222 protein-coding genes and 1 tRNA gene (2 of these 223 only partly in view) are annotated in these 225,822 nt (G+C 69.3%); 124 read left to right on the forward strand and 99 right to left on the reverse strand.

Annotated elements, in window-relative coordinates:
• Together FQ142_RS01920 and FQ142_RS01925 are read right to left on the reverse strand one after the other, a co-directional pair.
• Positions 1–512, reverse strand: the start of a protein-coding gene (locus FQ142_RS01920) for a catalase (RefSeq protein ID WP_149422000.1). It extends 940 nt beyond the left edge of the window; 512 of the gene's 1,452 nt are visible here — the first part of the coding sequence; the start codon lies at positions 510–512; its stop codon lies off the left edge, out of view.
• A 67-nt stretch (positions 513–579) separates the two neighbouring features.
• Positions 580–999, reverse strand: coding sequence for a Fur family transcriptional regulator (locus FQ142_RS01925; protein WP_056414624.1), 420 nt, complete (start codon positions 997–999; stop codon positions 580–582).
• 93 nt (positions 1,000–1,092) lie between these two features.
• Here FQ142_RS01925 and FQ142_RS01930 point away from each other — a divergent pair, with 93 nt between their 5' ends.
• Entirely contained in the window at positions 1,093–1,635 is a 543-nt protein-coding gene (locus FQ142_RS01930; RefSeq protein WP_149422001.1) for a hypothetical protein, read from the forward strand.
• A 19-nt stretch (positions 1,636–1,654) separates the two neighbouring features.
• Here the strand turns inward: FQ142_RS01930 and FQ142_RS01935 are convergent, their stop codons facing one another.
• From FQ142_RS01935 to chvE, 16 genes are all read right to left on the reverse strand, one after another.
• A complete protein-coding gene (locus FQ142_RS01935; RefSeq protein WP_149422002.1) occupies positions 1,655–2,320 on the reverse strand; it encodes a histidine phosphatase family protein in 666 nt (221 codons plus the stop codon).
• A gap of 94 nt (positions 2,321–2,414) precedes the next feature.
• The gene (locus FQ142_RS01940) at positions 2,415–4,457 is read right to left on the reverse strand and encodes a hypothetical protein (RefSeq protein WP_149422003.1); all 2,043 of its coding nucleotides are present in this window, start codon (positions 4,455–4,457) and stop codon (positions 2,415–2,417) included.
• A gap of 4 nt (positions 4,458–4,461) precedes the next feature.
• Positions 4,462–5,460, reverse strand: a complete 999-nt coding sequence (locus FQ142_RS01945) for a glycoside hydrolase family 130 protein (RefSeq protein ID WP_149422004.1) — start codon at positions 5,458–5,460, stop codon at positions 4,462–4,464.
• 30 nt (positions 5,461–5,490) lie between these two features.
• Complete coding sequence (locus FQ142_RS01950; RefSeq protein WP_149422005.1) at positions 5,491–6,330, reverse strand: carbohydrate ABC transporter permease; 840 nt, start codon at positions 6,328–6,330, stop codon at positions 5,491–5,493.
• A gap of 2 nt (positions 6,331–6,332) precedes the next feature.
• Positions 6,333–7,229 (reverse strand): carbohydrate ABC transporter permease, encoded by an 897-nt coding sequence (locus FQ142_RS01955; protein ID WP_149422006.1) that lies wholly within the window; start codon positions 7,227–7,229, stop codon positions 6,333–6,335.
• A 4-nt stretch (positions 7,230–7,233) separates the two neighbouring features.
• A complete protein-coding gene (locus tag FQ142_RS01960; protein WP_149422007.1) occupies positions 7,234–8,505 on the reverse strand; it encodes an extracellular solute-binding protein in 1,272 nt (423 codons plus the stop codon).
• Between the two features lie 35 nt (positions 8,506–8,540).
• The gene (locus FQ142_RS01965; RefSeq protein WP_149422008.1) at positions 8,541–9,533 is read right to left on the reverse strand and encodes a LacI family DNA-binding transcriptional regulator; all 993 of its coding nucleotides are present in this window, start codon (positions 9,531–9,533) and stop codon (positions 8,541–8,543) included.
• Between the two features lie 142 nt (positions 9,534–9,675).
• A complete protein-coding gene (locus FQ142_RS01970; RefSeq protein ID WP_056414631.1) occupies positions 9,676–10,605 on the reverse strand; it encodes a DnaJ domain-containing protein in 930 nt (309 codons plus the stop codon).
• 70 nt (positions 10,606–10,675) lie between these two features.
• Entirely contained in the window at positions 10,676–11,329 is a 654-nt protein-coding gene (locus FQ142_RS01975) for a YigZ family protein (protein ID WP_056414634.1), read from the reverse strand.
• A gap of 59 nt (positions 11,330–11,388) precedes the next feature.
• Positions 11,389–12,375, reverse strand: coding sequence for an aldo/keto reductase (locus FQ142_RS01980; RefSeq protein WP_149422009.1), 987 nt, complete (start codon positions 12,373–12,375; stop codon positions 11,389–11,391).
• A gap of 106 nt (positions 12,376–12,481) precedes the next feature.
• A complete protein-coding gene (gene cycA, locus FQ142_RS01985; RefSeq protein ID WP_262492025.1) occupies positions 12,482–13,966 on the reverse strand; it encodes a D-serine/D-alanine/glycine transporter in 1,485 nt (494 codons plus the stop codon).
• A gap of 130 nt (positions 13,967–14,096) precedes the next feature.
• Positions 14,097–14,873: an ATP-binding cassette domain-containing protein gene (locus tag FQ142_RS01990; RefSeq protein WP_082539274.1), complete on the reverse strand. Its 777-nt coding sequence runs from the start codon at positions 14,871–14,873 to the stop codon at positions 14,097–14,099.
• Entirely contained in the window at positions 14,870–16,048 is a 1,179-nt protein-coding gene (locus tag FQ142_RS01995; protein WP_149422010.1) for an ROK family transcriptional regulator, read from the reverse strand. Before FQ142_RS01995 ends, FQ142_RS01990 begins: the two co-directional genes overlap by 4 nt.
• 37 nt (positions 16,049–16,085) lie before the next feature.
• Positions 16,086–17,264, reverse strand: a complete 1,179-nt coding sequence (gene mmsB / locus FQ142_RS02000; protein ID WP_045252812.1) for a multiple monosaccharide ABC transporter permease — start codon at positions 17,262–17,264, stop codon at positions 16,086–16,088.
• A complete protein-coding gene (mmsA, locus tag FQ142_RS02005) occupies positions 17,261–18,802 on the reverse strand; it encodes a multiple monosaccharide ABC transporter ATP-binding protein (RefSeq protein ID WP_149422011.1) in 1,542 nt (513 codons plus the stop codon). Before mmsA ends, mmsB begins: the two co-directional genes overlap by 4 nt.
• A gap of 64 nt (positions 18,803–18,866) precedes the next feature.
• The gene (gene chvE / locus FQ142_RS02010) at positions 18,867–20,021 is read right to left on the reverse strand and encodes a multiple monosaccharide ABC transporter substrate-binding protein (protein WP_056419178.1); all 1,155 of its coding nucleotides are present in this window, start codon (positions 20,019–20,021) and stop codon (positions 18,867–18,869) included.
• A 325-nt stretch (positions 20,022–20,346) separates the two neighbouring features.
• On the opposite strand from chvE, the gene FQ142_RS02015 reads away from it, so the two are divergent.
• Positions 20,347–21,819: an MATE family efflux transporter gene (locus tag FQ142_RS02015; protein ID WP_149422012.1), complete on the forward strand. Its 1,473-nt coding sequence runs from the start codon at positions 20,347–20,349 to the stop codon at positions 21,817–21,819.
• Between the two features lie 120 nt (positions 21,820–21,939).
• Positions 21,940–22,350 carry a hypothetical protein gene (locus tag FQ142_RS02020; protein WP_149422013.1) on the forward strand — a complete coding sequence of 137 codons (411 nt, stop codon included), beginning with the start codon at positions 21,940–21,942 and terminating at the stop codon, positions 22,348–22,350.
• Positions 22,351–22,388: 38 nt separating this feature from the next.
• On the opposite strand, the gene FQ142_RS02025 is transcribed toward FQ142_RS02020, so the two are convergent.
• Positions 22,389–24,098 (reverse strand): AMP-binding protein, encoded by a 1,710-nt coding sequence (locus FQ142_RS02025; RefSeq protein WP_149422014.1) that lies wholly within the window; start codon positions 24,096–24,098, stop codon positions 22,389–22,391.
• 52 nt (positions 24,099–24,150) lie between these two features.
• Positions 24,151–24,618, reverse strand: coding sequence for an Lrp/AsnC family transcriptional regulator (locus FQ142_RS02030; protein ID WP_174233221.1), 468 nt, complete (start codon positions 24,616–24,618; stop codon positions 24,151–24,153).
• Positions 24,619–24,730: 112 nt separating this feature from the next.
• On the opposite strand from FQ142_RS02030, the gene FQ142_RS02035 reads away from it, so the two are divergent.
• Positions 24,731–25,948 (forward strand): trans-sulfuration enzyme family protein, encoded by a 1,218-nt coding sequence (locus FQ142_RS02035; protein WP_149422015.1) that lies wholly within the window; start codon positions 24,731–24,733, stop codon positions 25,946–25,948.
• Positions 25,949–25,954: 6 nt separating this feature from the next.
• On the opposite strand, the gene FQ142_RS02040 is transcribed toward FQ142_RS02035, so the two are convergent.
• Complete coding sequence (locus FQ142_RS02040; protein WP_082068796.1) at positions 25,955–26,422, reverse strand: acyl-CoA thioesterase; 468 nt, start codon at positions 26,420–26,422, stop codon at positions 25,955–25,957.
• Between the two features lie 141 nt (positions 26,423–26,563).
• Here FQ142_RS02040 and FQ142_RS02045 point away from each other — a divergent pair, with 141 nt between their 5' ends.
• A complete protein-coding gene (locus tag FQ142_RS02045; RefSeq protein ID WP_149422016.1) occupies positions 26,564–27,178 on the forward strand; it encodes a ClpP family protease in 615 nt (204 codons plus the stop codon).
• A complete protein-coding gene (locus FQ142_RS02050; protein ID WP_149422017.1) occupies positions 27,175–27,768 on the forward strand; it encodes a ClpP family protease in 594 nt (197 codons plus the stop codon). Before FQ142_RS02045 ends, FQ142_RS02050 begins: the two co-directional genes overlap by 4 nt.
• Before the next feature lie 209 nt (positions 27,769–27,977).
• On the opposite strand, the gene FQ142_RS02055 is transcribed toward FQ142_RS02050, so the two are convergent.
• The 4 genes from FQ142_RS02055 to FQ142_RS02070 all read right to left on the reverse strand — a co-directional run bounded on the left by FQ142_RS02055 (position 27,978) and on the right by FQ142_RS02070 (position 30,509).
• Positions 27,978–28,334, reverse strand: coding sequence for a helix-turn-helix domain-containing protein (locus FQ142_RS02055; RefSeq protein WP_149422018.1), 357 nt, complete (start codon positions 28,332–28,334; stop codon positions 27,978–27,980).
• Positions 28,335–28,398: 64 nt separating this feature from the next.
• Positions 28,399–29,286, reverse strand: coding sequence for a helix-turn-helix transcriptional regulator (locus tag FQ142_RS02060; RefSeq protein WP_149422019.1), 888 nt, complete (start codon positions 29,284–29,286; stop codon positions 28,399–28,401).
• A 75-nt stretch (positions 29,287–29,361) separates the two neighbouring features.
• Positions 29,362–29,835: a MarR family winged helix-turn-helix transcriptional regulator gene (locus FQ142_RS02065; protein WP_262492026.1), complete on the reverse strand. Its 474-nt coding sequence runs from the start codon at positions 29,833–29,835 to the stop codon at positions 29,362–29,364.
• 14 nt (positions 29,836–29,849) lie between these two features.
• The gene (locus tag FQ142_RS02070; RefSeq protein ID WP_149422021.1) at positions 29,850–30,509 is read right to left on the reverse strand and encodes a GTP cyclohydrolase II; all 660 of its coding nucleotides are present in this window, start codon (positions 30,507–30,509) and stop codon (positions 29,850–29,852) included.
• A gap of 116 nt (positions 30,510–30,625) precedes the next feature.
• Between FQ142_RS02070 and FQ142_RS02075 the strand changes: the two genes are divergently transcribed.
• Positions 30,626–31,645 (forward strand): zinc-dependent alcohol dehydrogenase family protein, encoded by a 1,020-nt coding sequence (locus FQ142_RS02075; protein WP_149422022.1) that lies wholly within the window; start codon positions 30,626–30,628, stop codon positions 31,643–31,645.
• Here FQ142_RS02075 and FQ142_RS02080 read toward each other — a convergent pair.
• Positions 31,635–32,543, reverse strand: coding sequence for a DMT family transporter (locus FQ142_RS02080; protein ID WP_262492027.1), 909 nt, complete (start codon positions 32,541–32,543; stop codon positions 31,635–31,637). The two genes, FQ142_RS02075 and FQ142_RS02080, sit on opposite strands and share 11 nt — an antisense overlap.
• Before the next feature lie 83 nt (positions 32,544–32,626).
• Between FQ142_RS02080 and FQ142_RS02085 the strand changes: the two genes are divergently transcribed.
• A complete protein-coding gene (locus FQ142_RS02085) occupies positions 32,627–33,463 on the forward strand; it encodes a sulfurtransferase (RefSeq protein WP_149422023.1) in 837 nt (278 codons plus the stop codon).
• A 63-nt stretch (positions 33,464–33,526) separates the two neighbouring features.
• On the opposite strand, the gene FQ142_RS02090 is transcribed toward FQ142_RS02085, so the two are convergent.
• Complete coding sequence (locus tag FQ142_RS02090; RefSeq protein WP_149422024.1) at positions 33,527–34,435, reverse strand: hypothetical protein; 909 nt, start codon at positions 34,433–34,435, stop codon at positions 33,527–33,529.
• A gap of 308 nt (positions 34,436–34,743) precedes the next feature.
• On the opposite strand from FQ142_RS02090, the gene FQ142_RS02095 reads away from it, so the two are divergent.
• From FQ142_RS02095 to FQ142_RS02105, 3 genes are all read left to right on the forward strand, one after another.
• The gene (locus FQ142_RS02095; RefSeq protein ID WP_149422025.1) at positions 34,744–35,394 is read left to right on the forward strand and encodes an acyl-CoA synthetase; all 651 of its coding nucleotides are present in this window, start codon (positions 34,744–34,746) and stop codon (positions 35,392–35,394) included.
• Positions 35,391–35,744: a hypothetical protein gene (locus FQ142_RS02100; protein WP_056414691.1), complete on the forward strand. Its 354-nt coding sequence runs from the start codon at positions 35,391–35,393 to the stop codon at positions 35,742–35,744. The genes FQ142_RS02095 and FQ142_RS02100 overlap by 4 nt, the downstream gene beginning before the upstream one ends.
• 204 nt (positions 35,745–35,948) lie before the next feature.
• Positions 35,949–37,397: an MFS transporter gene (locus FQ142_RS02105; protein WP_188042271.1), complete on the forward strand. Its 1,449-nt coding sequence runs from the start codon at positions 35,949–35,951 to the stop codon at positions 37,395–37,397.
• A gap of 526 nt (positions 37,398–37,923) precedes the next feature.
• On the opposite strand, the gene purB is transcribed toward FQ142_RS02105, so the two are convergent.
• Positions 37,924–39,306, reverse strand: coding sequence for an adenylosuccinate lyase (purB, locus tag FQ142_RS02110; protein ID WP_149422026.1), 1,383 nt, complete (start codon positions 39,304–39,306; stop codon positions 37,924–37,926).
• The gene (locus tag FQ142_RS02115) at positions 39,303–39,842 is read right to left on the reverse strand and encodes a low molecular weight protein-tyrosine-phosphatase (protein WP_262492028.1); all 540 of its coding nucleotides are present in this window, start codon (positions 39,840–39,842) and stop codon (positions 39,303–39,305) included. Before FQ142_RS02115 ends, purB begins: the two co-directional genes overlap by 4 nt.
• A 166-nt stretch (positions 39,843–40,008) precedes the next feature.
• On the opposite strand from FQ142_RS02115, the gene FQ142_RS02120 reads away from it, so the two are divergent.
• Positions 40,009–40,275 carry a hypothetical protein gene (locus FQ142_RS02120; RefSeq protein ID WP_149422027.1) on the forward strand — a complete coding sequence of 89 codons (267 nt, stop codon included), beginning with the start codon at positions 40,009–40,011 and terminating at the stop codon, positions 40,273–40,275.
• Positions 40,272–41,549, forward strand: a complete 1,278-nt coding sequence (locus FQ142_RS02125; RefSeq protein ID WP_149422028.1) for a hypothetical protein — start codon at positions 40,272–40,274, stop codon at positions 41,547–41,549. The genes FQ142_RS02120 and FQ142_RS02125 overlap by 4 nt, the downstream gene beginning before the upstream one ends.
• A gap of 39 nt (positions 41,550–41,588) precedes the next feature.
• On the opposite strand, the gene FQ142_RS02130 is transcribed toward FQ142_RS02125, so the two are convergent.
• The 3 genes from FQ142_RS02130 to FQ142_RS02140 are packed head-to-tail and all read right to left on the reverse strand — an operon-like array spanning position 41,589 to position 42,593.
• On the reverse strand, positions 41,589–41,993 hold the full coding sequence (locus FQ142_RS02130; RefSeq protein WP_045252860.1) for a phage holin family protein: 405 nt from the start codon (positions 41,991–41,993) through the stop codon (positions 41,589–41,591).
• Between the two features lie 34 nt (positions 41,994–42,027).
• Positions 42,028–42,390: a type II toxin-antitoxin system death-on-curing family toxin gene (locus FQ142_RS02135; RefSeq protein ID WP_149422029.1), complete on the reverse strand. Its 363-nt coding sequence runs from the start codon at positions 42,388–42,390 to the stop codon at positions 42,028–42,030.
• Positions 42,387–42,593, reverse strand: a complete 207-nt coding sequence (locus tag FQ142_RS02140) for a ribbon-helix-helix protein, CopG family (protein WP_056414710.1) — start codon at positions 42,591–42,593, stop codon at positions 42,387–42,389. Before FQ142_RS02140 ends, FQ142_RS02135 begins: the two co-directional genes overlap by 4 nt.
• Before the next feature lie 64 nt (positions 42,594–42,657).
• On the opposite strand from FQ142_RS02140, the gene FQ142_RS02145 reads away from it, so the two are divergent.
• The 6 genes from FQ142_RS02145 to FQ142_RS02170 all read left to right on the forward strand — a co-directional run bounded on the left by FQ142_RS02145 (position 42,658) and on the right by FQ142_RS02170 (position 48,701).
• Positions 42,658–43,725 (forward strand): histidinol-phosphate transaminase, encoded by a 1,068-nt coding sequence (locus tag FQ142_RS02145; protein ID WP_149422030.1) that lies wholly within the window; start codon positions 42,658–42,660, stop codon positions 43,723–43,725.
• Positions 43,726–43,841: 116 nt separating this feature from the next.
• Complete coding sequence (locus FQ142_RS02150) at positions 43,842–44,969, forward strand: thiamine pyrophosphate-dependent dehydrogenase E1 component subunit alpha (protein WP_149422031.1); 1,128 nt, start codon at positions 43,842–43,844, stop codon at positions 44,967–44,969.
• 11 nt (positions 44,970–44,980) lie between these two features.
• Positions 44,981–45,946 (forward strand): alpha-ketoacid dehydrogenase subunit beta, encoded by a 966-nt coding sequence (locus FQ142_RS02155; protein ID WP_045252879.1) that lies wholly within the window; start codon positions 44,981–44,983, stop codon positions 45,944–45,946.
• 25 nt (positions 45,947–45,971) lie between these two features.
• A complete protein-coding gene (locus FQ142_RS02160) occupies positions 45,972–47,327 on the forward strand; it encodes a dihydrolipoamide acetyltransferase family protein (RefSeq protein WP_149422032.1) in 1,356 nt (451 codons plus the stop codon).
• 346 nt (positions 47,328–47,673) lie between these two features.
• On the forward strand, positions 47,674–48,345 hold the full coding sequence (locus tag FQ142_RS02165) for a hypothetical protein (protein ID WP_149422033.1): 672 nt from the start codon (positions 47,674–47,676) through the stop codon (positions 48,343–48,345).
• A gap of 14 nt (positions 48,346–48,359) precedes the next feature.
• A complete protein-coding gene (locus FQ142_RS02170; protein ID WP_149422034.1) occupies positions 48,360–48,701 on the forward strand; it encodes a hypothetical protein in 342 nt (113 codons plus the stop codon).
• A gap of 85 nt (positions 48,702–48,786) precedes the next feature.
• Here the strand turns inward: FQ142_RS02170 and FQ142_RS02175 are convergent, their stop codons facing one another.
• Positions 48,787–50,007: an ROK family protein gene (locus tag FQ142_RS02175; RefSeq protein ID WP_149422035.1), complete on the reverse strand. Its 1,221-nt coding sequence runs from the start codon at positions 50,005–50,007 to the stop codon at positions 48,787–48,789.
• A gap of 101 nt (positions 50,008–50,108) precedes the next feature.
• Here FQ142_RS02175 and FQ142_RS02180 point away from each other — a divergent pair, with 101 nt between their 5' ends.
• From FQ142_RS02180 to FQ142_RS02240, 12 genes are all read left to right on the forward strand, one after another.
• Positions 50,109–51,452, forward strand: a complete 1,344-nt coding sequence (locus FQ142_RS02180; protein WP_149422036.1) for an ABC transporter substrate-binding protein — start codon at positions 50,109–50,111, stop codon at positions 51,450–51,452.
• A complete protein-coding gene (locus tag FQ142_RS02185) occupies positions 51,449–52,447 on the forward strand; it encodes a carbohydrate ABC transporter permease (RefSeq protein ID WP_235564042.1) in 999 nt (332 codons plus the stop codon). The genes FQ142_RS02180 and FQ142_RS02185 overlap by 4 nt, the downstream gene beginning before the upstream one ends.
• Positions 52,447–53,325, forward strand: coding sequence for a carbohydrate ABC transporter permease (locus FQ142_RS02190; RefSeq protein WP_149422037.1), 879 nt, complete (start codon positions 52,447–52,449; stop codon positions 53,323–53,325). The genes FQ142_RS02185 and FQ142_RS02190 overlap by 1 nt, the downstream gene beginning before the upstream one ends.
• A gap of 45 nt (positions 53,326–53,370) precedes the next feature.
• Entirely contained in the window at positions 53,371–55,050 is a 1,680-nt protein-coding gene (locus FQ142_RS02195; RefSeq protein WP_149422038.1) for a glycoside hydrolase family 13 protein, read from the forward strand.
• Between the two features lie 147 nt (positions 55,051–55,197).
• The gene (locus tag FQ142_RS02200) at positions 55,198–56,184 is read left to right on the forward strand and encodes a metal ABC transporter solute-binding protein, Zn/Mn family (RefSeq protein ID WP_149422039.1); all 987 of its coding nucleotides are present in this window, start codon (positions 55,198–55,200) and stop codon (positions 56,182–56,184) included.
• Positions 56,181–57,029 (forward strand): metal ABC transporter ATP-binding protein, encoded by an 849-nt coding sequence (locus tag FQ142_RS02205; RefSeq protein WP_149422040.1) that lies wholly within the window; start codon positions 56,181–56,183, stop codon positions 57,027–57,029. Before FQ142_RS02200 ends, FQ142_RS02205 begins: the two co-directional genes overlap by 4 nt.
• 5 nt (positions 57,030–57,034) lie before the next feature.
• On the forward strand, positions 57,035–57,904 hold the full coding sequence (locus tag FQ142_RS02210) for a metal ABC transporter permease (RefSeq protein WP_056419197.1): 870 nt from the start codon (positions 57,035–57,037) through the stop codon (positions 57,902–57,904).
• A 44-nt stretch (positions 57,905–57,948) separates the two neighbouring features.
• Positions 57,949–58,365: a Fur family transcriptional regulator gene (locus FQ142_RS02215; protein ID WP_056414776.1), complete on the forward strand. Its 417-nt coding sequence runs from the start codon at positions 57,949–57,951 to the stop codon at positions 58,363–58,365.
• Positions 58,362–59,396: a permease gene (locus FQ142_RS02220; RefSeq protein ID WP_149422041.1), complete on the forward strand. Its 1,035-nt coding sequence runs from the start codon at positions 58,362–58,364 to the stop codon at positions 59,394–59,396. Before FQ142_RS02215 ends, FQ142_RS02220 begins: the two co-directional genes overlap by 4 nt.
• Positions 59,389–60,201, forward strand: coding sequence for a TIGR03943 family putative permease subunit (locus tag FQ142_RS02225; protein ID WP_149422042.1), 813 nt, complete (start codon positions 59,389–59,391; stop codon positions 60,199–60,201). Before FQ142_RS02220 ends, FQ142_RS02225 begins: the two co-directional genes overlap by 8 nt.
• Positions 60,202–60,403: 202 nt before the next feature.
• Positions 60,404–62,083 (forward strand): hypothetical protein, encoded by a 1,680-nt coding sequence (locus FQ142_RS02235; protein ID WP_188042272.1) that lies wholly within the window; start codon positions 60,404–60,406, stop codon positions 62,081–62,083.
• 5 nt (positions 62,084–62,088) lie between these two features.
• Positions 62,089–62,817 (forward strand): DNA-3-methyladenine glycosylase, encoded by a 729-nt coding sequence (locus FQ142_RS02240; RefSeq protein WP_149422043.1) that lies wholly within the window; start codon positions 62,089–62,091, stop codon positions 62,815–62,817.
• On the opposite strand, the gene FQ142_RS02245 is transcribed toward FQ142_RS02240, so the two are convergent.
• Positions 62,757–63,767 carry a LacI family DNA-binding transcriptional regulator gene (locus tag FQ142_RS02245; RefSeq protein WP_056414784.1) on the reverse strand — a complete coding sequence of 337 codons (1,011 nt, stop codon included), beginning with the start codon at positions 63,765–63,767 and terminating at the stop codon, positions 62,757–62,759. The genes FQ142_RS02240 and FQ142_RS02245 overlap by 61 nt on opposite strands.
• A 141-nt stretch (positions 63,768–63,908) precedes the next feature.
• On the opposite strand from FQ142_RS02245, the gene FQ142_RS02250 reads away from it, so the two are divergent.
• From FQ142_RS02250 to FQ142_RS02305, 12 genes are all read left to right on the forward strand, one after another.
• Positions 63,909–65,918, forward strand: a complete 2,010-nt coding sequence (locus FQ142_RS02250; protein WP_149422044.1) for a beta-galactosidase — start codon at positions 63,909–63,911, stop codon at positions 65,916–65,918.
• A complete protein-coding gene (locus FQ142_RS02255; protein ID WP_056414789.1) occupies positions 65,915–66,844 on the forward strand; it encodes a carbohydrate ABC transporter permease in 930 nt (309 codons plus the stop codon). Before FQ142_RS02250 ends, FQ142_RS02255 begins: the two co-directional genes overlap by 4 nt.
• Positions 66,841–67,746, forward strand: a complete 906-nt coding sequence (locus FQ142_RS02260) for a carbohydrate ABC transporter permease (RefSeq protein ID WP_188042273.1) — start codon at positions 66,841–66,843, stop codon at positions 67,744–67,746. Before FQ142_RS02255 ends, FQ142_RS02260 begins: the two co-directional genes overlap by 4 nt.
• A 113-nt stretch (positions 67,747–67,859) precedes the next feature.
• A complete protein-coding gene (locus tag FQ142_RS02265) occupies positions 67,860–69,188 on the forward strand; it encodes an ABC transporter substrate-binding protein (RefSeq protein ID WP_149422045.1) in 1,329 nt (442 codons plus the stop codon).
• Positions 69,189–69,251: 63 nt separating this feature from the next.
• Complete coding sequence (locus FQ142_RS02270) at positions 69,252–71,375, forward strand: alpha-galactosidase (RefSeq protein WP_149422046.1); 2,124 nt, start codon at positions 69,252–69,254, stop codon at positions 71,373–71,375.
• Between the two features lie 174 nt (positions 71,376–71,549).
• Positions 71,550–71,786 (forward strand): 50S ribosomal protein L28, encoded by a 237-nt coding sequence (gene rpmB / locus FQ142_RS02275; RefSeq protein WP_042540533.1) that lies wholly within the window; start codon positions 71,550–71,552, stop codon positions 71,784–71,786.
• Entirely contained in the window at positions 71,786–71,956 is a 171-nt protein-coding gene (gene rpmG, locus FQ142_RS02280; RefSeq protein WP_017203558.1) for a 50S ribosomal protein L33, read from the forward strand. Before rpmB ends, rpmG begins: the two co-directional genes overlap by 1 nt.
• A 3-nt stretch (positions 71,957–71,959) precedes the next feature.
• Positions 71,960–72,265 (forward strand): 30S ribosomal protein S14, encoded by a 306-nt coding sequence (rpsN, locus tag FQ142_RS02285; protein WP_017829734.1) that lies wholly within the window; start codon positions 71,960–71,962, stop codon positions 72,263–72,265.
• 328 nt (positions 72,266–72,593) lie between these two features.
• Positions 72,594–73,130 (forward strand): helix-turn-helix domain-containing protein, encoded by a 537-nt coding sequence (locus tag FQ142_RS02290; RefSeq protein ID WP_149422047.1) that lies wholly within the window; start codon positions 72,594–72,596, stop codon positions 73,128–73,130.
• 414 nt (positions 73,131–73,544) lie between these two features.
• The gene (locus tag FQ142_RS02295; protein ID WP_262492029.1) at positions 73,545–74,300 is read left to right on the forward strand and encodes an endonuclease domain-containing protein; all 756 of its coding nucleotides are present in this window, start codon (positions 73,545–73,547) and stop codon (positions 74,298–74,300) included.
• 359 nt (positions 74,301–74,659) lie between these two features.
• Complete coding sequence (locus FQ142_RS02300; RefSeq protein WP_042541574.1) at positions 74,660–74,947, forward strand: HU family DNA-binding protein; 288 nt, start codon at positions 74,660–74,662, stop codon at positions 74,945–74,947.
• 85 nt (positions 74,948–75,032) lie between these two features.
• Positions 75,033–77,042 carry a cytochrome c oxidase assembly protein gene (locus FQ142_RS02305; RefSeq protein ID WP_223145259.1) on the forward strand — a complete coding sequence of 670 codons (2,010 nt, stop codon included), beginning with the start codon at positions 75,033–75,035 and terminating at the stop codon, positions 77,040–77,042.
• Between the two features lie 56 nt (positions 77,043–77,098).
• On the opposite strand, the gene FQ142_RS02310 is transcribed toward FQ142_RS02305, so the two are convergent.
• Positions 77,099–78,172: a hypothetical protein gene (locus FQ142_RS02310; protein WP_149422049.1), complete on the reverse strand. Its 1,074-nt coding sequence runs from the start codon at positions 78,170–78,172 to the stop codon at positions 77,099–77,101.
• A gap of 160 nt (positions 78,173–78,332) precedes the next feature.
• Here FQ142_RS02310 and FQ142_RS02315 point away from each other — a divergent pair, with 160 nt between their 5' ends.
• Positions 78,333–79,727, forward strand: a complete 1,395-nt coding sequence (locus FQ142_RS02315; protein WP_188042274.1) for an ATP-dependent RecD-like DNA helicase — start codon at positions 78,333–78,335, stop codon at positions 79,725–79,727.
• Positions 79,728–79,816: 89 nt separating this feature from the next.
• On the opposite strand, the gene FQ142_RS02320 is transcribed toward FQ142_RS02315, so the two are convergent.
• Together FQ142_RS02320 and FQ142_RS02325 are read right to left on the reverse strand one after the other, a co-directional pair.
• On the reverse strand, positions 79,817–80,464 hold the full coding sequence (locus tag FQ142_RS02320) for a heme oxygenase (biliverdin-producing) (protein ID WP_149422051.1): 648 nt from the start codon (positions 80,462–80,464) through the stop codon (positions 79,817–79,819).
• 53 nt (positions 80,465–80,517) lie between these two features.
• The gene (locus tag FQ142_RS02325) at positions 80,518–80,832 is read right to left on the reverse strand and encodes a DUF2470 domain-containing protein (protein WP_056414810.1); all 315 of its coding nucleotides are present in this window, start codon (positions 80,830–80,832) and stop codon (positions 80,518–80,520) included.
• Positions 80,833–80,921: 89 nt separating this feature from the next.
• Here FQ142_RS02325 and FQ142_RS02330 point away from each other — a divergent pair, with 89 nt between their 5' ends.
• Together FQ142_RS02330 and corA are read left to right on the forward strand one after the other, a co-directional pair.
• On the forward strand, positions 80,922–82,208 hold the full coding sequence (locus FQ142_RS02330; RefSeq protein ID WP_149422052.1) for a serine hydrolase domain-containing protein: 1,287 nt from the start codon (positions 80,922–80,924) through the stop codon (positions 82,206–82,208).
• 49 nt (positions 82,209–82,257) lie between these two features.
• Complete coding sequence (gene corA, locus FQ142_RS02335) at positions 82,258–83,274, forward strand: magnesium/cobalt transporter CorA (RefSeq protein ID WP_149422053.1); 1,017 nt, start codon at positions 82,258–82,260, stop codon at positions 83,272–83,274.
• Positions 83,275–83,311: 37 nt separating this feature from the next.
• On the opposite strand, the gene FQ142_RS02340 is transcribed toward corA, so the two are convergent.
• The 3 genes from FQ142_RS02340 to FQ142_RS02350 form a co-directional block, all read right to left on the reverse strand.
• Entirely contained in the window at positions 83,312–83,794 is a 483-nt protein-coding gene (locus FQ142_RS02340) for a DUF3592 domain-containing protein (RefSeq protein WP_149422054.1), read from the reverse strand.
• A 94-nt stretch (positions 83,795–83,888) separates the two neighbouring features.
• The gene (locus tag FQ142_RS02345) at positions 83,889–84,101 is read right to left on the reverse strand and encodes a multidrug transporter (protein WP_149422055.1); all 213 of its coding nucleotides are present in this window, start codon (positions 84,099–84,101) and stop codon (positions 83,889–83,891) included.
• Complete coding sequence (locus tag FQ142_RS02350; protein WP_149422056.1) at positions 84,088–85,470, reverse strand: APC family permease; 1,383 nt, start codon at positions 85,468–85,470, stop codon at positions 84,088–84,090. Before FQ142_RS02350 ends, FQ142_RS02345 begins: the two co-directional genes overlap by 14 nt.
• 130 nt (positions 85,471–85,600) lie before the next feature.
• Between FQ142_RS02350 and FQ142_RS02355 the strand changes: the two genes are divergently transcribed.
• Positions 85,601–86,272 (forward strand): GOLPH3/VPS74 family protein, encoded by a 672-nt coding sequence (locus tag FQ142_RS02355; RefSeq protein WP_149422057.1) that lies wholly within the window; start codon positions 85,601–85,603, stop codon positions 86,270–86,272.
• A gap of 17 nt (positions 86,273–86,289) precedes the next feature.
• On the opposite strand, the gene FQ142_RS02360 is transcribed toward FQ142_RS02355, so the two are convergent.
• Entirely contained in the window at positions 86,290–87,039 is a 750-nt protein-coding gene (locus FQ142_RS02360; protein ID WP_056414833.1) for a DeoR/GlpR family DNA-binding transcription regulator, read from the reverse strand.
• 70 nt (positions 87,040–87,109) lie between these two features.
• On the opposite strand from FQ142_RS02360, the gene FQ142_RS02365 reads away from it, so the two are divergent.
• On the forward strand, positions 87,110–87,487 hold the full coding sequence (locus tag FQ142_RS02365) for a DUF4406 domain-containing protein (RefSeq protein WP_149422058.1): 378 nt from the start codon (positions 87,110–87,112) through the stop codon (positions 87,485–87,487).
• Between the two features lie 47 nt (positions 87,488–87,534).
• On the opposite strand, the gene FQ142_RS02370 is transcribed toward FQ142_RS02365, so the two are convergent.
• Positions 87,535–88,440 (reverse strand): SDR family NAD(P)-dependent oxidoreductase, encoded by a 906-nt coding sequence (locus FQ142_RS02370; protein ID WP_149422059.1) that lies wholly within the window; start codon positions 88,438–88,440, stop codon positions 87,535–87,537.
• Between the two features lie 161 nt (positions 88,441–88,601).
• Between FQ142_RS02370 and FQ142_RS02375 the strand changes: the two genes are divergently transcribed.
• The 8 genes from FQ142_RS02375 (at position 88,602) to FQ142_RS02410 (ending at position 92,400) form a co-directional block, all read left to right on the forward strand.
• Positions 88,602–89,126 (forward strand): Asp23/Gls24 family envelope stress response protein, encoded by a 525-nt coding sequence (locus FQ142_RS02375; RefSeq protein WP_188042275.1) that lies wholly within the window; start codon positions 88,602–88,604, stop codon positions 89,124–89,126.
• The gene (locus FQ142_RS02380) at positions 89,123–89,311 is read left to right on the forward strand and encodes a DUF2273 domain-containing protein (RefSeq protein ID WP_045252972.1); all 189 of its coding nucleotides are present in this window, start codon (positions 89,123–89,125) and stop codon (positions 89,309–89,311) included. The genes FQ142_RS02375 and FQ142_RS02380 overlap by 4 nt, the downstream gene beginning before the upstream one ends.
• Positions 89,311–89,706, forward strand: coding sequence for a hypothetical protein (locus FQ142_RS02385; protein WP_262492030.1), 396 nt, complete (start codon positions 89,311–89,313; stop codon positions 89,704–89,706). Before FQ142_RS02380 ends, FQ142_RS02385 begins: the two co-directional genes overlap by 1 nt.
• Positions 89,703–90,287: a DUF6286 domain-containing protein gene (locus FQ142_RS02390; protein ID WP_149422060.1), complete on the forward strand. Its 585-nt coding sequence runs from the start codon at positions 89,703–89,705 to the stop codon at positions 90,285–90,287. Before FQ142_RS02385 ends, FQ142_RS02390 begins: the two co-directional genes overlap by 4 nt.
• Positions 90,284–90,898: a hypothetical protein gene (locus FQ142_RS02395; protein ID WP_056414847.1), complete on the forward strand. Its 615-nt coding sequence runs from the start codon at positions 90,284–90,286 to the stop codon at positions 90,896–90,898. The genes FQ142_RS02390 and FQ142_RS02395 overlap by 4 nt, the downstream gene beginning before the upstream one ends.
• A 56-nt stretch (positions 90,899–90,954) precedes the next feature.
• Positions 90,955–91,167, forward strand: coding sequence for a hypothetical protein (locus tag FQ142_RS02400; protein WP_045252975.1), 213 nt, complete (start codon positions 90,955–90,957; stop codon positions 91,165–91,167).
• Between the two features lie 102 nt (positions 91,168–91,269).
• Entirely contained in the window at positions 91,270–91,443 is a 174-nt protein-coding gene (locus tag FQ142_RS02405) for a CsbD family protein (protein WP_042541591.1), read from the forward strand.
• Between the two features lie 102 nt (positions 91,444–91,545).
• Positions 91,546–92,400 carry a hypothetical protein gene (locus FQ142_RS02410; protein WP_149422061.1) on the forward strand — a complete coding sequence of 285 codons (855 nt, stop codon included), beginning with the start codon at positions 91,546–91,548 and terminating at the stop codon, positions 92,398–92,400.
• A 23-nt stretch (positions 92,401–92,423) separates the two neighbouring features.
• Here the strand turns inward: FQ142_RS02410 and FQ142_RS02415 are convergent, their stop codons facing one another.
• From FQ142_RS02415 to FQ142_RS02430, 4 genes are read right to left on the reverse strand one after another with little or no spacing between them, the layout of a single operon-like run.
• Positions 92,424–93,047, reverse strand: a complete 624-nt coding sequence (locus tag FQ142_RS02415) for an HD domain-containing protein (RefSeq protein ID WP_149422062.1) — start codon at positions 93,045–93,047, stop codon at positions 92,424–92,426.
• 53 nt (positions 93,048–93,100) lie between these two features.
• A complete protein-coding gene (locus FQ142_RS02420; RefSeq protein WP_149422063.1) occupies positions 93,101–93,784 on the reverse strand; it encodes an SGNH/GDSL hydrolase family protein in 684 nt (227 codons plus the stop codon).
• A 40-nt stretch (positions 93,785–93,824) separates the two neighbouring features.
• Positions 93,825–94,748: a DUF1295 domain-containing protein gene (locus FQ142_RS02425; protein ID WP_149422064.1), complete on the reverse strand. Its 924-nt coding sequence runs from the start codon at positions 94,746–94,748 to the stop codon at positions 93,825–93,827.
• Between the two features lie 17 nt (positions 94,749–94,765).
• On the reverse strand, positions 94,766–96,601 hold the full coding sequence (locus FQ142_RS02430) for an AMP-dependent synthetase/ligase (RefSeq protein WP_149422065.1): 1,836 nt from the start codon (positions 96,599–96,601) through the stop codon (positions 94,766–94,768).
• A 194-nt stretch (positions 96,602–96,795) separates the two neighbouring features.
• On the opposite strand from FQ142_RS02430, the gene FQ142_RS02435 reads away from it, so the two are divergent.
• Positions 96,796–97,041: a hypothetical protein gene (locus FQ142_RS02435; RefSeq protein ID WP_149422066.1), complete on the forward strand. Its 246-nt coding sequence runs from the start codon at positions 96,796–96,798 to the stop codon at positions 97,039–97,041.
• A complete protein-coding gene (locus FQ142_RS02440; RefSeq protein ID WP_149422067.1) occupies positions 97,038–98,027 on the forward strand; it encodes an SRPBCC family protein in 990 nt (329 codons plus the stop codon). Before FQ142_RS02435 ends, FQ142_RS02440 begins: the two co-directional genes overlap by 4 nt.
• Here the strand turns inward: FQ142_RS02440 and FQ142_RS02445 are convergent.
• Positions 98,008–99,315 (reverse strand): FAD-dependent oxidoreductase, encoded by a 1,308-nt coding sequence (locus FQ142_RS02445; protein WP_149422068.1) that lies wholly within the window; start codon positions 99,313–99,315, stop codon positions 98,008–98,010. The genes FQ142_RS02440 and FQ142_RS02445 overlap by 20 nt on opposite strands.
• A 114-nt stretch (positions 99,316–99,429) precedes the next feature.
• Positions 99,430–99,993: a TetR/AcrR family transcriptional regulator gene (locus FQ142_RS02450; RefSeq protein WP_162247489.1), complete on the reverse strand. Its 564-nt coding sequence runs from the start codon at positions 99,991–99,993 to the stop codon at positions 99,430–99,432.
• A gap of 76 nt (positions 99,994–100,069) precedes the next feature.
• On the opposite strand from FQ142_RS02450, the gene FQ142_RS02455 reads away from it, so the two are divergent.
• Positions 100,070–101,209, forward strand: a complete 1,140-nt coding sequence (locus FQ142_RS02455) for a zinc-binding alcohol dehydrogenase family protein (RefSeq protein WP_149422070.1) — start codon at positions 100,070–100,072, stop codon at positions 101,207–101,209.
• A 75-nt stretch (positions 101,210–101,284) separates the two neighbouring features.
• On the opposite strand, the gene FQ142_RS02460 is transcribed toward FQ142_RS02455, so the two are convergent.
• Both FQ142_RS02460 and FQ142_RS02465 read right to left on the reverse strand, forming a co-directional pair.
• The gene (locus tag FQ142_RS02460; RefSeq protein WP_149422071.1) at positions 101,285–101,692 is read right to left on the reverse strand and encodes a hypothetical protein; all 408 of its coding nucleotides are present in this window, start codon (positions 101,690–101,692) and stop codon (positions 101,285–101,287) included.
• 71 nt (positions 101,693–101,763) lie between these two features.
• A complete protein-coding gene (locus FQ142_RS02465; protein ID WP_188042276.1) occupies positions 101,764–102,636 on the reverse strand; it encodes a helix-turn-helix transcriptional regulator in 873 nt (290 codons plus the stop codon).
• A gap of 76 nt (positions 102,637–102,712) precedes the next feature.
• Between FQ142_RS02465 and FQ142_RS17365 the strand changes: the two genes are divergently transcribed.
• Positions 102,713–103,201: a DUF6301 family protein gene (locus FQ142_RS17365; RefSeq protein ID WP_188042277.1), complete on the forward strand. Its 489-nt coding sequence runs from the start codon at positions 102,713–102,715 to the stop codon at positions 103,199–103,201.
• 51 nt (positions 103,202–103,252) lie between these two features.
• Here FQ142_RS17365 and FQ142_RS02475 read toward each other — a convergent pair.
• Positions 103,253–103,326 (reverse strand) — tRNA-Gly (locus FQ142_RS02475).
• Positions 103,327–103,418: 92 nt separating this feature from the next.
• Between FQ142_RS02475 and dcd the strand changes: the two genes are divergently transcribed.
• Positions 103,419–104,024 carry a dCTP deaminase gene (gene dcd, locus FQ142_RS02480; protein ID WP_042536862.1) on the forward strand — a complete coding sequence of 202 codons (606 nt, stop codon included), beginning with the start codon at positions 103,419–103,421 and terminating at the stop codon, positions 104,022–104,024.
• A 1-nt stretch (position 104,025) separates the two neighbouring features.
• A complete protein-coding gene (locus FQ142_RS02485; protein WP_149422074.1) occupies positions 104,026–104,505 on the forward strand; it encodes a hypothetical protein in 480 nt (159 codons plus the stop codon).
• A gap of 144 nt (positions 104,506–104,649) precedes the next feature.
• On the opposite strand, the gene FQ142_RS17370 is transcribed toward FQ142_RS02485, so the two are convergent.
• On the reverse strand, positions 104,650–105,477 hold the full coding sequence (locus tag FQ142_RS17370) for a hypothetical protein (RefSeq protein WP_188042278.1): 828 nt from the start codon (positions 105,475–105,477) through the stop codon (positions 104,650–104,652).
• Between the two features lie 105 nt (positions 105,478–105,582).
• On the opposite strand from FQ142_RS17370, the gene FQ142_RS17640 reads away from it, so the two are divergent.
• Together FQ142_RS17640 and FQ142_RS02500 are read left to right on the forward strand one after the other, a co-directional pair.
• On the forward strand, positions 105,583–106,143 hold the full coding sequence (locus FQ142_RS17640) for a MarR family winged helix-turn-helix transcriptional regulator (protein ID WP_262492031.1): 561 nt from the start codon (positions 105,583–105,585) through the stop codon (positions 106,141–106,143).
• Between the two features lie 197 nt (positions 106,144–106,340).
• The gene (locus tag FQ142_RS02500; RefSeq protein ID WP_149422075.1) at positions 106,341–107,867 is read left to right on the forward strand and encodes an HNH endonuclease signature motif containing protein; all 1,527 of its coding nucleotides are present in this window, start codon (positions 106,341–106,343) and stop codon (positions 107,865–107,867) included.
• Positions 107,868–107,872: 5 nt separating this feature from the next.
• Here FQ142_RS02500 and FQ142_RS02505 read toward each other — a convergent pair whose 3' ends face one another.
• From FQ142_RS02505 to FQ142_RS02515, 3 genes are all read right to left on the reverse strand, one after another.
• Positions 107,873–108,883, reverse strand: a complete 1,011-nt coding sequence (locus FQ142_RS02505) for a cation diffusion facilitator family transporter (protein WP_149422076.1) — start codon at positions 108,881–108,883, stop codon at positions 107,873–107,875.
• Positions 108,884–108,988: 105 nt separating this feature from the next.
• Positions 108,989–110,401 carry an MFS transporter gene (locus FQ142_RS02510; protein ID WP_149422077.1) on the reverse strand — a complete coding sequence of 471 codons (1,413 nt, stop codon included), beginning with the start codon at positions 110,399–110,401 and terminating at the stop codon, positions 108,989–108,991.
• A gap of 78 nt (positions 110,402–110,479) precedes the next feature.
• Positions 110,480–111,355, reverse strand: coding sequence for a serine protein kinase RIO (locus FQ142_RS02515; RefSeq protein ID WP_149422078.1), 876 nt, complete (start codon positions 111,353–111,355; stop codon positions 110,480–110,482).
• Positions 111,356–111,612: 257 nt separating this feature from the next.
• Between FQ142_RS02515 and FQ142_RS02520 the strand changes: the two genes are divergently transcribed.
• A complete protein-coding gene (locus tag FQ142_RS02520) occupies positions 111,613–112,824 on the forward strand; it encodes an MFS transporter (RefSeq protein WP_149422079.1) in 1,212 nt (403 codons plus the stop codon).
• Positions 112,825–112,942: 118 nt separating this feature from the next.
• Here the strand turns inward: FQ142_RS02520 and FQ142_RS02525 are convergent, their stop codons facing one another.
• Entirely contained in the window at positions 112,943–113,872 is a 930-nt protein-coding gene (locus FQ142_RS02525; RefSeq protein WP_149422080.1) for a helix-turn-helix domain-containing protein, read from the reverse strand.
• Between the two features lie 70 nt (positions 113,873–113,942).
• Between FQ142_RS02525 and FQ142_RS02530 the strand changes: the two genes are divergently transcribed.
• Positions 113,943–114,404: a DUF3817 domain-containing protein gene (locus tag FQ142_RS02530; protein WP_149422081.1), complete on the forward strand. Its 462-nt coding sequence runs from the start codon at positions 113,943–113,945 to the stop codon at positions 114,402–114,404.
• A gap of 24 nt (positions 114,405–114,428) precedes the next feature.
• On the opposite strand, the gene FQ142_RS02535 is transcribed toward FQ142_RS02530, so the two are convergent.
• Positions 114,429–115,394 carry an NAD(P)/FAD-dependent oxidoreductase gene (locus FQ142_RS02535; protein ID WP_149422082.1) on the reverse strand — a complete coding sequence of 322 codons (966 nt, stop codon included), beginning with the start codon at positions 115,392–115,394 and terminating at the stop codon, positions 114,429–114,431.
• 307 nt (positions 115,395–115,701) lie between these two features.
• Between FQ142_RS02535 and dnaK the strand changes: the two genes are divergently transcribed.
• Genes dnaK through FQ142_RS02555 form a run of 4 tightly spaced genes read left to right on the forward strand, consistent with a single transcriptional unit; the run spans position 115,702 to position 119,692 of the window.
• Positions 115,702–117,567 (forward strand): molecular chaperone DnaK, encoded by a 1,866-nt coding sequence (dnaK, locus tag FQ142_RS02540; RefSeq protein WP_149422083.1) that lies wholly within the window; start codon positions 115,702–115,704, stop codon positions 117,565–117,567.
• A gap of 2 nt (positions 117,568–117,569) precedes the next feature.
• A complete protein-coding gene (locus tag FQ142_RS02545) occupies positions 117,570–118,211 on the forward strand; it encodes a nucleotide exchange factor GrpE (RefSeq protein WP_149422084.1) in 642 nt (213 codons plus the stop codon).
• Between the two features lie 7 nt (positions 118,212–118,218).
• Positions 118,219–119,208 (forward strand): DnaJ C-terminal domain-containing protein, encoded by a 990-nt coding sequence (locus FQ142_RS02550; RefSeq protein WP_056414916.1) that lies wholly within the window; start codon positions 118,219–118,221, stop codon positions 119,206–119,208.
• Between the two features lie 46 nt (positions 119,209–119,254).
• Positions 119,255–119,692, forward strand: coding sequence for a heat shock protein transcriptional repressor HspR (locus FQ142_RS02555; protein ID WP_149422085.1), 438 nt, complete (start codon positions 119,255–119,257; stop codon positions 119,690–119,692).
• 31 nt (positions 119,693–119,723) lie between these two features.
• Here FQ142_RS02555 and FQ142_RS17375 read toward each other — a convergent pair whose 3' ends face one another.
• Positions 119,724–120,152, reverse strand: a complete 429-nt coding sequence (locus FQ142_RS17375; protein ID WP_188042279.1) for a hypothetical protein — start codon at positions 120,150–120,152, stop codon at positions 119,724–119,726.
• A gap of 222 nt (positions 120,153–120,374) precedes the next feature.
• On the opposite strand from FQ142_RS17375, the gene FQ142_RS02565 reads away from it, so the two are divergent.
• The gene (locus FQ142_RS02565; protein ID WP_262492032.1) at positions 120,375–121,784 is read left to right on the forward strand and encodes a flavin monoamine oxidase family protein; all 1,410 of its coding nucleotides are present in this window, start codon (positions 120,375–120,377) and stop codon (positions 121,782–121,784) included.
• Positions 121,785–121,864: 80 nt separating this feature from the next.
• On the opposite strand, the gene FQ142_RS02570 is transcribed toward FQ142_RS02565, so the two are convergent.
• Positions 121,865–122,509 (reverse strand): Pr6Pr family membrane protein, encoded by a 645-nt coding sequence (locus FQ142_RS02570; protein ID WP_235564052.1) that lies wholly within the window; start codon positions 122,507–122,509, stop codon positions 121,865–121,867.
• Between the two features lie 206 nt (positions 122,510–122,715).
• Here FQ142_RS02570 and FQ142_RS02575 point away from each other — a divergent pair, with 206 nt between their 5' ends.
• Together FQ142_RS02575 and FQ142_RS02580 are read left to right on the forward strand one after the other, a co-directional pair.
• On the forward strand, positions 122,716–123,156 hold the full coding sequence (locus FQ142_RS02575; protein WP_056414923.1) for a DoxX family protein: 441 nt from the start codon (positions 122,716–122,718) through the stop codon (positions 123,154–123,156).
• A gap of 83 nt (positions 123,157–123,239) precedes the next feature.
• Positions 123,240–123,905 (forward strand): GntR family transcriptional regulator, encoded by a 666-nt coding sequence (locus FQ142_RS02580; RefSeq protein WP_056414926.1) that lies wholly within the window; start codon positions 123,240–123,242, stop codon positions 123,903–123,905.
• A 51-nt stretch (positions 123,906–123,956) separates the two neighbouring features.
• Here FQ142_RS02580 and FQ142_RS02585 read toward each other — a convergent pair whose 3' ends face one another.
• From FQ142_RS02585 to FQ142_RS02600, 4 genes are read right to left on the reverse strand one after another with little or no spacing between them, the layout of a single operon-like run.
• A complete protein-coding gene (locus tag FQ142_RS02585) occupies positions 123,957–124,391 on the reverse strand; it encodes an ATP-binding protein (RefSeq protein WP_053098058.1) in 435 nt (144 codons plus the stop codon).
• A complete protein-coding gene (locus FQ142_RS02590) occupies positions 124,381–124,713 on the reverse strand; it encodes an STAS domain-containing protein (RefSeq protein ID WP_053098057.1) in 333 nt (110 codons plus the stop codon). Before FQ142_RS02590 ends, FQ142_RS02585 begins: the two co-directional genes overlap by 11 nt.
• Positions 124,697–126,658 (reverse strand): glycosyltransferase family 2 protein, encoded by a 1,962-nt coding sequence (locus FQ142_RS02595; RefSeq protein ID WP_053098056.1) that lies wholly within the window; start codon positions 126,656–126,658, stop codon positions 124,697–124,699. The genes FQ142_RS02590 and FQ142_RS02595 overlap by 17 nt, the downstream gene beginning before the upstream one ends.
• Complete coding sequence (locus FQ142_RS02600; protein ID WP_149422087.1) at positions 126,655–127,815, reverse strand: PP2C family protein-serine/threonine phosphatase; 1,161 nt, start codon at positions 127,813–127,815, stop codon at positions 126,655–126,657. The genes FQ142_RS02595 and FQ142_RS02600 overlap by 4 nt, the downstream gene beginning before the upstream one ends.
• A gap of 172 nt (positions 127,816–127,987) precedes the next feature.
• Here FQ142_RS02600 and FQ142_RS02605 point away from each other — a divergent pair, with 172 nt between their 5' ends.
• The 10 genes from FQ142_RS02605 (at position 127,988) to FQ142_RS02650 (ending at position 139,726) form a co-directional block, all read left to right on the forward strand.
• Entirely contained in the window at positions 127,988–128,947 is a 960-nt protein-coding gene (locus tag FQ142_RS02605; RefSeq protein WP_262492033.1) for a tripartite tricarboxylate transporter substrate binding protein, read from the forward strand.
• Between the two features lie 79 nt (positions 128,948–129,026).
• Positions 129,027–129,563 (forward strand): tripartite tricarboxylate transporter TctB family protein, encoded by a 537-nt coding sequence (locus tag FQ142_RS02610; RefSeq protein ID WP_149422089.1) that lies wholly within the window; start codon positions 129,027–129,029, stop codon positions 129,561–129,563.
• Positions 129,560–131,215 (forward strand): tripartite tricarboxylate transporter permease, encoded by a 1,656-nt coding sequence (locus tag FQ142_RS02615; protein WP_149422090.1) that lies wholly within the window; start codon positions 129,560–129,562, stop codon positions 131,213–131,215. Before FQ142_RS02610 ends, FQ142_RS02615 begins: the two co-directional genes overlap by 4 nt.
• Positions 131,212–132,081: a dihydrodipicolinate synthase family protein gene (locus tag FQ142_RS02620; protein WP_149422091.1), complete on the forward strand. Its 870-nt coding sequence runs from the start codon at positions 131,212–131,214 to the stop codon at positions 132,079–132,081. Before FQ142_RS02615 ends, FQ142_RS02620 begins: the two co-directional genes overlap by 4 nt.
• A 34-nt stretch (positions 132,082–132,115) precedes the next feature.
• Positions 132,116–133,813, forward strand: a complete 1,698-nt coding sequence (locus tag FQ142_RS02625) for a long-chain-fatty-acid--CoA ligase (RefSeq protein WP_149422092.1) — start codon at positions 132,116–132,118, stop codon at positions 133,811–133,813.
• A 112-nt stretch (positions 133,814–133,925) separates the two neighbouring features.
• The gene (locus FQ142_RS02630; protein WP_149422093.1) at positions 133,926–135,116 is read left to right on the forward strand and encodes a DUF4185 domain-containing protein; all 1,191 of its coding nucleotides are present in this window, start codon (positions 133,926–133,928) and stop codon (positions 135,114–135,116) included.
• A gap of 166 nt (positions 135,117–135,282) precedes the next feature.
• The gene (locus FQ142_RS02635; RefSeq protein ID WP_045252899.1) at positions 135,283–136,650 is read left to right on the forward strand and encodes an ABC transporter substrate-binding protein; all 1,368 of its coding nucleotides are present in this window, start codon (positions 135,283–135,285) and stop codon (positions 136,648–136,650) included.
• Positions 136,651–136,738: 88 nt separating this feature from the next.
• Positions 136,739–137,665 carry a carbohydrate ABC transporter permease gene (locus FQ142_RS02640; RefSeq protein ID WP_045252900.1) on the forward strand — a complete coding sequence of 309 codons (927 nt, stop codon included), beginning with the start codon at positions 136,739–136,741 and terminating at the stop codon, positions 137,663–137,665.
• On the forward strand, positions 137,665–138,570 hold the full coding sequence (locus tag FQ142_RS02645; RefSeq protein WP_082539290.1) for a carbohydrate ABC transporter permease: 906 nt from the start codon (positions 137,665–137,667) through the stop codon (positions 138,568–138,570). Before FQ142_RS02640 ends, FQ142_RS02645 begins: the two co-directional genes overlap by 1 nt.
• 43 nt (positions 138,571–138,613) lie before the next feature.
• Complete coding sequence (locus tag FQ142_RS02650; RefSeq protein ID WP_149422094.1) at positions 138,614–139,726, forward strand: DUF4185 domain-containing protein; 1,113 nt, start codon at positions 138,614–138,616, stop codon at positions 139,724–139,726.
• A gap of 55 nt (positions 139,727–139,781) precedes the next feature.
• Here FQ142_RS02650 and FQ142_RS02655 read toward each other — a convergent pair whose 3' ends face one another.
• Positions 139,782–140,915 carry a glycoside hydrolase family 172 protein gene (locus FQ142_RS02655; protein ID WP_149422095.1) on the reverse strand — a complete coding sequence of 378 codons (1,134 nt, stop codon included), beginning with the start codon at positions 140,913–140,915 and terminating at the stop codon, positions 139,782–139,784.
• A 104-nt stretch (positions 140,916–141,019) separates the two neighbouring features.
• Here FQ142_RS02655 and FQ142_RS02660 point away from each other — a divergent pair, with 104 nt between their 5' ends.
• The 4 genes from FQ142_RS02660 (at position 141,020) to FQ142_RS02675 (ending at position 147,543) form a co-directional block, all read left to right on the forward strand.
• On the forward strand, positions 141,020–142,006 hold the full coding sequence (locus FQ142_RS02660; protein WP_056414950.1) for a LacI family DNA-binding transcriptional regulator: 987 nt from the start codon (positions 141,020–141,022) through the stop codon (positions 142,004–142,006).
• 162 nt (positions 142,007–142,168) lie between these two features.
• Positions 142,169–144,826, forward strand: coding sequence for a GH116 family glycosyl hydrolase (locus tag FQ142_RS02665; protein WP_149422096.1), 2,658 nt, complete (start codon positions 142,169–142,171; stop codon positions 144,824–144,826).
• Positions 144,823–146,457 carry a fucose isomerase gene (locus FQ142_RS02670; protein WP_149422097.1) on the forward strand — a complete coding sequence of 545 codons (1,635 nt, stop codon included), beginning with the start codon at positions 144,823–144,825 and terminating at the stop codon, positions 146,455–146,457. The genes FQ142_RS02665 and FQ142_RS02670 overlap by 4 nt, the downstream gene beginning before the upstream one ends.
• A gap of 159 nt (positions 146,458–146,616) precedes the next feature.
• Positions 146,617–147,543, forward strand: a complete 927-nt coding sequence (locus tag FQ142_RS02675) for an endo-beta-N-acetylglucosaminidase H (RefSeq protein WP_262492034.1) — start codon at positions 146,617–146,619, stop codon at positions 147,541–147,543.
• 122 nt (positions 147,544–147,665) lie between these two features.
• Here the strand turns inward: FQ142_RS02675 and FQ142_RS02680 are convergent, their stop codons facing one another.
• Genes FQ142_RS02680 through FQ142_RS02695 form a run of 4 tightly spaced genes read right to left on the reverse strand, consistent with a single transcriptional unit; the run spans position 147,666 to position 154,095 of the window.
• Positions 147,666–150,935 (reverse strand): glycoside hydrolase domain-containing protein, encoded by a 3,270-nt coding sequence (locus FQ142_RS02680; RefSeq protein ID WP_149422098.1) that lies wholly within the window; start codon positions 150,933–150,935, stop codon positions 147,666–147,668.
• Complete coding sequence (locus tag FQ142_RS02685) at positions 150,932–151,867, reverse strand: carbohydrate ABC transporter permease (RefSeq protein ID WP_149422099.1); 936 nt, start codon at positions 151,865–151,867, stop codon at positions 150,932–150,934. Before FQ142_RS02685 ends, FQ142_RS02680 begins: the two co-directional genes overlap by 4 nt.
• Positions 151,864–152,751, reverse strand: coding sequence for a carbohydrate ABC transporter permease (locus tag FQ142_RS02690; RefSeq protein WP_056419250.1), 888 nt, complete (start codon positions 152,749–152,751; stop codon positions 151,864–151,866). The genes FQ142_RS02685 and FQ142_RS02690 overlap by 4 nt, the downstream gene beginning before the upstream one ends.
• Before the next feature lie 42 nt (positions 152,752–152,793).
• Entirely contained in the window at positions 152,794–154,095 is a 1,302-nt protein-coding gene (locus FQ142_RS02695) for an ABC transporter substrate-binding protein (protein WP_149422100.1), read from the reverse strand.
• A 212-nt stretch (positions 154,096–154,307) separates the two neighbouring features.
• Here FQ142_RS02695 and FQ142_RS02700 point away from each other — a divergent pair, with 212 nt between their 5' ends.
• Positions 154,308–155,615: a glycoside hydrolase 5 family protein gene (locus FQ142_RS02700; protein WP_149422101.1), complete on the forward strand. Its 1,308-nt coding sequence runs from the start codon at positions 154,308–154,310 to the stop codon at positions 155,613–155,615.
• Positions 155,616–155,677: 62 nt separating this feature from the next.
• Here the strand turns inward: FQ142_RS02700 and FQ142_RS02705 are convergent, their stop codons facing one another.
• Positions 155,678–156,706 (reverse strand): LacI family DNA-binding transcriptional regulator, encoded by a 1,029-nt coding sequence (locus FQ142_RS02705; protein WP_149422102.1) that lies wholly within the window; start codon positions 156,704–156,706, stop codon positions 155,678–155,680.
• A 166-nt stretch (positions 156,707–156,872) separates the two neighbouring features.
• Between FQ142_RS02705 and FQ142_RS02710 the strand changes: the two genes are divergently transcribed.
• From FQ142_RS02710 to FQ142_RS02720, 3 genes are all read left to right on the forward strand, one after another.
• Positions 156,873–159,866, forward strand: coding sequence for an alpha-mannosidase (locus FQ142_RS02710; protein ID WP_149422103.1), 2,994 nt, complete (start codon positions 156,873–156,875; stop codon positions 159,864–159,866).
• Positions 159,867–159,941: 75 nt separating this feature from the next.
• Complete coding sequence (locus tag FQ142_RS02715) at positions 159,942–160,352, forward strand: MmcQ/YjbR family DNA-binding protein (protein ID WP_149422104.1); 411 nt, start codon at positions 159,942–159,944, stop codon at positions 160,350–160,352.
• A gap of 265 nt (positions 160,353–160,617) precedes the next feature.
• Positions 160,618–162,186 (forward strand): HNH endonuclease signature motif containing protein, encoded by a 1,569-nt coding sequence (locus FQ142_RS02720; protein ID WP_149422105.1) that lies wholly within the window; start codon positions 160,618–160,620, stop codon positions 162,184–162,186.
• A gap of 142 nt (positions 162,187–162,328) precedes the next feature.
• Here the strand turns inward: FQ142_RS02720 and FQ142_RS02730 are convergent, their stop codons facing one another.
• Positions 162,329–162,919, reverse strand: coding sequence for a hypothetical protein (locus tag FQ142_RS02730; RefSeq protein ID WP_056414976.1), 591 nt, complete (start codon positions 162,917–162,919; stop codon positions 162,329–162,331).
• Between the two features lie 124 nt (positions 162,920–163,043).
• Between FQ142_RS02730 and FQ142_RS02735 the strand changes: the two genes are divergently transcribed.
• Positions 163,044–163,703, forward strand: a complete 660-nt coding sequence (locus FQ142_RS02735) for a GntR family transcriptional regulator (protein WP_188042281.1) — start codon at positions 163,044–163,046, stop codon at positions 163,701–163,703.
• A 1-nt stretch (position 163,704) separates the two neighbouring features.
• On the opposite strand, the gene FQ142_RS02740 is transcribed toward FQ142_RS02735, so the two are convergent.
• Positions 163,705–164,682 (reverse strand): zinc-binding dehydrogenase, encoded by a 978-nt coding sequence (locus tag FQ142_RS02740; protein ID WP_188042282.1) that lies wholly within the window; start codon positions 164,680–164,682, stop codon positions 163,705–163,707.
• Between the two features lie 192 nt (positions 164,683–164,874).
• Between FQ142_RS02740 and FQ142_RS02745 the strand changes: the two genes are divergently transcribed.
• From FQ142_RS02745 to FQ142_RS02785, 9 genes are all read left to right on the forward strand, one after another.
• Positions 164,875–165,858: a phosphoglycerate dehydrogenase gene (locus tag FQ142_RS02745; protein WP_188042283.1), complete on the forward strand. Its 984-nt coding sequence runs from the start codon at positions 164,875–164,877 to the stop codon at positions 165,856–165,858.
• Positions 165,859–165,902: 44 nt separating this feature from the next.
• Complete coding sequence (locus tag FQ142_RS02750) at positions 165,903–167,201, forward strand: ABC transporter substrate-binding protein (RefSeq protein WP_149422109.1); 1,299 nt, start codon at positions 165,903–165,905, stop codon at positions 167,199–167,201.
• A 67-nt stretch (positions 167,202–167,268) separates the two neighbouring features.
• Entirely contained in the window at positions 167,269–168,207 is a 939-nt protein-coding gene (locus FQ142_RS02755) for a carbohydrate ABC transporter permease (RefSeq protein WP_149422110.1), read from the forward strand.
• Positions 168,204–169,070: a carbohydrate ABC transporter permease gene (locus tag FQ142_RS02760; RefSeq protein WP_149422111.1), complete on the forward strand. Its 867-nt coding sequence runs from the start codon at positions 168,204–168,206 to the stop codon at positions 169,068–169,070. Before FQ142_RS02755 ends, FQ142_RS02760 begins: the two co-directional genes overlap by 4 nt.
• Before the next feature lie 4 nt (positions 169,071–169,074).
• A complete protein-coding gene (locus FQ142_RS02765; RefSeq protein WP_149422112.1) occupies positions 169,075–170,886 on the forward strand; it encodes a dihydroxyacetone kinase family protein in 1,812 nt (603 codons plus the stop codon).
• On the forward strand, positions 170,883–171,614 hold the full coding sequence (locus FQ142_RS02770; RefSeq protein WP_188042284.1) for an SDR family oxidoreductase: 732 nt from the start codon (positions 170,883–170,885) through the stop codon (positions 171,612–171,614). Before FQ142_RS02765 ends, FQ142_RS02770 begins: the two co-directional genes overlap by 4 nt.
• A gap of 71 nt (positions 171,615–171,685) precedes the next feature.
• Positions 171,686–172,555, forward strand: coding sequence for a dihydrodipicolinate synthase family protein (locus FQ142_RS02775; RefSeq protein WP_149422114.1), 870 nt, complete (start codon positions 171,686–171,688; stop codon positions 172,553–172,555).
• 121 nt (positions 172,556–172,676) lie between these two features.
• The gene (locus FQ142_RS02780; protein ID WP_149422115.1) at positions 172,677–173,915 is read left to right on the forward strand and encodes a glycosyltransferase; all 1,239 of its coding nucleotides are present in this window, start codon (positions 172,677–172,679) and stop codon (positions 173,913–173,915) included.
• Positions 173,916–173,926: 11 nt separating this feature from the next.
• Entirely contained in the window at positions 173,927–175,183 is a 1,257-nt protein-coding gene (locus FQ142_RS02785; protein WP_149422116.1) for a glycosyltransferase, read from the forward strand.
• Positions 175,184–175,193: 10 nt separating this feature from the next.
• Here the strand turns inward: FQ142_RS02785 and FQ142_RS17570 are convergent, their stop codons facing one another.
• From FQ142_RS17570 to FQ142_RS17380, 3 genes are read right to left on the reverse strand one after another with little or no spacing between them, the layout of a single operon-like run.
• The gene (locus FQ142_RS17570; protein WP_223145260.1) at positions 175,194–175,853 is read right to left on the reverse strand and encodes a hypothetical protein; all 660 of its coding nucleotides are present in this window, start codon (positions 175,851–175,853) and stop codon (positions 175,194–175,196) included.
• Positions 175,854–175,888: 35 nt separating this feature from the next.
• The gene (locus FQ142_RS02795) at positions 175,889–176,344 is read right to left on the reverse strand and encodes a hypothetical protein (protein ID WP_149422117.1); all 456 of its coding nucleotides are present in this window, start codon (positions 176,342–176,344) and stop codon (positions 175,889–175,891) included.
• A 38-nt stretch (positions 176,345–176,382) separates the two neighbouring features.
• A complete protein-coding gene (locus FQ142_RS17380) occupies positions 176,383–176,544 on the reverse strand; it encodes a hypothetical protein (protein WP_188042285.1) in 162 nt (53 codons plus the stop codon).
• Between the two features lie 91 nt (positions 176,545–176,635).
• On the opposite strand from FQ142_RS17380, the gene FQ142_RS02800 reads away from it, so the two are divergent.
• Positions 176,636–177,610 (forward strand): GlxA family transcriptional regulator, encoded by a 975-nt coding sequence (locus tag FQ142_RS02800; protein ID WP_188042328.1) that lies wholly within the window; start codon positions 176,636–176,638, stop codon positions 177,608–177,610.
• Positions 177,611–177,636: 26 nt separating this feature from the next.
• Here the strand turns inward: FQ142_RS02800 and FQ142_RS02805 are convergent, their stop codons facing one another.
• Entirely contained in the window at positions 177,637–178,338 is a 702-nt protein-coding gene (locus FQ142_RS02805) for an NRDE family protein (protein ID WP_149422119.1), read from the reverse strand.
• Between the two features lie 68 nt (positions 178,339–178,406).
• Here FQ142_RS02805 and coaBC point away from each other — a divergent pair, with 68 nt between their 5' ends.
• Positions 178,407–179,621 (forward strand): bifunctional phosphopantothenoylcysteine decarboxylase/phosphopantothenate--cysteine ligase CoaBC, encoded by a 1,215-nt coding sequence (gene coaBC / locus FQ142_RS02810; protein ID WP_149422120.1) that lies wholly within the window; start codon positions 178,407–178,409, stop codon positions 179,619–179,621.
• 90 nt (positions 179,622–179,711) lie between these two features.
• A complete protein-coding gene (locus FQ142_RS02815) occupies positions 179,712–181,883 on the forward strand; it encodes an ATP-dependent Clp protease ATP-binding subunit (protein WP_149422121.1) in 2,172 nt (723 codons plus the stop codon).
• Positions 181,884–181,918: 35 nt separating this feature from the next.
• Here FQ142_RS02815 and FQ142_RS02820 read toward each other — a convergent pair whose 3' ends face one another.
• The 3 genes from FQ142_RS02820 to FQ142_RS02830 form a co-directional block, all read right to left on the reverse strand.
• A complete protein-coding gene (locus tag FQ142_RS02820) occupies positions 181,919–183,430 on the reverse strand; it encodes an amino acid permease (RefSeq protein ID WP_056414995.1) in 1,512 nt (503 codons plus the stop codon).
• 87 nt (positions 183,431–183,517) lie between these two features.
• Positions 183,518–184,105, reverse strand: a complete 588-nt coding sequence (locus FQ142_RS02825) for a nitroreductase family protein (protein ID WP_056414997.1) — start codon at positions 184,103–184,105, stop codon at positions 183,518–183,520.
• A 162-nt stretch (positions 184,106–184,267) separates the two neighbouring features.
• A complete protein-coding gene (locus FQ142_RS02830; protein WP_149422122.1) occupies positions 184,268–185,176 on the reverse strand; it encodes a LysR substrate-binding domain-containing protein in 909 nt (302 codons plus the stop codon).
• Between the two features lie 146 nt (positions 185,177–185,322).
• On the opposite strand from FQ142_RS02830, the gene FQ142_RS02835 reads away from it, so the two are divergent.
• The gene (locus tag FQ142_RS02835) at positions 185,323–188,820 is read left to right on the forward strand and encodes a proline dehydrogenase family protein (protein WP_149422123.1); all 3,498 of its coding nucleotides are present in this window, start codon (positions 185,323–185,325) and stop codon (positions 188,818–188,820) included.
• Positions 188,821–188,896: 76 nt separating this feature from the next.
• Here FQ142_RS02835 and FQ142_RS02840 read toward each other — a convergent pair whose 3' ends face one another.
• The 9 genes from FQ142_RS02840 to FQ142_RS02880 all read right to left on the reverse strand — a co-directional run bounded on the left by FQ142_RS02840 (position 188,897) and on the right by FQ142_RS02880 (position 198,625).
• Positions 188,897–189,661 (reverse strand): ABC transporter ATP-binding protein, encoded by a 765-nt coding sequence (locus FQ142_RS02840; protein ID WP_149422124.1) that lies wholly within the window; start codon positions 189,659–189,661, stop codon positions 188,897–188,899.
• Positions 189,658–190,770, reverse strand: a complete 1,113-nt coding sequence (locus tag FQ142_RS02845) for an iron chelate uptake ABC transporter family permease subunit (protein WP_223145274.1) — start codon at positions 190,768–190,770, stop codon at positions 189,658–189,660. Before FQ142_RS02845 ends, FQ142_RS02840 begins: the two co-directional genes overlap by 4 nt.
• Positions 190,743–191,786, reverse strand: a complete 1,044-nt coding sequence (locus FQ142_RS02850; RefSeq protein WP_316502079.1) for an ABC transporter substrate-binding protein — start codon at positions 191,784–191,786, stop codon at positions 190,743–190,745. Before FQ142_RS02850 ends, FQ142_RS02845 begins: the two co-directional genes overlap by 28 nt.
• Before the next feature lie 83 nt (positions 191,787–191,869).
• The gene (locus tag FQ142_RS02855; protein ID WP_149422660.1) at positions 191,870–192,931 is read right to left on the reverse strand and encodes an ABC transporter permease; all 1,062 of its coding nucleotides are present in this window, start codon (positions 192,929–192,931) and stop codon (positions 191,870–191,872) included.
• 38 nt (positions 192,932–192,969) lie between these two features.
• Complete coding sequence (locus tag FQ142_RS02860; RefSeq protein ID WP_056415011.1) at positions 192,970–193,866, reverse strand: ABC transporter ATP-binding protein; 897 nt, start codon at positions 193,864–193,866, stop codon at positions 192,970–192,972.
• Positions 193,867–194,079: 213 nt separating this feature from the next.
• Positions 194,080–195,294 (reverse strand): hypothetical protein, encoded by a 1,215-nt coding sequence (locus tag FQ142_RS02865; RefSeq protein WP_262492035.1) that lies wholly within the window; start codon positions 195,292–195,294, stop codon positions 194,080–194,082.
• Between the two features lie 139 nt (positions 195,295–195,433).
• Positions 195,434–196,609, reverse strand: coding sequence for a benzoate/H(+) symporter BenE family transporter (locus FQ142_RS02870; RefSeq protein WP_149422125.1), 1,176 nt, complete (start codon positions 196,607–196,609; stop codon positions 195,434–195,436).
• A 55-nt stretch (positions 196,610–196,664) separates the two neighbouring features.
• Positions 196,665–197,372 (reverse strand): response regulator, encoded by a 708-nt coding sequence (locus FQ142_RS02875; protein WP_149422126.1) that lies wholly within the window; start codon positions 197,370–197,372, stop codon positions 196,665–196,667.
• Positions 197,369–198,625, reverse strand: a complete 1,257-nt coding sequence (locus FQ142_RS02880; protein WP_056415023.1) for a sensor histidine kinase — start codon at positions 198,623–198,625, stop codon at positions 197,369–197,371. The genes FQ142_RS02875 and FQ142_RS02880 overlap by 4 nt, the downstream gene beginning before the upstream one ends.
• 193 nt (positions 198,626–198,818) lie before the next feature.
• Between FQ142_RS02880 and FQ142_RS02885 the strand changes: the two genes are divergently transcribed.
• The 10 genes from FQ142_RS02885 (at position 198,819) to FQ142_RS02930 (ending at position 205,127) form a co-directional block, all read left to right on the forward strand.
• On the forward strand, positions 198,819–200,030 hold the full coding sequence (locus FQ142_RS02885; RefSeq protein WP_149422127.1) for an RHS repeat-associated core domain-containing protein: 1,212 nt from the start codon (positions 198,819–198,821) through the stop codon (positions 200,028–200,030).
• A 117-nt stretch (positions 200,031–200,147) separates the two neighbouring features.
• Complete coding sequence (locus tag FQ142_RS02890; protein ID WP_149422128.1) at positions 200,148–200,762, forward strand: hypothetical protein; 615 nt, start codon at positions 200,148–200,150, stop codon at positions 200,760–200,762.
• Positions 200,763–200,789: 27 nt separating this feature from the next.
• Positions 200,790–201,254: a hypothetical protein gene (locus tag FQ142_RS02895; RefSeq protein WP_149422129.1), complete on the forward strand. Its 465-nt coding sequence runs from the start codon at positions 200,790–200,792 to the stop codon at positions 201,252–201,254.
• Between the two features lie 475 nt (positions 201,255–201,729).
• Positions 201,730–202,188, forward strand: a complete 459-nt coding sequence (locus tag FQ142_RS02900) for a hypothetical protein (RefSeq protein ID WP_149422130.1) — start codon at positions 201,730–201,732, stop codon at positions 202,186–202,188.
• 136 nt (positions 202,189–202,324) lie between these two features.
• The gene (locus FQ142_RS02905) at positions 202,325–202,729 is read left to right on the forward strand and encodes a VOC family protein (protein WP_149422131.1); all 405 of its coding nucleotides are present in this window, start codon (positions 202,325–202,327) and stop codon (positions 202,727–202,729) included.
• Positions 202,726–203,004, forward strand: a complete 279-nt coding sequence (locus FQ142_RS02910; protein ID WP_149422132.1) for a winged helix-turn-helix transcriptional regulator — start codon at positions 202,726–202,728, stop codon at positions 203,002–203,004. Before FQ142_RS02905 ends, FQ142_RS02910 begins: the two co-directional genes overlap by 4 nt.
• A gap of 83 nt (positions 203,005–203,087) precedes the next feature.
• The gene (locus FQ142_RS02915; RefSeq protein WP_149422133.1) at positions 203,088–203,714 is read left to right on the forward strand and encodes a dihydrofolate reductase family protein; all 627 of its coding nucleotides are present in this window, start codon (positions 203,088–203,090) and stop codon (positions 203,712–203,714) included.
• A gap of 387 nt (positions 203,715–204,101) precedes the next feature.
• The gene (locus tag FQ142_RS02920) at positions 204,102–204,353 is read left to right on the forward strand and encodes a hypothetical protein (RefSeq protein ID WP_149422134.1); all 252 of its coding nucleotides are present in this window, start codon (positions 204,102–204,104) and stop codon (positions 204,351–204,353) included.
• Positions 204,354–204,412: 59 nt separating this feature from the next.
• Positions 204,413–204,874 carry a hypothetical protein gene (locus tag FQ142_RS02925; RefSeq protein ID WP_149422135.1) on the forward strand — a complete coding sequence of 154 codons (462 nt, stop codon included), beginning with the start codon at positions 204,413–204,415 and terminating at the stop codon, positions 204,872–204,874.
• Entirely contained in the window at positions 204,864–205,127 is a 264-nt protein-coding gene (locus FQ142_RS02930) for a hypothetical protein (RefSeq protein ID WP_149422136.1), read from the forward strand. Before FQ142_RS02925 ends, FQ142_RS02930 begins: the two co-directional genes overlap by 11 nt.
• Before the next feature lie 472 nt (positions 205,128–205,599).
• Here FQ142_RS02930 and FQ142_RS02935 read toward each other — a convergent pair whose 3' ends face one another.
• Together FQ142_RS02935 and FQ142_RS02940 are read right to left on the reverse strand one after the other, a co-directional pair.
• Entirely contained in the window at positions 205,600–206,409 is an 810-nt protein-coding gene (locus FQ142_RS02935) for a Cof-type HAD-IIB family hydrolase (protein ID WP_149422137.1), read from the reverse strand.
• Positions 206,410–206,482: 73 nt separating this feature from the next.
• Positions 206,483–207,331 (reverse strand): exodeoxyribonuclease III, encoded by an 849-nt coding sequence (locus FQ142_RS02940; protein WP_149422138.1) that lies wholly within the window; start codon positions 207,329–207,331, stop codon positions 206,483–206,485.
• A 119-nt stretch (positions 207,332–207,450) separates the two neighbouring features.
• Here FQ142_RS02940 and pyrE point away from each other — a divergent pair, with 119 nt between their 5' ends.
• The gene (gene pyrE, locus FQ142_RS02945) at positions 207,451–208,011 is read left to right on the forward strand and encodes an orotate phosphoribosyltransferase (protein ID WP_149422139.1); all 561 of its coding nucleotides are present in this window, start codon (positions 207,451–207,453) and stop codon (positions 208,009–208,011) included.
• Positions 208,008–208,910, forward strand: coding sequence for an ROK family protein (locus tag FQ142_RS02950; RefSeq protein WP_149422140.1), 903 nt, complete (start codon positions 208,008–208,010; stop codon positions 208,908–208,910). Before pyrE ends, FQ142_RS02950 begins: the two co-directional genes overlap by 4 nt.
• A gap of 36 nt (positions 208,911–208,946) precedes the next feature.
• Here the strand turns inward: FQ142_RS02950 and FQ142_RS02955 are convergent, their stop codons facing one another.
• A complete protein-coding gene (locus tag FQ142_RS02955) occupies positions 208,947–209,309 on the reverse strand; it encodes a hypothetical protein (RefSeq protein ID WP_262492036.1) in 363 nt (120 codons plus the stop codon).
• Between the two features lie 201 nt (positions 209,310–209,510).
• Here FQ142_RS02955 and FQ142_RS02960 point away from each other — a divergent pair, with 201 nt between their 5' ends.
• Positions 209,511–210,692 carry an anhydro-N-acetylmuramic acid kinase gene (locus FQ142_RS02960; protein ID WP_149422141.1) on the forward strand — a complete coding sequence of 394 codons (1,182 nt, stop codon included), beginning with the start codon at positions 209,511–209,513 and terminating at the stop codon, positions 210,690–210,692.
• Positions 210,693–210,715: 23 nt separating this feature from the next.
• On the opposite strand, the gene FQ142_RS17385 is transcribed toward FQ142_RS02960, so the two are convergent.
• The 5 genes from FQ142_RS17385 to FQ142_RS02980 form a co-directional block, all read right to left on the reverse strand.
• Entirely contained in the window at positions 210,716–210,886 is a 171-nt protein-coding gene (locus FQ142_RS17385; RefSeq protein WP_167541586.1) for a hypothetical protein, read from the reverse strand.
• The gene (locus tag FQ142_RS02965; protein ID WP_149422142.1) at positions 210,883–211,452 is read right to left on the reverse strand and encodes a YdeI/OmpD-associated family protein; all 570 of its coding nucleotides are present in this window, start codon (positions 211,450–211,452) and stop codon (positions 210,883–210,885) included. Before FQ142_RS02965 ends, FQ142_RS17385 begins: the two co-directional genes overlap by 4 nt.
• A gap of 1 nt (position 211,453) precedes the next feature.
• The gene (locus FQ142_RS02970) at positions 211,454–212,263 is read right to left on the reverse strand and encodes an HAD-IIA family hydrolase (protein WP_045253294.1); all 810 of its coding nucleotides are present in this window, start codon (positions 212,261–212,263) and stop codon (positions 211,454–211,456) included.
• Positions 212,264–212,371: 108 nt separating this feature from the next.
• Entirely contained in the window at positions 212,372–213,004 is a 633-nt protein-coding gene (locus FQ142_RS02975) for a metal-dependent transcriptional regulator (protein WP_056415077.1), read from the reverse strand.
• A gap of 132 nt (positions 213,005–213,136) precedes the next feature.
• Positions 213,137–213,439 (reverse strand): hypothetical protein, encoded by a 303-nt coding sequence (locus FQ142_RS02980; RefSeq protein WP_149422143.1) that lies wholly within the window; start codon positions 213,437–213,439, stop codon positions 213,137–213,139.
• 158 nt (positions 213,440–213,597) lie between these two features.
• Here FQ142_RS02980 and FQ142_RS02985 point away from each other — a divergent pair, with 158 nt between their 5' ends.
• Positions 213,598–216,159 carry a rhamnogalacturonan lyase gene (locus tag FQ142_RS02985; protein WP_149422144.1) on the forward strand — a complete coding sequence of 854 codons (2,562 nt, stop codon included), beginning with the start codon at positions 213,598–213,600 and terminating at the stop codon, positions 216,157–216,159.
• Between the two features lie 104 nt (positions 216,160–216,263).
• On the opposite strand, the gene FQ142_RS02990 is transcribed toward FQ142_RS02985, so the two are convergent.
• Positions 216,264–217,523: an Nramp family divalent metal transporter gene (locus FQ142_RS02990; protein ID WP_149422145.1), complete on the reverse strand. Its 1,260-nt coding sequence runs from the start codon at positions 217,521–217,523 to the stop codon at positions 216,264–216,266.
• 70 nt (positions 217,524–217,593) lie between these two features.
• Here FQ142_RS02990 and FQ142_RS02995 point away from each other — a divergent pair, with 70 nt between their 5' ends.
• Positions 217,594–218,325: a TrmH family RNA methyltransferase gene (locus FQ142_RS02995; protein ID WP_262492037.1), complete on the forward strand. Its 732-nt coding sequence runs from the start codon at positions 217,594–217,596 to the stop codon at positions 218,323–218,325.
• Positions 218,326–218,433: 108 nt separating this feature from the next.
• Here FQ142_RS02995 and FQ142_RS03000 read toward each other — a convergent pair whose 3' ends face one another.
• Positions 218,434–219,753 (reverse strand): MATE family efflux transporter, encoded by a 1,320-nt coding sequence (locus FQ142_RS03000; protein WP_149422146.1) that lies wholly within the window; start codon positions 219,751–219,753, stop codon positions 218,434–218,436.
• Between the two features lie 73 nt (positions 219,754–219,826).
• Between FQ142_RS03000 and FQ142_RS03005 the strand changes: the two genes are divergently transcribed.
• From FQ142_RS03005 to FQ142_RS03020, 4 genes are all read left to right on the forward strand, one after another.
• A complete protein-coding gene (locus FQ142_RS03005; protein WP_149422147.1) occupies positions 219,827–220,402 on the forward strand; it encodes a DUF1992 domain-containing protein in 576 nt (191 codons plus the stop codon).
• 160 nt (positions 220,403–220,562) lie between these two features.
• Positions 220,563–222,527, forward strand: a complete 1,965-nt coding sequence (locus tag FQ142_RS03010; RefSeq protein WP_149422148.1) for a M13 family metallopeptidase — start codon at positions 220,563–220,565, stop codon at positions 222,525–222,527.
• 153 nt (positions 222,528–222,680) lie between these two features.
• Positions 222,681–223,604: a serine hydrolase gene (locus FQ142_RS03015; protein ID WP_149422149.1), complete on the forward strand. Its 924-nt coding sequence runs from the start codon at positions 222,681–222,683 to the stop codon at positions 223,602–223,604.
• Between the two features lie 84 nt (positions 223,605–223,688).
• Positions 223,689–224,084 carry a hypothetical protein gene (locus tag FQ142_RS03020; RefSeq protein ID WP_149422150.1) on the forward strand — a complete coding sequence of 132 codons (396 nt, stop codon included), beginning with the start codon at positions 223,689–223,691 and terminating at the stop codon, positions 224,082–224,084.
• 33 nt (positions 224,085–224,117) lie between these two features.
• On the opposite strand, the gene FQ142_RS03025 is transcribed toward FQ142_RS03020, so the two are convergent.
• Positions 224,118–225,560: an MFS transporter gene (locus FQ142_RS03025; RefSeq protein WP_149422151.1), complete on the reverse strand. Its 1,443-nt coding sequence runs from the start codon at positions 225,558–225,560 to the stop codon at positions 224,118–224,120.
• A gap of 84 nt (positions 225,561–225,644) precedes the next feature.
• Positions 225,645–225,822, reverse strand: partial view of a peptide MFS transporter gene (locus FQ142_RS03030; RefSeq protein WP_149422152.1) — the 3' portion only. The gene runs 1,286 nt beyond the window's last position; the window shows 178 of its 1,464 coding nt (coding positions 1,287–1,464); its start codon lies beyond the right edge, outside the window; the stop codon is at positions 225,645–225,647.

Below are 225,822 nucleotides of genomic sequence, written 5' to 3' on the forward strand. Positions count from 1 at the left end.
GCGGACTCGGGCGAGAGGGTCCAGAAGTCCCACTGCATGTCGGCGTCGCGCAGGCCAGAGTCGCCGAGGCGCTTCTGCGAGTGGATGAAGTCCGGGAACTTCATCGCATCGCGGATGAAGAACGTCGGGGTGTTGTTGCCGACGATGTCGAGGTTGCCCTCGGAGGTGTAGAAGCGCAGCGAGAAGCCGCGCACGTCGCGCCAGGTGTCGGGGGAGCCCTGCTCACCGGCGACCGATGAGAAGCGGAGCAGCGTCTCGCTGGTGGCGCCGGGCTGGAACACCGCGGCACGGGTGTACGCCGAGACGTCCTCCGTGACGACGAACTCGCCGAAGGCGCCGCCGCCCTTGGCGTGCGGGTTGCGCTCCGGCACACGCTCGCGGTTGAACGAGGCGAGCTTCTCGACGAGGTAGCGGTCGTGCAGGACCGTGGGGCCGTCGGCGCCGACGGTGAGCGAGTGCGCGTCGCTCGGTGCCGGGGTGCCGGTCTGGGTCGTGGTGTTCGGTTTCGTCATGTGCTTCTCCTTCTGCGCGAGGCGAGACGAGGGCATCCGTGGGTCCGGGTGCTCTCGGTGTTCACGCCTACGCGGCGTTCTGGCAACTGGGACACAGGCCCCAGAAGGTGACTTCGGCTGTTCGGACGGTGAATCCCCCCGCCGAAGACGGGGTGAGACACGGCGCGTCGCCGACGACGCAGTCCACATCACCGACCGCACCGCATTCGGTGCAGACGACGTGGTGGTGGTTGTCGCCGATGCGCCGTTCGTAGAGCGCTGCGGAACCTGCCGGTTCGATCCGACGGAGCAGCCCCGCCGCCGTCAGGTCCGCGAGGATGTTGTGCACCGACTGGATCGACGTCGTCGGGAGCACCGCGGACACGGAACGGTAGACCCGCTCTGCATCCGTGTGGGCCATGGATTCCATCACCTCGAGCACAGCGACACGGCCCGCGGTCGCCCGCAGTCCCGCATCGCGAAGCGCGGAGTCGAGGTCGGTGTCCATGCCTCGACTGTACCTGCTGTTTTGAGTTGTTCAAAAGACCGGCGTGTCGGCGTCGGCGGTTGCGCGCTCCGTGCAGATGCGTAGCGTGGAGTGATGGCTATGAGACGAGCGGCGACGATCGGACTGATCCTGGTGGCGGGCATCGCGCTCGCCGGATGCACGGGTGAGCCCAGCGGGTCACCGAGCGGGCCGGCCTCCGGCTCGCCCTCCCCGTCGGCATCGACACCCGCGCCCACCTCCACCGGGGATGCGGCGGACGCCGACGAAGCGCTGCTCCCGATCCCCGCCGACGAGATCAGGGACTGGGCCGAGACGGCCGTGCCGAGCACCGGTGCCGAGGGATCCACCCCGATCCTCTCCGGGTGGCTGAGCGAGAACACCTCCCCGCACCAGAAGACGCTCCTGCAGTCCCAGGAGGCCGGTGCCTATCAGGCGCAGCTCGCCTGCCGGGGCGACGGCACCATCACTCTGACGGTCGGTGAGCTCGATGAGGAGCAGCCGTCTGCCGAGCCGATCGTCTGCGCCAACGAGACGATCGCGTTCGACGTCACCACCGCCGCCACCGGGATGCAGATCGTGATGGACCTCGAGGGTGCGCCCGCGATCTATGCCCTGTCGCTGCAGCGGATGAGCTGAGCCGCAGCCTCGATCGGCGTCAGGACTCCGAGGGTGCGAGGGGCAGCTCGAGTCCGTAGTTCCACGACAGGATCGCCGGCTGCTCGCGGTAGAAGCTCAGCACGGAGACCGATCCGGCGTTCAGGGTGATCTGCGCGCCGAAACGCGGCGCCAGTCGCAGGTAGACGGCGGTCAGGATGCGCAGGAAGTGGCCGTGCGCGACGAGGGCGACATCTCCGTCCGCCAGGGCGGGCAGGATGCGGGTCAGCACCCGCGATGCCCGGGCGGCGACCTCTTCGACGGTCTCGCCCGGCGTCGCGCCGCGGATCACCCCGTGCGTGAAGGCACTCCAGTTGTAGCCGAGCTCCTCGCGGATGTCCTTCGTCGTGCGTCCCTCGTATCCGCCGTAGTCCCACTCCACCAGCAGCGGATCGACCTCTGCGTGCAGACCGGCGAGCTCGGCGGTGCGCCGTGCGCGCTGCAGCGGCGAGGTCAGCACGAGGGAGAAGTCGTAGTCCGCGACGAGTTCTCCGGCTCCGCGAGCGAGATCCTCACCCCGGGCGGTGAGCGGGATGTCGGTGAGGCCGGTGTGCAGACCGGCCTTCGACCATTCGGTCTCGCCGTGGCGCAGGAGGACGAGCTTTCCCGACGGATTGTCGGGCGCGGGGCGGTCGGGCAGCGGGTCGTATTCGGGGAGCGCAGGCACACCGCAACCGTAGTCCCGAGGTCCCGCCTGCGGACAGCCCGCACGATCAGCGCCATCCCCCGGGTCTCGGAACGGCCGGCGGCAGGTCCGGACGTCAGCGGGTGATCGTGAACCCGCCGCCGCGCACCCGCACCCGGCCGCCCTGCACGGCCTGGCCCCGCGGCGATCCGTCGGCGTCGTACGAGCGTCCTGATCCGGGCGCGAGGGGAGCGATGCGCTGGTCCCGCCGGGTGCCTCCGGCGTACAGCACGGCAGCTCCCGAGGTCGTCGCGTAGACGGCCGACGAGACCGCGGGCTGGATCACCAGGGCGTCGAGCCGCACGTCACCGCGGCTCGTGCAGCGCACGGTCACCGCCTCGGCGGGCAGGTCGCCGCCGAGCAGTTGCGGCACCAGCATTCCGTCGGCCTCGGTGAGGCCCCGATCGCCGGCGCCTCCGGCGGGGGTGCGCGTGCTCCAGAGTCGCCGGCGACCGCGGAACACCTCCCACACCGCGTCTCCGGCATCCGCGGCCTGGCGCCAGACGAGACCGTGCAGGATGCCGTCGGCCTCGGTCACGTCGAACTCGACCGTTTCGCCCGCGGGCACCCGCACATATGCGGCACCCGAGAGGTTGCCCTCTCCGATCCACGCGCCGCCCTCCGGGCGCACGATCGAGCACCCCGCCGAGAGCCGAGCGCTCTCGGCCTCGAGCACCCTCAGCCCCGAGAACGACGACAACCCGGTGATCGATGTCGCGATGCGGGCGATGTCGCGGTTCGCGTCGAGCAGCAGCATCGTGAGGAGTCCGTGGATCGTCGACTCCGCTCCGGAGTTGCGATTCACACGTCCGTCGGTCTCGACGCCGTCGAACGTCACGCCGGTGGCCGGGTCGTAGACCGGGATGCCGGCGGTGTTGGCGCCGAAGAACCAGCCGGCCGCCAGCCCCGCGAGCACGCGCAGCCCCTCGCCTCCGACGGTCGCGGCCTGCACGGCCCCGGCGACGCGACCGTGCGCGCCGTACGCGATCTGCGCTTCGGCGGGCAGCGGCGCCCACGCGTTGTGCGGCCCGCCCGAGGCGAGCACCTGCGGCGTGAACGTGCCGGCATCCGCGACGGCTGCGGCCCTCCAGTCGCGTCGACGCAGCACCGCACCGGCCCTGGCCAGAGCCTCGGGTGCCGCCGCGCCCCAGGCATGCCAGAACCCGAGCGACCCGGTCCACGGCAGCACGGCGCCGAACGGCCAGCCCTTCTTCGGGTCGCTCGCCATCGCGGCGACGCCGTCGCCGTAGGTCTGCAGGGCCTGGCGGCTGCGGGCGTCGCCGGCCTCGGTCGCGGCGGCGAGCCCGAGCATCGCCTCGGCCGTGGCATCCGCTCCGCCGGCGATCAGCCAGGCCGGCAGGTCCCTGCCGTCGCTGCGCACCCACTGCCCGGCGCGCGACAGCGACTCGCGGCCGAGAGCATCGAGGGCGAGATGCAGCCGCTCGAGCAGGAACGCCGCGAACGCGGCATCCTCCCGCCGGAACGCGGCGTACCCTTCGCCGAACGCCCACACCGAGCGGGCGAGCCAGTACGACTCGGCCGAGTCCGAGGGGTCGGGCAGCTCGACGGGGATCGCGCTCGGAGTCAGCGTGCCGTCCTCTTGCTGCCACAGCACGACCCGGCCGGCATTGTCGCCGCTCGTCGTCTGCAGGAAAGCGAGCGAGCGCAGCACATCACGCGCCTCGTCTCGGCTCTGCGGGTCGCCGGTCGCCTGCCAGTCCCGCAGGAACACGATGGCTGCCCGGGCGATGTCGTCGGCGTTGTACGCGCCCTGCGTCCAGTACCCCGTCACGGCGTCGCGTGTGCCGCCGCCGACAGGGCGGTATCCGCCGGCGCCGTCGGTGTCGGCGTACGTCCACGGCGCGAGCACCCGCGGCGATTCCTCGATGCCGAACGTGGTGTGCGTCGCGCTCGCGACCACCGGCACCTCGGCGAGCAGGAACCGCAGATGCGCGAGGTTCGTGAGCCGGGCACCGCGTGCGCCGTCCGGCGGTGCGACGCCCCAGGGGTGAAGGCCGGGGGATGCCGAGGCCTGCGCCGTGCGCGCATCGAGGGGCAGCAGGGCGAGCGCAGAGCTCGCGGCCGCCGCGGTCAGGAACGTGCGTCGGGAGAGGGACATGGTCTCAGTCCTCGTCGGCGCCTGAGCCGACAGCGTCTCGCAGTGCGCGGCCCCACGGCTGCGCGGGATCGTGGATGGCGACGGCGAGGGTCGTGTCGGACTGGCCGTAGTAGGCGAACCATCTGTCCTGGAACTTCACGAGCCCCTCGACGAACGTCACGTTCGACACCAGGCCATGCATGTCCTCGAAGGTCTGCGGGCGCAGCCACGGCTCCTGCAGTCGGGCGATCACCCGGGTCGGCTCGTCGGGGTCGATGGCGATCTGCCCGCAGCGGTAGTCGACGTCGACCGTTCCGTCGTCGTGCACCGTGCGGGTCGCCCCGTTCGTGAGGAACACGAGCAGGCCGTTGTCCGCCAGCACCGGCGAGGTGCCGATCTCGACGAGCGCCTCGTCCCACGTGCCGGGGGTCGGCGAGTACATCGGCTCGGTGTCGGGAGCGCCAGGCGTCCAGTGGATGAGGTCGTCGCTGGTCGCCCAGTAGATCGCCCCCTCGCCGAAGTACATCCACCACTTCCCGTGCATCTTCTGAGGCACGATCACGCCGGCCTTCGACCAGTTGAACCCGCGCGGGTCCATGGTCTTGAACGTGTCGAAGTCCTCGAACAGCGGTCCGTGCTTGGTCCAGGTGCGCAGGTCGGTCGAGGTCGCGAGGCACAGCTGCGCGCTGCGCCTGTCCCAACCGGTGTAGGTCAGGTAATAGGTGCCGTCGATCAGCGCGATGCGCGGGTCCTCGCATCCGTAGCGCTCGTAGTCCTCGGACGGCGAGAGGATCGGCGCGTCCTCGCGGGTGAAGTTCACGCCGTCGCTCGATCGGGCGATGCCGATGTGCGAGACGATGTCGTCGGCGTGCGCGCGATAGAGCAGCACGACCTCGTCGCCGTCGACGATCGCCGCCGGGTTGTAGAGGTTGGCGGACTCCCAGCTGTCGCCTTTCGGCCGCAGGATCGGGTTGCCCTCGTAGGGGGTGAAAGGTCCGAGGGGGAAGGTGGCTCCGGTGAACATGGATGCCCTTTCTGGTGAGACGGTGAGCGATCAGCCTTTGACGGCCGCGCCGAGGTCGGTGGCTCGGAAGAACCGCTGGAAGACGACGAACAGGATCACGACGGGGAAGGCCAACGCCGTCGCACCGGCGAGGATCGCGCCGTTGGGGTTCGCGGTGGACTGCGCGACATTGGAGATGTAGTTCGCGAGGGACACGGCGAGCGGCTGCAGCGACGCATCCTTCGTGATGAGGAACGGCCAGAGGAACTCGTTCCAGGGACCGATGAAGGTGACGAGCACGACGGTCACGAGCACCGGCTTGATCAGCGGGATCGCGACGGATGTCAGCAGTCTGATCTCCCCGGCGCCGTCGATGCGCGCCGCCTCGAAGATCTCGACGGGCAGCGCCTTGAAGAACTGCACGAAGATGAACACCGAGGTGGTGTTGATGAGGAACGGCAGGATCATGCCGAGGTACGAATCGCCGAGTCCGTAGCTGCGCGTGATCTGCACGTACAGCGGGATCATCAGCAGCTGGAACGGCACCATCTGCACGAGCAGCATCAGCACCCAGATCACGCCGCGACCGCGGAAGTCGAGACGGGCGATCGCATAACCGGCGAGCAGACCGAACACGACGGTGCCGAGCAGCACGCCGGCGGTGAAGATCAGCGAGTTGAGCAGAGATCCCACCAGATCGATCCGGGAGTCGATCGCGACGAAGTTGTCGACGGTCCACCCCGAGGTCGGGAAGAGCTCGTTCGGGGAGTTCGTCGGGTTCTCCTGGAACGCGCCGACCAGCATGAAGTAGAACGGGAAGGCGAAGCCGATGGCCGCGACCGTGAGCAGCACCAGGCTCAGGATGCGGGGGAGTGAACGTGTGCGTCTCATGGTCATCGCTCCCTGGTCGCGCGGTTGGCGGCGAGCGACAGCATCCCGACCAGGATCACGAGGATCATGCCGATCGCCGCCGCGGTGTCGGGGTTCTGCTGCTGGATGCCCAGCTGGTAGATGAGCAGCACGGGTGTCGAGGAGGCGCCGTCCGGGCCGCCGCCGTTCGTGAGCAGGTACGGCTCGGTGAAGAGGTTGGCGCCGGTGATGATCGACAGGATCAGCACGAGCGTGGTCGCATTGCGGACGCCGGGGATCGTGACGTTCCAGAAGCGCGAGAACGCGCCGGCGCCGTCGGTCTCGGCCGATTCGTACAGCTCCTTGGGCACGTTCTGGAGGGCCGCGAGATAGAGCAGGATGTAGAACCCCAGCTGCTTCCAGGTCACGTAGAGCGCGATCATCGGCATCGCGAGTCCGCTGTTCACGAGCCACGACGGGTCGGGGGCGAGCGGGCCGAGGACGGTGTTGATCAGCCCGTTGCCCGAGAACAGCAGCATCCAGACGCCGACGAGCGAGACGCTCGCCGTCAGGTACGGAACGTAGAACGCCACACGGTAGGCGGCGACCCAGCGGATGCCGGTGTTCAGCGCCGCGGCGAGCACGAGCGAGAGCACGGCGGTGAGCGGCACGTTGATGACGAGGAAGATCAGCGTGTTGCGGAAGGAACCGAGCACGCGCGGGTCCGTGAGAACGGTGACGAAGTTGTCGACACCCACGAAGGGACGCTCCACCTCCACGCCGGGGGCGGTGAAGAAGTAGTCGTGAAAGGCGATGTAGATCGCGAACCCGAGGGGGTACGCGAAGATCGCGATCACGAAGACGAGGTACGGCAGCGCGAAGAGGCCGCCGATCGGCTGCGCACCCAGCCATCGGGTGCGCAGCCGTCGGGTGTCGGTCATCGCGTCACTCGGCGACGAGGTCGTCGATCTTCGTCGCCGCGGTCTTCAGGAAGTCGTCGATCGACTCCTTGCCGAAGATCACGGAGGCGGAGTACTCGTCACGGAACGCCTGCCAGGCCTCCACGGAGTTGGGGATGCTGGGCACATCCGCCGTCGCCTCGGCCTGCTCGGCGAACGACACATAGTTCGGGTTCGCGTCGAAGTAGTCGGCGTACGTGCCGGTGAGGTCGGTCCGCATCGGCATCTGACCGGTCGCCTCGAGCAGCTGTCCGTCGCTGTCGACGCTGGTGGAGAACTTCAGGAACTCCCACGCCGTGCCCTGGTTCTCGCAGGCGGTGAACATCGAGACGCTCTTCGAGTCGGCGAAGGTCGTCGGGTTCTCGCGTCCGTCGCTCGTCGGCACGGGCATGAAGCCGACGTCGACGGTGTCGGCGTACGACGGGATCGCCCAGGGGCCGGCGAGCTGCATGGCGGTCGTGCCGGCGGACATCGCATCGTCGGTCGACGCCTCGTTCGGCGCGAGCTTTTCGTCGTAGAAGGTCTTCCAGAACTCGGCGACCTCGCTGCCGGCGTCCGAGTCGAATGTCGACGTGCCGTCTTCGACGAGCATCGTGCCGTCGGTCTCGGCCAGGTAGAGCGGGTAGAAGTCGAACCAGGGCTGGTAGAACTCGCTCGTCGGCGCCGGCCAGATGGCGCTCTGCACGCCCGAGTCGACGATCTTGCGCGAGCCGTCGAGGAACGCGTCGTAGGTGTTCATCTGCGGGTCCTCGGGGTCGATGCCCGCGGCCTGGAACAGTGCCTTGTTGTACATCACCATCACGGGATTCGACTTCCACGGCAGCTGGTAGAAGCTGCCGTCGGTGGCGTAGGAGTCGACGTCGCCGCCTCGGTCCGTGATGTAGTCGCTGCCGCCCTCCATGGTGCTGAGGTCGACGAGACCGCCCTGCTTGACCCAGCCCGAGACGGCCGCCGGAGCGACGTTGTAGACGAGGCAGGGCGCGGTGCCCGCCGTGATCGCGGCCGTGATGGCCTCTTCCGACGACGAGCCGGCGGGGATCTCCTGCGCATTGACCTTCTCGTCGGGATGCTCGGCGTTCCAGGCATCGACGACGGCGGTGCCCCAGGCGACCTCCTGCTCGTTGTTCGACAGCCAGATGTCGATCGGGCCGGTGGAATCGGCGGAGCCCTCTCCGCCGCCCCCGCCGCCTGCCGAGCATCCGGTGACGACGAGCGCTGCCGCTCCCAGGAGCGCTGCGGCGCGGATCTTCTTCTTCATGGTGTCCTCCTTGACGCGATGGTTCGGGTGATCGTCTAGCGGGTGGTGCTCTCCCGGAAGTGCACGACGTTGCAGTCGACGACCTCGGTGCGCGGTTCGGCGCCGAGGATGTCGGCCAGCAGCAGGCGGGCGGCCGCGCGTCCTCGCGCGGCGGGCCCGGATGAGACGCTCGTGAGAGCGGGGGAGAGGTGGGCGGAGAGGTGGTCGTCGTCGAAGCCGGCGATCGCGAGATCGCGGGGGATGCTGAGCCCGCTCGAGCGGGCGAACGACAGGCCGGCGATCGCCATGGTGTCGTTCGAGTACAGGATGGCGGTCGGGCGATCCGGCAGATCGAGCAGCTCGGCGGTGCGGGCGCGGCCGCTGGCGGCGGTGAAGTCGCCCTCACGCAGCAGCTCGTCTCCTCCGACGGCGTCGACGTAGGCGTCCGCGCGCACCCGCGAGTGCACGTAGTCGAGGGGGCCCGCGACATGCGCGATGCGCTCGTGGCCGTCGGCGCGCAGGTGGGCGATGATCTCGCGGATCGGCTCCGCGTCGTCGGTGCGCACGCAGGAGAATCGGGTCGGCCGCTCATAGGCGCCCACGAGCACGGCGGGCAGATCGAGCTCTTCGAGCAGCGGCACGCGCCAGTCGTCGGTGCGCAGGTCGAGCAGCAGGGCGCCGTCGGCTCGGCCATGGCTGAGCGCGCGGTAGGCGCGCTCCTCGGCGGCACGGTCGGGGACGACGTGCAGGATCAGTCCGGTCTCCGTCTCGGCGAGCACCGATTCGACGCCCGCGATGAAGGCCGGGAAGAACGAGTCGTTCGCGATGACCTCGGGGTCGCGGGCGAGCACGACGGCGACGGCGTTGGCCTTCTGTGTGGCCAGGGCCCTGGCGCTCTGGCTCGGCACCCAGTCCAGTTTCTCGGCCGCGGCGAGGACCTTGGCCCTCGTGTCGTCGGAGATGGGGCGCTTGCCGCTCAGGGCGTGCGAGACGGTGGCCTTGGTGACGCCGGCCTCGCGGGCGACATCTGCGATCGTCGTGCGGCTCATGCCACCTCCTCGTGGAACCTCGGGCTGATCGTCGGCAGGGACTCGGCACAGTTCAACCGGTTTGACGATCGCGGGTGAAGCGAGTGTAAACCGGTTTGACGGATGCGGTCAAGGGCCCCTCTGATCCCGGTCCCGCCCGGGATCAGACGAACGTGATGGTCTGCTGCAGACGGGTGCGCACGTCGAACAGCTCGTTGCCCCCGATCGCGCGGGCGCCCGGAACACCCTGGCGCAGCACCATCGACAGCGCGCTGCGCCGCACGACCACGACCGGCATGCCGCGGCTGCTGCCGAGCGGAGTGACGGCCTGCGACAGATCGTCGTCGGGGAGGACCATGATCGCTCCGCCGAACTTCACCCTGGCGGCCTTGGCCACCGTGCGCATGCGGGCGAGGGCGGCGGTCACCGGCGCGCGGGTGCCGAGGCTCGGCCCGGTGATCTCTCCGCGCCGGAAGCCGACGACGCCGCCGAAGTCCTCCGACATCACGCCGTACAGACCCGACGGGCTGAGCACCACGTGGTCGAGCTTGTCGTCGGCATCCGCGCCCGTGGCGACGTCGTGCCAGACGGTGAAGCCCATGCCGAGGGCGCTCACCGTGCGGGCGGTCGCTTCCTCGGCCAGAGCATCGGCGAGCAGTCGTCGCAGGTCTCGCGGAGCCGAGCGCACGAGTGCGGGGTCGTAGGGGTCCGGCACCTCGACGCCGCGGCCGGCCCATTCGCGGATCAGCGACAGATAGCGCTCGCGACGCCAGCCACCGGGGTGGCCGTACGAGCGCGCCCGGGGGCGGGTGTCGGTGCGCGTCGCGGTCTGCGGACGCCATCCGCTCCACTCCGGCTCCGACGGGATGCCGGGGTGCGTGCCGCTGCGGCGGTCGTAGGCGGCGCGACTCTCGGCGGTGCCGACGAGCTCCCACGCGCGCTGCACCTGGATGAACACGGCGGCGTCGCCGCCGGTGTCCGGGTGCGACTCGCGCAGGCGCAGCCGGTAGGCGCGCCGCAGCTCGACGTCGTCCACCGACGGGTCCACACCGAGGATCTCGTAGGCGGACGCCGAGAGCGGGCTGTCGAACATCGCTCTCCTTCCGAGATCGCGGCATCCAGAATATCCGGCTGCTGTTGTGGATCGGCCGTGGCCGTCGGTGTCAGTCGGGCACGTCGACGATGCGCTCGCCGCCGATCACCGGCACGACGGCCCCGGAGGAGGCCGCCGCGATGTCATCCGCGAGTCGGTCGAGCTCGGGCGCCGGAACCCAGGCCTCCAGCGTCGCCCGTGCCCCGTACCGAGGTTCGCCGAGCGTCGCCCCGTGATGCAGAACCCAGTCGCGCAGCAGGTTGTCGATGCGTCCGGCATCCGCGTGCGACACCTCCATCGTGATCCGGGTGAGCGACTGCCGCCGCACGAGCGCGGCGAGGTCGAGGGCGTCCGAGACGGCCGAGGAGTAGGCCCGCACCAGCCCGCCGGCGCCGAGCTTCACTCCGCCGAAGTAGCGGGTGACCACCGCGACGACGTCCGTCAGCTCGCGGCGGCGCAGCACCTCGAGCATCGGCACGCCGGCTGTTCCCGAGGGCTCGCCGTCGTCGGAGGACCGCGCCTGGTCGCCGAGCAGACCGGTCACCATCGCGGTGCAGTTGTGACGGGCATCCCACCACTGCCTGCGCAGGCGCGCGATCACGGCATCCGCGTCCTCGACCGAGGCGACCGGAGTGACTGTCGCGATGAATCGGGACTTCTTGATGACCAGCTCGTGCTCCACAGGCGCGGCGATGGTCGCCGGGTGGCTGCGGGGCGGAGTCATCCGCCTCAGACTACCCAGCCCCGGTGCCTGCTCAGCGCCGCCTGCTCAGCGCCGCCTGCTCAACGGTCGACGAACGACATCTGCTGCGGGTTGTAGCGGTCGCCCTGCACTCCCACCCGTGCCGCGAGCTGGTCGAGATCGGCCATCTCATCGGCCGAGAGGGCGACGGTCGTCGCCCCCGCGTTCTCGGCGATGCGCGAGGTGCGTCTGGTGCCGGGGATCGGGACGATGAACGGCTGCCGGGCGAGCAGCCAGGCCAGCGCGACCTGTCCGGAGGAGGCCTCCTTCGCCTCCGCGAGGGCGGTGACGTGACTCACGAGGGCCTGGTTCGCGGCCCGGTTCTCTTCGCTGAAGCGCGGGATCGTGCCGCGGATGTCGCCGTCCGAGAACGAGGTGCTCTGATCGACCGTGCCGGTGAGGAATCCCTTTCCCAGCGGGCTGAAGGGCACGAAGCCGATGCCGAGCTCGGCGAGGGTGGGCAGCACCTCGTCCTCGGGATCGCGGGTCCACAGCGAGTACTCGCTCTGCAGGGCGGTGACAGGCTGCACGGCGTGCGCGCGACGGATCGTCGAGGCGGATGCTTCGGAGAGGCCGAAGTGGCGCACCTTGCCCTCGGCGATCAGCTCGCCCACCGTGCCGGCGACGTCCTCGATCGGCACGTCGGGGTCGACGCGGTGCTGGTAGAAGAGGTCGAGCACGTCCGTGCGCAGCCGTCGCAGCGACTCCTCGGCGACGCGGCGGATCTGCTCGGGCCGGCTGTCGAGTCCGACGCTCGTGCCGTCTTCGATGCGCCAGCCGAACTTCGTCGCGATGACGACCCGGTCGCGGATCGGCTGCAGCGCCTCGCCCACGAGCTCTTCGTTGACGTACGGCCCGTAGACCTCCGCCGTGTCGAAGAACGTCACTCCGTGGTCGAGTGCGGAACGGAGAACGGCGATCATCTCGTCGCGGCTGCCCGGGTTGGGGCCGTAGCTCTGCGACATCCCCATGCAGCCGAGACCGATGGCCGAGACCTCGAGTCCCTGTCCGAGTGTGCGAGTGTGCATGTCGTGTCCTTTCGTCGAGGACGACGCTACGCCCGCGCCCGACGCGGTGGGAGGCCCTGCCGGAACCTCCCACCGGGATGCTGAGTCGTGGACGCGAGAGGGGCGACTACTCCGCGGAATCGTCGCGCAGGTACGCGATGTGCGCCGCGTGCCGCGTCAGGTGGTTCTGCGATCTGCGCACGAACAACCAGGCGACGAGCAGCAGCACGAACCAGATCGGCGTCACCAGCAGTGCGGTCAGAGTGTCGGGCTGCGTCGTGAGCGCCCACAGGATGAACACGAAGAACGCCAGCACGACGTAGACCATGAAGATGCCGCCGGGCATCCGGAACGTCGATGTCGCGACCTTCTCGGGACGCCGGCGCCGGTACGCCAGGTAGCTGCAGAGGAAGATCGTCCACACGAACATGAAGCACACCGCCGACACGGTGGTCACCATCGAGAACGCGGTGCCGATGTCCTCGCCCGCGTACAGCAGCACCACGCCGGAGAGCAGCAGGATGCACGAGAGGAACAGCGCGTTCTGCGGCACGCGCCGCGTCGACAGGCGGCCGAAGAGCCGCGGCGCATCGCCGTCCTGTGCGAGGCCGAACACCATGCGCGAGGTCGAGTAGATGCCCGAGTTCGCGCTGGACATCGCCGAGGTCAGCACGACGAGGTTGACGACCGTGGCGGCGATGCCGAGGCCCGCGAGGGCGAACATCGCGATGAACGGGCTCTCGTTCGCGACGTACTCCGTCCACGGGGTGACGGCCATCAGGATCACGAGCGCGCCGACGTAGAACAGCAGGATGCGGATCGGGATCGCGTTGATCGCCTTGGGCAGATTGCGCTCGGGGTCCTTGGTCTCGGCTGCCGCCGTGCCGACGAGCTCGACGCCGACGAACGCGAAGACCGCGATCTGGAATCCGGCGACGAAGCCCAGGAAGCCGTGCGGGAACATCCCGCCGTGTTCCCACAGATTGGCGAAGCTCGCGGTTCCCGCGTCGTGCCGGAAGCCGGTGAAGATCATCACCAGACCGGTGATGATGAGGGCGACGATCGCGATGATCTTGATGAGTGCGAACCAGAACTCCATCTCGCCGAACGCGGCGACGGTGGGCAGGTTCAGCGCGAGCAGGATCACGACCACGAGCACGCCGGGGATCCACAGCGGGATGCCGGGGAACAGCGCGTCGGAGTAGCCGGCGATCGCGATCACGTCGGCGACTCCCGTCACCACCCAGCAGAACCAGTACGTCCAGCCGGTGAAGAACCCGGCCCAGGGGCCGAGCAGGTCGCTGGCGAAGTCGCTGAACGACTTGTACTTGAGGTTCGACAGCAGCAGCTCGCCCATCGCGCGCATGACGAAGAAGAGCATGAACCCGATGATCATGTAGACGAAGATCACCGAGGGGCCGGCGACCGAGATGGTCTTGCCGCTGCCCATGAACAGGCCCGTGCCGATCGCGCCGCCGATCGCGAGCAGCTGGATGTGGCGGTTGCTCAGCGCCCGCTTCAGGTGCTGCTCGTCACCGCCCGTGGATCCGCCCGTCGCACCGCCCTTCGTTCCGTCCACGCCGACGGTCGCGCCTGTGTTCTCTGTCGTCATCGTTCGAGCCTCCGGTGGTTCTGTGCCGCCTCCCGCTGCGGCATCCTTCCGACCGTACTTCGCGATCGGGGGTGTCGGCGGAGCGAATCGCGTCGACATGCCGCACCGCGTCGTCGCGCGGGTGCCCGGCTCAGCCCGACGACGCGGAGGAGGGGGCGCGGTAGGTGCCGATGATCGCCGCGATGAGGTCGGAGTACGCGGCGTCCTGGCTCGCGAACGAGCCGTTGTTGCGTCCGTGACGAAGCACCTCGACGCGATCCGACACGGCCTGCACATCGGCGATGTTGTGGCTGATGAAGACGACGCCGAGACCGAGTTCGCGGAGCCGCTCGATGTGCGTGAGGACGTCGGCGGTCTGCGCGACGCTGAGCGACGCCGTCGGCTCGTCGAGGATCACGATGCGAGGTTGGCTGATGAGCGTGCGGGCGATCGCGACCGCCTGTCGCTGCCCGCCCGAGAGGGTGTTCAAGGCGGAGCGGATCGAGGGGATGTTCGCGGCGAGGTCGCTGAGCGCCTGTCTGGTCGACTGCTCCATCTCGCCCTCGCGCAGCATCCCGCTCGGGGTGCGCAGCTCGCGGCCGAGGAACACGTTCGCTGTGACGTCGAGGTTCTCGCAGACCGCGAGATCCTGGAAGACGGTGGCGATCCCGAGACGATGGGCTTCCGCCGGCCTCGAGATCTCGACGCGCTCGCCGTCGATGCGGATCTCGCCCGAGGTCGGCGCCAAGGCTCCGGCGATGATCTTGGCCAGAGTCGATTTGCCGGCGGCGTTGTCTCCGATGAGACCGACGACCTCTCGAGCGTGCACGGTGAAGTCCACGTCGGTGAGCGCCTCGACGGCCCCGAAGCGCATCGAGATCCCACGCAGGGTGAGCAGGGGCTCTGCCTGTGCGGCGGTGATGTTCACGCGCGGTCCTCGAGCAGCTGCGACGGATCCGTCGACTGCAGGATGTGGATGATCGCGCCGATGAGCACGGCATCCTTGCCGAACGATGAGGGCACCGGGTCGCGCCGCGGAGTCCGCCCCTGCGGCGCGTTGTCGCGGACGGCGGCGGCGAACGGCAGCAGGAAGATGGGCCCCGCGTCGACGAGCTCGCCGCCGACCGTGATCACCTCGGGCGCGAGCGATTGGTGGGCGGCCGCCACGACGCGTCCGAGTGCCGTCGCGGCGTCGGCGACGACCCGCGCACACCCGGGGTCGCCCGCGGCCGCGCGGGCGATCACATCCTTGAATGTCACCTGTCCGAAGGTGGCGCGCAGGGGGGCGGTGACGGCCTCGGCGCCGGCCACCGTCTCGAGACAGCCGCGCTGGCCGCAGGCGCAGACCGACCCTGCGGGGTCGACCTGCACATGGCCGATCTCGCCCGCCGTGCCGGAGCGTCCGCGGTAGATCTGCGAGTTCAGGACCACGCCCGCGCTCGCCGTGTACGAGGCATGCACGAACAGGCTGTCCTTCACATCTCGCGCCGTGCCCAGTGTGGCCTCGGCGAGGGCGGCGAGATTCGCATCCTTCTCGACGAGCACCGGGCAGCCGATCCGCTGTTCGACGACCTCGGCGACCGGCCGGGGCTCCCATCGGCGCATCACCCCGCTGTAGGCGATCAGCCCCGTCTCCGGGTCGACCGGCGCCGGCAGGGCGATGCAGACGCCGATCAGGTCGTCGGCATCCGCGGCGATCATGCCGAGCATGTCGATGATGAGGAGCGTGATGCGATCGAGCACGGTGTCTTCGGCATGGTCCGTCGGCAGCGGCATCGACCGATCGGCCAGGACGTCCTGTCCGACGTCGGAGAGCCGTACGCGCATGCTGCGATTGCCGATCTGCACGGCGGCGACCAGGCCCGCTCGACGCGCGATCGTCACGAGCTGCGCGCGCCGACCGCTGCGCGAGGTCGGGTGCGTCTCGATGAGGCCCGAGAGGCTGAGCTCCTTCACGATGGCCGAGACGGTGGCCGTCGAGAGGCTGGTCGCTTCGGCGAGCTCGACCTGGGTGAGCCCGCCGAAGCGCTTGACCGCGTCGACGATCTTCGCCGTGTTGGCCTCGCGCAACCCCGACTGGGATCCCGCGGGCCATCTGCTCATAGCGGGAGCTTATCGCGCGTCGATGCCGTCACCGCGGTCAGCGGGCGGCACCGGCCCGACGCTTGTTCCAGACGTCGAAGGCGACGGCGATCAGCAGCACGAGACCCTTGACCACCTGCTGGGTCGCCTGGTCGAGGCCCATGAGCTGCATGCCGTTGCTCATCACCGCCATGATCAGGCCGCCGACGATCGCGCCGCCCACTCGGCCGACGCCTCCGGTGACGGCCGCACCGCCGATGAAGCAGGCGGCGATGGCGTCGAGCTCGAACATGTTGCCCGCTCCGGGCTGAGCCCCGTTCGTGCGCGAGGAGAACACGACCCCGGCGATGCCGGCGAGCATGCCCATGTTCACGAAGATCCAGAAGTTGACCCTCTGCACGTTCACGCCGCTGAGCAGGGCCGCGTGCAGGTTGCCGCCGATCGCGTAGACGTGGCGGCCGAAGACGCTCTTCTGCGTGATCACGGAGTACGCGATGATCAGCACCGCGAGGATGATCAGGACGAACGGGAGGCCGCGGCTCGTGGACAGCTGGTAGCCGAACCACATCACGACGGCCGCGACGATCGCGATCTTGGCGACGAACCAGCCCAGCGCCTCGACCGACTGCTGGTGTGCGAGCTTCGACCGGCGGCTGCGAACCTGCCAGACGGCGTAGCCGACGACGCCGATCGCGAAGATCACGAGTGTGAAGACGTCGACCCCGTAGCCGCCGAACAACCCGTTTATGAACCCGTTGGCGATCGAGTAGTAGGTGCCGCCGAACGGCGACAGTGAGACGTTGCTCAGCACGATGAAGGTGAGTCCGCGGAACAGGAGCATGCCGGCCAGCGTCACGATGAAGGCGGGAATGCCGACGTACGCCACCCAGAAGCCCTGCCATGCCCCGACGAGCAGCCCGACGGCGATCGCCGCGAGAACGCCGACCCACCACGGCTGCTGACCGCGGATCACGATGACCGCGGCCGTCGCACCGGTGAGTGCGACCACCGAGCCGACGGAGAGATCGATGTGACCCGCGATGATGACGATCACCATGCCGATCGCGAGGATCAGGATGTAGGAGTACTGGAGGACGATGTTCGTGAGGTTGCCCGGCGAGAGGAACGTCGGGTTCAGGATCGCGAAGAACGCGACGATCGCGATGAAGGCGACGAGGATGCCGCTCTGGCGGAGGTTCCGCGTGGCGAGGCTGAAGAGGTTGCTGACGCCGGTCATCGCGCGGCCGTCCTTTCGAGGGTCATGAGCTGCATGAGGTTCTCCTGTGTGGCTTCTGCGGCGGGGAGTTCACCGGTGATCCTGCCGAAGGCCAGGGTGTAGATGCGGTCGCAGATGCCGAGGAGCTCGGGGAGCTCCGAGGAGATCACCAGGACCCCCTTGCCGGCCGCGACCAGGCGATTGATGATCGTGTAGATCTCGTACTTCGCGCCGACGTCGATCCCGCGGGTCGGCTCGTCGAGGATCAGGACGTCGGGTGCGGTCTGGATCCACTTGCTCAGCACGACCTTCTGCTGGTTGCCTCCGGAGAGGTTGCCGACGAGCTGGAGCACGCTGGGGGTCTTGATGTTCAGCTCGGCCCGGTACTGCTCCGCCACCTGCAGTTCGCGGTTCGCGTTGATCCATCCGCCCGGGCTGATCAGGCGCAGCGACGCCATGGTGATGTTGTGCCGGATGTCGTCGATGAGGTTGAGCCCGAATCGCTTGCGGTCCTCGGTGGCGTAGGCGATGCCCGCACGGATGGCGGCGCTCGTCGTCGAGGTGTTCACCTCTTTGCCGCGGACGAAGACCTTGCCGCGTGCGTGGCGTCCGTAGGTGCGCCCGAACACGCTCATCGCGAGTTCCGTGCGTCCGGCACCCATGAGACCGGCGATGCCGACGACCTCTCCGGCGCGGACGGACAGAGAGGCGTCGTCGACCATGACGCGCCCCGGTTGGGTGGGGTGGCTCACCGACCAGTTCTCGATGCGCAGCACCTCCTCGCCCGGGTCCGAGACGCGCTCGGGGTAGCGGTGGGCCAGATCGCGGCCGACCATTCCCCGGATGATCCGCTCCTGCGTCGAGGCGGGATCCTTCATGTCGAGGGTCTCGATCGTCTTGCCGTCGCGGATGATCGTGGTGCGGTCGGCGATCTCGGCGATCTCGTTGAGCTTGTGCGAGATGATGATCGACGTCATGCCCTCGTCGCGCAGCCGGCGCAGCAGATCGAGCAGGTGCGCGGAATCGGTGTCGTTGAGCGCGGCGGTCGGCTCATCGAGGATCAGCAGGCGCACGTTCTTCGACAGCGCCTTGGCGATCTCGACGAGCTGCTGCTTGCCCACCCCGAGCTGCGCGACGGGCGTGGCCGGGTTCTCGTCGAGCCCCACCTGGGCGAGGAGCGCGGATGCCTCGGCGTTCGCCCTGTCCCAGTCGATGAGGCCGTTCTTCGCGCGTCGCTCGTTGCCGAGGAAGATGTTCTCGGCGACGCTCAGATAGGGGATCAGCGCGAGCTCCTGATGGATGATCACGATCCCCTTCTGCTCGGAGTCGGTGATCGCGCCGAAGGCGGCCACCTCACCCTCGTAGATGATGTCGCCGTCGTATGTGCCGTGCGGATAGACGCCCGAGAGCACCTTCATCAGGGTGGACTTGCCTGCGCCGTTCTCGCCGCAGATCGCGAGGATCTCGCCGCGGTTCACGTCGAGGCTGACGCCCTGGAGCGCCTTCACACCCGGGAAGCTCTTCTCGATCGCCCGCATCTGCAGAACCGGTGTCGTCATGACCCGATGTCCTTTCGTGAGAGAGGGGCGTGCTGCCGGTCCGGCAGCACGCCCCGAGGGAGATCTACTCGGCGACGCCCGAGTCGACTTCGGCCTGCGTCCAGTAGCCGGAGTCGATCAGCAGGGACGTGATGTTGTCCTTGTAGACGATGTCGGACTGCAGCAGGTACGAGGGCACGACCTTCACCCCGTTGTCATAGGTCTCGGTGTCGTTCGCCTCGGGCTCGTCGCCCTCGAGCATCGCCTCTGCGGCGACGACCGACTGTTCGGCGAGCTTGCGGGTGTCCTTGAAGATCGACGAGAACTGCACGCCCTTGTCGATCAGGGTGATGGAGGCGATCTCCGCGTCCTGGCCCGTGACGACGGGCAGGCCGTCGGCGATGGTGGCGCCGAATCCGCCGGTGCCCTGCAGGGCCGTGATGATGCCGCGGGACAGCCCGTCGTACGGCGACAGCACTCCGTCGAGCTTCGTGCCGTTGCCGTAGGTCGAGGTCAGCAGGTCCTCCATGCGCTTCTGCGCGGTCTCCTGCTGCCAGCGCAGGGTCGCGGCCTGCTCGATCTCGACCTGACCGGACGGAACCGCGAGCACGCCGTCGTCGATGAACGGCTGCAGGGTGTCCATCGCGCCCTTCCAGAAGAAGTGCGCGTTGTTGTCGTCGAGCGAGCCGGCGAACAGCTCGATGTTGAACGGTCCCTTCTGGCCGGTCTCCTTGCCGTCCGCGTCGAGGACGCCGAGGCCGACGAGGAGCGAGGTGGCCTGCTGCACGCCGACCTTGTAGTTGTCGAACGTCACGTAGAAGTCGACGTGCTCGCTGTCGCGGATCAGGCGGTCGTAGGAGATCACCGGGATGTTGGCAGCCGCCGCGGCGTCGAGCTGCGACGACAGCGCGGTGCCGTCGATGGCCGCGATGATGAGCAGGTCGGCACCCTTGGTGATCATCTGGTCGATCTGCTGACCCTGGGTGGGGATGTCGTCGCCGGCGTACTGCAGCTCGACCTGGTATCCGGCATCCTCGAGGCCGGCCTGCACGGCGTCGCCGTCGGCGATCCAGCGCTCCGAGGTCTCGGTCGGCATCGAGACGCCGATGAGCATGTCGCCCTTGTCGGCACCCTCGGCTCCTGCGGGTCCGCCGGTCGAGCCTGCTCCGCCTCCGCCACAACCGGCGAGGGCGAGGGCCCCGACCAGGCCGAGTGCGGCCAGTGCGTACTTCTTCTTCATCACGAGCTCCTTCGCTGTGCATGCGTGGTGGGCGCCATCGCCCGAGATCGGAATCCCTGCCATTCGGGACTCGCTCGGGAGACACTTTCCTTGAGTTCGAGTCTCGAAGTCAAGGGGCTGTGATCATTTCGTGACTTCCCGGATCGCGTGGAGGATCAGGATGCTGTTGACGTCAACCCATGCGTGGTGTGAATTCGTTCGGTTCGAGATTCGAAGTCAATGCGGGCGTCGCGGGCGCGAGAAAATCGGGTCTTCCGTGGCCCCGAATCGATTCGATATCCTGAACGCTCCCCCGATCATCCCCAGTCCTGCGAGCCGCTTCCTCATGGCCACCTCTCTCACCACGGGTCGTCCGTGGCGTGTCATCCTCTCGTTCTCGATCCCCCTCCTGCTCGGCAACGTCGTGCAGCAGATGTACCAGTTCGCCGACGCCGTCGTCGTCGGCAGGCACCTCGGCGTGCAGTCGCTCGCCGCCGTCGGTGCGACGGGCAGCCTGCTGTTCCTGCTGATCGGGTTCGCCTGGGGTCTCACCAGCGGTTTCGCGATCCCCATCGCCCAGGCGTTCGGCGCGGGCGACGGGGCCGCGGTGCGTCGATCCGTCGCAACCGGCGTGATCCTCACGGGTGCGACGAGTGTCGTCCTCACCGTCGTCGCGCCGTTGATCGCGGCGCCCCTTCTCGACCTGCTCCAGACGCCGTCCGAGCTCATGCCCGAGGCCACGACCTTCACGCAGATCAGCTTCATCGGCGCGAGCGCGACGATGTTCTTCAACTACCTCTCCGCGATCATCCGCGCGATCGGCGACTCCCGCACCCCGCTGATCTTCCTCACCGTCTCGTGCGTCCTCAACGTCGCACTGGTCGTGCTGATGGTGGGCCCGCTCGCCTGGGGCGTCGGCGGCGCGGCGCTCGCCACGGTCATCGCGCAGGCGGTCTCGGTGGTGCTCTGCCTCGAGTTCGTCCGCCGCCGTCTGCCCATGCTGCACCTGCGTCGTGCGGACTGGCGCGTCTCCCGCGACGACGTCCGCGAGCACCTGCGGCTCGGCCTGCCGATGGGATTCCAGGCGTCGATCATCGCGATCGGCACTCTCACCGTGCAGGTCGCGTTGAACACGCTCGGCTCCGACGCGGTCGCCGCGTACACCACGGCTTCCCGTGTCGACGGCCTGGCGGTGGCGTTCCTGTCGTCGCTGGGACTCGCGTCCTCGATGTACGCGGCGCAGAACCTGGGCGGTCGGCGGCCCGACCGCATCCGCCGAGGAGTCATCGAAGGCACCTGGATGGCGGTGATCACCGGCGCCCTGCTGGGCGCGCTCATCATCGCGTTCGGCACCGCCATGGTGCGTCTGTTCGTGGGGGAGGGGTCCGACGAGGTGGTGCGGCTCGCGCACCTCATGCTCGTCATCAACGGATGCGGCTACTGGGCGCTCGGGGTGCTGTTCGTGCTCCGCGGCGCGCTGCAGGGGCTCGGCCACACGCTGATCCCCACGGTCACCGGGGTGATCGAGCTCGTGATGCGGGTGGGCGCGGCCGTCGTGCTGGGCGCACTGATCGGCTTCGAGGGTGTGGCGCTCAGCAACCCGCTGGCCTGGCTCGGCGCGATCACGCTGCTGGTTCCCGCGTACGTGCGCGCGCACCGGTCACTCGCGCGCATGCCGGTGGATCCCGTCGAGTCGACCGAGACGTCCGCCATCGCGATCGTCGGCCCTACGGACGGGTCCATGGTCGTCGATGCGGTCCTCACCCAGCCCGTGCGAGTGGTGCGCGGTTCGCGGTTCGCCTGGTTGACGCGGCGCTGACGCGGGGCGTCACGATCGCGGAACATCATCCTTGAGACGGATGCCCGGAATGCCGACACTTCGTAGTGTTGGTTGTACGGAGGTTCCGTTGACCGGGGGGTCGAGATGACGTCATCGAGAGTGGCAAGCGAACTGGCATCGATTCTGGTGCCGCTCGGAGTGGCCGGGGCGGTGTTCGCGGCACTGTGCGCGATCGTCGCAGCCGTGGCCATCATGCGCGGCGCGGCAGGACTCGCCGGCGGAGCAGTGGGTCTGTGGATCCCCGGAGCCCTGCTCAGCTCCACGGCGTCGTTCGCGAGCCAGTGGACGCCGCTGCTCGTCTCGGGCGTCGCGCTCGTCGCGATGCTCGTGATCGGAGCGGTGGCGCGCAGGGTCGTGAATGCCGGCGAACCCGCACGGCAGGCGGCGCGCGAGGCTCGGGCCGCCGCGATCGTCGATGCCGTCACGCTCGCCGACGGCGCGGCGCCCGCCGCTCCCCGCACCACGAAGCCGGCCACCACGACGGGTGCTCAGCCGGCGCTCGCCGGCTGACGCCGCGCCCCCTCACGTCGGCGCTCAGCAGTAGGCGCTCAGCGGTAGTCGCGGTCGCGGTGCTGCGCCGCCTCGTCTCCCGCGGCGACGCGCTCGCTCTCGCGCGCCCGCAGCTCGACGCGGCGGATCTTGCCCGAGATCGTCTTGGGCAGTTCGGGCACGAACTCGATGATGCGCACGCGGAGGTGCGCCGAGAGCCGGTCGTGGGCGTACGCGAAGATCGACCGCGCGGCGCCGGCGTCGTCGCCCACGGCATCCGCCCGCAGACAGACGTAGGCCTTCGGCACCGCCAGCCGCGTGGGATCGGGGCTGGGGATCACCGCGGCCTCGATCACGAGGTCGTGCTCCAGCAGCACCGACTCGAGCTCGAACGGCGAGATCTTGTAGTCCGACGCCTTGAAGACGTCGTCGGCGCGACCGATGTAGGTGAGGTAGCCGTCGGCATCGCGCTGGGCGATGTCGCCGGTGTGGTGGTAGCCGCCCACCCGTGACTCGGCCGTCTTCTCGGGGTCGTCGTAGTACCCGGCCATGAGCCCTGTGGGCGGATGCGCGAGGTCCAGCGCGATCTCGCCCTCGGCGTCGGCGAGTTCGCCGGTCGCGGGGTCCAGCAGCACGACCGGGTAACCGGGAAGGGGGCGGCCCATCGAGCCGACCTTCACGACCTGGCCGGGGGAGTTGCCGACGCAGGCCGTCATCTCGGTCTGCCCGAATCCGTCGCGGATCGTGCCGCCCCACGCATCGCGCACGCGGTCGATGACCTCGGGATTCAGCGGTTCCCCGGCGCCGACGAGTTCGCGCGGCGGGTGGGTGAGGCGCCCGAGATCCGCCTGGATCAGCATGCGCCAGACCGTCGGCGGGGCACAGAACGTCGAGACGTGGTGGGTGTCCATGACCTGCATGAGAGTGTTCGCGTCGAAGCGGTCGTAGTTGTACACGAACACCGTGGCCTCGGCGAGGAACGGCGAGTAGAAGCTCGACCAGGCGTGCTTGGCCCAGCCGGGTGACGAGATGTTGAGGTGCACGTCGTCGGGACGCACGCCCAGCCACCACATCGTCGACAGGTGCCCGATCGGGTACGAGACGTGCGTGTGCTGCACGAGCTTCGGACGGCTGGTGGTGCCGCTCGTGAAGTAGAGCAGGGCCGTGGCGTCGGCGGGGGTCGGTGCATCCGGCTCGAACGTCGTCGGCGCGGTGATCGAGTCGTCGAAGCGCGTCCATCCCTCGGGGACGCCGTCGCCCACCCCGATGCGCAGCACCTGCGCGTCGATGTCGGCGATGCGCTCGGCGAGTCCGTCCGTCGTCACGATCGCGCGGGCGCGCCCGTGCTCGACGCGGTAGGCGAGGTCGGATGCCGAGAGCAGCGTCGAGGTGGGGATCGACACCGCGCCGATCTTGGTGATCGCGAGCATCACCTCCCACAGCTCGATCGTGTTGCCGAGCATCACGATGACGTGGTCGCCCCGGCGGATGCCGATGCCGGTGAGCCACGCGGCGACCTGGTCGGAACGCGCCGACAGCTCGCCGTACGTCCACGACCTGCGGGTGAGGTCGGCCGAGACGATCTGCACGGCCGGGCGCTCGGGCCTCTCGCCGGCGATGACGTCGAACCACTCCAGTGCGAAGTTGAACGTCGCGGGTGTCGGCCACGAGAATCCGTCGCGGGCCGCGGCGTAGTCGGTGGCGTTCGCGAAGAGGAAGTCGCGCATCTCTCGGACCGATGTCGTGGCTGCGGTGGCGCTGCGGCTCATGAGGGGCTCCCTTGCTCGACGGACGACGTGTCCATCCTCGCCCACGATCCTCTCAGCGCGCGAGCAGACCCGCGCCGTCGCGCAGCTCGAACACCAGTTGGGTCTCGGTACCGCGCACCACGGGGTGCACCGTGATGTGCTCGAGCACGATGTCGCGCAGCGCCGTGGCATCCTGCACCGCGACGTGCACCAGGAAGTCGTCGACGCCCGCGACGTGGAACACCTGCAGCACCCGGGGGATGCCGGCGAGCGCGTCGAACAGTGCGGTGACCTTCGGGCCGGTGTGGTTCGCCAGCCGCACTTTGATGATCGCCTGCAGCGGCGATCCGAGGGCGGCCTCGTCGACCCTGATGCGGGTGTCGCGGATGATCCCTCGTTCGCGCAGAGAGCGCACCCGGTGGGCGCAGGTCGATTCGGCGAGACCCAGGCCGCGGGCGAGCGCCTTGTTGGTGACCTCGGCGTCTCGGGTGAGCACGGCGAGGATCTCGAGATCGACCTCGTCGAGTTGCGCTTTCGCCAACGTGACCATCTCCCTGCAGCTCCGTTCCGCTCAGAATAGCGAGATCGCCGCCTGGAGCGAGTGATTCTGTCGAACGACGGCGGCAAAAGCGCATTTCCGGCAACGTGGAAGCATGACTGCACCGTTGCATCCAGACACCCTCGCCGTGCACAGCGGGCGCGCCGACCTCGACGGACTCGGCGTGCACGCCCTGCCGATCGACCTCTCGACGACCAATCCGCTTCCCGACATCGAGCGGGGCGGCGATTCGTACGAGGCGATGGCGACGGGGGGCCGTCCACCGGCCGACGGCAGCCTCGTCTATGCGCGTCTCTGGAACCCGACCGTCGCACGGTTCGAAGACGCGCTCGCCGAGCTGGAGCACGCCGAGGCGTCGGTCGCGTTCGCGTCGGGGATGGCGGCGATGACCGCGGTGATCCTCGCCCACGGTCCGGCGGCGGGTAAGCACCACGTGGTGGCGGTGCGTCCGCTCTACGGGGGCACCGATCACCTGCTCGGGTCGGGGCTCCTCGGCGTCGAGACGACCTACTGCGAGGCGGCCGACGTGGCCGCGGCCATCCGTCAGGACACGGGTCTGGTCGTGCTCGAGACTCCGGCGAACCCGACCCTCGATCTCACCGACATCGCTGCCGTCGTGGCTCGCGCGGGAGACGTGCCGGTCGTCGTCGACAACACCTTCGCGACGCCGGTGCTGCAGAACCCGATCGATCACGGCGCGGCCATGTCGCTGCACAGCGCGACCAAGTATCTGGGCGGCCACGGCGACGTGATCGCCGGCGTCGTGGCCTGCAGCGAGACGACGGCCGAGGCCTTGCGCCGGGTGCGGGCGGTGACGGGCGGCCTGCTGCATCCGCTGGGCGCCTACCTGCTGCACCGCGGACTCACCACTCTGCCGGTGCGGATGCGCGCGCAGCAGGAGAACGCGCGACGCATCGTGCAGTGGTTGGGGGATCGGCCCGAGGTCGCCGAGGTCTTCTACCCGGGGCTCGACGGCGACCCCGCCGGCATCCTCGAGAGACAGATGCGGGGCACCGGGGCGATGATCGCGATGCGGATGCGGGGTGGCTTCGCCGCGGCATCCGCAGTGACCTCGTCGACCACCCTGTTCACGCACGCCGTGTCGCTGGGCGGCGTCGACTCTCTGATCCAGCATCCCGCCGCCCTCACGCACCGACCGGTCCCGGAGGAGGCGCGACCCGACGCCGACGTCCTGCGACTGTCGATCGGTCTGGAGAACGTCGACGATCTGATCGCCGACCTCGCGCAGGCGTTCGCGGAACTGCCCGCCGCGCGCACACTCGTCGGCGCCGGCGTCGGCGTCGGCGTCTGAGTCGGCCTACGGCAGGCGGATCGTCCCCGTGGCCAGGCGCTCCGTCGGCATCCGGTCGCGGTTGTACGTGATCTCGCTGTAGCCGTGCGGGGTGGGCAGGCCGTCGTCATCCAGGCTCACGAACACGATCTTCTCGATCGTGAGGATGCGCTTGCGGGTGATCATGTTGCGGGCGACGGCCCGCATGGTCAGCGACGTGGTGCCGAAGTGCGTCGCCTGCAGGCCGATCTCGATCAGATCGCCCTGCACCGCCGACGCCTCGAAGTTGATCTCCGAGATGTGCTTGGTCACCGCCCGGTAGTTGCCGAGCTGCACGATCGCGTAGATCGCCGCCTCCTCGTCGATCCACTTCAGCAGGCTCCCCCCGAACAGCGAGCCGTTCGCGTTCAGGTCCTCCGGCTTGACCCATTTGCGGGTGCGGAAGTTGATGCCGTCTTCAGACCACTGCCACTCGGGAGTCTTGTTCGTCGCCATGCTCCGAGGGTAGGAGCCTCATGAGTCGGGGGTGTTACGCGAGCGCGCCGACCCGATCCGCGCCGACCCGATCCGCTCCGGGCGGATCCGCTCGGGGCGGATACCCGCCCACGGCGGAGCGAGGCGACGGATGCTGGGGTCATGAGCGAAGAAAACCCCCTCCCGCAGTTCGGGCCCGAGGCTCGCCGAGCACTGTTCCACGAACGCGTCCTGGTGCTCGACGGAGCCCTCGACGACGACAACGGCACGCTGCTGATGACGCAGCTGCTGACCCTCTCGGCCGAAGATCCGACCACCGACATCGCGCTCTGGATACACTCGCCGGGCGGTTCGGTTCCGTCGATGCTCGCGATCCGCGACCTGATGACGATGGTGCCGAACGACGTGTCGACCCTCGCCCTCGGGCTCGCCTGCAGCGCCGGACAGTTCCTGCTGTCGGCCGGCGCGAGGGGCAAGCGCCGCGCGCTGCCGCACGCCCGCATCCTCATGCATCAGGGGTCGGCGGGCATCGGCGGCTCGGCGGGCGAGATCGAGACGCAGGCCGACGACCTGCGGCACATGCGCGACACGGTGCTCGGGCTGATCGCCGACGACACGGGGCAGACCCGAGAGCGGATCTTCGAGGACTCGCTGCACGACCGCTGGTACACGGCGGCCCAGGCGAAGGACTACGGCTTCATCGACGAGATCGCCGCGTCCCTCGGGGATCTCATGCCGCGTCGCCGTGCCAGGGTCGGACTGGGGGCGAGCGCATGAGCGGCTACGCGATCCCGAACGTCATCGCGCAGCATCCGCGGGGCGATCGAGTCATGGACGTCTACTCGCACCTGCTCGCGGAGCGGGTCATCTATCTCGGCACCGGAATCGATGCGGGCGTGGCGAATGCTCTCATCGCGCAGCTGCTGCATCTGGATGCCGACAGTCAGGATTCCGGCATCCAGTTCTACATCAACAGCGAAGGCGGCGACCCGGGGGCGGCGCTCGCGATCTACGACACGATGCAGCACATCCGCCCCGCCGTCGCGACGACCTGCGTCGGGCAGGCGATCGGACCCGCCGCGCTGCTCGTCGCCGCCGGAGCACCGGGGCAGCGCGCCGCACTCGCCCATGCCCGGATCGTGCTGCATCAGCCGGCCGGACAGTCGCGCGGGGCGATCCCCGACCTGATCCTCGCGGCCGACGAGGTCGTGCGGGTGCGCTCGGACATGGAGGCGGTCCTCGCCAGGCACAGCGGACGGTCGCTGAACGAGCTGCGCGCCGACACCGACCGGGACCGCGTCTTCACGGCATCCGCCGCCCTGGACTACGGGCTGATCGACACCGTGCTGGGGGAGCGGGCCGTCTGACGGGCGGTGCGGGGTCGATAGCGCATCCCGCCCGCGGTGCGGGGTCGCCCGCGGTGCGGGGTCGATAACGCATCCCGCCCGCGGTGCGGGGTCGATAACGCATCCCATACGGCCAGATCCGGTGCACGATCGACCCCGCACCATCGACCCCGCACCATTGACCCCGCACCGCGAGGCACCGGGTGAGGGCGCTGAGGGCGCGTAACGGGTCAGGCGGCGAGGGCGAGAGCCCCGCGAGAGGCCGAGACCGCGGCGGATGCCGGAGTCGCCGCCGCCTGGCGCAGCTCGTCGGCGACGGCGCTCGTCAGCTCGATCAGTGACGTGTCGAGCGCACCCGCGATCGCGGCGATCATCTCGCTCGAGGGCTCCTTGAGTCCTCTTTCGACCTCCGAGAGGTACTGGGGCGAGACCCCGGCGTTCTCGGCCGTCTCGATCAGGGTCTCGTCTCGGTCATGTCGTCGCCGCCGCAGCTGGTCGCCGACCATCCGGCGCCACAGGGGTTCGGGCTCGCCGGGGCGAGGGCGGGCAGGACGAGGTGCGCGGGAGAACGGGACGAGGTCGGCCATGCCTCACGATAAACCGCCGTCAGCGGGTGATTCGAGCCGTTCTGCTCAGAGCAGAAAGCTCCGCTCACGCGTCGGCGCGCTCCGCCGACGCGGTCGCAGAAGATGCCGCGGCATCCGTCGCCGCCCAGCTGGCGAGCATCCGCAGCTTCTCCTCGGATGCTGAGCCCGGCTCCGCCGTGTAGGTCGACATCTGCAGACCGGGATCGGCCGGCAGCTCGAAGGCCTCGTAGGTGAGTTCCATCTCGCCGACGACGGGGTGGTTGATCCTCTTGACGCCGCTGCGGTGGAAGCGCACGTTGTGCGCGGCCCACAGCGTGCGGAACCGCTCGCTGCGCGTCGACAGCTCGCCCACGAGATCGGTGAGCGTGCGGTCGAACGGGTTGCGTCCGGCTTCGCCGCGCATCGCGGCCACGAGCTCCTGGGTGTTGCGCTCCCACTCGGGGTAGAACTCCTGCGCCGCCGGATCGAGGAACGCGAAGCGGGCGCTGTTGGGCACCGGGGTCGTGAACAGTGGGGCATAGAGGGCGCGGCCCAGCGCGTTCGCCGCGAGGTAGTCGAAGTAGTTGTTGCGCACGATCGCGGGCGCCTCTGTCATCGCGTCGAGCAGGCGCAGGATGCTGGGCCGCAGCGTCGCGGTCTTCTTGCGCGGCGTGCGGGCGACCGGTGAGACGTTGGCCGTGCGGGCGAGGTCGAACAGGTGCGCCGTCTCGGCCTCGTCGAGCCGCAGGGCGCGGGCGAGCGCGTCGAGCACCGTGTCGGAGACACCGGAGAGATCGCCGCGCTCGAGGCGGGTGTAGTAGTCGACGCTGACGCCGGCGAGCATCGCCACCTCTTCGCGGCGGAGCCCCGGTACGCGACGGTTGCCGCCGTATGCGGGCAGGCCCGCCTGATCGGGGGTGATGCGGTCGCGCCTCGACGAGAGGAATTCGCGGACCTCGGTGCGGGTGTCCATGTGATCGACGGTACGCCCCCTCGCGGGATGAAGGGAGGTAGTGCCAGGCACTCCCTCACCTCCCCGAGGCCTGACTCAGAACGCCGCAGTCACACCCGGGAGCAGCTTGGTGAGGATGGCGCCGAGCTGCTCCCGCTCTGCGTCCGTGAGCGGGTCGAAGATCAGCTCACGGATCTGCGCCACGTGCACGGGGGCTGCTCCCCGGAGCAGTTCGCGACCGGCATCCGTCAGAGCGGCGGTCAGCGTGCGCTTGTCCGTGCTGCACGAGGTGCGCGTCACCCAGCCGAGCTCTTCGAGCGAGTCGATGGCATGGCTGAGCCGCGAGCGGCTGAGTCCGGCGATCTGCGCGAGCTCGGTCATCGGGATCGCGCGGTCGTCCTGGCCCGCCAGCGTCACGAGGATCGCGTAGTGGGCGTGCTTGAGTCCGGTCTCCGCCTTCAGCGCGCGATCGAGCACCTGCGGCAGCAACTGGACGAACCGGATGGTCGGCAGCCAGGTCTGCATCTCGGTGTCGTCGAGCCGTCGGTCGCTCGCAGGGCGCTCGCTCACGACGCTGTCGACCATCACGCGGCGGAGAGATCGAGCGTGTGCGCGGTGTGGTCGCGCTTGGCCTCGAGGTAGCGGTGGTTCGCGTCCGACAGGTGCACACCGGTGCGCACGTGCTCGGTCACACGGATGCCGAGGGATTCCAGCTGCGCCGCCTTGTCGGGGTTGTTGCTCAGCAGGCGGATGCGGTCGGCGCCCACCGCGTGCAGCATCTGCGCCGCGACCGTGTAGTCGCGCTCGTCCTCACCGCGGCCGAGGGCCACGTTCGCCTCGTAGGTGTCGAGCCCTGCGTCCTGCAGCGCGTAGGCGTCGAGCTTGGCGTACAGGCCGATGCCTCGGCCCTCCTGGCGCAGGTAGAGCAGGAATCCGCCCTCCTCGGCGATGCGCTCGACGGCCTCTCGCAGCTGCGGACCGCAGTCGCAGCGCTCGGATCCGAAGACATCGCCGGTCAGGCATTCGCTGTGCGGGCGCACGAGCGGTGCATCTGCGCCGTCCGCCGCGCGATCGAGCGCGCCCTTCCAGTCGCCGAGGCCCAGGAGCAGGTGCTCGCGGCCGTCGACCAGCCCGTCGAACGTCACGACGTCTGCGGCGGTGGAGAACCCGTCGGCGAAGCGCATCGGCACGCGCACCCGCGTGCGCTCCGTGGCGACCGGAACGACGGTTGAAGTTTCAATCATGTGGGATGAAACGCGATGTGCGCGCGTCTATTCCCGCGAAGGGTGTCTTGTCAGAGCCTCCCGCGGACGCGACGGAAGGAGTTGACTGGACGCACAACACCGAAGGAGCACCACTCATGCGTGGAGTAGTCATGTACGCACCCGGCGACGTTCGCGTCGAGGACCGCGAGAAGCCGACGATCACCCGTCCGACCGATGCCGTGATCCGGATCGCCGCGACCTGCATCTGCGGATCCGACCTGTGGCCCTATCGGGGCGCCAACGAAGTCGATCACGACCCGATGGGCCACGAGTACGTCGGCGTCGTCGAAGAGGTCGGCGCCGATGTGAAGACCGTGAAGATCGGCGACTTCGTCGTCGGGTCGTTCATGGCCTCGGACAACACCTGCGAGATCTGCCGGGCCGGATACCAGTCCCGCTGCGTGCATGTCGTGCCGATGGGCCGGTTCGGCACCCAGGCCGAGTACTCGCTGATCCCGCACGCCGACGGCACGCTCGTCGCGACGCCGGGGCAGCCCGACGCCGATCTGATCCCGTCGCTGCTCGCGGCATCCGACGCGCTGGGCACCGGCTGGTTCGCGGCCGTCGCCGCCGAGGTCGGGCCCGGCAAGACCGTCGCCGTCGTCGGCGACGGGGCGGTGGGGCTGCTCGGCATCCTCGCCGCGCGTGAGCTCGGCGCCGAGCGGATCATCGCGATGAGCCGTCATGCCGAGCGCCAGGTGCTGGCGCGCGAGTTCGGTGCGACCGACATCGTGGAGGAGCGCGGAGACGAGGGCGTGGCCCGCATCAAGGAGCTCACGAACGGGCTCGGCGCGCACTCGGTGATCGAGGCGGTCGGCACGCAGGAGTCGATGATGCAGGCGATCCGCGCGACCCGCCCCGGCGGTCATGTCGGGTACGTCGGCGTCTCGCACGACGTCGCGCTGCCCGGCGAGGAGCTCTTCTTCTCGGGCGTGCACCTGCACGGCGGCCCGGCTCCGGTCCGTCGCTTCCTCCCCGAGCTGATCCAGTTCATCTGGGATCGCAGGATCGACCCCGGCAGGGTGTTCGACCTCACGCTGCCGCTCGAGGACGCCGCCGAGGGCTATCGCGCCATGGACGAGCGCCGCGCCACCAAGGTGCTGCTCACGGTCTGAGCCGACCCTCGACGGCCCGATCACGGCGGCGCACGAGTCGGAGCTCGCTGGCCAGGATGCCGAGCACGACGAGTGCGCCGCCGATCAGCGCCGTAGCGGGCAGGCGCTCGCCGGCGATACGCCCGATCGCGGCCGCCCACACCGGCTCGCCCGCGTAGATGATCGTCGCGCGGGTCGGCGAGACCGACTTCTGCGCCCAGTTCATCGTGAGCTGGATGATGCAGCTCGCCGCCCCGAGCCCGACCGCGCATCCGACCCAGATCCAGGAGAACTCGGGGAGCCCTTCACCGACGACCGGCATGGTCAGGATGCCGAGCGCACCGGCGGTGAGGAGCTGGATGATCGTGATCCGGCCGAGGTCGATCCTGCCGGCGAACACGCTGATCAGGATGATCTCGGCCGCGATCGGCAGAGTGCTGATCATCGTGAGGATCTCGCCCGATCCCAGCGTCAGCGCGAACGCGTCGGGGCCGGCGATGAGCAGCAGGCCGAGGAACGCGAGTCCCGCGCCCACGAACGCCATGGCCGGCGGGCGCTTGCGGAACACCGCCCACTGCGCGAGCGGCACGAGCGGGATGTACATCGCGGTGATGAAGGCCGACGTGCTCGAGTCGATGGTCTGCAGCCCTACGGTCTGCAGTCCGTAGCCCAGGTAGATCATCACGCCGATCGCGACTCCCGCCCCGATGTCGCGCCAGCGGATGCCGCGGAGAGCGCTCCGGAAGATGACGATGCTGATCACCCCGGCGACGAGGAACCGGAGGCCGACGAAGAACCAGGGCCCTGAGTGCTGCATCGCCCAGTGCACGAGCAGGAAGGTGCCGCCCCAGACCGCCGTCACGGCGATGAGCGCGACCTCCTGTCGACGCAGCTCCATCCAGCGGAATCGAGTGGACATGCGGGTCCTTTCTCGACGCGGCCGGATCGAGCCTAGTGCCCGGCGGATGCGGCATCCGGCACCGCTCTCGGTACCCTCGCAGCATGAGCAACTTCGTGAGCGCCGAGCAGCTGAGCGCACTGCAGTCCTCGGGGGCACCCGTCAGGGTGATCGACGTGCGCTGGCGCCTCGACCGACCGGACGGTCACGCGGAGTACCTCGACGGACACATCCCCGGGGCGGTCTACGTGCCGCTCGCCACCGAGCTCGCCACGCACGGGGAGGCGTCGGAGGGACGGCATCCGCTCCCCTCCACGCGGATCCTGCAGGATGCCGCGCGCCGCTGGGGCGTGCGCCGGGGCGATCTCGTGATCGCATACGACGACGCGAAGGGCCTGAGCGCTTCCCGCGCCTGGTGGCTGCTGCGTCAGGCGGGTGTCGAGGTCCGAGTGCTCGACGGCGGCCTCCGTGCGTGGATCGCGGCCGGCCTTCCCCTCGCGACGGACGACGTACGGGTCGACGCCGGAGACGTGGTGCTGGCCGAGATCGGGGGCGATGCGATCTCGATCGACGAGGCCGCGGCCTTTCCCGAGAACGGAATCCTGCTCGATGTGCGCGCTCCCGAGCGGTACCGCGGGGAGCACGAGCCGCTCGACCCGGTCGCCGGTCACATCCCGGGTGCGGTGAACCTGCCGATGGCGGCGCACCTGGATCCCGAGGGACGGATCCTCGACCTGCACACCCTGCAGGCCACCTTCGCGAAGGTCGGGGTGACCGAGGGCACGCCGGTGGCGGCGTACTGCGGATCGGGGATCACCGCCGCGCACACCGCGCTGGTGCTCGACGAGGTCGGCATCGCGGCGAAGGTGTTCCCCGGTTCCTGGAGCCAGTGGTCGAACACGCCGGGCCGCCCGGTCGCGACCGGCGACCGACCCGCCTGAGGCGGCGGCATCCCGCCGGCAGTCGCGTAGCCGGGGCGACGGCCGTGCTCGGCGCGATGGCCGTCAGCGACCGTCGGCGTAGCTCCAGCTGACGCCGAGCGCCCCCGGACCGAACGCGCGGCGCACCTGGTGCACAGACCCGCGACCTTCGAGCGACAGCTCGGTCGTCGTCACCCCGGCGGGAGTCTCGACGCGCTCTTCGATGCGGTCGGGCAGGGCGTCGGGGTGGAATCGCGTCCAGACGAGCAGTTCCCGGCACTGTCGCGCCATGGCATGCCCCGTCTCGCGCTGCGGCGGATAACCCGCGGGGTACTCGACCGACCATTCGACCATCGCGGTCGCCGGCGCGGTCAGCGGCGCATCGAACTCGAACAGCACGCCGTGCACCTCGCCGTTCGGGTGGGAGTAGTGCGCCGAGATGCGTCCGCCCGACACCGCTCTGATGATCGGGGCAGGCGTGCTGATGCCGGGAGTGATCTCGAGGAACGGCGTGGACGTGGCGGTGCCGACCGTCGCCTGCAGGATGCTGCGGGTGATCGAGTACGCGACGTTGCCCGCCGCGTCGACGTCCGTCACGGAATGCGTGGTGAGCTCGCGGGTCGTGTCGGGGTATTCCGCGCCGAGGGCGGCGTACGCGTCCTTCACGGCCTGTTCGAGTTCTTCCTCGTCGAGGGGGAACTGACTGGGTCCGAGCGGGCCGGTGCGGTTGGTCGAGCCCAGCAGGCCGGTGAGCGATCCCGGGGCGAGATGCAGGAGCTGCTCGATGTCGCCCAGTGCCGCCATCGACTGCGCGCCCTCGGGGCGACGCGCCCCCGACCGCCAGTAGCTGAGCGTCGCCATCGACACACTGTTGCCCCGGGCGCGCAGCAGTTCGTGCAGCTTCGCCAGAGTCAATCCACGCGCATTGATCGCATCACGGAGCGAGCCTGCGAAGGCGTCGGCATACCGGCGGATCCCCGTTTCCAAACCCATCACAGCACCCCCTCCGGTATGTGAAGAATCGAGTTCTACAGTGAGCTTACGACCACACCAGCATCGCGTAGGGGTACGAGGTGCTATTTCTGGGGTCTTTGGCGCGGACAGTCGTGGGCAGGGTGCCCGAACTCACGACGAATCCGAGCCTCGACGCAGTGTCGCCCCCGTCGCTGCGTTCTGTCGCGGGGCCTGATGATCGATCTGGGGAGATCCATCGGGCCCCGCGAACACCTCTCTTCCGGGTCTGACCCACTCCGCACCCCCGCGTAGACTGGGGGGAACACCTCGGAGGACCCTGCATCGTCATGTCTGCCCCTGCCCGCACGTTCACCGTGCGTCACGTCCAGTTGCTGCGCGCGCTCTTCGCCGCGGCCGCCGCGGTGATGATCACGTTCTCTCCTGACCACTCCGCGGCCGTCGGGCTCTCGGTGTTCAGCGGGTTCGTGCTGACGACCGGTCTCGTGATGCTGCTCGCCGCATGGCTCGTGTACCCGGCAGGGCAGCGCTGGCCCGCCATCGTCTGGGCGCTGCTCGGCTTCGTCGCCGGAATGACGGCGGGGGTGCCGGCCTGGCGCACCGAAGACGTCTTCTTCGTCGTCATGATCGCCTGGGCCGCTGCCACCGGCATCCTCGAGCTCGTCGTGGGCCTGCGCGGTCGACGGACGGGCGACGTCGCGGCGCGCGACTCCCTCACCCTCGGTGCGTTCGGACTCCTGCTCGCCGTGCTGCTGCTCGCGATCCCCGCGGGCTTCGTGCAGCCCTACGCGATCGAGGGGGCCGGCGAGTTCGAACTCACCGGCATCATCCTCGGCGTCGGCATGTTCGGCGGATATGCGGCGATCGTCGCGGTCTTCCTCGCCATCGCGGGGCTCAGCCCGAAGGGCGACGACGCGGTCGCCGATCCGCAGACGATCGAGAACGACCCCGCCCCCACCGGGCACGGAGGAGAGCGATGAGCGACGAGAAGCCCACGCGGCGCGACATTCTGCGCCCGCTGCACCTGCTGGGGATCGCGCTCGCCTGCGGCGTGTTCGCGGCGGTCGTGACGCTCGTGTCGACCGGCGCCTTCACGGCGCGGGTGAACAGCGCCATCGCGAACGGCACCTACGACGGCCTGACTCCGATCGCCCTGGGGCTCGTGGTCGGCGGCGGGGCGTTCATCGTGACGCTGCTGTTCCTCGCGATGCTGATCCTCGTCGTCGATCCGGCTGAGGTCACCAAGACCGTCGATCGTCCGGTGCTCTACGACGCCGAGACCCCCGACGAGCCCGACGCCGACAAGCCCGGTCGCGCCGACTCCGCCTGATCCGCTCCGTCTGATCCGCTCCGCCTGATCCGCTCCGCCCCTTTCTGACTCGTTGCGGTGCGGGGTCACTTTCGCACCTGATTCCGCAGTTTCCGATGCGTTATTGACCCCACAGGGAGCGTGCGCTGCACGATCGACCCCGCAGCCCGGGAGTCTCCGGCATTCATCCGGAATAGTCGCGGGTCCCCGCCGCTTGTGCCTGTAGTGACTGCCTCGATCGATCGCGCCTCCGTCGGACTCCGCTCGACGCGTGGTCCGGTGCTCGGTGCGCTCATGCTCGCCACCGGACTCATCGCGATCGACGCGACGATCCTCGCGACGGCGGTGCCCAGCATCGTCCGCGATCTCGGCAGCTACCAGCAGTTCCCGTGGCTCTTCTCGGTGTATCTCCTCGCGCAGGCGGTCAGCGTGCCGATCTACTCGCGCTTCGCCGACACCGTGGGTCGCAAGCCGATCATCCTGCTCGGCATCGGACTCTTCCTGCTCGGCTCGGTGCTGTCGGGGTTCGCCTGGAGCATGACCGCACTGATCGTCTTCCGGATCATCCAGGGCCTCGGTGCCGGGGCCGTCGCGCCGATGTCGATGACGATCGTCGGCGACATCTACACGGTCGCCGAGCGGGCCAAGGTGCAGGGCTATATCGCCTCGGTCTGGGCGATCTCCTCGGTGGTCGGCCCCGCGCTCGGCGGGATCTTCGCCCAGCTCGACGCGTGGCGGTGGATCTTCTGGGTCAACATCCCGCTGTGCCTGATCGCGGGGTGGATGCTGCTGCGCAGGTACCACGAAGAGAAGCAGACACAGCGGCACCGAATCGACTACGCCGGAGCCGTGCTGCTCACCATCGGACTCACCGGCCTGATCCTCGGGATGCTCGAGGGCGGCAACGCCTGGGCCTGGATCTCCGTGCCCAGCGCGATCTGCTTCGGGCTCGGAGTGCTGGCGCTGATCGTGTTCGGGGTCGTCGAACGGCGGGCCGCAGAGCCGATCGTCGACCTGCGGCTGGCCGCTCGTCCGCTCATCCTCACGACCACGATCGTGTCGCTCGGCGTCGGTGCACTCATGACGGGCGTCACGAGCTTCGCACCCGCCTATCTCGAAGGGTCGATCGGCATCGCCCCGCTGCTGTCGGGGCTCGCGGTGGCGGCGCTGACCCTCGGGTGGCCGCTGGCTGCGGCGAACTCCGGACGCCTGTATCTGCGCATCGGGTTCCGCCGCACCGCGCTCACGGGCATGTCGATCACAGCCGTCGCGGCGATCGCTCTCGCGGTGGTGTCGCCCTGGCCCAACCCGTTCTCGATCGCAGCCGTCGCGTTCGTGCTCGGGTTCGGTCTGGGGTGGACCGCGGCACCCACGCTCATCGCCGCCCAGGCCTCGGTCGGCTGGGGAGAGCGAGGAGCCGTCACCGGCATGAACGCCTTCGCCCGATCGGCGGGAAGCGCGCTCGGGGTGGCCGTGTTCGGCGCGATCTCGAACTCGGTCATCGCCCGGGGCGCCGGCCCCGAGGATCCGGCGACCATCATCTCGGCATCCGTCTGGGTGTTCATCGCCGCCGCGATCGTGGCGGTCTTGACGTTGCTCGCCGCGGCGTTCATGCCGCGCGACTCCGCCGGGGCGCGCTCCGGCGAACCGCGCTCCGGCGAGCCGCGCTCGTAACCGCGGGCGACCGTGTCCGCGGCGTCGTCGATCCGGTACGGGCTTTCCCGGTGCGGGGTCGCCTGGTGCGGCCCTGATAGGTGCGGGGTCACTTGTGCATCCGATTCGGCCTGTTGCGGTGCGTAATTGACCCCGCCTGGAGCGCGGTGCGTTATTGACCCCGCCTGGTGCGGTCGGATGCGACCCGCTCACGTCCCGTCAGGATCGGTGCGGGGTCACTTGTGCATCCGATTCGGCCTGTTGCGGTGCGTAATTGACCCCGCCTGGAGCGCGGTGCGTTATTGACCCCGCCTGGTGCGGTCGGATGCGACACGCTCACGTCCCGTCAGGATCGGTGCGGGGTCACTTGTGCATCCCTGATCGGTGCGGGGTCACTTGTGCATCCGATTCGGCTGTTTGCGATGCGTTATCGACCCCGCACAGATCGCGCGGTGCGCTATCGACCCCGCACAGAGCGCGCTACGCGATGTCGCCCGTGCGGAAGGCGCGGATGCATGCGCTGAACCACCCGCACCGAGCGCGCAGACTACGTGGCGAGCTGCTCCGCGATCCCCGTGTAGGTCGCGGGGGTGAGCGCGAGCAGACGCTGCTTCGCGGCATCCCCGATCTCGAGCTTCTCGACGAACTCCGCGAGATCCGCCGCACCGACGCGGTGGCCGCGGGTCAGCTCCTTGAGCAGGGCGTAGGGGTCGGTGATCGACGATCGACCGGCGACGACCTCGGCGCGGATGACGGTCTGGATCGCCTCGGCGAGGACCTCCCAGTTCACGTCGAGGTCGGCGAGCAGGACATCGCGCGACAGCGAGATCGCGTTCAGGCCCCGGCGCAGGTTGTCGATCGCGAGCAGCGAGTGCCCGAAGGCCACACCGATGTTGCGCTGGGTGGTCGAGTCCGTGAGGTCGCGCTGCAGGCGGCTGGTCACCAGCGTCTGCCCGAGGGACGCGAGCAGGGCGCCCGAGATCTCGAGGTTCGCCTCGGCGTTCTCGAAGCGGATCGGGTTGATCTTGTGCGGCATGGTCGACGATCCGGTCGCGCCGGCGACGGGGATCTGCTCGAAGTAGCCGAGCGAGATGTACGTCCAGATGTCGGTCGCGAGGTTGTGCAGGATGCCGCCGGCGTGACGGATCCGGTCGTACAGCTCGACCTGCCAGTCGTGGGACTCGATCTGCGTGGTGAGCAGATTGAAGCCGAGCCCGAGGCCTTCGATGTACTCGCGGGAGATCGTGGGCCAGTCGGCGTCGGGATCGGCCGCGATGTGCGCGGACCAGGTGCCTGTCGCACCCGAGAACTTGGCGAGGTAGTCGGATGCCGCGATCTGCGCGCGCACGCGCTCGAGGCGCCATGCGAAGACGGCGATCTCCTTGCCCATCGTCGACGGCGTGGCCGGCTGCCCGTGCGTGCGGGACAGCATCGGGGCGTCGGCGTGCTCGGCCGCCAGCTCGCGCAGCTTCGCGATCACGACGTCGAGGCCGGGCAGCCAGACCTCCTCGACCGCGCGCTTGACGGTCAGGGCATACGAGGCGGAGTTGATGTCCTCGCTGGTGCAGGCGAAGTGCGTGAGCTCGGCGATCCGGTCGAGTCCGAGTGCGCTCAGGCGGTCGCGCACGAGGTACTCGATGGCCTTCACATCGTGCTGCGTGACGGCCTCCTTCTCCGCGAGCCAGTCGATCTCGGCCTGGCCGAAGTCGCGGTACAGGGCGCGCAGGCGCTCCTTGTCGGCATCCGACAGCGGGCTCGTCTCGAACAGCGAGCGGTCGGTGAGAGCGATCAGCCACTCGACCTCGACCTCGACCCTGGCGCGGTTCAGGCCCGCCTCCGAGAGGAAGTCGGCGAGTCCGGTGACGGCGCCGCGATAGCGACCGTCGAGGGGGCTCAGGGGCTGGGGCGGGAGCGAAGGCTGGAAAGTCAGGGGAGTCCTCCTGATAGGGCCCCTGGCGAGGGGGGCGTGCGGGGCCGACGGATGGCCGGCTCGAGCTGGCGGAACAGGCCGCGGGTCGCCGTCTCAATCATACCGAGCACGGAATCGAACATCTCGGGGCCCGCGTAGTACGGATCGGGCACGTCATGGGTGACGGCGCCGGGGTCGAAGCCGAGCAGCAGCGTGACCTTGCCCTCTTCGTCTTCGTCCCGCGCCCATTCGCGCAGGTTCCGTTCGTGGGTGCGGTCGAGCGCGACCACCAGATCGTTGTCCGCGAACGAGGCGAAGGTGAACTGCTTCGCCCGATGCTGCGAGCCGTCGTACCCCCGTCGGGCGAGGGCGTCGAGCGTGCGGTGGTCTGCCCGCTCGCCGAGGTGCCAGTCTCCCGTCCCCGCGCTGCGCGAGATGATCCGCGAGCCGAGGCCCTGGCGTTCCGCGAGATCGCGGAAGACGACCTCGGCCATCGGAGAGCGGCAGATGTTCCCCGTGCACACGAAGATCACGCGGAAGGGATCCGGGGATGTCACCGTCCTATTCTGCCGCTCGTCGTCGATCCGCGCGACGCCCGCGTGCCACTCCGGCGGTCTCGACGCCCTCTGCACCGACCTCGTTCGCCGCCCGACTGCTCACCGCGGCCGGGAAATCGGGGATTCCGCGGCCTGCGGGCACCCCCGGATCGCGGATGCTGGCCGCATGCATTCCTCCTACGCACTCGCACCGACGAGCTCGGCAGATGCCGCATGGGCCAAGGCGCGGGCCGCCCGCGAGATCCGCGCCGCGATCGACGCGCTCGACGACGCCGCGGCGGCCCTGCGCGGTCTCGCCGTCGACACCCGATGGCACTCCGGCGGGGTGACGGCGTTGCGCGAGACGCTGGCCGACATCGCCCGGCGCGTGGGCGCAGAGGCGGCGGGCGCCCGCGATCGCGAGGCCGAGGTCGCCCGGATCGATGCGGCATGAGCGGGCTGACGATCGATCACGGCGGGGTGATCTCCATCGATCCCGAGGTGCTGCGCGAGGCCGCTGGTCGCCTCGACCGGGTCGCCTCGCGCATCGACGCCGCGCGGGTCGCGCTCGACAGTGCGCAGCGGATCATCGTCGACACACCGGGGTTCAGCGCGTACGTCGACACGATCGCGCTGTGGGGCGCCGTCCAGCACGTGTCGTCGCTGACGGAGGAATGCCGCGAAGCCGTGTCGAGCACGCTGCTCATGGCGGATGTCTACGAGTACGTCGAGCTGCGGGCCGAGGCCGAGATGCTCGCACGGACGGATCCTGCGGTGGCCGATCGGCTGAGACTCCGGGCGGAACGGCTCGGCGCGTCGGACGACCGCATCCGCGCGATGGCCGTTCAGCTCGAGGCCGACTGGCGCACGCGACGATTCGACGGGCTGGTCGGCAACCCGGTGCTGCCGGCGCTGTACGGCGACGTCTTCGGACTGGCGGCGCTGGTGGGCGTGTTCTCGGGGTTCGGCAAGGTGCTGCCGGGCGAGACGCTCTCCGGCACGGCCGATCGGGTGTCCGTCGCCCCCGTGAAGACCTCGTCGCCGTCGAGCGGCCCCACCGGTCTGGCCGCGGCCTTCCGCCGCATGCCCACCGCCGAGGGAGCGCAGGTGGCGGTGGAGAAGTACTCCTATGCCGACGGACGCACCCGCTACGTCGCCTACTTGAAGGGCACGCAGAGCGTCGGCTGGGGCGGCCGCGAGCCCTGGGACCTCAAGTCCAACGCCGAGCTGTACACGAACAAGCGCTCCGCGTCGTATCAGGCGACCGTCGACGCCCTCGCCGCCGCGGGCGCGGAGGCCGGCGACGAGGTCGACGTCGTCGCCCACTCCCAGTCCGGCATGGTCACCGGGCATCTGTCCATGGAGAGCGAGTTCGACGTGCAGGTGCAGATCACGGCGGGGAGCCCGGTCGAACCCACGCTCGACCCCGACCAGACCCTCGTGCAGCTGCGGCACACCGATGACCCGGTGTCGGCGCTGGCCGGCGGCGGTTCGCCCGAGGGCACGGGGTCACCCGACAGCGTCATCCTCTCGCGGGAGGGGGATCCGCTCGACACGATCGAGGACATCTGGGTCGACACCCATCTGCTGCACTCCTACACCGAGACCGCGGCGATGGCGGATGCCTCGGGAGACCCGAGGGTGGAGGCCCTCGACGGCTTCTGGGACGAGCTCTCCGACGCCGAGATCATCGAACGCACCGAGTACCACGCGGAGCGGGTGCAGTGACCGGCCGGTCGTGTCCGTCACTCAGTCGCTGTCCGCCGCTCAGTCGCGGCGCTGCTTCTTGCTCTGGGGGCGCAGGATGAAGCCGAACACTCCGTTGATCAGCGAGATGATCAGCGCGGCGAGCACACCCCACCAGAAGCTGCCGACCGTCAGGCCCCAGCCGAAGCCGCTCGTGATCCAGGCGGTGAGCCACAGCAGGAAGCCGTTGATGACGAAGCCGATGAGCCCCAGGGTCAGGATGTACAGCGGGAACGCGACGATCTTGACGACGGTGCCGATGATCGTGTTGACCAGCGCGAAGATGGCGGCGACCGCGAGAAGGGTCAGCACGAGCTGCAGGGTCTCGCCGGGCGCGAACGCTCGGATCTGCACCTGCAGGGCGGGGATCAGCGTGACGACCCAGAGGGCGAACGCGTTGACGACGACTCGGATGATGAAGCGCATGGTGAAGCCAGTCTTCCATGCGCGGCGCGAGAAGTCAGCGGATGTGTGCCCGAAGTGAGTCCGCGATCTCCTCGAGTGACGCGGAGCTCTGGGCAGTTCGCAGGATCAGATCGAACGCCGTCTCGAGATCCATGTCGATGATCAGCCCGTTGAGCTCCAAGAAGGTCATGGTCATGATCCAGGCGAACCGCCTGTTGCCGTCGAAGAGGGGGTGATTCTGGCTCAGCGATGAAAGCAGCGACGCCGCCTTGAGCTCGAGCCCCGCGTACGCCTCCACACCGAACATCGAGCTCCCCGGGCGGGACAGCGCCGACGACAGCAGGCCGATGTCCCGGACATGGAAGCCGAGTGCCTCGAGAATCCCGACCGCCTGCGGAAGCTCGAGGTAACGGGTCACGCGTCTTCCAGCTTCTTCATCAGCTCCGAGTACCGATCGGCGACATCACGTGCGATGGTCACGGCCTGTTCGGTGGTGACCTCCTCGCGGAGAAAACGATCTGCGGCCTCGATGAGCAGCGCGTGCTTGGACGTGTGCCGGCGCTCGGCGAGCGCGTTCAGCTGGGCATCGAGTTCCTCGGGAAGTCTCACCGTCATCGCCATACCAAAATGGTACTACTCCGGGAAAGTGGTCGCCAGGGCCTGCGGGATCCTTAGACTCATCCTTGTGACCGACCCGATCCTGCCGCGCATCCGTCCCGCCATCGCCGCTCTCGCGCCGTACCGACAGGGCAAGCAGGCAGGACCCGACGCCTACAAGCTGTCGAGCAACGAGAACCCGTTCGAGCCGCTCCCCTCGGTCGCCGCCGCGCTGCAGCACACCACGCCGATCAACCGCTATCCCGACGCCACGGCCACGCGGCTGCGCGAGCGGCTCGGCGCGCGGTACGCGGTCGAGCCCGACCAGGTGCACGTCGCGGCCGGGAGCGTGTCGATCCTCCACCAGCTCATCCTCGCCACCGCCTCCGTGGACGACGAGGTCGTCTACGCGTGGCGGTCCTTCGAGGCCTACCCGAGCCTCCCGCTGGTCGCCGGCGCGACCGGGGTTCCGGTGCCGCTGACCGCGGAGTCGCGTCACGATCTCGACGCGATGGCGGATGCCGTCACCGACCGCACCCGGGCGATCATCCTCTGCACGCCGAACAACCCGACCGGGCCGATCATCACCAGCGACGAGTTCGCGACCTTCGTCGAGCGCGTGCCGACCGACGTGCTGATCGTCCTCGACGAGGCCTACGCCGAGTTCGTGACGGCACCGGATGCGGTCGACGGACTCGAGGAGCGGGTGTTCGAACGGCATCCGAACGTGGTCGTGCTGCGCACCTTCTCCAAGGCGTACGGGCTCGCGGGTCTGCGCATCGGGTACGCGATCGGCAACGAGAAGGTCCTCGACGCGGCCCGGACGACGGGCATCCCGCTGTCGGTCACGTCGGCGGCGGAGAACGCGGCGATCGCGAGCCTCGATGCCGAGGCCGAGCTCTTCGAACGGGTCGCCGTGATCGTCGAGCGACGCACCCGCCTGCTCGAGGGGCTGCGCGCGCAGGGCTGGGACGTCCCGGACACCCAGGCGAACTTCGTCTGGCTCCCCACCGGGGAGCGCACCGAGTCGGTGGCGGCCGCGTTCGTGGCGGCCGACCTGATCGTGCGTCCGTTCCCCGGCGACGGCATCCGCATCTCCGTGGGCGAGGAGGCCTCGGTCGACCGCGTTCTCGAGGTCGCCGCCCGCCTCCGCTGACCTCGCCTCGAGACCGGCGGGGCGCACCGAGACCGCCTGTTCTCCGGTTTCCCGGCAGATGCGAGGACGTCCTAGGTATGCGTGACCACGCATGCGCACGCCGGTAGCGTGGGACCGTGACCTCGCCAGAGACTGAACTCGTCCGCGTCCTCGATCAGGACGGTCGCTTCACGCCCAGCCCGGCCGCCGAGCGCTATCTGCCGTTGATCGAGGCGATCAGCGACGCCGAGCTCGAGCAGTTCTACAGCGACATGGTCGTCATCCGCGCGATCGACACCCAGGCCACGAACCTGCAGCGCCAGGGGCAGCTCGCCCTGTGGCCGCCGAGCCGGGGGCAGGAGGCCGCGCAGGTCGGATCCGCCCGAGCCGCGCGTGCGCAGGACACGATCTTCCCGTCGTACCGGGAGCACGCGGTCACCCGCATCCGCGGCGTCGATCCCGTCGACATCATCAAGCTCATGCGCGGCGTCTCGCACGGCGGATGGGACCCCACGGATCCCAAGAACGGCAACACCCGGCTGTACACGCTCGTGCTCGGCTCGCAGGTGCTGCACGCGACCGGGTACGCGATGGGGCTGAACTTCGACGGTCGCTCCGGCACCGGGGACCCCGAGCGAGACGAGGCCGTCATCGTCTACTACGGCGATGGGGCATCGAGCCAGGGCGATGTGCACGAAGCCATGGTCTTCGCCGCCAGCTACCAGGCGCCGACCGTCTTCTTCCTGCAGAACAACCACTGGGCGATCTCGGTGCCCGTGTCGACGCAGTCGCGCGTGCCGCTCGTCGAGCGCAGCGCCGGCTACGGCATCCCCAGCATCCGGGTCGACGGCAATGACGTGCTCGCCAGCTACGCGGTGTCCCGCATCGCCCTCGACGAGGCGCGGGGCGGGGCCGGACCCCGGGCGATCGAAGCCGTCACCTACCGGCTCGGTGCGCACACCACCAGCGACGACCCCACCAAGTACCGCGGCTCGGACGAGGAGCAGTCCTGGGCCCTGCGCGACCCGATCGACCGGATGCGCGCCTTCCTCGAGAACCGGGGAGCATCGGCGCAGTTCTTCGCCGACGTCGAGGCCGAGGCGGCCGATGCGGCGGAGGACCTGCGCGCCCGGAGCGTCGAGCTCGGCGCCCCGACAGCCGACAAGATCTTCGACCACGTGTACAGCGATCCGCATCCGCTCATCGCGGAGCAGAAGGCCTGGCACAAGAGGTACGAGGCATCGTTCGAAGGAGACGGCAAGTGACCCTCGAGACGATGCCGTTCAGCAAGGCGCTCAACGCCGGACTGCGCAAGGCGATGGAGGATGACCCCAAGGTCCTGCTCATGGGTGAGGACATCGGCAAGCTCGGCGGCGTGTTCCGCGTCACCGAGCACCTGCAGCGCGACTTCGGCGAGCAGCGCGTGCTCGACACTCCCCTCGCCGAGTCCGGGATCGTGGGCACCGCGATCGGACTCGCGATGGTCGGGTTCCGTCCGGTGATCGAGATCCAGTTCGACGGATTCGTGTTCCCGGCGTTCGACCAGATCACGACGCAGCTCGCGAAGCTCACCAACCGTCACGAGGGAAACCTCAGCCTGCCCATCGTGATCCGCATCCCGTACGGCGGGCACATCGGTGCCGTCGAGCACCACCAGGAGAGCCCCGAGGCCTACTTCGCGCACACCCCGGGTCTGCGTGTGGTGTCGCCGTCGACCCCGAACGACGCGTACTGGATGATCCAGGAGGCCATCGCGTCGAACGATCCGGTGATCTTCATGGAGCCCAAGAGCCGCTACTGGCCCAAGGGCGAGGTCGACCTCGCCGGATCCGCGGCGCCGCTGCACTCGTCGCGCGTGGTGCGCACCGGCTCCGACGTGACCCTCGTCGGTCATGGCGCCATGGTCACGACCCTGCTGCAGGCGGCGGCGCTCGCCGAGTCCGAGGGCACCAGCTGCGAGGTCGTCGACGTCCGCTCGCTGTCGCCCATCGACTACGAGCCCATCCTCAACTCGGTGCGCAAGACCGGTCGCATGGTCTACGCGCAGGAGGCGCCGGGCTTCACCAGCATCGGCAGCGAGGTGGCGGCGACCGTCATGGAGCGCGCCTTCTACGCCCTCGAGGCACCGGTGCTGCGCGTCTCGGGGTACGACACCCCGTTCCCACCCGCGAAGCTCGAGGGCACCTACCTCCCGGATGCCGACCGCATCCTCGAGGCCGTCGACCGCTCGCTGGCCTACTGATCTCGCCGTTCCGAAAGGACCGCTCATGAGCACGCAGAACTTCACCCTTCCCGATGTCGGCGAGGGGCTGACCGAGGCCGAGATCGTGACGTGGAAGGTCGCACCCGGTGACACGGTCGCCATCAACGACGTCATCTGCGAGATCGAGACGGCCAAGTCGCTCGTCGAGCTGCCCTCGCCGCATGCCGGCGTCGTCGGCGAGCTGCTCGCAGCCGAGGGCGAGACGGTCGAGGTCGGCGCCCCGATCATCACCTTCGTGACGGATGCCCGCGACGACGCCGGTCCCGGCGTGGTCGCGACCGCCGAGGCGCCCGCGCCCGAAGAGGGCGGCGGGTCGGTCCTCGTCGGCTACGGCACCGGCGGCGGCGCGACGTCTCGTCGCAAGCGTCCGGCGGAGCGTCCGGTGCGCTCGTCCGTCGGCGTGATCGCGAAGCCTCCGATCCGCAAGCTCGCCCGCGACCTCGGCGTCGACCTCACGACCGTCACGCCGACCGGCGCCGACGGCGAGGTCACCCGCGACGACGTCGTCACCCACGCCCAGCAGGCCAGTGTGTTCCGCAACATCGAGACGCCCGAGTGGGGTGCCGTGCGCGAGGAGACGGTGCCCGCGCCGCAGAGCGCACCCTCGGGCCTCGCCCGGGGGCTGTCGCCGGCCGCGCCGGCAGCGACCGCGTCCGACGACCGCACCGAGTCGATCCCGGTCAAGGGCGTGCGCAAGGCCACCTCGTCGGCGATGGTGCAGAGCGCCTACTCCGCCCCGCACGTGACCGTGTGGAAGGAGATCGACGCGAGCCGCACGATGGAGCTCGTCAAGCGCCTCAAGGCCTCGCCCGATTACGCCGACATCCGCGTCTCGCCGCTGCTCATCATGGCTCGCGCGGTCATCTGGGCGGCCCGCCGCACCCCGATGGTGAACGCGGCCTGGGTGGAGACCGAGGGCGGGGCCGAGATCTCGGTGCGCCACTACGTGAATCTCGGCATCGCGGCGGCCACCCCCCGCGGCCTGCTGGTGCCGAACATCAAGGACGCGCAGGACCTCAGCATGAAGGACCTCGCCCGGGCCCTGAACCGCCTCACCCTGACGGCGCGCGAGGGCAAGACCAGCCCCGCCGACCAGCAGGGCGGCACGATCACGATCACCAACATCGGTGTGTTCGGGATGGATGCCGGCACGCCCATCATCAACCCCGGCGAGGCGGGCATCGTGGCCATGGGCACGATCAGCCAGAAGCCGTGGGTCGTCGACGGCGAGGTGCGTCCCCGCTGGGTCACCACGGTTGCCGGATCCTTCGACCACCGCGTGATCGACGGCGACGGCATGAGCCGCTTCATCGCCGACGTGGCCTCCGTGCTCGAGGAGCCCGCACTGCTCGTGGAGTGATGTGAGCCGGCCCGCAACAGTGCATCGGCTGAGAGCACTTCAGGGGGAGGGGCTGATCTTCTGGATTGGTAAGTCGACACGTGACCCCGGGCAGTGTGAAAGCGACGAGGGCCCCATGGGGCCTCAGGCTCTGTTCTCGAGTTGTCAGGATGCTGCGCCGACGCGTGCCTGCTCACCCTGGGCTCGCCCGTGCCGCGACCGTTTTACGGGGACGGAATGAGGTGTGTCAGGAAGTGCTCGCCCGTCCGAAAGGGCCGCCGTGTGTCCCCCGAAAGGGTGACATACGTGGCGCTCGCCGATTCCTATAGTGAGCGGGACAGCCGATCCATCGAGCGAAGGATGACGTATGACGACGAAGAGGCGGTTCCGGTCTGCACTGGTCGCGACTGTGGTGATGGTGGGCGCACTTCTCGTGCCGTCAGCCGCGCACGCTGCGGACGCTGCGGACGACCCGACCTCCTTCACCACTTTCGGCTACGTGCCGACGGGTGCAGAAGGCACAGCCGCGCAGGCTGATGTCGAGGCTCAGGTCACGCGGGCCGACTCGTTCGACGCGTCGTCGCGGTCACGCTCTGCGGCGCCCGATACCTCGCAGATGGCGCCGGCATCGCCTGAGGATCTGGCGGCGGCCGCCGCAGCGGATCCTGCGTATCGGATCGTCTCGAGGTGGACAGACAAGATCGCGAAGTCGACAGTCGCGCGCGCGGGAAATGGCACCACCTGGGGTCTGACGAAGGTTCAGAACAAGCATCACGTGAACCTGAACATGATCCAGAAGACCACGAAGTTCCCTCGCCCCGACGGGGGCCGTGTGATTCAGGGCAGCGCCATCATCTACGTGACGGACGCGATTGAATGGGAGTGCTGGTTGGGCTCCTGCACCCCGAAGCGCACCATGGCCGTCAAGGTGGTCGTCGAGAACACCCGCATGAGCGACAACTACCAGAAGGGCCTCATCACGGCATACTGCATGGGCGTCACCGTGTGCCCGCAATGGGTGATCAACGTCGCCAGCTGAGGAAAGGCCCTGCCATGGAACCCGACACATCCGACGACGCACTCGTCCGCGCGGTCCGCAGCACGTGGGACACCGCCCACGGAACTGCGCTGATTCCGGCGAGGCTGCAGCTGCTGTCCGTCGCCGCTCGCGGCGCGGTGCTGGAAGTACTCGTCTCAGACGAGAACGCGGCCCGCTTCGGGTTCGCAGCCCAGGTCCCCGTGCTCGATGACGGCGAAGACGACGGAGAACCGGGTTCGGCCGAGCACTGGGCGCTGTGGCAGGTGATCGTCCCGTTCATCGAAGAGATCGAAACGGATGCGGTGCGCCGCTACACGGCGAACGCCGCGGGAGTCAGATGGGTCTCTGCGACCTAGTCGCGAAAGCGTCGGCATCGACGAGGGTGGCAGTGCTCGAGACATCCGGCACCGCCACCCTTCTCGCTGCCCGAGACCCGCGGACTTAGCCGACCGCGCTGAGGCGCCGTTCCGCCAGCAGGGGCACGGCCACCTCGCGGGCGGCCATCCGCGCGGTCGCGACGGCGCCGATCGATACGACCTCGGCGCCGAGCGTGGAGGCGAGGATCTCGGGGGCCGGCAGGTGCAGCTGGGCCGGCAGCACCTCGCGTGCGGCGGCGAGCACGGGCTCGATGCTCTCGGCGACCCCTCCGCAGATGATTACGCGCGCCGGGTCGTACATGCTGCCGAGCACGCCGACGACGCGGGCGAGGGTCGCGCCGACCCGCGACGTCGCGAGCCGCGCATCGGCATCACCGGCGGATGCCGCGGTCAACACGGTCCGCGGATCGATGCGCTCCGCGCCCGCGAGCCGGCCGATCGCCGATTCCGACGAGATCTCGCCGCTCTCGACCCCCGCACGCACCTCGTCCTGCAGGGCGTATCGCAGGCCGAAGGCCGACCCGACTCCGATGATGTGGTCGAACACGACGCCCTCGCCGACGCCGCCGTGCGCGCCGTGCAGCACGTGGCCGTCCACGACCACGCCCCCGCCGAACCGTTCGCTCGCGAGCAGGGCGACGTAGTCGCGGCATCCGACCGCGGCCCCCGCGGACCCCTCGGCGATCGCGGCGAGCTGGGCGTCGTTCTTGATCTCGACGACGGGGGCCCACTCGTCGAGAGCGTCGGCGAGCCCCGGGTTGGTGCGCTCCCAGAAGCCCTCGGGGTGCGGCGGTGAGATGCCGGCCCTGTTCACCGGCGCGGCGACCCCGACGCAGATCGCGAGCACCGCCTCGCGCGAGACGTCGGCCTCGGCGAGCGCGTGCGCCATCTGGTCCAGGATCGTCGCGCGCCGCGCAGCCGCCGACTGCGTCGGATCGAGGTCGGTGCGGTGGTGCACGAGGGTGCGCTCGAGCGGATCCGAGATCGTGACCGCGAGGTGGGTGTCTCCGGCATCCACCCCGATGACGACGCCGAGGTCGGATGCCAGCACGAAGCGCCGCGCGGGGCGCCCCGCGCGGTAGCTCCCTGCCACCCGTGCGTTGGGGAGTTCCCGCAGCACGGCGGCGTCGACGAGGGTGTCGATCGCGTCGATCGCGGTCGAGCGGGTCAGCGTGGTGGTCGCCATCGCCTCACTCGCGGTGAACTCGCCGGCGGTCCACGCGAAGTCGAGGATCGCGCCGACACTGGCTCGTCCGGTGCCCAGACCTGCGGATACTTCTGTCACGGGTCTTGACCTCACTCTCGTTCACATGAGACAGTACCGTTCATCGAAGTAAATTCGCTCACTAGATTTAGTCTGCGTATCTACAGCATGAAAGGACAACGGTGTCTGTCAAACCACCACGCCCGGCGCAGATCGTCGCCGGTGCGGCCGCTCTCGCCCTGGTCGGGGCCGCCCTCACCGGCTGCTCGACGGCCGGCGGAACCGAGACCATCCGCTTCACCTTCAGCAAGCGGGAGGCGATCGAGTTCATGACCGAGCTCGTGGCGCAGTACAACTCCTCGCAGGACGACGTCCGCGTCGAGATCGACACCTCGGGTGTCGATGTCGTCTCGGCCAGCTTCGTGCGGGGCAACCCGCCCGACATCATGCTCGCCAACTACAACTACGAGATCGCCCGCTTCGTGCAGCGCTGCGCGCTCACCGATCTGTCGGGCACCGACGCCGCCTCGACCATCCGCGACGACCTGCAGCCCCTGATGGAGCAGTACGGGTCGTGCGAGGGGCGCACGAGCGCACTGCCCTACTCGGTGATGGGCGCCTCCGTGATCTACAACAAGGAGATCTTCGCGCAGCAGGGCCTCGAGGTCCCGCAGACCTGGGACGAGCTCCTCGCCGTCTGCGATCAGCTGAAGCAGGCGGGCATCGACCCGTTCTACGCCACCTTCAAGGACGACTGGACCGTCGCGCAGGGCTGGTACGACTACACCGCCGGCGGATCGGTCGACGTGATCGACTTCTTCGACACGCTCGCGACCGAAGGCACCGGTGTGGGACCCGACTCGGAGGTCTCGTTCGAGAAGGACTTCGCCGAGCCCATGGATCGCATGATGACGCTGGTGAAGGACTACACGAACGCGGATGCCGCGAGCCGGGGTTACGGCGACGGCAACCTCGCCTTCGGCAAGGGCGAGGCCGCGATGTACCTGCAGGGGCCGTGGGCGTTCAGCGAGATCGAGAAGACCGCCCCCGACCTCGACCTCGGCACCTTCCCGCTGCCGATGACCGACGACCCCGCCGACCTCGGCGTGCGCGTCAACATGGACCTCGCCGCGATGATCCCCGAGGGATCGCGCCACCAGGAGGCCGCCCGTGACTTCCTGGAGTACCTGTTCCTGCCCGAGCACATCGAGGAGTACAACGCCTCGCAGCTCGGGTTCACCCCCACGAACGATGCTCCGGCTCCCGACGACCCGCGCGTCGCGGGCATGGTCGAGTACTACCAGAACGGCCAGATCTATCAGGGTCCGTCGGTGCTCGTGCCCAAGACCCTTCCGGTCTTCAACTACGCGCAGGCCATGGTGCTCGGCGCGTCCCCGACCTCCACGTTGCGCACCATGGATGCCGACTGGGCGAGGATCGCGTTCCGCGCTCCGATCCCGTCGACCCAGGACAACGCCTCCGGTGAGGACTCCGCATCCGGCGAGACAGAGGAGTCCACGCCATGACGAACACCGCTCTCCCGAATCCCGCTCTCCCGAATCCCGCGGCGACTCCCGCCGCGTCGAACCTCACCAGGCCGAACAGCGCGACGACCGACACCACGGCGATCGTCACGGGCGGCACCCGCAAGCTCGGGCGCCGCACTCGCAAGGTCGAGCCGATCTACTACCTGTTCCTGCTGCCGACGCTGGTGCTCTTCACGCTCGCGATCACGGTGCCCGGCGTCATGGGGATCTTCTTCAGCTTCACCGACTCGATCGGCATCGGAGAGTGGAGCTTCAACGGGCTGACCAACTACATCGCGATGTTCAGCGACCCGGCCATCCTGCAGAGCTACCTGTTCACGTTCGGCTTCTCGATCGCGACGGTGATCGTCGTCAACGTGATCGCGTTCCTGCTGGCGGTCGGGCTGACCTCCCGCATCCGCTTCAAGACGGGTCTTCGCACGATCTTCGTGATCCCCATGGTGATCTCGGGCATCATCATCGCCTACGTCTTCAACTTCCTCTTCTCCAACTCCATCCCGGCCGCGGGCGCCGCCACCGGCATCCCGTGGCTGTCGACCAGCCTGCTCGCCAATCCGGATCTCGCCTGGGTCGCGATCGTCATCGTGACCGCCTGGCAGGCCGTGCCGGGCACGCTGCTGATCTACATCGCAGGGCTCCTCTCGGTGCCGGGCGAGGTGTACGAGGCCGCGAGCATCGACGGCGCGAGCAAGACGCAGCAGCTGCTCCGCATCACACTGCCGCTCGTGGCCGGCTACGTGGTGATCAACGTGATCCTCGGCTTCAAGGGCTTCCTCAACGCCTACGACATCATCGTCGGCCTCACCAACGGCGGACCCGGCACCTCCACCCGCAGCGTCGCGATGACGATCATCGCGGGCTTCAACGGCGGCGACTACGCCTACCAGATGGCGAACGCGACGATCTTCTTCATCGTCGCCGTGCTCATCTCCCTGCTGCAGCTGTCGCTGACCCGCGGAAGGAACGCACTCTGATGTCGACGCAGACACTCACCACCATCCCCACCTCGGGCAAGAAGCCGCGCATCCGTATGGAGCGCGTCAACTGGTCGGGCACGATCATCCTGATCCTGTGCGCGTTCACCGTGCTGCTGCCGCTGTACGTGACCATCTCGATGGCCTTCAAGACCACCGGCCAGGCGGTCGACGGCAACGCCTTCTCGCTGCCGGCTCCGTTCAGCATCGACGGCTTCGTCGAGGCATGGAACCTCACGAAGTTCCCGGTCGGCGCCGGCATCTCGCTGCTGGTCACCGCCGGAACGGTCATCGCGACGATCATCCTCGCGGCATTCGCCTCGTACGCGATCGTCCGCAACTGGGACCACCGCCTGTTCCGCTGGTCGTTCTTCTACCTGCTGGCCGCGATGTTCATCCCGTTCCCCGTGGTCGCGCTGCCGCAGATCCAGCTCACCGGATGGGTCGGACTCGACAACCCGTTCGGCGTGATCATCCTCGCGACGATGTTCCAGCTGAGCTTCAGCGTGCTGCTGTTCACCGCATTCCTCCGTTCGATCCCGCTCGAGCTCGAGGAGAGCGCGCGCATCGACGGCGCGACGACGTGGCAGACGTTCTGGCAGCTGATCTTCCCGCTGCTCGCACCGATGAGCGCGACCGTCGGGATCTTCGCGTTCCTGTACGCCTGGAACGACTTCATGATGCCGTCGCTGATCATCTCCGATCCCGCGATGCAGACCCTGCCCGTGCGGCAGAACCTGTTCCAGACCCAGTTCAGCAACAACTACAACGTGTCGTTCGCCTCGTACCTGATGGCGATGGCCCCGGCGATCCTGGCCTACCTGTTCACGCAGCGCTTCGTCATGGAGGGCGTCACGCAGGGCGCCGTCAAGGGCTGACGCATCTCCCACCGCAGACCGCAACACGAAGGAGCAGTACCCCTCATGACCGATGCGCTTCTCACCGAGACCCGCGACGACACGACGGCAGCATGGTGGCGGCAGGCCGCCGTGTATCAGATCTACCCCCGCAGCTTCGCGGACGCGAACGGCGACGGACTCGGCGACATCCCGGGCATCGTCTCGCGCGCCGACTACCTGCGCGATCTCGGCATCGACGCCGTGTGGCTCAGCCCGTTCTACCCCTCGGCCCTCGCCGACGGCGGTTACGACGTGGCGGACTACCGCGACGTCGACCCGCGTCTCGGCACGCTCGACGACTTCGACGACATGGTCGCGGCGCTGCACGAGCGCGGCATCCGCGTGATCGTCGACATCGTGCCGAACCACTCGTCGGATCTGCACGAATGGTTCCGGGAGGCGCTCGCCGCAGGGCGCGGCTCGGCGGCGCGCGAGCGGTACATCTTCCGTGAGGGCTCCGGGCCCGACGGCTCCGAGCCCCCGACGGACTGGACCGCCGCCTTCGGCGGATCGGCCTGGGAGCGCGTCGAGGACGGACAGTGGTTCCTGCACAGCTTCGCGCCCGAGCAGCCCGACCTCAACTGGGATCACCCGGAGGTGCGGGAGGACTTCCTGACGACCCTGCGGTTCTGGTCGGACCGGGGCGTCGACGGCTTCCGCATCGACGTGGCGCACATGCTCACCAAGGATCTCAGCGAACCGCTGCCGAGCACCGCCGAGCTCGAGCTCCTGCCGCACGACGGCAGCCACCCGCTGTACGACCGCGATGACGTGCACGAGGTGTACGCCGAGTGGCGCCGGGTCTTCAACGAGTACGACCCGCCCCGCACGGCCGTCGCCGAAGCCTGGGTGCGCACACCCGAGCGCCGGGCGAAGTACGCGTCGGCGGAGGGGCTCGGGCAGGCGTTCAACTTCGACCTGCTCGTCGCGGACTTCGACGCGACGCAGTTCCGCACGATCATCGCCGACAACCTCGCGCAGGCTCGCGAGACCGGCTCGTCGACCACCTGGGTGCTGTCGAACCACGACGTCACGCGTCACGCGACCCGCTACGGTCTGGCGCCGCTCGCCGGTCGCACCGGGGTGAAGCAGGGCGTGGAGTGGGTCGCCGCCGGAGGCCCCGCCGATCAGCTCGACCGCGAGGGGGGTCTTCGCCGCGCGCACGCCGCGACGCTGCTGCTGCTCGGCCTGCCCGGCAGCACATACCTCTACCAGGGCGAGGAGCTCGGTCTGCAGGAGGTCGCCGAGATCGGTCCGGACGAGCGACAGGACCCCTCGTTCTTCCGCGGAGCCGACTTCGACGGTCTCGGACGTGACGGATGCCGTGTGCCGCTGCCGTGGACGGCATCCGGCCCCTCGTTCGGATTCGGATCCGGCGAGGCGCATCTGCCCCAGCCCGACTGGTTCGGCCGGTACGCGGTGGATGTCGAGGACGGCGACCCGTCGTCGACTCTGACCCTGTACCGCGAGGCTCTGCGGCTGCGTCGCGAGCTGCAGACAGACGAGAGCCTCGAGTGGATCGAGACCGGTCGCGCCGACGTGCTGCGCTTCGCCCGCCCGAACGGCTGGCAGGTCGTGACGAACTTCGGGGCGGAGCCGTTCGAGCTCGGGACGGATGCTGCGGATGTCGTGCTCGGCACCGTCGTCGACGGGGCTGTACCGGCGGATTCGACGGTGTGGATCGCGTCCGGTCTGATCGGCTGACGCGTTTCGTCTCGTCGCTGCGCTCCTCGCTCAACGGCCGGGCTCCCACTTGACGACAGGGGCCCGGTCGCTGAGCGAGCGCAGCGAGACGAAATGCGCCCGCCGTCAATTTGATAATGGTTCTCATTAGCGTCTAGAGTGGGCGACATGAAGAAGCCGTTCGTCGCCCTCGCCCTCGCATCCGTCGCCGCCCTGACGCTGGCCGGATGCTCCTCCGCCCCCGCGGGGGCCGGTGCGGACGGCGGCACCGTCACCGTGGCGGCGAGCACCAACGTCTACGGCTCCCTGGCCGCACAGATCGGCGGAGACCGCGTCGACGTCACCTCGATCATCGAGTCCGTCACGCAGGACCCGCACTCGTACGAGGCCTCGGCGCGCGACCGCCTCACGGTGCAGAAGGCCGACCTCGTCATCGAGAACGGCGGCGGCTACGACGCCTTCATCGACACGCTGCTGCAGGATGCCGGCGACCCGCATCTGGTCACCGCGGTCGAGTTCTCGCACGACTACCCCGGAAACGAGGGGCACGAGCACTCCGCCGAGGAGGGCGAGGACGCGCATGACCACGCAGATGGCGAAGCGGGTCACGAAGGCCACGACCACATCGAGGGCTTCAACGAGCACGTCTGGTTCGACCCGCACACGATGATCCACGTCGTCGAGGCGATCGCCGACGAGCTGAGCGAGATCGACCCCGACGGCGAGGCGGACTTCACCGCCAACGCGAAGAAGATCGTCGCCGACCTCGAAGGCTTCGAGACCGACCTCGAGACGCTGAAGACCGAGGCCGGTGGGGCGAACGTCATCATCACCGAGCCCGTTCCCGGATACCTCGCCGCGGCCGCCGGGCTCACCGACGTCACCCCCGAGGGCTTCGCGGAATCGGTCGAGGAGGGCAGCGACGTCGCCCCCGCGACCCTGCTCGAGACGCTGAACGTGATCGAGAGCGGAGACGTGCGTGCGCTGCTCACCAACGCGCAGACCGGGGGAGCCGAGACGCAGCGCGTCGAGGACGCCGCGACCGCCGCCGGGATCCCCGTCGTGGCCTTCACGGAGCTGCTCCCCGACGGATCGTCGTACTCTGAGTGGATGAGTGACGCGATCACGAGCCTCGCCGACGCGCTCCAGTCGTGAGCGCCGCCGCCGACGCGCGGGCAGGAGCCGAGACGCAGGACCCCGTTCTCGACATTCGTGGAGCCGCTCTGCAGCGCGGCGACCGGGAGCTGTGGTCGGGTCTCGATCTGACGGTGCAGGCGGGTGAGTTCATCGCCGTGCTCGGTCCGTCCGGGTCGGGCAAGACCACACTGCTGCGGGCGATCTTGGGCCTGCAGCCCCTCTCGTCCGGAGAGATCACGGTGGCCGGCGGGCCGGTGCGCAAGGGGAATCCGCGCATCGGGTACATCCCGCAGCAGCGCTCGCTCGCCCCCGACACGAGCATGCGGGCCCGCGACCTCGTGGCTCTGGGGGTGCAGGGCAGCCGATTCGGCTTCCCCGTGCCGCATCGGGGCGACCGGGAGAAGGTCGACCGGCTGCTCGAATCCGTCGGCGCCTCGCACTACGCCGACAGACGCGTCGGACTGCTCTCCGGCGGTGAGCAGCAGCGGCTGCGCGTGGGGCAGGCGCTCGCCGACGAGCCGACGCTGCTGCTGTGCGACGAGCCGCTGTCGAACCTCGACCTCGCGAACCAGGTCGCCGTCACCGACATCATCGATCGGCAGCGCCGGGAGCGCGGCGCGGCCGTGCTCTTCGTCACGCACGACATCAACCCGATCCTCGGCAGGGTCGACCGGATCCTGTACATCGCCGGCGGGCGGTTCGTTCTCGGCACCCCCGAAGAGGTGCTGCAGACGCGTGTGCTCACCGCCCTCTACGGCACCCCGGTGTTCGTGCTGCGGGCAGGCGACCGTCTCGTCGTGGTCGGCGTGCCCGACGCCGAGCCCCACCACGACCACGCCCACGACCACGGAGGTGCCGCATGACTGTCATGACCGGCATCGTCGCGGCGGTCGACTGGAGCGACGTCTTCTCCTTCCAGGACTACGGCGAGCTCGTCGCCCTGCTCGCGAACTCGATCATCGCGGGTGCTGTGCTCGGCATCGTCGGCGGACTCATCGGCGTCTTCGTGATGCAGCGCGACCTCGCGTTCGCGGTGCACGGGGTCAGCGAGCTGTCGTTCGCCGGAGCCGCCGCAGCGCTGCTTTTCGGCGGCAGTGTGGTCGCGGGGTCGCTCGGCGGGGCGCTCGTGGCCGCCGTCCTGATCGGCGTGCTCGGTGCGAAGGCCAGGGACCGCAACTCGATCGTCGGCGTGCTGATGCCGTTCGGCCTCGGCCTCGGCATCCTCTTCCTCTCGCTCTACGACGGGCGCAGCGCCAACCGGTTCAGCCTGCTCACCGGACAGATCGTCTCGGTGTCGAGCCCCGACCTCGGCTGGCTGCTCGGCATCAGCATCGTGGTGCTGCTGGGGCTGCTGCTGATGTGGAACCCGCTGCGCTTCGACTCGCTCGATCCCGAATCCGCCGCCGCGCGCGGAGTGCCCACGCGTGCCGTCAGCCTGCTGTTCATGGTGCTGCTCGGACTCATCGTGGCCGTGAGCGTGCACATCATCGGCGCGCTCCTCGTGATGGCGCTGCTGGTGACCCCGGCCGCCGCCGCGATGCGCCTCACCGCAGGACCGGTGGCCGTGCCCCTGCTCGCGGCCCTGTTCGGATTCGTGTCGGCGGTCGGCGGAATCCTGCTCGCTCTCGCCGGCACACTGCCGGTGAGCCCGTACATCACCACCCTGTCGTTCACGATCTACGTCGTGTGCTGGATCATCCAGCGCGCTCGCGGCGGTGTGCGCCGCGTGCGCGCCTGACACTCCCAGGGCCCGGCAAGGGCGGCGCGCCTAGAATCGTGGGTATGGCTCAGCGGAACACCTGGCAGCGCGAGCGCGTGCGCGAAGCTCTCGCCGATGCGCGCGGCTTCGTCAGCGCGCAGAATCTGCACGCCGGGCTGCGCGATGAGAACACCGGCATCGGCCTCGCGACGGTCTATCGTGCGCTCGCCGGACTCGCGGCTGCCGGCGACGCCGACTCGCTGCAGAGCCCCGAGGGCGAGGCGCTGTATCGCGCCTGCACCACGCAGGGCCACCACCACCATCTGATCTGCCGCAACTGCGGGCTCACCGTCGAGATCGAGGCGACCGACGTCGAGCAGTGGGCGCATCGCACCGCGGCACTGCACGGGTTCACGGATGCCGCGCACGTCGTCGACATCTTCGGCCTGTGCGCCTCCTGCACCAACAAGCGCGACGCCGAAGAGGTAGCGACCGCGTGAGCGCCCCGACCGCCACCCACACCCCGCACCCGCAACGACTCTCTCGGTCGCCGCGCTCGCCATGGGTCGGCGTCGCACTCGGTGCGGCCCTGGTGGTCGCGCTGTTCCTCATCGACCGGTTCCTGCCCGACCTGTTCACCGCCAGCCTTCCCGCCAGGGCCCAGGACGGCCTGACGCTCGCGATGAGCGTGCTGATCGAGGCGCTGCCGTTCGTGGTCCTCGGCGTGCTGCTCTCGATCGTGGTGCAGGTGTGGCTGCCCGCCGACGTCATCCACCGCTGGCTGCCGAAGCGCGCCTGGGCCCGTCGTGCGGTGCTGTCGCTGCTGGGCATGCTCATCCCGGTGTGCGAATGCGGCAACGTGCCGTTCGCGCGCGGGCTCATGATGCGCGGACTCGCGCCGGCCGAGGCCATGACCTTCCTCATCGCCGCGCCGATCGTGAACCCGATCGTCATCCTCACCACGCACGCGGCGTTCGGCTTCGACGACGGCATCCTGGTGGCCCGTCTGATCGGCGGCTACCTGATCGCCAACCTCATCGGCTGGATCTACAGCCGTCACCCCGACCCGAACGGCATGCTCACGCAGCGTTTCGTCGACACCTGCGATCGCGTCACCCACGAACACGGCACGCCGGTGCGCCGCAGCCTCACGCAGTTCCTCGTCGAGCTGCGCGCGGTGATGCCCGCGCTCATCATCGGCTCGGCGCTCGCCGGAGCCGTGCAGGTGCTGATCCCGCGCGACGTGCTGCTGGCCATCGGCTCGAACCCGGTGCTGTCGATCCTCGCGATGATGGCCCTCGCGATGACGGTCGCCATCTGCTCGAATGTCGACGCGTTCTTCGCGCTCTCCTTCGCCTCGACCTTCTCGTCGGGTGCCCTGGTGGCGTTCCTGCTCGTCGGCCCCCTCGTCGACGTCAAGATGCTCGCGCTGATGCGCACCACCTTCACCACCCGCACGCTCGTCGGCATCGTCGGCGTCGTCGTGTTCGCCGCCTTCGCGATCGGGATCGGGGTGAACGTCTTTGTCTGACCGCACCCACGACCGCGTCCACGACCGCGTCGACCGACGCCGGGCACTCGGCAGCCGCTGGCTGGGCATCGGCCTGGCCACGCTCGTCGCCGTCGTGACGCTCGGCCTCGGGCTCACCGGTCGACTGAATCTCTACATCAGCCCCGAGTCGATCTGGTTCGCGTGCACCGCTGCCGTCGTGACCATCGCGGGCGCGATCTGGTCGTTCGCGCTGCCGCTCGGCGAAGAGGGCGATCACGGGCACGATCACGGGCATGCGGCCGCGGAGTCATCGGAGCATCCGGATGCCGCGTCCACGCCCCGCCGCACCCTCGCGCTGGCCGGCACGGTGACCGGCGGCGTCGTGGCATCCGGTGTCGTGATCGCCGCGCTCGTGCTGCCTCCCGCGTCGCTGTCGGTCGAGCTCGCGATGTCGCGGGTGGGAGAGCAGACGGCGCTCTTCGCGGGCGCGGACGACGTGACCCTCGGCGTGGCCGACACCTCCACCTTCGGTGTGGGCGACTGGGCGAGCGTGTTCGCGACGGCCACCAACACCGCGGCGTACGACGGCAAGACCGTCACCCTCACGGGGTTCGTCACGCCGACGGATGCCGACGGCGTGAACCTCACCCGCTTGGTCATCACGCACTGTGTGATCGACGCGCAGCCCGCGACGCTGCCCGTGACGATCGAGGCGGGCGAGTACTCCACCGGTCAGTGGGTGCAGGTCGAGGGCACGGTGAAGGCCGACGTCGACGGATCGCTGCACGTCGAACCGACCACGGTGACGGCGATCGACGAGCCGCGGGACCCGTATGAGTACTGACGATCAGCGACCCGACGTTCCGCGCACGAGGGCCGAGATGCGGGCCGCCCGCGAGGCCGAGGCCGCAGCCGCCGCCGCGGCGGCGCCTGACGCGACGGCTGACGCGACCCTCCCCGTTTCGGGGGCCGACACGACCCTCCCCGTTTCGGGGGCCGACACGCCACATGTCGGACGTAGTCCGCAGAAGGGTCCGACATCTGGCGTGTCGGCCCCCGCCCCTGAGGCCGAGACGTCTGCTGTCGAAGCCGGGGTGCCTGCCGCCGAGGCTGAGACGCTCACCACGGAGACCCCCTCTGCTGCCGAGGCCGAGACTCCCGCCACCGCCGCCCCTCCCGCCGCCGCCTCGCCTCCCGTCACCGCCTCCCCTCCCGCCGCCTCCTCTCCCACCGCCGTTTCCGCACCCGACACCCTTCCGGTATCGGGGGCCGACACGCCACATGTCGGACGTAGGCCGCAGAAGGGTCCGACATCTGGCGTGTCGGCCCCCGAACCGGCGCAGCCGAGCCCCACCGCTCCGCGCGACCGACGCTTCCTGTTCGCCCTCGCCGCGGTGCTGGGCGTCCTCGTCCTCGTCGGCGGCACGCTCGGGTTCGTCAGCCTGACGCAGGGGCCGCGCATCACCGAGGTGCAGGTGAATCCGAAAGAGGCGATCGAGTCGTCGGGGAGTCGCGTCATCCTCACGGCCAACCAGTCGCTCGCGGCGATCGACGAATCCCAGGTGACGGTCGAACCCGCGGTGCCGTTCACCCTCGATGCGGCGGGCCGGGGCATCGGCATCCGCTTCACCGTGCCGCTCGACGACGACACCGAGTACACCGTGAGCGTCGCCGATGCCGTGGGGGCGGGCGGCGGACCCTCGTCGACGCTGACCACCAGCTTCTCGACACCGGCATCCGCGCTGTTCCTGCTGCAACGTGACCCCGATGGAGACGACTCGATCTTCCGCACCGACCTCGCCGGCGAGGGCGTCAAGGTGTTCACCGCCGACAAGATCAACGACTTCCGTGCGACCTCGTCGCAGCTCGTGGTGTCGATCGAGGAGGCCGAGGGCTCGAAGCTGCTCGTCATGGACCGCGACGGCAAGAACCCGCGCGAGCTCGACCTGCCCGGCGTCGGCTTCGTCGGGGCGATCCAGGTCTCGGATCGCGGCGGCTACGTGGGGTACAGCTACTCCGACAAGAAGCTCACCGACACCGAGGGGCGCGCGAGCGTGCTGGTCACCCAGTCGCTCAGCGGCGACGACGAGCCCGTGGTGACCGAGGTCGGCGACAAGGAGGCGAACATCTTCGTCTGGCAGTTCGTGCCGGACAGCGCGGCGGTGCTGTTCATCGACTTCGACGGGGCGCTGTCGCTCGTCGACCGCTCGTCAGATGCGGGCGTGCAGTCGCTCGGACTCGCGACGACGATCCAGGGCATCTCCCGAGGCACCTACACGGCCATCGTCGAACGGCTCGACGGAACGGTGGTCGAGCTGAACCTCGCCGACGGCACGGAGGTGCCGCTGGAGCCGTCCGACCCGGACTACGGCACGGCGACCACGATCACGCCGTTCCCCGGCGGCACGCTGCGTCACGTGGTCGCGCGCGACGAGAACGGGATCCCCAGCGGCCAGGCGGTGGTGCGCGTCGACGACGACGGAAAGGCCACCAAGCTCGCCGAGGTCGACTCGTCGGACTCGATCCTGCAGGCCTGCGCCTCACCCAGCGGGCAGTACGCCGCCGTCGTGATCGCCCCGGATCTGACCGACAACCCCTACGACCAGATGCTGCTGCCGCTGCCGCAGAAGCTCGAGACGCACCTGCTCGATCTGCGCACCGGAGATGAGATCGTGGCCCTCACCGGCTTCGACGCCTCGTGGTGCCAGACCGCCCCGCAGTTCTGACCCTCATGCCTTCGGAGGCCCTGCATCGAGCCACCCGCGCCGAGCTGAGCGGACTCGCCGCCGAGGTCGCCCCGCAGCTGCTCGGCGGGGAGCTGCGCACACTCGTCGCCGGTGCGGAGGTGCGTGTGCGACTGACGGAGGTGGAGGCGTACCACGGGCAGGGCACCGGCCCGCAGGCCGATCCCGGCTCGCACGCGCGCATGGGCCGCACCGCACGCAACGCCACGATGTGGGGCGAGCCGGGCCACCTGTACGTCTACCTGAGCCACGGCATCCACTCGTGCGTGAACGTCGTGTGCGGGCCCGAGGGGCAGGCGGGCGGAATCCTGATGCGCGCGGGCGAGGTCGTCGACGGGGCGGATGCCGTCGCGGTGCGCCGCCGCGTGGCGACGCCCCTGACCCGCACGGCACTGCGCGACCTCGCGCGCGGACCCGGTCGATTCGGCCAGGCGGTGGGGCTGCGGCATCCGATCCACGACGGCATCGACGCGATCACCGGCGCGCAGTTCGAGGGTGCGCGCGCCGAGCTGTGGCTGCGCGACGAGCCGATCACCGACGTCGCGACCGGGCCGCGCGTCGGCGTCGCTGGGGTCGCGGGGACCGAGGCGTTCCCCTGGCGCTTCTGGATCTCCGGCGACGCGACGGTCTCGCCGTTCCGCTGGGGGAGGGGCGCTCAGGCAGAGTCTCTCCACACCACGGGCGTCGGCAGCAGGATGCCCTCGCGCGGTCGCTGATCGTCGCGCAGCTGCGCGAGGACGGATGCCGCCGCAGCCGCGCCGAGCCCCTCGGCCGGCTGGTCGACGGTCGAGAGCTGCGGGGTGGTGCGCGTCGCCCACGAGCTGTTGTCGAAGCCGATCACGCCCACGTCCTCCGGCACCCGTCGCCCGGCGTCGCGCAGGGCGCCCATGGCGCCGGCGGCGACCGCATCCGACGCCGCGAACACGCCGTCGATGTCGGGCGCCCGCTCGAGCAGCCTGGCCATCGCGGCCGCGCCGTCGGCATAGGAGTACAGCGGCACCTCCTCGACGAGGAACGGATCGAAGCGCGCGCCCAGCGCGTCGGTGAAGCCGGCGAGACGATCGGTGCCCGAGTCGCGGTCGAGGGCGGCGGCGATCATCGCGACCCGCGTGCGTCCGGTCTCGAGCAGTCGTGAGGTGACGGCCCGGGCGGCGCCGCGGTTGTCGACGCCGACCCAGGCGGCATCCACATCGGGTGGGTGTCCGACGTAGGCCACCGGAAGGTCGAGGCGCATGACGGCCTTGGTGATCGGGTCCTGCGCGCGGGCGGAGACGATGACGGCCCCGTCGACGAAGCCGCCGTTGAGATACCGTGCGACGCGCTCGGTGTCGCGCACCGAGTCCACGACCAGGCACACCATCTGGTAGTCGGCCTCGGACAGCGTCTCGTTCGTGCCGAGCATGATCGCGCCGATGTTGGGGTCTTCCAGGAACAGCGCGTGCGGCTCGTGCACGATGAAGGCGATGGCCTGCGTGCGCTGGCGGACGAGGCTCTGGGCGGCCGTGTTCGGCACGTAGCCGACCTCGCGGATCGCCTCTTCGATCGCGTTGCGGGCGGAGTCCGAGACGTAGCCGCCGTTGATCACGCGACTCACGGTTCCCCGCGACACCCCGGCCACGCGCGCCACGTCGTGCACAGTGCTGCGGCGGCGCGCGGAAGTACTCATGATCGACAGCCTAGCGACCCCGACTTGACGCGATTCGTCTCGCCATGCGACGATGTGTGCACGTTCACAGAAATCTGACCCGCTTCTTTCGTCGCGTCTACTGTGCACGTGCACACATGAACCGCAAAGGAGCGTCACCGCATGGCCGCCGCAGTGTCCGACCGCATCGCCTCCCTCACCGCAGGGAGCGGCCTCGTCTTCGGATGCGACTACAACCCCGAGCAGTGGGATCGCAGCGTGTGGCCCGACGACGTGCGGCTCATGCAGCAGGCCGGCGTCGGACTCGTGGCGATCAACATCTTCGGCTGGTCGTCGATCAACCCGGCCGAGGGCGTGTGGGACTTCGATGCGCTCGACGAGATCATCGGCCTCCTGCACGAGGGCGGCATCCGCATCAACCTCGGCACCGGCACGGCGTCGCCCGCACCGTGGGTCACCGCCCGGCATCCCGAGATCCTTCCGGTCGGCGAAGACGGCACGGTCTTCCAGCAGGGCGGACGCCAGGGCTACTGCCCGAGCTCGCCGGTGTTCCGCGCCTACGCCGCCGAGGTCGTCACCCGCGTGGTCGAGCGCTACGGCGACCACCCCGCCGTGTCGCTCTGGCACGTGTCGAACGAGCTGGGCTGCCACAACGCGCTCTGCTACTGCGACACGAGCGCCGAGGCGTTCCGCGGATGGCTGCGCGACCGCTACGACGACATCGACGCGCTCAACCGGGCGTGGGGGACGACGTTCTGGAGCCAGCGGTACAGCGACTTCGACGACGTGCGCGTACCCGCCCAGGCGCTGTCACTGCGCAACCCCGGTCAGATCCTCGACTTCCAGCGCTTCAGCTCCGACGAGCAGCTGGCGCTCTACCGCGCCGAGGCCGCCATCCTGCGCGAGCGCAGCGACGTGCCGGTCACGACGAACTTCATGGTCACCGCTCACATCCGCAACCTCGACTACTGGACGTGGGCGGGCGAGATGGATCTGATCGCCAACGACCACTATCTCGACCGTCGCCTCGACGACCCGCGCGGCGAGCTCTCGTTCGCCGCCGACCTCACCCGCGGGCTCGCCCAGGGCGCGCCGTGGCTGCTGATGGAGACCTCCACCGGCGCCGTGAACTGGCAGCCCTACAACCTCGCCAAGGCCCCCGGCGAGCTGCAGCGCAATGTCGCCGCGCACGTCGCGCGCGGTGCCGACGGCATCTGCTTCTTCCAGTGGCGCGCCTCGACCCAGGGCGCCGAGAAGTACCACACCGCGCTCGTGCCGCACGCGGGCGAGGACTCCGACCAGTGGCGCGAGGCCGTCGCGCTCGGCGGCCTGCTCGAGCGTCTCGGCGAGGTCGCGGGCACTCGGGTCACCGCCGACGCCGCACTGCTCTTCTCCTGGGAGAGCTGGTGGGCCACCGAGAACGAGGGGCGACCGAGCGAGGGGCTCACCTACCTCGGTCAGGTGCACGCCGCGCACGCGGCGCTGGCGGATGCCGGCGTCACCACCGACGTCGTACCCCCCGGCGGCTCCCTCGACGGGTACCGTCTGCTGATCGTCCCCGCCCTGCACCTGCTCAGCGACGCGGATGCGGCCGCCCTCACCCGCGCGGTCGAGAACGGCGCCACGGCGCTCATCACGTTCTTCAGCGGCATCGTCGACGAGCAGGACCGCGTGCGCACCGGCGGCTACCCCGGCGCATTCCGCGACCTGCTCGGCATCCGCTCGGAGGAGTTCGCCCCGCTGCGCCCCGACGAGACCGTGTTCCTCACCGACGGCACGAGCGGCTCGGTGTGGTCCGAGAGGCTGCGGGCGACGGATGCCGAGGTCGTGGCCTCGTTCGCCGACGGACCGTCGGCCGGCGGCCCCGCCCTGACCCGCCGCACCGCCGGCGACGGCGAGGCGTGGTTCGTCGCCACGCAGCCCGACCGCATCGCGTACCGCGACCTCGTCGCCCGTCTCGCCGACACCGCGGGCGTCGTCGCGCATCCCGGTGCGAACCGTGACGTCGAGATCGTCCGACGCTCGGGTGATGCGGGGAGCTTCCTGTTCGTCATCAACCACGGCGACTCCGGAGCCGAGATCTCCGCCACCGGCCACGACCTCGTCACCGACGCCCCTGCGACGGGCTTCGTGCCCGCCGGGGCCGTCCGCATCATCAAGGAGGATGTATGACCACCACGCTCACCGCTCCGGCGGTCGCCTCGGCGCCTCAGGCGCCGGGCCGCCGCCGACGGATCCCGCACAAGGGCGCCATCGCGTTCCTGATCGTGCCCTTCGGCGTCCTTTTCGTCCTCTTCTACGTCGTGCCCATCGCGTACGCCTTCTGGCAGTCGCTGCTCGTCGTGAAGCGCGAGGGGACGTTCGGCAAGGCCGAGCAGGTGTTCGGCGGATTCGCCCAGTACGCGCTCGTCTTCCAGAACGAGGCGTTCTGGAGCTCGATGGGCCGGATGCTCATGTTCGGCGTCGTGCAGGTGCCGGTCATGCTCGGGCTCGCACTGCTGTTCGCCCTGCTGCTGGACTCGCCGCTCGTGCGCGGCAAGCGCTTCTTCCGTCTCGCGTTCTTCGTGCCGTACGCGGTGCCCGGCGTGATCGCCGCGATCATGTGGGGCTCCCTGTTCTCGCCCAACCTGTCGCCGTTCACCGCCATCACCAAGAACATCGACTTTCTCGGCGCCGACCTCGTGCTGTGGTCGATCGCGAACGTGGTCACCTGGGTCTACGTCGGCTACAACATGCTGATCATCTACTCGGCGCTGCTGTCGATCCCGCAGGAGCTGTACGAGGCCGCGCGCCTGGACGGCGCCAGCCAGTGGCGCATCGCCTGGTCGATCAAGATCCCGCTGGTGCGCCCCGCGATCGTGATGACGGCGATCTTCTCGATCATCGGCACTCTGCAGCTGCTCGCCGAGCCGCAGGTCTTCCGGTCGTTCAGCTCGGCCGTGACGAGCACCTTCACGCCGAACATGACCGTCTACGCCACGGCATCCATCCCCAACACCAACCTGGCGGCCGCGTTCTCGGTCGTGCTCGCCGTGACGACGTTCCTGCTGTCGTTCGGGTTCATGAAGTACATGCAGCGCAAGGAGCAGAACGCATGAGCACCATGTCGATCGTCGCCCCCTCCCGCTCGTCGCGCGGCAGCGGCTCGCGACCGCGGTCCGCTCGGGAATCGGGCATCTCGCGCACCGGCGCCATGCTGATCATGGCCGTCTTCACGGTCTACTTCCTGCTGCCGCTGTGGTGGCTGCTCGTCGCATCGAGCAAGGAGACCGGCGACATCCTCACCACCGCACCGCTGTGGTTCGCCGACTTCCACCTGTTCGACAACATCGCGGAGCTCTTCGCCTACCGCGACGGCGTCTACCTGCGCTGGCTGATGAACTCGGTGCTCTACGCGGCCCTCGGCGGCGCGATCGCCACCCTGCTCGCCGCGATGGCCGGCTACGCCCTGGCGAAGTACCGCTTCCCCGGTCGCGACCTGCTGTTCGACATCGTCCTCGGCGGCGTTCTCGTGCCGGCGACCGCGCTCGCGCTGCCGCTGTTCCTCCTCTTCAGCCAGGCGCAGCTCACCAACACCTTCTGGTCGGTCTTCCTCCCCTCGATCGTCAGTCCGTTCGGCGTGTACCTGGCACGGATCTTCGCCGCCTCCTCGGTGCCCGACGAGCTGCTCGAGGCGAGCCGGCTCGACGGCGCGGGAGAGATCCGCACGTTCTTCACCGTCAGCGTCCGTCTGATGACCCCCGCGCTGGTGACGATGTTCCTCTTCCAGTTCGTGGCCATCTGGAACAACTTCTTCCTGCCGATGATCATGCTCCGGTCCGAGGACCTCTTCCCGGTGGTCTTCGGTCTCTACAACTGGAACAACCAGCTGAACCAGCTGCCAGAACTCCGCGGTCTCGTCCTGATCGGCGCTCTGCTGTCGGTCATCCCGCTGATCGTGACCTTCCTCCTGCTCCAGCGCTTCTGGCGCAACGGACTGGGCGCCGGCGCCTTGAAGTGAGCAGGCGGTCGTCCGGCCACCCCCGGGCGACCCGCACCACCGCACCACCCTCATCACCGAACCACCCTCGCAACACCGCACCACCACACATCGCATCCACGAAAGGGATCGAAATGCAGCATTCGAAGAAGAAGGCAGCGGCCGTCATCGCCATCTCGGCGTTCGCGCTCGCAGGCTGCTCCGCCGGCGGCGGAGACAGCACCGGAGGCGACGCGGCCGTCGCCTGCACCCCGGCGGACGGCGACGTCACGCTGGAGTTCACCTCCTGGATCCCCGGCATCGAAGACGTCGTGAAGATCTGGAACGACGCCAACCCCGAGATCCAGGTCGACGTGCAGACCGGGCCGAACGGCAACGGCGGCACGTACCAGAACTTCTTCAACCAGATCAAGGCGGGCGACGCCCCCGATCTCGGCCAGATCGAGTACGACGCCCTGCCGAACTTCCTCGTGCAGGACGGCGTCGAGGACCTCAGCGCGTGCGAAGACGTCGTCGCCGCCGAGGACCAGTTCGTCGACTGGGCCTGGGGCCAGGTCACCCTCGGCACCGACAGCGTCTACGGCATCCCGCAGGACACCGGTCCCATGGCGCTGTTCTACCGTGCCGACCTGTTCGAGCAGAACGGCATCGCGATCCCGACCACGTGGGACGAGTACCGCGACGCCGCCGTGAAGATCCGCGACCTGGGCGGCTACATCACGAACTTCTCGCAGTCCGACATCAACCAGTTCGCCGGCTTCGCCTGGCAGGACGGCGCGCAGTGGTTCTCGAGCGACGACAAGGGGTGGACGGTCTCGATGGCCGATGACGCCACCACGACGGTCGCCGAGTTCTGGCAGAGCATGCTCGACGACGACCTCGTGGCCACCGTGCCCGCGTGGACGGACGAGTGGAACAACGCCTACAACTCCGGACAGGTCTGGACCTGGAACTCCGCCGTCTGGGGCGCCAACTCCATCTCCAGCGGCGCACCCGACACGGCAGGCAACTGGTCTGTCGCACCGCTGCCGCAGTGGCAGGCCGGCGGCACCGCCGCAGGCAACTGGGGCGGATCGTCGACCGCCGTCCTCAAGGGCAGCGAGCACGTGTACGAGGCGACGAAGTTCGCGCTGTGGCTCAACACCTCGGACGAGGCGCTGACCGCGCTCGCGGACGCGGCCAACCTCTACCCGGCCACCACCGACGGGCTGACGCTGCCGGTCTTCGCCGACGGCGTCGACTTCTACGGCGGACAGAAGATCTACGACGTCTTCGCCGACGCCGCGACCCAGGTCTCGCCGGACTTCGCCTGGGGTCCGACCATGACCCAGACCTACTCCGACGTCTCCGACGGTTTCAAGGCCGCGGTCTCGGGCAGCGGCACGCTGCTCGACGCGATCGAGAAGGGTCAGACGGCGACCGTCGACGCGCTCAAGGCGGCGTCGATCCCCGTCACGGAGTAACACCCCACGGAGGCCCGCCCGTATGCTCACGGGCGGGCCTCCCTTTCTTCGTCTGGAGCGGCAATGAGCGCACTCGTCCACCTGACCTCGGCCGGCGTGAGCGTGGTCGTCGACACCGCCACCGCGCGCCTGCTGCACTGGGGCGCGGCGCTGCATCCCGCCGACCTCGACGTGCTCGCGGAGACCTCGACCGGGTCGGTGACCTTCAGCTCCTTCGACGCGCCGCGCACGCTCGCGCTGCTGCCCGTCGAGGCCGACGGCTGGTCCGGCGCCCCCGCGCTCGCCTGGCACCGGGACGGCCTGCACAGCGCCCCGCTCCTGCGCGCGGGGGAGTGGGAGTCCACGGCGTCGTCGCTGCGCGGACGCTTCGCGGATGCCGCAGCCGGCGCCGCCGTGGCCCTCGACCTCGACCTCGACGCCGCCGGAGTGCTGACCGCGCAGGTGACGGTCACCAGCACGGCCGACCCCGACGCCGCCCCACTCGACCTGCTCGCCGCACGCGTGCTGCTGCCGATCCCCGCGCACGCGACGGAGGTGCTCGACCACACCGGACGCTGGACGGGCGAGCGCCGTCCGCAGCGCGGCACGCTGCGCCACGGCGCGCATCTGCGACAGGTGCGTCGCGGACGCGGCGGACACGACGCCCCCTACCTCACCGTGCTCGGCACCGACGGGTTCGGCTTCCGCCGTGGTGAGCTGTGGGGAGCCCACGTCGCGTGGAGCGGCGACCTCGAGGTGGGGGTCGAGAGGCTCCCCGAGGGTGCCGGCGTGCACGGCGCGGTGCTCGGCGGCGGAGAGCTGCTGCTGCCCGGCGAGATCCGGCTCGGCGCGGGCGAGGCGTATGTGTCGCCGCGGGTGTACCTCGCCTACGGCGAGTCCGGGCTCGACTCGGTGTCCGCGCGCCTGCATCGGACCGCTCGGGCGCTGCCCGGGCACCCCGAGACGCCGCGCCCCCTCGTGCTCAACACCTGGGAGGCGGTCTACTTCGACCACGACCCGGCGAAGATCACGGCTCTCGCCGAGGCCGCCGCATCCGTCGGCGTCGAGCGATTCGTGCTCGACGACGGCTGGTTCCGCGGCAGGCCGGACGATCACTCCGGGTTGGGCGACTGGTACATCGATGACGCCAAGTGGCCCGACGGCCTCCGTCCGCTCGCCGATCACGTGCACGGACTCGGGATGCAGTTCGGGCTCTGGTTCGAGCCCGAGATGGTCAATCCGGTCTCGGAGCTCGCTGCGCGGCATCCGGACTGGGTCCTGCAGGCCTCGCCCGACTCGCCCACCTGGCGGCACCAGAAGGTGCTCGACCTCGCGAACCCGGATGCCGCCGCCCACCTGCTCGAGCGCCTGAGCGCGCTCGTGGCGGAGATCGGTGTCGACTTCATCAAGTGGGACCACAACCGCGACCTGCACGCCGCGGTCTCCCCGCACACCGGACGCGCCTCGGTGCACGCCCAGACGACGGCGTTCTACGCGCTGCTCGATGCGCTGCGCGAGCGGCATCCGGCGCTCGAGATCGAGTCGTGCGCGAGCGGAGGTGCCCGCGTCGATCTCGGTGTCCTGCAGCGCACGCAGCGGGTGTGGGCCTCCGACTCGAACGACCCCGTCGAACGTCAGCGCATCCAGCGCTGGACGGGAACCCTCGTGCCGCCCGAGGTGGTGGGCTCGCATGTCGGACCCGCGATCGCCGAGACGACGCATCGCGCCGCATCGCTGCCGTTCCGCATGACGACCGCGCTGTTCGGTCACGCCGGCATCGAGTGGGACATCACCCGGTGCACGCCGGAGGAGCTCGCGGCGCTCACCCGCTGGACGGCGCTCTACCGCGAGCTGCGACCGCTGCTGCACTCGGGCATCACGGTGCGCAGCGACGAGGTCGACGACGAGACCCTTCTGCACGGGGTCGTCGCCCCCGACGGTTCGCGCGGGGTGTTCGCCTGGGTGCGGCTGGGCACGTCGGTCGACGGGTTCACGCCGCGCACGCGCATCCCGGGCCTGCAGGCGGGGGAGCGGTATCGGCTTCGGGTGCGCGAGGACCTCGGGGCGGTCACGCGGCACCAGGTCGCGGACCCCGCGTGGCTCGACGCCGGGATCGAGGCCACCGGTGCGTTCCTCGAGACCGTGGGCGTGCCGCTGCCGCTGCTGGCACCGGGGTCGGCGCTGCTGCTCGAGGCCGTCCGGCTCTGAGCATCCGCCGTGCTAGACTGACTCCTTGTCTGCGCACACTCCTGTGCGCAGTTCGTGTGCTCCCCCCTCTGTTCCGATCCCTGAGCTTGTCGACGGGCGGCGATGGGGGGTGGCGCGCAGACAAGGGATCTTGGGTGGGGCCGTCCGGCCTCACGGTATAGAAGGAGTCACATCATGGCAGCAGTGTGCCAGGTGACAGGAGCTGTTCCCGGCTTCGGTCACAACGTCTCGCACTCGCACCGCCGGACGAAGCGTCGCTTCGACCCGAACGTGCAGAAGAAGACCTATTTCGTCGCATCGCTCGGTCGTAAGATCACCCTCAACGTGTCCGCCAAGGGCATCAAGGTGATCGATGTCCGCGGCATCGAGAACGTGGTCAAGGACCTCCAGGCGAAGGGTGTGAAGCTCTAATGGCCAAGAAGGCTCAGGACGTACGTCCGATCATCAAGCTGCGCTCGACGGCAGGTACGGGGTACACGTACGTGACGAAGAAGAACCGCCGCAACACCCCCGACCGCCTCGTGCTGAAGAAGTACGACCCGGTCATCCGTCAGCACGTCGAATTCCGAGAGGAGCGTTGATCAATGGCTAAGAAGAGCAAGATCGCTCGCAACGAGCAGCGCAAGGTCATCGTCGAGCGTTACGCAGAGCGTCGCGCCGAGCTGAAGAAGACCCTGGTCGACCCGAACGCCACCGACGAGGCCCGCGAGGCCGCACGCGTCGGACTGCAGAAGCTGCCGCGCAACGCGTCGCCGGCTCGCGTGCGTTCGCGCGACGTCATCGACGGCCGCCCCCGCGGTGTCCTCACGAAGTTCGGCATCTCGCGTGTCCGCTTCCGTGACATGGCACACCGTGGCGAGCTGCCCGGTGTCACCAAGTCGAGCTGGTAAGTCTCAGCAGACGAGCCGAAAGGGGCGAGGATCTTCGGATCCTCGCCCCTTTCGACGTCCGCGGTCGGTCGGCTGTCGCGCTGATGGGCGGACTTCTCCCCGATCGGCGGATCCATCGGCCCGAAGTCATCCGCCAGACGGGGAGTTCGCCGCCGGACGGGCGGGCAGCTCCGCCGCCGTGCGAAGGTGATCTGACACGCCTGGATGCGGCGGGTGGGACGATCACGGCTGCGGCGGGGTGATGGCGGGCTGATGGCGGCCAGGTGGCGGCCGACTGGCGGCCCGATGGCGTGGCGGTCGAACGAGGGCGCTGAGGAGCATGGAGAACATGAACACGACACGGATCACCGCACTGCGCCAGGCGCAGGGATGGACACAGGAACGACTCGCGAACGAGAGCGGCGTCGGGCTCAGAACGGTGCAGCGGCTGGAGGCCGGGCAGGACGCGAGTCTCGAGACGCTGTCACTGGTCGCGGATGCACTGCAGGTGCCCGTGCGAGACCTCTTCGCCGAGATCGACGATGAGATGCTCAGCAGTCGCGTCGACTCGCTGCAGCAGCGTACGGACGAGCAGCAGGCGTCGCGCGACCGGATCGCGCACGCCTGGACGTGGCTGTACGTCGGGGTGGGGATCGTCTGCACACTGCTCAGCTTCACGTTCTCGTACGGGGTCGTGCTCTTCCTCTCGTACTGGGTGGGCGGGTACGCGATCCTCACGGCACTGCGCCGTATCGTCCTGGAACCCCGTCTCGACGCCCGCTATCCGCTCTCGAAGGAGACGCGCACCCGCCGGGCCAAGCGTCGAGCGGCGGCGACAGCCCGCAGCGACGACGGCGCCCTCTCCGGGACGCCTGCCGCCCCCTGACGCGGTGAGATCGTCCGCCCCTTCGTCGTGGGGCGGACTTCTCCGCCGGGCTGGTCGCCCCTCGTCGTGGGGCGGACTTCTCCCTGGTGGGCGGACTCCCTGGCCCGAGTTCTCCGCCTGTCGGGGAGTTCTCCGCCGGGCTGACACCCCCTCGTCATGGGGCGGACTTCTCCCCGGTGGGCGGACTCCCTGGCTCGAGTTCTCCGCCCGTCGGGGAGCTCTCCGCCGGTCGGGGCGGGAGCTATGTCCACGAGAGCTCCTGCACGAGGCAGGCAACCGCGATGTCATCCACAGATGCTGAGATGCACGACCGGGCGGATGCTGCCTGACCGGCATCATCGACGGATGGATGTGGAAGCGGCGCTCGGCCGAAGAGGAGGGGTCGCCCGCGTTCGGACCCTGCGGAGAGACGGGGTGACCGAGCACGCGCTGCGACGCGCGGTCCGTGAGGGCCGCGTGTTCTCGGTCTGCCGGGGGTGGGTGGCGGTTCGCGGTGCGGATCCGATGCTGGTCGCCGCAGCCAGGCGAGGCGTGGTGATCAGCTGCATCACCCTCTGCGCTCGGAAAGGGCTCTGGGTGACGTCGGCATCCGGGGTCCACGTCGCCGCTCCTGCCAAGTCGGGGCACGCGAACTCGGCACGAGGAGTCGTCCATTGGAGTCGGCCGACCTTTCCGCGAGACCCGGATCTGCTCGAGGACTCGCTCGAGAACGCGCTGATCCTGGTGGCGCGATGCCAGTCGCACGAAGACGCGCTCGCGACCTGGGAGTCGGCGCTGCGGCAGCACGTCGTGGACCCGGATGTGCTGGCGGAGGCGTCGTTGACGCCGCACGCGCGTCGGATGCTGAGCGAGGCGACGCCGTTCGCGGATGCCGGCACCGAGACGATCTTCCGGACGAGGCTCGGATGGCTGGACGTGCCGATCGTCCCGCAGGTGTGGATCCTCGGCCACCGGGTCGACTTTCTCATCGGTGAACGACTCGTCATCCAGATCGACGGCGGACACCACGTCGGGCCGCAACGATCGAGCGATATCGCCCACGACGCCGAGCTGATGCTCCGGGGGTATCACGTGATCCGCATCGGCTACGAGCAGCTGGTGCACGGATGGCCTGAGGTGCAGAGCCTGATTCTCGCCGCTGTCGCGCAGCGGCGTCATCTCGCGGCGTGAGCCCTCCGCCTGTGGCGGACTTCTCGCCGTCGGGAGGACGCTGTCGCGCTGTTGTTCCGCCTCACGCCGAGTTCTCCGCCCGACGGGGAGGCCGTCGGGGAGTTCTCTGCCCGACGCGGCGAGAGCACGCGAGAGCACGCGGCGAGAGCACGCGGCGAGGCACGCCGAGAGCGGAATCGACGTCTCACGAGTCACATTCGTCACTTCTGCACCACGACACGCCGCCCAAAACTTCAAAACCCGCGAAATGACGCGGAAATGTGGGTGGTCATTGATACATTCAAGGCGGTCACTCGACCAGGGGCATCCGCCCCGATACACACAACGATGCGACGGAACACTCGTCGCTGGAGGATGACATGGCTGACAAGTCCATCACCAAGACCGAGCTCGTCGCGAGCATCGCTTCCGCCACCGGCCAGAGCCAGGCCACCGTCTCGGGTGTCCTCGACGCGCTGTTCTCCTCGGTCTCCGACGCTGTTGCCAAGGGCAGCAAGGTCTCGATCCCGGGCTGGATCTCGTTCGAGCAGGTCGCGACCGCGGCTCGCACGGGCCGCAACCCGCAGACCGGTGCCGAGATCAAGATCCCGGCCGGCCACCGCGTCAAGGTGACCGCTGGTTCCAAGCTCAAGGCTGCCGTCAAGTAAGACTGCTCCTGTTCGAAGGCCGCTCCCGATCCGTCGGGGGCGGCCTTCGTGCTCCCGCGACGACGGCGCGGCTTAGGCTTGACGTGTGAGTGCCCGCGTCGCGCAGACCCCGACCCGCTCCGCGTATCGCGCGGCGGGCGTCGGCCTGCTGCTCGCGGGCGGTCTGGTCGCCGTCGTCGCCGCACTCGTGATCGGCGGCGGAGCCGCACCGCTGCTGCTGCAGGACCCGGGTCCGTTCGTGCGCTGGGCGACTCCGATCGCCAAGCTGGTGATGAACATCGCGTCGGCGGCGATGCTCGGATCCCTCGTGCTCGCGCTGTTCGCGCTGCGCAGCGAGGAGAAGTCGTTCGACACCGCCCTCAACATCGCGTCTGCCGGGGCGGCCGTCTTCACGGTCTCCGCCGGCATCGGCGGATTCTTCACCTTCATGGCCGCGTTCAACCCGCAGCTCAGCGCCGAGCGCGAGTTCGGCGAGCAGCTCGGCCGGTTCCTGCTCGAGCTGCCACTGGGCCAGTCCTGGCTGATCACGACGATCATGGGATCGGTCATCACTGTGCTGGCCTTCGCCTGGCGCACCTGGACCCCCACGCTCATCACGGCCCTGCTCGCCGCCGCATCCTTCCTGCCCCTGGCGACCCAGGGGCACTCGGGTGATCTCGCGGGCCACAACATCGCGGTGAACTCGATCCTGCTCCACACGATCGGCGCGGCGGTCTGGCTCGGCGGCCTGCTGCTCGTCGTGATCCTGCGCGATCGCTCGGGCATCCGCACCGCCGACCTGGTCCGTCGCTACTCGAGCCTCGCGATCGCGGCCTTCGTGGTCGTCGCGGTCTCGGGGGTGGCCCGCTCGTTCGTCGCACTCGGAGACATCTCGCAGCTGTGGACGCCGTACGGCACGATCCTGCTCATCAAGGTCGTGCTGCTGACAGCCATGGGCCTGTTCGGCGCCTGGTACCGCATCCGTCTGATCCCCCGCCTCGACGGCGAGAACGCGACCCGCTGGTTCTGGATGCTGGTGCTGGGCGAGATCACGCTGATGGGCCTCGCCTCGGGGGCGGCCGCCGCCCTCGCGCGCACACCCCCGCCGACCGGCGAGGAGCAGGCCTTCGTGCAGACTCCCGCCGAGAATCTCACGCGCTCGCCGCTGCCGCCCGAGTTCACGATCGACCGCTGGTTCACCGCCTGGGACATCGACGTGCTCTGGCTGGTCGCCGTCGGCTTCGGGCTGTTCCTCTACCTGGCGGGTGTGCGTCGGCTGCGTCGCCGCGGCGACCGCTGGCCGATCCATCGCACGGTGTTCTGGCTGCTGGGCATGCTGCTGCTGCTCTGGGTGACGGGCGGGCCGATCAACGCCTACCAGGAGTACCTGTTCAGCGTGCACATGCTTGGGCACATGATGCTGTCGATGGCGATCCCGCTGCTGCTGGTGTCGGGCGCGCCGATCACCCTGGCGCTCCGCGCGATCCACAAGCGCGACGACGGCACGCGCGGCGGGCGCGAGTGGATCATGTGGGCGGTGCATTCGCCGTTCTCGCGGGTGGTCACGCATCCGTTCGTCGCCGCGGGCATCTTCATCCTGTCGCTGTGGGCCTTCTACTTCACCGACCTGGTGCGCTGGTCGATGTACGAGCACCTCGGCCACGAGTGGATGGTCGCGCACTTCCTGATCTCCGGCTACTTGTTCGTGATGAGCCTGGTGGGCGCGGACCCCGTCCCCTACCGGCTGCCGTACCCCGGGCGGCTCATCACGCTCATCGCGATCATGGCCATGCACGCGTTCTTCGGGGTCGCGATCATGATGCAGGAGGGGCTGATGGTCGCCGACTGGTTCGGCTCGATGGGGCGCACCTGGGGTCCCTCGCCGATGGAGGATCAGTACATCGGCGGCGGCATCGCGTGGTCGATCGGGGAGATCCCGACGCTGATCCTCGCGATCACGGTCGCGATCCAGTGGAGTCGCAGCGACAGCAAACTGCAGAAGCGCCAGGATCGGCACGCCGACCGCACGGGCGAGGCCGAGCTCGAGGAGTACAACGCGAAGCTCGCCGCCCTCGCCGAGCGCGACCGCCGCGAGGCCGCGCGCCCGACGCGCTGACGCTGCCCGACGCGCTGACGCTGCCCGACGCGCTGACGCGCCGCGCCGGCGCGGTGTCAGCCCTCGGGCTCGTCCTCGCCGGGGGAGCCGATGCGGATCGACGCCGAGCCGTCGGGGAGGATGGTGATCGAGCCGTCCACCTGGAAGGGGACGTCCTCCGACACCTCCTGGATCGAGCCGTCGAAGAGCGAGCGGATCTCGACCTCGACGTGCGCGACGGCATCCGTCGGCGGGATCTTCCAGTGGCCGCCGTCGGGGACGACGGTCACCTGCGGCTGATCGGCGATCGACCACGTCGGCAGCGACGCGATGCGGTTCGAGACCTCGAGTCCGAACGGGCAGGCCGTGGGCTGCAGCACCTCCTGCGCCGTGCAGCCGGTGAGGAACTCCTCGACCCGCTGCTGCACGACCGAGACGAACTCGTCGGTCGGATCGGTCTGCAGGTCGAGGGGGGTCGTCGCGAGCGGGCTGTCTGCGAGGACGCCGACGCCGTCGGACTTCGCGATCGCGGTGTCGACGGTCACGGCGTACAGCCCGGGGGTGAACACCAGCAGCGGCAGCGGGTCGAGCGGCGCGGCGTCCGCGCCCGCGGGAGACACCTGACGGCGGTCCATCTCGAAGCCGTTCACCGCGAACTGATCGGCGCCGCGCAGCGTGAGATCGACCACGGCGAGGGGGCTCGTCGTGAAGCGCCAGTTCGGGGTCACCCCGGCCCATCCGTCCTGCGCGACCGTGAACGTCGTGGTGCCCTCGTGATCGGCCGCGCGGTACGAGACGGTCACGGCGGTCGCGTCGCCGTCGGGCGCTTCGGAGACGACCTCGACGTCGGTCAGCGGCGCGAGAGCGGAGTGCCGCAGCAGCGCCTCGGAGGCCGTCGCGCCGATGCCCGCGTTCTGCAGGGTCTCGCGGTCGATCGCGACACCGGGCACGCGGAGGGCGTCGGCGGCTCGTCCCTCCGAGAGGAGGTCGAGGTAGCGCACGACGAACGCGGAGGGACCGTAGAACTGGCGGTACAGCGTAGCCCCGCCGGCGCCGAGGGCGGCGACGAGGACGAGGCCGATCACCGCGAGGAGCGCGAGATCGGCGGCAAGACGGGAACGCCGGGGCGCCTTCGTCTCGACCTGCTGCATGGCGTCAGTCTAGGAGGACGCCCTGGGATGGAGCCGTGCGCCGCGTCGCTGTGTGACGGGCCGATCGGCTGTGTCAGACGGATGCCGCACCACGACCCCCCGTAGCATGGAGAGCGCGCCGTCGTGCGCGTTTCCCGTCGTCTTCCCGTGTGAGAGAACCGTGTCGCTTCCCGCCCTGTCCGAAGAGCAGCAAGAGCTGTTCCGACTGATCGAGGATACCGGCGAGCACGTCTTCATCACCGGCCGTGCGGGCACCGGCAAATCCACACTGCTGCAGTACTTCTCGTGGAACACGAAGAAGCAGATCGCGATCTGCGCCCCCACCGGCGTCGCCGCCCTGAACGTCGAGGGACAGACGATCCATTCGCTGTTCCGGCTGCCGATCGGTCTGATCGGCGATTCCGACATCGAGCAGAACGACAACACCCGCCGCATCCTCAACGCGATCGAGACGCTCGTCATCGACGAGATCTCGATGGTCAACGCCGACCTGATGGATGCCATGGACCGCTCGCTGAGGCAGGCCCGCGGCAAGCGCGGCATCCCCTTCGGCGGCGTGCAGATCGTCATGTTCGGCGACCCGTACCAGCTCGCGCCGGTGCCGCCGCGGGGCGACGAGCTGCGCTACGTGAAGGACCACTACCGGTCGTTCTGGTTCTTCGATGCCAAGGTCTGGGCGGGATCGGGCGGGGGAGACGCGCAGGACGATGACGGCGGCCTCTTCGCCGTCGACACGCGCGCCGAGCTCCACGTGCGCGAGCTGGTGCAGATCCACCGGCAGTCGGATGACGGCTTCAAGGCGATGCTGAACGCGGTGCGCTACGGCCGGGTGACCGCCGAGATCGCGGGAGTGCTGAACGCCCAGGGTGCGCGCACGCCCCCCGACCCCGAGCCGGGGGAGGTGCCGATGATCACCCTCGCCACCCGCAACGACATCGTGAACACGATCAACAGCCGTCACCTCGCCGCATTGCCGGGCAAGGAGCAGACCGCGAAGGCGGAGGTGAACGGCGAGTTCGGGCGGGGCGAGGCGTCCCTGCCCGCCGAATCCGAGCTGAAGCTCAAGATCGGCGCCCAGGTGATGTTCCTGCGCAACGACACGTCGATGTCGGGGGAGCCGCCGCGGTGGGTCAATGGCACGATCGGCACCGTGGTGCGCATCCTCGGCGAGACCGTGCGCGTCGAGATCGACGGCGACGAGGTCGATGTCGAGCCGGCCGTCTGGGAGCGCTTCCGCTACTCGTACGAGGCCAGCACGAAGAAGCTGTCGCGCGACGTGATCGCGGAGTTCACGCAGTTCCCGCTGCGACTGGCGTGGGCGGTGACGATCCACAAGTCCCAGGGCAAGACCTACGACCGCGCGATCATCGACCTGGGGTCGGGCGCGTTCGCGCCGGGGCAGACCTACGTGGCGCTCTCGCGGCTCACCGCGCTCGACGGCCTCTACCTGTCACGGGCGCTGCGGCCGAGCGACATCCGGGTCGACGAGGACGTGCGTCGTTTCATGCGCGACGCCTGGCTCGCGGCATCCACCCCCGAGGTCGGGAAGGGCTGAGTCGTTTCGTCTCGGTCGCTGCGCTCCCTCGCTCAACGAGCGGGGTCTCCGTTGCTGCGCTCCCTCGCTCAACGAGCGGGAGTCAGGACTCAAGCGGCGACGCGCGCGCGGTCGAGGTCTTCGAAGAGCTCGGTGTTGAAGCGGTAGGCGAGCAGGACCTCGTCGATCACCCGCTCGCGCTCCGCGTCGTCCCACGGGGCGGCGTCGAGCTGCTCGCGGTAGACGTCCTTGAACGCGGCGGGATCTGCGATGTCGTCGAAGAGGTAGAACCCGATGCCGTTGGTCTCGAAGCCGAAGCGGCGGGCCATGACGCGGCCGATGAAGACCCCGCCCGACAGGTCGCCGAGGTAGCGGGTGTAATGGTGGGCCACGAAGCCGCCCGCCCAGGTGGCGCCGACCTGACGGATGCGCTCGACGTAGCGCTGCGTGGTGGGCAGCGCGACGATCAGGTCTCGCCAGTCGGCGCCGAGCAGGAACCCGAGGTCGGCCTCCAGCGCAGGCAGGCGGGTCAGCTTGTCGCTGAGGAACACGGATGCCACGGGGTCCTTGCGCATGCGCTCGCCCGCTCCCTCGAGCGCCTCGTAGATGAAGTAGTGCTGGGCGACGAGGGCGATGTAGTCCTCGCGGGAGCCCTCGCCCTTGAGCAGATCAGACATGAAGCCCGCTCCCTCGCTGCGCGAGTGCGAACCGGAGGAGCGTTCCCGGAGGGCGGCGGAGAAGGAGAGGATCTCGGACATGACCTCAGTGTAAGGGTTGCCTAACCTCGAGCGGAACCCTCGATCTCACCGCGTCATGCGTGCGGACGCGGCTCGACGCCGACTTTCGCGCACGCGAGGTCGTACAGAGCGACGACCTCGCGGCGGACGGCCGAGCGTTCGGTGATCGGCCCGGACGGCCAGGCGATGCGGAGTTCCGAGACGGCACCCGCGTCGGTGACCTCCCAGACGCCGCCGTCGCCGTCGAGACCGGTCATCACGGCATCGGTGATCTCGCCCTCGCCGGCCCCGGTGAAGGCGCGGGTGATGAGCAGGTTGTCGTCGCGGTGGTCGCCGTTCATGTGGCGGAGGATCGCCGAGACGACGTCGGCATCGAAGATGTGCGGCATGGTCCTCACCCTAAACCGGCCCCTGCGATGCGATCTTTCAGGATCCGCGTTCTAGACTCGGGAGACACGTCTTCCGGGGGTCCCCTTTCATGCAGCTTCTCTCGTCACGCAGGTTCCGCGCCGCAGCGGCCGGCGTCGCCGTGCTCGGACTCTTCCTCACCGGATGCACGTCGTCCGAGCCGGAGTTCAGCTATCAGCCTCCGTCGCAGGTCGACGGCGACTTCCCCGCCGACACGGTCACGGCGATGCAGGATGCGGTCGCGAACGCGCTCGCCGCCTCCGGCGCCTCGGGCGCCGTGGTGGGTGTCTGGGCGCCATGGAGTGGACGCTGGGTGACCGGCGTGGGCACCCAGGAACCCGGAGCGGGCGCCGAGATCACGACCGACATGGCCTTCCGCGTCTCCGACATGACGAGACTCATGACGTGCGACGTGCTCTACGGCCTCGCGGACGAGGGCATCGTCGGTCTCGAGGACCCCGTGCCCGACCATGTGTCTGGCGTTCCGGACATGACGGACACCACCCTGCTCGACCTCTGCAACAGCACGAGCGGGATCGGCTCCTCCGAGGGCATCGCGCAGACCGCGTGGATGACCACCCCCGAGCGGGTGTGGGCGCCGCTCGAGCTGGCGTCGTACGGGCTCGGTGCGCCGCGTGCCACCGCGCACACCACGTACACGAACTCCGATGCCGGATACCTGCTGCTCGGACTCGCTCTCGAGCGTGCGTCGGGTATGACGGCATCCGAGCTCATCTCCGCGTACGTCACCCGGCCGCTCGGGCTCTCGAACACCTCGCTGCCCTCGCCCGCGCCGGCGGCGCCCTCCACCGGTCCGGTGATGAACGGCCACTACCTCGCCCCCGTCGAAGGCGGATACAACTGCGCCGCCCCGGTCGACATCACGACGCTGTCGTCGAGCACCGGCTTCACCGACTCCGGGGTGGTCTCCACGATCGACGACCTCGGCCGCTACATGCAGGCCGAGGCCGCCCAGGTGCTGCGCACGAAGAAGGAGCCGAACCGCTTCGGGTCACCGCTGCCGCAGGCCCCCGACGCCCCGTCCTGGTTCCAGGCGACCGGAGGTGCACTCCTCGTCGGCTCGATGATCGGTCAGTCCGGATGGACGCCCGGTTATCAGACGTCGGCATTCTCCGACCCCGCGACCGGGTTCACTGTAGCGGTCTCGCTGAACGACTCGACCACCGGCGGCACCACGGCGATGTTCCTCGCGTGGGAGCTGGCGGCCCTCGCCTCCAAGGCGCCGGCGGCCGAGGGTCAGACGGCACCGGACTTCGGTCTGCCCTTCACAGCGGAGCAGTACCACCAGGCGATCGCGGACTCCGCGCTTCCCTGCGTCGCACCGCCTGAGGGCTGATTCGGACGCACCCGGCCGCTGCGCGACCGGGTCGGGAGAGAGGTCGGCCATGGCCATCATCGACAACGCGATCTACGTCGACGGCGTCCGCACCGAGAATCCGCGGAGCCTGAGCGAGACGTTCGAGGCCATGCGCGAACGCGGCGGGATGAGCTGGATCGGTCTCTATCGTCCGAGCGAGGCGGAGATCCGCGAGGTCGCCGACGAGTTCGGCATCCATGCGCTCGTGGTCGAGGACGCCCTGTCGGGGCATCAGCGCTCGAAGCTCGAACGGTACGGCGACGTCCTCTTCATGGTGCTGCGCTCGGCGCGCTACCTCGATGAGACGGAGGAGGTCGAGTTCGGCGAGATCCACCTGCTCGTGGGGCCGGACTTCGTCGTCACGATCCGGCACGCCGAGTCGCCCGATCTCGCCCGCGTGCGCCACCGCCTCGAAGACGACCCCGCGCTGCTCCGTCTCGGCGCCGGGGCGGTGCTCTATGCGATCCTCGACGAGGTCGTCGACGAGTACGCCCCGGTGCTGGCGGGTCTCGAGAACGACATCGACGAGATCGAGGGTCAGCTGTTCGAGGACGGCATCGACGCGACGCAGCGCATCTACGAGCTGGGCCGCGAGGTCATCGACTTCCAGCGTGCGGTGCAGCCTCTCGCCGGGATGCTCGATTCTCTGCTGCGCGGCTCGCCCGAGCACGAGGCCGACGAGGAGCTGCAGCGCTACCTGCGCGATGTGCTCGACCACACCCTGCGCATCTCCGAGCGGGCGAACACGTTCCGCACCGTGCTCGACAACGCCCTGACCGTCGAGTCGACCATCGTGGCGCGTCGGCAGAACGAGGAGATGCGGCGGATGACGGAGCTGAGCATCCGTCAGAACGACGAGGTGAAGAAGATCTCGGGATGGGCCGCGATCCTCTTCGCGCCGACCCTCGTCGGCACGGTCTACGGGATGAACTTCGATCACATGCCCGAACTGCACTGGGTGCTCGGCTACCCGATGGCCATCGGACTGATGCTGGCGATGGGCGTCGGCCTCTACTGGGCGTTCAAGCGCAAGGGCTGGCTGTGACCGCCGAGAGGTGAGGCGGAGCGTACTCGACGCCGCGTCAGTCGGCCCGTCGGCGCCGGGCTCTCCCCCTCGCGAAGCCGGAGGCCATGACGACGATGAGCACGACGGACACGACGGTGAGCAGTCCGCCCAGTCCGGTGACCGTGCGGCCCGGGGTCCCGTGGCCCTCGACCACGGCCGCGCTCGGTTCGGCAGTGCTGTAGATGACCGTGACGCTGCTGCCGAGGGCCGGCTTCTCGTCGGGCGCCCAGTCGGCCCAGACCGAATGCGATGACGTGTCGCCGGCGAAGTACTCGACTCTGAAGTTGTGCGTGGAGGCCTCGGCCCCGTCGTTCACTTCGACCACCGTTCCCGTCGTGCGCGAGCCGCTCGCGACGAGCTCTCGGTCGGCGGCGTTCATCGACGATCCGACCACCAGCAGCACGGGGCCGACGAGGAGGATGGCGACGATCACGATCGTCTGGAACACGGGGTGGTACACGAAGCTCCGGGGCGCGTTGCCGGAGTCGTAGGGCGTCATCACGTGCCCATCTCAGCACAGGTTCGTCGACGAGGGGCTGATGCGGGGCGTCGAGAGGACGGGGAATCCAGCGCGGTGCGCGCGCGACCCGGTCTCAGTCGTCGGTGTCGACGCCGGGCCCAGGACCGGGTCGCACGGCGGCATCCGGCGCGATGTCGATGCGCGTGGTGCCGTCGTGCTCCGACACCTCGATGCGCGGCGCGGCATCGGCCTCGGTCGCCTCCGGCGCCGCGGTCAGCTGATCGTGCCGCTTCTCTTCGCTGGTCATCTCGTCGTCCGAGTCCGGGGTGCGGTCAGTGGTTGTCATGATTCTCCTCCGTGGTGGTGTGGGTATCGGTGGTGGAACCCGTGCGGGCTGCGGTGCGCGTCCTGCCCCAGCGCGCGAGCAGGTACAGGACGCCCCCGACGGCGAGAAGGATGCCGCCGAACAGCCAGACGGCGGGGCGCTGCTGGGTGAGCAGCAGGATGCACGACCCGATGCCGAGCACGGGGATGATCGTCCAGATCCGGAAGTGGTCGTGCTCCACCCGATCGCGGCGCAGCACGAGCACCGAGACGTTGACGCTGAGGAACACGATCAGCAGCAGCAGGACGACCGTCTCGGCGAGGGTCGCGAGGTCGCCGACCAGGGTCAGCCCCATCGCGACGAGGGTGGTGGTGAGAATGGCGACCCACGGGGTCTTCCGTCGCGGCAGCACGCGACCGAGCACGGCGGGCAGCAGGTTCTGCTCGGCCATGCCGTAGGTCAGGCGGCTCACCATGATCATGGTGAGCAACGCGCCGTTGGCGACCGCGACCAGGGCGATCAGGCTGAACAGCCAGGACGGGATGCTGGCGCCCGCCGCCTCGACGACCGAGAGCAGCGGACCGCTCGACTCCTGCAGGTCAGAGGCGGGCAGCGCGATCGAGCTCGCGATCCCGACGAGTACATAGACCGCGCCCGCCGTGAACAGCGCACCGAAGAGCGCACGCGGGTACGTGCGCCGCGGATTCTTCACCTCTTCGATCATGTTGGCCGAGGTCTCGAAGCCCACGAAGGAGTAGTAGGCGATCACGGCGCCGGCGAGCACGGCCATCGCCGCGGGAGTCCCCTCGGGCGTCTGGGTGAGGCGCGAGGCGTCGCCACCGCCGCCGGCCACAAACACGCCCACCACGGCGATGACGATCACGAGACCGCTCAGCTCGATCGCCGTCATCACCAGGTTCGCCCCCAGGGACTCGCGGATGCCGCGGGCGTTGAGGGCCGCGACGACGGCGAGGAAGACGATCGCGACGGGGATGGTCGGCAGGTCGAAGAAGGTGCCGAGGTAGTCGCCGGCGAAGGCGATCGCGAGGCCCGCGGCGCTGGTCACTCCGGCGGCGAGCATGCTGAACCCGACGAGGAACGACACCGCCGGGCTGTGGAAGGCGCGCTCGGCGAAGACGGATGCCCCGCCCGCGCGCGGGTACTTGGTGACGAGCTCGGCGTACGAGCCGGCCGTGAGGAGTGCGAGGAGCAGGGCCAGCAGGAGCGGCGCCCACAGCATCCCGCCGACCTTCTCGGAGAGCACCCCCATCAGGGCGTAGATGCCGGCGCCGAGCACGTCGCCCAGGATGAAGGCGAAGAGCAGGGGCCCGGTGATGGCGCGGCGAAGCCGAGTGGGCTCCTCAGGCGTGCGCGCGGTATCGGAGGTCATCCCGGAACCCTAGGGAGAGAGGCGGGTCACCGGCGACGGGGTTGACAGGCCGCCGGACCGAGTGCCGCGGCGTCGCGAAATCACCCGTGCGGGGGATGCCGCCGCTCGCGGCGGGTCATAGCGTGGAGGCATGCTGATCGTCGAGGAACTCCACATGCTGCTGCTTCGGCCCGACGGCCGTGTCGAGAGCGCGGTGAGCGGGAACCGTCTCTATGGCGAGGTCGCGGCCGTCCTCGTCGACCTCGCCCTGCACGGGCGCATCTCGTTCTCGCACGAGAAGCATCCGACCGTCGACATCGTGTTGACCGAACCGACGGGCAACCCGATCCTCGACACCACCCTGCAGCGTCTCGTGCCGATGCGAGGCAAGCGACTGCAATCGCTGGTCGTGTCGCCGAAGCTCGATCCGCTCGAGGTCGTCGTCGAGTCGCTGGTCGTGCAGGGAGTCCTCGTGCGCGGGGAACGCGGATTCTTCGGCTGGGGGTCGGAACGCACTCCCGAGTCCGACCCCGCGCCCGAGCTGGTGCTGCGTTCGCGGCTCGCCGCTGTGCTCGCGGGCACCGGCGCCCCGACGCAGGCTGACCTCTCGCTGCTCTCGATCCTGCAGAACCTCAACGCCGCGCGCGCGATCCTTCGGGCGGAGTGCGGGGACATCTCGGCACGCGACCTCAAGAAGAGGATCGAGCAGCTCACCGCGGGGTCGCCGGCCGGGGATGCCGTCGCCAAGGCCGTGAACGATGCGATCGCCGCCGCGATGGTGGCCATCATGACTCCGGTGATCGTCGCGGCGACGATCACCTGACCCGCTCAAGTCGGGGGTCAGCGCAGCACGGCGACGCGCTCCGCAAGCTCGTCGATCACGCGGCTCTCATCGAGAGGGTCGACGATCACGCCGGCGACGGCGTCGAGGTCGAGCACCGGGAAGTGCGAGGTCGCTCCGATCTTCTCCTCGCTGCCGAGCGCGAAGGTCTGCGTGCATCGGGCGGAGATCGCCCTCTTGGTGACGGCGTCGTCGAGGTTGCCGGTGGTGAGTCCGCGCACCGGATCGACGCCGGTGACGCCGAGGAAGAAGAGGTCGGCCGCGAGGTGCTGCACGGCTTCCATGGCCAACGGACCGCTGGCGACCATCGAGAATCGTGCCAGCTCGCCGCCGATCATGACGATGCGCGCGGCCGAGTGCTCGGCGGTGGCGAGGGCCACGGCCGGGCTGGGCGTGATGACGGTGAGGTCGGCGCCGTGGGGCAGCATCCGCGCCATCGCGAGAGTGGTGGTGCCGGCATCCAGCACGATCGTCGAACCCGGTTCGATCAGGGAGACGGCGCGAGACGCCACTCTCTCCTTGCTCGCGGTGGCGAGGGATGACCGCTGATCGACGGGCCTGTCTGCCGGGGGGATCGGCAGAGCGCCCCCATAGACGCGCACCAGCTCGCCGGCCTCGGCGAGCTCTCGCAGGTCGCGACGGATCGAGTCCTCCGACACCCCGAGATCGAGGGCGACATCCTTCGCCACCACGCGTCCGTCGGCGCGGAGGATCTCCCGCAGGTGGTCTTTGCGCTGTGCGCCCAGCATCCGAGCTCGTCTCTTCTTGTTCTCTCACGAAGTTGCACGATCTTTCACGGTTAACGTTACAGTCTTCTTCATGACGACACCACTCCTGATCCTGATCGCCGGCCCCTACCGCTCCGGAACCGGCGGCGACCCCGCTCTCATCGCCCGCAATCTCGAGACCCTCGAGCAGGCCGCAGCGCCCATCCACCGGCTCGGACATGTCCCGATGATCGGGGAGTGGGTCGCTCTGCCGATCCTGCGCGGCCTCGACGAGGACGCAGCGACCGGCGGCGATGTCATGTACGAGACCGCGCACCGACTGCTGCAGCACTGCGATGCCGTCCTCCGTCTGCCCGGTGAGTCCTCGGGCGCCGACAAGGACGTCGAGATCGCACGGGAGCGGGGGCTTCCGGTCTTCCGCTCGCTCGACGAGATCCCCGCCCTCGGCGCCGCAGCACGCGTCCGGTGAGCCGGGGGAGCTGACCGCACCGCGGTCACGCCTCGAACCGCCCGTGTTCAGGCGTCGAACCGCACCCCGGTCAGCTCCTCGGCCGCCGACCACAGCGCGCGTCCCACCTCGGGGGAGCGCACCTGCTCGCCGGCGCGCACGCGAGCAGGTGCGCCGCGGAACTCGAGCAGACCGCCGGGGCCCCAGTAATCGCCTCCGGTCGCATCGGCCGACACCGCCGCGTGCACGATCGGCGCGGCGCCCGCATCCTTCCCCTGCACGAGCGGTCGACTGAGTCCCGCGAGGGTGCGGGAGAGGCCCGAGACCTCGGCGAGACCGGCGCGATGCGGAGTGAGCGGGTCGACCGCGTAGCCCGGATGCGCGCACAGTGCGGAGCGCGCGGTCCCTCGCCATCGCCGGTCGAGCTCGAACGCGAACGCCATGAGCGCGGCCTTCGAGCGGCCGTACTGACGCAGCGACGCCCCGGTCCACGGCTGGCCGAGCGTCGCAGGGTCGATCTCTGCGAAACGGTGCGCCAGCGAACCGACGGCCACGACGCGCGCCTCCTCCGCGAGCGCCTGACCGAGCTGCGCGAGCAGGGCGAAGTGGCCGAGGGCATTCGTCCCGACCATCAGATCGAGCCCGTCGGCGGTGCGCGCGCGGCGGTCGGCCGCTTTGATCCCCGCGTTGCAGATGACCGCGTCGAGCCGCTCGTCGACCGAGGCCGCGGCCGCGGCGATCGCGTCGAGCGAGCCCAGATCGAGGGGGAGGATGCCGACGTCGGCGCTCGCCGCATGCGCACGGATCGACGATGCCGCGACCTCGGCGCGGTCGGTCGATCGGCAGCCGAGCAGCACCCTGGCCCCGCGGGCGGCGAGCTGTTCGGCGCACCAGTATCCGATCCCCGCATTCGCGCCGGTGACCAGGATCGTGCGACCGCCGAGGTCGCGGACGGGGGCGGGGGCCGGGGTCATGTCCTCCAACCTAGGCGGCCCATCGAGGGCCGGAGAAAAATTCTTCGACGACTTTGTGACGAATGCCGCCCGCCGCACGTCTTACCTGTGAGCGACCAACCACGCTCCCGGTGCGGCCGACTGGTCTCGCAGCCGGAACCACGTGAGACGAAGGAAAAGTCATGGCAACTCAGGATCAGAACACCCCCTCCAGCCCCGCCGAGAAGGAGCTGGCTCAGACTTCCGCCGCGCCGAAGCCCGCCGCGTCCGGCTCCCGCGTGGACCGCTCGTCGAGCTTCTCGACGTCGCGCATCCCCACCGACGTCGACGCGGCCGGCAAGACGGTCATCGCCGATGGCGTCGTGGCCAAGGTCGCCGGCATCGCCGCCCGTGAGGTCGCCGGCGTCTACGCGCTCGGCGGCGGCGGAGCACGCGCCTTCGGTGCGATCCGCGACGTGATCAACGCCACCGACCTCGCCCAGGGCGTCAAGGTCGAGGTCGGCGAGACGCAGGCCGCAGCCGACCTGACCATCGTCGTGGAGTACCCGGCCCCCATCCAGGAGGTCGCGAACAACGTCCGCGCCGCCGTCGCCGGTGCGATCAGCCGCCTGGTCGGCCTCGAGGTCGTCGAGGTCAACGTCGAGGTCAACGACGTGCACGTCCCCGGTGACGACAGCACCGACAACGAGGAGTCGCGCGTCTCATGAGCCCCACCATCACCGGCGCCGTGATCGGCGCACTGCTCGCTCTCGCCGCACTGGCGTTCGGGTTCTGGGGCTTCCTCCTCGTCGCCCTGTTCGCCGGGATCGGTGCCATCATCGGCCGGATCGCCTCCGGCAAGCTCGACGTCCGCGGTCTCGCGGACGCCTTCACGGGGCGGCGCACCTCCTGATGCGCGTCGACCAGCACTTCGCCCCCGGTGGTGGCCCCGTGGGGGTCGCCACCGGTGGGGCCACCGTTCCTGGCCGCGTCGACGTGAGGGAACGCGTCTACCGCACGGTGACCGAACAGGCATCCGCAGTCCTGATCGGTGTGCCACGCGGCGACGTGAAGGTCGATGTCGCCGAGCATCCGGGCGGCTTCGCCGTCCGCATCGCCACCCCGCTCCCCGTCCCGAATCTCGACGACACCGTCGCGATCGAGCAGGGAGTCCCCGTTCTCGGGAGGGCCCGTCAGCTGCAGGAGCAGTTGCAGACGCGGCTGACCGGAATCCTCGGTCGAGACATCACCCGGATCAACCTCACCATCACCGGTGCCACCATCCCAGAGAGGAGTCGAGTGCGATGAGCACCCCCGTACTTCGTCGCGTCGTTCGTCGTGAGACGCATTCGCCGCGCACCGTCGCGATGTTCGTCGCGGTCATCCTCCTGATCCTCGCCCTGGCGTACATCGGTCTCGAGATCGTGCTGAGCCTCGCAGCGCAGCCCGCTCTCCTGCTCGGTCCCGCCGCGGCGGGCGGATGGCTGGTCGGACTGCCGACCGCGCAGCCGGCCGGTCTCGTGATCGCGGGCAGCATCGTGCTGGCCCTGATCGGGATCGTCTTCATCGGTCTGGCCGTCACCCCCGGCCGCCTGTCGAAGCACACGCTCGAGGCGGGCGACCGTGCGGTCGTCGTCGACAACGGCGTGATCGCCAGTGCACTGGCCCAGCATCTGTCGGAGCAGACGGGTCTCTCCCGCGAGAGCATCACCGTCGGCGTCGGCCATCGGTCCGTGGACGTCACTGTGCGTCCCGGCGCCGGCATCCCGCTCGACAAGAGCGCGGTGCAGTCCGCCGCAGAGGCCGAGCTGACGACCTACCGACTGACCAGGAGCGTACGCACCCGGGTCCGTATCGAGCGGCCCGACGAGAAGGAGGACGAGCTGTGAACGCCACCAATCGTGCGCTGAACCGCACCCTGCTGCTGATCATCGGGCTGCTGTTCCTCGCTCTCGGGGCCCTCGGCATCGCGATCATGAGCTGGCCCACCGCGACCGACATCTGGACGTCGGCCGGCAAGGACGCCCGCACCTGGCTCGACCAGGCGATCGCTGCCACGGCCATCGCAGGAGGAAGCCTCTCCTGGGTCGGTATCGGCGCCGTCGCCGCGATCGTCATCGTCGTCGTGCTCCTCATCGCCGCGTTGACGAGCATCTCGGGGCGCCGCTCCAAGACGGTCCTCCGCTCGTCGGGTTCGCAGAACCCGCTCGGCCGGGTCACGGTCACGGAGTCCTTCGTGTCGGATGCGGTGAAGAACTCGCTCGCGGATCGGGCCGACATCCTCTCCACCCACGTCACCGCGAACGACATCCACAGCGAGCCCGTGCTGCACGTCGCGCTGACCCCTCGTCAGAACACCGATCCGCGTGAGCTGGTCGACCACGTCGACCGCCTGCTCGGCAACCTCGCGACCCTCACCGGCCGTGAGACGGCGACCTACGTCTCCATCCACACCGGTCTGCGGGCGCGGCTCGCTCACGACCAGCGTCGTCTGACCTGATCCGCTGACACCGATCCGTCACCCCCGACCACTCGTCACCCAGGAAGAGAACCACCATGCGAAACAAGATCCTCCTCATCGGCGCCGTCGCCTTCGTCGCCTACATCCTGGGCAGCCGGGCCGCGACCGTGCAGATCGACAAGGGCGAGTCCGTCCGGCACCAGCTCGTGCGGATGTGGAACGACCCGAAGGCCAAGAAGGAGCGGGCCAAGGCCGCGAAGAAGGCCAAGAAGGCCGCGGAGAAGGCCCTCGACAAGGTGCGCCGCTGAGCGTCCGCACCCCACCTGCTTATCGTCGGTCGCGAAGAGCACGACGATAAGACGCCGGGAATCCTCCCGTCGTCATCATCACCCTCACGAAAGGAGCTCCTCATGGGACTCGATGACAAGATCAAGAACGCCGCTCAGGACATCGCCGGCAAGGCGAAGGAAGCGATCGGCAACGCGACCGACAACGACAAGCTCGCCGCTGAAGGCAAGGCTGACCAGGTCAAGGCCGACGCGAAGAAGGCCGGCGAGAACGTGAAGGACGCGTTCAAGAACTGATACCCCCCCGACGGGCGGGCGGAGCATTCGTGCTCCGTCCGCCCGTCGGTGCGTGTGCGGGCGGGTGGAGTCGTATGCGGGTCGTCGTGAGACGATGCGGGGATGGATGCCGATTCCGAGAGGGAGCTGCGCGAGCTCCGCATGCGTGCGTACGGTCCCCGCGCCGACATCGCGACGGACCCGGTCGCACTGCGCCGCCTGGAAGAGCTCGAGGCCGCGCGCGCCGCACTACCCGACTCCGGCGTCGCCCCCGGCATCGTCTCGGTCGATGCCCGTTCCGCGTCCGTCATCGCCGACGGTCGCGTCGAGGACCGAGCGGGCGACGATCTGCTCGACAGGCTCGGTGACGACTCGCTGTGGGACGACGATCCCACCGCCACCGCCACCGCCACCGCCGGCGGTCCGGGTCCGGCGGATGAGGCTGCAGGGCGGCCCACCCGTCTCGCGAGAAGGCACGCCGTGCTGTGGGTGGCGTCCGTGGTGGCCTCCGCCGTCGCGGCCGCTCTCGTGACGTTCGCCGTCACCTCGCTGCAGACGGTGTCGACGTCACCGGGCGCGCCGCAGGTCGCCACGCTCCGGCTCGGGCCCGACGACACGGTTCCTCCGGGCTGGTTCGGTGCGGAGGCCGACATCGTCAGCGCCGAGTTCGCCGGTCTGACGATCTTCGAGAGTCCCGGGTGGGCCTCGGAATCGGGAGATCGGACGTCGGAGAATCGCTGTCTCGCCGTCGCGAAGACCAGCGACCTGCCCGAGCAGGGCGAGGACGAGAGGGATTTGTACACCGATAGCCCGGTCCGCGGGTCGTGCGGTGTCGCGTCCTTCCCGACCGTGCTCACCCTGCCGTTCGATGACGACATGCCCGCGGAGCTGATCGAGCAGTACCCGTCGGGCGTCGCCGTCCAGTTCGTCCTCGACGGCGACCGCGTCGGGGTCTTCCTCGACTCGAGCGAGGAGTAGCCGCGGGCTCCGCGCCCGGAAGCTCACCCGAGGGGATTCTGCTCCAGCTTGCGGACGACGCCGCCCTCGACGAGTCGACGCGCGGCTGTGTGGGGCTTCCTGGCCGCCTGGTCGACGACCCCGGAGCCGAACTCGTCGGCGAGGTCGAGGCGGGGATACGCCTCGAGAACCTCACGGAGGAAGGCCTCGGGAAGCGCGTCGGGGCGCGCGCCGGAGATGTCGAGACCGGTCGCGATCTCGAGCAGGTACCCTTCGACGTCGACCGCGGGATCCACCGAGGGCCAGTTGTGCCGCACGATCACCTCGAGCGCACGGGTGCCCCGCTGCGCGTCCCACCCCGCTCCCCGGGTGAGCGTGACGGCGACATGGCCGCCGGCCTCCTCGTAGGAGCGGAGCACGTTGTCGAACTCCGGAGCCAGGCCGATGTCATGGAGCACGGCCGAGACGTAGAGCAGCTCATGGTCGACGTCGTGTCGGCCTTCGATGACGGCGAACGCCTCGGCCCACAGCCACGACCGCACGACGTGGTTGACCATCGTCGGGGACTGATACTGCGTCGCGAGCGACAGGGCGGCGATCGCCGCGGGCGTGCGGGGCGCCTCGAACGAGTCGAGGTGCAGGGGCGGATGCGTCTCGTGCGCGCTCATGCCGGTCAGCGTATCGTTTCGAGGCCGCACCGCCCGCATGCTCGCACGCCGATCTACAGCGGCGGATCGAGGGCGTCGAGCGCCGCATCCATCTCCTCGGCCATGTGACGGTATCCGATGTCGGAGGGATGCAGACCGTCCGACGCCATCCAGCTGTCCTCGGCGCCGGCGTGGTGCCCGTCGAGCCATCTGCTCGCACCGGGGATCCAGTCCGCATCGATCCCGTCGGCGGCATCCTCGACCCATCCGATGATCGTCTCCACCGACTCGGGGCGCTCGTCGGTGTACCAGAACGGCTCGACGACGATGATCCTCGCGTCGGGCAGGGCGTCGCGCAGCCGGCTGAGGTCGTCGGTGATGGTCGTGCGGATGAGCTCGGCGCGTCGGTCATAGCTGAAGTTGTCGTTGAGTCCCATCGTCACGAAGACGATGTCGGGGTCCTGCGCGATGACGAGTTCGGGGAGGTCGTTCCCGTCGAAGTCGGAGCGGTGGTTGACGAACCCGAGTCCGTTCACGCTGGGGTTGAACTCCTGCCATCCGCGCTGCTCGCTGATGATCGAGGACCATCGGAGAGCCGGATCGCTCGCCCCCGTGCCCAGCGTGTACGAGTCCCCGTAGAACGCGACGACCGGCCCGTCTCCCGGCGTCGGGGACGCATCCGGCACCGGCCCCGCACTGCAGGCGGTGAGCCCGAGGGCGAGGGCGGCGAGGGAGGCGAGCGATCGGATGCGGCGCATGGTGGTTGTTCGTCACCGACCCCGGGCCGGATGGCGGCTGCTAGGCCGCGGCCCGCCGCGCCGTCGGGCGCGTGAGACGAGGGAGGAGCGCGGGAGTGCTCTCGCGGTACTCGATGTAGTCCGCCCTGTCGCCCCACTTCTTCTCAGCACGCGCCTCGAGCAGCGGGATGCCGCTGACGCGGGTGAGCAGCAGGATCACGAACAGCGGTGACAGCACGGCCACCCACTGCCAGCCGGTGAGCACGGGGGCCGCGGTCACGAAGACGCCGACCCAGATCACGATCTCGCCGAAGTAGTTGGGGTGCCGCGAGCGCGACCACAGGCCGGTGCGGATGAATTCGTCCTTGTTCTTCGGGTCGGCGCGGAACGCGGACTTCTGCGCGTCGGCGACGATCTCGATCACCATGCCGAGCACCCAGACGACGATGCCCACGACGGTGAGCCATCCGACGGGTGCGCGGTTCGCGGCATCCGTGCTGATCGCGATCCAGGCGGCGGCGGCCGTGATCGACACCCAGGCCCCCTGGATGACCCAGACCTGCAGGAAGCGCACGGGCGATCCCTTGATCTCGTCGAAGCGCCCGTCGGAGCCTGCCTTGTGCACGCGCATGGCGAGGAAGGATCCGAGACGCACGGCCCACAGGGCGACCATCACCGCGAGGATCCAGCTGCGCGCGTCGGGCATGGGTGTCAGCAGCACGAGGGCCACCGAGATCGCGAGGAACGTGAGGCTGCCGGTGAGGTCGAAGAAGCGCTCGGTGCGCAGGAGCACGGCCGGGATGAAGGCGAGGATCTGGATCACGTAGGCCGCCGCCACCGCGAGGGCGAAGAGCGGGATTCCGCCGAGCATCGCGCCGTTCTGGCTGCCGGCGAGCGCGACGAGCGCCCCGATGACGAGAGCGACGATGATGGCGATCAGCGAGGCGCGCGACGACTTGGTTTCGGTGGGCGTCGGTGAGGACATGGTGTTCTTCCTGTTTCTCAGAGGTAGAGGTCTTCGACGGTGACGGATGCGCGATCCAGGACGACGCTCCGTCGGAGTTTCATGGTGGGGGTGACGATCCCGCGGTCCTCGAGGTCGGCGAGGATCACGCTGAACCGGCGCACCTGCTCGCTCCGGGCCACCAGTGCGTTGGCGGCGTCGACGGATGCCTGCAGCCGCGCGCGCAGAGTGGGATCCGTGACCGCGCGGAGGTCGGGCTCGGCCAGGGGCGGGATGTCGGCGCCCGTGGTGCGCGCCCACTCCTGCGTCTGCTCCGGATCGAGCACCAGCAGCGCGGAGAGGTACGGCTTGCCCTCGCCTACCATCACCGCGTGGGAGATGAGCGGATCCGCCTCGACGGCGCTCTCCCAGCGGGTCGGCACGATCGTCTTGCCGTTGGAGGTGACGATGACGTCTTTGAGTCGTCCGTCGAGGATCAGTCTGCCCTGGTCGTCGAGTCGGCCGAGGTCGCCGGTGCGGAAGAATCCGTCGACGAAGGCGCCCTCGTCGTGGGCGGGATTGCGGTATCCGCCGAAGACGCCGAGGCCGCGGGCGAGCACCTCCCCGTCGTCGCTGATGCGCACCGTGAGGCCGGGGAGCGGCGAACCGACGCTGCCCGAGGCGATGCGTCCCGGCAGGTTGCCGGTGAGCGGTGCCGTGGTCTCGGTCAGGCCGTATCCCTCGATGACGGGGACGCCGATGCCGCGGAAGAAGAGCGACAGCTCGGGGTCGAGTGCGGCGCCGCCGGAGAGCATGTAGCCGACGCGTCCGCCCATCACCGCGCGCAGGCGGCGGTAGAACAGCGCGTCGAAGAACCGGTGGCGCAGACGCAGGGCGAGATCGTTCGCGGGGTGCGCGGCGGCGTCGATCCGCTCGGCGCGGCGGCCCCACGCGATCGCCGTCTCCCTGGCCCTGGTCCACACGCCGGCGAGGCCCTTGTCTGCGGCTTTGGCGGCGGCGGCCGCCTGGATCTTCTCCAGCACCCGGGGGACGACGACGAGGAAGGTCGGTCGCAGGGTGTCGAGGGTCGCGACGACGGTCGACGGGTCGGCGAGGTGGGCGATCCGCATGCCGCTGGCCAGGCAGATCAGCTGCAGGCCGCGGGCCAGCACATGAGCGAGCGGGAGGAAGATCACGGTGTTGCCGGCGTCGTTCACGATCTCGCGGTAGGCCGCGGCGATGTTGAGCACCTGTCCGAGGAAGTTCCGATGCGTCAGCACGACGCCCTTCGGCTCGCCCGTGGTGCCGGAGGTGTAGACGATCGTCGCCGGGTCGTCCTGGGTGGCCGATGCTCGGCGGGCCTCGAGGTCGGCATCCGAGACGTCGGCTCCGAGCGTGACGAGGTCGGCGAGGGGTGCGGATGCGGCGGCATCCATCGTCCACACGCCGAGGGGGTCGCCACCGGCCTCCGTGAGCGCCGACTGCAGTAGCGCCGTGTGCGACGCCGTGCCGCCGATCGCCAGACGCACCCCTGCGTCGGCGACGATGGCGTTCACCTGCGACGGCGAGGACGTCTCGTAGATCGGCACGACGACGGCACCGGCGAACCAGGATGCGAGATCGGCGACGGCCCACTCGTAGCGCGTAGGCGCCATGATCGCGATCGGGTCGCCCGCCTGCACGCCCCGGGCGATGAATCCCTTCGCCAGCGCGCGCACCTCATCGGAGAAAGCGCGCGTGGTGACCGGCCGCCAGGGGGCGGTGCTGCCGGCATCCGCCCTCTCGACCTCGAAGGCCACGTGCTCCGGCGCGGTCTGCGCACGGGCGACCAGGAGGTCGGTGATGTTCCGGTAGGCGTCGAGGACTGCCAGCGGCGGGGTCGATGATTCGATCATCGGTATGTTCCTCTCGGTCGAACGGGCGGTTCGGGGCGTGATGGCGGTCCTCGGTCGCGCGGACGAAAGGAACATGCGGGCGCGCGCATGTACTGCCATCCTCTCCTGTTCGGAGCCCCCGCCGATTCGGATGGGACCGCGTGCCGCGAGCAACCTCGGTTGACAAACGCCATCTAGCAACGTAGGTTGACAGTATGGAGTCATCCCAGATCGCCGCGACTGCGGCGGACCTCAGCGATCCGCGAGCGGGGCTGCGCGCCGTGGCGACACTGCGCGTGCTGGCCGACACCCTCGAGCTGCGTCAGGTCGAGGCCGCGCTGCGCGCGGGGATGACCTGGCAGGACATCGCCGACGCCCTCGGTGTGACCCGTCAGGCCGCCCACAAGAAGCACGCCAGGCGGGTCGACCCCGCCATCCAGATCCCCAGGAGGAACGCATGACCAGGTTCGCTCGAGCAGCTCACACCAGCCACTCGCTCTCGGTCGCCGCCATGGAGGAGGCCTCCCGCTCGGGACTCCGCACGGCCGACATCGAGCATCTTCTGCTCGCCCTCATCATCAACGACCAGTCGGCGGGGCGGATGCTGCGCGGCGCAGGCCTCGACATCGATGCGGCCCGCCGCGCCGTCGAGGACCAGCACGCCGCGCACCTGGCCGAGCTGGGCATCGAGGCGTCGTTCCCGGGGGCGGGGCAGATCGTGTTCCCTCAGACCGAGGGATACGAATGGAGCACCCGCGCCTCCGACCTGCTCATCCGCGCCAGCGGCAGAGGCAAGTCGGGCGACGCCGCGGCGGTGCTCCGTGAACTCCTGGTCGAGCCCAGCGGGTTGATCGACGGCATCCTGGCGCGCCTCGGAACATCTGCGCAGGCTCTGCGCGAGCAGCTCGACGAGCTCGGCACCGACGACACGACGACGCCGCTCACGGCGGTGAAGCGGCACGGCCGCGCGGCGGGATCGATCGAGACGTTCGTCTCCGCGCCGGTGGACGACGTGGCGGCCTTCCTCGTCGACCCCGCCCGGATCCCCGAGTGGCATCCGGGCGTGGGGTCCATCGAGCTCGGCGAGCAGGAGGTCGCCGCCGGCGAGGTCTGGGAAGGGCTCGCACCCACGCAGCGTCTGAACGGGGATCCTCTGACACGCAAGCCCGAACTCCGTCGTCGCCGCATCACCCTGGAGTCGGCGCATCTGCCGGACAGCGTCGCGTGGAGCTTCGCCTACCCCGATGCGCCGAAGAACAGCCCGGTTCTGATGGAGTTCACGCTGGCCGGCACGACGGGCGGAACGCAGGTCCACACGACGATGTCGTGGGCACGGCGCGGCGGATGGCGCGGAATCGTGGCTCTGCCCATGCGTCCGCTGCAGAAGTTCATGCTGTGGATCATGCTGGCTCAGACGAGCGCCGCGATCAGCCGTTCGTTCCGCTGACCCCCGCGTCGACCAGGATCGCCCGCGCGGCGCGCTCGCCGGAGGCCAGGGCCCCCTGGATCGACGCGGTGTCCCGATGGTCGCCCGCGATGTACAGGCGCTCGGAATGGCGCGGCGATCGCGGGGGTCCGAGGGGTGCCGGCTGGGCCGGGAGGGCATCGACGATGTCGTCGCGCCGGATCACCTCCCAGGCGCTGACGTCGGCGCCCCAGATCTGTGCGAGGTGGTGGCGGACATCGTTCTCCTGCGCGGCGCCGGTGGTGGCGCGGGTGGTGGCGCCGGTGGTGGCGCGGCCGCCCGGCAGCAGGCAGGTCGCGGCGATGAGGTGGCGTCCGGCGGGAGCGTAGGAGGGCACGGTGTGGGTCATCACGACCGTGTTCACCACGGGCCCGCGGCCGCGCCCGTCGACGGTGAGCAGTGCAGACTTCGTCGGGGGTTCGGGCGTCGTGAACCACCAGGTCTGCAGCCCGTGCGTCGCCGGCGACGGAAGCCCCGTGAGGTCGGCCACCGCATCGGGCCCGACCGCGACGACCACCCGAGCCGCGCGGACGGGGTCGCCGTCGACGACTCCGACCTGGATGCCGGTGCCGTTGGCGTGACCTTCGGTCGACAGGCGTTCGGCGGCCGTGCCCAGCCGAATGGTGGCGCCGCCGGCGCGTGCGCGTGCCGCGAGCTGTTCGGGGACGGCGGCGATTCCCTGTGCCGGCAGTCCGGGGCGGCCGAGCGCGAAGTACCGCACGAGCAGCCGGGCGAACGCGTTCGACGTGTCGCCGCGACCCTCCGCCAGCACGCCGGCGAGGAACGGCTCGAGCACGGCGGTCCGCAGCGGGCCGTGGAGCCCCGCCGCATCCCATCCTTCCCTCAGCGGGATGTCATCCTGCGCGAGGCGGGAGAGCGGACGCACGAGTGCCGGCGCCGCCCAGCGCGCCAGCGCGACGGCATCCGGCAGGGTCACCAGTCCGCTGCGCAGCGAGGTGACGATCGACAGCGGATGCCGCAGCGGATGCCGCAGCGCGGCCATGCCCTGCGCCGTGCGCACCTGCACCCCCACCGGAAAGCTCCCCATCGCCAGGACGTCGAGATCGACGCTGCGGCGGAGCGCAGGGTAGGCGGGGTTGAGCACCTGGAAGCCGCGATCCAGCCGGAACCCGTCGACGATGTCGGTGCGCTGGCGTCCCCCGACGGCGTCACCGGCCTCGAGCACGACGACATCGAGTCCGTGGGCTGTGAGCAGCTGTGCGCAGCGGAGTCCCGCGAGCCCGGCGCCGATCACGATCACGTCATGCACGGAGCACGGCTCCGGAGGTCTGCATCAGGCGCGTCGGCTGCATGGCACCAGCGTACGACGGGAGGGGAGAGGTGGACGCGTCCGTCGGGGCGAGGTGCACCAGCTGCGGCAGCGTCACCCGGTGAGGGAGGTCCGCATGTCGTTCCACACCGACGCCAGGCAGTCCTCGAGCGGCACGTCGGCGGGCCCCTCCAGCCATCTGCCCACCGCGAGATCGAAGCAGGTGACGGCGACGGCTGCCAATGTCCGAGCGCGCTCAGGGTCGATGCCGCGTCGGTGCAGCGACTCTTCGATGGCGCGGGCGAGGTAGTGACTGCGGAGAAGATCACGCTCGAGCAGTGCAGGCTCGCTGTGGACGATGCTGCGCCGACGCGCCATCTGCTCCCGCCAGTCCTGCACACCCCGGCACGCGGCTGCAAGGCCGGCGCGCACGGTGTCCGTCCCGTCGCTCTCCGACGGGACGGATGCCATGAAGGCGCTCACCGCCTGGGGGAACTCGCGATCTCGGAGGAACAGCACGTCCCGCTTGTCGGAGAAGTGCCGAAAGAACGTCCGTGTGGTCAGGCCTGCCGCCTCGGCGATCTGCGGAACCGTGGTTCCTCCGTACCCCTGTTCGGTGAACAGGGCCATCGCTGCAGCTTCCAGCCGCAGTGCGGCATCCGGGGACCATCGAGGCATAGAGCCATGATGACACGAACTGTCGTAAGATCGACTGTGACGGCATGAGATGTCATCAGGATCGGGGAGTGGACGAGTGAGCGACAACACTGCGGCGTGGATCGATTCTCCGTACGCGGATCTGACGATCCGAGAGGCCCCCATGCCGAAGCCCGGGCCGGGGCAGCTGCTGGTGGAGGTGCGCGCGGTGGCGGCGAATCCGCTCGATGCGATCATCCAGTCCAACGGCACCGTCATGTACGGGTGGCTGCGGTACCCGGTCATCCTCGGCGAGGACGTCGCGGGCGTCGTCGTCGAGATGGGTGCCGACGTGGACGCCTTCGCCGTCGGGGATCGCGTCGTGGCGTACGCGATGGGTCTGGAGAAGGGGCGGGACGCGGTCTCCGAGAGCGGCTTCCAGGCCTACGTCGCCGTCGACGCCGGCTTGGCCGCCGCCCTGCCGGCGGCTACCGCCTTCGAAGATGCCGCCGTCCTGCCTCTGGCGGTGTCCACAGCCGCGGCCGGTCTGTTCGAGAGCGACCAGCTGGCGCTGGACTACTCCCGTGTCGGGAAGGAGGCGGCCCGCGACGAGGTCGTCGTGGTGTGGGGTGGCGCGACGGCCGTCGGTGGCAACGCGATCCAACTCGCCCGCGCAGCCGGGTACCGGGTCATCACGACGGCGTCTGCGAAGAATCACGACCGGATGAGGCAGTTGGGGGCAGAAGCCGTCTTCGACTATCGGGACCCGAAGGCCGTCGATCAGATCGTCCGCGAGGTCGGCGGCTCCGCGGTGGCGGGGATCCTCGCCGTCGCGGTGGGGTCCGCCGAGCCCTGTCTGCGGATCGCGCGCGCGACCGGTGCCACGAAGATCGCGATGGCGAGTCCTCCCGTCTCGTTCTACGAGCAACCGCGCCGCCGCGGCCTCTCCTTCGCCCGCATCCGCCTCTTCCTGGAACTCGGAACGCGAACCGCGTTCCTGCAGGTGCGCAGCCGCGCTCACGGCATCAGGGCCTCGTTCATCTGGGGGAGCGCCATCGCCACCTCTCCCGTGGGGCCGGCCATCTGGGGCGCCTATCTCCCCGCAGCGCTCGCATCCGGCGAGCACCGTCTCTACCCGGAAGCCCGCATCGCGGGACACGGCCTTCCGGACATCCAGAAGGCCATGGACACCCTTCGCCGCGGCGTGTCCGCGCAGAAGCTCGTCATCACCCTCGATCGGGCACCGAGGGGATCCTGACCGATCCACGGAGCCCGCGCAGAATCGCACCGCAGGACCGTCGGCGCGAAGACGCGCGAAGGGTGTGAGCGGAGATCAGCGGCCCGCGCCCGAGGTCTTCTGCTGTCCGCCGTCGCGCGGAAGCAGCTCGAACGGGAGGCCTTTCGACACCGCCTTCGCGTACCGGACGAGGGAGACGGGTGGCAGATCGACCAGAGGTCCGCAGATGTGGAAGGCCGCGATGATCGCTTCGAGGTCGTCGCCTAGGCGAGTGCTGCGGAACCGTCGATCCGCCTCGTGGACGTTCGCGGCGGCGACCCGCACGATCTCCTGCCACTCCCGCTCGTCGAAGGACTCCGGGGGCACGGACCAGGCTCGCGGGGTGTTCACGGCCGAGCGAGTGGCCTGCTTCCCGCGGTGCGCAGCTGTGGCGTCGACGTTCACGGCCACCTCCCCCTTCGTGATCCCGTGCGCGGAGTGCAGCTCCGGTGTTGCGATGATCACGCATCAGCGCGCCCGAGGGCGTGCTGTGCAACATCTCGGTCTGTGCCCGCGCAACACACAGGCCGCGGCTCTCAGCGTTCGGCGAGGGCTCGGCGCATCCGGCGCACGGTGCCGAATCCCGACTGCTCGGCGGCGGCTCGCTCCGTCACCCCGTGCTCGAGAAGGGCCGAGGCGTTCGCGATGCGGGTTCGACGCAGGTAGCCGGAGGGGTTGTCGCCGTTCGCCTGGAACGAGCGGAAGAGGTGTGAACGGGAGACGCCCAGTTCGCGGGCGACCGTCTCCACCGTCGTCGCAGGATCGGCGGCCTGCGCGATGATGAAGGCCACGGCGTCGAGATGGATCTGGTCGCCCGGTCGGCTCTCGTGCTTCTCGAAACGGAGATCGCTGGCTGCGGCGATCGCCGCGACGAGCTCGGTGATCGCCCTCTCGACGTGGGTGAATGCGGCGTCCGAGGGAGGGACGGGGCGAGAGAAGATGGCGTTCGTCAGACTCAGGAACAGGGCGAGGTAGTCGGGTGAGGCCTGTCCCGTCCTGACGATCACGCCATCGGCGAGGGTGTATCCGCCGAGCACGACGAGGGTACACACGACTGCTGTCGCGCTGTCTATGAAGGTGAGGCTCTCGGGGCGGACGAGGACGACACCCCCTTCGGGGACGACGCTGGTCGTCGTGCTCGTTCCGACCGTCAGCTCGCCCTCGGTGACGACGAGGAGCATCAGGCGCTCCTCCGCCACCTGTCGGGGGGCCGGCGCGAAGGTGAACCTGGCTGGAGGGTGCCAGAAGCGGGAGACGATGAAGTCACGGCTCTTGAGAAGATCTCCCGCGAAGCTGAAGTCATCGGTGGGCGGCGTGAGTTCCCACCCCGTCAACGCAAGGAGGTCGCGAGCGGCTCCGGCTCGGAGGTTGAACCTTCGGTTCTCGTAGACGGCGGGGAAGATCTGCATCCGGGTCGCCTTCCTGCGCTTCGGGTGAAACGAGCTTAGCCAGGTGTCTGATCCTCGGGATCGATAGGATCGCCAGATGACCGCACTCGCCAGGGCCACAGACGCGCAGATCGATGCCGTCTGCGAGGCCTTCACGTCGGTATCGTGGCCGCTCGGCCGCGACGACTTCAAGACGCTCGCAGAGCGCCTCGGGTGGCAGTTCGCGTTGGAGACGTCGAGCGGCATCCAGCACCGCTCGGGGTATCCCGTGAATCTGCCGACCGTTCGCTCGCTCGTGGCGGAGGACGCAGTGTCCCAGGTCACGGTCGCGGTCTCCGATAAGAGCGACGACGCCGAGGGGCTGCGGAGTGCTGCGCACGGGCTGCAGGCGGCGCTGGGCGAGCGCCTCGGTGAGCCCTCCGGCTCCGACGGGGCAGGTCACTACTGGGAACTGGGCAACGGCGGCAGGATCCGACTCGCGAGGGTGCCCAGGAAGGTGCTGCTCGTCGTCGCGGATCAGCGGTTCGCCGAGGTGGAGCGAAGAGAGGAACGCCTGGGCATCGACCCCGGCCGCACGCCGGCGTAGGGGATGACAGTGCCTGATTCCGGGTCGGAACAGCGCTGGACGTGGCGCATCTGGAGGGGCTGACGGGAATCGAACCCGCGCTATCTGCTTGGGAAGCAGAAGTTCTGCCATTGAACTACAGCCCCGCACCTGCATCCGAAGAGCAGGTCACGCCAGCCTACCCGCACGATCCGTCACGACCAAAGTGCGGGACGGGTGTGGCAACTAGGCTGGGGCCGTGCTTCTCAGCGACCGCGACATCAGAGCAGAACTCGCATCCGGCCACATCGGTCTGGATCCGCACGAGCCGGAGATGATCCAGCCGTCGAGCATCGACGTGCGCCTGGACCGCTACTTCCGCCTCTTCGACAACCACAAGTATCCGTTCATCGATCCTTCGGTCGATCAGCCGGAGCTCACGCGGTTGATCGAGGTCGACCCCGACGAGCCGTTCATCCTGCACCCGGGCGAGTTCGCCCTCGGCGCGACCTTCGAGCAGGTCTCGCTGGCGGATGACATCGCGGCACGCCTCGAGGGCAAGTCGTCGCTGGGACGGCTGGGCCTCATTACCCACTCGACCGCAGGGTTCATCGATCCGGGATTCACCGGCCACGTCACGCTGGAGCTCGCGAACGTCGCCACGTTGCCGATCAAGCTGTGGCCGGGCATGAAGATCGGCCAGCTGTGCTTCTTCCGGCTGACCTCGCCGGCCGAGAACCCCTACGGCTCCGGCCCCTACGGCAACCGTTACCAGGGACAGCGCGGACCCACGGCATCCCGCTCGTTCCAGAACTTCCACAAGACCGACGTCGGGACGACCGACGTCGGAGCCGTAGGAGGCTGACATGAGCGGCGACGACAGCGATCGGCAGATTCCGATGGACCCGCGGGGCGCTGCCGTCCCGCCGCCGCCCGCGGAGGGTGCGGTTCCGAACGCCGTGATCCCGCCGCCTCCGCCGGAGTCGTCTGTTCCGGATGTGGTGATCCCGCCGCCTCCGCCGGAGTCGTCTGTTCCGGATGTGGTGATCCCGCCGCCTCCGCCGGAGGCGATGCTTCCGGCGACCCGCAGGTCGCGGCCGAAGCCGGCGATCCTCACCGGCGACCAGCCTGCTCCGGTCGCGGACGACTGGGCGCAGCCGTCGGTGGCTCCCGAGGTCCCGACATCCGGTGGATATCGTGCGCTGACCTTCGTGATCTTCGCTTTTCTGGTGGTCATCCTGGTCGCGGCGATCGTCGGCGCGATCTACCTCGGCACGACGACCTTCGGGATGTCGGCCGTCGATTCCTCGTCTGTCGCAGGCGCCGCGGCATCCTGGACCGGGTGACCTGGTCCGGCGTCGAGATGGTGCTGATGTCCTGCCATGGACGATCGGCCGGATGCCCGGTGCGCGGGTTCGACGGATGGATGCAGCCGCAGAAATGCCCCGCCTGACCGGGGTCAGGCGGGGCATTCACGTGATCGGATGCGGTCAGGCGTCGCGACCGCGGGAGAACCCGGCGTCGAAGCCGCGCTCGTAGGCGTGCTGCGCTGCGCCGGCGGTGCGGTGATCACCGCGGTTGTGGCCGCGATCAGGACCGAAGCCGTGGCCGCGGTGGTCGCCGCGCTCGTGGCCGCCGCGCTCGTGGCCGCCGCGCTCGTCGGTGAGGCGGTCGTGCCCGCGGTGTCCGTGGTGCGCGCAGGTGTGGCCGGCGGAGTCCGAGTCGGCGCCGAACTCGGCATCCGCACCGTACTCATGCCCGTACTCGCGACCCTGACCGAAGTCCGAGCCGAAGTCGCGACCGCGTCCGAACGGGCGGCCGTGGCGACGGCCGAAGCCGGGGCCGAAGCCGTGCCCGCGTCCGAACCTGCGAGGTCCGAAGCCGCGGCGACGGCCGCGTCCTCGGGGGAGCGGCGTCTCCTCGTCCCAGCCGAACGCGCGAGCGATCTGCTCGAGTGTGGCGAGGGTGGTGTCGAGGTCGTCGGGTGAGACGGCGTCGGTGACCTTGGCGCGGATGCCGTCGACGATGCCGTGGAGGCGTTCCTTGGCTGCGCGCCCGTCGGTCGTGAGCGTCCAGCCGTCGCCGTCGGCGACGACCCATCCGCGCTCCACGAGATCGTGCAGTTTGTGGGCGTTCAGCGGGCGGCGCGCAGGCACCGAGCCGTCGATCACGTTGAGGATCCGCCAGTCGCGGCGGCTCGCCTGCTCGCTCTCGAAGGCCGAGGTGAACTCGGCGGCCATCAGGCGGTCGACCGCCGTGATCCAGAAGCCGAACGGGCGGAAGGTGCTGTCTGTGTTCTGAGTGTCAGAGGTGTTCATGAGATGAGTCCTTAGATGTCATGGAGCATGTGCTTGTCACTATGCATGTATATGTAGTGTGACATGTAGTTCGGATGCATGTCAAGTCGCATGTAAAATCGACGGGTGAGCGCCGAAGAGAACGACCCCGCCGAGGCCATCGCCCGCGCCCTGTCCCGCCTGCGCGGACGTCGTCCTGGCGAACGCGGTCGAGGCCCCCGCGGGATGGGCGCGACGCGCGGGTGGCACGGTGGCCCGCATTCCGACCACTTCGAGCAGGGCGTGCACGATCACGGGCGCTCGGGGCATCCCGGCATGCCGCCGTGGATGAACGATCCGTCCGGGCGCTTCGGGGGGCCGGCTCGGATGCGGATGCTCGAGGCGCTCGCCGCGGCATCCGCACCGCTGAGCGTGAGCGACCTCGGCGCGGCGATTGGTGTCGATCAGCCGCGCGCCTCGCGGCTCGTGCAACAGGGGGTCGCGCACGGGTTCGTGCGGCGTGAGGCGGATCCGGACGACGCGCGACGCACGCGCATCGCGCTCACGGATGAGGGGCGCACGGCTGCGCGCGGAATGAGGGGGGAGCGGCGCGAGGCTCTCGGCAGGGCGCTCGCGGCGTTCACCGCGGACGAGCGGGAGCAGCTCGCGATGCTGTTGAACAAGCTCGCCGACAACTGGGAGAGCTGAGCGCTCGATCCGGCGCCGGAGCGGTGACCTGGGCGAGGGCGGTCTGGATCGTTGGAGACCTGTGCCGGGGGTGACGTGCGGCGTTCGTGATCGGCATTCCGGAACGCGGCTGCGGTGTTCCGGAATATGCTTCTGATCTGGCCGAAAAAGCTCGAATCGGTGGCTCGAATGTCGGTGGCCCCGGGTTGTATGGGGGCATGTCATCCCGCACTCGCAGCCTTGTCGATCAGGTCGTCGCCGACCTCGATCGGGTGCTGTCCGATGACGCGCTCGCGGGATTGTCCGACGCGGAACGGGTCGAGGTCCTGCAAGCGGCCGGAGCAGCGTTCCGGCGCGTCGAGGCCGTCGTGGTCGAGACGATCGCCAGTGGCGATGCGATCGACTTCCCGCATTCCACCGGATGCCGCACGCAGAACGAACTGCTCCAGCGCACCCTGCTGACAGACATGCGCGGAGCGACGCGCGTCGGGGCTGCCGTCGACCTGGTTCGACGGGATGTGAACCTGGTGTCCGGCGATCGGCTGCCCGCGCGGTGGCCGGCGCTGCGAGAGGCGATGCTCGACGGCGCGCTCAGCATCGCGGGGATGCTCGCCGCGACCGAGCCGCTCGAGAAGGTGTCGCACCGCATCGGCGTCGATGATCGGCTCGACGCCGACATCTGCCTCGCGCGTGCGGCGCGAGGCATCAGACCCGACCCCGAGGCCGGCCCAGACGATGAGGTTCAGGGCCCGGCACCCACGATCGACGAGCTGAAACTCCTCGCAGAGACGCTGGCCATGCTGCTCGACCCCGATGGAGACGAGCCCGGCGATGAGCCTGCGCGTCGTCGGGGCATCACCCTCGGCCAGGTGCGCGATGGGCTGCGTTCCATCAAGGGATATCTGACGCCCGATGTCGCCGCGCAGTTCGAGCTGATCCTCGATGCGATGAACAACCCCAAGGGCGACGGTCCGCCTCTGCCGGGTGTGGTGTTCACTGTCGATTCTGACGGCGTCGATGCTGCAGACGGCGATGCTGTAGACGGCGATGCTGACGACGGCGATGCTGCAGACTGCGATGTCGAAGAGGACCCATACAACTCCGATCCGCGCTGCGTCATCGACGACCGCACGCCCGCACAGAAGCGACATGACGCGCTCGCTGCGGCATTGGCGATCGCTGCCCGTCACCGAGACATGCCCACCCTCGGTGGCGCCGCACCGGTCCTGGTGGTGACGGTCGATGCGAACGACCTCGCCGAGGGCACCGGGCGTGCGAGCGTCGGCGGCGCCTGGGGACAGCTGCCCGTGAGCGTCGCTGCCCATGTCGGCTGCTCGGGGACGATTCAGCGGGTGATGTTCGATGAGGGGCGGATCATCGCGATCACGACCACCGATCGGGTCTTCACGGTGCATCAACGGCGGGCGATCATCGCTCGCGACAAGGAGTGTCTGATCCCGGGATGTCATGTTCCGGCGTCATGGTGTGAGATCCATCACGTCACCGAGCACGCGAGGGGTGGTCCGACACACACGGACAACGGTGTGCCGTTGTGCTGGTGGCATCACCGATCTCTCGGGAAGTCCGGGTGGGAGATCCGCATGAATGACGGTGTCCCGCAGGTGCGAGGGCCTGTCTGGTGGGACCCCGACCAACGATGGCGCACCCCGCGCCTCAGCGGTGCAGAGCGGGTGCGAAACGCGAGGAATGCGCAGAAGGCACCGGTCTTCGCGCGGGCCGGATGATGCGGCTAGGGCTGGGCGCCCGCGGTTGCATCCGTTCCCGCGGTTGCATCCGTTCCCGCGGCTGCGTCGGTTCGCGCGACTGCGTCGGTTCCGACCGCTGCGTCGGTGCCGAAGGCGAGCGATTCCTCGTCGTCGACGGAGAGCGAGAGCACGACGGTCTCGACCACCGGGTGCGCCTCGATCTGCTGTTCGATCTCGCGCAGGCGCCGGGCCACGTCGTGTTCGCGGGCGTCGCCGGCGAGATCCACCTCGGCGACGATGAACAGCCGGTTCGGCCCGACGTACTCGATGTGCAGGTAGGTGAGGCGCTGGATCTGCGGCGATCCGAGCAGCGCCCGACCGACTCGCTCGCGCAGCGCGGGCGATGCGTTCGATCCGACGAGGAAGGCGATGTTGCGCCCGATCAGGATCACGGCGACGATCCCCAGCAGGATGCCGACGAGGATCGACCCCACGGCATCCCAGGCGGCGACTCCCGTGATCTGATGCATCGCGATCGCCCCCGCGGCGAGCACGAGACCGATCAGCGCGGCTGCGTCCTCGAAGAACACCGCACGCAACGTCGTGTCGCTTGTGTCGAGCACGTAGTCCCAGGTCGACGATCCCCGCTCCTGCGCGAGACGTCGCGACTTCACCATCGCCTGCGTGAACGACGCCCCCTCGAGCACGAAGGCGATGCCGAGCACCGCGTACGCGACGACGGGGCTCTCGACCGGTCCCGTCTCGGACAGCTCCTGCACCCCGTGCATGATCGACACGATCGATCCCGCGGTGAAGATCCCGAACGCGGCGATCAGCGACCAGACGAACGCGGCGCGACCATAGCCGAGCGGATGCCGCTCATCCTTGGCGCGCGCGCCGCGGCGGTCGGCGATGAGCAGGAAGACCTCGTTGCCGGCATCCGCCCACGAGTGCGCGGCCTCGGCCACCATCGATGCCGACGACGTGAGCGCGGCGGCGACCGTCTTGGCGATCGCGACGAGGATGTTGGCGAGGAATGCGATGATGACCGTCACGCGGTCAGGCTACTCCCGCCCGAGCGTCGGTCGGCGCGTCACCCCGCGCGATGCGGATCGCCTCGCCCGGCGGGCCGCGGATCGCCAAGCCCGGCGGGACGAGGGTCAGGCGCGCTGCGTGGCTCTGACCGGCAGCAGCAGCAGGAAGCCGGCGATGAGCACCAGCACGATGCCCAGGATGCCGAAGGCGGTCGAGCCCGTCAGCACGATGAGCAGGGTCCAGGCACCGGATGCCATCCAGCTCGCGGCTCTGCCCGTCGTGGCGTACAGGCCGAAGATCTCACCCTCGCGTCCGGCCGGGGTGATGCGGGCCAGGAACGACCGCGACGCCGCCTGCGCGGGTCCGACGAACGCGCACAGCAGCAGGCCGCCGATCCAGAACACGATCGCTCCTGCGTCCACCAGGAAGAACACCGCGAGCCCCGCGACGACCATGGCTGCGAGGGAGATGAGGATGATCCGCTTCGGGCCGAACCGGTCGTCGTAGCGTCCGGCGATGATGGTCGAGACGCCCGCGATGAGGTTCGCCGCGATGCCGAAGATCACGAGCTCGAGGAACTCGAAGTCGAACACCTGCCCGGCGATGATCGCACCGAACGCGAAGACGCCGCCGAGGCCATCGCGGAACACGGCGCTCGACAGCAGGAACCAGAACGTCTGACGGGTGTCGGGGTTGCGGTAGAGGCCGACGACGTCCCTGACGAGAAGACCGTACGACGCGAAGAAGCCGACCTTGCGCTCGGGGCGTCCGAGCGACGGCTCCGGCACGTTGAGGAAGATCGGGATCGAGAACACGATCGCCCAGATGGCGCATCCGAGCGCGATGATCCGGAAAGGCAGTCCGCCGTCTTCGGAGAGGCCGAACCAGTCGGCCATGTAGAAGATGATCACGAGCACCAGCGCGATGATGCCGCCGATGTAGCCGAACCCCCAGCCGAGACCCGAGATGCGGCCGACGGTCTTCGGGTTCGCGATGCCGATGAGCATGGCGTTCGAGTTCACCGCGGCGATCTCGCCGAACACCGATCCCGCCGAGATCAGGGCCACGCCGAGCCAGAACAGCGCGGGCGTCGGTTCGACGAACCACAGCCCGAGCATGCAGGCGATGAGGGCACCCGTGCCGATGCCGAGCCAGAGCTTCTGCTTGCCGGCGGCATCCGCGCGCTGGCCCAGCACCGGTGCGATCAGGAGGATCGCGATGCCGGCGATCGTCGAGCCGAGACCCAGTCCCGACGCCAGGTCGGCCTCTGCCGCAGTGCGGATCGGGTCCGCCGAGTCGAGCGCGGCGACCTCGGGCGGCAGGAACACCTCGGTCGTGAGGTACAGCGCGGTGAAGATGAAGGTGAGGATGACCGTGTTGAAGGGTTGCGTCGCCCAGTCCCACAGTGCCCACGAGAAGACCTGCTTCCGCGGGGCGGGGTCGTCTCCGCGAAGGTCGAGGCCGATCACGCCGACCGCACCGCTGTTCGCCGTCGCTGCGGGCTCCGCTGCCGCGCCGTCGTGGGGGGATTCGCTCATGCTCGCAGTCTGGCCGCGTGGGGTGAACGGATGGTGACGGCGCGCCGCGCTGCAGTGCGCGGTCCCCCCGGCCGGGACTCACGCGTACGACGCCGCGAGCATCTCGGCGAAGAGCTCCTCCGCATCGCGCTCGACGCGGCGGCGGGTGAACCAGTCGCAGATGTTGACGCAGTCGCGGTGCAGCAGATCCAGGCCCTGGGGATTGGCGATGATGTCGACGATCTGCGGCAGGTCGATCACCCGCACCCGGCCCCGGTGCACGAGCAGGTTGTAGGCCGAGAGGTCGCCGTGCGCGAAGCCCGCCGCCGCGAAGATCCGCATGAGGTCGACCACCTGGTCGTAGAGGCCCGACAGCTCGTCGGGCGCGCTGCGCACGGCGGCGAGCCGGGGTGCGGCGACACCGTCCGTGTCGCCGAGGAACTCCATCAGCAGCTCCGTGCCGTTGACCTGCACGGGGTAGGGCACCGGCGCTCCGAGTTCCCACATGCGGCACAGGGCGTCGAACTCGGCGAACGACCATTGCAGCGCCGCGACCGCGCGGCCGTGCTCGGACTTCTTGGCGAGCGCACGCGTGTCGCGCGTGTTCCGGGTCGAGCGGCCCTCGGTGTAGACGCCGGAGCGGTGGAAGCTGCTGTGGTCGGAATCGCGATAGCGCTTCGCGGCCAGGAGGGTGCGCCGGCCGGGATCATCCGGCACCGCGCGTTCGAGAAGGAAGACGTCGGCCTCCTTGCCGGTCTTGAGGATGCCGAGCTCGGTGTCGAGCGCACCGGCGCTGGTCACCACCCAGTCCGGCCACGGCTGCGGGCCGCGCTCCGACGGGGTGATCGCCGGCCAGGTGGTCCAGCGCTGGTTCTCGCCGGGTTCGACGTCGGCGAAGGAGGGAACGGATTCGAAGGGAGACGCGTCGAAGAGACGCGGGGAGGGTGCTTCGGACGAAGCGGAGAGATCAGACACGGTGTGGCTCCGAGGGAGGGGAGGCCACGCGCGGATCAGGAGCGGGCGGCCTCGAGGGGAAGGATGTCGGCGAGGGTCACGACAGAGACGATGTTCATGTCATCCACTCCTCTCGCTCGGGCCTTCCGGGATCACCCGGCGCGTGGTCGAGCCTAGGGCGCGCGGACGGATGCTGTCCAGACCCGGTCCGGACGAATGGTCGGATGCCGCAGACGCCGCGTCGGGCACCGACCCTCTGCGGCTGCGAACCTGGAACCATGACGACGACCGCGCCCGTTCCCACGACCACCGCACCCTCCGAGCGGATCCGCTACGGCGGCCTCATCGTGCTGATGCTGATGGGATTCCTGCTCGTCACCGCGGAGTTCCTGCCCAACGGCGTGCTCACCGAGATGGCCGATGCCCTCGGCGTCACCCCCGGCCAGGCGGGGCAGACGGTCACGGTCACCGCGCTCGTCGGTCTGATCGTCGCCCCGACGGTCGGCCTCATGTTCCCCCGGCTCGACCGCCGCTCGCTGCTCGTCTGGATGGCGCTCGCCGCGGCGGTGTCGAACCTCATCGTGGCGATCGCGCCGAACCTGATCATCGTGCTGCTCGCCCGATTCCTCCTCGGCGCGGCGATCAGCGCCTTCTGGGCGATGTCGATCACGGTCGCCGCCCGACTCGCGGGCCCTTCGCATCTCGGCCGCGGTGTCATGTTCACCTCGGCCGGTGTCTCGCTGGCCACGGTCGCGGGTGTTCCGCTGGGTGTGATGCTCAGCGAGGTCGTGGACTGGCAGACGGTCTTCGCGATCGCCGGCGTGCTCATGGTCCTGCTGGCGGTGGCGCTGCGATTCCTGCTGCCGTCCGTCCCCGCCGAGCAGGCGTCGAGCATCCGTCTGCTCGTCGACACCCTGCGTCGTCCCGGCATCGGACTCGGCATGGTCGGACACGTGCTCGTCGTTCTCGGCCACTTCCTGGCCTACACCTACGTGCGACTCGCTCTCGAACGCATCCCGGAGGTCGAGCCGTCGACCATCATCGTGCTGCTCGCCCTGTTCGGGGTCGGTGGCCTCGCCGGCAACCTCGGGCTCGGATTCGTCATCGACCGCACGTTCGCCTTCTTCGCGGTGCTCGCACCGCTCGTGATCTCGGTATCGGTGCTCTCGATGATCTTCCTGTCGGGATCGGTTCTCGGCATCGGCATCGTCGTGCTCGTGTGGGGGTTCTTCTTCTCGTCATGGCTGCTCGTGATCAACACGTGGGTCGGCCATCGCACCCCCGACCGCCTCGAGGCCGGCGGCAGCCTGGTCGTCGTCGGATTCCAGGGCGCGATCACACTGGCCGCGGGCGTGGGCGGCCTGCTCGTCGACACTCTCGACGTCGAGTTCGTCTACGTTCTCGGCGCGATCTCGCTGCTGGTCGGCGCCGTGCTGTTCGGGCTGTCGAATCGTACGAGCACGGCAGCGGCCGCGGCCGCGCTCACCTGAATCGCGGCGTCCGGCACCGGGCACGGACTCGGATCGAGCTGACGCGCCGGACGCTTTCGACAGCGGGCGTCGTGTCGGGCCCGGGCTCCCACGTCGTGCTCAGGCGGGGACGTCGTGCTCAGGCGGGGACGGCGGTCAGCGCCTGAGCCCGCCACGCGGACGGCGTCATGCCGGTGCGGCGACGGAAGGCGCGGCTGAATCCCTCGTCCGACGCGTAGCCCAGCTCGCGCGAGGTCTCGCTGACGGAGCGGCCCTCGCTCAGCATCCGCTTCGCCGCATCGATGCGCACCTCGGTGACGTAGTCGGCGGGGGAGCGGCCGATCGCCGTGCGGAAGCGCTCGGCGAACACGGAGCGCGACATCGCGCCGACGCCGGCGAGGCGCTCGACCGTCCAGTCCTGACCCGGCTGCGCGTGGATGGCGTCGACGACGCGGTCGAGGAACGGATCCTTCGCCACGGAGGGCCAGCCCTCGGGGGCGCAGCCCTCTGCCGCCCAGGCGCGGATCACGCTGAGCAGCACAGTCTTCGCCATGACGCGGCAGATCACGGGATCGCCCTGGCGTTCGGGCGACGACGGCGGATCGGTCGGGCCCATGCTCGCCGCGAGCGCCGCCGCCGCCGGTTCGAGCGCGTCGAACGACATCACGGTGATCGGGTCGGGGAGAAGTGCGGCGAGCCGGGACGCACTGTCGGAGAACTCGAGCTCCACCACCACCAGATCGGAGGCGGTGTCCGCTCGCAGCGCAACCGGTGTCCGGCCGAGCGTGAGGAACGCGTCGCCCGCGAGGAGGCTCGCGCGCAGCGGCCGCTCGTCGATCGCCACGACCGTCGTCCCGGCGCTGGCCGTGCGGTCGACGTCGAGGCGGCATCCGGCGGTGGAGGGGGGATGCCCGCTCACCGACCCCGCGGCGATGTAGACCAGGGTGGCCGCTCCCGACGGCAGGGGCAGACGGTCGCCGTCGGTCAGAGCGACGCGTCGGGCCACTCCCACACGCAGGTCGACGGAGTCGAGCACCCGCCCCAGAGCTGTGGATTCGACCGTCACCATGCCTTCGGCAACGCCGGGGGCCGCGGCGCTATTCCGGATACCCTGGAAGGACCCCCACCCGAGGAGTCCCGTGTTCCGTACGCCCGACCGCCTGTACCGGGTCCTCGCGATCGCGGAGGCGATCACCTGGACCATCCTGATGTCGGCGATCATCGCCCGTGCCGCGGGTGCGCCGGGCATCGTGGTCACCATCGGCGGGGGCATCCACGGCTTCGTCTTCCTCGCCTACGGGGCGACCGCGATCCTCGTCGCGCTGAATCAGCGCTGGCACGTCGGAGTCGCCGTCCTCGCCGTGGCGAGTGCGATCGTCCCCTATGCGACCATACCGATGGAGATCTGGCTGCAGCGCACCGGTCGTCTCGCGGGCGCCTGGCGGCGGGAGCAGACCGACGACCCGCGCGACGCCCGCTGGTACGACCGTCTGATGCGGTGGTTCCTGCTCAGGCCGTTCGTCCTCGTGCTGCTGCTCGTAGTCGCCATCGTCGCGCTGTACGTCGTGCTGCTTCTCGCAGGCCCTCCCGGCGGCAAGTGACCGGATGCCGGTCGTCCGACGCGGTCAGTGCGCGGTCGTGATGCCGACGGCGTCCTGCACCAGCACCGAGGCGACTCTCGCGCCGGCGCCCGCGGCGACGATGAGCTGCTGCGGGCCGGGGATCGCCGCGTCGCCGGCCGCGTAGAGACCGGGGATGTCGGTGCGTCCCGAGCGATCGGTGACGAGGTGGCCGTCGTGATCGACCGACGGGGAGAATCCGCGCAGGAACGACAGGTCGGTCTCCCACTGCGGGCGCACGAAACCGCCGTCGATCGCGACCTCGGTGACGTCCTCCAGTCGGATCGCCTCGATGCGGCCGCGGTCGCCGACGAGTTCGGAGATCGGATGCCGCGCGACGGCGACTCCGCCCGCGGCGAGCTCCGCCTCCTGCGCCACCGTGACGGTGTCGGCGCCGAGAGTGAACACGGTCAGATGGTCGGTCCAGCGTGAGATGAGCCGTGCGCGGTCGGTGAGGTCGTCGGTCGTGCCGATCAGCGCGAGGCGTCGCCCGCGCATCTCCCAGGCGTCACAGGCCGCGCAGCTGAACAGGCTGATGCCATAGAAGCCGCGCAGGTTCGGCGCCTCGGGAAGCGTCTCCCGCAGGCCGGTGGCCAGCACCACCGAATGCGCGGTCACGACCCGGGCGGGATCCCTGCGTCCGACGGACGCCGTGAATCGCGCCGTCCCAGCGTCCGACGGTGGAGCATCCCCGGCGCCGTCCGATCGTTCGAGCGAGAGGACCCGGACGCGGGTGCGCACCTCGATGTTCGGGTACGCCGCGAGCTCCTCGCGCGCGATGCGTCGCAGCTCGTGCGGGGGCACGCCGTCGCGGGTGAGGAAGCCGTGCGAGTTCAGGGTGGCCGCGTTGCGAGGGCGGTCCGCGTCGACGAGCAGCACCCGCATGAGCGATCGGCCGAGGTTGAGCGCGGCGGAGAGCCCGGCAGGCCCCCCGCCGATCACGAGCGCGTCGTAGGCATCGGTGTCGGTCATGCGCACTCCCCGAAGACGGGCGGTGCGCGCGGTGCGGTCCGACGCGGGTGCGCCGACCAGGGCGGCGCCGCCGGCGGACGCGCTCGCGGGTCGAGTCGTCCGTTGCCTCCCATCCTGCCATCTTCCGAGTGAGGGTGCCCTAACAACGACGAGTCCGGCGCGCTCCTCGGCAAAGTTGAGCCAATTCATATCAACTTTGTTTGACACCTCCGAGGCACCCGGCTACAGTTGAGTCATCGCGACTCAGGTTTTCCCGATCGCCCAGAGTTTTCCGAACCACATCAACCTCGCAACAAAGGAGAATCACATGGCACGTGCTGTTGGAATCGACCTCGGTACGACGAACTCCGTCGTCAGCGTCCTCGAGGGTGGCGAGCCGAAGGTCATCGCCAATGCCGAAGGCTTCCGCACGACCCCGTCGGTCGTCGCCTTCACGAAGGACGGGGAGGTGCTCGTCGGCGAGACCGCGAAGCGCCAGGCCGTCACGAACGTCGACCGCACCATCGCGTCGGTCAAGCGCCACGTCGGCACCGACTGGACCTTCGACGTCGACGGCAAGAAGTGGACGCCGCAGGAGATCTCCGCGCGCATCCTCCAGAAGCTCAAGCGCGACGCCGAGTCGTACCTGGGCGACACCGTGACGGATGCCGTCATCACCGTTCCCGCGTACTTCAACGACGCCGAGCGTCAGGCCACCAAGGAGGCCGGCGAGATCTCGGGCCTCAACGTCCTGCGCATCATCAACGAGCCCACCGCCGCCGCTCTCGCCTACGGCCTCGACAAGGGCAAGGAGGACGAGCTCATCCTGGTCTTCGACCTCGGTGGCGGAACCTTCGACGTCTCCCTCCTCGAGGTGGGCAAGGACGACGACTTCTCGACCATCCAGGTGCGCTCCACCTCGGGTGACAACCGCCTCGGCGGAGACGACTGGGACCAGCGCCTCGTCGACCACCTGATCAAGCAGTTCAAGGAGACCACCGGCGTCGACGTCTCGGGTGACAAGATCGCCCTGCAGCGTCTCAAGGAGGCGGCGGAGCAGGCCAAGAAGGAGCTCTCCTCCTCGACCTCGACCAGCATCAACCTCCCGTACCTGTCGCTGACGGAGTCCGGACCGGTGTCGCTGAGCGAGACCATCACCCGCGCCAAGTTCGAGGACCTCACCAAGGACCTGCTCGACCGCACCAAGAAGCCGTTCGAGGACGTCATCCGCGAAGCCGGCATCAAGGTCGCCGACATCGATCACATCGTCCTCGTGGGCGGATCGACGCGTATGCCCGCCGTCGCCGAGCTCGTCAAGCGCGAGACCGGCAAGGAGGCCAACAAGGGCGTCAACCCCGATGAGGTCGTCGCCGTCGGTGCCGCCCTGCAGGCCGGTGTCCTCAAGGGCGAGCGCAAGGACGTCCTCCTCATCGACGTCACGCCCCTCAGCCTCGGCATCGAGACCAAGGGCGGCATGATGACGAAGCTCATCGAGCGCAACACGGCCATCCCGACCAAGCGCAGCGAGACCTTCACCACGGCCGACGACAACCAGCCGTCCGTCGCGATCCAGGTCTTCCAGGGCGAGCGCGACTTCACCCGCGACAACAAGCCGCTCGGCACGTTCGAGCTCACCGGAATCGCCCCGGCTCCCCGTGGCATCCCGCAGATCGAGGTCACGTTCGACATCGACGCCAACGGCATCGTGCACGTGTCCGCGAAGGACAAGGGCACGGGCACCGAGAAGTCCATCGTCATCTCCGGCGGCTCCTCGCTGTCGAAGGAGGACATCGAGCGCATGGTCCGTGAGGCCGAGGAGCACGCGTCCGAGGACAAGGCCCGTCGCGAGGCCGCCGAGGTCCGCAACCAGGCCGAGACGCTCGCGTACTCGATCGACAAGCTGATCACCGAGAACGACGACAAGCTGCCCGAGGACGTGAAGACCGAGGTCAAGGCCGACGTCGACGCGCTCAAGACGGCACTGGCCGGCGAGGACGACGAGGCCGTGAAGACCGCGTTCGACAAGCTGAACCAGTCGCAGGGCAAGATCGGCGAGGCCATCTACGCACAGTCCCAGGCCGAGGGCGCCCCGAGCGCCGACGCCGCGGGCGAGGCTCCGGCCGATGACTCCTCCTCCTCCGACGAGGATGTCATCGACGCCGAGGTCGTGGACGACGAGGACGAGAAGAAGTAATCATGACGGACAAGAACTTCGAAGGTGACGACGAGGTTCGCAGCGAGGGGTCGGATGCGCAGAGCACCGGCCCTTCGCCGCAGAACCCCGACTCGCGCGAGGCCGCGGCGGCAGAAGGATCTGATGAGACGCCGGTCGACGGCGCCCCTGACGATCTGACGGTCGACGACATCCTCGGCGCGACCCAGACCGGAGAGGCGGCGGCTGAGGATGCCGTGCTCGCCGATCTGGAGTCGACGCTGCTGAACGACCTCAAGCGTCTTCAGGCCGAGTACGCCAACTACCGCCGCCGCACCGAGGAGCAGCGCCAGGTCGAGATCGAACGCGCGAAGGGCGAGGCCGCCAAGGGCCTCATCCCCGTGCTCGACGACCTCGATCGCGCGGCCCAGCACGGTGATCTCGTCGAGGGCACGCCCTTCGCCGTGATCGCGGGCAAGGTGCGCGCCGTGGTCGAGCGGCTCGGTGTGGTCTCGTACGGCGAGAAGGGCGAGGAGTTCGACCCGCAGCGCCACGAGGCCATCTTCCAGCAGCCCACCCCCGGCGCCGACAAGACCACGGTGCTCGAGGTCGTCGAGGTGGGCTACCGCCTCGGTGACGTCGAGCTGCGTCCCGCGAAGGTCGTCGTCGCCGTACCTGCCGAGTAGGTGATCTATGGCTAGCCAGGACTGGTTCGACAAGGACTTCTACAAGACCCTCGGGGTCTCGAAGGATGTCAGCGACGCCGATCTCAAGAAGACGTACCGCAAGCTCGCTCGCAAGTATCACCCCGACTCCAATCAGGGTGATGCGACGGCCGAGGCGAAGTTCAAGGAGGTCAGCGAGGCGTACTCGGTGCTCTCCGACGCCGAACAGCGCAAGGAGTACGACGAGATCCGCGCGATGGGCTCGGGTGCCCGCTTCACGGCGGGTGGCTCGGGTGCGGGCGGCTTCGAAGACGTCTTCAGCCGGTTCGGGCAGCAGGGGCGCGGGCAGCAGCAGTCCGCCGACTTCGAGGACATCTTCGCGATGTTCAACCAGGGTCAGGGCGGGCCGTTCGGCTCCGGCCGCTTCGGGCAGACGTCCGGGGGGTTCCGTGGCTTCGGCGGCCCCCAGAAGGGTGCCGACGTCACGGCGCGCACGACGCTCGACTTCGCGACAGCGGTGCAGGGCGAGACGATCAGCCTGCAGGGCGACGACGGCAAGCCGTTCAAGGTGAAGATCCCCGCCGGTGTCGCCGACGGTCAGAAGATCCGGCTGCGCGGACGCGGCAGGCCCTCGCCGGACGGCGGGGAGAACGGCGATGTCGTCGTGCAGATCGCCGTGCGACCGCATCCGGTGTTCACCCGCGAGGGGCTCAACCTGCGCGTGGTCGTGCCGGTGACGTTCACCGAGGCGGCCCTCGGCGCGACGATCGAGGTGCCGACGCTCAGCGGCGACACCGTGAAGCTCCGCGTCGCGCCCGGCACCCCGTCGGGCCGTGTGCTGCGGGTCAAGGGACGCGGTGTCACGACGACGAAGGGCACGGGCGATCTGCTTGCCGAGCTGCAGATCGCGGTGCCGACGCACCTCGATGAGGCAGCCAGGGAGGCTCTGGAGAAGTTCCAGTCCCTGGAGCCGTCCGAGAACCCGCGTGCCGAGCTCATGGCGAAGGCGCGCCGCTAGAAGATGATGACGAGGATCACGAACACCGAGGCAGGAGGTATTCACCGTGACTGAACGACGAGTGGATGCCGACACCCCGGTGTTCGCGATCGCCGTCGCCGCTGAGCTCGCCGGCATGCACCCGCAGACGCTGCGACAGTACGACCGCATCGGCCTCGTCGTGCCCGGTCGCACCTCCGGCGGCTCGCGGCGGTACTCCCGCCGCAACATCGAGCAGCTGCGCGAGGTCGCCCAGCTCTCGTCCGAGGGAGTGAGCCTCCCCGCGATCGCGCGCGTGCTCGATCTCGAAGACGAGAACCGGATGCTGCAGCGACGGGTGGCCGAGCTCGATGCGGCACTGCGCGCAGAGCGCGAGAACCGTCCCGGCGTCCGCGTGTTCGCGGCAGGGTCCGCCGGCGTCATCCCGATGCCGGGTGGCCGTCGACTGCGCAGGTCGACCGACGTCGTCCTCTGGCGCCCCGGCAGCGGCAGCGGCCGCGGCTGAGATAGTCGCCGATCGCTGCCGACGTCGGCAGTCAGGCTGCTCCGAAGAACCGGGTCGCGATGTCGGCCACTTCTTTGTCCAGTGTGTCGATGCGACCGTTCAGCGTTGAATCGAGTGCATCGATCCTGCTGCTGAGCCGCCCTTCGACACCTTCGATCTGGCCGGTGAGGCGATGGTCGAGTGCGTCGATCTGGCCGGTGAGGCGATGGTCGAGTGCGTCGATCTGGCCGGTGAGGCGATGGTCGAGTGCCTCGATCTTCCCGGAGAGGGTGCCGTCTAGTGCTTCGATCTTGCCCGAGAGGGTGCCGTCGAGCGCCCCGATCTTGCCGGAGAGGGTGCCGTCGAGCCGGCCGATGCTGCCGGTGAGGGTGCCGTCGAGCCGGCCGATCTCGGCTCGGATCACTCTGCTGAACTGGGTGGTCATGACCGTTACCACTCCGATCATCACCGCGCCGAACACTCCGATGAGTGTCCAGATCTGAGGGTCGTTCATCGCCATGTCTCCATCCTCCGAGCGTCGAGCCAGAATGGCAGTGTGACGTCGCTCGCCGATGGCGACTGTCCCGATCCCCACTGCTCGGGGGACAGTTCGAGTGCTCTCCGCGTCGGTGCAGGAGAGGTCCGCCGGCGGCATGCCGCACGCGCGTCCATCCGCGCGCGGTATCGTTGCGACACGATGAGGATGACGCGTCGCACACTGCTGATCGGCGCCGGAGCCGGTGTTCTCGGGGTCCTTCTGGCCTCCTGCACGCCCGAGCCGGCGCCGTCGCCCACGCCCGACCGCTCGCCGACGCCGCAGCCGACCACCGACACGATCACGCCGGCGGCGTTCGCGCGCAGCGCGTGGTCGACCGACGCCTTCGCGCTCGGCGCGGCCAGCTTCACCCCGGTCGGGGTGCTCGCCGGTGCGCGGGATGCCCTGGCCGAACCGATCGACGAGCGCCTGTTCTTCGCCGGCGAGGCGACCGACACGGAGGCCCCCGGCACCGTGGGGGCCGCGATCCGTTCGGGAGAGCGCGCGGCCGCACAGCTGCTGCGCGCCGCCGATCGAGGGGAGCGCGTGGCGATCATCGGCGCGGGTCTCGCCGGAGCGACGGCGGCCTCGCTGCTCGTGGCCGACGGGCTCGAGGTGACGGTGTTCGAGGCGCGGGATCGCGTCGGCGGACGCATCCAGTCGGTCGTGGACGACGACGCCTGGCCGTTCCCGGCCCAACTCGGGGGCTGGCTGCTCGGCGCATCCGACGCCGCACTGATCGAGACGCTCGACACCCTCGACGTCCGCACCACCCCGATCGCCGGATCCTGGTGGAGATCGGGCGAGGGCGATGTCGATGCGCCGTCGGTCGATCCCGTCGAGTCCGCCATCACGGCCGCGCAGCAGGCGCTGACCGACTCCTCGCTCGAAGACGCGCTCGGCGCCGCCGGCGTCGATGTCGAGGAACCGGGGCTCGCCGCGCTCCTCGCCGCGATCGCGGCCTCCTCCGGCTCCGATGCCGACGAGCAGTCGACCTGGTTCCCGCCGGCGCTCCCCGCGGAGGGAGACGTGGCGCCGCTCGGCGACCTGACGCCGGTCTTCGACACCCTGCTCGAGGGCGCCCGGCTGAGCCTGTCGTCACCCGTCGGACGCGTCGCCTACGACGAGGCGGGTGTCAGCCTCGGCATCGCATCCGGGGAATCCCTGTCGTTCGACCGTGTCCTGCTCACCGTGCCGCTCGGCGTGCTGCAGAGCGACGGCATGCAGTTCGCCCCGGCGCTGCCCTTCGGGCATCGGGGGGCGATCGCCGACCTGGGCATGGGGCGCATCGAGACCGTATGGCTGCGCTTCGACGACCCCCTGGCGACGGCTACGCCTCCCGAGGGGGCCGCGGGCGCGCAGGGCGACGATGCGGATGCGGCGCCCACCGTCTGGCATGCGGTCGGCGGTGATGCGCTGATCCGCACCTGGGTGAACCTGCAGCCCGCGACCGGGGAGAACGTGATCGTCGGGATCGTCGGTGGCGATGCGGCGGGCGAGTTCGCCGAGCTCGACGACCAGAAGGCCCTGGAGGCGGCGATCTCCTCGCTCACTCCCTTCCTCGCCACTACGCCCTGACCCCGCGGGCCCTCACCTCGCGCACGGCTGAGCCCTGACCCCGCTCGCCCTGACCCCGCGCACCGGGCGGGCCGCGTGCGTCACACCTCGGGGCGTTCGCCGCCGCGCCGGCGCATGCGGCTCACCAGCACGATCACCGTGGCGACCAGGGCGAAGATCGCGAGTGCGATACCGCTGGTGAGCAGAAACTCCGGCGGACCCGACACCTGACGCGGGTCGAGGAAGTAGTACGGGTACCAGCCCACCGAGGGGCCGCGCCACAGGGTCACGCCGCCCCATGCGAGGGGGAACGCGAGCGCCGTCGGAACCACCCACCACGGCACGCCGCGGTGCCCCGGCGTGAGGACCCAGGCGATCGCGGTGCACGCGGGCAGCCAGAAGTGCAGCACCTGATCCGACCAGGGCACGTCGACGCGGATGCCGCGCAGACCCGCCTGCCAGACGATCAGCGCGAACGCGAGTCCTGCGGTGATCGTCCAGGTGAGCACGAGGGCCAGCGACACGGTGAACCACCGCGGATCGGTCGCACGGATGAAGGCGAGCACCGTCCCGGTCAGCAGGACCACCACGAGCGCGCAGTTGGACTGCACCGTCAGATAGGCGAAGAAGTTCTCGCCGGCGATCGTCCGCGAGCTCAGTCCCCAGAAGAGACGGTGCACGAGCGCGACCGTGCAGACGGCGGCTGTGACCAGGCGCAGCACGCCGAAGAGCGATCGTGCCCTCACCTTCGCCCCTGCCCCTTCCCGGCTGCGCCCATCGTCGTCCGGACGCGAACCGCGCCATCCGGCGAGTCTACGGAAGGTGTCGGGCGGCGAGCGCGTCGCGCGCTGCACACAGGAGAGGGAAAGGTCGGTTTCCTAGCGTGGAGAGAAGGGATCCACCCTGCTCCGCGCCTGGCGCGCGGTGTCCTGCCACGAAGGAACATCTCCTCATGACGAACACCACCGCCCCCTCCGCCGCCGCCTCGCTGGGACTCCTCGTCCTGCGCATCGTGGTCGGCGTCATCTTCGCCGCCCATGGCGCGCAGAAGATCTTCGAGTACACGATTCCCGGCACCATCGGCAGCTTCGAGGGCATGGGCATCCCGTTCCCCGAGATCGCCGCGCCTCTGGTCGCGTTCGTCGAGCTCATCGGCGGCATCCTGCTCGCCCTCGGTCTCTTCACGCGCCCGGTCGGCGTCATCCTCGCGGTCGACATGGTCGTGGCGCTGTTCGCCGTGCACCTGCCGGCGGGGCTCTGGGTCGGCGAGGGCGGATACGAGTTCGTCGCCGTGCTGGGCGCCGCCGCCCTCGCGCTGGCGTTCAGCGGTGCAGGCCGCTTCTCGCTCGACGGCGCGTTCCTGCGCGGGCGGGCCCCGGCCTGGCTCAGCTGATCACGAGCAGGATCGCGAACGGGGAGTGCCGGAAGGCGCTCCCCGTTCGTGTGTATGCTGTCGACAGTTAACAGGAGGTCACCGTGACAGAGTCCGTCAAGCGCGGGGAGTCCCTCGGAGTGCAGGTCGCTCAGGTGCTCCGCCAGCGCATCGTCCGCGGGGAGCTCGCACCCGGAGCCCGCATCACCGAGGAGGCGCTGGCCGAGGAGTTCTCGGTGAGCCGCGGTCCGATCCGCGACGCGCTCACGCAGCTGAGCTTCGAGATGCTCGTCGAGGTGCAGCGCCCTCGCGGCGTCTACATCACCGGTCTTTCGCAGGACGACGTCGATCAGCTCTACAGCCTGCGGGGCGCCCTCGAGCAGCTCGCGCTCTCGCGGGCGATGCGGGTCGAGGACGACGAGCGGTGGGCCTCGATGACCGCAGCGGTCGAGCGGATGGGTGCGGCGGCAGACAGCGGCGATCATGCCGCCTTCGTCGCCGCGGACCTGGAGTTCCACTCCCAGATCTACGCGCTCGCCGACCACCCGCGCCTGCAGGGGGCATGGAGCCAGTACCTGCCGACCTTCACCGCGCTCCTCGAGGTGACGATCAACCACGATGACGATCTGCATGAGTCGTCGGACGACCACGTGCGGCTGATGGACGTGATGCGCACCGGCACCCCGAAGCAGGCGGCCGCCGTGCTGACCGCCCACCTCGACGGCGCCAGGGATCGGATGCTGAGCGAGCTCGCCGACCGACCCGCCTGACGGCGCCTGCGCGTCGGATCTCTGACGGTCTCCGACAGATCTCCGTCCGGATCAGGCGGGAGGCGTCAGGCGACGACGCAGCACCCAGGTGTTGCCGGTCGCATCGCCGCTGTGCTCGAAATCGTCGAGCACAGCGCTCGACAGGGCGAGGCCGCGTCCGCTCTCGCTGTCGACGCCGGGCATCGTGACCGCATCCCAGTCGATCCTGGCCGGATCGGCCGTGTCGACGAAGGTCGCGACGAGGTCGTCGGCGCCGACCTCGATGTCGACCTCGACGGTGATGCCGACATCCGGCTCGCCCTGCGCGTCAGCGTGCGTGGCGATGTTCGTCGACACCTCACTGACCGCCAGTGCGAACAGCGTGCGGTCCTCGGGTGCCACATGCGGGGCGGACTCCCAGAGGGCGTCCAGGGCGTCGAGGACGTGCTCGACGAAGGCGGGGCCGGCGAGGCCCGCGACGTGCGCCCGGCGCTCCTCAACGCCCATCGAACGCCGTCTCGGGTGTCGGGTGGTCGAGCAGCACGCGGTCGAGATTCGTCAGGTGCAGCACCGTCCGCACCGCCTCGGGCACTGCCGCGATGCGCAGATCGCCGCCGGCGACCCTGGCGCTCTTCAGACCGCCGACGAGGGCTCCCAGGCCCGACGAATCGACGAACTGCAGGTCGGCCATGTCGATCACGATCCTCGACTCGCCTCCGGCCACGAGGTCGTTCACCGCCTTGCGGAGCAGCGGTGCTCCCGTCGCCGTGAGGCGTCCGGACAGGGAGATCACGGCGAAGCCGTCCCTGATGTCAGTGCTGAGATCCATGGTTCTCCTCCTCGAGGGTTCGGGCCGGTCCGCGGTAGCGGGCGGCTTGGATGATGACGCTGAGCACGACGAGGTCGTACAGCACCCACACCGTGTTGACCAGGGTGCCGGTGCCGTCGCCCGTTCCGATGACGACGCGGGTGATGCCGATCACGAGCGCCACGCTGAGCACGACCATCGCGGTCAGCTGCGGCCAGATCTCGCGCCACGGCACTCCTCGCGGATCCCGTCCGTCCTTGCGCGTCACGGCGAACGACAGGGGGCGGCCGAAGACCACGTTCGCGAACGCCGTCCAGCATGCGCGGATCCAGACCGGGAACAGCGCGAGCGAATACTGCTGCCCGCGCCAGGTTCTCAGCCCCTTGGCGACCACGAGGAACAGCAGCTGGTTGACGAGGAAGTAGGGCAGGAACCGCACGAAGAAGTCGACCGACCAGGCGGTCACGGGAAGCACGCCGAACACCAGGTAGACGACCGGCGCCGTGAGATAGATCACGGCGGCGAACCCCGAGAGATAGCTCCACATCGTGGCGAAGTACATCAGCCGCTGCCCGATCGACAGTCCGCGCTTCGCGAGCGGGTTGTCGCGCAGCATCACCTGCAGCGTGCCCTGTGCCCAGCGCAGGCGCTGCGTCAGCATCGTCCGCAGATCCTCGGGCGCGAGGCCCTTCGCCAGGATCTCGTGGTGGTAGACGCTGCGCCAGCCGAGCGAGTGCAGCTGCATCGCGGTGGCCATGTCCTCCGTGACCGAGATCGTGGCGAGCGGAAGGATCGGCTGCGCCTCGTCGCCGCGGTCGAGGCGGAGAGCGTCGAGCAGCGCTCGTACGGCGTCGAGCGCAGTGATCGGCGACAGATCCGACTGGGCGAGCGCCGTCAGGCCCGCCTCGTCGACGACGATCGCGTCAAGTTGCGCATCGTGGGCGATCGGCAGCGAGCCCAGCTCCGCGAGGTCGGATCTGATGCCGGCGAGATCCTTGGCGACCAGGATCACCGAGGCGTTGTGCACCGCAGCCAGCACCGCGTCGGCGACCTCTCGCACGGGCGCCCCGCCGGCGAGATCACGACGGCTCTGGCCGATCGTCACGTGCAGTGCGAAAAGCTCGCGCCGGAGTTCGGGATCGGATGCCGAGCGCATCTCCTTCTCGACCAGGGTCTCGGAGGTGCGCAGCGCGCGAGCCGCGGTGTCCGTCACCTCGCGCACGTAGCCGATGATGCCGAGCTGCATCAGGGCGTCGCGACGGAGCACGGCGTTCGATCCGCAGAAGAACGCCGCGTTCCAGCCGTCCTTGCCCTGCTGGATCGGGCCGTAGAACAGCGGCGCCTGGCTGCCGAGCGGGTCGGCCTCGTCGACGTTGACGAACCACTGCGGGGTCTGCACCACGGCGACCTCCGGGTCGTCGGCGAAGTACCCGAGCGTGCGGTGCAGGATCAGCGGATCGGGGATCTGATCCGCGTCGAGGATGAGGAGGAACTCCCCGTCGGTCTCGAAGAGCGCGCTGTTGAGGTTGCCCGCCTTCGCGTGACGGGGCTTGCCCATCCAGTCGTCGGAGCGGGTGAGGTAGCCGATGTCGGCGTCGCGGGCGGCCCGCTCGAGCTCGGGTCGGGCACCGTCGTCGAGGATCCAGGTGGTGTGCGGATAGGCGATCCCGCGCGCTGCTCGCGCGGTCGTCATCACGAGCTCGATCGGCTCGTTGTACGTCGCGATGAACACGTCGACCGTGCCCTGAGGCGGCGACACGGGAGCCGGCCGCTCTTTGGCCCGCCACATCGTGAGACAGAAGAGGAAGGTGTCGATCAGGCTGTAGGTCTCTGCGATCACCAGGGGCACGGCGATCCACCACGCCGACCAGTTCACCGATTCGAGCCAGCGCCACGCGACGTAGTTCACACCGAGCAGCACCGACAGCACCGCGATGATGCGGATCGCGGCGAAGCGGGCGGTCATGCGTCGCGCCGCACCACGACCACGGTGATGTCGTCGGTCGCTCGATCGTCCGAGATGAGCTGCAGCGCCTCGTTGATCGCCCCATCGGGACCGAGCGCGTCGAGCACGCGGGCCACGTGGGCGAACGGGTCATCGGCGTCGAGCACGTCGAGCAGGCCGTCGCTGCAGCACACGAAGGCGTCTCCGGGTTCGAGGCGCGTGTTCCGGGACTCCCGAGCATCCTGGTCCGGAAGGGCGGCGCCCATCCCCAGGGGGAGGCCGGTCGAGCGAAGGTGCTCCCACGAGCCGTCGGCTCGGAGGATGAACGCGAGGCTGTGCCCGGCGTCGATCACCTCGAGATCGCCGGTCTCGGGCTGCAGCTCGGCGTGGACCGCCGTCACGAACATCGTCGTCTCGGAGAGGTCCTCCTCGAGCAGCCGGTCGGCGTCGGCGACGGCCTCGGCGATGCTGCGCTCGGGAGCGGTGCGCAGTGAGGCGCGCACGCCCGCGGCGACGATGGCGGGACCCGTGCCCTTGCCCATCGCGTCGGCGAGGGTGATGCGCAGCGCGCCGCCGTGGAGGCGGAGGTCGTAGAAGTCACCCGCCAGGCGGCCACGCGAGGCGCCCCCGCCCGCGATCGTGTAGCCGGCGATGGTGGGGAGCGAGTGCGGTCGCAGCGCGCTCTGGATCAGAGTGGCCTGATCGAGCTCGGCGTCGGCCGCGAGCTCGGTCTGCACCCAGAAGGCGAGGTCGCGCAGCAGGTCGCGCTGCGCCTCCGAGAAGGTGTGCGGCTCGGTGTCGAGGACGCACAGCGTTCCCACCGGTTCGCCGCCGGGTGCGTGCAGCGGGTGCCCGGCGTAGAACCGGAGGTGCGGATCACCGACCACGAACGGATTCGCCGCGAAGCTCTCGGTCGCGCTGGCATCCTCGATCACCACCGTGCGGTCCTGGCCGACCGTGTAGTCGCAGAACGAATCCTGTCGGGGCGCCTCTCGCCCGCCGAGTCCGATCTCCGACTTGCGCCACTGGCGGTCGCCGTCCAGGAGCGAGACGCTCACCATCGGCATACCGAACATCTGCTGAGCCAGCCTGGCGACCCGATCCACTCGTTCATCCCGTGGTGTGTCCAGGATGCCGAGTTCCTCCAGTGCCTGCTGGCGTCTGCGTTCATCGAACATTGCTCCGCTCCCCTCGTAGCTGCTCTCATCCTCGCACCTGCCGGGGCGCGGATGACAGGCGGTGGCGGAGAGTTGTATACCGGTATCAGTGTTGACTGTTAACAGTAAACGCTGCTACGGTCTGAGAGTCGACAACAAGGTCGACCCACGTAGAGGAGCAAAGATGCCCCGCATGCGCATCACCCGGGCCGCCGCCGCGATCGCGGCCGTCGCCGCCACCGCCCTCGTCCTGTCGGCCTGCACGAAGGTCGAAGAGGGTGAGGATGCGGCATCCGCCTTTCCCGAGAACGACATCCGCCTGATCATCCAGGCGAACCCCGGCGGCGGCTCCGACCTGTCGTCGCGTGCCCTCGCTACCGAGCTCGAGGGGATCCTCGGCGTCAGCGTCATCCCCGAGAACATGCCGGGGGCGGCAGGCGCCCTCGCCATGGAGTACGTCGGAGCGCAGGACCCCGACGGCTACGTCATCGGATTTGCCCCCGTCGAGATCGCGATGCTCAACACCACCCAGAGTGCCAACGTGCTGCCCGAGGACTTCGACCTGCTGGGTCAGATCATGCTGGCTCCCGGCGTCATCACGGTCGGCGCGAACAGCGGCATCGAGTCGCTGGAGGATCTGGTCGACCGGGCGAAGTCCGGGGCCGTCACGGTCGCGAACTCCGGCGCCGGATCGATCTGGGAGGCGGCGACCATCGGCCTCGGCGATGCGACCGACGCGACGTTCTCGCCCGTGCCCTACGATGGCGGCGCGACGGCGGTCGCCGCCGCGGCATCCGGCGAGACCGTCGCTGCGGTGTCGGGACTCGGTGAGGCGCTGGCGCAGGGCGAGGCCGTACGCATCCTCGGCGTCATGAACGACGAGCGTCACCCCGACGCGGAGGACGTGCCCACCGTCGACGAGGCCATCGGCGAAGACGTCGTCTTCGGCGGCTGGGGCGGCATCTACGCCCCCAAGGGTCTGCCCGACGACGTGAAGAGCGAGCTCGAGTCGGCCGTGAAGCAGGCGGTCGAGTCCGACGGCTACCAGACCTTCCAGAAGGATGCCGGCAACCTCGTCGTCTACCGTGACTCCGCGGAGTGGACCACGTTCGTGAACGAGCAGTTCGACCTGTTCAAGGACCTCCTGGGCTGACCGGCCCGGGACCGCGGGGCCGGGCTCATCTCCGGCCCCGCATCACCCACGCCGTACATCGAACCAGGGAAGGAGCATCATGTCGCACGCCGACGTCACGAGCCCGGCCGCACCGGACGAGCACCAGGGCGCACCCGCCTCCCGACCGCTCGAGATCGCCTTCGGGGTCGTCGCCCTCGCGTTCAGCGCCGGGTACCTCTTCCTCTCCACGCAGATCCCGCTGCGCCGTGAGGCCGCACCCGGTCAGATCGATGCCCGCTTCTGGCCGATGGTCATCGCGGTCACCGCCGTGGTCATCGCGCTCGCCGTGCTCGCGGTGGCCCTCGCCCGCCCGGCCCCCGGCCGCGAGGATCTCGACCGCATCCAGTCCGGAGGGATGCTCCGCGTCATCGCCACCCTGGCGATCTCCGGCGTCTTCATCGCCGTCTGGTCGCTCGGAACCGTCATCCTGTTCGGCTATCGCATCGAGGTCTTCCCGGTCGCCGCCGCGCTGCTGATGGCCGCGCTCATGCTCCTCTACGGCCACCGCCGCTGGCTGAGCCTCATCATCTACTCCGTCTCCGTCACGGCGTTCGTCTACGTCGTGTTCGGCATGCTCCTGAGGATCCCGCTGTGAACGCGCTCATGGAGGGGCTGAACTCGCTCCTCGACATCTCGATCCTGCTCTACATGCTCGTGGGGCTCCTGCTCGGCTTCATGGTCGGCGCCTTCCCCGGCATCACCGCGACCATGGCCGTCGCCCTCGCCGCAGGGTTCACGATGACCCTCGAGCCCGTCCAGGGACTCGCGGTGCTGCTCACCATCTACGTCGCGGCGAACTTCGGCGACAGGGTGCCCTCGATCCTCATCAACACCCCCGGCACCCCGGCGTCGATCGCCACCACGCTCGACGGCTATCCGATGGCCAAGCAGGGCAGAGCGGGCCTCGCGCTGACGATCTCGGCGATCGTCTCGGCCGTCGGCATCCTCGCCTCGCTCGTGCTCTTCGCCGTCGCCGCTGTGCCGATCGCGAGCTTCGCCCGCGACTACTTCAAATCGCCCGAGCTGTTCGCGCTGGTCGTGTTCGGCATCTCGATCATGATCGGCATCTCGTCGAAGTCGATGCTCAAGGGCATCCTCGCCGGTCTCTTCGGCCTCATGCTCGGCACCGTCGGGACGTATGCGGCCACCGCAGACCAGCGCTTCACGTTCGGGGTGCTCGAACTCGTCGAGGGCGTCAACTTCATCGCCGTGATCATCGGCCTCTTCGGGATCGCCGAGCTCTTCGATCAGCTGCTCACGTACCGCAAGAGCAACGTCCGCCCCATCTCGAGCCTCGGCCGCTGGTGGCCGAACCGCTCGGAGCTGACGCAGAGCGGCCGTGCGACCGCGGTCGGCGGTGCCGTCGGCCTCGGCGTCGGCCTCATCCCCGCCGCGGGTGGCGACATCGCAGGGCTCATCGGCTGGGAGCGCGCGCGCAAGGCCTCGAAGCACCCGGAGATGTTCGGCAAGGGATCCATCGAGGGCGTCGCCGCCTCCGACACGGCCTCCAGCGCCACGCTCGGCGGTTCGCTCACGACCACGATGGCCCTCGGCATCCCCGGCGACTCGGTGATGGCCGTGATGATCGGCTCGATGATCATCTGGGGCATCACGCCCGGTCCGACCCTGTTCACCAACCGCCCCGACCTGGTGGTCTCGATCGTCGGGATCATGCTCGTCGCGACGCTGCTCTCGCTCGCCCTGAGCCTCGTGCGCATGAAGGGCATGGTGAAGCTGCTCGACGTGCCCCAGCCGTACCTGTGGAGCGGCATCCTGATCTTCTGCATCATCGGCACGTATGCCACCTCGAACAGCCTGTCGACCGTCGTCACGATGCTCGTGTTCGGCGTCATCGGGGTGATGCTGAAGCGGATGCAGGTGCCCGCCGGCCCCATCGTGCTCGGCCTGCTGCTCGGCCCGCTGGCCGAGGAGAACCTGGCTCGCACGTTGGCGATCCTGCCGACGCGTCCGTTCTTCGAGGTGGTCAGCCCGATCGCGCTCGTGCTGCTCGCGCTCGCCGTGCTGTCGATCGTGATGCCCGCGATCCGCGCCGCACGCTCTCCGCGCGGAGAACGTGCCTCACTCGAGGACTCGATCCTCTCCGCATCGACGGTCGAGCAGATCGAGAAGGCCCACGACGAGCTCGCCGCGGACCCCGACCTGCTCACCTCGACCGTCCGCAACGTCGACACCTCATCCCGTGCGAGCCGCAGGGCGCGCAAGAACTCCAAGGAGACCGAGAAGTGACCCGCTACGACATCGTGACCGCCGTTCCCACGGCGTTCCACCGCGACGGCAGCCTCGACCTGGAAGGCTCGCGTGCGATCTTCCGCTTCGTCGGGCAGTCGGGCAACGAGGGCGCGTTCGTGCTCGGCACCACGGGGGAGTTCCCCGCCGTCGACGTCGCGGAGTTCACCGCGCTCGTGGGTGCGGCCCTCGAGGAGCTCGCCGACAAGATGCGCGTGATCGTGCACGTCGGCCAGCCCAGCACCTTCGAGGCCGTGCGCCTCGTCGAGATCGCCAAGGGCCTCGGCGCGACGGAGTTCGCCGCGCTCACCCCGTACTACCTGAAGTCGACCGAAGACGCGATCTTCGACTACTACCGAGCGGTGTCGGATGCCGTCGGCGACGGGCGCCTCTACGTGTACATCTACCCCGCGCGCAGCGGCAACACCGTCTCGCCCGATCTTCTCGTGCGCCTGGCCGCGCTGCCGAACGTGGTGGGAGCGAAGCTCAGTGAGCTGTCGCTCGACGAGATCGCCGCGTACCGCGCCGTGGTTCCCGCCGACTTCGACCTCTACACCGGTGCCGACCGCGACCTGATCGCTGCGGTGCAGGTGGGTGCGCAGGGCGTCGTCTCGGGTGTCTCGTCGGTCACCCCGAAGCCGTTCCGCGCTCTCGCGGATGCCGGTCGCTCGGGCGATGCCGCGGCGATCGCGTCGGCCCAGGCCGCGGTCGACGACGTCGTGTCTCTGATCGGCGGAGACATGGCCCGCATGAAAGAGGCGTACCGCGTGCTCGACGTGGTCGACACGCACTGCCGCATGGCGATCGCCGAGCCGTCCGACGACGAGCGTGCCGCCGTCGCCCAGGTGGTCGCGGCGAACCGGTAGCGATTCTCACAGCCGGGTCGGGGAGGATGGGTTCATGCCCGCGAACTCGCATGACTCCCGGCCCTGGCTCGACTCGTATGCCGAGGGCGTGCCCGCCGAGATCGACGCGCCGACGCAGACCCTGTCGGAGATGATCTCGGCGAGTGTCGCGACCTACGGCCGGCGGCCGGCCCTGGAGTTCTTCGGGGCGGTCACCACCTATCGCGAGCTCGGAGACCGGATCCTGCGCGCGGCCGAGGGGCTGCGACGCCTGGGCGTGAGCCGAGGCGACCGGGTCGCGCTGGTGCTGCCGAACTGCCCGCAGCACGTCATCGCGTTCTACGCCGCTCTGCGCCTCGGCGCGGTGGTCGTCGAGCACAACCCGCTCTACACCGCTCGGGAGCTGCGCCACCAGTTCGAGGACCACGGCGCGAAGGTGGCGATCGTCTGGAACAGGACCGTCGACACGATCGCCGAGTTCCCGTCGGATCTGCGGGTCGAGCACATCGTCAGCGTCGATCTGACCGAGGCCATGCCCGCCTCGCAGCGCATGCTGCTGCGGCTGCCCGTCCCGAAGGCCCGGGCTGCCCGGGCGAAGCTCACGGCCGCGCCGAAGACACGGCGGGCGCTGCCCTGGAAGAAGCTGGTCGATCACCGCCCGCTCTCCCGCAAGGTCGCGGGCCCGACGCTCGAGGACACGGCGCTGCTGCAGTACACCAGCGGCACGACCGGCATCCCCAAGGGAGCGATCCTCACGCACGCGAACCTGCGGGCGAATGCGATGCAGGGACGCGCGTGGGTGCCGGGCCTGGTCGACGGCGAGGAGACCTTCTACGGGGTGCTGCCGCTGTTCCACGCCTACGGCATGACGCTCTGCCTGACCTTCGCCATGAGCATCGGGGCGAAGCTGGTGCTCTTCCCGACGTTCGACCTCGGGCTGGTCACGAAGGCGGCGCGCACGAGTCCGCCCACGTTCCTGCCCGCCGTACCGCCGATCTACGACCAGCTCGCCCGTGCGGCAGCGCGCGGCACGATCGACCTGTCGACGGTGCGATTCGCGATCTCCGGGGCGATGAGCCTGCCGGTGGCGACGGTGCAGAAGTGGGAGGAGGCGACCGGCGGTCTCCTGGTCGAGGGCTACGGCATGACCGAGAGCTCGCCCGTCGCCCTCGGGAACCCGATCGGTCCGAGCCGGCGCCCCGGCACCGTCGGAGTGCCGTTCCCCAGCACCGAGATCCGCATCGTCGATCCCGCCGACACCGACGTCGACATGCCTGCGGGCGAGCGCGGCGAGCTGCTGCTGCGCGGTCCCCAGGTCTTCCAGGGCTATTGGCGGCGTCCCGGAGACACCGCCGATGTGCTGCTCGCCGACGGCTGGCTGCGCACCGGCGACATCGCCGAGGTCTCGGCCGACGGGTTCGTCACGATCGTCGATCGCCTCAAGGAGCTCATCATCACCGGTGGCTTCAACGTCTCGCCCACCGAGGTCGAGGACGCACTCGAGGCGCACCCCGATGTGGTCGCCGCCGCCGTGGTCGGCCTGCCCCGCGCGAGCGGAGGCGAGGAGGTCGCCGCCGCGGTGGTGCTGCGAGACGGCGCGACACTCGACGCCGGGGCCCTGCGTGACTTCTGCCGCACCAGGCTCACCCCCTACAAGGTGCCCAAGCGCGTGGTCGCGGTCGACGAGCTGCCGCGGTCGCTCATCGGCAAGGTGCTGCGTCGCCAGGTGCGCGATCGGATGCTCGACGACTGACCCGGGCGTCCCGACGGCGGGGCCGCCCGCGGACGGATCCCCTCGCGAGGGCTGGTTTTCTGAAATCGATTTCGCTAGGTTCGGGGCACAGCAACGCTGATCGAGGAGGATCATGCACCGTGTCGCACCGACCCCCGCCCCCACCCTTCCGACCGCCCGTCGGCGCCGCCGTCGTCTCGCCGCGGCCTCCGTCGCGGTCGTCCTCGCACTCGCCGGCTGCTCCGGTGCCGGGGGAGGGGAGCAGCCGGTGAGCGTCGACACCGATCCCGACCGGCCGTTCGTGCTGGAGGGGGTCTCGAACCTCACCGAGATCGCGCAGCTCACCGGTCCCGACGCCATGAACGACACCGCAGCGGTCTCGGTCGCCGGCACCGATCTCGGCTCGATGGTGAACCTCGGCGACCGCACGTTCTTCCTCTTCGGCGACACGTTCGGCGAGCGTGATCCCGAGTCGATCGGCGGCCAGGGCGGATTCTGGCGGTCGAACGTCGCGGCCTGGACCACCGACGACGACCCCTCCGACGGCATCGACTTCGAGGGCTGGGTGGAGGACGACATCGGCCTCGCCGCCGCGCTGATCGAGGGTGATCACGACGCGAACGGCGCCGAGGGCGAGGTGACGAAGATCCCCACGTACGGGTTCACGATCGGCGAGACGATGTACGTGTCGTACATGTCGGTGCGCTTCTGGGGGGAGCCCGGTGCCTGGGATGCCAACCGTGCCGCGCTCATCGTCTCGCGGGACGGCGGCGAGAGCTGGCAGCCGGTCGAGGGTGTCGAGTGGCCGGGGGACTCGAACTTCGTGCAGGTGGCGACGGCGCGGGTGAGCGAGGGCGGCACGGACTGGATCTACTTCTGGTCCATCCCGTCCGGTCGTTTCGGCAGCGTGCAGCTCATGCGCGTCGAGGCGACGGAGGATGCGGTGGAGGATCAGTCCGCCTACTCGTACTTCGCCGGAACAGAGGGGGAGACGCCGCGGTGGAGCTCTGACATGGCGGACGCTGCGACCGTCGTGGAGGGCACGATCGGAGAGCTCTCGGTGATGTGGTCCACCTATCTCGAGCGGTGGATCATGACGTACTCCGATGCCGGGAACGCGTACATCCGCGAGGGCATCACGCCCTGGGGGCCGTGGGGCGAACCGCTGGAGCTGGTGTCCGGCAGCGACTACGAGGGGCTGTACTCGCCCTACCTGAATCCGCGGTACGTCACCGAGGACGGGCGTCGGATCCACTTCACCCTCTCCCTGTGGGGGCCGTACAACGTCTTCTGGTTCTCCGCGGATCTGGACCGCGTCGACTGAGAACGGTCGGCGAGATCGCTCGCGAATTCGCTTGCGCATGAAATCGATTTCGCTTACTGTGGCGCATACCCGATCACCGATGATCGTCAGGTTCGGCCGGAGCCCGCCGGTGACAGCCGGACACACAGCAGCGACTCGATGAGGAGTCCGTTCCTGAGGAGGAACCATGAGAATCACCCCACGCACGCGCAGGGCGGCGGTCGCCGCAGTCGGTGCTCTCACCGTCGGAGCGATGCTCGCCGGCTGCGGGTCCGGAACCCCGGGCGAGTCCGCCGGGGGCGACGGCGCAGAGGCCGGCGTCACCACGATCCAGTTCTGGCACCGCAACTTCACGCCGGTCGAGAACGAGTGGTACGAGGGCATCATCAAGAAGTTCAACGACTCGCAGGACGAGATCAAGGTCGTCGGCACCCAGGTGCCCGGTGACGCGTGGGATCAGAAGATGAAGGCCGCACAGGCGGCGGGCAAGGCCCCCGACATCTACACCCACCCCGGCAGCATCCAGGATGCCGTCAATGCCGGACAGCTGCACGAGCTCGACGGCATCGTCCCCGATGACGCCCTGGCGGAGATCTCGGATGCCGCCAAGCCGGTGTCGGAGATCGACGGCACGTACTACGCCTACCCCCTCCTGCTCGAGCCGCAGGCCGTGCTGTTCTGGAACACGGACATGCTCGACGCCGCCGGCGTCGACGCCGACCAGGGCCCGACCACCTGGGACGAGCTGCTGGATGCCTGCGCCAAGATCCAGCCCACCCTCGGTGACGGCCAGTACTGCATCTCACCGGCACAGGACGCCGCGACCTTCGCCTGGTCGACCGTGGGCCAGCAGTACAACTTCGCGGGGCACACCGCGCTCAACGACGACTGGACCGGGCCGAACATCGACGATGACGGCTACCGCGACATGATGGCGCAGTACAAGACCCTCTGGGACAAGGGCTACATGCCCAAGCAGCCGCTCGCCGACTACGGCGGGGGCAAGGACTTCGGCGAGCAGAAGGTCGCCTTCAAGGTGTCGGGATCGTGGATGCTGTCGGAGATCGGCTCGGACTACCCCGATGTCCTCGACAAGACGGGCATCGGCGCGATGGTGAGCTCCAGCGACGCCGACGGCCGCACGTCGACGACACTCGGCAACTTCAAGTGGGTCATCGACGCGAAGACCAAGAACGCAGAGGCCGCGGGCACGTTCCTCTCGTGGGCCATCGCCGGTGATCCCGAGAACCTCGTGCCGTTCTTCGTCGACACGCAGTTCACCAAGGCGCCGGTGCGCCAGTCCGTGCAGGACGCCGTCGCCGCCGACCCCGCGGCGGCCGACGCCCCCTGGTCGTCGATCATCACCGAGGACATCGCCCCGAACGCGATCCCCGAGCCCACCTACCCGTGGGACGTGTCGCTCGCGGTCGGCACCGCGTTCGAGTCGGTCATGAAGGGGTCCGCGTCACCGGATGCCGCGATCGACACTGCGGACAAGGCGATCCAGACGGTCATCGACCGCGAGGGTCTCGCCGACAAGGCACCCAGCCAGTAGCCCGTGCCGTTCCGGGGGGTCGGCGTGCGCGCCGACCCCCGGAATCACGCAGTGGACGAAGACAGCGAGAGAACGGGTGGAGTGAACGATGGTCAGTGCAGTCTCGACGGAGCGGCGGGCGGTGAGACACCGCGCGGATGCCCGGAAGTACCGTGACACGAAGGTCGCGTACCTCTTCCTCCTGCCGGTGGTCGCCCTTCTCGGCATCTTCGTGGTCTGGCCGGCGATCTACGCCGGATTCCTCTCCTTCCAGAACTGGAGCTTCTACAAGGACCCGGAGTTCGTCGGGTTCCGCAACTTCACCGCCGTTCTGAGCGATCCGCTGTTCTGGGCGTCGGTCGGCCGCGGATTCGCGTTCGTCGCGATGACCGTGCCGCCCATGCTGCTGCTGGCGTTCTTCTTCGCCAGCCTCGTCGTGAGCGTGTCGCGCCGCTTCGCCGGCATCCTCAAGGTCAGCATCTACATCCCGACGATCATCTCCTCGGTCATCACCTCGATCGTCTTCGTGCTGATGTACGACTACTCGGGCGGACTCCTCAACTGGTTCCTCGGGATCTTCGGCATCGACCCCATCGCGTGGATCGGCGACCCGGCCTGGGCGCTGCTCGCGATCGCGATCCCCGCGATCTGGCTGGGCATGGGGCTGACCTCGCTCATCATGGTCGCCGCGATGGTCGACATCCCCACCGAGTACTACGAGGCGGCGGCGATGGAGGGGGCGAACTGGTGGCAGAAGACGGCGTACATCACGCTGCCGCAGATGAAGAACATCATCCTGTACCTGCTGATCACCGGGTTCGTCGCCGCGATCCAGCAGTTCGAGCTGCCGCTCGTGATGACCGGTGGCGGTCCGCTGGACTCGACGACGCTGCCGAACCTGTTCATCTTCAACCACTTCCGCAACGACATCAACGTCGGCTACTCGATCGCCGCCGCGCTGGTCATGTTCGTCGTGCTCGGCACGGTGTCGGCGATCGTCTTCAAGTTCGTCAACTCCGAGAGGCTGGTGGACTGATGGTCACCATCGCGCCGCAGGACACCACGCGCGCCATCGTGCTCGCCGGCACCGAGCCGTCGCGTCGATCGCACCTGCCCAAGACCCCGGGCTCGTGGATCACCGTCATCGCCAAGCTCCTCGCCGGGGGCGTGTTCCTCGTGGCGGCGCTGTTCCCGCTCGCCTGGATGGTCATCGCCGGGTTCAAGTCGAAGACGGAGGTCATCCAGACCCCGTTCCAGTTCTTCCCCGAGGTGTGGCGGTGGGAGAACTACGCGCAGATCCTCGCCGACCCCACCTTCACCCGCACGATGCTGTGGACCTTCGGCGGAGCGGTGCTCTTCACCTTCCTGAGCCTGACGATCAACTCGCTCGCGGCCTACGCGTTCGCCCGGCTCGACTTCCGGTTCCAGCGGACGATCTGGGTCATCGTGATCACGACGATGTTCATCCCCGGCATGACGATCCTGCTGACGAGCTTCATCGTCGTCACCCGGCTGTCGATGCTCGACACGCTGGCCGTGCTCGTGCTGCCCGGGGCGGCGAGCGCCGGCACGGTGTTCTTCATCCGGCAGTTCTACCTGAACATCCCGGCCAGCCTCGAGGAGGCGGCGATGCTCGACGGATGCGGTCGCTTCGCCATCTTCGTGCGCATCTTCCTGCCGCTGTCGAAGCCGCCGTTCGTGGTCATGGGCATCACCTCTTTCCTCGCGTACTGGAACTCCTACGTCTGGCCGATCCTGACGATCACGACCCCCGAGCGCTTCGTGGTGCAGCAGTTCCTCGCGACGTTCCGCTCGGAGCGCACCAGCGAGCTCGGGCTGCTCATGGCGGGCTCGGTGCTGGCCGCCGCGCCCGTGATGATCCTGTTCCTCGTCTTCCAGCGCCAGATCATCGGCAACATCAAGATGGCCGGGCTCAAGTAGGCCGGCCGACAGAGAGCGACACCCACACGGAAAGAGGTCGACGATGACCGAACAGCACACACCTCCGCTCATCACCCGCCGCGGCATGCTGCGGGGGGCGCTCGCGCTCGGTGCCGGGATGCTGGCCGCACCCGCCGTCGGCATCGGCGCCGCCGCCCCGGCATCCGCCGCAGGCCCGCTCACGGTGTCGCGGATCACCGTGCTCGCCGGCACGCAGAGTCCCGTGCAGTACGGAATAGGGGCGACCGACCTCGGCATCCCCGCCCGCACTCCCGATGGGCGGATGCTGTTCATGTTCGGCGACACCTGGGCCGACGGCGTGGGTGGCGCGAACTGGCGCTCGCCGGTCGCGCTGTACTCGTCGACGACGAACCTCGGTGCCGGGGTGACGTTCAACGGTGCCGCCGGGGCGGGCGCGAACACGCAGGGCACCGCTCCCCAGCTCTGGTACTACCCGCACGATACGTACTTCACCACGGTGATCCCCTCGGACGTGATCACGATCGGATCGCGCATGTATCTGCACGCGATCGTGAACGGGCCGCAGTTCGGGGCCGTCCGCTGGACGGAACTGTGGAAGTCCGACGACAACGGTGCCACCTGGCAGCACACCGGGCTGCAGTTCCCGGCGGACATGGCGGGTGGGAAGTTCCAGTGCATCACCTGGGGGCTCGGCAACGACGGCTACGTGTACATCTACGGCACCGGGTTCCAGCGCGACAAGGGCATCGTGCTCTACCGGGTGCCGTCGAACAGCATGACGACTCTCTCGGCGTACCAGCCCTGGGGTTTCGCGAACGGCTCGTGGGGATGGGGCAAGCCGGTCACGGAGGTGCTCTCCGGCGGGTTCGGCGAGATGTGCCTGCGACCGCTCGGCGGCAAGTGGATCCTCACATGGTTCAACGCGCCGGCGTACCGGATCGACGCGATGGTGCTGAACACCCCGACCGACAACCTGTACACCGCGACCAAGACGACGCTGCTGTACGGCAGCGAGTGGGGGCAGGAGGATGCCTCGCACGTGGCGCAGCTGTACGGCGGGTACATCATCCCCGGGTCGACGCTGTCGGACCTGCACCTCAGTGTCAGTCAGTGGAAGACCGCCGACAACAGCGTGTACCACTCCGAGCAGTTCCGAGTGCAGGGGCTCGTCTAGGCAGGCGACCCGGTCTCCGGGCATTCGGAGACCGGGTCCCCGGATGCCGGGGAGATCAGTCCTGCGGGGCGCGCGGCGGGGTGGCGCCGATGTCAGGCACCGGGGCCGTTCCTAGGTGCACCTCCAGGTCGTCGGCCGACGGCGTCTTCGGCCGACGCGCGGTCGGCCGGTCGAGGTAGAACAGGGCCGTCGAGGCGATGTCGTCGCGCAGGGGCAGATAGCGCCATCCGCTGCGCCAGCCGAGCGCCTGGATGTCGACCTTGGGGATGCCGGTCGCGAAGTGGATCGGGTCGAGCAGGTGCCAGCGGTACAGGCCGAACCTCTGCTGGCTCACGTACAGCCCGTCGGGCCTGATGACCTGTGGCATGCCGAGGTACGGTGTGGAGAACTCGGTGTAGCCCGTGCCGGGGATGTCGAAGTTCCAGGCGCCGCCGAAGTAGTCCTCGGTGCCGGTTCCGGCGATCGTGGGGTACTCGGCGTCGTCGTCGAGGTAGAACTTGATCTCGCCCTCGCCCCACCAGCCGTTGGAGTTCACGCCCCAGGCGATGTACGTGCCGACGTACTGGCCCTGCCCCTCGATGCCCTCGAGGATCACGTGCGGCGTGCGGTCCTCGAGCGGGTTGGAACGCCGCCACTGCGCGTGGAAGTACGCGTCGGTCGAGTGGTCGCCGCCGATCTCGTACGTGACCTGGAAGTAGATGCGCACGTCGACCGTCGAGGTGTTCTCGATCGTGAGGCGTGCCCCGTCGCGGAAGGGCATCGGCCAGTAGGAGTTGAAGCCGCCGTGCGGGTTCGCGGCGATCGTCTGCGAGTTCACCTGGGCGAACACGCCCCAGCCGTTGCAGAAGAAGTCGCCGTACGGCACCTCGACCGCCGGCTCCTCGGCGCCGTCCCAATAGGCGCGCAGCAGCAGGGTGCGCCAGTTGTCGGTGTGGGTCGTGATCCAGATGTGGGTGATCTTGCCCGCGCCCTCGATGTTCGCGAGGTCGAAGGTCGCGCCCGCCTTGACGTCGACGCTGGGGGAGATCTTCCAGCCGGGCCCGAGGTCGCGGGCGCAGGATGCGCCCGTGCCCTCGGTGGCCCGGCCTCCGCCCCCAGCGGATCCGTCGAAGTTCTCAGGGGAGATGGAGCGGGTCTGGACCTGTCGCAGCGTTGCGAGGGTCGCGAGATCCGAAGCAGCAGAAGTCATGGGCGCCAATGTAATCGATTTCACCCGAGAACTCCAGAGATCGGAGGCGTGCGCGATACTGTTGCTTCACATCCGGTGCAGCCGGACGAAGCAGTGAGGTTCGAATGGCCACGATCTACGACGTCGCGGAACTGGCGAAGGTCTCTCCCGCCACAGTGTCGCGCGTGTTCAACGGGACGAGCGTCTCGGAGGACAAGGTCGCCGCCGTGCGCGACGCGGCCGCGAAGCTGAACTTCACCCCCAACCGCACGGCGCGGACCCTGCGGAGGCAGAGCTCCGAGGTCATCGCCCTCGTGATCCCGGACATCGAGAACCCGTACTTCACCGAGATGGCCCGCGGGGTCGAGGACGTCGCCTCCGAGGCCGGGTACTCGGTCGTGCTGTGCAACTCCGACGCCCAGGTCGAGAAGGAGGCCACGTACCTGCGGATCGCGATCGCCGAGCACATGTCCGGCATCATCATCGCGACCGCCGACGAGACCTCGAACCTCGACAGCATCCTGGCGACCGGTCGCCCCGTCGTGGCGGTCGACCGCAGCACGACCTACGACGTCGACGGCGTCGTCATGGCCAACCGCGCCGCGGGCGCGTCGGCGGCGAAAGACCTGCTCGGAGCCGGTTACCGACGCATCGCCTACATCGGTGGCCCCGAGCACATCGACACGGCCGCCGAGCGCGCCGCGGGCTGGCGCGCGGCCATGGGATCGGCGCATCCGGAGCTCGATCTCGACGAGCTGGAGCGCTTCGCCACCTTCCGGGTCGACGGCGGGCGCGCCGCGATGGAGGAGCTGCTCGCGCTCGCCGACCCGCCGGACGCCGTGGTCGCCGGCAACAACCTCATCGGCGTCGGGGCGATCCAGGTACTGACCGAGCGGGGGCTCACCCCGCCGGAGGTCGGCGTCGCGGTGATCGGCTCGCTGCCTTTCACCACACTCTCTCCGACCGCGGTCACGGTGGTCCGCCTGCCCGCTCGGCACATGGGCGTCACGGCGGCGCGGATGCTGCTCGACCGCATCGGCGGAGACACGCAGCCCTCGCGCACGGTGGTGCTGCGCAACGAGATCCAGCCCGCCAGCGCCGTCAGGGCCTGACCCGCCGCCACGGCGATGCAGGGATGTCCGCACATCGCCTTGCGCCTTGAAATCGATTTCGCGTACAGTTGCGGGAGATTTCAGAATCATGAGCATCGGTTTCAAGGAGGACGCCATGCGCCGCACCCCCGGGGCCCCATGGGTCGAGTCCGGAGCGCCCGCATGACCCGTCGTGCCGTCGGCATCCCGCACACCTCGCAGGCGACCGCCTTCCCGCTCGGCGGCATCGGCACCGGCAACGTCTCGATCGGCGCCCGCGGCGAGCTGCGCGACTGGGAGCTCGAGAACCTGCCGGACAAGGGGCGTCGCAACCCGCACTCGTTCTTCGCGATCCACGCCGCACCGGACGACGGCCCCGCGGTCACGCGCGTTCTGGAGGCGCGCTTCACGGGGCGTCACGACGCCGACGCCGGCTACGCGTTCGATCAGCTGGCCGGGCTCCCGCGGCTCGACGGGGCCACCCTGCACGGCGAGTACCCGATCGTCGACGTCGACTTCACGGACGCGGTGCTGCCGGTCGACGTGTCGCTGCATGCCTTCACCCCTCTGGTGCCCCTCGACGCCGATGCCTCCGGCCTCCCCGCCGCCGTACTGCGGTATCGCGTCACCAACCCGGGCGTCGGCCGCGTCGCCGTCACGCTCGTCGGCAGCGTCTCGCACACCGCAGGGCGGGGAGTCCCCGGACCGGATGCGCCGTGGGGCCTGCGTGCGACCCAGAACGTGCGCTGGCGCGACGAGGGGGCCGTGCGCGGGCTCGACTTCGGCATCGATCTTCCCGCATCCGACCCCGGATACGGCACGCTCAGCCTCACCACCTCCGATCGCTCGACGACCGTCAAACCGCAGTGGGTCACCAGCTACTGGCCCGACGGGGCGCGGCTGTTCTGGGACGATCTCGCCGACGACGGACAGCTCGGGGCCGAGCCGCGCCTCACCCTCGAGGATCGCCCGCGCGGACTGTTCGCCGAGCTCGACGCCGATCCCGACGCCCCGCCCCTGACCGAGGCCGAGATGCTCGCGAAGCTGCCGCGCCTGCGCACCGGATCGCTGGGCATCGTGCACACGCTCGAACCGGGTGAGACCCGCGATTTCGAGTTCGTGCTCTCCTGGGGCTTCCCGAATCGTCGCCGCGGATGGCACGGCCACATCGTGTTCGCGGATCCGCCGGGCGACGACGTCGTGCGCAATCACTACGCCTCGCTCTGGCCGGATGCCTGGGCCGCGGCCACACACCTGCACGAGAACCTCGAGGCGTTGGAGGGCGCGACGGATGCCTTCGTCGAGGCGCTCTACGCCGGCACCCTCGACCCCGTGCTCGCCGACGCGATCGGTGCGAACATCGCCGCGGCGCGATCGACCACCGGATTCGTGCTGGAGTCCCCCCACCCCGACCTGGGCGACGGCCCGGTGTTCGCGGCGTGGGAGGGATCGTTCGATCACGGCGGATCCTGCGAGGGCACCTGCACGCACGTCTGGTCGTACGCGCAGACGCTCGCCTGGCTGTTCCCGTCGCTCGAGCGCAGTGCGCGCCGGGCGGAGTACCTGCTCGAGACCGACGCGGCCGGCGCCCAGAAGTTCCGCGGCAACCGCGTGTTCGGGGGCCCGTCGTGGTTCATGGGTCCGGCCGTCGACGGGCAGCTGGGAACGCTCCTGCGTCTGCACCGCGAGTGGAGGTTCAGCGGCGACGATGCCTTCCTCCGCGAGCTGTGGCCCGCGGCCGCACGCACCCTCGACTACGCGATCCGCGAATGGGACCGCGACGGCGACGGGCTGCTCGACGGCGAGATGCACAACACCTACGACATCGAGTTCCACGGCGCCGAACCTCTCGCCAACGGCGTGTACCTCGCCGCATTGCGCGCGGGGGCCCGGATGGCCCGTCACCTCGGCGAGGAGCAGCGCGCGGCGGGGTGGGACGCGCGCGCGGACCATGTCGCTGCGGCGATGGACGAGACGCTCTGGAACGGCGAGTACTACCGTCAGGTCATCGCCGACCCCGACTCCCACCGCTACCAGTACGGCGACGGCGTGCTGTCCGACCAGCTGCTCGGGCAGTTCCATGCGTACGTGAACGGGCTCGGGAGCATCCTGCCCCCGGAGCGGGTGGACTCGGCGCTCGCCGCGATCGTCGCGCACAACTTCCGCGACGATCTCTCCGCCCATGAGAGCACGCAGCGCGTCTACGCCCTGAACGATGAGGGCGGACTCCTGCTCGCCTCGTGGCCGCGGGGCGGTCGGCCCGTCATCCCGTTCGTGTACTCCGACGAGGTGTGGACGGGGGTGGAGCACCAGGTCGCGGCCTCGCTCCTGTTCGCCGGACGCGTCGATGACGCGCTGCGCATCGAACACGCGCTGCGCGCACGCTACGACGGCGCGCATCGCAGCCCCTGGAACGAGATCGAGTGCGGCAACCACTACGCGCGATCGCTCGCCTCCTGGGCGCTGCTGCTCGGCGCGAGCGGCGCGCAGTGGGACGCCCCGAGCGGCACGCTCTCGTTCGCCCCGGCGAGCGCAGGACGCTTCCGCAGCCTGTTCACCACGGGCACCGGCTGGGGGCGGGTCGAGGTCGACGACGATGCACTCACGCTGCATCTCGACGGCGGCACGCTCGAGGTGGCCGACCTGCGACTGCGCGACCGCGGCCTCGCCCGCGGCATCCGACTCCGAGCGGGGGAGACGCAGGCGTTCCCCCTCGACCCCGCCCCGACCGTTCGATCGACCGGCGAGACCAGCGCCACGACCGATAGCGGCATCACGACCAGTAGCACCACGACCAGTAGCACCATCACGACCAGCACCATCAGCGGAGAGGCATCATGACCACCTACACCCTGCCGGCACCGGCATCCCGACCCGCATCCGCGCCTGCGACCGCGTACCTGATCGCCTCCGGCGACCTGCGCGAGGCCGCCAACACCGGCGGCTGGCCCGTGCAGGTCGAGCTCGAAGCGGGCGTCACCGGCGTCTTCGAAGACCTCGGATGGACCGTCATCCGCGCCAACGACGTCGACCCCGAGACCGGTCACGGCTTCATCTCGAGCCAGCGGATGGGGCTCGAGGTCTTCCGGAACATCCCGACGGATGCTCCTCTCATCGTCGCCGAGGCGGTGTGGCAGTACTCGCACCACGTGCTCGCGGGGCTGCGCACGCACAAGGGACCGATCCTCACGGTCGCGAACTTCGCGGGGGACTGGCCGGGTCTCGTCGGCCTGCTCGGGCTCAACGCCGGACTGACGAAGATGGGCACGCCATACGCGACGATCTGGTCGGTCGACTTCACCGACCAGTGGTTCCGCGACGGCATCAGGGAGTGGACCGAGACCGGGGCGATCACGCACGACGCCTCGCACGTGCGCCCGCTGCCCGAGCTCCCCGACAGCCCCGAGAAGCAGCTCGGGGAGGCGCTCGCCGCCGAGCTCCTCGCGGAGAAGGCCATCATCGGCGTGTTCGACGAGGGCTGCATGGGCATGTACAACGCGATCTTCGACGACGAGCTGCTGAACAGCACGGGCATCTACAAGGAGCGCCTGTCGCAGTCGGCCCTGTACGCCGAGATGCTGAACGTCACCGAGGACGAGGCGGATGCCGCCTACGACTGGCTGATCGACGCGGGCATGACGTTCATCTACGGCGAGGACGCCGCGACCGAGCTCACCCGCGAGCAGGTGCAGTGGCAGCTGAAGATGTACATCGCCGCGCTCCGCATCGCCGACGACTTCGGGCTCGACGCGGTCGGCATCCAGTACCAGCAGGGCCTGAAGGACCTGGTGCCGGCATCCGATCTCGCCGAAGGCATCCTCAACTCCACCGAGCGTCCGCCCGTGACCTCCCGCGACGGCTCGCGCGTGCTGCACGAGGGCCGCGCGTTCCCGCACTTCAACGAGGCGGACGAGGGCGTCGCGGTCGACGCGCTCGTCACCGACCGCGTCTGGCGGGCCATGGGACTGGTGCCCGACAACACGCTGCACGACGTGCGCTGGGGTGAGGACTTCGACGGGCAGTTCGTCTGGGTGTATGAGATCTCGGGCTCGGTGCCCGCCTCGCACCTGGGCGGATGGCAGAACGCCGAGGGATGGCGCCAGGGCCATGTGTTCTTCCCCGCGGGCGGCGCCACGATCAACGGCGTCTCGAAGCCGGGGGAGATCGTGCTGTCGAGGGTGTTCATCGCCGACGGCATCCTGCAGGCCGACATCTTCCGCGCATCGGTCGTCGAGCTGCCCGCCGAGGAGACGCAGCGGCGCAAGGACGCCACCAACCCGGAGTGGCCGATCGCCCACGTCGTGCTGCACGGCGTCTCACGCGACCAGTTCATGGCCCGCCACAAGGCCAACCACGCGCAGACCGTCTACGCCCCCGACGCCGAGACCGCCGACAAGGCCTTGATCGCGAAGGCCGCGATGTTCGCCGGCATGGGCATCAAGGTCAACCTGGTCGGAGACGTGAACCTCTGACACGGAGATGCCGACGGAAGAGGGGCGGATGCCGCGGCATCCGCCCCTCTTCTCTGCGCGATGCACCCCTTTCGAGCGTCACGCTTAAGCGATATAGTCATCGCACGCCGCATCGATGCGACGTGAGATCGACAACGACGCCGAAGGAGAAGCTCCACCATGAGTCAGCCGAACCCCCGTCATTCCCTGATCCGGCGATGCCTGGCGGCGACGGCCGCCGTGGCGATCAGTGCCGCGGGCGCTCTCGTCGCCTCGTCGGCCGCCGCGACCGAGGCGCCGGCAGACGACACGAAGCTCGCGGTCTATGTCGAAGTGAACTCGAACGATTTAGCGAACGTCGCCGACTACGCGTTGGCCGATTCGGGTGCCCCCGCCGTCGATCTGGCGATGATCTTCGCCGCCAACATCAACTACGACGGCGAGAAGGCCTACCTGCATTTCAACGAGCGGGTCACCGAGACGCTGCAGGATGCCGACAACCAGATCCGTCCGCTGCAGGCGCAGGGCACCAAGGTGCTGCTGTCGGTGCTCGGCAATCACCAGGGCGCAGGCTTCGCGAACTTCTCGACCTATGCCGAGGCCGACGCCTTCGCGGCGCAGCTCGCCGACGCCGTAACGACCTACGGCCTCGACGGCATCGACTTCGACGACGAGTGGAGTCAGTACGGCGCGAACGGCACCCCGCAACCCCACGCGCAGTCGTTCGGCTGGGTGGCCTCGGCCCTGCGCGACCGCCTCGGACCCGACAAGCTCATCACGCTCTACGCGATCGGACCGTCGTACACCGCGACCGACTTCGGCTCCTTCGACGTGGGCGCCACGCTCGACTACGCCTGGAATCCGTACTACCCGACCTACGACGCCCCCACGGTTCCCGGTCTCGACGACCGCTCGCGCATCGGCGCCGCCGCGATCGATCTGTCGAACACGAGCGCGGCGACCGCGACGGACTTCGCTCAGCGCACGGCCGCCGACGGGTACGGCGTGTACGTCGCGTACAACCTCACCGCGACGGATCAGTCGTCGCTGATCTCGGGCATCACCGAGGCGATCAAGGGCGAGGCCACGGTGTACTCACCGCAGTGATCCCGGACCGGCCGCCTCGGCCCGGATCGGGAGCCCGGCCGGACCGAGAGCTCAGGCCGGATCGGGAGCCCGGCCGGACCGAGAGCTCAGTCCGGACCGAGAGCTCAGTCCAGATCGAGAGCTCAGTCCAGATCGAAGAGCTCGAGCTGTCGCACGGTGACCTCGGCCTCCGCCCGCACGCGGAGGGCCGAGGTCACCGTGCGTGCGGCGAGGGTGAACGGCGTCGTGCGGTCGGCCGGGAGTTCCGTGTCGGCGGTGACGGCGACCGGCTCCCAGCCGCTCGTCGTCTCCGTCTCCCACACGAGAGCGGTCGAGGATGCCGCGGACACCATCGTGACCGAGACGTCGCTGACCGCCCGAGCCTCGGCGAATCGCCAGCCGATCCACTCGCCCGGCCGCAGGACGACGCCGCCGGCGCCGACGGGTTCGCCGTCGTCGACGACGCGCTCCGCGTGACGGACGCCCTCGGACGCGATCGTCGCGCCGTCGCTCGCCGTCAGGTCGGGGCGCCACGGCGCAGCATCCGCCTTCGCAGCCTCGTCGAGCCCGTCGTCCGAGGAGTCGCCGAAGACGAGGTCGAGCACCGCGTCGCCGACGAGGGCATCGACGGGCAGCTCGGCTGTCGTGAGCGGGATGCCGTTCAGGCGCGCCTCGTGCAGCACATGCGCGCGCGGCGAGCGGCGGTGGGAGCGGATGCGCAGCGTCGATCCGTTCCCGCGGTCGACGCGCACGTCGTCGAGCAGGGGCGAGCCGATGCGCAGGACTCCCGAGGCGAGTTCGAGCGGATAGAGCCCGAGCGCCGCCCAGAGCCACCACGCGCTCATCTCGCCGTTGTCTTCGTCGCCGGGGAATCCCTGGCCGATGTGGGCGCCCGCGAACAATCGGCCGGCGAGGTCGTGCACGATCGCTGCCGCACGCCACGGCTGATCGCTGTGCGCGTACATGAACGGGATGTGGTGGGCGGGCTGATTCGAGATCGCGCACATGCCCGAGCGCAGCGCCCTGGCCTCCCGCTGTTCATGGATCACGGCGCCGTAGGAGCCGCCGAACCGCTCGTCCGCGGTCTCCGGTTCGGCGAACAGGGCGTCGAGGTGACGGCCGAAGTCCGCCGGGCCGCCGTGGAGTGCGGCGAGGCCCGCCCCGTCGTGCACGGCTCCGACCGACATCCCCCAGGCGTTCGTCTCGACGTTGTCGCCGCCCCAGACGCGCGGATCGAAGGGCTCGGACGAGAACGATCCGCGGTCATCGCGGCCGCGGAAGAACCGGGTCTCGGGGTCGAACAGCGAGCGATACGACAGTGCGCGGTTCGCGAAGTAGCGGGCGAAGGCGCGGTAGCGCGCGGCATCCGTCGGCGAGGCATGGGGGTCGGACGCGAGCTGCGCGGCGAACCGGCCGAGGGCGGCGTCGCTCACCGCGTTCTCGATCGTCCAGCTCATGCCCTCGGGAACGGCCGACGAGATGGAGCCGGTGAAACGGCCCCGCCCGATGCCCTTGCGGCCGCGCAGCGCGTCGGGGCCGGGCTCGCACGCGTTGCGCCATCCGCTCTCGAACGCCTCGCGCCGATCGAGATCGACGCCCCAGCGGGCGGCGTCCGCGAAGATCTGGTCGCTCGACGTGCCCACCATGCTGTCGACGTATGCCGGAGCGCTCCAACGCGCCATCCAGCCTCCCTGTCGGTACTGCGCGAGCTGGCCGTCGAGCAGCCGGCCGGTCAGCGCGGGATCGAGCAGAGCCAGCGCGGGCCATTCGGTGCGATAGGTGTCCCAGTAGCCGTTGTTCACGACGAGTTCGCCGTCGACGATCGGCGCGCTCGTCTCGCGCTCGCCGAACGGCTCCCGCGCGGCGAACACGTCGGCGAACCGCCAGGCGGGCGCATCCGCCGTTCCGGTGTTCTCGGCGGCGGTGTTCGGGTACAGATGCATCCGGTGCAGAGCGGCGGCGATGCGGTCGCGGTTCTCCTCGTGGGCCAGTCGGCGGTGGGGAGCGTGCGCCGCGGGCAGGGGCGGGATCGTGACGCGCCCCAGCACGCGGTTCCACGACGCCGCGGCGGTCGCCCGAAGCTCGTCGTAGGTGACGTCTGCGGGTGCCTCGAGGTCGAGGCTGCGTCTGGCCTGCTCCACCGAGAGGAACGACACCGCCACGCGCACCTCGAGGGAGCCGTGTCCGCCGACGTACCCGGCGACCCGGGCCCTGCCGTCGTCGTCGAGAGCGCCGTGCAGATCAGCCGCATCGTCCCCCTCGCGTCGCCGCACGGTGCCGGCGAAATAGCAGCGGGGAGCGTTGCCCCAGTCCTCGGGACCCTCCGGCGTCCAGCCGGCGAAGCCGTCGTCGGTCCACACCAGGCGTCCCTCGTCGGTGGGCTGATCGATCACGAACCCGACGATCGTGTCGGTGTCGGTGTCGGTGTCGGTGTCGGTGTCGGTGTCGGTGCCGGTGCTGTGCACGCGGAATGCGGCGGTGTGCGAGGTCGCGGTCATCTCCGCCCGGAGCCCGCCTCCGAGTTCGACGGCGTACTCATGGGGGCGTGCGCGCTCTGTGCCGGGGGTGATCCACCGGCGGCGCGCCGCGCGTTCGGACGTCGGCCGCCCGTCGAACGGCATCAGCTGCAGCACCGAGCGGTCACCGATCCACGGACTCGGCTGGTGCGAGAACTGCAGGGCCTCGAGACGCCGTCCTGGCGGGTCGTCGTGGATGCCGGGTCGGTAGGGCCAGCGGGTGTCGGAGGCGTCGGTGGCCGGGGTGACGAACGTGAACCCGTGCGGCAGGGCGACCGCCGGGATGGTGTTCCCCCGCGAGAATCGGGGTCCGGAGTGGCTGCCGCGGCGCGTGTCGACGCGCTCGACCGGAGGGAGGGCCTCGTCGATGGCGGGCTGCTCGGCGATGACGCACTGCACGAAGCCCGTGACGTGTGCGGGGAGCCCGCTCGAGCCCGCCAGTGACCCGGTGCCGAGCACCAGCTCGACGGCGACCGAGGTGCGGCGCGTCGGATCCGCATGCATCGGAGCGAGGCTCACCGTGTCGGCGTTCCACTGCTCGGGCATGCTCCAGCGCGCCGCGAACTGCGCCTCCGGAGTGAGGGGGACGTCGTACCGGTCGCGCACGGCGGCGACGTCGCTCAGTCTCGTCCCGTCGACCGCTCGCGCATCCACCGTCACGGCCAGCGCCGCATGAGGGGCGAGCGTCGCCGCGTCGCCGTCGGCGTAGAACGCCCAGTGCAGCACCGTGTCGGGGGTGACCGGAACATCGTCGAGGCCGGGCACATCGATCCGCTGCGCGCCGGCCGACGGATCGACGGCGAAGGCGAAGACCGGGCCGCGCAGCACGCCCGCCCCCGGTCGCGACGAGGGAGGATCGAGCGGACCGTTGGCCGGCGTCAGCCGCACGCTGCTCACCCCTTCACCGCGCCCTCCTGCACGCCACGGAAGAAGAAGCGCTGCGTGAACGAGAACATGATGATGATCGGCACGAGCGCGATCATCGTGCCCGCGGCGATCAGGCGGGGATCGACCGAGAAGCTGCTGTTGAGGTACGCCATGCCGACCGTGAGGGTGTACTTCGACGGGTCGGAGAGCACGATGAGCGGCCAGAGGTAGTCGTCCCAGGCGCCGATGAAGGCGAAGATCGCGACGACCGAGACCATGCCGCGGATGTTCGGCCACACGATGTGACGGATGCGCTGCCAGGTCGTGGCGCCGTCGACGGTCGCGGCATCCAGCACGTCCTTGGGGATCATCCGACAGGCGGTCGCGATGAGCAGGACGTTCATCGCGCCGATCGCGCCGGGCAGGAAGACGCCCCACAGGGTGTCGGCGAGGCCGAGCGCCCTGATCGTGAGGAAGTTGCTCGTGACGGTGACCTCGCCGGGGAACAGCAGGGTGGAGAGCAGGATGGCCATGACGATCCACTTGCCGCGGAACTTCATGCATCCGAGGGCGTAGCCGGCGAACGTGGCGAGCACGACGTTGCTCACGACGGTGCCGATCGACACCAGCAGCGAGTGCCATGCGTAGAGGTACACGGGCACGACGTCGGCGACCGTGAGGTAGTTCTGCACGGTCGGATCGCGCGGGATCAGGTCGGGGGGAAAGGAGTAGATGTTCTCCTGTGGTCCCTTGAACGACGTCGAGAGCTGCCAGACGAACGGGCCGATCACGAGCACCAGCACCAGCAGCAGCAGGGCGTAGCGCCCGATCAACCCGCCGAGCGTCGGGGTGCTGAAGTCGCCGGAGCCGCGACGGCGGAAGATGCGCTCACGGGCGGCGGGCGGCGTCCGATCGTCGGGGCGCCGCTCGGGGTCGAGGCGGGGAGGGGTGAGCGTGCTCATGCGGAGACCTTCGCCTTCTTCTCGCGGTTCATGAACGCGATCGCGGCCATCGGAAGCAGGGTGAGCAGGAAGAGGGCGACGCTGATCGCGGAGGCGTAGCCGATGTTGCCGTTGAGCCCGGATCCGACCTGGCGGATCAGCATCACCAGCGACAGGTCGTACCCGCCGGGGCCGCCGGTGCCCTTGGAGAGCACGTCGAGCTCGGCGAAGACTCTCATGGCCGACACCGCGATGAGCACCGCGATGAGGAGCATCGCGCCGCGCACCGAGGGGATCGTCACCGAGAGGAAGCGGCGGAACGCGCCCGCGCCGTCGAGCATGGCTGCTTCATGCAGCTCCTTGCCGACGTTCCCGAGGGCGGCGAGGTACACGACCATGTAGTAGCCGAGTCCCTTCCAGACGGTCAGCAGGATCGCGCAGCCGAGCAGCAGCCACCGGTCCACCAGGAAGGCCATCGGACGGTCGATGACGCCGAGGAACTCCAGCGTCTGGTTGATGATCCCGCGGCTGTCGAACAGCCACGTCCAGATCAGCGCCACCACGACGACGGAGGCGATGACGGGGAAGTAGAACGTGGTGCGGAAGAACGCGATGCCCGGCAGCTTCTTCTGCACGAGCATGGCCAGCAGCAGCGGGAGGATCGTGAGCAGCGGCACGCACACCACCACGTAGATGATGCACGTGGTGAGCGCGTTCCAGAACATCTCGTCGGCGAACATCCGCTCGTAGTTCGCCCCGCCGACGAACGCGGGGGCGCGCAGCGGCTTGGCGTCGGTGAAGCTCAGGAAGACGGTGTTGAGGAACGGCCAGAGCGCGAACACCAGCACCCAGACGACGGCGGGGCCGAGGAGGAGCCAGGGGGTGAACCACCTGTGCGATCGCATGCTCGTCCGACGGGTCCGGATGGCGGTGTCCGCGCTCATGGCTTACTGATCCACCCGGTTCGCGTTGGCGTACTCGACGATCTTGTCGAGCTGGTCCTTCGGGTCGGCCTCGCCGTTGACCGCGAGGGCGATCTGCTGCGTCATGTAGGTGGCCATGTCGGAGGTCCACTGGAACGGGATCGCCTTGGCATCCTGCATCGCGGCGAACACCGTGTCGATCGCGGCGAGCTGCTTCTCATCGGTGATCGACGACGAGATGTTCGCGACCACGTCGTCGCCGCCGGCAGAGGTGCCGGGGGCGGTGCCGACGGCCAACGACGAGAACGCGATCTGGTTCTCCTCGCTGGTCGCGAACTCGGCGAACGCGAGGGCGGCCTCCTTGTTGTCGGAGTCGGCCGACACGTTCAATCCCTGCACGTACAGCGGCGCGATGCCGAGGCGCTGGGTGGCGACGGTGTTCTCCAGCAGCGCCGGAGCGTCCTTCGCGAGGTCGGTGGTGAAGCCGGTGCCTCCGGTGGTGAAGGCGACCTTCTCCTGGATGTACGCCTCGGCGTTTCCGCCGTAGTCGCCGGTGAGGGCTTCGGCGGGCATCGCTCCTGCCGCGTACGCGTCGGCGAACTTCTGGATGATCGCGGCGGCCTCGTCGGTGTTGAAGTCGAACTCGCCGTCATCGTCGATGACCTCCATGCCTGCGGAGGTGAAGGTGTCGAGAGCGGGGATCGACGACAGCAGCTGCACCTTGCCGCCGGACTCGGCGGCGACCCTCTCGGCGAGAGTGAGGAGCTCGTCGACCGTGGTGGGCAGGTTCGCCTCGGTCACGCCGAAGGGCGCGAGCTGGGCGAGGTTCCACCACGACGCGTCGCTGGACAGGTACCACGGCAGGCCGTAGGTGCCCTCCATCCCGGGGTACTGGCTGTAGGCCTCCCAGGCACCGGCGTTGTACGAGGATTTCAGCTCGGGGTCGGCCGTCTCCAGGTCGACCAGCTTGCCGGCGGCGACGAGCGGATACGCGATGTCCGGCGGCAGGTTGAGCACGTCGGGAAGAGTGTCGGCGTTCGCCTGGCTGAGGATCTTCTCCTGGTAGCCGTCGCCCGGCTGGTCGAGCCACTCGACCGTGACATCGGGGTGCTCCTTCTCGAACGCGTCGATGAGGTCCTCGAAGTAGGGCGTGAACTTCTCGTTCTTCAGCGACCAGGTCTGGAACTGGATCGTCCCGCTCAGCTCGCCGGACGTGTCGATGGGACCGGAGGCGCCGGTGGGGGCACCTCCTCCGGTGCAGCCGGCGAGAGCCATGGCGCCGATCGTGAATGTTGCCAGAGCGACAATGCGTGCGGGAACTTTCATCGTGCTTCTTCCTCGAGGCGGGCGATGGCCGCAGGTCCGAGGTCACGGACTGCAGCGCTTTAGCAGATGAAACCACCGGATGACCGCCCTGTCAAGGCGGTGGCTCCGACGAACACCGGCGGCGCGGAGAACCTCGTGCCGGTATGTTGCTCAAGCGTTATAGTGGTGCAACATGTCCTCGTCGGAGGGCTCCGTCGGAAAGGTCCGGACACATGACGCAGCGCCGCGCTCTCGATGCTCCCCTGAGATTCGGGGCGAATTACACGCCGTCGAAGGACTGGATGCATTCCTGGCTCGACTTCACCCCCGACGACGTGCGTCGCGACTTCGCCGCCCTGGCGGAACTCGGACTCGACCACGTCCGCGTCTTCCCGCTGTGGACGGTTCTGCAGCCCAACCGCACCCTGATCCGTGAGAAGGCCGTCGACGATGTACGCGCGATGGTCGACATCGCCGCGGAGTTCGGCCTGGACGCGAGCGTCGACGTGATCCAGGGGCATCTGTCGAGCTTCGACTTCGTGCCGTCGTGGCTGTTCACCTGGCACGACCGCAACATGTTCACCGACCCGACCGCGCTCGACGGACAGGTCGCACTCGTGCGTACTCTCGCCGGCGCTCTGCGCGAGGCGCCGAACTTCCTGGGGCTGACGCTCGGCAACGAGGTCAACCAGTTCTCGGCGCACACGCACCCCTCGCCGTGGCCGGTCACGACCGACGAGGCCGGCGCCTGGATCGAGACGCTGCTCTCCGCCGCCGAGGATGCTGCGCCGGGTGCCGGCCACGTGCACAGCGAGTACGACGCGGTCTGGTACATGGACGGGCACGGTTTCACCCCCGCGCACGCCTCGCGGCTGGGGGAGATGACGACGATCCACTCCTGGATCTTCAACGGCACAGCCCAGCGCTACGGCGGTCGATCCGTCGCCTCCGATCGTCACGCCGAGTACCTGATCGAGCTGTCCCGCGCCTTCGCCACCGACCGGCAGCGGCCGGTCTGGCTGCAGGAGGTCGGCGCTCCCTCGAACTGCCTCGACGAGAGCGAGATGCCGGGGTTCCTCGAGGCCACGCTGCGCTCCGCGGTGCGTACCGAGAACCTCTGGGGCGTGACGTGGTGGTGCTCGCACGATGTGAGCCGGGAGCTGGGGGACTTCCCCGAGCTGGAGTACTCCCTCGGCCTGATCGATCAGAGCGGCGCGGCCAAGCCGATCGGACGTCGATTCGCCGAGCTGATCCCGGAGCTGCGGGCGCGTGCCGCGGCACCCGTGCGCGACACGGCGATCGTGGTCGAGGTCGACCCGCACGAGGTGCCGGTCAGTCGCGCGGCGCTCAGCCCCGGCGGTGCCGTCTTCCAGGCATGGGTGGATGCCTGCGCGCGCGGCGTCGATCCCGCCTTCGTAACCTCGCGGGCAGCCCTCGATCCCGCGGCACTCGCGTCGCGCGGCATCCGCACCCTCATCCGCCCCGATCTGTCGGTCGATGCCGTCGACCCCTACGGCTCCGTCAACACCGTCGTCGGCTGACGCGGATCGCGCATCGCTCGCGCACAGATTCGCGGACCGCTCGCGCACAAAGCGCGTCGAGCTCAGGCCGTGGCCGGCGGGGCGGTGCTCTCTCGGGCGCTGAGGGTCGGGGTCGGTCCCTGCGTGCTGGGCAGCGTCGTGCCCGCCTCGATCTGCTGCAGCAGCAGGGTGGCGGCCTGTTCTCCGAGCTCGAAGGTGTCGCGGGTCATCGCCGTGATGGAGGGGTTGATCAGCCCGGCGATCACCGAGTCGTCGAAAGACGCCAGCGAGACGTCCCGCGGAACGACCCGCCCCATCTCCTGCGCCACCCGGAGCCCTGCGACCGCCATCACGTCGTTGTCGTAGACGATCGCGGTCGGACGCTGCCGCCCGGAGAGCAGGGTGCGGGTGACGGCCGAGGCGCGCGTCGGCGAGAAGTCGGTGGTGATCACCTCTCCGACGATGCCGTCGGCGGACATTCGCTCGAGCACCTCGGCGCGCAGCCGGGTGTGCTCGAGATCGGCGGGGCCGGCGACATACGTGATCCGGGTGTGCCCGAGGGCGGCGAGGTAGGAGAACAGGGTGTCGGCCACCTCGTCGTCGGCGATCCAGACGCTGGGCACGGCTCCCTCGGGAGACGGCTTCGAGCCGATCAGCACCGCGCGCGCGTCGAGGGCGGCGATCCTGTCGCTGCGCGGATCGTCGTCGCGAGGGTCGATGAGGATGATCCCGTCGACCTGGTTCGACGACCGCCACTGGCGATGCACCTCCATCTCCTCGCCGATGTCGCCGACGAGGCGCAGCTGCAGGCTGACCTTTCTCTGCGACAGGCGGGATTCGATGCCGGCGATCAGGTCGGTGAAGAACGCCTCGGATCCGAGCGAGCGGGCCGGGCGGGCCAGGGCGAAGCCGACCGTGTTCGCCCTGGCGCCCACGAGCGCCCTGGCGGCCGAGCTCGGCTGCCAGTGGTTCTCCTCGACGATCGAGAGGATGCGCTGGCGCGTCTCGTCGCTCACTCCGGGCCGTCCGTTCAGTGCGAACGACACGGCGCCGGGAGAGACCCCCGCCATGCGCGCGATATCGGCGATCGTGACGCGTTTGCCCAGAGCCATGCGCCTCACACTACTTGATCGGTTTAGCCCCCAGGAAGGCGATGACGGATGTCCGGGGCGATCAGCACTAGATCGCTTTAGTAAATCGGATAGCATGGACGGCAGCCGCCCCTGATCGGGCGCGCATCGAGCCCCCACTCACCGTCGAGCCCGGAGAACACCCACCATGCATGACGACACCTCGCTCACCGTCGGTCGCGTCTCGCGCGTCCTCGCAGAGCGCATCCGCCCGGCCATCCACTCCGCATCCGTGCCCCTGACGGTCGAGAGCGTCGAGCTGCCCGGTGAGCCGATCAGCCCCGCCGAGGGGCTCGCGCTCGAGTTCGCCGGGACGTCGGTTCCGAGCATGTGGGGACCGGCCTGGTCGACCACCTGGTTCCGGCTCTCCGGGCGGGTGCCCTCCGACTGGGCCGGTCGCCGGGTCGAGGCCGTGATCGACCTCGGGTTCGACATCAACATGCCGGGCTTCCAGTGCGAGGCGCTCGCCTACCGCCCCGACGGGTCGCCGGTGAAGAGCATCAACCCGCGGAACCAGTGGATCCCCATCGCGCAGACGGCGCAGGGCGACGAGCCCGTCGAGCTGTACCTGGAGGCGGCCGCGAACCCCGTGCTCCTCGACTACCACCCCTTCCTGCCCACGCAGGAGGGCGACATCCGCACCTCCTCGCCGGAGCCGCTGTACCGACTGCGGCGCCTCGACCTCGCCGTCTTCGAGACCGAGGTGTTCGAGCTGTCCCTCGATCTCGAGGTGCTGTTCGAGCTGCAGGCCGAGCTGCCGGCGACGTCGCCCCGCCGCATGCGCATCCTCCAGGCGATGGATGACGCGCTCGACATGCTCGATCTGCAGCGCATCGCCGAGACCGCATCCGACGCCAGGGCCCGTCTCGCGCCCGCCCTCGCCGCACCGGCCGAGGCGAGCGCGCACCGCATCTCCGCCGTCGGGCACGCGCACATCGACTCCGCGTGGCTGTGGCCGGTGCGCGAGACGATCCGCAAGGTCGCGCGCACGACCTCGTCGATGACGACGCTCATCGAGGAGCAGCCGGACTTCCTCTACGGCATGTCCAGCGCACAGCAGTACGCGTGGCTCAAGGAGCACCGGCCCGAGGTGTTCGCGCGCGTCAAGGCCGCCGTGGCCGAGGGGCGTTTCCTGCCGCTGGGCGGCATGTGGGTCGAATCCGACACGGTGATGCCCTCGGGAGAGTCTCTGGTGCGGCAGTTCTCATACGGTCAGCGCTTCTTCGAGCGCGAGTTCGGCATCCGCTCGAAGGGCGTGTGGCTGCCCGACAGCTTCGGCTACTCGCCCGCACTGCCGCAGCTGATGCGTCGTGCCGGATTCGAATGGTTCTTCACGCAGAAGATCTCGTGGAACCAGCAGAACGTCTTCCCCCACCACAGCTTCCTCTGGGAGGGCATCGACGGCTCGCAGGTGTTCACGCACTTCCCGTCGATGGATACCTACAACTCGCAGCTGAGCGGCATGGAGGTCGCCAAGGCCTCTCGCCAGTTCAAGGAGAACCGGGTGTCGTCGCGGTCGATCGCACCGGTCGGCTGGGGCGACGGCGGCGGGGGGACGACGCGCGAGATGACCGGGAAGGCGCAGCGCCTGCAGAACCTCGAGGGCAGTGCGCAGGTCGTGTGGGAGCATCCCGACGTCTTCTTCGAGGCCGCGCGTGCCGAGATCCCGAACCCCGCGGTCTGGGTCGGAGAGCTGTATCTCGAGCTGCATCGCGGAACCCTGACCAGCCAGCACGCCACCAAGGCCCTGCATCGCTGGGCCGAGCAGGCGCTGGTCGAGGCCGAGCTGTGGGCGGCGACGGATGCCGTGCGCACCGGTGCCGAGTACCCGACCGCGCAGATCGACCGCCTGTGGGAGACCGTGCTGCTGCACGAGTTCCATGACATCCTTCCCGGCACGTCCATCGCGTGGGTGCATCGTGAGGCGTCCGAGGTGCTGTCCCGGGTGATCGACGAGGCGCAGACGCTCGCCGGATCCGCCCGTCGCTCGCTCGCCGGCGACGGAGACCGCGAGCTGCGGTTCGTGCCGAGTTCGGTCGGAGAGGGCCGGGCTCTCGGCGCCGCGTTCCTCGAGGCGCGCGCCGAGCCGGATGTCGCGCTCGCCGAGGAGGGTGACGGCTGGCGTCTCGAGAACGACCTGGTCTCCGTGCTCATCTCCGCCGAGGGACTCATCGTGTCGGCCGTCGACAGGGCGTCGGGCCGCGAGGTCGTGGCGGAGGGGCGCGCGGCGAACCTGTTCCAGCTGCACCAGGACTTCCCGAACATGTGGGACGCGTGGGACATCGACAAGTACTACCGCAACAGCGTCGAGGACCTCACCGGGGTCGCGTCGATCACGGCATCCGTCATCGACGGCGTCGCCACGGTCGTCGTCACGCGGGCCTTCTCGGAGTCGACCGTCGAGCAGACGATCACTCTCGCTCCGGCCTCGCGCACGGTGGAGCTGCGCAACGTGATCGACTGGCACGAGACCGAGAAGCTGCTCAAGCTCGCATTCCCGCTCGACATCCAGGCCACGCACACCGAGGCCGAGACGCAGTTCGGGTACCAGTCGCGGGTCACGCACACGAACACCAGCTGGGAGGCGGCGAAGTTCGAGGCCTCGATGCACCGGTTCGTGCTGGTGCGCGAGCAGGACTTCGGCGTCGCCCTCGTGAACGACTCGATCTACGGCTACGACACCTCCCGCGAGGTGTCCGATGACGCGGTGGCGACCACCGTGCGCCTCTCGCTGCTCCGCGCACCGCGCTTCCCCGACCCCGACACCGACCACGGCCCGCACGAAATCGCGGTCGGCTTCGTGATCGGAGCGGATGCCGCGATCGCGACCGCCGAGGGCATCACGATGAACAACCCGGCGGCGATCGTGCGTGGTGCGCGCGAAGTCGACCCGCTCGTCTCCGTGCACGGCGAGGGCATCGTCGTCTCGGGCGTGAAGCTCGCGGACGACGGGTCGGGCGACGTGATCGTGCGACTGTACGAGGCGCTCGGTCGTCGTGCGATCGGGTCGATCACGGCCGAGTTCGACCACCGGGAGATCCGCGAGGTGTCGCTGATCGAGGACGCGCTCGACGACGCGCGGCTCGGCGGCGAACTGCGCCTGCGTCCGTTCGAGGTGCGCACCCTGCGTATCGTGCGCTGAGTCTGCGCTCTGCCGCCTCGCGGGCTGTCGACGCGGGCCATTGTGGTCGCCGCTGTGTGGGAGGACGATAGGCGAATGGTCACCCTCGAGGATGTACGCGAGATCGCGCTCGCGCTCCCGGGGGTGACCGAACGCGTCGGCGGTCACACGGGAGAGCCGTCGTGGCGTCTGCCGAGCGGGCAGATCGCGTGGATCCGCGGTCCCAGCAAGGTCGATCTGCGCCAGCTCGCCGACCTCGGACTCGAGTGGCCCGAGGGCCCGGTGCTCGGGGTGCGGGTGGCGAGCCTCGAGGAGAAGGCCGCGCTGCTCGCCTCCGAACCGGACGGGCTGTTCTCCATCCCGCATTTCGACGGGTACCCGGGGCTGCTCGTGCAGCTCGACACCGTCGAGAAGGATCGGCTCGCCGAGATCATCGCGGATGCGTGGCTCGTGCGTGCGCCCGTGCTCGTCGCGAAGCAGTGGCTCGCGGAGCGCGGGCTGGACTGAGTCCTGGGGCTGGGTGCTGGGGGCTGGGGGCTGGGGGCTGGGGGCTGGAGGGCTGGATTGAGTACTGGGGCTGGGCGCTGGGCCTGCGGGCTGGGCACCGAGTCCTGGGCTCTGGGTCTCGGGTGCTGGGTCCCGGCTGGGTCGCGGGGACCGCCGCAGGGTCTGTGGCGCCCCATTCCGGGAGATTGGAATACGCATCTGATCTGGGGTAAATAGGAGGGTTCTCGGGCCTTGAATGTCGGTGGTCCCGGGTTGACTTGCGGGTATGGACAGCACCACGGAGCTTCTGGATCGGGTCATCGCCGACCTCGATACGGTGCTGTCCGATGATGCGCTCGCGGGGCTGACCGACGCGCAGCGGGTGGCTGTTCTGCAGGGTGCGGGGGCGGTGTTCCGGCGGGCTGAGGCGGTGATCGTAGAGACCGTCGCAACGGCCGATCTGGGGGACTTCCCGCATTCGGCGGGCTGTCGGGGGCTCAACGAGTTGCTGCAGCGGACGCTCCTGGTCGATGTGCGGGGCGCCAGCCGGGTCGACAGGGCCGTCGATCTGGTGCGGCGTCCGGAGAGTCTGGCAGGGGAGAGGATGCCTGCGCGCTGGTCGGAGATGCGGCTCGCGTTGCTCGACGGGGTGGTCGGAGTGGCCGGGTTCCTTGCGGCGACGGGGCCGATCGAGAGAGTGTGGGATCGGCTCACGATCGATCAGCGACTGGCGGCGGATGTCGCGTTGGCGGGGTGCGCCCGCGGGCACGGTCTCGAGATCGACGCCGACGATGACGACTCGGGTGCGGATGAACCTGGTCCGTCGCCGACGGCGCAGGATCTGAAGGCGCTCGCGGAGGACCTCGCCTCGATGTTCGATCCCGATGGGGAAGAACCGAAAGACGAGGAGGCCTGTCGTCGTCGCGGAATCACGATCGGTCGGTTGCATGACGGCGTGCACGCGATTCGCGGGTATCTGACCCCCGACGTGGCGGCGCAGTTCCAGCTCATCATGGACGCGATCCTCAACCCCAAAGGCGACGGGCCTCCGATGCCCGGCGTGCACTTCGCGCCCAGCGACGGCTCTGCCGCGGATGCGGGTGACGACGCCGGGGCGGACGCGGACTCTCGCGCACGCGCAGATGCAGATGCAGACGGCGAGGATCCGTTCAATTCGGATCCGCGGTGCGTGATCGATGGTCGCACTGCGGCGCAGAAACGCCACGACGCGGTGGCGATGGTCATCGCGATCGCTGCCCGCCACAATGCCATGCCCACCCTCGGCGGGTCGTCGCCGGTTCTGGTCGTCACCGTCGATGCCAAAGACCTCGCCTCGCACGCTGGTCATGGCGAAGGCGCCACGTTCGGGGACACCGCGTCGGCACCGGCCGACAACGGCGGGTGGGCGACGATCCAGGGATCCGGCGCCCACGTCCCGATCTCCATTGCCGCGCAGGCCGGCTGCACCGGAGCGATCCAACGCGTGCTGATGGATGAGGGGCGGATCATCGGCCTGACGACCACGGATCGCGTGTTCACGGTGCATCAACGACGGGCGATCGTCGCCCGCGACAGGGAGTGTCTGATTCCGGGATGCCACGTTCCGGCGTCATGGTGCGAGATCCATCACGTGATCGAGCATGCCCGGGGTGGGCCCACGCATACGGACAACGGTGTGCCGTTGTGCTGGTGGCATCACCGAAGCCTCGGTGCCTCGGGCTGGGTGATCCGCATGAAAGACGGTCGCCCGCAGGTGCGGGGACCTGCATGGTGGGATCCCGCACAACGCTGGCGCACCCCACGACTCAGTCTGCCGAGCAAGGCGCGTGTTCGCGGTGCCCTGCTACGGGTCTGAGTGCCACCGACAGGGACCGGGCACGTTCACACGACAGGGACCGGGCACGTTCACACGACAGGGACCGGGCACGTTCACACGACAGGGATCGGGCACGATCGCGCGACAGGGATCGGGCGCTCTCAGAGGGGATCGAGTACCTTCAGGCCGGCCCGAGCCGCAGGACCTCGGGCGACTCGCCCCCGGTCAGCTCATCGGCCACGCGGATGCTGCCCGCCAGCTCATCGAGAGCGCCGTCGAGAGTTCCGAAGCGCTCGCGGTCGCTGCACACCGCCGTCAGCGTCACGAGGTGCGTCCCCGTGTCCCATGTGTACGTCACGAATGGAGGAGTGGCCGGCGACGGCGGCATCGGCACCACGAGCTTCTCGCCCGCCCCCAGCCATCGGCTCGAGAACGAGACCGTGTCGTCATAGTCCATCGGCATCGACGCGCGAGCGATGCGCACCTCCGGCGTCAGCGTCTGCACCGTCGCCATCGCGACGACGAGCTCGGGGTCGGCCTTCCACGTCCACACCAGCACCCGGCCTGCCGCGCGACGCATCAGCAGCGGAGCGGCTTGACTCATCGCCCAGGCGCCGAGACGCGAGCCGGGGCGTTCGGTGACGCCGAGCGCTGCGTTCGCCTGCCCCAACAGCATCCGGATCGCGGCCTTGCGGTGCCGCCGGCCCTTCCATCCGAGCGAATCGGTCACGGGGATCCACAGCCGGGGGTCGGCATCGGCAGTCAGTCGCATGATGCCACCGTAACCGTCGTGACTGAGCGGATCCGCTGTGCGGGCGAGTGGGCGACTTGACGGCGCCCACTCGGGTGAGTGACACTCGGATAACTGTTAACTGTCAGATGAAGTGGGGGGATCGGTGAATTCACGACCACTGGGCATGGGCGAGCAGATCGCTCACCGCCTGCGCGTCGAGATCATCACCGGGGTCATCTCCCATGGTGAGCATCTCGCCGAGGACGCTCTCGCGACGCGCTTCGACGTGAGTCGCGGCCCCATTCGCGATGCACTGCGCCGCCTCGAGTCCGAGGGCCTGCTGGAGAGCCGTCGCAAGAGGCTGTACACCCGCGGGTTGGGGATCGAGGGCGTCGAGGAGCTCTACGAACTCCGTGAGGCGCTGGAATCGCTGGCGATCCGACTCGCGGTCGCCCGCGGGAGCGCCAAGGAGTGGGATGCGATGCAGGGCATCGTCGACCGCATGCGCGCGGCGGGTGAGGTCGGTGACGTCGAGATGTTCGCCGAGGCGGACATGGACTTCCACACGTCGTTCTACACGATCTCCAAGAACCGACGCCTGATGGAGGCGTGGCGGCCTTACCAGCGCACCTTCGCCATCCTGTTCGAGATGAGCGACACCCCCGACATCCCCGCCGCGACGGCGGATCACCAGGGCTTCCTCGACATCGTCCGCCTCGGTGACGCCGACGCGGCCGTCAAGCGCCTCCAGCTGCACCTCACGCTCGCCAAGGGGCACCTGCGCGACGCACTGCCGGAGTCGCCGCGCACCGTCCAGGCGTGAGTCACCCGCGTCGGCCCAGAACCCCGTTCACGTCGACGACCACCTTGCCGGTGACGGCCGGGTCGTCCACGGCGGCGAAGGCCTCGGCTGTGTCGTCCAGTGATCGTGCTGTCGTGACGATCTCCGCAGCATCCGGGGTCGCCGACAGGAGTCGCAGGGCGTCATCGAATTCGCCCGTGAAACGATGCGAACCGATGACGCGCAGCTCCTTGGTCACGATCGCCGACAGCGCGATCGGGCGCTGATCGCGGGGCAGCATGCCGAGCTGCACGATCGTCCCTCCCACTCGTGCCATCGCCGCCGCAGATTCGAGGGAGGCCGGTACCCCGCTCGCCTCGATGACGAGGTCGGCGCACGACGCTGCGGGGCGCTCGGAGGAGAGATCGACGGTGCTGTCCGCCCCGATCCGACGGGCGAGCGCGAGCGGAGCGCTTCGCACATCCGTCACCGTGATGCGGCGAGCACCGGCCCGCCGCAGGGCCAGCACGGCGAGCAGCCCGATCGGGCCGGCACCGCACACGACCGCATCGAGCCCCGTCGGATCGCCCGCGCGTGAGAGGGCGTGCAGTACGACCGCGGTGGGTTCCGCCAGCACGGCGGTCGCGGACGGGAGATCCGGTGGGATGACCCGCAGCCGTTCGGTGCGCACGCTCAGGTGCTCCTGCAGGCCGCCGTCGGTGTGCGGCCACGTCGATGCCGAGCCGAGGAAGGATGGGGGCTCCTCGAGGAGATCTGCAGCCACTTCGCGCTCACCCGGGCGGGGGCACGGCCAGACGGGGTGCACCGCCACGCGATCGCCGACACCGACGGAGTCGTCGCCCGCAGCCACGACGGTGCCGACGATCTCGTGCCCGAGTACGAAAGGCTCACGGACCTCGAAGTCGCCGTTCGCGCCCTTCATGAAATAGCTGAGGTCGGATCCGCAGAGGCCGACGAGGTCGATCCTGACCAGCGCGTGACCCCGACGGAGAACGGGCATCTCTCGCTCGTCCCACTCCAACATTCGTGGGCCCACGAGTCGTAGGGCTTTCATGTCTCTCCGTTCACGCCATCGTGTCTTGACCTGCCTGTGAGTCTGGCATATGTTGATTGTTAACAGTTTTACAGTTTTGAGAAATCGTCGATGGTGACGCCGGCCTCCGCTGCTGCGCACCTCCAGAAGGGCAGCAGGATGAACGACAGCACAGCCGAGGTCGGCGCAGGGCGCACCGTCATCGTCGGAGCCGTGCGCTACGCGGAGCTCTGCGGGCGTGGCAGGCAGCTCCTCCTCGACCACGGATTCACGCTGATCGAGAACCAGACCACCGTGCCGTGGACCGCCGAGCAGCTGCTCGCGCACATCGGCACGGCCGACGCGGCGGTCGCGGGCGTCGAGGTGTTCGACCAGGACGCTCTGGCCGCTGCTCCCGCTCTCCGCATCATCTCTCGGCTCGGCGTCGGGCTCGACAACGTCGACCTGCCCGCCGCGCGCGCCCGGGGCATCGACGTCGTCAACGTGCCGGGTGGCAACGCCGAGGCCGTGGCGGAACTGACTCTCGGGTTCATCCTCTCGCTGCTCCGTCGACTGCCTCGGATGGATGAGGCGGCGCGTGCGGGGCGCTGGGACCGCTACGTCGGCGGCGAGCTCGCCGGCAAGTCGATCGGTCTGCTCGGGTTCGGAGCCATCGCACGGCTCCTCGCCTCCCGTCTCTCCGGCTTCGACCTCACGATCAAGGCCTACGACCCGTACGCCGATCTCGACGCGGCGGCGAAGGCCGGTGTGGACATCGTGTCGCTCGAGGACGCCGTGCGCGACGTCGACATCGTCAGCGTCCACGTGCCCCACCTCGCCGAGACGCACCATCTCGTCGACGACGAGCTCATCGCCCTCATGCGCGAGGGGACTCTGCTCATCAACACCAGCCGGGGTGGACTCGTCGACGAGGCCGCGCTCGTGCGCGGTCTCGACTCCGGCCGTATCGCGGGTGCCGGCCTGGATGTGTTCGAGCATGAGCCGGTCTCGCCCGACAACCCGCTCTTCCGTCACGATTCCGTCGTCACGGCTCCCCACGCGGGCGCCGACACGAAAGAGGCGTACGACCGCATCGGCTGGGCCACCGCCCAGGCGATCGTCGACGTCTTCTCCGGACGAACCCCCGTCCACGTCGCGAACTGATCTCCACCCGGTCACCCGAGTACCCCCACAGATAAGGAACGAAGATGTTCAGCAGGAAAGCACAGCGATCCGCCCTCGCGGTCCCCGCGGTCGGCGCACTCCTCGTCGGCCTCGCGGCCTGCGGCGGAACCCCCGCTGCAGACGACGGCGAGGTGACCGACCTCACGATCATCGCGGCGAACAGCCCGTGGACCGAAGGTCTGAAGACCCTCGCCTCGACGTACGAGGACGAGACCGGCGTCAAGATCAACATCGAGGCCTACGGCAACGAGCAGCTCAACGACACGCTCAAGGTCAAGCTCAACGCGCAGTCCGACGACGTCGACATCTTCGCCTACCAGGTGCAGGACGTCATGCGGGAGTTCTCGCGCAACGGCTGGCTCACCGACATGACCGACTACGTCGAGTCGGATGCCGAGTGGAACTGGGAGGACTTCCAGCCTGCGGCGCGGGAGGCCGTCCAGCTCGACGGCGTGGTCTACGGCGTCCCCGTGATGACCGAGCGGCACGTCGTGTACTACCGCTCCGATCTGCTCGAGGCCGCCGGAATCGAGCCGCCCGAGACGCTCGACGAGCTCGAAGCGGCGGCCGAGGCTCTCAACGACCCGGAGAACGGCTTCTACGGCATCGCCATGCGCGGCGCCCGCGTTCCCCTGGTGACCCAGCTCTCGTCGTTCATCTACAGCTTCGGCGGCGACTTCCAGGATGAAGACGGCAACGCCACCATCGACAGCCCCGAGGCGATCGAGGCCATCGAGTTCTACGGCGACCTGCTGAAGAACTACGGCCCTCCAGGGGCCGCGAACATGGGCTGGGTCGAAGCCTCCGCGATCTTCGCGCAGGGCAATGCGGCGTTCTACCTCGACGCCGACAGCCAGGCCTACACGTTCCTCGACGAATCGAACTCCGCCGTCGTCGACTCGGTCGCGTTCGCACGGTTCCCTGAGGGCCCTGCGGGCTCGAAGTTCTACAACATCGTGCCGCAGACAGTCGGTATCAGCGCGTTCTCGAAGAAGCAGGATGCCGCGTGGGAGTTCATCAAGTGGGTCACGAACGAGGAGAACACCACGCAGATGCTCGCCGACGCCACCGTGCCGGTCGCGCGACAGTCGGCCTGGGATGACGACGCGGCGACGGCGAGCTTCCCCGCCGGCCTCGTCGAGATCATCCGGAACATCGGCGAGGACGGTGTCGGGCACGACCGCCCGCAGCTCGAGCAGGTCGCTGCCGCTCGCGAGATCATCGGCGGTCCCGCGATCACCGCGATCGAGGGTGGAGACGTCGCCTCGGCGGCGGAGACCGCCAACACGGCGTTCCAGGACCTGGTCGACTCCGAGAAGTAATCCGGGAGAGGGCGTCGCACCGAAGAGTGCGGCGCCCCCTCATCCCCGCTGGTCGAGGAGGACCACGATGTCGAGCACCTCGCTCAAGAACCGCCCGCCTGTGACGACCTATCGTCGCAAGCCCGTCGACTGGGTCGATGCGAATCTGAAGTGGATTCTGATCATCCCGTCGGTGGTGTTCATCACTCTGCTGATCGCGTTCCCGGTCGGGTACACGATCTTCCTGTCGCTCACCAACGCGCAGGGTGCCGTCACGCGGCCGTTCGAGTTCATCGGCTTCGACAACTACGCGCACTGGCTCGGCGACGTCACCCGGTTCTGGCCGGCTGTCGGCCGCACGGCCTACTTCACGATCGTCGCTCTCGTCCTCGAACTCGTCATCGGCCTCGCCATCGCCCTATTGCTGAGAAAGACCTTCCGTGGCCAGGGCCTCGTGCGGGTGTTCATCCTGCTCCCGCTGGTCGCGACGCCCGTCGCGGTCGGCATGATGTGGCTCGTGATCTTCGAGCCGACCATCGGCTTCGCCAACGTCCTCATGAAGTCGATCGGACTGCCCGCCCAGGGGTGGCTCTCCGACAAGGACACGGCGCTGAACACACTGATCTTCATCGACGTCTGGCAGTGGACCCCGATGGTCATCCTGATCCTGCTCGCGGGCCTCTCCACCCTCCCCGAGGAGCCGGACGAGGCCGCGCGCGTCGACGGTGCGAACGCGTGGCAGCGCTTCCGCCACATCACGCTCCCGCTGCTGTCTCCGGTGATCGGCGCCGCGGCGATCCTGCGTGCGATCGACGCGCTCAAGACGTTCGACATCATCTACGCCACGAAGGGCCGCGGCGGCGGATCCAGCAACGAGGCGGAGACGCTCAACATCCTTGCCTACAGCGATGCCTTCGAGTACTCCCGCTACGGACGCGCATCGGCGCTGCTGATGCTGTTCTTCATCCTCATCATCCTCGTGCTGCTGGTCATCGCGATCCTGCGCAAGAGAGCGGAGAAGCTGTGAACACCTCGACCTCCCCCTCCACCGTGGTCCGGATGCGCCGTCGGCGGCGACCGGCGCAGGTCGTCGGAGGCTGGGCGCGCGCGCTCGGCATCCTCGCCGTCGTGATCGCGTTCATCGCCCCGCTGATCTGGATGCTGCTGGCGAGCCTCAAGACGAACCTCGAGATCATCGATCCGAGCAGGACGTTCTCGTTCACGCCCACCCTGAAGAACTTCGAGACCGTGTTCGGCGCCCAGGCCTTCGGGCCGATCATCCTCAACAGCATCGTGGTGGGCACGGGCGCGACGCTGCTGGCTCTCGTCATCGGCGTCCCCGCCGCGTACGGGATCGCGCGGTTCAAGGCGACCAACACGACCGCCTACCTGCTGATGGCGCGCATCATCCCCGGGGTCAGCCTGCTGATCCCGTGGTACTTCCTGTTCTCGCAGATGCAGCTGGTCGGCACCTACACGGTGCTGATCCTCACCCACGTCTTCGTCACCATGCCGCTGGTCGTGGCGATCATGTCGAGCTTCTTCGACGGCATCCCCGAGGAACTCGAGGAGGCCGCCCAGATCGACGGATCGAGCAGGATCGGCGCCTTCGTGCGCGTCGTGCTGCCGTTGTCCGTGCCCGGCATCGCCACCGCGACGATCCTGTCGTTCATCTTCAGCTGGAACAACTTCCTCTTCGCTCTCGTGCTGTCCAACCAGCACACCCGCACGCTCCCTGTGGCGATCGTGAACTTCACGAGCTACGCAGCCGTCGACTGGGGCGGTCTCATGGCCGCGGCTGTCGTGATCACGGTTCCCGTCATGATCATCGCCCTGCTCGCGCAGCGGTATGTGGTGAGCGGCCTCACGGCCGGTGCGACGAAGGGCTGAGCGGATGCCCAAGCTGATCAACGACCCGCACGACTTCGTCGACGAGGTCATCGAGGGGATCCTGCTCGCCCACGGCGACCGACTGCATGCGGTGTCCGACGACGCGAGGGCGATCGCGCGCGCATCGTCGGAGCCGGGGACCGTCGGCATCGTCACAGGCGGCGGATCCGGTCATCTGCCGCTGTTCCTCGGCTACGTCGGCGCGGGCCTCTGCTCGGCGGTCGCGGTGGGCAACGTGTTCTCCTCGCCCTCCGCAGCGCAGATCGCGGCGGCCACGCGCGCGGCGGACGCCGGTGCCGGCGTGCTGTACCTGTACGGCAACTACGGCGGCGACGTGTACAACTTCGACCTCGCAGCCGACATCGTCGGAACCGACGGCATCCGCACGCGCACCGTGCTCGGCGCCGACGATGTCGCGAGCGCCCCGCTCGAGAGCGCGAGCTCCCGTCGCGGTGTCGCCGGCATCTTCTTCGCGTACAAGATCGCCGGTGCCGCCGCAGCCCGCGGCGACGACCTGACCGCGGTCGCCGCCCTCGCCCAGCGTGCCGTCGATCGCACCGGGACCATGGGGGTGGGGCTGTCGCCCACCGTTCTGCCCACGACCGGAAAGCCCTCGTTCGAGCTGGACGAGGGGCAGATGGAGATCGGGATCGGCATCCACGGCGAACCGGGCAGTCGCACGGGACCCCTCGCCGCAGCGGATGACGTGGCCGACGAGCTCCTCGACAGCATCATCGCCGATCGCGGCATCGATACCGGTGCGCGCGTCGCGCTGCTCGTGAACGGCATGGGCGCGACGCCGCTCGAAGAGCTCTATGTGCTCGCCCGCCGCGCCAGGCGACGACTCGACGCGCTGGGCGCTCGAGTGCACCGCACGTGGGTCGGCGAGTTCGCGACCAGTCTCGAGATGGGTGGTGCGTCGATCAGCATCCTCGTGCTCGATGACGAACTGACCGCGCTGCTGGATGCCCCGGCCGACTCCCCGTTCTTCTCGCAGGCCGGAGAGACGCCATCGGCGCGGGGGACTGGCCCGCGATGCCCCGCCGCTGACGGGCGCGTCGCCGCAGACGCAGCGAGCGCGGGCGCGGCCGGCCCGCCTGCGGCTACCGGTCCGTCGAGCGCTGCCGGCCCGTCGAGCGCTGCCGGCCCGTCGAGCGCCGGCCCCTCGAGCAGCGGCGATCCCTCCGCTCGCGAGGCCGCGGATGCGCTCGTCCGGGCGATCCGCGGCGTGATGCCGCTCTGGGCCGAGCACGCCGGTGAGCTGCGCGACCTGGATGCCGCCCTCGGCGACGGTGATCTCGGCATCACGGTCTCGGCCGGCGCGGAGGCGATCCTCCGCGCGCTCGAGGGGTCCCCCGACGATGATCTGGCGCAGCCCGTGCTGCAGGCGGGCGAGGCTTTCGCCACCGCCAACCCTTCGACCTTCGCGGCGCTCTTCGGCGGCGGGATGCTCGCGGCGGCGTCGACGCTGCGCGGGCGCACCACGCTCGATCGCGTGACCGTGAGCGCCGCGCTGACGGCGCTCGCCGACCGCATCGCGGAGCGCGGCGGGGCTCGTCCCGGCGACAAGACGCTGCTCGACGCCCTCCTGCCGTCCATCGCGGCGTTGGACGCGGCACCCGCCGGTATCGACGAGGCGATCGCGGCCATGCGCGCCGCCGCATGGAGCGGTGTGCGTGAGACGGCCGAGCTGGTCTCACGACGAGGCCGCGCCTCCTGGGTCGGCGAACGCGGCGCGGGCCATGCCGACCCCGGGGCGACGGCTTATGCGCGGCTGCTCGACGCGGTCGCGGAGTGGCGGGAGCAGGTCGCGTGACCGTCGGCATCGCCTGGGTGCTCGGGGGAGGATCGGGGATCGGACGCGGGGCTGCCGTGTCGCTCGCCGTGTCCGCCGAGCTGGTGGTGGTCTCCGGTCGCCGGGTCGACGAACTGCAGCGCACGGTCGACGCCGTGCACGCCGCCGGCGGGCGCGCGGTGGCGCTGCCGGTCGATGTGGCCGACGAGGCCGCGGTCGCGCAGGCCGCGGAGATCATCGGCGCCGACCACGGTCCGGTCCGCACCCTCGTGTACAGCGCCGGCACCAACGTGCGCAATCGCTTCTGGGATGACACTTCCCCTCGCGACTTCGCGCGAGTCGTCGACATCAACCTCACCGGCGCTGTGCGCGCCATCCACGCCGTGCTTCCCGCCATGAGACGCGAGGGCGACGGCCTCGTCGTCCTCGTTTCCTCATGGGCGGGGTGGCGCTTCGCACCCGGCGTCGGAGCCGGCTACTCGACGAGCAAGACCGCGATGGGGGCCCTCGCCGAGACCGTGAACGCGCAGGAGCGCCTGCACGGCATCCGCGCCACGCACTTCTGCCCCGGCGAAGTGGCGACCGAGATCCTCGATACGCGTCCGAATCCGCCGAGTGCGGACGAACGCGCACGGATGCTCACCGCCGACGACGTCGGCGACGCGATCCGCTGGATCGCGGAACTGCCCCCGCGCATCTGCGTCAACGAGATCGTCTTCACACCGACTTCGAACACCTCGTACGCGTGACGTCGACCCGCCCGTCGGCTGCCGCTCCCCACCCCACGACCCCACCCCGCGACCCGATCCCAGGAGAGCCCATGACCCGCCGAGACATCATCACCGCCGTGCCCGTCGCATTCGCCGACGACGGAGCCCTCGATCTGGAGGGCTCACGCGCGATCCTGCGCTTCGTGGCCGCCTCCGGCAACGAGGGAGCGTTCGTCCTGGGCACGACGGGGGAGTTCCCCGCGCTGTCCTTCGACGAACGCGCTGCCCTCACACGGGCCAGTGTCGAGGAGCTCGGCGGACGGATGCGCGTCATCGTGCACGTCGGCGCGCCCAGCCTGTTCGAGGTGCGCCGTCTGATCGCGGCGACCCGCGAGGCCGGCGCCACCGAGGTCGCCGTGATCACCCCGTACTACCTGTCGTCGAGCGAGGAGGGTCTGTACGACTTCTTCCGCGAGGTCTCGGCGGTCAGCGACGGTCTCGACGTGTACGTCTACGTGTTCCGCGACCGCACGGGCAACTTCGTGCCCGCACCGCTGATGGCGCGTCTCGCCGCCCTTCCGAACATCGTCGGCGCCAAGATCAGCGGCGAGCCCCTCGCGCAGGTGGCCGCGTACCGTGCGGTCGTCCCCGAGGACTTCGTGCTGTACACCGGGAGCGACCGCGATCTCGCCGTGGCCTCCGACAGCGGCGCCCAGGGGGTCGTGTCCGGGATCTCCTCCGTGCTGCCGCGGCCGTTCCGCGCGCTGCGCGACGCCGCGGCCGGAGGCGACGAGGCCGCCGTGGCTCGCGCGCAGGTCGACGTCGACACCGCGGTCGACGTGATCCAGGGAGACATGGCCCGCATGAAGGTCGCCTATGCCGCGCTCGGCGTGCCCGCGGGCGGAGTGCGGATGGCCATCGACGCGCCGGATGCCGCAGCGGTCGCCGCGATCGAGAAGGCGGTCCACGAACTGTCGTGACGAGGGGCGGGGAGGGGGCGGTGGCGCGGGCCGCGGCGTTCCTCCCCGCTGCCGATCAGGCCCCTCCGGTAGAGTGGCGAGCGCCCGCAGGGGCTCCCTGGCCGCCGTACCGTAAGGCAGAATGTCTTCCTCTCCCTCCGATCCGACGGGTTCCCCCGACGCCACCCCCGACGCCGTGTCCGCGTCAGGGTCGCGGCCGCTGCGCATCCTGATCGGGTGCGACACCTTCGCCCCCGACATCAACGGCGCCGCACGATTCGCCGAGCGTCTCGCTGCCGGTCTCGTGCAGCGCGGTGAGGACGTCCACGTCGTCGCCCCCAACCTCGTCTACCGTCGCACGCCCGCACGCACCGAGGTGATCGAGGGCGAGCCGATGACGCTGCACCGGCTGCCGTCGGTGCGCTGGGCTCCCCACGACTGGTTGCGCTTCGTCTGGCCCTGGCGCGTGAAGCACTACGCCCGCAGGATCATGGACAGCGTCCAGCCGGATGTCGTGCACATCCAGTCGCACATCGTGATCGGCCGTGGTCTCGCGCGCATCGCCCACGAACGCGGCATCCCCGTGATCGCGACGAACCACGTGATGGCCGAGAACATCCTCGATCACACCACCATGCCGAAGTGGGTCGACGACCTCGTGCTGCGCTGGGCATGGGGCGACGCGAAACGGACCTTCGCCCTGACGCGCGCGATCACCACGCCGACCCGGCGCGCCGCCGACTTCCTCGAGCGGACCGTCGCTGTCGAGAACGTGATCCCGGTCAGCTGCGGCATCGACCGCGCGCAGTACACGCCCGTGATCGGGCCCCGCGACAAGAACCGGATCATCTTCGTCGGCCGTCTGACCGCCGAGAAGCAGGTCGAGGTCATCCTCGAGGCGATCACCAAGCTCGACCCTGCGCTGGACGCGAGCTTCGACATCGTCGGCGGCGGAGACCAGCGCAAGCAGCTCGAGAACCTGACCGTGCAGCTCGGCCTCGCCGATCGGGTGACATTCCACGGGCGCACGAGCGACGAGGAGCTGCGCGCGCTGCTGTCACGGGCCTCGGTGTTCACGATCGCCTCGATCGCCGAGCTGCAGTCGATCGCGACGATGGAGGCCATGGCCTCGGCGTTGCCGATCGTCGCCGCGGATGCCGTGGCACTGCCGCATCTGGTGCACGACGGCGAGAACGGCTACCTCTTCGAGCCCGGCGACTCCGACGCCCTCGCGGCGCGACTGACGGACGTGCTGACCGCGGACGCGGCGGAGTACCAGCGGATGCAGCAGGCCTCGCTCGACGGCGTCGTCATCCACGACATCAATCGCACGCTCGACACGTTCGAGGCGCTCTACCGCGACGAGCCCCTGCCCGAGTGATCGGGCGCGCCATGCACATCGTCTTCGTCGGCGACCAGCACCTCGACTCCCTCGGCGGGGCGCAGGTGTCGATGCGGCTGCAGCGACGGTACCTCGAGCGCGCGGGTCACACGGTGACCGTCGTCGCGCCGAGGATGCACGGTCCGCGCGCGCGGAGCAGCGCCGACCCCGCGAACGTCGATCTCCCGTCGGTGCCGATCACGACCGACCGGGAGTACTCGATGAGCTGGCCGGGGCGCCGTACCGACCGCATCCTCGATCGGGCGATGACACGGCGACCTCCGGTCGATGTGGTGCACGTCCAGGCGGATTTCTGGGGCGCGTTCATCGGGCACCGGTACGCGGCGCGGCACGGGATTCCGGTCGTGCACACCATGCACAATCGCGTGGATGTCGGCATCGCGGCCGTGACACCGCTGCATCGACCCGTGCTCGCGGTGCTGAACCTGTGGCGTCGTCGGGCACTGCGCGACGCCGCCGGCATCGGTTCCGACGGATCCCGCACGGTCCCTGACGGCGCCGGCTTCAAGAGCGCCGCCGGCGACAGCGACGGGTGGGCGTTCCTCCGGGGCATCGCGCGCGGCGCCTCGGCGGTCACGGCGCCGTCGACGCACTTCGCCCGACGCCTCGAGGAGCACGGCGTGTTCAGTCCCGTCGATGTCGTCTGGAACGGCATCGACGACGAGGTCCGCGACGCGACGCTCGCGACCGCTCCGTCGCAGCGCGACCCCGGACGCCCGCGTCTGGTCTGGCTGGGGAGGATGAGCCCGGAGAAGCGCCTGCTGCCGTTCCTGCACGCCTTCGTCGAGTCCGGGGTCGATGCAGAGCTCGAGATCATCGGCGGCGGCGCGCAGCGCGCGGCGGCCGAGAGGATCGTGTCGGGTGTGCGCGGGGTGCGGTTCGCGGGAAAGCTCAGCTACCCCGAGACGCTGGCGCGCATCGCGGCGGCGGACGCGCTGGTGCAGACCTCGATCGGGTTCGAGACCCAGGGGATGACGCCGTTCGAGGCCGCGACCCTCGGCACGCCCTCGGTGATCAGCGACCCCGACATCGCGGCCGAGCTCGGTGGCGGGCTCTGGGCGGTCGCCGGTGCGTCGGGTACCGAGGACCAGCGCAGGGCCGGGCTCGTCGACGCTCTGCGCCGGGCGGTGTCCGACATCGCCGCCGGAACCGCACCCGTGCCGATGCGCGAGGTCTCCGAGGCGTTTCGACAGTCGTCGCGCACCGCCGCGATGGTCGAGATCTACGAACGGGTGCTCGCGCGCTGAGCGGCGTCGGTCAGAATCCGAGGCTGTAGAACAGGCTCGCGATGAACGAGACCACCGTGCCGATGACGGTGTTCGCCGCGATCCCGACGGCGATCGCGGCGAGGAGGTGCGGAGCCGGTCGTCGCAGCGCGGTGATGCCGAGCACGAGACCGGTGGCCGCTCCCACGAGTACCAGGAAGCTCGGCACGCTCTGCAACGCGCCCATCACCCCGAAGCCGACGCTCGCGTACAGCATCGGCAGCAGGAGCTGCCAGACGAGTCCCACCGCGACGGAGACCACGGTCACGACGAACGCGAGGCGCCCGAGGGGATTGCCGGCGGCGCTCGACGACGCTCCGTAGGGAGTTCCGGATGCCGCGGACGTGCGGTAGGGCTGGCCGGGCTGTGCGTAGGGCTGGCCGGGCTGTGCGTAGGGCTGGCCGGGTTGTGTGTAGGGCTGGCCGGGTTGTGCGTAGGGCTGGCCGGGCTGTGCGTGCGGCTGGCCGGGCTGTGCGTGCGGCTGGCCGGGCTGTGCGTGCGGCTGGCCGGGTTGTGCGTAGGGCTGGCCGGGTTGTGCGTAGGGCTGGCCCGGCTGTGCGTACGGCTGGCCGGGCTGGGGTGCCGGTGGAGGGGTGTGTCCCTGCGGCGGGGGGATCTGCGGAGCCGCGTCGTGGGGGCGGGGTTCGCTCATGTTCTGTCTCCGGTCAGGCGTACGTCAGGAGTAGGTCAGGAGTAGGTCAGGGCGATGACGAGGTTGGACACCCACGAGATCACGATGCCGGCGATCGCCGATGCGCTGATGCCGATGGCGATGCCCGCGAGGATCTGCTGCCTCGGTCGGCGCACCGACATCAGCCCGAGGATCAGCGCGACGACCGCCGCCACCAGCGCGAAGAGGTTGCCGATCGCGCCGAACACCCCGATCGCCGACGGGCCGTCGAGCAGTCGGACCGCGACGGGGAAGGACAGCGTGACGAGAAGCCCGATGCCCATCGCCACCAGCGCGATGACGAAGGCCACGCGCCCGAGCGATCCGCCGGATGCGGGTGCGGATGCGGGTGCCGGTGCGGATGCGGGTGCCGGTGCGGATGCGGATCCTGCCGAAGGCGGCTGCGGTGCTGCGGAGGGGAACTGCGGGGGCGCGCCGTACGGCTGGGCGGGTGGCTGGTGAGGCTCGCTCATGGTGCGAGCGTAGCCGGGGGTGACCCGCGTGGCGAGAGTCAGCGGTAGATGTGTCCCGATTCCGCGCGGTCGTGAGCGCGGGGTTCCCCGACGCGCGACCAGTCGGTGGGGGTCTGTCGATATCCGTCGCGCCGCAGTTCCACGACCGTGGCGATGACGGCCCAGAGTACGAGGGCGAGAAGAGCGAGAAGAAGGAACATGGCAGAAACGCTACGTTCAGTCTTGATCTGCCACGAGTGGCAGAATAGACTGCGGACGTAGGAAACCTGCCAACCGGGGGAGATCGCCATGATGAAGACCGTCGCCTGTGTCGTCCAAGACGGCTTCGCGCCCTTCGAGTTCGGTCTGGCCTGCGAGGCGTTCGGTCTCGATCGCTCGAACGACGGCGTCCCGAACTTCGACTTCCGCGTGGTCGCGCCTCGTCCCGGTGCGGTGGCGTCGAAGATGGGCTTCTCTCTCAACGTCGAGCACGATCTCTCCTTCGCGTACGAGGCCGACCTCGTGATCCTGTGTCCGGTGCCACGCGAGTACTGGGGGCAGATCGATCCGCTGCTGATCGAGGTCGCCCGAGACGCGGTCGCGCGGGGAGCCTGGGTGCTGACGATCTGCAGCGGCTCGTTCATCCTCGGAGCCGCAGGTGTGCTCGACGGACGCCGCGCGACGACGCACTGGATGTACGCGGACGTCATGGCCGACATGTATCCCCTCGTCGACGTCGACCCGGACGTGCTGTTCGTGCAGGACGAGCGGATCATCACGAGCGCGGGAACCGCCGCAGGCATCGACGCCTGCCTGCACCTGCTGCGCCAGGAGCTCGGCGCGGAGCTGACCAACCGCATCGCCCGCCGCATGGTGGTGCCGCCGCAGCGCGACGGCGGGCAGGCGCAGTTCATCGATCGACCCATCCCCGTCGTGCCGAGCGACTCGCTCGCCGCCGTCGCCGACTGGGCGGTCGAGCACCTGCGCGACGACCTGGGCATCGAGAGGCTGGCGGCCCGCGCCCTGATGTCGCCGCGCACGTTCGCCCGCCGGTTCAAGGCCGAGTACGGAGCGACTCCGGCCGCCTGGCTCGGACGCCAGCGGGTGCTGCACGCGCAGCGGATGCTCGAGCGCAGCACCCTCTCGCTCGACCGGATCGCGGAGGAGTGCGGGTTCGGATCCGCGGCGGTGCTGAGGCAGAACTTCTCACGAGTGCTCGGCACCACTCCGACCGCCTACCGCGCGCGCTTCTCCTGCGCGGACGAGACGGAATCCTCCGCCGCCTGACCGTGTGACCGCCCGTCATCGTCTTGTCAGTGCGTCCAGTGCCCTGGTCGAGGCAGCGCGCGGTAGTCGAGCTCGACATGGCCCGGCGTCACCGTGGCCAGGCAGTACAGCAGCGACTGCGTGGGGTACCCGTGCGGACGGTTGTCGCGGATGATCGCGCGGTCGTCCTCCGGGTCGAGTCCGGCCGACGAGGCGAGCAGCGACGTCCAGTCGGCGGCCCACTCCGCCGCGTCATCCGTGGCCCCCTGCGCGCGGAACTCCGGCAGCCAGGCGGCGATGCGCGGGGTGTCCGGATCGTCGAGGTCGTCGTGCGCGATCATGTGCACGCCGTGGCGGATCGGCGTCTCGCGCAGCTCGACGCCGTCCCAGCTCACGACTCGCGCGCCCTCCGGCGCCACTTCGAGCAGGTTGAACCCGTGCATCGGCAGCGGGGCGACCGGGGATCGCCCGGAGGCGGACTCCAGCGCCAGCGAACCGCGCGACACCGCGACGTCTTCTGCGAGGTCGACGACGTCGGCGCGATTCAGCAGCACCGCCAGCCGACCGGCCGCAGGGTCGGTGGCGAGCCACGCGCCGCCGGCGCGACGATCGCGGATGCCGGAGACGCCGGGGTACGCATCCGGCCACCATTCGCCCGGAGCATCCCATTCGCGCTGCGGATCCTCGTCACGCACCGCGAGCAGTCGGGCCGTCACGGAGTCGGCGACATCGATCACGACGGTGCACACGGTGCCCAGTCTACGAGCGGTGCGCGGACCCGGACCCCGTGGGGCGGATGCTGCGGCAGAATCGAAGCGTGAACATCGTCGTCGGGGTTACGGGTGGCATCGCCGCATACAAGACAGTGCACCTGGTGCGGCTGCTGACCAAGGCGGGGCATGACGTGACCGTCGTGCCGACCGAGGATGCGCTGCGTTTCGTCGGTACGCCGACCTGGGAGGCGTTGAGCCGGCATCCGGTCACGACGAGCGTCCACGACGACGTCGCGCGCGTGCGGCACGTCGCCCTCGGGCAGGGGGCCGACCTGGTGATCGTCGCACCGGCGACCGCGAACTCGATCGCCAAGATCACCGCCGGCATCGCCGACGACCTTCTCGGCACCACGCTGCTCGCCACCGAGGCGCCGGTGCTGCTCGCGCCGGCCATGCACGCCGAGATGTGGCGGAATGCGGCCACCCGGGCGAACATCGCCACGCTGCGGAGCCGCGGGATCCATCTCGTCGGACCGGCCGACGGTGAGCTCGCCGGCGGCGACAGCGGCCCCGGGCGCATGGCGGAGCCGGAGGAGATCCTCGAGGCGGCGGTCGCGCTGCTCGGCCCGCACGACCTCGACGGTGTGCGCATCGTGGTCTCGGCGGGCGGGACCAGGGAGCCCATCGATCCCGTGCGGTACCTGGGCAACCGGTCCAGCGGCAGGCAGGGCGTGGCGCTGGCGGCGGAGGCGGCGTCCCGCGGTGCCGACGTCACGCTCGTCGCCGCGAACGTCTCGGATGACGTGCTGGCCGCTGCACGGCATCCGGCGGTCCGGATGGTGCCGGTCGCGACGGCCGCCGAACTCGCCACGGCTATGAAAGATGCCGCGCGCGAGGCCGACATCGTCATCATGGCCGCGGCCGTCGCCGACTACCGCCCCGCCTCGGTCGCGGATCAGAAGCTGACCAAGGAGCAGGGCGCGCTGACCCGTCTCGAGCTCGTCGAGAACGAGGACGTCGTCGCGGCGCTCGCGACCCTGCGGTCGGAGGGTGCGGCGCCGGATGGTCAGACGATCGTCGCATTCGCGGCCGAGACCTCTCCGGACGCGCACGAACGCCGGGAACGCGCTCGCCGCAAGCGGGCGCGCAAGGGCGTGGACCTGCTCGCCGTCAATCTCGTGAACGCGGAGCAGGGGTTCGAGCAGCCCGACAACGCGGTCGAGATCGTCGGGGACGGCGGCGAGGTCGTGGCATCCGTCGCCGGCACCAAGCGCGAGGTCGCCACAGGCATCCTGGACGCGGTGCGCGCAGTGCGATAAACTTGAGTCACGTCCACTCAACTTTGAGGACTTCGACCCGTCGTAGTGGTCGATCAGCAGTGACGAGAAGGAGTCTCCCAGGAGGAGCGCATGCCAGGCCCACAGAGCGCACAGAACGACGACCAGCAGTCCGCCCTCGAGCAGTTCGGGATCAATCTCACCGAGCGCGCCCGTCAGGGAAAGCTCGACCCGGTGATCGGGCGCGACGGGGAGATCCGCCGTGTCAGCCAGGTGCTCACCCGCCGCACCAAGAACAACCCGGTGCTGATCGGTGAGCCGGGCGTCGGCAAGACGGCCGTCGTCGAGGGGCTCGCCCAGCGCATCGTCGCGGGCGATGTCGCCGAGTCGCTCAAGGGCAAGGACCTGGTCTCCCTCGACATCTCCGCTCTCGTGGCCGGTGCCATGTACCGCGGGCAGTTCGAGGAGCGCTTGAAGAGCGTGCTCAAGGAGATCACCGAGTCCGACGGGCAGATCATCACGTTCATCGACGAGCTGCACGTGCTCATGGGCGCGGGCGGAGGCGAGGGGTCCGTCGCCGCGTCGAACATGCTCAAGCCGATGCTCGCCCGCGGCGAGCTGCGGCTGATCGGCGCGACCACGCTGAACGAGTATCGCGAGTTCATCGAGAAGGATGCCGCCCTCGAGCGCCGCTTCCAGCAGGTCTACGTCGGAGAGCCGACGGTCGAGGACACCATCGCCATCCTCCGCGGCCTCAAGGGTCGATACGAGGCGCACCACGGTGTCACGATCTCGGACAGCGCGCTCGTCGCCGCCGCCGCACTGTCGAACCGCTACCTTCCCGCGCGCCAGCTGCCCGACAAGGCGATCGACCTCGTCGACGAATCGATGTCGCGGCTCAAGATGGAGATCGACTCCTCGCCGGTCGAGATCGACCAGCTCAAGCGCCAGGTCGACCGGATGAAGCTCGAGGAGCTCGCCCTCAAGCGCGAGAAGGACGCCGCCTCGAAGGAGCGCCTCGCCGCGCTCCGCGGGCAGCTCGTGGGCATGGAGGCGCAGCTCGCCGACCTCGAGGAACGGTGGGCGCGTGAGCGTCAGGGGCTCAATCGGGTCGGAGATCTGAAGAAGAAGCTCGACGACGCGATCACGCAGCGCGACCTGGCGATGCGCGAGGCCGACTACACCCGTGCGTCGAAGCTCGAGTACGAGACGATCAAGCGCCTCGAGCAGGAGATCGCCGAAGCCGAGCAGGCCGAGGCCGCCGTCTCGACCGAGGGACGGATGGTCAACGAGCAGGTCACCGACGAGGACATCGCCGCCGTGATCGCGGCGTGGACCGGCATCCCGGTGGGGCGCCTTCTGCAGGGCGAGAGCGAGCGTCTGCTGCACCTCGAGTCCGAGCTCGGACGCCGTCTGATCGGGCAGAAGGATGCGGTCAGGGCGGTGTCCGACGCCGTGCGGCGGTCACGGGCAGGCATCAGTGACCCCGGTCGGCCGACCGGTTCGTTCCTGTTCCTCGGGCCGACCGGCGTCGGCAAGACCGAACTCGCGAAGGCGCTCGCCGACTTCCTGTTCGACGACGAGCGCGCCATGGTGCGCATCGACATGTCGGAGTACGGCGAGAAGCACTCGGTGTCCCGCCTCGTCGGCGCCCCTCCCGGCTACGTCGGCTACGAGCAGGGCGGCCAGCTCACCGAGGCGGTGCGCCGCCGCCCCTACAGCGTGGTGCTGCTCGACGAGGTCGAGAAGGCGCATCCCGAGGTGTTCGACGTGCTGCTGCAGGTGCTCGACGACGGTCGGCTGACCGACGGACAGGGGCGCACGGTCGACTTCACGAACGTCATCCTGATCCTCACCTCGAACCTCGGGTCGCCGATCCTCATCGACCCGACTCTGTCGCCCGACGAGAAGCGGGAGCAGGTGATGACCCTCGTGCACCAGGCGTTCCGCCCGGAGTTCCTGAACCGGCTCGACGACATCGTCATGTTCTCGGCGCTCAGCCAGGACGACCTCGCGCAGATCGTCGAGCTCTCGGTCGATCAGCTGCACGACCGGCTGCGCGATCGGCGGCTCACACTCGCGGTCACCCCCGACGCCCGATCGTGGCTCGCCGAGCGCGGGTACGACCCGATGTTCGGCGCGCGGCCGCTGCGTCGTCTGATCCAGACCGAGGTGCAGAACAAGCTGGCGACGGCGCTGCTCGCCGGCGGCGTGCACGACGGCGACACGGTGCGCGTGGACGTGGCCGTCGACGGCTCGGGGCTCGTGCTGACCTCGACCTCCCCCGAACCTCTCGACGAGTAGGGCGCTCAGGGTGCGAGGGCGGGGGTGCGGCTGTGCTACTTCAGCCGCTCGCTGCGGATGCCGCCGAGCGCATCGCCCTCGAGCTCGCGCCCGATCAGCGAATGACGGCGCGAGTAGGCGAAGTAGATGATCATGCCGATCGCGAGCCAGATCGCGAAGCGCACCCAGGTCTCGGTGCTGAGGTTGAGCATCAGCCAGAAGCAGGCCAGGGCCGAGATCCAGGGCAGCCACGGCGACAGCGGCACCGTGAACGGGCGCTCGAGGTCGGGGCGGGTCTTGCGCAGGATCGGCACGCCGATGCTCACGAGAACGAACGCCGACAGGGTGCCGATGTTGATCATGTCGCCGAGCACCTGCACGTCGAAGAAGCCCGCGATGATCGCGATCACGACGCCGACGATCAGCTGGATGCGGATGGGGGTGCCGCGCTTGGCGTCGGTGACGCTCAGCGCGCGGGGCAGCAGGCCGTCACGGCTCATCGCGAAGACGACGCGGGCGAGTCCCATGAGCAGCACCATGACGACCGTGGTCAGGCCGACCAGGCTGCCGATGGCGATGACCTGGGCCGCCCACGTGGCGCCGACCAGCTCGAACGCGCTCGCCAGCGACGGCTCGTCGAGCTTCGCGAGCTCGGTGTACGAGACCATGCCGGTGATCACGATCGCGACTGCCACGTAGAGCACGGTCACGATGATGAGTCCGAGGATGATGCCGCGCGGCACGGTGCGCTTGGGGTCCTTGGTCTCCTCGGCGCTGGTGGCGACGACGTCGAAGCCGATGAACGCGAAGAAGACCAGTGCTGCACCGCTGAGGATGCCGAAGACGCCGTACATCGTCGGGTCGGAGCCGGTCAGGAACGAGAACAGCGACTGCGTCCATGCGCTTTCCGATGCGGCGCCCGACTGCGCCGGCGGCACGAACGGGGAGTAGTTCGCACCCTTGACGAAGAAGATGCCGACCACGATGACGAACAGCACGATCGCGACCTTGATGACCGTGAAGACGCTGTTGACCCGGCTGGACAGCTGCGTGCCCAGGGCGAGCAGCAGGGTGAAGATCGCGACGATGAAGACGGGGCCCCAGTCGAAGGAGAGCGGCCCGAGCTGCAGCGTCATGGGGATCTCGAGATCGAACAGCGACACCGCGTCGCCCAGGTACACGCCCCAGTACTTCGCGATCACGGCCGAGGCCATGAGCATCTCGAGGATGAGGTCCCAGCCGATGATCCAGGCGAGGAACTCGCCGAGGGTCGAGTACGTGAACGTGTAGGCGGATCCGGCGACGGGGATCGACGAGGCGAACTCGGCGTAGCAGAGGATCGCGAGGCCGCAGACGGCCGCGGCGATGATGAACGAGATGATCACCGCGGGGCCGGCGTGCCGCGCCGAGGCCTCGGCGCCGACCGAGAAGATGCCCGCGCCGACGGCCACGGCCACACCCATGACGGCCAGGTCCCAGACGCCGAGCGAGCGCTTCAGCGACCGTTTCTCGTCGTGCGTCTCGGCCATCGACCGTTCGACGGATTTGATCCTGCGCTGAAGAGCCATGCGCACGATTCTAGGAGGGAGCGCGGGTGCACAGAAGAAGGGCGCCGTCCGGATGTCGGGCGGCGCCCCTCTTCGTGCGGCCGGGTGTCAGGCGCTGAGGATGACGGTCTCGGCGATCGGGCGACGGACGCGCGGGGCGGTCTCGCCCTGCTGCAGGCCCTCGGGCAGGCCCGAGGCGTCGCCCAGCTCGCCGACCGCGATGACGGTGATCGCGGTGAAGCGGGGGTCGAGGTCGGCGAACTCGCGGACGACCTCGGGGTCGAATCCGCTCATCTGGTGCACGAGGAGTCCCTCGTGGTGCGCCTGCACGGAGAAGTGGGCGACGGCCTGACCCAGGTCGTAGACGGCGTGGCTGATGGCCGTGCCGTCTTCGGACTCGGTCTCGGCGATGGCCACGATCAGTGCCGACGCGTTCGAGGCCCAGAGCTGGTTGAACTCGACGAGCGAGTCGACGACCTGCGAGAACAGCGCGGTGCCGCGGCGGGCGACGATGAAGCGCCACGGCTGCATGTTGTAGGCGGACGGCGACCAGCGGGCGGCCTCGAGAGCGGCGTTCAGCTTGGCGTCGTCGATCGTGTTCTGCGCGTCGTAGGCGCGGGGGCTCCAGCGCCCGGCGAGGACGTCGAGGACGGGGTGCTCGGTGGGGGCGGTGCGGTCGATCACAGGAGTGCTCACGGAAGTGCCTTTCGGAAGGAGTCGGACGGACTCCTTCGTCCGCGGTACGTCGGGCACAACAAGTCCATGCTCACGCATATTCCCGGATGACGCTGTATGTCTCGGGTGCGCTCAGGGGCGATCGAGCGAAGGCTCGGATGCGGTCAGGCGGGGAGGGTGCGCTCAGGCGGGAAGGATGCGCTCGGCGGTGGAGGCGAGGGCCCGCCGCACCGCGCGGATCGACGGCGCGGCCACCGACACCCGGCGCGTGGATGAGAAGATCTCGCGGCGCGGCTCGTCGGGCAGCGGGGTGAGCGCCACCGTCGGCGACTCTCCCGCCCAGACGAGGCCGGGCAGCAGGCCGACGGCGAGTCCGGCGCGGATCAGTCGCACATGGGCCGTGAGGTCGGCGACCTCGAAGCGCACGTCGGGTTCGAAGCCCGCGGTGCGGCACAGCTGCTCGGCCCAGGCGCGCGAGGCGGTGCCCGCGGGTTCGAGCACCCAGGGCTGGTCTCTGGTCGACCACAGCGCGGCGACGGGGTCGGCCTCCTCGGGGGTGCCGGGGTGGCGAGCCAGGGCGATCGGGTCGTGCACGAGCATCAGGCGGTCGAGGTCGGCGTGGATCGGTCGTGTGCGTCCCGGGTACTGCTCGGCGAGGATCAGGTCGAAGTCTCGGCTCGAGACGCCGACGAGTCCGGTCTCGGGATCGCTCTCGGTGACCTCGACGCGGAGGGCGGGATGCTGCTCGCGCAGCGTGGCCAGAGCCCCCGGCAGCAGCGCATGCGCGGTGGACTGGAAGACGGCGATGTGCACGGTTCCGGTGACCTCGGTCAGCGACTCGGCGACGGCCACCTCGGCGTGCTCCAGCTGGTCGAGGATGCCGATGGCCTCCGCCACCAGCACGTTGCCCTGAGGGGTGAACTGCACCCCTCGGCCGACCCTGCGCAGCAGCGGGACGCCGACCTCGCGCTCCAGCGCGCTCAGCTGCTGTGAGACCGACGCCTTGCTGTACGAGAGGGCGTCGGCGACGGCCGACAGGGTTCCCCGGCGTGACAGCTCCACGAGCATCCGCAGCCGTTGCACGTCGAGCATCCGCCCTCTTTCCCGATCATCTGAATCGTTCAGTCCGACTGAACAGAATGCTGCCGAATCGGTTGATAGACGTAGCCTACGCGTGCGCCGGACAATGATCGAGCCGCACACGATCCCGGGTGTGCGATCCCCCGGAAGGTTCCCTGATGACTGTCGCCGCCGACACCACCGCTCCCCTCGCCACCCCGCGCACCGAGGACGTCGCCGCGCTGGTGCAGCGCTGGCTCGCCGAGAGCGAGACCCACCCGGTCGAGCCCGCCGCCCAGCGTCTCTCGGAGGTGCTCAAAGACCCGAACGGACTCGCGTTCACCGTCGGCTTCGTCGACGGCGTGATGCGCCCCGAAGACCTCAGCGTCGCCGGTCGTGCGCTCGCCGACCTCTCGGAGATCACCCCCTCGCTGCTGCCCGGATACCTGCGCGCCGCGATCAAGGCCGGTGGCTTCTGGGCACCGAAGCTGCCGGGCGTGGTCGTGCCGATCTCGCGCCGGGTGCTGCGCGCCATGGTCGGACACCTCGTGCTCGACGCGACGCCGTCGAAGCTCGGGCCCGCGATCGCCCGACTGCGCAAGAGCGGCAACCGCCTGAACCTCAACCTCCTCGGCGAGGCCGTGCTCGGTGAGCGCGAAGCGGGCCGCCGCCTGCAGGGCACCTACGACTTCCTCGCCCGCAAGGACGTCGACTACGTCTCGATCAAGGTCTCCAGCGTCGTCAGCCAGCTCTCGATGTGGTCGTTCGACGAGGCGGTCGCCGACGTCGTGACCAAGCTCACCCCGCTCTACGAGCTCGCCGCCGCCTCCGAGGCCTCGGGCCCTTCGTCACGCTCAGGGACCACCAAGTTCATCAACCTCGATATGGAGGAGTTCCGCGACCTCGACCTGACGATCGCGGCGTTCACCGCCATCCTCGACCAGCCGGGACTCGAGAACCTCGAAGCCGGGATCGTGCTGCAGGCCTACCTGCCCGACGCGCTCGGTGCGATGCAGCAGCTGCAGGAGTGGGCCGCGGCCCGCCGCGCCAAGGGCGGCGCGCCGATCAAGGTGCGCGTCGTCAAGGGCGCCAACCTCGCGATGGAGGAGGTCGACTCGGCGGTGCACGGCTGGCCGCTCGCGACCTACGGCACCAAGCAGGACTCCGACACGAACTACAAGCGCGTGCTCGACTGGTCGATGACCCCGGAGCGGATGGATGCCGTACGCATCGGCGTCGCCGGACACAACCTGTTCGACATCGCCTACACCTGGCTGCTGGCTCAGGAGCGCGGCGTGACCCACGCGGTCGAGTTCGAGATGCTCCTCGGCATGGCGACCGGGCAGGCCGAGGCCGTGCGCAAGGACGTCGGTCGCCTGCTGCTGTACACACCCGTCGTGAACCCGGCCGAGTTCGACGTTGCGATCGCCTACCTCGTGCGCCGTCTCGAAGAGAACGCGAGCCCCGAGAACTTCATGTCCGCCGTGTTCGAGCTGGCCTCCGACCCCACGCTGCTGGCCCGCGAACGCGAGCGCTTCGAGCGCTCGCTCGCAGGCCTCGAGGCCGACCGGTCGGTGCCCTCGTCGCACCGGGTGCAGAACCGTGCGGACGAGAGCACCGCGCGGGCGGATGCCGTCACCACCGGCTTCGCCAACCAGGCCGACAGCGACCCGGCGATCGCGGCGAACCGCGCCTGGGGGCGCGAGATCCTGCAGCGGTCGGTCGACTCGGCGCTCGGGCTCGACGCCATCGCGCGCGCCAGGGTCGAGACGGCCGATGAGCTCGACGGAGTCTTCGCCGCCGCATCCGCCGCCGCTGCGACGTGGGCGGCCCTGCCGGCCGCCGAGCGCGCCGCCGTGCTGCACCGGGCGGGCGACGAGCTCGCCGCCCGCCGCGGACAGCTGATCGAGATCATGGCGCACGAGGCCGGCAAGACCATCGCCGAGGCCGACCCCGAGGTCTCGGAGGCCATCGACTTCGCGCACTACTACGCCGAGCGCGCGCTCGAGCTCGAGGCCGTCACGGGCGCCGAGTTCGTGCCCTCGAAGATCACCGTGGTCACGCCGCCGTGGAACTTCCCGGTCGCGATCCCCGCGGGCGGCGTGCTCGCCGGTCTCGCCTCGGGATCGGGCGTCGTCATCAAGCCCGCCAAGCTCACCCAGCGCTGCGGCGCGGTGATGGTCGAAGCCCTGTGGGCCGCCGGTGTTCCCCGCGACCTGCTCGCACTCGTCGACCTCGCGAACCGCGACCTCGGCACCCGCCTGGTCGCGAGCCCCGAGGTCGACCGGGTGATCCTCACGGGCGCTTACGAGACCGCGCAGCTGTTCCGCTCGTTCCGATCCGACCTGCCGCTGCTCGCCGAGACGAGCGGCAAGAACGCGATCATCGTCACCCCGTCGGCCGATCTCGACCTCGCCGCCGCCGATGTCGCGCGCAGCGCCTTCGGGCACGCCGGACAGAAGTGCTCGGCGGCGTCGCTCGCGATCCTCGTCGGGTCGGTCGCCGACTCGCGGCGCTTCGAGCGTCAGCTCGTCGACGCCGTGACCTCGATGCGCGTGGGGCTGCCCGACGACCCGGCGACGCAGATGGGTCCGATCATCGAGCCGGCGAACGGCAAGCTGTTGACCGCGCTCACGACGCTGGAGAAGGGCGAGCGCTGGCTCGTCGAGCCGAAGAAGCTCGACGACGAGGGGATGCAGTGGACCCCCGGCGTCAAGATCGGCGTCGCTCCGGGGTCGACCACGCACCTGACCGAGTTCTTCGGACCCGTGCTCGGCATCATGCGCGCGAAGGACCTCGACGAGGCCATCCGCCTGCAGAACGCCGTGGACTACGGCCTCACCGCCGGCATCCACTCGCTCGATTCCGACGAGGTCGCCACCTGGCTCGACCGTGTCGAGGCGGGCAACCTCTACGTCAACCGCGGCATCACCGGCGCCATCGTGCAGCGGCAGCCGTTCGGCGGCTGGAAGCGGTCCGCCGTCGGCGCCGGCGCCAAGGCCGGCGGACCCAACTACCTGTTCGGCCTCGGCGACTGGCGTCCCGCCGAACTCCCCGCCGCCGCGGCGGGCGCCGCCCTCACCCCGGTCGTCGACAGTGTGCTCACGGCGGCGGCGAGCGACCTCGACGCGGTCGAGATCGAGTGGCTGCACCGCGCCGCCGCGGCGGACGAGCAGGCCTGGACCTCGGAGTTCGGCATCGTCAGCGACAAGTCGGGCCTCGGTGTGGAGCGCAACGTGTTCCGCTATCGTCCGGTCGCCGCCGACGTGCGCATCGGCGAGGCGGCCCCGCTCGTCGACGGCCTGCGCGTGATCGTCGCGGCGCTGCGCAGCGGCAGCCCGTTCACGGTGTCGGCATCCGCTCTGCCCTCGCGGGTCGAGAAGGCGCTGCGCGCGCACGGGGTGACCGTGAAGCACGAGAAGGATGCGGCGTGGGTGGCCCGCTTCGCGAAGGCGGCGGCGAAGGCCGAGCACAGCTGGCAGCGGGTGCGTCTGGTCGGCGGCGATGCGTCGGCGCTGTTCGAGGCGCTCGGAGGCACTCCGGACGTCGCCGTCTGGTCGCACGCCGTCACGGGCGCCGGCCGGGTCGAGATGCTGCCGTTCCTGCACGAGCAGGCGGTGTCGATCACGAACCACCGGTTCGGCAACCCCACGACATTGTCCGACGGCCTGATCTGATCGGTCCTGCCGGTCATGCAGGTCTGACCGGTTCTGCAGGTCTGGCCGGTTCTTCTGCTGATCCGGCCGGTCGTGCTCACCCGCGTCGTCGGTAGGTGATGGCGGGGCGTCCTCCCTCATCGAGGGCGACCTCCGCCGTCACCTCGTAGACGGTCCGGATCAGCTCGGCCGTCAGCACCTCCGTCGGCGTGCCCGCGGCCACCACGCGTCCCTCGCGCAGCACCACGATGACGTCGCAGTACATCGCCGCGAGGTTGAGGTCGTGCAGGGCGATGACGGTGGTCATCGGCAACGCGCACACCAGGTCGAGCAGTTCGAGCTGGTGTCGGATGTCGAGGTGGTTCGTCGGTTCGTCGAGGAGCAGCTCGCGTGGTTCCTGCGCGAGGGCACGGGCGATCTGCGCGCGCTGGCGCTCGCCGCCGGAGAGGGTGTGCCAGAGGCGGTCGGCCTGCCGCAGCAGGCCGACGTGGGCGAGCGCCCGGTCCACCGCGGCCTCGTCGGCGGAGGTCGCGCTGCCCAGGGGCGAGCGATGGGGGATGCGGCCGAGGCGAGCGACATCGCGGACCGTGATGTCGACGTCGGTGTCCGCGTGCTGCGTCACGGACGCCACCGATCTCGCCACGCGGCGCCTCGGCACGTGGGCGAGGTCGGCCCCGTCGAGCGTGACGAGTCCGGAGGTCGGTCGCACCAGGCCGTGCAGCAGGCGCAGCAGCGACGACTTGCCCGAGCCGTTCGGTCCGAGCAGGCCGACGGTCTGTCCGGGTTCCGGGTGCAGTGTCACCCCGTCGACGACGAGGGTGCCGCCACGGTTCCACGACACGTTCTCGGCGCGGAGGGTCATGCGCGCCTCCTCCTCCGAGCCAGCAGGGCGATGAACACCGGGACGCCCACGAGCGCTGTCCCGACACCGACGGGAAGCGGTGTGGGCGAGAACGCGACGCGAGCCCCGGCATCGACCCACACCATGAAGACGGCCCCGATGATCGCCGTGGCCGGGATCAGGCGCGAGTGGCGCGCACCGGCGACCAGACGTGCGGCGTGGGGGAGCACGAGGCCGACGAATCCGATCGCTCCGGCGATGCTCACCAGCGTCGCGGTGATGAGTGCGGTCGTCACGAGCAGGACCGCCCGGGTCCTGGCCACGTGGATGCCGAGTGACGCCGCGACATCATCGCCGAAAGTGAAGGCGTCGAGGGTGCGGGCGTAGCGGAGGCAGAGGAGCGAGCCTGCGGCGACCACGCTCGCCGAGAGCGCCGCGTCGTCCCAGCGCACCCCCTCCAGCGAGCCGAGCAGCCAGAACATCACCCCGCGGGTCTCGTCCGAGTCGGCGAAGGCGAAGATGATCAGCGAGGTCAGGGCCGAGAACAGCTGGGTGCTGGCCACGCCCGCGAGCACGACGCGGTCGTTTCCGCCGCCGGACAGGCGGGCGAGCAGCAGGACCAGCCCGAACGCGACGAGGGCTCCGACGAAGGCGCCGCCGGACAGGCCGATCGTCGCGCCGCCGAGTCCGAGGATCCCGATGGCGACCGCGCCGGTCGATGCGCCTGACGAGATGCCCAGGATGAAGGGGTCGGCGAGCGGATTGCGCAGGAGCGACTGCATGATGACGCCGCAGAGTCCGAGCCCGGCGCCGCACGCCGCGGCGACGAGGGCCCGGGGCAGGCGCTCCTCCCAGACGATCGCGTCCTTCGACGCCTTCACCGGGATGTCGGTGAGGCCCAGATGGTTCGAGACGATGTCGCGGACGTTCACCATCAGGATGTCCGCCGGGCCGAGGGTGATCGCCACCCCGACCGACACGATGAGAAGGAGGAGCCCTGCGACGACGAGTGCACTCGACGTTCCGAAACGATGGATGCGCGGAGGGCGCGGGGAGGCGTCACTCGAGGCGTGCTCGAGAGACGGCGTCCGCGCGGTGGGGGTCAGAGCTCGCCCTCGTGCTCGACCCACCACGCCTTGATCTTCTCGAGGCCGTCGACGAACCTGATCGAGGGGTTCAGCTCGGCGCCGTGGAGTGCGATGTAGTGCTGGGCGCGCACCCCGTCGATGGTCTTCGTCAGGGGGTCGGATTCCAGGAACGCCACCTTGTCGTCCAGGCGGTCTCCGGGAAAGCGATCGCGCTGAAGATCGCCCAGGATGAAGACCTGCGGATCGCGGTCCGCGACCTCTTCCCAGGTGGTCGCGGGCCAGTCGTCGTCGAGTTCCGTGAAGACGTTGTCGAGACCCGTCATCGACGACAGGAGTGCAGCCGAGCCGAGACCTCCCGCGACATACGGCGTCTTGGTGTCCGCGAACCAGAAGGCCACCGTCGCGCCCCCGAAATCGACCCCGGCGGTCGCGGCCTCGGCGCGCGCCTTCAGATCGGCGATGAGAGCGTCCGCACGATCAGAGACGTCGAAGATCTCGCCCAGTTCCGCGATCTCCGCATACAGCGCATCGATCGTGAGCGCTGTCGTGCGCGTTCCGCCCCCGTTGATGCTCGTGCCGTTGTCGCAGTCCGTCGGCGAGAGGTAGGTGGAGACCCCCGTCTCGGCGAACCGCTCTCGCGAGGCGACGCCGCCCTCGGCGAAATGCCGGCCGAAGGAAGCGGTCACGAAGTCCGGGTCCGCCCCCAGCGTGACCTCGTACGTCGGGGCGTTGTCGGCCAGTCGTGGCACCTCGGCATTCGCCTCCGCGAGGGAGTCGAGCACGGGATCGGTCCACGACGCCGTGCCCACGATGTGATCCTCGAGCCCGAGAGACAGCAGGATCTCGGTCGAGTTCTGATCGAGCGAGACGACCCGCTGCGGGGCGGCGTCGACGGTCACCTCGACGCCGCAGTTCTCGATGGTCACCGGGTAGTCCGTAGACCCTTGCCCCGGTGCGGCGCTCACCGCCGGCTCGACCGCCTCGGAGGCACCGCACCCGGCGAGTCCCACCGTCATTACCGCTGCAAGGGTGAGACCGATCACGGCTCGCTGACGCACAGGTACTCCTCAAGTAGACAACCACATAAGGTTAGCCTTACCTGTGCGTCAGTGCGAATCTTCGAGACGTCGAGGGTGCGTCGTCAGCCGCGCAGCGCCTCGCCGAGCTTGACCCTCGTTCCCATGCGCAGCAGCGAGTTCTCGTAGATCTTCGCGCCGATCATGATCGCCGCGACGCAGCTCGCGAGCAGGATGACCAGGCTGAGCAGCGGCTCCCACCACTGCGCCTCGCCGACGAACAGCCGCATGGGCATGCCGACCGGTGCCGAGAACGGCACGTACGACATGATCGTCAGCACCAGCGGGTTGTCGTTGAAGACGATGACGAGCACGTACGGCGCCATGATCAGCATCGTGATCGGGGTCGTTGTCGAGCCGATGTCCTCCTGGCGGGAGACCATCGAGGCGGCCGCCGCGAACATCGCCGCGAGCAGGATGAATCCGAACAGGAAGAACACCGCGAACCAGATGATCGGTGCGCCGAGGGTCGACAGCACGGCGTTCTGGCCGGTGACGATGAGACCCACCGTCGCGATCGCGGCGAGAGCGAGGATCTGCCCCATCGCGAGGATCGTGTTGCCGATCACCTTGCCCGCGAGCAGGGTGCGCGCCGGGATCGCCGACAGCAGGATCTCGACGACGCGGGTCTGCTTCTCCTCGACGACGCTCTGCGCGATCGTTCCGCCGAAGGTGGCCGCCGCCCCCATGAACACGATGCCGAAGGCGATCGCGATGAAGTAGCGCAGCAGCGGGTTGGTGGTCGCCGGCTCCAGGATCTGCACGTCCGGCGCCTGCGAGAGCGCGGAGACGAGCGAGCTGGGAGCGTCCTTCAGCGCGATCACGGTGTACCCGGAGGGGTTGTCGCCGGGCAGCACGGCGGCGTCGACCTTCTCGGAGCGGACGAGCTCCTCGGCCGCCGCCTCATCGGACACCTCGGTGGCCTTCACGTTCGGCAGCGCCGAGACCGCAGATGCGGTCTGCGAGGTCACGGCGACCGGCATGGCATCCGCGCCGGTGTTCTTGCTCGCGAACCCGCCGATCACGATGCCGGCGAGGGCGATCAGCAGCAGGACGCCGGTCGAGATCAGGAAGGCCTTGCTGCGCAGCTTCGAGCCGATCTCGCGCTCGGCGACGAGCCAGATCATCGGGGCCGGTGACGGCGACCCGGTCTTGGTCGGGGTGCTCACTGGATGACCTCCTTGAAGATCTGGGCGAGAGAGGGATGCTTGGGGGCGAAGCTGGCGACATCGCCGCGTTCCACGGCGGTGCGCAGCACGCGCTGGGCTGTGTCGGGTCCGTCGGCGTCGAACAGGGCGTAGCCGCCCTCGAAGTCGACCACGGTGACGCCCGGCTCGCCGCGCAGCCACCCGGCATCGCCGGCGGAGACGAGCTCGTATCGGCTGCCCGCATGCTCGGCGCGCAGCGCGTCGCGCGAGCCCGAGGCGCGGATGGTGCCGCCGGCGAGGATCACGAGGTCGTCGCACAGGCGCTCGACGACATCGAGCTGGTGGGAGGAGAAGAGGATCGACGCGCCTTTCGCGGCGGAGGACTGCAGCACCGAGGCGACGACGTCGACCGCGAGCGGGTCGAGGCCCGAGAACGGCTCGTCGAGGATCAGCACCTCGGGGTCGTGCACGAGCGCTGCGGCGATCTGCGCGCGCTGCTGGTTGCCGAGCGAGAGCGACTCGATCGTGTCGCCGAGCCGTTCCTCGAGTCCCAGCTCGGTGAGCAGTGCGGTCGCGCGGGTGGTGGCATCCGGCTTGCTGAATCCGTGCAGGCGGGCGAGGTAGACGATCTGCTCGAGCACCTTCATCTTGGGGTACAGACCGCGTTCTTCGGGCATGTACCCGAAGTGTCGGCGGTCCGCGCTGGTGAGCTTTCGGCCGTCGAGCTCGACGGTGCCTCCGTCGGAGTTGAGCAGACCCAGCACGATGCGCATGGTCGTCGTCTTGCCCGCGCCGTTGCCGCCGACGAACCCGGTGAGGCGTCCTGGCGTCACCCCGAAGGAGATGTCGTCGAGCACGCGCCGAGAGCCGTAGCTCTTGGTGATGCCCGTGAGGAGGAGGTTTCCTGTGGTCACTTCGATGTACTCCGTTCGCTCGGTGCAACACGTGTTCGCTCAGTGCATCGCGTGGTTCGCTCAGTGCATCGCATGCCTTCACGCTAGGGCGCGGTGTGCTGCGGCGGCATCCCCCGTACGGCGGATCTCTGCGACGCACCGACCCGTGGGCGGACCCGGCCGGGGTCCGCCGTGCGGGGGAGTGGCCCCACGACTCCAGACGAGGGGAGTGCCTCAGCGGAGGAAGAGGAACGAGAAGATGCCGATCGCGAAGGGTGCCGCGGTCGCGATGAACACCACCCCGACGATGATGCCGACGACCAGCCATGGGCTGCGGCGCTTCAACCGCCGGCCCGGAGGGGCGACGCCGGGCGGGGGCGGGGTGAGCACTCCTGCGGGGGCGGCGAACGGAAGCGGCTGACCCGAGGGCTCGGGCGAGGGCGCGGCCATCGACGGCGTGGGCTGCGGCTGTGGTGCCGCGAGCCGGAGGCGGTCGTCGCGCCAGCGCGCCCACTGATCGAGCTTGCCGAGAAGAGCCCCGACCGCGCCGAACAGCCACGCCCAGGTCGCCGGGTCGAGGGTCGAGACCTCTCGGCGCGCGTAGAGGAACAGCCAGTCGTCGACGATCTCGACATCGAGCTGCGCGGCATGGTCGATGAAGCGCGCCATCACATCGGGGGTGAAGAGGTACAGCGCATCCGTCTCGTACCCCGTCGGGCAGTACAGGGAGAAGAACCTGTCGAAGTCCCCCTCGAGCGACAGTCGCTGCGTGCGGCTGAACGCGGCGGTCATCGAGCTGCCGAGAGTGTTGTTGCCGAGAGCGTCGAGCACGATGTTCGGCAGCGGCACGTCGAGCTTGACGGCCACGTACCCCCAGCGGTGGACCTGGGACTGCTTGCCGTTGCTCGTCGTGTACTGGTAGTTGCCGAACTCGACGAAGCGAGGTGCGACCCCGCGCAGCACATCGGTGGACATGCGGCTCGATCCGTTCGAGAAGATCATGCCGGGCAGCGGCGGCGCGTCGATCCTCTCGATGTAGGTCAGAGCGTTCGCACCGGCGAAGCGGGCGAGGCGGAAGCGGGTGATGTTGCGCGTGCGGATGCCGCGACGCACGAGCGCGACGAGTCCGACGATGATCCCCGCGAGCAGCAGCAGGGCGATCGCGCCCCCCACGGCGACGCCGACATCGCGGCCGATCACATAGCCGAGCCCCATCACGAAGATGCCGATCACCGGAACCACGCACAGCAGCGCGATGATCGCGAACACCCAGGCGATGATCTGCCCGGCGGAGGTGGGGTTCGCCGCACGATGCGCGCGGACGAACGCGTCCAGCTCGACCGGATTCACCGGATCGATCAGCGCACGCGCGTCGAAGTGACCGGCGGGGATGCGGGCGGCGGGGCCGGGTGCGGAGCCGGGCGCAGAGCCGGATGCGGGGGCGGTCACGCGTCCACGCTAGTCGAGCCGCCCGGCGTGCAGCGCGGTGCGGGTCCGGGGGTGGGGGCGGTCACGCGTCCACGCTAGTCGCGCCGCCCGGCGTGCAGCGCGGTGCGGGTCCGGGGGTGGGGGCGCTCACGCGTCCACGCTAGTCGCGCCGCCCGGCGTGCAGTGCGGTGCGCACCACCAGCCCTGCGACGAGCGCCCAGAACGCCGCACTCACGCTCAGCAGCGAGATCCCGGATGCCGCGACCAGAAAGGTCACGACGGCGGGGATGCGCTCTCCCGGATCGTCGATCGCCTGCTGCACCGACGACCCGAACGCGGCGAACAGCGCGAGTCCGGCCACCGCGGGGATCACCGCCTCGGGGGCGAGGAGCACCAGCGCGGCGAACGCGGCGGAGAAGCCGCCGAGCACGAGGTAGGAGATGCCCGTCGAGACGCCCGCCACCCAGCGGCGCTTCGGATCGGGGTCGGCATCGGGCGAGGCGGCGAGTGCCGCGCTGATCGCCGCGAGATTGATGGCATGTCCGCCGGCCGTCGCTCCCAGAGCCGTGCCGATGCCGGTGACGAGCATCGCCGGGCGCCAGGGCACCTCGTAGTCGAAGCTGCGCATGATGGCGATGCCCGGCACGTTCTGTGAGGCCATCGTGACGATGAACAGCGGAAGGGCGACCCCGATCAGCGCCCCGAGGGTGAAGGTGGGGGCGGTGAGCTCGAGGCGAGGGATCAGCAGCCCCGCATCGACGGGCGCACCCGCCCGGATCAGCGAGACGGCGACCACCACCGCCGCGGCGACGAACGCGAGCGGAACCGCCCACCGCGGCGCGAGACGGGCGACGATCAGCCAGGTGACGACGACCGGCACCACACCCCACGGGTTGGCGACGAGCCCGGTGATCGGCGCGAGGCACAGCGGCAGCAGCACGCCGGCGAGCATCGCCTGGGCGATCGACGGCGGGATGCGCGCGATCAGCGCCCCCAGCGCGGGCCACAGGGCGGTGAGCAGGATGAGTGCGGCGGTGACGAGAAAGGCTCCGACGGCTGCCGACCAGCCCCCGTCGACGACGCCGGTCGCGGCGAGCAGCGCCGCCCCCGGGGTCGACCAGGCGACCGTGATCGGCATCCGGTATCGCCAGGCGAGCACCACGCACGCCAGGCCCATCGTGAGGCTGACTGCGAGGAGTCCGCTCGCGGCCTGCGCCGGCGATGCGCCGACCGCGCCGAGACCGGTGAGCACGACCGCGAACGAGCTCGTGAAGCCCACCAGTGCGGTGACGACTCCGGCCATGATCGGGCGCGAGAGGGGTGCGGCGGTCTGCATGCTCCGAGAGTATCGGGGTGCCGCGGGGGTCCGGAGGTGCTGCGTCGGCAGCGATCTACGCGAGTCCGAGGCGGTGCGCGAGCACGACGGCCTGCACGCGGTCGCGGGCGCCGAGCTTCTGCAGGATGCGCGACACGTGGGTCTTCACGGTCGCCTCGCCGATGAACAGGGCGCTCGCGATCTCGGCGTTGCTGCGCGCATCGGCGAGCAGCACGAGCACCTCGGACTCGCGCTCGGTGAGGGGTTCGGCGAGGGGTTCGGCGAGGGGCGTCGGCACGGAAGTCGTGGTGCGAGCGGGGGAAGCGGGTCGAGCGGGCGCCGCGGCCGTGGTGAAGCGCGCGAGAACGCGGCGGGTGACCTCGGGGGCGAGCATCCCGTCGCCGGCGGCCAGGGCACGCACCGCGGCGATGAGGTCTTCGGCGCCGGCGTTCTTGAGCAGGAAGCCGCTGGCCCCGGCATCCAGTGCCTGGTACAGGTAGTCGTCGCGGTCGAAGGTGGTGATGATCGCGATGGCCGCAGAGACCTCGCGGTCGGCGACGATCCGGCGGGTCGCCTCGATGCCGTCCATGTCGGGCATCTGCACGTCCATCGTGATCACGTCGGGGCGCAGAGCGGATGCCTGGGCGACCGCCTCAGCCCCCGTCGCCGCCTCGCCCACCACGGTGATGTCGGGCTGGGTGCCGAGGATCGTGCGGAACCCCGCGCGCAGCATCGCGTGGTCGTCGACGAGGAGCACGCGAATAGGGGGCGTGGACGTGGTCATGAGGCGGTGCTCGTCTCTGTCAGAGGCACCCGCGCTCGCACGCGCATCCCGCCCGAGGGGCGAGGGGTGACCTCGAGGGTGCCGCCGGATGCCGCCGCCCGCTCGCGCATGCCGAGCTGTCCCAACCCGGGGCGCAGCACCGCCATGGCGCGACCGGTGTTGACGACCTCGACCTCGACGCCCTCGTCGTCATAGCGGACGCGCACATCGGCGATGGCGCCCGCTCCGGCATGACGGCGAGCGTTCGTCAGCGACTCCTGCGTGATCCGGTACAGGTTGACGGCGACGACCGAGGGCACCGGCACCGGTTCGCCGATCACCGCGTAGTCGGTGGGCAGCCCCGCCTCGGTGGAGGCCTCGACGAGCGAGCGGATGTCGTCGAGGGTCACGGTCGATGCGGCATCCGGCGTCTCGCTGCCCGGGGAGCGCAGGGTCTCGAGCAGGTGCCGCAGCTCGTGGATGGCATCGCGCGCCGACCCCTCGATGCCGGTCAGGATGCTCTTGGACTTCTCCGGATCCTGGTCGATCACCAGACGAGCGGCTCCCGCCTGCACCCCCATGACCGACACGTGATGCGCGACCACGTCATGCAGTTCGCGGGCGATGCGCACGCGATCGAGGGCGACGGCCTGCGCGGCGGTCACCTCGCGCTCCCGCTCGAGCTCGGCCGTGCGGTGCTCGAGCGCCTGGCGCTCCTGCGCCGCGTGCCACGAGCGCTCGCCGAAGTAGTACGCGCCGCCGAAGTAGAGCACGTTCAGCAGCAGCTGGATGAGCATGAAGGCCAGGTAGGGCGAGAGCAGACCGGCGGCGACCTCGGCCTTGTCGGCCTCTTCGATCGCCTGGCGGTACATCGTGATGAGGAGCCAGACGAACATCCCGACGATGATCGAGACGCGCACGATCATCGCGGCTCTGCGATTGTTCATCCACGCGCCCACCGTGTACAGCGACACGAACATCGCGATGTTGCCGACGTAGATCTCGGGCACCTGGAACGAGATCGCGAGGAAGTACGCGACGCACACGGTCACCGCCACCGGGCCCGGCCAGCGCCGCCGCACCGCGAGCGGGGCGGTGACGGCCACCGCGTACACGAGCGCCGTCCACGGCTCCGCCCGGGTGTCGCCGTACATGTCTGCGACCGTCGAGAGCGCGGCGCTCAGCACCGCGCCGACGAACATCACCGCGGCGAGCACGAGATCCCCGCGCTGCTCACGGATGCTGGGGATGCGGGTGAACGGCGCGGCGGGCATCCCCCCACCGTAGAGCCGGGACGGATGCGGCGGCATCCCCCGCACGGGGGACTGGGAGCGGACGGCGCCGGGCGAGTACACCTATGACACGACGACCGGCAACCGCACGGGTCTCGTGAAGCGTTCCGCGGCGGGAGCGGTCTCGACGGCCGCTTATACGTACCCGGCCGCGGGCGGGGATCGTCCGCACGCGGTGGGCACCGTGACCGGTCCGGCCGGAGTCGGGCCCGGCTCGTACACGTATGACGCGGCCGGCAACATGACCGGTCGCCCCGGGCAGACGATCACGTTCAATGATGTCGGCAAGGTGTCGAAGGTCGTCGCCGGTTCGGTGACGCAGAACACGGTCTACAACGTCGATGGCAGCATCCTGCTGCGGACGAACACGAGCGAGGGTGCGACGTTGTTCGTCGGCGACACGGTGTTGTCGCAGGCGAATGGGTCGACGGTGGTTGCGGGGGTGCGGACGTACTCTGGTGCGGAGGGCAAGCCGATCGCGGAGAAGTCGGCGAAGTCCGGGACGGCGGGGACGACGTTGACGTGGTTGTTCTCGAATCTGGAGGGGACGGTGGACGTGCGGACCGTGGCGACTGCGGCGGGTACGACCACGCGTACGTTCCGTGATCCGTATGGTGCTCCGATCGGGTCGTCGGGGGTGTGGTCGAGCGGGACTGGGTATATGAACAAGCCGGTGACCGCGTCGACGGGTCTGACCACGGTGGGTGCACGCACGTACGATCCGGTGGTGGGGAAGTTCCTGTCCGTGGATCCGGTGATCGACACGAATCTCCCGCAGCAGAACACCGGCTACACGTACTCGGGGAACAACCCGACGACGTACATGGACCCGACCGGGCTGCGACTCTCTATCGGCTGCGAGCCGCGCTGCGGCAAGGGAGCGGCCACGGTTGCGCAAAAGTTGACCCCGCGAGGAGCAACCTCGAACGGCGCGCCAGCAAGTGTCCAACCCAAGTCGCGTGTGACGGTGAACGGGACGCAGAGAGTCGCGAGGGGGATGCCCACCCCATCTGCGACACCGCAAACTCCGACGATATACACCGCCGGCCTATGGACGGGTAGCGAACAGCACATCGCTCGCGACTGGGGCAGGAGCGTGCAAGATGTCAAGAGCGCGATCCATGAGCTAAAGGACGAGTTGAAGTATCCGGGCGCAAAAAAGAATCCAGATGTGGAAGTGAATATCGAGACCGGTGAAGTCCGCATCAAAGATGGCGATGGTGAACCCGTAGGGAACCTTGACGATTTCTTTGAAGAGACTCGTTCGGCACCTACGCGACAAAAACCCGTCATCGATGTCGGTGCTGCGACTGTTGGTGTGATGATTGGGTTATTGGTGATCGCCGGTTATATAGTATCTGGTCCCGCGACGGCGATCACGGGATAAGGTGAGGGGTGGGTTAGTGTGACAACACAGAAGTCCGTAGTGCAGTTTTCTGTCCGCGGCGTGCCTGCAAATTTGTCCCTGAGGTCGTATGGCGCGGGTTCCCCTACGACGCGGTTGGTGACCAACCGCAGAGGAACTCGTCTCGTCGCCGAATATGCAGCTACCCAGGGAAGTCGGGCGCTTGATGTTGCAGGTTTGTTAGGTCTCGATCCGCTATTAGGGCCTCTCGGTCAGATGGCCGAGATCGCGGCGCGATGCGATGGGATACACATCGTCGCGTGGCTCACGCATAATGAGGACACGCTCGTGGTGTCCCGAGATTGGCTCAGAGCGTGGCGTCATCTGGTTAGGGGCATCTGGGTGGAGGCATCCGAGTTTATCCAAGACATCGACGAAACAGACGTGATCAATCTGGTGCTCCGTAATGGCCACGAAGTTGTGGCTTCAAGAAGAATCGTGGGTAATGACGCATCGCAGAGGCAGTCTGAACTAGCGCAGTGGATCGGTGACCTTGGTGGACATGGTCGCAGCAGTGCTGCAACGCACCTGGACATTGAGTTGATCGCCCGCTGGGGCATCGCTGGCTTGGTGCTTGACGACGATGTCCTGGACCTTCTGAAGGAGATGAAGGTTGACCTCCATGTGTTCGCGCGGGGATCATCTGGACACGACCACGGTGCTCAGCCGCCCGGCGGGCAACACGGCCGTGGTGCAGATCGCCGGATCCAATGACCCTTGGACGGAAACGATCTCTGTCCCATGAAACAGCTCCGACGTCGTCGAAGATTCGCGCCTGTTGTTTGTTTGATCGTTGTCCTCGCGGGATGCGCACCGGCCGGATCCGCGTATGACTACACGTTCGAAGCCGCGAATGCTGACGGCCTCTATAGCGACTCTCGGGGTCACTCTGCAGGGATCCGCCTCGATGGTGACTCTTTTGAAGCGATCGATCTGCCGACAGTGCTCTGCAGCGACGATGTCCCGCTATCCGTCCGTAGCGTCGACTGGGATGCGGTTTCATCCTTCTCCGGAACCTGGAAGACCTTCGACAGCCCTTCGTACTCGGGGTATTTGGCGCCATCCGCTGCAGACTGCCGTTTTCTCCCCATCTACTTCCAGCGCGACGCCGCTGGACAGCAGAGCTTCATCATCCTCCTGAGTGCTGATGAGGACTTCAAGGAAGAGAACGTGATCCGCTTCGTTCGGACCCAGAATCAAGGGTGAAGACGATCGGAGGAGGGGACTGTGGACGTGCAGACGGTGGCGAACTCGACAGGCACGACCAGGCGGGTGTTCCGTGATCCGTATGGTGCTCCGATCGGGTCGTCGGGGGTGTGGTCGAGCGGGACTGGGTATATGAACAAGCCCGTGACCGCGTCGACAGGTCGATGGGCGGAGACCATGCCGTGATTCGCCGCAGGCGAGGGAGAGTGGCTCTAGTGCTGATCGCGACAGCGCAGCTTGGCGGGTGCGCCTCGAGCGGGGGCGCTCCGGCAAGCGACATAACCGCTGAACAGTTGAGGGGCGAGTGGCGTATTCCGAACCGGGGCGCCAAGGTAACGGTTGAAATTCATAGCGATCAGACATTCGAGATGTACAACTGGCCCTCGAACCTGGGATGCGCTGCGCCGACAGCTGAGTTTGTTCTCGGAGGGTAGAGGGCATAAAACTCTATTAATACTCGTTGTAGGGAGATAGCATGCGACTGAAGACTGGTCTTCTGTTCGGTGCCGTTGTCTTGGCCGCTGCGGCCTTGCTTGTGGTGATAGGCGTAGCGATCATCACAATGTTCGGGATCCGAACTGGTCCATCTTCGCAATACGAGTACCCCATTGTGTGGGTATCCGTACCCGAAACCGATCCCGAGTCCACTGTTGCTTCAGTGTTGCGGTTGGAGGATGACGGGACGGCCTCTTATAAAGGCATTCAGTTCGGCGACCCGGGCCCCGACGGCCGCGCGTGCATCGACAGTGATGGTGAACGGTACTCGGGCAACGGGTCCTGGGAGTTGGGCGAGGACGGCGCTCTTCGCATCCACGATGATGCCGGGACGGCAGTCTTCCTTCCTGACCACGGTCGATTCACCGGACCCGACTGGTCGGAATTGCGCCAGCCGTTCTGCGACGACACTTACGTCGACTTCAGCCTCGTCATCTGAGCGATCGGTGGGCCCGAAACCTGCAGACGGTCGCGAGTGGGTGGGGAGCAAGCGACCGCCGCGGGGATATCGTCGCTGACGATCTGTGCGGCAGAACCCCCTTGACGGCCTACTTGTATTTTGCAAGTATCGCCACATGAGCCTCTTCATCACCTGCCCCGTCGCCGACGTCGACCGGGCCACCGCCTTCTACACGGCACTCGGATTCACCCTCAACGCCGAGATGTCCGATCACAACGTCTCGTGCTTCGCGATCGCGCCCGAGCAGTACGTCATGCTCGGCAGTCGCGAGATGTACGCGAGCGTCGGCGGCACCGAGGATCTCATCGGCGGCCCCGACACTCCCTCGAAGGTCACAGTCTCGTTCGACCTCGACAGCCGTGAGGCAGTCGATGCGCTCGTCGAGCGTGCCGCTGCCGCCGGCGGGCGGGTCGGCGACACCGACGACTACCCGTTCATGTACCAGCGCCAGTTCGACGACCCCGACGGATACCACTACTCGCCGTTCTGGATGAAGCCGGACACCGATCCGCACGCGTGAGCGACCTCGCCGCAGCCCTCGATGTTGTCGGGGCCCGATGGGCGCTGCTCATCGTCGAACGACTTCTCGACGGGCCGCAGAGGTACGGAGATCTGCATCGTGAGCTCGGGGTGCCGACAAACATGCTCGCCACCCGGCTGCGAGAGCTCGAGGCGGCCGGGGTGCTGACCCGAATGCCCCTGCGGCACAACACGCGGGCGTACGCGCTCACCGATCGAGGCATCGCGCTGCGCGAGGCCATCGATGCGCTCGGCCGCTGGGGCCAGGAGAAGTAGATCCCCGCGAGCAGCAGCGCGAGCGCATACTGTCAGCATCGCCGCCCTCGCGTGCAGCGCCTCTCGTGCAAAGGAGCACTTCGATGACCGCACGCATTCTGATCGACCTCTTCAGCACCCTCGACGGTGTCGCGCAGGGGCCCGGAGGCACCGATGAAGACCCGTCCGGAGGTTTCGCATCCAGCGGCTGGCAGGCCGGGTACCCGTCGTCGAGCATGGGAGACACCGTCTCGAAGGGGATGCAGGGGCTCGATGCCCTGCTGCTCGGGCGCCGGACGTACGACATCTTCGCCGCGTATTGGCCTCACCACACAGACGGCCCGTCCGGCGAGATCGGCCGGCTCTTCGACCGCGTGCCGAAGTACGTGGCGACACGGAACGATGACCTCGCGCTCGATTGGCAGAACAGCCACCGCGTGGGCAGCGACCTCGCCGCCGAGATCGCCGATCTACGGGCCAGGCACCGAGAGGTGCATGTGATCGGCAGCGTCGACCTGGTCCACTCGCTGCTGGCCGAGGGGCTGTTCGACGAGCTCACCCTGTGGGTGTATCCGATTCTGCTCGGCGCCGGCAAGAAGGTGTTCGACGACGGCGCGCTGCCGTCGGTGCTGCAGCTGATCGAGCCGCCGGTCGCAGACAGCGACGGCGTGATGCTGCTGCGCTACGGACGCACCGATCGGGTGCCGGCGGTCGGAACGTTCGAGGACTGATCCCGCACAGCTCGGGCGGGAGAATCCCGGGTGGTCTGAAGTGGCGACCTTCGGCTACTGTCCGGGCGGGCGGGACGCAGTACGATCCTGGAAGTGCGGTCGGCGATTCGGGGGTGGCGTGATGATGCTCACGTTTGCGCTTGGCATTCTTCCTCTGTCACTAGGAGTAGCGCTGATCCTCGCAAGACGCAGGATTCCACGTATTATGCACTCGAGGCTGAAGCGAGTATACGGCGAGCCTCTCGCGGATATGGTCGATCAGCGCTTCGGCCCGAAGGCGGTGGTATTCATTGCAATCGTCTTGATGCTTCTGGGTGGTAGCAACGTGATCGATGCCCTGATTCGCTAGGCGGCGATGGTCCGATCGGCAGCGGTGGGTGGTGTGAGATGAACTCGATGATGGTGGTGTTGTTTCCGCTCATCTGCGTGACCGTCATCGTGGCGGGTGTTTTCGTCGTCAGGTATCGAGAAAGGTTGTGGCTCGATGCGCGCGATCGCCAGCGGAAGATCTTCGGTCGACACGCGGCCGGGGCGTTCGAACGACTTCAGAGATCGTTCTGGATCGGCTTCGTCGGTGTGGTTGCGATTGTCGCTGGTGTTGGTCTGCTTGTGCGCTACGTGACCGTGGTGCTGTCCTGAACCTCCGCTTGCCGGAGCTATCGTGCAGCGCGCGCAGAGTTTCGAAGGACTATACGACGATGGTGGCGCATGTGAAGCGAGTGAAGCGAGTGAAGTCAACCAGATGGCCCCTGTTCGCGGCCATAGTCACGACGGCCATTATTGTGGGCATTACGCGTCACTTCGTGATCGAGCTGCAATCGGAATCCATCCAACCTTCGGCGCAAGTAGTCCGCAGTGGTCTCGCTTCAGTTCTCATTTTCATCGTCGGGGGCGTGCCCGCCGCTTTGCTGAGCGAGGCGATTATGCTGCGCACGAAGCCGAACGGCCAGAAATCACTACTCGAATGTTTGCTTTATGCAGTCGCCGGCAACCTTGTTTCGTTTCTGTGCGGGAGCCTTCTGTTGTACTTTCTGATTTGGGACCTCGCCGGACGTACGTTGGTGCTGGGAGCGCTCGCGACCCTCGGCACTATCGCTGTATCGATAGCCCTTTGGTCGGGACAGGCGGGAGAGGCGGGACAGATTAGTGATGCCGATTGAAACGATTCTTCCCAATCTGATCGTCGGGGTTGGTGTATTTCTTTCAGGAATAGCGACCGTGTGGAAGCGCAAACCGCTCAACGAGCTCATGTACAGATCGCAGAAGAGGATGTTCGGGGAAAAAGCGGCGAGTGTGTCGGCGGGCCGGCAGACCCCTTTCATGATGGGCGTCGTGGGTGTTCTCATTGCCGGTCTCGGACTCGCAATGTTCGCGTTCGGTATTGTTGGGATTATGCAGATGGTCGGGGCGTGAGCTGTTTTGCTGATTTCAGGGATCATCTGTGGAGTACTCGGCATCCTCATTGCTGTCTTTCACAAGCGCTACTGGCGGTTCTTGAGGCGAGCGAGTTATCGCCTCTTCAGCGAGGCGCTCGCAGAAGCGTTGCTGAACCCCGGCGAAAGCCCGAAGATGATTATGTTCGTCGGAATAGGCGTCGCACTGATGGGGCTGATTCAGATCGCCTTCGGGTTGGATCTGTTCTGACGGGGTGCGTCACCGTGATGGAAGGGCAATGCGCATGCTCTTGACGGCGTTGCGAGTCAGGGCCCTCGGCGCAGCTGCAGCGACAGTTGCGGCATCCGTAGTGCTCGTCGGCTGCGTCCCTCTCCTGCCGTCTCGTCCGCTGTGACATGCCCCGCGACTGACCTGCCTGGATGCCTGTTGCTCGCCGGCGATCGGGTCGCACCGGGCCATCGACAGGGAGTGCGTCAGCCGATTCGGCGCGTCAGCCGATCGCGAGGATCCGCTCGATCACCCTGGCGACGCCGTCATCGTCGTTCGAGGCGGTCGTCTCATCGGCGGCATCCTGCACGATGTCATCGGCGCCGGCCATCGCCACTCCGTGACCTGCCCACCGCAGCATCTCGACGTCGTTGAGGGCGTCGCCGAAGGCGATGACGTCGCCGCGGTCGATGCCGAGGTGCATGCAGAGGCGGGCGAGGCCGCTGGCCTTGGTGACGCCCTCGGCCATGACCTCGAGGAACGGCGCACCCGAGAGCGTCGCCTCGAAACCGTCGAGGTCGAGTGCACGCAGCGCGTCGTAGAGCACCGACGGCGCGAGCTCCGGGTGCCGGATCACGAACTTCAGGCTCGGCGCCGACACCACCTCATCGAGGGGCACGCCGCCCATCGTCTTCGGAGCCCGCTTGTGGTCGGTGAGATCCGCGATCTCGGCGTACCCGTGCTCGGCGACGAAGGTCTCGCCGGCATCGCGCACGCTGGCGAACAACAGCCCCGGGATGCTCGCCCGCAGCGCCTCGGCCAGCGTGCGGATCGTCTCGGCGGGCAGCTCCTCGGCGAACAGCATCCGCCCGTCTGTGAGATGCACCGCATAGGCGCCGTTGCTGCACAGCGCCCACCCGGCGAAGGCGGCATCGGCGGCGATCGTGCGCAGGCCGATCGGTTGGCGGGCCGTGACCGGCACGACGTGGATGCCGCGGGCCCGGGCCGCGTCGAGTGCCGCCCTGGTGCGCGGGGAGACGGACGACGTGGAGTCGAGCAGCGTGCCGTCGAGGTCGGTGGCTATCAGGCGCATTTCGTCTCGCTTCGCTCGCTCAATGAGCGGGTGCTTTGGTCGGCCCTTCGTCTCGTCGCAGCTCAGGGCCGGCTCAGGAGAAGATCATGGGCAGGTCGTCGTCGTCTTCGGCCCCGCCGCCCAGGTCGAATTCGACCACCACCGGGACGTGGTCACTGGGCTGCTCGCCCTTGCGCTCGTCGCGGTGGATCGATGCGCCGCTCACGGCATCGGCGAGCGTCTTCGAGCCGAGGACGAAGTCGATGCGCACGCCCTCGTTGCGCGGGAACTTCAGGCGCTGGTAGTCCCAGTAGGTGAAGCCCTCGGGGATGAGGGGACGCACCACGTCGGTCAGTCCCGCATCCTGGAACGCGAAGAACGCCTGGCGCTCCTCAGGCGACACGTGCGTCGAGACGCCCTCGACGATGTCGGGGTCGCCGTTGTCCACGTCGAACGGGATGATGTTGAAATCGCCGACCAGGGCGAGCGGCAGCTCGGGGTTCGCCGCGAGCTCGGCCGTGGTCGCCTTCTTGAGCTCCTCGAGCCAGTGCAGCTTGTACGCGTAGTGCGGATCGTCGAGCGAGCGGCCGTTGGGAACGTACAGGCTCCATACGCGCACGCCGTCGACCATGACGCCGAGCGCTCGGGCTTCGAGCGGAGCATCCGGACCCTCATGCCCCTTCGCGAACCCGGGCATGCCGTCGAACGCGGTGCGCACGTCGGTGACCGGCAGACGGCTCGCGATCGCGACGCCGTTCCACTGATTCAGACCGTGCACCTCGACGTGGTACCCGGCCTCTTCGAACGGCCCGTACGGGAACTGCTCGGGTTTGCACTTGATCTCCTGCATCGCCAGCACGTCGATGTCTTCGCGCACGGCGAATTCGACGGTGCGGGTGACGCGGGTGCGGATGGAGTTGACGTTCCAGGTGGCCAAGCGCATGCGTCAAGCCTAGTTGCGACATCGGACGGATGAGTTGCGGTGTCGGACGGCGGAGTCGCGCCATCGGACACGCAGACTTCCCGCAGAACACGAGACCCCCACCTCCTACACTGGATGCCGTGACCGCACTCGACGCAGACCGCCAGACGCTCCTCGACCTGATCAAGGATGAGGCGGTGTTCCACGGCGACTTCACCCTCTCGAGCGGCAAGCAGGCGACGTATTACGTTGACATGCGCAAGCTCACCCTCGACCACCGGGCCGCCCCCGCGATCGGCCGCATCATGCTCGACCTGATCGGCGACCTCGACGTCGTGGCGGTCGGCGGCCTGACGCTCGGCGCCGACCCGATCGCCAACTCGGTGCTGCACGCCTCGGTCGCCGCCGACCGGCCGCTCGACGCGTTCGTCGTGCGCAAGGAGCCGAAGGACCACGGCCGCGGCCGCCAGATCGAGGGCGCCGACGTCAAGGGCAAGCGCGTCGTCGTGCTCGAAGACACCTCGACCACCGGCCAGTCCGCGCTCAAGGCCGTCGAGGCGCTGCGCAAGGAGGGCGCCGAGATCGTCGCCGTCGCGGTGATCGTCGACCGCAAGACCGGCGCGCAGGCCGCGATCGAAGCCGAGGGCCTCGAATGGCGCGCCGCCTTCGACCTCGATGACCTCGGACTCGACCCCCAGTGACCCGGTACGCACTCGCCGTCGACGTCGGCGGCACCAAGATGGAGGCTGCGCTCGTGAGCGCGGACGGCGCGCTGGTCGAAGGCAGTCGTTCGCGACAGACGACCGGGCGAGAGGCGACGCTTGATTCGCTCGACGCCGCCGTCGCGGCGATCGTCACACACGCGCTGGCCGCGTTGCCGGCGGATGCCGAGCTGGTCGGGGCAGGAGCGGGCAGCGCCGGGCCGATCGACCGTGGCACCGGATCGATCCTGCCGGTGAACATGCCGCTCGCCCGCGGCTTCGGGCTTGCGGAGTCGGTGCGCACTGCGGCGTCTGCTGCGCTCGGCCGCGAGGTGCCCACCGTCCTCGGCCACGACGGCGGCGCGCTCGCGCTCGCCGAGTCGTGGCTGGGTGCCACGCAGGATGCCGGCGCCTCGTTGTCGATCGTGGTGTCGACCGGTGTCGGCGGCGGTTTCGTCGTGAACGGCGCCTACATCCCCGGCGCTACCGGCAACGCCGGACACCTCGGCCAGGTGCGCCGCGAGGGCGGGCTCACGCTTGAAGAAATCGCCTCGGGACCGGCGAGCGCCGCGTGGGCGCAGCAGCAGGGCTGGGCGGGATCGACGGGCGAAGACCTGGCGCGGGATGCTGCGGCGGGCGACGCCACCGCGCGTGCGGCCATCGAACGCTCGGCGAAGGCCGTCGGCGAGGCCTTGGCGGATGCCGCGACCCTCGTCGACCTCGACATGGTGGCGATCGGCGGAGGCTTCTCGCGAGTCTCTGCCGACTACATCGACCTCGTGCAGCAGGCCCTCACCGCGAGCGCCGCGCACGAGTACTCGCGCCGCACCCGCGTCGTCCGCTCGGGTCTCGGCGACGAGGGGCCGCTCATCGGCGCCGCCGCACTCGTTCTGCGCTGACGCGTCTGTCGTCTGCAGCAGATCGGGAGCGGCGCGTCAGCGTGACGCGACGATCAGGTGGCGCTGCGGGCCTTCAAGCCGCGCGACCGCGACCTTGAGTTCGACCATGTCCGCTGCGACTCCGTCGATGCGTGCTCCGAGTGATCTCTCGACTCCATCGATGCGTGCTCCGAGTCTCTCTTCGAGTCCGTCGATGCGTGCTCCGAGTTTGTCGTCGACTCCGTCGATGCGTGCTCCGAGTTTGTCGTCGACTCCGTCGATGCGTGCTCCGAGTGACCTCTCGAATCCATCGATGCGGCGGATGCACCACGCGAAGCCCGCGCACATGATGCTGCCCAGCGTCAGCAGGAGGCCGACGGCGCTGAGGACGATCGTGAGGGTTTCTGCGGACACGAACATGCTCCCATTCTGACGGCGACCGGCGACTCTCGCAGAATGCTACGTGCGCCGTTGTCGCACGTGATCCCGAGGGGTGCCAGGGAGCCGGCCACGGTGGATGAGTCGCGTGGAGCGAACCTCCGTGCAGGAAGGACGCCCCCTTCCGTTCGCCTCCCTAACAAAACCGGCCTACGCTCGTAGCAGGCGACGGAAGGAACACTCATGCGCGTACTCGGATTGCTCTCGGGCACCTCTCACGACGGAATCGATGTCGCGGTCGTCGACTTCGTGGAGAACGAGGGGACTCTTCGCGGCACCGTCCTCCACGAGGACAGCGTGCCGTATGACCCCGAGCTGCGCGCGCGTCTCGTGGCGGCGCTCCCGCCTGCGCCCACCACGTTCGCCGAGGTCTGCGAGCTCGACACCCTGATCGGCCAGGCGTTCGCCGAGGTCGCGGCCACGGCGGCGGCCGCGGTCGGGGGAGTGCACGCCGTCTGCACGCACGGCCAGACGGTCTTCCACTGGGTCGACGCCGGTCACGCGCTCGGCACTCTGCAGATCGGCCAGCCCGCCTGGATCGCCGAGAAGGTGGGGGCGCCGGTGGTCTCCGACGTGCGCATCCGTGACGTCACCGCCGGCGGGCATGGGGCTCCGCTCGTGTCGTTCCTCGACGAGCTGCTGCTGCGCGACCGCGCAGGCGTCTCGGCGGCCGTCAACCTCGGCGGTATCGCGAACATGACCGTGGTCGGCCCCGACGGTCTGTCGGCGTACGACATCGGCCCAGCCAACGCGCTGGTCGATGCGATCGTCGTGGCGGAGGGCCTGGACGAGCGCGGCTACGACGCGGATGCCGCGATCGCCCGTGCCGGCATCGTCGACGACGCTCTGCTCGACGCTCTGCTCGCTGACCCGTACTACGCGCTCCCCGCGCCCAAGAGCACCGGCAAGGAGCACTTCCACCTCGAGTACGTGCGCGAGCATGTCGCTCGGCAGCGCGACCGCGGGCGGGAGATCGCGATCCCCGACCTCGTGCGCACCCTCACCGAACTGACCGTGCGGACGGTCGCCGCGGATGTCGTCGCCGCCGGCATCCGCTTCCTCGCGGTGTCCGGAGGAGGCTGTCACAACCCGCTGATCCTGCAGGGCCTGCGCGATGCCCTCCCCGGTGTCGAGGTCGTGCTGGCCGACGAGCTGGGCGCGCCGGTGGACAGCAAGGAGGCCATCCTGTTCGCGCTGATCGGCTGGTGCACCATGCACGGTGTGGCGGCCGTCGCCCCGGGCGGGACCGGGGCGCACGAGCCGCGCATCCTCGGGACGATCACCCCGGGGGCGGGTCCGCTGCGGATGCCGGAGCCGGTCGCGCGCGTGCGCAGCCTCACGCTGCGCAGCCTCACGCTGCGCTGAGAACGGTCAGGCGCTGAGAGCCGTCAGCGCCTGCGGTCGTCGTCGTCCCAGGGGCCTTCCCACCAGCCGGCGCGGCCGTCGCCCTCTGCGCCGCCGCCGCGGCGTCGGGAACGGACCAGCTGCACGACGAACACCGTCAGTGTGCTGAGCAGGATCAGGAACAGGACGAGGAACAGCACGTCGGACTGATTCATGGGCGTCTCCCCTCCGCGGCATCCGCCACGATCTTGGCGATCCGCGCCGCGCGCGTGTCCGCGCGCTTCGCCATCGCGATGTGCGTGAGTCCGAACTTCTTCACCGAGGGCGGGAACGCGTCCCAGTTCGCCCGCGCGGCCGGCTCGGCATCCAGCGCGCGTGTGAGCTCGTCGGGCTCGACGCCCGCCTCGGGGCCGTCGAGCAGGACCCATGATCCGTCGGCCTTCGCGGCCTCGAGCACGCGCAGGCCCGCGGGCGCGAGCAGTCCCGCGGCCTCGAGCTCGATCAGACGCGCTTTGTTGGTCGCCGCCCATCCGCTGCCCCGACGCCTCGGGCAGAACCACTGCCCGACGGTCCGGTCGTCGAACGTGCGCACCGGGCCGTCGATCCAGCCGAAGCACAGTGCCTGGCGCACGGCATCCTCGTAGCCGATGCCGTCGGCGCCCTTGCCGCGGATGCTCAGCAGCCAGACCCCCGAGGCGCGCTCATGATGCTGCGCGAGCCAGTCGCGCCAGACCTCGGCATCCGCCGCGACGACGCGCTCCCCCTCGTCGAGCGCGCCCACGTCAGTCCTCGTCGAGCGTCGGGATCGACTCGGTGACGGTGGGCAGCAGATCGGCGACCGAGTCGACGATCTCGTCGGGCCGGAACGGGTACTTCTCGACCTCGGCCTGGTCGCTGATCCCGGTCATCACGAGCACGGTGTGCAGACCCGCCTCGATGCCGGCGATGATGTCGGTGTCCATGCGGTCGCCGATCATGCCGGTCTTCTTCGAGTGCGCACCGATCTTGTTCAGAGCCGACCGGAACATCATCGGGTTGGGCTTGCCGACGACGTAGGGCTCCTTGCCCGTGGCCTTCGTGATGAGGGCGGCGATCGCGCCGGTCGCCGGCATCACGCCATCGGCCGAGGGGCCGGTCGCGTCGGGGTTCGTGACGATGAACCGCGCGCCGCGGATGATCAGCCGGATCGCCTTGGTGATCGCCTCGAACGAGTAGTTGCGGGTCTCGCCGACGACCACGAAGTCGGGGTCGGTCTCGGTCATGATGAAGCCGGCCTCATGCAGAGCGGTGAGGATGCCGGCCTCGCCGATCACGAAGGCCGAGCCGCCGGGAACCTGCTGCTTGAGGAAGTCGGCCGTCGCAAGCGCCGAGGTCCAGATGCGCTCCTCCGGAACGGTCAGGCCGCTGGCCCGCAGCCGCGCCGAGAGATCGCGCGCGGTGAAGATCGAGTTGTTCGTCAGGACCAGATAGGGGATCTCGTTCTGCTCCCATCCCGCCAGCAGCTCGGATGCGCCCGGGATCGCGTCGTTCTCGTGCACGAGAACGCCGTCCATGTCGGTCAGCCAGCATTCGATGTCGTCGCGGTGTCCCATGTGCACAGCCTATTCGCCCGGGGTGGCGTGCAGGTGTCGGGTCTGCGTCGCGCTGTCAGGTCGTGCTGTCAGGTGCGTGCCCGCGGGGGCATCCCTGCCCCGCGCAGTTCAGGCGCTGAGCCAGACGACATCCGCCGCGCCTTCGGGGAGCGTCGCGGGAGAGCCGTCGAGCTCGACACCGGATGCGGTGGTGGTGATCGTCGCCGCGACCACGACGCCGGCGGCCTCGAGCGAGCGCAGCAGCTCGGGATCGCGGTCGTCGACGCGCAGGACCCGCCCGGTGTGACCGGCGGGAGCGTCGGCGAGCAGCACGAACGGCTCGCGGTCGACGCGTCCGTCGGCGTCGGGGATGGCATCGCCGTGCGGATCGAACCGGGGTCGCCCCAGGCGCGCGTCGATGCCCTCGAGCAGCCGATCGCTGATGGTGTGCTCGAGCACCTCGGCCTCGTCGTGCACCTCGTGCCAGCCGTAGCCGAACTCCTGCACCAGCCAGGTTTCGATCAGGCGGTGTCGGCGCACCATCGCGAGCGCGCGCTGGGTGCCCGCATCCGTCAGGCGCACCGCTCCGTACGGGACGTGCGAGACGAACCCGGCCGCGGCGAGCTTCTTCACCATCTCGGTCACCGACGAGGGGGCGATGCCGAGCTTCGCCGCGAGGACCGACGGGGTGATCGGCGCATCCTGCCATTCGGTGTGCGCGTAGACGGTCTTGAGATAGTCGTCTGCTGCCGGAGATGCCACGCTCCCAGCCTAGATCAGGAGGGTGCCGGCATTCTGTCCTCGGTGTGGCTCAGAGCTCGGCGGGGCTCAGGGCTCCGGGGGCCAGGGCTCGGTGGGGCTCAGGAGTTCGCTGCGGTCAGGACTCGGCGGCGCTCAGGGGTTGGCGACGTCGACGAGGATGCCGAAGGCCACCTGGCCCGCGAAGAACATGATGAGGAATCCCAGCAGCGCGGCGAAGAGCGAGAGGCGGCCGTCGAATCCCTCGATGCCGGCGATGCCGATCTTTCGGGCACGGAAGGCGAGCACGAGCGTCGCGAGACCGAGGGCGAGCTGCACCCACGGGCCGCCGATGGGCAGCACCGTCGGGAAGGCGACCAGCAGTCCGCCGGCCACGCCGGTCGCGATGGCGATCCAGGTGAGGATGCGGACGGTGCGACGGGCGTTCTCGACGGGCATGCCCTCGAGCCTACTGGCCGGGTGAAGCCGCGCCGCCCGCTGTGAATCGTCTCAATCGAGCCGATCTCCTTGACGGCGCCGGGGGTGGCGGGTAACTTCGACCGGGCACGGGAAAACGCTATCCGAGCGGGCGTCCTGCCCAGAGAAGGATTTCGACGATGAACATCCGACATCATTCATTCCGCGCTGCCGTCGCGGTCGCCGCCGCAGGCTGCCTGCTGGTGGGAGGCGTGCACAGCGCCGCCGCCGCCCCCGCCACGGGCCCGGACGCCGGACGCCATGGCCCGGCATCCGCGACTCCGCAGCTGGAGAACCTCGACCGCGGCCTCGTCGCCGTCTCCACCGCCGACGGCGTCTTCCTGAGTTGGCGGCTGCTGTCCTCCGAGGCGACCGGGGCCACGGCCACCGGGCTCGCCGGACCCGACTTCGCCGTCTACCGTGACGGCACGAAGATCGCCACCGTGACCGACAGCACGAACCTCGCGGATGCCGAGGGAACGGCCACGGCGGAGTACTCCGTCGTCCCGATCGTGAACGGCGTCGAGCTCGCGGCATCCGCCTCCGCCCCGGTCACCGCCTGGGCCGATGGGCATCACGACCTGCCGCTGCAGAAGCCCGCCGACGGCGTCACGCCCGCGGGCGAGGCCTACACCTACTCCGCGAACGACGTGTCGGTCGGCGATGTCGACGGCGACGGGCAGTACGAGTACGTCGTGAAGTGGGAGCCGTCGAATGCGAAGGACGTCTCGCAGCGCGGCTACACCGGCTCCGTCTACCTCGACACCTACGAGCTCGACGGCACGCTGCTCAACCGCCTCGACCTGGGCGTGAACATCAGGGCGGGAGCCCACTACACGCAGTTCCTCGTCCACGACTTCGACGGGGACGGCCGCTCGGAGACGATGCTGAAGACGGCGCCGGGCACCAGGTCGGTGCAGTACGGCGCCGACGGGGCCGTCGTCGGGGAGTCCTTCATCACCCTGCCGAAGTCCGACCGCAAGGCCGGGGTCACCCACGACGACGACTACCGGCTCAGCGCCGCCGACTACGAAGCACATCTCGTCGAGATGTTCCTCGGCTGGAGTTCACGCGACGAGGTCGTCTCGGGGCAGTGGCCGGCGACTCTCGAAGAGGCATGGGGCATGCCCGTCACGCACGAGTACCCGCTGAGCAGGGAGAGCGCCGAGGAGCTCGCCGACACGTTCATCGACGTGTATGCGCCGAGCCGCAGCGCCCGCAACCTGCTGCGGGAGTTCGAGGGCTTCATCATCGACGGGCCCGAGTACCTCACGGTCTTCGACAGCGCCACCGGCAAGGAACTCCAGACCATCCCGTATCCGACCGAGCGCGGCGATGACGGCCTGCTGTGGGGCGACTACGCGATGTCCCGCATCGAGCCGGGCAACCGCGTCGACCGCTTCCTGTCGGGCGTCGGCTACCTCGACGGCCAGCATCCGTCCGCCGTCTTCGCCCGCGGCTACTACACGCGCACGACCGTCACGGCCTTCGACTGGGACGGCAAGCGCCTCACGGAGCGCTGGGATGTCGACAGCGGCCACGCGCCGATGACGAACCCGTTCAACGACTCGCCCCACGGGCGTGATGGCACCGACCCCGAGTTCGGGACGATCACGACGCAGGGCGACCACTCGCTGAGCTTCGCCGACGTGGATGCCGACGGCAAGCAGGAGCTCGTCTACGGATCGGCGACGATCGATCACGACGGCAGCCTGCTGTACAGCTCGTTCGACGTGCTGCCCGAGGGCAGCGCCGCGCCGGGCGAGAACGTGCGCCTCGGCCACGGTGACGCGATGCACGTGGCGGACATCGATCCGAGCCGCCCCGGACTCGAGATCTGGACGGCCCACGAGGGCGGCACCTTCGCCCCGTACGGATCGGTGTTGCGTGATGCGGCCACGGGGGAATCGCTGTTCGGCGCATACTCCGGTCGCGACACCGGTCGGGCGATGATCGGAGACGTCCGCCCGGACATCCCCGGCATCGAGGTGTGGTCGAGCATGCCCGGCGGCACCGAGGGCAGCGGACTGCTGAGCGCCACAGGAGAGCTGCTCGACACGGCGACGCCCGGCACGAACATGTCGATCCGCTGGGCGGGGGACATGACCACCCAGATCGTGAACGGCAGCGGCGATCAGACACCCACGATCGACGACTGGACCCGTGGCACCGTGCTCACGGCCACCGGAACCCTCACGAACAACGGCACCAAGGGCAATCCCTCCCTGGTCGCCGACGTGCTGGGGGACTGGCGCGAGGAGCTGCTGGTGCGCACGACCGACTCGAGCGCGCTGCGGTTCTACACGACCACCGAGCCGACGGCGCACAAGCTCACCACGCTCATGCACGACGTGCAGTATCGCGCCGAGACGGCACGTCAGCAGACGACCTACAACCAGCCCGCGTATACCTCGTTCTACCTGGCGAGCGATATCGACTGGGCGAACGTCCCGGTGCTCACCGCGCCGGTGACGCCCAAGGCTCCGAAGTTCACCGACAAGCCCGGGACGTCTCGTGACGAGGTGAAGGTGCCGGCCAACGTCAAGGGCGTCACCTATTACGTGAACGGCGAGAAGGTCGAGGCGCGCAACGGCAAGGTGCGCGTCACGGGCGAGGTGACCGTGGTCGCTGTCCCCGAGCCCGGGCATCGCATCGCCGACGGTGCCGTCTCGCAGTGGACGGAGACGCTCCGCTCGCGTTGAGCGCGCGAGCGCTGAGCGCGGATGCGCTGAGCGCAGACAGACCGCCGCCCCGAGCCGAATCTTCCCGTGCCGGCTCGGGGCGGTTCCGCGTGCGCGACGCCTGCTCAGGCGCCGGTCAGGACCAGCCAGAGCAGCGCGCCGTTGAGGGCGATGAGCAGCACCGACGCCAGCACACCGGCCGCGGTGGTCCATCGCCGGTTCACCCAGGCGCCCAGCGTGCGACGCTGGGCCGTGAGCGCCACCAGCGGGATCAGCGCGAACGGGATGCCGAACGACAGCACGACCTGGCTGAGCACGAGGGCCAGTGTCGGATCGACGCCGAGCCCGAGGATCACGAGCGCGGGGATCAGGGTGATCAGCCGCCGTGCCAGCAGCGGGATGCGCACGTGCAGCAGGCCGTGCATGATCTCGGCTCCCGCGTAGGCGCCGACCGAGGTCGACGCGAGCCCCGAGGCGAGCAGGCCGACGGCGAAGAAGGTGGCGACGACGGGCCCGAGCCCCGCGGCCAGCGCGGCGTGCGCGCCTTCGAGGGAGTCCGTGCCGTCGACCCCGGCGAGGTTGGCGGCGGCGAGCAGCAGGATGCCGAGATTCACCGTCCCGGCGATCACCATCGCGATCGAGACGTCCCAGCGGGTCGCGGTCAGCAGACGGCGGATGCGGGAGACCTCGGTGCGCGCCGCCTCGGTCGGTCCGTGCGTCGCGGCCGCGCCGAACCTGTCGCGGGTCAGCGAGGAGTGGGCGTAGATCGCGTGCGGCATGATCGTCGCGCCGAGGATGGACGCGGCGAGGAGCACCGATCCGGTGCCCTCGAAGCGGGGCACGAGTCCGCCGACGATGCTGCCGGCATCCGGTGGAGCGACGAAGAGGCCGGCGACGAAGCCGACCGCGATGATCGCCATCAGCCCGATGATCACGAACTCGAACGGCCGCGCGCCGCCCCGGTTCTGCACCGCGAGCAGGATCATCGACACCGCGCCGGTGATGACGCCGCCGAGCAGCAGCGGGATGTCGAACAGCAGGTACAGCGCGACCGCCCCGCCGATGACCTCGGCGAGGTCGGTGGCCATCGCGACGAGCTCGGCCTGCAGCCAGTACGCCCGGCGGGCCCACGGCCTCGTCAGCCGCGTGCCCAGCACCTCGGGGAGGCTCTGGCCCGTGACGACGCCGAGCTTGGCGGAGAGGTACTGGATCAGCCACGCCATGATGTTGCCCGCCACGACGATCCACACGAGTAGGTAGCCGTACTGGGCACCGGCCGTCATGTTGCTCGCGACGTTGCCCGGGTCGAGGTAGGCGACTCCGGCGACCAGGGCGGGCCCGAGCAGCCACAGACTGCGGGGCGGTGTCGCGGCATTTTTAGGCATGCCGAAATCGTAGCGGATATTTCGGTGTACCTAAATATGCGCTCCGTCGCGTGACGGATAGCCTGACGGGATGGATGAGCAGACGCCCGCAGGCCCGGCGGAGACAGGCGACGCGTCAGAGACAGGCGACACGTCGGGAACACTTGACACGTCGGAGACAAGCGGATCGTCAGACGCAGGCGGATCGTCGGCGCAGCCCGGGTACGGGGTGGGCCCCTGGCCCGGCGGACCCGCGGAGTGGCCGCAGGGGGAGCAGTACGACCCCGAGCTGCTCGCCGCCGGTGACACCCGCAACGTGATCGATCGCTACCGGTACTGGCGGATGCCGGCGATCGTCGCCGACCTCGACACGAAGCGGCATCCGTTCCACGTGGCCATCGAGAACTGGCAGCACGACATGAACATCGGCTCGATCGTGCGCAGCGCCAACGCATTCCTCGCCGACACCGTGCACATCATCGGTCGTCGCCGCTGGAACAAGCGCGGCGCCATGGTGACCGACCGCTACCAGCACGTCGTCCACCATGAGGATGTGCAGACCTTCGCGGCCTGGGCGGCGGCCGAGGGCATCCCGATCATCGCCGTCGACAACGTCGAGGGGGCAGTGCCCGTCGATCGTGCCGAGCTGCCGCAGAGCTGCGTCCTGCTGTTCGGGCAGGAGGGGCCGGGTCTCTCCGACGAGGCGCTCGCCGCGGCATCCGGGCACATCGAGATCACCCAGTACGGATCGACCCGGTCGATCAACGCGAGCGCGGCCGCAGCCGTGATCATGTACGAGTGGTGCCGGAGGCACGCGGGCTGACCCTCGGGTTCCTGCGCCGCCGTCAGTCCCGGTCTAGGGCTGCGCGGCCCACCTGTCCGGGATTCCGAGATACGTGGAGAACGTCGAGTCCTGCGCGTGTGTGCAGGATCAGACTCCGGCGGTGAGCCAGCGTCCTGAGCGCACCCGCCAGCCGAGAGTGCCGAGGCGAGCGAGCAGGTACACGCCGAAGAACGCGACGGCGAGCCAGATGAGTCCGGGGGCACCGTCGACGCCGGTCGCGGCGATGATCCAGAGCGCGGGGAGGAACGGCAGGAGGTTGAGCACGCCGGCGAGTGCGAGGTATCGGGCGTCGTTCGCGCCCATCAGCACGCCGTCGAGCACGAACACGACACCGGCGATCGGCTGGGCGACCGCGAGGATCAGCAGCGCCGGCTGCACGAGCGCCGCGATGTCGGGATCGCCGGTGAACACGATGCCCAGCACGCCGGACAGGGCGGCGATCAGCGCCCCCACGATCACCCCGAACCACACGCCCCACGCGACCGTCCGCGCCAGCACGCGCTGCACCTGCCGCTGGTCGCCGGCTCCGAGCTCCTTGCCGATCAGGGCCTGCGCGGCGATCGCCAGGGCATCGAGGGCGAAGGCCGCTGCCGAGAAGATCGTGAACACGATCTGCCAGCCGGCGAGCTCGTCCGTGCCGATGCCCGTGGCCACGGCGACGGTCACGAGCAGCGCTGCCCGCAGACTCACCGTGCGCAGGAACAGCCAGCCCCCGGACCGCGCGGTGCGGCCCATGCCCTCGCGCTTCACCGTCAGCGAGGCATCATGGGTCACGGCGAGCCGTCGGATGACCAGCACGTAGGCGCCGACCATCCCCCACTGCGCGACCACGGTGCCCGCCGCGGAGCCGGCGATGCCCCAGCCGAGCCCGTAGATGAAGACGACGTTGAGCAGGGCGTTCGCCCCGAACCCCAGCCCGGCGATCCACAGCGGCGTGACCGTGTCCTGCATCCCGCGCAGCAGTCCGGTCGCCGCGAAGACGATCAGCATGGCGGGGAGACCCCACATCGAGACAACGAGGTAGTCGTTGGCCTGGGCGGCGACGGCATCGCTCGCTCCGAACAGCGACACCAGCCACGGCGAGGCCACGGCGCCGGCCGCCGCGAGCACGGCGCCGAGTGCCAGCGCCAGCCACATGCCGTTGATCCCGACCGACACGGCCTCGCCGGGGCGACCGGCGCCGAACAGGCGGGCGACCGCCGGCGTCGTGGAGTAGGCGAGGAAGACCATGAGTCCGACCACCGTCTGTAGCACGGCGCCGGCGATGCCGAGTCCGGCCAGCGGCGTCGTGCCGAGGTGCCCGATGAGCGCGGCGTCGACGATGAGGAAGGCGGGTTCCGCGATCAGCGCGCCGAGCGCGGGGACGGCGAGGCGCAGGATCTCGCGGTTGAGGGTGCGCTCGGTCATCCTCAGAGCCTATGGGCTGACACCGACCGACCCGTGTCGTCGCCTCCGGCCGTACCCTGGAATCACCCACCGGATGCCAGGGAGGTGCATCGTGTCGGACCCCCGCGAGGCCGCAGCCCGATACCGCGCGCGGCAGCAGAGCGACGGCGCGGAGGATGACGCGGAGTCCGGCGACGCTCCGGGCATCGCGGCCGCCACCGATCGCGCGGCGTTCATCGAGACGGCCATCCAGGTCGCGATCCGGCGGGGCGACTTCGACGATCTGCCCGGCGCGGGCAAGCCCCTCGAGGGGCTCGGCACCCACCACGACCCCGACTGGTGGATCCGCCGCAAGATCGAGACCGAGAATCTCACCGGGCTCGGACCGCCCGCGATCCTGCTCCGCACCGAGGATCGCGAGCTCGACGCCCAGCTCGACCTCCTGGGGCGCGAGAGCGATGTCCGTGATGTCCTCGTCGACTTCAACAGGCGCGTCGTCGACGCGCGCCGGCAGCTGCAGGGCGGCCCGCCGGTCGTGACGAGCACTCGCGACGTCGACGCCGAGGTCGCCGCCTGGGCCGAACGGCGCGCCGCCAGGCTCGCCGTTCGTGCCGCGGAGCCGCCGGAGCAGCCGCGGCGTCGGAGATTCGGTCTCGGACGCCGAGACTGATCTTCTCGGACGCCGAGACTGATCTTCTCGCCCGTCGGGGCTGATCTTCTCGGACGCCGAGACTGATCTTCTCGCGCGTCGGGGCTGATCTTCTCGGCCTCTGGGCCTGATCCTCGCGCCCGCCGACCCGGATGTCGGACCGGCGCATAGGCTGGGTCGCATGACAGATGTGCTCCCTTCCGGCCTCGAGATCGCCGAGTTCAGCTCCGACATCCGCCCGCAGGACGACCTGTACCGCCACGTCAACGGCGCGTGGCTCGCGCGCACAGAGATCCCCGGCGACAAGGCGCGATGGGGGTCCTTCCACCTCCTCGCCGAGCAGGCGGAGAAAGACGTCCGCGCGATCATCGAGGAGTCGCAGGATGCCGAGGTCGGCACCCTCGCGCGCAAGATCGGCGACCTGTTCGCGAGTTTCATGGACACCGAGCGCATCGCGGCGGCGGGGGTGTCGCCGCTGGCGGAGACGCTCGCCGAGATCGACGCCATCGACGGCATCCCCGCGTTCCTGCGCACCGTGGGCGCGTACGACCGCGATGGCCGTGCCCACCTGATCGGCTTCTACGTCGACGGCGACCCCGGCAACCCGGAGCGCTATCTGCCGGTGGCCGTGCAGTCGGGCCTCTCGCTTCCCGACGAGAGCTACTTCCGGCTCGACACCTTCGCCGAGACGCGTGCGGCCTACCGCGCGCACCTCGAGCGACTGCTCGGTCTCGCCGGGATCGTCGAGCCGACCGAGGCCGCCGATCGTGCGATCGCGCTCGAGACCGAGCTCGCGGGGCACCACTGGGACAACGTGCGCAGCCGCGACGCGGTCGCCACCTACAACCTCCTGTCCTGGGCGCAGATCCAGGAGCTCGCGGGCGTCGACCTCGAGCCGTGGCGCGACGCGGTGGCCCCCGGGCGCCCCGACGCGTTCGCCGAGGTCGTCGTCTCGCAGCCGAGCTTCTTCGAGGGACTGGGATCGCTCCTCGTCGCCGAGCGGCTCGACGACTGGAAGGCATGGCTGCGCGCCCAGGTCGTGCACGCCGCGGCTCCCTACCTGACCGACGACATGGTGCAGGAGAACTTCTCGTTCTACGGCACCGAGCTCACCGGAGTGCCGACGATCCGCGAGCGCTGGAAGCGCGGTGTCTCGGTCACCGAGAGCGCGCTGAGCGAGGCCATCGGCAAGGTGTACGTCGAGCGGCACTACCCGCCGACGGCCAAGGCCGAGATGGACGAGCTCGTCGCGAACCTCATCGAGGCCTATCGCCAGAGCATCACCGACCTCGAGTGGATGACGGCGGAGACCCGCGAGCGCGCGCTGGCGAAGCTGGATTCGTTCACCCCGAAGATCGGTCACCCCACCGTGTGGCGGGACTACTCCACCCTCGAGATCGACCGCGACGACCTGTTCGGCAACGTGCGGCGCGCGGCGATCTTCGAGCACGACCGCAACGTCGCGAAGGTCGGGCAGCCGATCGACCGCGAGGAGTGGCACATGCCGCCGCAGATGGTCAACGCGTACTACAACCCGTCGATGAACGAGATCGTCTTCCCCGCGGCCATCCTGCAGTACCCGTTCTTCGACGCCTCCCGCGACGCGGCGGCGAACTACGGCGGGATCGGCGCCGTGATCGGACACGAGATCGGGCACGGATTCGACGACCAGGGCAGCCGGTACGACGGCGCGGGCAAGCTCGAGGACTGGTGGACGGATGCCGACCGGTCGGCGTTCGAGGAGCGCACCAAGGCCCTCATCGCGCAGTACGACGAGCTGGTCCCCGAAGGTCTCGACGCCGAGCACCATGTGAACGGCGCCCTGACGATCGGCGAGAACATCGGCGATCTCGGTGGTCTCGGCATCGCGCTCAAGGCGTACGAGATCTCGCTCGACGGTGCCGAGGCCCCGGTCGTCGACGGGTACACGGGCGTGCAGCGCCTGCTCCTGTCGTGGGCGCAGGTCTGGCAGCAGAAGAGCCGCGACGCCGAGACGCTGCGACTGCTCACCATCGACCCGCACTCGCCGAACGAGTTCCGCTGCAACCAGATCGTCCGCAACATCGACGCCTTCTACGAGGCGTTCGACGTCTCCCAGAACGACGCGCTCTGGCTGCCGCAGGACTACCGGGTCACGATCTGGTGAGACGCGGGATGCCCTGCAGGCTCCCATGTGACGATCTGATGACCGAACGTCGCAGTCTGTAGGGCATCCTCACCGGCCGGGGTTACGATATCCGTGCTGTGGGGACGGACCCCGCAGCATCCCGCCTGTCCAACCCCCCTAGAAGGATCACGCGTGGGTGCTCACGAGCCTGTCGAAGGGCCGCCTCTGGCCTCGCTGCGCCGCTCTCAGCGGACCAGCCGTCGCCTGCCGCGCCGTGCCGCCTCCGGGCGGAGGTCGTTCACCTCGACGCTGCGGGCGCTCGAACAGCTCGCGGATGCGGGTGCCCAGGTCTCGGTGCACGTCGTCGATCTCGACACCCACGTGCACGTGCTCGCCGGCGACGATCACGTCACCATGCCCGTCGCGGGTCTGGGTGTCGTCCCTCTTCTGATCGAGGTCGCGGCCGCTTTCGAGGACGGCTCTCTCGACCCGCTCGAGATCGTCGAACGGAGCACCATCGACGCGGTGTCGACGTCGGGTGTGTGGCGGCATCTGCACGCGCCCGCTCTGCCGCTCGAGGATCTCGCGGTGCTCGCGGCCACCGCCGGAGATCCGATCGCCGTGAACGCGTTGCTGCAGCGCGTCGGCCACGAGCGGGTGCGCGATCGCATCGAGGCGCTCGGCCTGCGCCGCACCGCCCTGCTCGACCGCTTCCGCGACGAGCGCGGACCCGACGACGCTCCGCAGGTCGCGGTCGGCTCCGCACGCGAACTCGCCGGTCTCTTCTCGGCCCTGGTGAACTCCCAGGTGGTGGACGCCCCCGTCAGCGCCCAGGTGTCGGAGTGGCTCAGTCTGAATCAGGACCTCAGCCTCGTCGCCGCCTCGACGGGCCTCGACCCCTTCTCGCACGAGCACGACGCGCACGGACTGCTCTTCATCAACAAGACCGGCCGTGACCGCGGAGTGCGGGCGGAGGCCGGAGTCCTCGCCGGCCCGCGTGCCGGCGTCGCCTATTCGCTCATCGTCTGCTTCGACGACCTGTCCATCGCCCATCGACTGCGCGCCCACGACGTCTTCAGGGTTCTCGGCGTCGAGCTCATGGAGTACACGCACTGACAGCCCGCGCGGTGGCTGACAGCCCGCGCGGTGGCAGGCTCCCGGCCCCCGGACAGCCCGCGCCGTGGTCGCTAGCCTGGAGGCATGCCCCGCCCCGACTGGACTCCGCACCGCCGTGATGACCGAGAGCTGCTCGGGTGGATCCACACTGACGGTGACGACTGGGTGGCCGTCGACGTGCTCGGGCGTCCGGCGTCTCCTCCTACGGAGTGGCTCGACGCCGAGGCCGCTCTCGAGGCGAGGGGTCTCGCCTGGCTCGCGGATCCGTGGATGCTCGAGGGCGAAGCGGATCGGCCGCTTCGCGTGCGCATCCTCGAGGTCACTCCCGATGACGACGGCGTTCCCGGGCGCATCGTGGTGAAGATCGATGACTTCGGCGACGTCACCCGTCCGCCTGTGCAGCAGTACGTGCTCGAGTGGCCGATCCCTGCGCGGTTGCGACCGCCGACGGACACAGATCCCGATCCGCGGGTGATCTGACAGCGACTGACCTGCGATCAGCCCGAGCCCCGGTCAGCCCGGCAGCGACGGATGCTGTTCGACAGCGCGATGGCGGGGGATGAAGAGCGACAGCACGAGCGCGAGGATTCCCGCCGCGATGGCCAGCCAGAAGCACAGGTCGAAGGCCGCTCGCGTCGGAACCGACACCCCGCCGATGTCGGTGCTCATGGCGGCGAGGACTCCGCCCATGACCGCGGACGCGCTGGAGGTGCCCACGGAGCGGAAGAGCGCGTTCAGGCCGTTCGATGCCCCCGTCTCCCTCGCGGGGACGGAACGCATGATGATCATCGGCATGGCGGCGAACGTGAACCCGATCCCGACGCCGATCAGCACGTTGCCGACCAGGATGTGCCAGACCTCGCTCGACCACAGCAGCACGAACAGGTAGGCGAGCACGATGGCACCGGCGCCGACCGTGAAGAGGGGGCGCGGGCCGACGGCCCGTTCGAGCCAGCCCGACAGCGGAGAGATCACCATCATCACCAGACCGGCGGGCATGACGATGAGCGCGGCCGAGACCATGTCGAGCCCGAAGCCCGAGCCCGAGGCGACGGGCCCCTCGAGCAGCTGCGGGAACGTCACGTTCGAGGCGAACAGGGCGAATCCCATGCCGATCGCGGCGATGTTGGTGAAGAGCACGGCCGGCCGGGCGGCGACGCGCAGGTCGAGCAGCGGGTCGGTCGTGCGCAGCTGGTACCAGCCCCAGACCAGCAGCACGCCGACCCCGCCGATGATGCAGGCGAGGGTCAGGGGTGCGGTCCAGCCCCACTCGGCGCCTCGCGAGACGAACAGCAGGATGCCGGTGAGGCCGATCGCGAGACCGATCGCGCCGAGCACATCGAGGCGGCCGGGAAAGCGCAGCACGTCTTCCGGCACGACGAGGAGCACGAGGGCGAGCCCGACGACCCCCAGAGCGGCGGCCAGCCAGAACAGCCAGTGCCAGTCGGCGTTCTCGGCGAGCAGGGCGGCCACCGGCAAGCCGATCGCACCGCCCACGCCCATGGTCGCACTCATGAGCGCGACCGCCGAGCCGAGGCGCTCAGGGGGGAGGATGTCGCGCATGATCGCGATGCCGAGCGGCACCACACCGGTGACGGCGCCCTGCAGCGCCCGGCCGATGATGACGCCGACGATCGACCCCGAGAGCGCGGCGACCAGCGAGCCGACGATCAACAGAGCGAGCAGCACGATCACCACGCGGCGCTTGCCGTACATGTCGCCGAGGCGACCCGAGATGGGTGTGGCGACCGCGGCGACCAGCAGAGTGATCGTGACGACCCAGGTGGTGTCCTCGCGCGAGGCGTTCAGCAGCCTCGGCAGCTCGGCCTGCAGTGGCACGACGAGCGTGAACATGAACGACGCGCAGAGCCCTGCGAACGCCAGCACGGCGATGACGGCCCATCTCGGAGCCTTTCGGGAGAGTCGTCTGCGCGCGCGATCTTCGTTCTCTCCCATCCCTTCAGGCTATCGGCGTCCGAGACACCCGAGGCGCGGGGGAGGGGAGATCGCACTCAGCGGATCGTGCTCAGCGGATCGTGCTCAGCTCACACCCTTCATCAGGCGCAGCACGGGCTTGACCGAGAGCAGTAGACCGAGGCCCACGACGATCGCGATGCCGCCGAGGATCGAGAAGTACGGCACCTCGTTCTTCGGGTCGTAGAACTGCACGAGCCAGCCGGAGATCGCCGTGCCGAGCGCGATCGAGAGGAAGAACAGC

This window comes from Microbacterium sp. ANT_H45B (assembly GCF_008369345.1).
Lineage (GTDB): Bacteria > Actinomycetota > Actinomycetes > Actinomycetales > Microbacteriaceae > Microbacterium.

Excerpts from the sequence above, each read along its gene's own strand:
- FQ142_RS01925 (WP_056414624.1), bottom strand. The coding sequence starts at position 999 with ATGGACACCGACCTCGACTCCGCGCTTCGCGATGCGGGACTGCGGGCG.
- FQ142_RS01930 (WP_149422001.1), top strand. The coding sequence starts at position 1,093 with ATGGCTATGAGACGAGCGGCGACGATCGGACTGATCCTGGTGGCGGGC.
- FQ142_RS01940 (WP_149422003.1), bottom strand. The coding sequence starts at position 4,457 with ATGTCCCTCTCCCGACGCACGTTCCTGACCGCGGCGGCCGCGAGCTCT.
- FQ142_RS01945 (WP_149422004.1), bottom strand. The coding sequence starts at position 5,460 with ATGTTCACCGGAGCCACCTTCCCCCTCGGACCTTTCACCCCCTACGAG.
- FQ142_RS01950 (WP_149422005.1), bottom strand. The coding sequence starts at position 6,330 with ATGAGACGCACACGTTCACTCCCCCGCATCCTGAGCCTGGTGCTGCTC.
- FQ142_RS01955 (WP_149422006.1), bottom strand. The coding sequence starts at position 7,229 with ATGACCGACACCCGACGGCTGCGCACCCGATGGCTGGGTGCGCAGCCG.
- FQ142_RS01960 (WP_149422007.1), bottom strand. The coding sequence starts at position 8,505 with ATGAAGAAGAAGATCCGCGCCGCAGCGCTCCTGGGAGCGGCAGCGCTC.
- FQ142_RS01965 (WP_149422008.1), bottom strand. The coding sequence starts at position 9,533 with ATGAGCCGCACGACGATCGCAGATGTCGCCCGCGAGGCCGGCGTCACC.
- FQ142_RS01970 (WP_056414631.1), bottom strand. The coding sequence starts at position 10,605 with ATGTTCGACAGCCCGCTCTCGGCGTCCGCCTACGAGATCCTCGGTGTG.
- FQ142_RS01975 (WP_056414634.1), bottom strand. The coding sequence starts at position 11,329 with ATGACTCCGCCCCGCAGCCACCCGGCGACCATCGCCGCGCCTGTGGAG.
- FQ142_RS01980 (WP_149422009.1), bottom strand. The coding sequence starts at position 12,375 with ATGCACACTCGCACACTCGGACAGGGACTCGAGGTCTCGGCCATCGGT.
- cycA (WP_262492025.1), bottom strand. The coding sequence starts at position 13,966 with ATGACGACAGAGAACACAGGCGCGACCGTCGGCGTGGACGGAACGAAG.
- FQ142_RS01995 (WP_149422010.1), bottom strand. The coding sequence starts at position 16,048 with ATGAGCAGATGGCCCGCGGGATCCCAGTCGGGGTTGCGCGAGGCCAAC.
- mmsB (WP_045252812.1), bottom strand. The coding sequence starts at position 17,264 with ATGACCGGCGTCAGCAACCTCTTCAGCCTCGCCACGCGGAACCTCCGC.
- mmsA (WP_149422011.1), bottom strand. The coding sequence starts at position 18,802 with ATGACGACACCGGTTCTGCAGATGCGGGCGATCGAGAAGAGCTTCCCG.
- chvE (WP_056419178.1), bottom strand. The coding sequence starts at position 20,021 with ATGAAGAAGAAGTACGCACTGGCCGCACTCGGCCTGGTCGGGGCCCTC.
- FQ142_RS02015 (WP_149422012.1), top strand. The coding sequence starts at position 20,347 with ATGGCCACCTCTCTCACCACGGGTCGTCCGTGGCGTGTCATCCTCTCG.
- FQ142_RS02025 (WP_149422014.1), bottom strand. The coding sequence starts at position 24,098 with ATGAGCCGCAGCGCCACCGCAGCCACGACATCGGTCCGAGAGATGCGC.
- FQ142_RS02035 (WP_149422015.1), top strand. The coding sequence starts at position 24,731 with ATGACTGCACCGTTGCATCCAGACACCCTCGCCGTGCACAGCGGGCGC.
- FQ142_RS02040 (WP_082068796.1), bottom strand. The coding sequence starts at position 26,422 with ATGGCGACGAACAAGACTCCCGAGTGGCAGTGGTCTGAAGACGGCATC.
- FQ142_RS02045 (WP_149422016.1), top strand. The coding sequence starts at position 26,564 with ATGAGCGAAGAAAACCCCCTCCCGCAGTTCGGGCCCGAGGCTCGCCGA.
- FQ142_RS02050 (WP_149422017.1), top strand. The coding sequence starts at position 27,175 with ATGAGCGGCTACGCGATCCCGAACGTCATCGCGCAGCATCCGCGGGGC.
- FQ142_RS02055 (WP_149422018.1), bottom strand. The coding sequence starts at position 28,334 with ATGGCCGACCTCGTCCCGTTCTCCCGCGCACCTCGTCCTGCCCGCCCT.
- FQ142_RS02060 (WP_149422019.1), bottom strand. The coding sequence starts at position 29,286 with ATGGACACCCGCACCGAGGTCCGCGAATTCCTCTCGTCGAGGCGCGAC.
- FQ142_RS02070 (WP_149422021.1), bottom strand. The coding sequence starts at position 30,509 with ATGATTGAAACTTCAACCGTCGTTCCGGTCGCCACGGAGCGCACGCGG.
- FQ142_RS02075 (WP_149422022.1), top strand. The coding sequence starts at position 30,626 with ATGCGTGGAGTAGTCATGTACGCACCCGGCGACGTTCGCGTCGAGGAC.
- FQ142_RS02080 (WP_262492027.1), bottom strand. The coding sequence starts at position 32,543 with ATGTCCACTCGATTCCGCTGGATGGAGCTGCGTCGACAGGAGGTCGCG.
- FQ142_RS02085 (WP_149422023.1), top strand. The coding sequence starts at position 32,627 with ATGAGCAACTTCGTGAGCGCCGAGCAGCTGAGCGCACTGCAGTCCTCG.
- FQ142_RS02090 (WP_149422024.1), bottom strand. The coding sequence starts at position 34,435 with ATGGGTTTGGAAACGGGGATCCGCCGGTATGCCGACGCCTTCGCAGGC.
- FQ142_RS02095 (WP_149422025.1), top strand. The coding sequence starts at position 34,744 with ATGTCTGCCCCTGCCCGCACGTTCACCGTGCGTCACGTCCAGTTGCTG.
- FQ142_RS02100 (WP_056414691.1), top strand. The coding sequence starts at position 35,391 with ATGAGCGACGAGAAGCCCACGCGGCGCGACATTCTGCGCCCGCTGCAC.
- FQ142_RS02120 (WP_149422027.1), top strand. The coding sequence starts at position 40,009 with ATGCATTCCTCCTACGCACTCGCACCGACGAGCTCGGCAGATGCCGCA.
- FQ142_RS02125 (WP_149422028.1), top strand. The coding sequence starts at position 40,272 with ATGAGCGGGCTGACGATCGATCACGGCGGGGTGATCTCCATCGATCCC.
- FQ142_RS02130 (WP_045252860.1), bottom strand. The coding sequence starts at position 41,993 with ATGCGCTTCATCATCCGAGTCGTCGTCAACGCGTTCGCCCTCTGGGTC.
- FQ142_RS02140 (WP_056414710.1), bottom strand. The coding sequence starts at position 42,593 with ATGGCGATGACGGTGAGACTTCCCGAGGAACTCGATGCCCAGCTGAAC.
- FQ142_RS02155 (WP_045252879.1), top strand. The coding sequence starts at position 44,981 with ATGCCGTTCAGCAAGGCGCTCAACGCCGGACTGCGCAAGGCGATGGAG.
- FQ142_RS02160 (WP_149422032.1), top strand. The coding sequence starts at position 45,972 with ATGAGCACGCAGAACTTCACCCTTCCCGATGTCGGCGAGGGGCTGACC.
- FQ142_RS02165 (WP_149422033.1), top strand. The coding sequence starts at position 47,674 with ATGACGACGAAGAGGCGGTTCCGGTCTGCACTGGTCGCGACTGTGGTG.
- FQ142_RS02170 (WP_149422034.1), top strand. The coding sequence starts at position 48,360 with ATGGAACCCGACACATCCGACGACGCACTCGTCCGCGCGGTCCGCAGC.
- FQ142_RS02185 (WP_235564042.1), top strand. The coding sequence starts at position 51,449 with ATGACGAACACCGCTCTCCCGAATCCCGCTCTCCCGAATCCCGCGGCG.
- FQ142_RS02190 (WP_149422037.1), top strand. The coding sequence starts at position 52,447 with ATGTCGACGCAGACACTCACCACCATCCCCACCTCGGGCAAGAAGCCG.
- FQ142_RS02195 (WP_149422038.1), top strand. The coding sequence starts at position 53,371 with ATGACCGATGCGCTTCTCACCGAGACCCGCGACGACACGACGGCAGCA.
- FQ142_RS02200 (WP_149422039.1), top strand. The coding sequence starts at position 55,198 with ATGAAGAAGCCGTTCGTCGCCCTCGCCCTCGCATCCGTCGCCGCCCTG.
- FQ142_RS02210 (WP_056419197.1), top strand. The coding sequence starts at position 57,035 with ATGACCGGCATCGTCGCGGCGGTCGACTGGAGCGACGTCTTCTCCTTC.
- FQ142_RS02215 (WP_056414776.1), top strand. The coding sequence starts at position 57,949 with ATGGCTCAGCGGAACACCTGGCAGCGCGAGCGCGTGCGCGAAGCTCTC.
- FQ142_RS02240 (WP_149422043.1), top strand. The coding sequence starts at position 62,089 with ATGCCTTCGGAGGCCCTGCATCGAGCCACCCGCGCCGAGCTGAGCGGA.
- FQ142_RS02245 (WP_056414784.1), bottom strand. The coding sequence starts at position 63,767 with ATGAGTACTTCCGCGCGCCGCCGCAGCACTGTGCACGACGTGGCGCGC.
- FQ142_RS02250 (WP_149422044.1), top strand. The coding sequence starts at position 63,909 with ATGGCCGCCGCAGTGTCCGACCGCATCGCCTCCCTCACCGCAGGGAGC.
- FQ142_RS02255 (WP_056414789.1), top strand. The coding sequence starts at position 65,915 with ATGACCACCACGCTCACCGCTCCGGCGGTCGCCTCGGCGCCTCAGGCG.
- FQ142_RS02260 (WP_188042273.1), top strand. The coding sequence starts at position 66,841 with ATGAGCACCATGTCGATCGTCGCCCCCTCCCGCTCGTCGCGCGGCAGC.
- FQ142_RS02265 (WP_149422045.1), top strand. The coding sequence starts at position 67,860 with ATGCAGCATTCGAAGAAGAAGGCAGCGGCCGTCATCGCCATCTCGGCG.
- FQ142_RS02270 (WP_149422046.1), top strand. The coding sequence starts at position 69,252 with ATGAGCGCACTCGTCCACCTGACCTCGGCCGGCGTGAGCGTGGTCGTC.
- rpmB (WP_042540533.1), top strand. The coding sequence starts at position 71,550 with ATGGCAGCAGTGTGCCAGGTGACAGGAGCTGTTCCCGGCTTCGGTCAC.
- rpmG (WP_017203558.1), top strand. The coding sequence starts at position 71,786 with ATGGCCAAGAAGGCTCAGGACGTACGTCCGATCATCAAGCTGCGCTCG.
- rpsN (WP_017829734.1), top strand. The coding sequence starts at position 71,960 with ATGGCTAAGAAGAGCAAGATCGCTCGCAACGAGCAGCGCAAGGTCATC.
- FQ142_RS02290 (WP_149422047.1), top strand. The coding sequence starts at position 72,594 with ATGAACACGACACGGATCACCGCACTGCGCCAGGCGCAGGGATGGACA.
- FQ142_RS02300 (WP_042541574.1), top strand. The coding sequence starts at position 74,660 with ATGGCTGACAAGTCCATCACCAAGACCGAGCTCGTCGCGAGCATCGCT.
- FQ142_RS02310 (WP_149422049.1), bottom strand. The coding sequence starts at position 78,172 with ATGCAGCAGGTCGAGACGAAGGCGCCCCGGCGTTCCCGTCTTGCCGCC.
- FQ142_RS02320 (WP_149422051.1), bottom strand. The coding sequence starts at position 80,464 with ATGTCCGAGATCCTCTCCTTCTCCGCCGCCCTCCGGGAACGCTCCTCC.
- FQ142_RS02325 (WP_056414810.1), bottom strand. The coding sequence starts at position 80,832 with ATGCCGCACATCTTCGATGCCGACGTCGTCTCGGCGATCCTCCGCCAC.
- FQ142_RS02330 (WP_149422052.1), top strand. The coding sequence starts at position 80,922 with ATGCAGCTTCTCTCGTCACGCAGGTTCCGCGCCGCAGCGGCCGGCGTC.
- corA (WP_149422053.1), top strand. The coding sequence starts at position 82,258 with ATGGCCATCATCGACAACGCGATCTACGTCGACGGCGTCCGCACCGAG.
- FQ142_RS02340 (WP_149422054.1), bottom strand. The coding sequence starts at position 83,794 with ATGACGCCCTACGACTCCGGCAACGCGCCCCGGAGCTTCGTGTACCAC.
- FQ142_RS02345 (WP_149422055.1), bottom strand. The coding sequence starts at position 84,101 with ATGACAACCACTGACCGCACCCCGGACTCGGACGACGAGATGACCAGC.
- FQ142_RS02350 (WP_149422056.1), bottom strand. The coding sequence starts at position 85,470 with ATGACCTCCGATACCGCGCGCACGCCTGAGGAGCCCACTCGGCTTCGC.
- FQ142_RS02355 (WP_149422057.1), top strand. The coding sequence starts at position 85,601 with ATGCTGATCGTCGAGGAACTCCACATGCTGCTGCTTCGGCCCGACGGC.
- FQ142_RS02360 (WP_056414833.1), bottom strand. The coding sequence starts at position 87,039 with ATGCTGGGCGCACAGCGCAAAGACCACCTGCGGGAGATCCTCCGCGCC.
- FQ142_RS02365 (WP_149422058.1), top strand. The coding sequence starts at position 87,110 with ATGACGACACCACTCCTGATCCTGATCGCCGGCCCCTACCGCTCCGGA.
- FQ142_RS02370 (WP_149422059.1), bottom strand. The coding sequence starts at position 88,440 with ATGACCCCGGCCCCCGCCCCCGTCCGCGACCTCGGCGGTCGCACGATC.
- FQ142_RS02375 (WP_188042275.1), top strand. The coding sequence starts at position 88,602 with ATGGCAACTCAGGATCAGAACACCCCCTCCAGCCCCGCCGAGAAGGAG.
- FQ142_RS02380 (WP_045252972.1), top strand. The coding sequence starts at position 89,123 with ATGAGCCCCACCATCACCGGCGCCGTGATCGGCGCACTGCTCGCTCTC.
- FQ142_RS02385 (WP_262492030.1), top strand. The coding sequence starts at position 89,311 with ATGCGCGTCGACCAGCACTTCGCCCCCGGTGGTGGCCCCGTGGGGGTC.
- FQ142_RS02390 (WP_149422060.1), top strand. The coding sequence starts at position 89,703 with ATGAGCACCCCCGTACTTCGTCGCGTCGTTCGTCGTGAGACGCATTCG.
- FQ142_RS02400 (WP_045252975.1), top strand. The coding sequence starts at position 90,955 with ATGCGAAACAAGATCCTCCTCATCGGCGCCGTCGCCTTCGTCGCCTAC.
- FQ142_RS02405 (WP_042541591.1), top strand. The coding sequence starts at position 91,270 with ATGGGACTCGATGACAAGATCAAGAACGCCGCTCAGGACATCGCCGGC.
- FQ142_RS02410 (WP_149422061.1), top strand. The coding sequence starts at position 91,546 with ATGGATGCCGATTCCGAGAGGGAGCTGCGCGAGCTCCGCATGCGTGCG.
- FQ142_RS02415 (WP_149422062.1), bottom strand. The coding sequence starts at position 93,047 with ATGAGCGCGCACGAGACGCATCCGCCCCTGCACCTCGACTCGTTCGAG.
- FQ142_RS02420 (WP_149422063.1), bottom strand. The coding sequence starts at position 93,784 with ATGCGCCGCATCCGATCGCTCGCCTCCCTCGCCGCCCTCGCCCTCGGG.
- FQ142_RS02425 (WP_149422064.1), bottom strand. The coding sequence starts at position 94,748 with ATGTCCTCACCGACGCCCACCGAAACCAAGTCGTCGCGCGCCTCGCTG.
- FQ142_RS02430 (WP_149422065.1), bottom strand. The coding sequence starts at position 96,601 with ATGATCGAATCATCGACCCCGCCGCTGGCAGTCCTCGACGCCTACCGG.
- FQ142_RS02435 (WP_149422066.1), top strand. The coding sequence starts at position 96,796 with ATGGAGTCATCCCAGATCGCCGCGACTGCGGCGGACCTCAGCGATCCG.
- FQ142_RS02440 (WP_149422067.1), top strand. The coding sequence starts at position 97,038 with ATGACCAGGTTCGCTCGAGCAGCTCACACCAGCCACTCGCTCTCGGTC.
- FQ142_RS02450 (WP_162247489.1), bottom strand. The coding sequence starts at position 99,993 with ATGCCTCGATGGTCCCCGGATGCCGCACTGCGGCTGGAAGCTGCAGCG.
- FQ142_RS02465 (WP_188042276.1), bottom strand. The coding sequence starts at position 102,636 with ATGCAGATCTTCCCCGCCGTCTACGAGAACCGAAGGTTCAACCTCCGA.
- FQ142_RS17365 (WP_188042277.1), top strand. The coding sequence starts at position 102,713 with ATGACCGCACTCGCCAGGGCCACAGACGCGCAGATCGATGCCGTCTGC.
- FQ142_RS02485 (WP_149422074.1), top strand. The coding sequence starts at position 104,026 with ATGAGCGGCGACGACAGCGATCGGCAGATTCCGATGGACCCGCGGGGC.
- FQ142_RS17370 (WP_188042278.1), bottom strand. The coding sequence starts at position 105,477 with ATGAACACCTCTGACACTCAGAACACAGACAGCACCTTCCGCCCGTTC.
- FQ142_RS02500 (WP_149422075.1), top strand. The coding sequence starts at position 106,341 with ATGTCATCCCGCACTCGCAGCCTTGTCGATCAGGTCGTCGCCGACCTC.
- FQ142_RS02510 (WP_149422077.1), bottom strand. The coding sequence starts at position 110,401 with ATGAGCGAATCCCCCCACGACGGCGCGGCAGCGGAGCCCGCAGCGACG.
- FQ142_RS02520 (WP_149422079.1), top strand. The coding sequence starts at position 111,613 with ATGACGACGACCGCGCCCGTTCCCACGACCACCGCACCCTCCGAGCGG.
- FQ142_RS02525 (WP_149422080.1), bottom strand. The coding sequence starts at position 113,872 with ATGGTGACGGTCGAATCCACAGCTCTGGGGCGGGTGCTCGACTCCGTC.
- FQ142_RS02535 (WP_149422082.1), bottom strand. The coding sequence starts at position 115,394 with ATGACCGACACCGATGCCTACGACGCGCTCGTGATCGGCGGGGGGCCT.
- dnaK (WP_149422083.1), top strand. The coding sequence starts at position 115,702 with ATGGCACGTGCTGTTGGAATCGACCTCGGTACGACGAACTCCGTCGTC.
- FQ142_RS02545 (WP_149422084.1), top strand. The coding sequence starts at position 117,570 with ATGACGGACAAGAACTTCGAAGGTGACGACGAGGTTCGCAGCGAGGGG.
- FQ142_RS02550 (WP_056414916.1), top strand. The coding sequence starts at position 118,219 with ATGGCTAGCCAGGACTGGTTCGACAAGGACTTCTACAAGACCCTCGGG.
- FQ142_RS02565 (WP_262492032.1), top strand. The coding sequence starts at position 120,375 with ATGACGCGTCGCACACTGCTGATCGGCGCCGGAGCCGGTGTTCTCGGG.
- FQ142_RS02575 (WP_056414923.1), top strand. The coding sequence starts at position 122,716 with ATGACGAACACCACCGCCCCCTCCGCCGCCGCCTCGCTGGGACTCCTC.
- FQ142_RS02585 (WP_053098058.1), bottom strand. The coding sequence starts at position 124,391 with ATGGGCGTTGAGGAGCGCCGGGCGCACGTCGCGGGCCTCGCCGGCCCC.
- FQ142_RS02590 (WP_053098057.1), bottom strand. The coding sequence starts at position 124,713 with ATGGATCTCAGCACTGACATCAGGGACGGCTTCGCCGTGATCTCCCTG.
- FQ142_RS02595 (WP_053098056.1), bottom strand. The coding sequence starts at position 126,658 with ATGACCGCCCGCTTCGCCGCGATCCGCATCATCGCGGTGCTGTCGGTG.
- FQ142_RS02600 (WP_149422087.1), bottom strand. The coding sequence starts at position 127,815 with ATGTTCGATGAACGCAGACGCCAGCAGGCACTGGAGGAACTCGGCATC.
- FQ142_RS02605 (WP_262492033.1), top strand. The coding sequence starts at position 127,988 with ATGCGCATCACCCGGGCCGCCGCCGCGATCGCGGCCGTCGCCGCCACC.
- FQ142_RS02610 (WP_149422089.1), top strand. The coding sequence starts at position 129,027 with ATGTCGCACGCCGACGTCACGAGCCCGGCCGCACCGGACGAGCACCAG.
- FQ142_RS02625 (WP_149422092.1), top strand. The coding sequence starts at position 132,116 with ATGCCCGCGAACTCGCATGACTCCCGGCCCTGGCTCGACTCGTATGCC.
- FQ142_RS02630 (WP_149422093.1), top strand. The coding sequence starts at position 133,926 with ATGCACCGTGTCGCACCGACCCCCGCCCCCACCCTTCCGACCGCCCGT.
- FQ142_RS02635 (WP_045252899.1), top strand. The coding sequence starts at position 135,283 with ATGAGAATCACCCCACGCACGCGCAGGGCGGCGGTCGCCGCAGTCGGT.
- FQ142_RS02640 (WP_045252900.1), top strand. The coding sequence starts at position 136,739 with ATGGTCAGTGCAGTCTCGACGGAGCGGCGGGCGGTGAGACACCGCGCG.
- FQ142_RS02645 (WP_082539290.1), top strand. The coding sequence starts at position 137,665 with ATGGTCACCATCGCGCCGCAGGACACCACGCGCGCCATCGTGCTCGCC.
- FQ142_RS02650 (WP_149422094.1), top strand. The coding sequence starts at position 138,614 with ATGACCGAACAGCACACACCTCCGCTCATCACCCGCCGCGGCATGCTG.
- FQ142_RS02655 (WP_149422095.1), bottom strand. The coding sequence starts at position 140,915 with ATGACTTCTGCTGCTTCGGATCTCGCGACCCTCGCAACGCTGCGACAG.
- FQ142_RS02660 (WP_056414950.1), top strand. The coding sequence starts at position 141,020 with ATGGCCACGATCTACGACGTCGCGGAACTGGCGAAGGTCTCTCCCGCC.
- FQ142_RS02665 (WP_149422096.1), top strand. The coding sequence starts at position 142,169 with ATGACCCGTCGTGCCGTCGGCATCCCGCACACCTCGCAGGCGACCGCC.
- FQ142_RS02670 (WP_149422097.1), top strand. The coding sequence starts at position 144,823 with ATGACCACCTACACCCTGCCGGCACCGGCATCCCGACCCGCATCCGCG.
- FQ142_RS02675 (WP_262492034.1), top strand. The coding sequence starts at position 146,617 with ATGAGTCAGCCGAACCCCCGTCATTCCCTGATCCGGCGATGCCTGGCG.
- FQ142_RS02685 (WP_149422099.1), bottom strand. The coding sequence starts at position 151,867 with ATGAGCACGCTCACCCCTCCCCGCCTCGACCCCGAGCGGCGCCCCGAC.
- FQ142_RS02690 (WP_056419250.1), bottom strand. The coding sequence starts at position 152,751 with ATGCGATCGCACAGGTGGTTCACCCCCTGGCTCCTCCTCGGCCCCGCC.
- FQ142_RS02695 (WP_149422100.1), bottom strand. The coding sequence starts at position 154,095 with ATGAAAGTTCCCGCACGCATTGTCGCTCTGGCAACATTCACGATCGGC.
- FQ142_RS02700 (WP_149422101.1), top strand. The coding sequence starts at position 154,308 with ATGACGCAGCGCCGCGCTCTCGATGCTCCCCTGAGATTCGGGGCGAAT.
- FQ142_RS02705 (WP_149422102.1), bottom strand. The coding sequence starts at position 156,706 with ATGGCTCTGGGCAAACGCGTCACGATCGCCGATATCGCGCGCATGGCG.
- FQ142_RS02710 (WP_149422103.1), top strand. The coding sequence starts at position 156,873 with ATGCATGACGACACCTCGCTCACCGTCGGTCGCGTCTCGCGCGTCCTC.
- FQ142_RS02715 (WP_149422104.1), top strand. The coding sequence starts at position 159,942 with ATGGTCACCCTCGAGGATGTACGCGAGATCGCGCTCGCGCTCCCGGGG.
- FQ142_RS02720 (WP_149422105.1), top strand. The coding sequence starts at position 160,618 with ATGGACAGCACCACGGAGCTTCTGGATCGGGTCATCGCCGACCTCGAT.
- FQ142_RS02730 (WP_056414976.1), bottom strand. The coding sequence starts at position 162,919 with ATGCGACTGACTGCCGATGCCGACCCCCGGCTGTGGATCCCCGTGACC.
- FQ142_RS02740 (WP_188042282.1), bottom strand. The coding sequence starts at position 164,682 with ATGCCCGTTCTCCGTCGGGGTCACGCGCTGGTCAGGATCGACCTCGTC.
- FQ142_RS02745 (WP_188042283.1), top strand. The coding sequence starts at position 164,875 with ATGAACGACAGCACAGCCGAGGTCGGCGCAGGGCGCACCGTCATCGTC.
- FQ142_RS02750 (WP_149422109.1), top strand. The coding sequence starts at position 165,903 with ATGTTCAGCAGGAAAGCACAGCGATCCGCCCTCGCGGTCCCCGCGGTC.
- FQ142_RS02755 (WP_149422110.1), top strand. The coding sequence starts at position 167,269 with ATGTCGAGCACCTCGCTCAAGAACCGCCCGCCTGTGACGACCTATCGT.
- FQ142_RS02765 (WP_149422112.1), top strand. The coding sequence starts at position 169,075 with ATGCCCAAGCTGATCAACGACCCGCACGACTTCGTCGACGAGGTCATC.
- FQ142_RS02775 (WP_149422114.1), top strand. The coding sequence starts at position 171,686 with ATGACCCGCCGAGACATCATCACCGCCGTGCCCGTCGCATTCGCCGAC.
- FQ142_RS02780 (WP_149422115.1), top strand. The coding sequence starts at position 172,677 with ATGTCTTCCTCTCCCTCCGATCCGACGGGTTCCCCCGACGCCACCCCC.
- FQ142_RS02785 (WP_149422116.1), top strand. The coding sequence starts at position 173,927 with ATGCACATCGTCTTCGTCGGCGACCAGCACCTCGACTCCCTCGGCGGG.
- FQ142_RS17570 (WP_223145260.1), bottom strand. The coding sequence starts at position 175,853 with ATGAGCGAACCCCGCCCCCACGACGCGGCTCCGCAGATCCCCCCGCCG.
- FQ142_RS02795 (WP_149422117.1), bottom strand. The coding sequence starts at position 176,344 with ATGAGCGAGCCTCACCAGCCACCCGCCCAGCCGTACGGCGCGCCCCCG.
- FQ142_RS17380 (WP_188042285.1), bottom strand. The coding sequence starts at position 176,544 with ATGTTCCTTCTTCTCGCTCTTCTCGCCCTCGTACTCTGGGCCGTCATC.
- FQ142_RS02800 (WP_188042328.1), top strand. The coding sequence starts at position 176,636 with ATGAAGACCGTCGCCTGTGTCGTCCAAGACGGCTTCGCGCCCTTCGAG.
- FQ142_RS02815 (WP_149422121.1), top strand. The coding sequence starts at position 179,712 with ATGCCAGGCCCACAGAGCGCACAGAACGACGACCAGCAGTCCGCCCTC.
- FQ142_RS02820 (WP_056414995.1), bottom strand. The coding sequence starts at position 183,430 with ATGGCTCTTCAGCGCAGGATCAAATCCGTCGAACGGTCGATGGCCGAG.
- FQ142_RS02830 (WP_149422122.1), bottom strand. The coding sequence starts at position 185,176 with ATGCTCGACGTGCAACGGCTGCGGATGCTCGTGGAGCTGTCACGCCGG.
- FQ142_RS02835 (WP_149422123.1), top strand. The coding sequence starts at position 185,323 with ATGACTGTCGCCGCCGACACCACCGCTCCCCTCGCCACCCCGCGCACC.
- FQ142_RS02840 (WP_149422124.1), bottom strand. The coding sequence starts at position 189,661 with ATGACCCTCCGCGCCGAGAACGTGTCGTGGAACCGTGGCGGCACCCTC.
- FQ142_RS02855 (WP_149422660.1), bottom strand. The coding sequence starts at position 192,931 with ATGATCTGGCTCGTCGCCGAGCGCGAGATCGGCTCGAAGCTGCGCAGC.
- FQ142_RS02870 (WP_149422125.1), bottom strand. The coding sequence starts at position 196,609 with ATGCAGACCGCCGCACCCCTCTCGCGCCCGATCATGGCCGGAGTCGTC.
- FQ142_RS02875 (WP_149422126.1), bottom strand. The coding sequence starts at position 197,372 with ATGACCACGTCCACGCCCCCTATTCGCGTGCTCCTCGTCGACGACCAC.
- FQ142_RS02880 (WP_056415023.1), bottom strand. The coding sequence starts at position 198,625 with ATGCCCGCCGCGCCGTTCACCCGCATCCCCAGCATCCGTGAGCAGCGC.
- FQ142_RS02895 (WP_149422129.1), top strand. The coding sequence starts at position 200,790 with ATGAAACAGCTCCGACGTCGTCGAAGATTCGCGCCTGTTGTTTGTTTG.
- FQ142_RS02900 (WP_149422130.1), top strand. The coding sequence starts at position 201,730 with ATGCGACTGAAGACTGGTCTTCTGTTCGGTGCCGTTGTCTTGGCCGCT.
- FQ142_RS02905 (WP_149422131.1), top strand. The coding sequence starts at position 202,325 with ATGAGCCTCTTCATCACCTGCCCCGTCGCCGACGTCGACCGGGCCACC.
- FQ142_RS02915 (WP_149422133.1), top strand. The coding sequence starts at position 203,088 with ATGACCGCACGCATTCTGATCGACCTCTTCAGCACCCTCGACGGTGTC.
- FQ142_RS02920 (WP_149422134.1), top strand. The coding sequence starts at position 204,102 with ATGAACTCGATGATGGTGGTGTTGTTTCCGCTCATCTGCGTGACCGTC.
- FQ142_RS02925 (WP_149422135.1), top strand. The coding sequence starts at position 204,413 with ATGGTGGCGCATGTGAAGCGAGTGAAGCGAGTGAAGTCAACCAGATGG.
- FQ142_RS02930 (WP_149422136.1), top strand. The coding sequence starts at position 204,864 with ATGCCGATTGAAACGATTCTTCCCAATCTGATCGTCGGGGTTGGTGTA.
- FQ142_RS02935 (WP_149422137.1), bottom strand. The coding sequence starts at position 206,409 with ATGCGCCTGATAGCCACCGACCTCGACGGCACGCTGCTCGACTCCACG.
- FQ142_RS02940 (WP_149422138.1), bottom strand. The coding sequence starts at position 207,331 with ATGCGCTTGGCCACCTGGAACGTCAACTCCATCCGCACCCGCGTCACC.
- FQ142_RS02955 (WP_262492036.1), bottom strand. The coding sequence starts at position 209,309 with ATGTTCGTGTCCGCAGAAACCCTCACGATCGTCCTCAGCGCCGTCGGC.
- FQ142_RS02960 (WP_149422141.1), top strand. The coding sequence starts at position 209,511 with ATGCGCGTACTCGGATTGCTCTCGGGCACCTCTCACGACGGAATCGAT.
- FQ142_RS17385 (WP_167541586.1), bottom strand. The coding sequence starts at position 210,886 with ATGAATCAGTCCGACGTGCTGTTCCTCGTCCTGTTCCTGATCCTGCTC.
- FQ142_RS02970 (WP_045253294.1), bottom strand. The coding sequence starts at position 212,263 with ATGGGACACCGCGACGACATCGAATGCTGGCTGACCGACATGGACGGC.
- FQ142_RS02980 (WP_149422143.1), bottom strand. The coding sequence starts at position 213,439 with ATGCCCGTCGAGAACGCCCGTCGCACCGTCCGCATCCTCACCTGGATC.
- FQ142_RS02985 (WP_149422144.1), top strand. The coding sequence starts at position 213,598 with ATGAACATCCGACATCATTCATTCCGCGCTGCCGTCGCGGTCGCCGCC.
- FQ142_RS02990 (WP_149422145.1), bottom strand. The coding sequence starts at position 217,523 with ATGCCTAAAAATGCCGCGACACCGCCCCGCAGTCTGTGGCTGCTCGGG.
- FQ142_RS02995 (WP_262492037.1), top strand. The coding sequence starts at position 217,594 with ATGGATGAGCAGACGCCCGCAGGCCCGGCGGAGACAGGCGACGCGTCA.
- FQ142_RS03000 (WP_149422146.1), bottom strand. The coding sequence starts at position 219,753 with ATGACCGAGCGCACCCTCAACCGCGAGATCCTGCGCCTCGCCGTCCCC.
- FQ142_RS03005 (WP_149422147.1), top strand. The coding sequence starts at position 219,827 with ATGCCAGGGAGGTGCATCGTGTCGGACCCCCGCGAGGCCGCAGCCCGA.
- FQ142_RS03010 (WP_149422148.1), top strand. The coding sequence starts at position 220,563 with ATGACAGATGTGCTCCCTTCCGGCCTCGAGATCGCCGAGTTCAGCTCC.
- FQ142_RS03020 (WP_149422150.1), top strand. The coding sequence starts at position 223,689 with ATGCCCCGCCCCGACTGGACTCCGCACCGCCGTGATGACCGAGAGCTG.
- FQ142_RS03025 (WP_149422151.1), bottom strand. The coding sequence starts at position 225,560 with ATGGGAGAGAACGAAGATCGCGCGCGCAGACGACTCTCCCGAAAGGCT.